Source organism: Mesorhizobium sp. M8A.F.Ca.ET.057.01.1.1 (genome assembly GCF_003952565.1).
Lineage (GTDB): Bacteria > Pseudomonadota > Alphaproteobacteria > Rhizobiales > Rhizobiaceae > Mesorhizobium.
Window position 1 is genome coordinate 3,644,370 of record NZ_CP034454.1, and the last position, 221,959, is coordinate 3,866,328.

The 221,959-nt window shown below is 62.2% G+C and carries 223 protein-coding genes, 5 tRNA genes and 19 pseudogenes (1 of these 247 running past the window's edge); 120 read left to right on the top strand and 127 right to left on the bottom strand.

From position 1 onward, the window contains the following. Window positions 1-33 precede the first annotated feature (33 nt). The 4 genes and pseudogenes from EJ077_RS17205 to EJ077_RS17220 form a co-directional block, all read right to left on the bottom strand. Window positions 34-642 carry a cysteine hydrolase family protein gene (locus EJ077_RS17205; protein ID WP_208695367.1) on the bottom strand — a complete coding sequence of 203 codons (609 nt, stop codon included), beginning with the start codon at window positions 640-642 and terminating at the stop codon, window positions 34-36. 25 nt (window positions 643-667) lie between these two features. After that, window positions 668-1,051 (bottom strand): annotated as a pseudogene (locus tag EJ077_RS17210) (DUF427 domain-containing protein); the annotation flags it as partial. 387 nt (window positions 1,052-1,438) lie between these two features. Further along, window positions 1,439-1,870, bottom strand: coding sequence for a hypothetical protein (locus EJ077_RS17215; protein ID WP_208703029.1), 432 nt, complete (start codon window positions 1,868-1,870; stop codon window positions 1,439-1,441). 248 nt (window positions 1,871-2,118) lie between these two features. Further along, window positions 2,119-2,475, bottom strand: coding sequence for a hypothetical protein (locus tag EJ077_RS17220; RefSeq protein WP_208703191.1), 357 nt, complete (start codon window positions 2,473-2,475; stop codon window positions 2,119-2,121). Window positions 2,476-2,498: 23 nt separating this feature from the next. Between EJ077_RS17220 and EJ077_RS17225 the strand changes: the two genes are divergently transcribed. Then, window positions 2,499-2,924, top strand: coding sequence for a hypothetical protein (locus tag EJ077_RS17225; RefSeq protein WP_245458442.1), 426 nt, complete (start codon window positions 2,499-2,501; stop codon window positions 2,922-2,924). A 165-nt stretch (window positions 2,925-3,089) separates the two neighbouring features. Here EJ077_RS17225 and EJ077_RS17230 read toward each other — a convergent pair. After that, window positions 3,090-3,174: transfer RNA gene (locus EJ077_RS17230), tRNA-Tyr, on the bottom strand. Window positions 3,175-3,358: 184 nt separating this feature from the next. On the opposite strand from EJ077_RS17230, the pseudogene EJ077_RS17235 reads away from it, so the two are divergent. Beyond that, window positions 3,359-4,206: pseudogene (locus EJ077_RS17235) on the top strand (TrmH family RNA methyltransferase). A 119-nt stretch (window positions 4,207-4,325) separates the two neighbouring features. Here EJ077_RS17235 and EJ077_RS17240 read toward each other — a convergent pair. The 3 genes from EJ077_RS17240 to gcl all read right to left on the bottom strand — a co-directional run bounded on the left by EJ077_RS17240 (window position 4,326) and on the right by gcl (window position 8,042). Further along, window positions 4,326-5,243: a 2-hydroxy-3-oxopropionate reductase gene (locus EJ077_RS17240; protein ID WP_208695368.1), complete on the bottom strand. Its 918-nt coding sequence runs from the start codon at window positions 5,241-5,243 to the stop codon at window positions 4,326-4,328. A gap of 149 nt (window positions 5,244-5,392) precedes the next feature. Then, complete coding sequence (gene otnI, locus EJ077_RS17245) at window positions 5,393-6,190, bottom strand: 2-oxo-tetronate isomerase (protein WP_208695369.1); 798 nt, start codon at window positions 6,188-6,190, stop codon at window positions 5,393-5,395. A 70-nt stretch (window positions 6,191-6,260) separates the two neighbouring features. Beyond that, window positions 6,261-8,042, bottom strand: a complete 1,782-nt coding sequence (gene gcl / locus EJ077_RS17250; RefSeq protein WP_208695370.1) for a glyoxylate carboligase — start codon at window positions 8,040-8,042, stop codon at window positions 6,261-6,263. Between the two features lie 207 nt (window positions 8,043-8,249). Between gcl and bhcR the strand changes: the two are divergent. Next, window positions 8,250-9,070, top strand: a pseudogene (bhcR, locus tag EJ077_RS17255) (HTH-type transcriptional regulator BhcR). Here bhcR and EJ077_RS17260 read toward each other — a convergent pair. After that, window positions 9,071-9,430 (bottom strand): hypothetical protein, encoded by a 360-nt coding sequence (locus EJ077_RS17260; protein WP_208695371.1) that lies wholly within the window; start codon window positions 9,428-9,430, stop codon window positions 9,071-9,073. Between the two features lie 121 nt (window positions 9,431-9,551). On the opposite strand from EJ077_RS17260, the gene EJ077_RS17265 reads away from it, so the two are divergent. Then, window positions 9,552-9,986, top strand: a complete 435-nt coding sequence (locus tag EJ077_RS17265) for a hypothetical protein (protein ID WP_208695372.1) — start codon at window positions 9,552-9,554, stop codon at window positions 9,984-9,986. Window positions 9,987-10,075: 89 nt separating this feature from the next. Here the strand turns inward: EJ077_RS17265 and EJ077_RS17270 are convergent, their stop codons facing one another. The 3 genes from EJ077_RS17270 to EJ077_RS17280 all read right to left on the bottom strand — a co-directional run bounded on the left by EJ077_RS17270 (window position 10,076) and on the right by EJ077_RS17280 (window position 11,201). Continuing rightward, window positions 10,076-10,381: a BA14K family protein gene (locus EJ077_RS17270; protein WP_208695373.1), complete on the bottom strand. Its 306-nt coding sequence runs from the start codon at window positions 10,379-10,381 to the stop codon at window positions 10,076-10,078. A gap of 261 nt (window positions 10,382-10,642) precedes the next feature. Further along, window positions 10,643-10,876, bottom strand: a complete 234-nt coding sequence (locus EJ077_RS17275) for a hypothetical protein (protein WP_208695374.1) — start codon at window positions 10,874-10,876, stop codon at window positions 10,643-10,645. A 157-nt stretch (window positions 10,877-11,033) separates the two neighbouring features. Beyond that, window positions 11,034-11,201 (bottom strand): hypothetical protein, encoded by a 168-nt coding sequence (locus EJ077_RS17280; protein ID WP_127279640.1) that lies wholly within the window; start codon window positions 11,199-11,201, stop codon window positions 11,034-11,036. A gap of 156 nt (window positions 11,202-11,357) precedes the next feature. On the opposite strand from EJ077_RS17280, the gene EJ077_RS17285 reads away from it, so the two are divergent. Continuing rightward, window positions 11,358-11,433 (top strand) — tRNA-Thr (locus EJ077_RS17285). Between the two features lie 58 nt (window positions 11,434-11,491). On the opposite strand, the gene EJ077_RS17290 is transcribed toward EJ077_RS17285, so the two are convergent. Both EJ077_RS17290 and EJ077_RS17295 read right to left on the bottom strand, forming a co-directional pair. Beyond that, window positions 11,492-12,061 (bottom strand): DUF2569 family protein, encoded by a 570-nt coding sequence (locus tag EJ077_RS17290; RefSeq protein ID WP_208695375.1) that lies wholly within the window; start codon window positions 12,059-12,061, stop codon window positions 11,492-11,494. 125 nt (window positions 12,062-12,186) lie between these two features. Continuing rightward, window positions 12,187-12,801, bottom strand: a complete 615-nt coding sequence (locus EJ077_RS17295) for a TetR/AcrR family transcriptional regulator (protein WP_127869391.1) — start codon at window positions 12,799-12,801, stop codon at window positions 12,187-12,189. 91 nt (window positions 12,802-12,892) lie between these two features. Here EJ077_RS17295 and EJ077_RS32815 point away from each other — a divergent pair. The 5 genes and pseudogenes from EJ077_RS32815 to EJ077_RS17320 all read left to right on the top strand — a co-directional run bounded on the left by EJ077_RS32815 (window position 12,893) and on the right by EJ077_RS17320 (window position 17,487). Next, window positions 12,893-13,976 (top strand): annotated as a pseudogene (locus EJ077_RS32815) (spermidine/putrescine ABC transporter substrate-binding protein). A gap of 13 nt (window positions 13,977-13,989) precedes the next feature. Next, complete coding sequence (locus EJ077_RS17305) at window positions 13,990-14,877, top strand: ABC transporter permease (RefSeq protein WP_208695376.1); 888 nt, start codon at window positions 13,990-13,992, stop codon at window positions 14,875-14,877. 2 nt (window positions 14,878-14,879) lie between these two features. Next, entirely contained in the window at window positions 14,880-15,662 is a 783-nt protein-coding gene (locus tag EJ077_RS17310; protein ID WP_208695377.1) for an ABC transporter permease, read from the top strand. After that, on the top strand, window positions 15,659-16,723 hold the full coding sequence (locus tag EJ077_RS17315) for an ABC transporter ATP-binding protein (protein WP_208695378.1): 1,065 nt from the start codon (window positions 15,659-15,661) through the stop codon (window positions 16,721-16,723). The genes EJ077_RS17310 and EJ077_RS17315 overlap by 4 nt, the downstream gene beginning before the upstream one ends. 2 nt (window positions 16,724-16,725) lie before the next feature. Then, window positions 16,726-17,487 (top strand): MBL fold metallo-hydrolase, encoded by a 762-nt coding sequence (locus EJ077_RS17320; protein WP_208695379.1) that lies wholly within the window; start codon window positions 16,726-16,728, stop codon window positions 17,485-17,487. Window positions 17,488-17,495: 8 nt separating this feature from the next. Here the strand turns inward: EJ077_RS17320 and EJ077_RS17325 are convergent, their stop codons facing one another. The 3 genes from EJ077_RS17325 to EJ077_RS17335 all read right to left on the bottom strand — a co-directional run bounded on the left by EJ077_RS17325 (window position 17,496) and on the right by EJ077_RS17335 (window position 20,778). After that, a complete protein-coding gene (locus EJ077_RS17325) occupies window positions 17,496-18,191 on the bottom strand; it encodes a TetR/AcrR family transcriptional regulator (protein WP_208695380.1) in 696 nt (231 codons plus the stop codon). A 27-nt stretch (window positions 18,192-18,218) separates the two neighbouring features. Next, entirely contained in the window at window positions 18,219-19,646 is a 1,428-nt protein-coding gene (locus EJ077_RS17330) for an amidase (RefSeq protein WP_208695381.1), read from the bottom strand. Between the two features lie 97 nt (window positions 19,647-19,743). Next, entirely contained in the window at window positions 19,744-20,778 is a 1,035-nt protein-coding gene (locus EJ077_RS17335) for an extracellular solute-binding protein (RefSeq protein WP_208695382.1), read from the bottom strand. Window positions 20,779-21,156: 378 nt separating this feature from the next. On the opposite strand from EJ077_RS17335, the gene EJ077_RS17340 reads away from it, so the two are divergent. After that, the gene (locus EJ077_RS17340) at window positions 21,157-21,465 is read left to right on the top strand and encodes a hypothetical protein (RefSeq protein WP_208695383.1); all 309 of its coding nucleotides are present in this window, start codon (window positions 21,157-21,159) and stop codon (window positions 21,463-21,465) included. 9 nt (window positions 21,466-21,474) lie between these two features. On the opposite strand, the gene EJ077_RS17345 is transcribed toward EJ077_RS17340, so the two are convergent. Continuing rightward, window positions 21,475-22,398, bottom strand: a complete 924-nt coding sequence (locus EJ077_RS17345) for a hypothetical protein (protein ID WP_208695384.1) — start codon at window positions 22,396-22,398, stop codon at window positions 21,475-21,477. Between the two features lie 266 nt (window positions 22,399-22,664). On the opposite strand from EJ077_RS17345, the gene EJ077_RS17350 reads away from it, so the two are divergent. The 3 genes and pseudogenes from EJ077_RS17350 to EJ077_RS32155 all read left to right on the top strand — a co-directional run bounded on the left by EJ077_RS17350 (window position 22,665) and on the right by EJ077_RS32155 (window position 24,881). Continuing rightward, window positions 22,665-23,570 (top strand): hypothetical protein, encoded by a 906-nt coding sequence (locus EJ077_RS17350; RefSeq protein ID WP_208695385.1) that lies wholly within the window; start codon window positions 22,665-22,667, stop codon window positions 23,568-23,570. Window positions 23,571-23,586: 16 nt separating this feature from the next. Further along, window positions 23,587-23,964, top strand: a pseudogene (locus tag EJ077_RS32820) (NAD(P)-binding protein); the annotation flags it as partial. A 119-nt stretch (window positions 23,965-24,083) separates the two neighbouring features. Continuing rightward, complete coding sequence (locus EJ077_RS32155) at window positions 24,084-24,881, top strand: UDP-galactopyranose mutase (RefSeq protein ID WP_245458445.1); 798 nt, start codon at window positions 24,084-24,086, stop codon at window positions 24,879-24,881. Here the strand turns inward: EJ077_RS32155 and EJ077_RS17360 are convergent. Both EJ077_RS17360 and EJ077_RS17365 read right to left on the bottom strand, forming a co-directional pair. Continuing rightward, window positions 24,803-25,775, bottom strand: a pseudogene (locus tag EJ077_RS17360) (NAD-dependent epimerase/dehydratase family protein). The gene EJ077_RS32155 and the pseudogene EJ077_RS17360 overlap by 79 nt on opposite strands. A gap of 237 nt (window positions 25,776-26,012) precedes the next feature. Next, window positions 26,013-26,204 carry a hypothetical protein gene (locus EJ077_RS17365; RefSeq protein WP_127869399.1) on the bottom strand — a complete coding sequence of 64 codons (192 nt, stop codon included), beginning with the start codon at window positions 26,202-26,204 and terminating at the stop codon, window positions 26,013-26,015. Window positions 26,205-26,539: 335 nt separating this feature from the next. On the opposite strand from EJ077_RS17365, the gene EJ077_RS17370 reads away from it, so the two are divergent. Continuing rightward, window positions 26,540-27,313 (top strand): NAD kinase, encoded by a 774-nt coding sequence (locus tag EJ077_RS17370; RefSeq protein ID WP_208695386.1) that lies wholly within the window; start codon window positions 26,540-26,542, stop codon window positions 27,311-27,313. A gap of 192 nt (window positions 27,314-27,505) precedes the next feature. Next, a complete protein-coding gene (locus EJ077_RS17375) occupies window positions 27,506-29,083 on the top strand; it encodes a DEAD/DEAH box helicase (protein WP_208695387.1) in 1,578 nt (525 codons plus the stop codon). 157 nt (window positions 29,084-29,240) lie between these two features. Here EJ077_RS17375 and EJ077_RS17380 read toward each other — a convergent pair whose 3' ends face one another. From EJ077_RS17380 to EJ077_RS17410, 7 genes are all read right to left on the bottom strand, one after another. Further along, complete coding sequence (locus EJ077_RS17380) at window positions 29,241-29,846, bottom strand: hypothetical protein (protein ID WP_208695388.1); 606 nt, start codon at window positions 29,844-29,846, stop codon at window positions 29,241-29,243. 239 nt (window positions 29,847-30,085) lie between these two features. Then, a complete protein-coding gene (locus EJ077_RS17385; RefSeq protein ID WP_015318025.1) occupies window positions 30,086-30,736 on the bottom strand; it encodes an OmpA family protein in 651 nt (216 codons plus the stop codon). A gap of 152 nt (window positions 30,737-30,888) precedes the next feature. Next, entirely contained in the window at window positions 30,889-31,257 is a 369-nt protein-coding gene (locus tag EJ077_RS17390) for a GFA family protein (protein WP_127869403.1), read from the bottom strand. 109 nt (window positions 31,258-31,366) lie between these two features. Continuing rightward, on the bottom strand, window positions 31,367-31,750 hold the full coding sequence (locus EJ077_RS17395) for a hypothetical protein (protein ID WP_208695389.1): 384 nt from the start codon (window positions 31,748-31,750) through the stop codon (window positions 31,367-31,369). A 271-nt stretch (window positions 31,751-32,021) separates the two neighbouring features. Beyond that, a protein-coding gene (gene prfB, locus EJ077_RS17400; protein ID WP_208695390.1) for a peptide chain release factor 2 occupies window positions 32,022-33,153 on the bottom strand; the annotation gives its coding sequence in 2 pieces (ribosomal slippage) (window positions 32,022-33,086 and window positions 33,088-33,153; 1,131 coding nt in all). A 124-nt stretch (window positions 33,154-33,277) separates the two neighbouring features. Further along, window positions 33,278-35,722 carry a penicillin-binding protein 1A gene (locus tag EJ077_RS17405; RefSeq protein ID WP_208695391.1) on the bottom strand — a complete coding sequence of 815 codons (2,445 nt, stop codon included), beginning with the start codon at window positions 35,720-35,722 and terminating at the stop codon, window positions 33,278-33,280. Between the two features lie 214 nt (window positions 35,723-35,936). After that, window positions 35,937-37,199 (bottom strand): N-acetylmuramoyl-L-alanine amidase, encoded by a 1,263-nt coding sequence (locus tag EJ077_RS17410; protein WP_208695392.1) that lies wholly within the window; start codon window positions 37,197-37,199, stop codon window positions 35,937-35,939. A 652-nt stretch (window positions 37,200-37,851) separates the two neighbouring features. Between EJ077_RS17410 and EJ077_RS17415 the strand changes: the two genes are divergently transcribed. Then, window positions 37,852-40,845, top strand: a complete 2,994-nt coding sequence (locus EJ077_RS17415) for a ribonuclease E/G (protein ID WP_208695393.1) — start codon at window positions 37,852-37,854, stop codon at window positions 40,843-40,845. 98 nt (window positions 40,846-40,943) lie between these two features. Here EJ077_RS17415 and EJ077_RS17420 read toward each other — a convergent pair whose 3' ends face one another. Both EJ077_RS17420 and EJ077_RS17425 read right to left on the bottom strand, forming a co-directional pair. Further along, complete coding sequence (locus tag EJ077_RS17420; RefSeq protein ID WP_208695394.1) at window positions 40,944-41,873, bottom strand: glutaminase; 930 nt, start codon at window positions 41,871-41,873, stop codon at window positions 40,944-40,946. A gap of 4 nt (window positions 41,874-41,877) precedes the next feature. After that, on the bottom strand, window positions 41,878-43,026 hold the full coding sequence (locus EJ077_RS17425; RefSeq protein ID WP_208695395.1) for a pyridoxal phosphate-dependent aminotransferase: 1,149 nt from the start codon (window positions 43,024-43,026) through the stop codon (window positions 41,878-41,880). A gap of 147 nt (window positions 43,027-43,173) precedes the next feature. On the opposite strand from EJ077_RS17425, the gene EJ077_RS17430 reads away from it, so the two are divergent. The 6 genes from EJ077_RS17430 to aat all read left to right on the top strand — a co-directional run bounded on the left by EJ077_RS17430 (window position 43,174) and on the right by aat (window position 48,547). Beyond that, entirely contained in the window at window positions 43,174-44,568 is a 1,395-nt protein-coding gene (locus tag EJ077_RS17430) for a M48 family metalloprotease (RefSeq protein ID WP_208695396.1), read from the top strand. Window positions 44,569-44,637: 69 nt separating this feature from the next. Next, window positions 44,638-45,495 carry a DsbA family protein gene (locus tag EJ077_RS17435; protein ID WP_208695397.1) on the top strand — a complete coding sequence of 286 codons (858 nt, stop codon included), beginning with the start codon at window positions 44,638-44,640 and terminating at the stop codon, window positions 45,493-45,495. Window positions 45,496-45,640: 145 nt separating this feature from the next. Beyond that, window positions 45,641-46,075 carry a type II 3-dehydroquinate dehydratase gene (aroQ, locus tag EJ077_RS17440; protein WP_127279916.1) on the top strand — a complete coding sequence of 145 codons (435 nt, stop codon included), beginning with the start codon at window positions 45,641-45,643 and terminating at the stop codon, window positions 46,073-46,075. 26 nt (window positions 46,076-46,101) lie between these two features. Then, window positions 46,102-46,563 carry an acetyl-CoA carboxylase biotin carboxyl carrier protein gene (gene accB, locus EJ077_RS17445; RefSeq protein ID WP_208695398.1) on the top strand — a complete coding sequence of 154 codons (462 nt, stop codon included), beginning with the start codon at window positions 46,102-46,104 and terminating at the stop codon, window positions 46,561-46,563. A 10-nt stretch (window positions 46,564-46,573) separates the two neighbouring features. Then, the gene (gene accC / locus EJ077_RS17450) at window positions 46,574-47,917 is read left to right on the top strand and encodes an acetyl-CoA carboxylase biotin carboxylase subunit (protein WP_208695399.1); all 1,344 of its coding nucleotides are present in this window, start codon (window positions 46,574-46,576) and stop codon (window positions 47,915-47,917) included. Window positions 47,918-47,929: 12 nt separating this feature from the next. Next, on the top strand, window positions 47,930-48,547 hold the full coding sequence (aat, locus tag EJ077_RS17455) for a leucyl/phenylalanyl-tRNA--protein transferase (protein WP_208695400.1): 618 nt from the start codon (window positions 47,930-47,932) through the stop codon (window positions 48,545-48,547). A 10-nt stretch (window positions 48,548-48,557) separates the two neighbouring features. Here the strand turns inward: aat and EJ077_RS17460 are convergent, their stop codons facing one another. The 3 genes from EJ077_RS17460 to EJ077_RS17470 form a co-directional block, all read right to left on the bottom strand. After that, window positions 48,558-48,941, bottom strand: coding sequence for a hypothetical protein (locus tag EJ077_RS17460; protein WP_172736345.1), 384 nt, complete (start codon window positions 48,939-48,941; stop codon window positions 48,558-48,560). Between the two features lie 62 nt (window positions 48,942-49,003). Further along, window positions 49,004-49,606 carry a DUF2155 domain-containing protein gene (locus tag EJ077_RS17465; RefSeq protein ID WP_208695401.1) on the bottom strand — a complete coding sequence of 201 codons (603 nt, stop codon included), beginning with the start codon at window positions 49,604-49,606 and terminating at the stop codon, window positions 49,004-49,006. 138 nt (window positions 49,607-49,744) lie between these two features. Continuing rightward, window positions 49,745-50,143, bottom strand: coding sequence for an NADH:ubiquinone oxidoreductase subunit NDUFA12 (locus EJ077_RS17470; RefSeq protein ID WP_140760106.1), 399 nt, complete (start codon window positions 50,141-50,143; stop codon window positions 49,745-49,747). A gap of 242 nt (window positions 50,144-50,385) precedes the next feature. Between EJ077_RS17470 and panB the strand changes: the two genes are divergently transcribed. Together panB and panC are read left to right on the top strand one after the other, a co-directional pair. After that, window positions 50,386-51,228: a 3-methyl-2-oxobutanoate hydroxymethyltransferase gene (gene panB, locus EJ077_RS17475; protein WP_208695402.1), complete on the top strand. Its 843-nt coding sequence runs from the start codon at window positions 50,386-50,388 to the stop codon at window positions 51,226-51,228. Continuing rightward, window positions 51,225-52,076, top strand: a complete 852-nt coding sequence (gene panC, locus EJ077_RS17480; protein WP_208695403.1) for a pantoate--beta-alanine ligase — start codon at window positions 51,225-51,227, stop codon at window positions 52,074-52,076. Before panB ends, panC begins: the two co-directional genes overlap by 4 nt. Window positions 52,077-52,191: 115 nt before the next feature. Here the strand turns inward: panC and EJ077_RS17485 are convergent, their stop codons facing one another. The 3 genes from EJ077_RS17485 to gatB form a co-directional block, all read right to left on the bottom strand. Then, window positions 52,192-52,890, bottom strand: coding sequence for an AIM24 family protein (locus tag EJ077_RS17485; protein WP_135915529.1), 699 nt, complete (start codon window positions 52,888-52,890; stop codon window positions 52,192-52,194). 148 nt (window positions 52,891-53,038) lie between these two features. Beyond that, window positions 53,039-53,533, bottom strand: coding sequence for a GNAT family N-acetyltransferase (locus EJ077_RS17490; RefSeq protein WP_208695404.1), 495 nt, complete (start codon window positions 53,531-53,533; stop codon window positions 53,039-53,041). Window positions 53,534-53,537: 4 nt separating this feature from the next. Beyond that, window positions 53,538-55,037: an Asp-tRNA(Asn)/Glu-tRNA(Gln) amidotransferase subunit GatB gene (gatB, locus tag EJ077_RS17495; RefSeq protein ID WP_208695405.1), complete on the bottom strand. Its 1,500-nt coding sequence runs from the start codon at window positions 55,035-55,037 to the stop codon at window positions 53,538-53,540. 154 nt (window positions 55,038-55,191) lie between these two features. Between gatB and EJ077_RS17500 the strand changes: the two are divergent. Then, window positions 55,192-55,278: pseudogene (locus EJ077_RS17500) on the top strand (YjhX family toxin); the annotation flags it as partial. Window positions 55,279-55,324: 46 nt separating this feature from the next. Here the strand turns inward: EJ077_RS17500 and EJ077_RS17505 are convergent. Both EJ077_RS17505 and EJ077_RS17510 read right to left on the bottom strand, forming a co-directional pair. After that, entirely contained in the window at window positions 55,325-55,756 is a 432-nt protein-coding gene (locus EJ077_RS17505; protein WP_127280953.1) for a CBS domain-containing protein, read from the bottom strand. A gap of 87 nt (window positions 55,757-55,843) precedes the next feature. Further along, window positions 55,844-56,599, bottom strand: a complete 756-nt coding sequence (locus EJ077_RS17510; RefSeq protein ID WP_208695406.1) for a rhomboid family intramembrane serine protease — start codon at window positions 56,597-56,599, stop codon at window positions 55,844-55,846. A gap of 434 nt (window positions 56,600-57,033) precedes the next feature. Here EJ077_RS17510 and EJ077_RS17515 point away from each other — a divergent pair, with 434 nt between their 5' ends. The 5 genes from EJ077_RS17515 (at window position 57,034) to EJ077_RS17535 (ending at window position 61,090) form a co-directional block, all read left to right on the top strand. After that, window positions 57,034-57,669 (top strand): PAS domain-containing protein, encoded by a 636-nt coding sequence (locus EJ077_RS17515; protein ID WP_208695407.1) that lies wholly within the window; start codon window positions 57,034-57,036, stop codon window positions 57,667-57,669. A 114-nt stretch (window positions 57,670-57,783) separates the two neighbouring features. Then, window positions 57,784-58,401, top strand: coding sequence for a PilZ domain-containing protein (locus EJ077_RS17520; RefSeq protein WP_208695408.1), 618 nt, complete (start codon window positions 57,784-57,786; stop codon window positions 58,399-58,401). 283 nt (window positions 58,402-58,684) lie between these two features. Beyond that, window positions 58,685-59,293: a transglutaminase-like cysteine peptidase gene (locus tag EJ077_RS17525; protein ID WP_208695409.1), complete on the top strand. Its 609-nt coding sequence runs from the start codon at window positions 58,685-58,687 to the stop codon at window positions 59,291-59,293. Between the two features lie 255 nt (window positions 59,294-59,548). Further along, window positions 59,549-60,121 carry an ankyrin repeat domain-containing protein gene (locus EJ077_RS17530; RefSeq protein ID WP_208695410.1) on the top strand — a complete coding sequence of 191 codons (573 nt, stop codon included), beginning with the start codon at window positions 59,549-59,551 and terminating at the stop codon, window positions 60,119-60,121. 69 nt (window positions 60,122-60,190) lie between these two features. Continuing rightward, window positions 60,191-61,090, top strand: coding sequence for a phosphotransferase family protein (locus EJ077_RS17535; RefSeq protein WP_208695411.1), 900 nt, complete (start codon window positions 60,191-60,193; stop codon window positions 61,088-61,090). A gap of 5 nt (window positions 61,091-61,095) precedes the next feature. Here the strand turns inward: EJ077_RS17535 and EJ077_RS17540 are convergent, their stop codons facing one another. Together EJ077_RS17540 and EJ077_RS17545 are read right to left on the bottom strand one after the other, a co-directional pair. Next, window positions 61,096-61,623, bottom strand: a complete 528-nt coding sequence (locus EJ077_RS17540) for a gamma carbonic anhydrase family protein (RefSeq protein WP_208695412.1) — start codon at window positions 61,621-61,623, stop codon at window positions 61,096-61,098. Between the two features lie 19 nt (window positions 61,624-61,642). Further along, on the bottom strand, window positions 61,643-61,978 hold the full coding sequence (locus EJ077_RS17545; protein WP_127280579.1) for a DUF6949 family protein: 336 nt from the start codon (window positions 61,976-61,978) through the stop codon (window positions 61,643-61,645). 113 nt (window positions 61,979-62,091) lie between these two features. On the opposite strand from EJ077_RS17545, the gene EJ077_RS17550 reads away from it, so the two are divergent. After that, window positions 62,092-62,823, top strand: coding sequence for a hypothetical protein (locus EJ077_RS17550; RefSeq protein WP_208695413.1), 732 nt, complete (start codon window positions 62,092-62,094; stop codon window positions 62,821-62,823). Window positions 62,824-62,878: 55 nt separating this feature from the next. On the opposite strand, the gene EJ077_RS17555 is transcribed toward EJ077_RS17550, so the two are convergent. Together EJ077_RS17555 and cysE are read right to left on the bottom strand one after the other, a co-directional pair. Further along, entirely contained in the window at window positions 62,879-63,082 is a 204-nt protein-coding gene (locus tag EJ077_RS17555; protein WP_006200852.1) for a DUF3126 family protein, read from the bottom strand. Between the two features lie 145 nt (window positions 63,083-63,227). Beyond that, entirely contained in the window at window positions 63,228-64,076 is an 849-nt protein-coding gene (cysE, locus tag EJ077_RS17560) for a serine O-acetyltransferase (protein WP_208695414.1), read from the bottom strand. 134 nt (window positions 64,077-64,210) lie between these two features. Here cysE and EJ077_RS17565 point away from each other — a divergent pair, with 134 nt between their 5' ends. Continuing rightward, window positions 64,211-64,807, top strand: a complete 597-nt coding sequence (locus EJ077_RS17565; RefSeq protein ID WP_208695415.1) for a hypothetical protein — start codon at window positions 64,211-64,213, stop codon at window positions 64,805-64,807. 44 nt (window positions 64,808-64,851) lie between these two features. Here the strand turns inward: EJ077_RS17565 and EJ077_RS17570 are convergent, their stop codons facing one another. The 3 genes from EJ077_RS17570 to EJ077_RS17580 are packed head-to-tail and all read right to left on the bottom strand — an operon-like array spanning window position 64,852 to window position 66,820. After that, window positions 64,852-65,619: an alpha/beta fold hydrolase gene (locus EJ077_RS17570; RefSeq protein ID WP_208695416.1), complete on the bottom strand. Its 768-nt coding sequence runs from the start codon at window positions 65,617-65,619 to the stop codon at window positions 64,852-64,854. 17 nt (window positions 65,620-65,636) lie between these two features. After that, a complete protein-coding gene (locus EJ077_RS17575; RefSeq protein WP_208695417.1) occupies window positions 65,637-66,200 on the bottom strand; it encodes a DUF192 domain-containing protein in 564 nt (187 codons plus the stop codon). Between the two features lie 23 nt (window positions 66,201-66,223). Continuing rightward, window positions 66,224-66,820, bottom strand: coding sequence for a cold-shock protein (locus tag EJ077_RS17580; RefSeq protein ID WP_032935881.1), 597 nt, complete (start codon window positions 66,818-66,820; stop codon window positions 66,224-66,226). Window positions 66,821-67,036: 216 nt separating this feature from the next. Here EJ077_RS17580 and gloA point away from each other — a divergent pair, with 216 nt between their 5' ends. Together gloA and EJ077_RS17590 are read left to right on the top strand one after the other, a co-directional pair. Next, window positions 67,037-67,477 (top strand): lactoylglutathione lyase, encoded by a 441-nt coding sequence (gene gloA, locus EJ077_RS17585; RefSeq protein ID WP_127280045.1) that lies wholly within the window; start codon window positions 67,037-67,039, stop codon window positions 67,475-67,477. 132 nt (window positions 67,478-67,609) lie between these two features. Beyond that, a complete protein-coding gene (locus EJ077_RS17590; RefSeq protein WP_135880248.1) occupies window positions 67,610-67,903 on the top strand; it encodes a DUF2218 domain-containing protein in 294 nt (97 codons plus the stop codon). Between the two features lie 47 nt (window positions 67,904-67,950). Here EJ077_RS17590 and EJ077_RS17595 read toward each other — a convergent pair whose 3' ends face one another. Together EJ077_RS17595 and ilvA are read right to left on the bottom strand one after the other, a co-directional pair. Next, window positions 67,951-68,505: a DUF1697 domain-containing protein gene (locus tag EJ077_RS17595; protein ID WP_208695418.1), complete on the bottom strand. Its 555-nt coding sequence runs from the start codon at window positions 68,503-68,505 to the stop codon at window positions 67,951-67,953. Further along, window positions 68,502-69,757: pseudogene (gene ilvA, locus EJ077_RS17600) on the bottom strand (threonine ammonia-lyase IlvA). Before ilvA ends, EJ077_RS17595 begins: the two are co-directional and overlap by 4 nt. Before the next feature lie 414 nt (window positions 69,758-70,171). Between ilvA and EJ077_RS17605 the strand changes: the two are divergent. Beyond that, a complete protein-coding gene (locus tag EJ077_RS17605; RefSeq protein ID WP_208695419.1) occupies window positions 70,172-71,245 on the top strand; it encodes an alpha/beta hydrolase in 1,074 nt (357 codons plus the stop codon). A gap of 142 nt (window positions 71,246-71,387) precedes the next feature. Further along, a complete protein-coding gene (locus EJ077_RS17610) occupies window positions 71,388-72,545 on the top strand; it encodes an alpha/beta hydrolase (RefSeq protein WP_208695420.1) in 1,158 nt (385 codons plus the stop codon). Between the two features lie 24 nt (window positions 72,546-72,569). Here the strand turns inward: EJ077_RS17610 and ade are convergent, their stop codons facing one another. Beyond that, window positions 72,570-74,387, bottom strand: a complete 1,818-nt coding sequence (gene ade / locus EJ077_RS17615; protein WP_208695421.1) for an adenine deaminase — start codon at window positions 74,385-74,387, stop codon at window positions 72,570-72,572. Between the two features lie 586 nt (window positions 74,388-74,973). Between ade and EJ077_RS17620 the strand changes: the two genes are divergently transcribed. Further along, window positions 74,974-75,059: transfer RNA gene (locus EJ077_RS17620), tRNA-Leu, on the top strand. A gap of 63 nt (window positions 75,060-75,122) precedes the next feature. On the opposite strand, the gene EJ077_RS17625 is transcribed toward EJ077_RS17620, so the two are convergent. Beyond that, window positions 75,123-75,410, bottom strand: coding sequence for a PilZ domain-containing protein (locus EJ077_RS17625; RefSeq protein WP_208695422.1), 288 nt, complete (start codon window positions 75,408-75,410; stop codon window positions 75,123-75,125). A gap of 211 nt (window positions 75,411-75,621) precedes the next feature. On the opposite strand from EJ077_RS17625, the gene EJ077_RS17630 reads away from it, so the two are divergent. Then, entirely contained in the window at window positions 75,622-76,161 is a 540-nt protein-coding gene (locus EJ077_RS17630; RefSeq protein WP_208695423.1) for a J domain-containing protein, read from the top strand. Between the two features lie 22 nt (window positions 76,162-76,183). Here the strand turns inward: EJ077_RS17630 and EJ077_RS17635 are convergent. Beyond that, window positions 76,184-76,761 (bottom strand): annotated as a pseudogene (locus tag EJ077_RS17635) (NUDIX domain-containing protein). A 156-nt stretch (window positions 76,762-76,917) separates the two neighbouring features. On the opposite strand from EJ077_RS17635, the gene EJ077_RS17640 reads away from it, so the two are divergent. The 4 genes from EJ077_RS17640 to EJ077_RS17655 all read left to right on the top strand — a co-directional run bounded on the left by EJ077_RS17640 (window position 76,918) and on the right by EJ077_RS17655 (window position 79,183). After that, complete coding sequence (locus EJ077_RS17640) at window positions 76,918-78,021, top strand: NADH:flavin oxidoreductase/NADH oxidase (protein ID WP_208695424.1); 1,104 nt, start codon at window positions 76,918-76,920, stop codon at window positions 78,019-78,021. Window positions 78,022-78,155: 134 nt separating this feature from the next. Further along, window positions 78,156-78,473: an SH3 domain-containing protein gene (locus EJ077_RS17645; RefSeq protein ID WP_208695425.1), complete on the top strand. Its 318-nt coding sequence runs from the start codon at window positions 78,156-78,158 to the stop codon at window positions 78,471-78,473. 163 nt (window positions 78,474-78,636) lie between these two features. After that, window positions 78,637-78,915: a DUF982 domain-containing protein gene (locus EJ077_RS17650; RefSeq protein ID WP_032916788.1), complete on the top strand. Its 279-nt coding sequence runs from the start codon at window positions 78,637-78,639 to the stop codon at window positions 78,913-78,915. Window positions 78,916-78,943: 28 nt separating this feature from the next. Then, window positions 78,944-79,183, top strand: a complete 240-nt coding sequence (locus EJ077_RS17655; protein WP_015318080.1) for a DUF2188 domain-containing protein — start codon at window positions 78,944-78,946, stop codon at window positions 79,181-79,183. Between the two features lie 72 nt (window positions 79,184-79,255). Here the strand turns inward: EJ077_RS17655 and EJ077_RS17660 are convergent, their stop codons facing one another. The 3 genes and pseudogenes from EJ077_RS17660 to EJ077_RS32165 form a co-directional block, all read right to left on the bottom strand. Next, on the bottom strand, window positions 79,256-79,540 hold the full coding sequence (locus tag EJ077_RS17660) for a hypothetical protein (protein WP_208695426.1): 285 nt from the start codon (window positions 79,538-79,540) through the stop codon (window positions 79,256-79,258). A 55-nt stretch (window positions 79,541-79,595) separates the two neighbouring features. Beyond that, window positions 79,596-79,937, bottom strand: coding sequence for an alpha/beta fold hydrolase (locus EJ077_RS32160; protein ID WP_245458822.1), 342 nt, complete (start codon window positions 79,935-79,937; stop codon window positions 79,596-79,598). A 14-nt stretch (window positions 79,938-79,951) separates the two neighbouring features. Further along, window positions 79,952-80,608 (bottom strand): annotated as a pseudogene (locus EJ077_RS32165) (alpha/beta fold hydrolase); the annotation flags it as partial. 261 nt (window positions 80,609-80,869) lie between these two features. On the opposite strand from EJ077_RS32165, the gene EJ077_RS17670 reads away from it, so the two are divergent. The 6 genes from EJ077_RS17670 (at window position 80,870) to EJ077_RS17695 (ending at window position 88,727) form a co-directional block, all read left to right on the top strand. Beyond that, window positions 80,870-81,613, top strand: a complete 744-nt coding sequence (locus EJ077_RS17670; RefSeq protein WP_208695427.1) for a competence/damage-inducible protein A — start codon at window positions 80,870-80,872, stop codon at window positions 81,611-81,613. An 81-nt stretch (window positions 81,614-81,694) separates the two neighbouring features. Continuing rightward, on the top strand, window positions 81,695-82,528 hold the full coding sequence (locus tag EJ077_RS17675; protein WP_208695428.1) for a universal stress protein: 834 nt from the start codon (window positions 81,695-81,697) through the stop codon (window positions 82,526-82,528). Between the two features lie 116 nt (window positions 82,529-82,644). Further along, window positions 82,645-83,145, top strand: coding sequence for a xanthine phosphoribosyltransferase (gpt, locus tag EJ077_RS17680; RefSeq protein WP_208695429.1), 501 nt, complete (start codon window positions 82,645-82,647; stop codon window positions 83,143-83,145). Window positions 83,146-83,355: 210 nt separating this feature from the next. Further along, window positions 83,356-83,844, top strand: coding sequence for an NUDIX hydrolase (locus EJ077_RS17685; protein WP_208695430.1), 489 nt, complete (start codon window positions 83,356-83,358; stop codon window positions 83,842-83,844). A gap of 118 nt (window positions 83,845-83,962) precedes the next feature. Continuing rightward, window positions 83,963-84,274, top strand: a complete 312-nt coding sequence (locus EJ077_RS17690) for a PilZ domain-containing protein (RefSeq protein ID WP_208695431.1) — start codon at window positions 83,963-83,965, stop codon at window positions 84,272-84,274. Window positions 84,275-84,947: 673 nt separating this feature from the next. Continuing rightward, window positions 84,948-88,727, top strand: a complete 3,780-nt coding sequence (locus EJ077_RS17695; protein ID WP_208695432.1) for a vitamin B12-dependent ribonucleotide reductase — start codon at window positions 84,948-84,950, stop codon at window positions 88,725-88,727. A gap of 236 nt (window positions 88,728-88,963) precedes the next feature. Here the strand turns inward: EJ077_RS17695 and EJ077_RS17700 are convergent, their stop codons facing one another. The 3 genes from EJ077_RS17700 to EJ077_RS17710 form a co-directional block, all read right to left on the bottom strand. Next, window positions 88,964-89,485: a hypothetical protein gene (locus tag EJ077_RS17700; RefSeq protein WP_208695433.1), complete on the bottom strand. Its 522-nt coding sequence runs from the start codon at window positions 89,483-89,485 to the stop codon at window positions 88,964-88,966. 26 nt (window positions 89,486-89,511) lie between these two features. Further along, window positions 89,512-90,477: a DUF3592 domain-containing protein gene (locus EJ077_RS17705; protein ID WP_208695434.1), complete on the bottom strand. Its 966-nt coding sequence runs from the start codon at window positions 90,475-90,477 to the stop codon at window positions 89,512-89,514. A gap of 127 nt (window positions 90,478-90,604) precedes the next feature. Further along, window positions 90,605-91,147, bottom strand: a complete 543-nt coding sequence (locus tag EJ077_RS17710) for a DUF2314 domain-containing protein (RefSeq protein WP_208695435.1) — start codon at window positions 91,145-91,147, stop codon at window positions 90,605-90,607. A gap of 230 nt (window positions 91,148-91,377) precedes the next feature. Between EJ077_RS17710 and EJ077_RS17715 the strand changes: the two genes are divergently transcribed. After that, window positions 91,378-91,566 carry a hypothetical protein gene (locus EJ077_RS17715; RefSeq protein ID WP_208695436.1) on the top strand — a complete coding sequence of 63 codons (189 nt, stop codon included), beginning with the start codon at window positions 91,378-91,380 and terminating at the stop codon, window positions 91,564-91,566. A gap of 39 nt (window positions 91,567-91,605) precedes the next feature. On the opposite strand, the gene EJ077_RS17720 is transcribed toward EJ077_RS17715, so the two are convergent. Continuing rightward, on the bottom strand, window positions 91,606-92,679 hold the full coding sequence (locus tag EJ077_RS17720) for a GH25 family lysozyme (RefSeq protein ID WP_208695437.1): 1,074 nt from the start codon (window positions 92,677-92,679) through the stop codon (window positions 91,606-91,608). A gap of 301 nt (window positions 92,680-92,980) precedes the next feature. Here EJ077_RS17720 and EJ077_RS17725 point away from each other — a divergent pair, with 301 nt between their 5' ends. After that, on the top strand, window positions 92,981-93,883 hold the full coding sequence (locus EJ077_RS17725) for a DUF1402 family protein (RefSeq protein WP_245458446.1): 903 nt from the start codon (window positions 92,981-92,983) through the stop codon (window positions 93,881-93,883). A gap of 24 nt (window positions 93,884-93,907) precedes the next feature. Beyond that, window positions 93,908-94,540 (top strand): DedA family protein, encoded by a 633-nt coding sequence (locus EJ077_RS17730; RefSeq protein ID WP_208695439.1) that lies wholly within the window; start codon window positions 93,908-93,910, stop codon window positions 94,538-94,540. Between the two features lie 29 nt (window positions 94,541-94,569). Here EJ077_RS17730 and EJ077_RS17735 read toward each other — a convergent pair whose 3' ends face one another. From EJ077_RS17735 to EJ077_RS17755, 5 genes are all read right to left on the bottom strand, one after another. Next, on the bottom strand, window positions 94,570-95,361 hold the full coding sequence (locus EJ077_RS17735) for a phosphodiester glycosidase family protein (protein WP_208695440.1): 792 nt from the start codon (window positions 95,359-95,361) through the stop codon (window positions 94,570-94,572). A gap of 114 nt (window positions 95,362-95,475) precedes the next feature. Beyond that, entirely contained in the window at window positions 95,476-96,102 is a 627-nt protein-coding gene (locus EJ077_RS17740) for a transglutaminase-like cysteine peptidase (RefSeq protein WP_208695441.1), read from the bottom strand. A 147-nt stretch (window positions 96,103-96,249) separates the two neighbouring features. Continuing rightward, entirely contained in the window at window positions 96,250-97,122 is an 873-nt protein-coding gene (locus EJ077_RS17745; RefSeq protein WP_208695442.1) for an undecaprenyl-diphosphate phosphatase, read from the bottom strand. 236 nt (window positions 97,123-97,358) lie between these two features. Continuing rightward, window positions 97,359-97,556 (bottom strand): hypothetical protein, encoded by a 198-nt coding sequence (locus EJ077_RS17750; protein WP_208695443.1) that lies wholly within the window; start codon window positions 97,554-97,556, stop codon window positions 97,359-97,361. Between the two features lie 150 nt (window positions 97,557-97,706). Beyond that, window positions 97,707-98,102, bottom strand: coding sequence for a GFA family protein (locus EJ077_RS17755; RefSeq protein WP_208695444.1), 396 nt, complete (start codon window positions 98,100-98,102; stop codon window positions 97,707-97,709). 113 nt (window positions 98,103-98,215) lie between these two features. Here EJ077_RS17755 and EJ077_RS17760 point away from each other — a divergent pair, with 113 nt between their 5' ends. Continuing rightward, the gene (locus EJ077_RS17760) at window positions 98,216-99,244 is read left to right on the top strand and encodes an isopenicillin N synthase family dioxygenase (RefSeq protein ID WP_208695445.1); all 1,029 of its coding nucleotides are present in this window, start codon (window positions 98,216-98,218) and stop codon (window positions 99,242-99,244) included. A gap of 48 nt (window positions 99,245-99,292) precedes the next feature. On the opposite strand, the gene EJ077_RS17765 is transcribed toward EJ077_RS17760, so the two are convergent. From EJ077_RS17765 to EJ077_RS17775, 3 genes are all read right to left on the bottom strand, one after another. Further along, window positions 99,293-100,249 (bottom strand): alpha/beta fold hydrolase, encoded by a 957-nt coding sequence (locus EJ077_RS17765; protein ID WP_208695446.1) that lies wholly within the window; start codon window positions 100,247-100,249, stop codon window positions 99,293-99,295. Between the two features lie 26 nt (window positions 100,250-100,275). Next, on the bottom strand, window positions 100,276-100,761 hold the full coding sequence (locus EJ077_RS17770; RefSeq protein ID WP_208695447.1) for an SRPBCC family protein: 486 nt from the start codon (window positions 100,759-100,761) through the stop codon (window positions 100,276-100,278). Between the two features lie 122 nt (window positions 100,762-100,883). Next, window positions 100,884-101,132 carry a ParB N-terminal domain-containing protein gene (locus EJ077_RS17775; protein WP_127276129.1) on the bottom strand — a complete coding sequence of 83 codons (249 nt, stop codon included), beginning with the start codon at window positions 101,130-101,132 and terminating at the stop codon, window positions 100,884-100,886. A gap of 202 nt (window positions 101,133-101,334) precedes the next feature. Here EJ077_RS17775 and EJ077_RS17780 point away from each other — a divergent pair, with 202 nt between their 5' ends. Beyond that, a complete protein-coding gene (locus EJ077_RS17780) occupies window positions 101,335-101,751 on the top strand; it encodes an acyl-CoA thioesterase (RefSeq protein WP_208695448.1) in 417 nt (138 codons plus the stop codon). Between the two features lie 15 nt (window positions 101,752-101,766). On the opposite strand, the gene EJ077_RS17785 is transcribed toward EJ077_RS17780, so the two are convergent. Next, on the bottom strand, window positions 101,767-102,726 hold the full coding sequence (locus tag EJ077_RS17785) for a LysR family transcriptional regulator (RefSeq protein ID WP_208695449.1): 960 nt from the start codon (window positions 102,724-102,726) through the stop codon (window positions 101,767-101,769). 137 nt (window positions 102,727-102,863) lie between these two features. On the opposite strand from EJ077_RS17785, the gene EJ077_RS17790 reads away from it, so the two are divergent. From EJ077_RS17790 to EJ077_RS17830, 9 genes and pseudogenes are all read left to right on the top strand, one after another. Continuing rightward, complete coding sequence (locus tag EJ077_RS17790; protein WP_208695450.1) at window positions 102,864-103,646, top strand: ABC transporter substrate-binding protein; 783 nt, start codon at window positions 102,864-102,866, stop codon at window positions 103,644-103,646. 66 nt (window positions 103,647-103,712) lie between these two features. Continuing rightward, a pseudogene (locus EJ077_RS17795) lies at window positions 103,713-104,350 on the top strand (amino acid ABC transporter permease). Window positions 104,351-104,363: 13 nt separating this feature from the next. Beyond that, window positions 104,364-105,023 (top strand): amino acid ABC transporter permease, encoded by a 660-nt coding sequence (locus EJ077_RS17800; protein WP_208695451.1) that lies wholly within the window; start codon window positions 104,364-104,366, stop codon window positions 105,021-105,023. Next, a complete protein-coding gene (locus tag EJ077_RS17805; protein ID WP_281040175.1) occupies window positions 105,020-105,784 on the top strand; it encodes an amino acid ABC transporter ATP-binding protein in 765 nt (254 codons plus the stop codon). The genes EJ077_RS17800 and EJ077_RS17805 overlap by 4 nt, the downstream gene beginning before the upstream one ends. An 8-nt stretch (window positions 105,785-105,792) precedes the next feature. Beyond that, a pseudogene (locus EJ077_RS17810) lies at window positions 105,793-107,435 on the top strand (N,N-dimethylformamidase beta subunit family domain-containing protein). 1 nt (window position 107,436) lies between these two features. Next, a complete protein-coding gene (locus tag EJ077_RS17815) occupies window positions 107,437-108,813 on the top strand; it encodes an aspartate aminotransferase family protein (RefSeq protein WP_208695452.1) in 1,377 nt (458 codons plus the stop codon). 5 nt (window positions 108,814-108,818) lie between these two features. Beyond that, complete coding sequence (locus EJ077_RS17820; RefSeq protein WP_208695453.1) at window positions 108,819-109,748, top strand: 3-keto-5-aminohexanoate cleavage protein; 930 nt, start codon at window positions 108,819-108,821, stop codon at window positions 109,746-109,748. 9 nt (window positions 109,749-109,757) lie between these two features. Further along, window positions 109,758-110,276 (top strand): GNAT family N-acetyltransferase, encoded by a 519-nt coding sequence (locus EJ077_RS17825; RefSeq protein WP_208695454.1) that lies wholly within the window; start codon window positions 109,758-109,760, stop codon window positions 110,274-110,276. Beyond that, window positions 110,273-111,301 carry a histone deacetylase family protein gene (locus EJ077_RS17830; RefSeq protein ID WP_208695455.1) on the top strand — a complete coding sequence of 343 codons (1,029 nt, stop codon included), beginning with the start codon at window positions 110,273-110,275 and terminating at the stop codon, window positions 111,299-111,301. Before EJ077_RS17825 ends, EJ077_RS17830 begins: the two co-directional genes overlap by 4 nt. A gap of 15 nt (window positions 111,302-111,316) precedes the next feature. Here the strand turns inward: EJ077_RS17830 and EJ077_RS17835 are convergent, their stop codons facing one another. From EJ077_RS17835 to EJ077_RS17845, 3 genes are all read right to left on the bottom strand, one after another. Next, entirely contained in the window at window positions 111,317-112,579 is a 1,263-nt protein-coding gene (locus EJ077_RS17835) for a cysteine desulfurase-like protein (protein WP_208695456.1), read from the bottom strand. 45 nt (window positions 112,580-112,624) lie between these two features. Next, on the bottom strand, window positions 112,625-113,692 hold the full coding sequence (locus tag EJ077_RS17840) for an aldo/keto reductase (RefSeq protein ID WP_208695457.1): 1,068 nt from the start codon (window positions 113,690-113,692) through the stop codon (window positions 112,625-112,627). A 118-nt stretch (window positions 113,693-113,810) separates the two neighbouring features. Further along, on the bottom strand, window positions 113,811-114,272 hold the full coding sequence (locus EJ077_RS17845) for a hypothetical protein (protein ID WP_208703032.1): 462 nt from the start codon (window positions 114,270-114,272) through the stop codon (window positions 113,811-113,813). Between the two features lie 396 nt (window positions 114,273-114,668). Here EJ077_RS17845 and EJ077_RS17850 point away from each other — a divergent pair, with 396 nt between their 5' ends. Further along, on the top strand, window positions 114,669-114,833 hold the full coding sequence (locus tag EJ077_RS17850) for a hypothetical protein (RefSeq protein ID WP_127280965.1): 165 nt from the start codon (window positions 114,669-114,671) through the stop codon (window positions 114,831-114,833). 54 nt (window positions 114,834-114,887) lie between these two features. On the opposite strand, the gene EJ077_RS17855 is transcribed toward EJ077_RS17850, so the two are convergent. After that, window positions 114,888-115,394, bottom strand: a complete 507-nt coding sequence (locus EJ077_RS17855) for a DUF1993 domain-containing protein (protein WP_208695458.1) — start codon at window positions 115,392-115,394, stop codon at window positions 114,888-114,890. A gap of 140 nt (window positions 115,395-115,534) precedes the next feature. Here EJ077_RS17855 and EJ077_RS17860 point away from each other — a divergent pair, with 140 nt between their 5' ends. Then, the gene (locus EJ077_RS17860) at window positions 115,535-116,584 is read left to right on the top strand and encodes a DUF1176 domain-containing protein (protein WP_208695459.1); all 1,050 of its coding nucleotides are present in this window, start codon (window positions 115,535-115,537) and stop codon (window positions 116,582-116,584) included. A 139-nt stretch (window positions 116,585-116,723) separates the two neighbouring features. Here the strand turns inward: EJ077_RS17860 and EJ077_RS17865 are convergent, their stop codons facing one another. The 7 genes and pseudogenes from EJ077_RS17865 to EJ077_RS17895 form a co-directional block, all read right to left on the bottom strand. Next, window positions 116,724-117,617 carry an alpha/beta hydrolase gene (locus EJ077_RS17865; RefSeq protein ID WP_208695460.1) on the bottom strand — a complete coding sequence of 298 codons (894 nt, stop codon included), beginning with the start codon at window positions 117,615-117,617 and terminating at the stop codon, window positions 116,724-116,726. A 32-nt stretch (window positions 117,618-117,649) separates the two neighbouring features. Continuing rightward, a pseudogene (locus tag EJ077_RS17870) lies at window positions 117,650-119,259 on the bottom strand (NTP transferase domain-containing protein). After that, a complete protein-coding gene (locus EJ077_RS17875; RefSeq protein ID WP_208695461.1) occupies window positions 119,256-119,960 on the bottom strand; it encodes an XdhC family protein in 705 nt (234 codons plus the stop codon). The pseudogene EJ077_RS17870 and the gene EJ077_RS17875 overlap by 4 nt, the downstream one beginning before the upstream one ends. A gap of 6 nt (window positions 119,961-119,966) precedes the next feature. Then, window positions 119,967-120,305 carry an XdhC family protein gene (locus EJ077_RS17880; RefSeq protein ID WP_127280086.1) on the bottom strand — a complete coding sequence of 113 codons (339 nt, stop codon included), beginning with the start codon at window positions 120,303-120,305 and terminating at the stop codon, window positions 119,967-119,969. 50 nt (window positions 120,306-120,355) lie between these two features. After that, window positions 120,356-121,606 (bottom strand): vWA domain-containing protein, encoded by a 1,251-nt coding sequence (locus EJ077_RS17885; protein WP_208695462.1) that lies wholly within the window; start codon window positions 121,604-121,606, stop codon window positions 120,356-120,358. 5 nt (window positions 121,607-121,611) lie between these two features. Then, window positions 121,612-122,541: an AAA family ATPase gene (locus tag EJ077_RS17890; RefSeq protein ID WP_208695463.1), complete on the bottom strand. Its 930-nt coding sequence runs from the start codon at window positions 122,539-122,541 to the stop codon at window positions 121,612-121,614. Next, window positions 122,538-123,065, bottom strand: coding sequence for a flavin reductase (locus tag EJ077_RS17895; RefSeq protein WP_127279373.1), 528 nt, complete (start codon window positions 123,063-123,065; stop codon window positions 122,538-122,540). The genes EJ077_RS17890 and EJ077_RS17895 overlap by 4 nt, the downstream gene beginning before the upstream one ends. 177 nt (window positions 123,066-123,242) lie before the next feature. On the opposite strand from EJ077_RS17895, the pseudogene EJ077_RS17900 reads away from it, so the two are divergent. Further along, window positions 123,243-124,315 (top strand): annotated as a pseudogene (locus EJ077_RS17900) (branched-chain amino acid ABC transporter substrate-binding protein). Beyond that, entirely contained in the window at window positions 124,315-125,340 is a 1,026-nt protein-coding gene (locus tag EJ077_RS17905; protein WP_208695464.1) for a P1 family peptidase, read from the top strand. The pseudogene EJ077_RS17900 and the gene EJ077_RS17905 overlap by 1 nt, the downstream one beginning before the upstream one ends. 9 nt (window positions 125,341-125,349) lie before the next feature. Here the strand turns inward: EJ077_RS17905 and EJ077_RS17910 are convergent, their stop codons facing one another. Beyond that, window positions 125,350-125,604, bottom strand: a complete 255-nt coding sequence (locus EJ077_RS17910) for a DUF2171 domain-containing protein (protein ID WP_208695465.1) — start codon at window positions 125,602-125,604, stop codon at window positions 125,350-125,352. Window positions 125,605-125,737: 133 nt separating this feature from the next. On the opposite strand from EJ077_RS17910, the gene EJ077_RS17915 reads away from it, so the two are divergent. The 3 genes from EJ077_RS17915 to purB all read left to right on the top strand — a co-directional run bounded on the left by EJ077_RS17915 (window position 125,738) and on the right by purB (window position 128,449). Next, on the top strand, window positions 125,738-126,463 hold the full coding sequence (locus EJ077_RS17915; RefSeq protein WP_208695466.1) for a DUF2259 domain-containing protein: 726 nt from the start codon (window positions 125,738-125,740) through the stop codon (window positions 126,461-126,463). A gap of 56 nt (window positions 126,464-126,519) precedes the next feature. Beyond that, window positions 126,520-126,984 carry a hypothetical protein gene (locus EJ077_RS17920; RefSeq protein ID WP_208695467.1) on the top strand — a complete coding sequence of 155 codons (465 nt, stop codon included), beginning with the start codon at window positions 126,520-126,522 and terminating at the stop codon, window positions 126,982-126,984. A 157-nt stretch (window positions 126,985-127,141) separates the two neighbouring features. Beyond that, entirely contained in the window at window positions 127,142-128,449 is a 1,308-nt protein-coding gene (purB, locus tag EJ077_RS17925; protein WP_208695468.1) for an adenylosuccinate lyase, read from the top strand. Between the two features lie 50 nt (window positions 128,450-128,499). Here the strand turns inward: purB and EJ077_RS17930 are convergent, their stop codons facing one another. Further along, a complete protein-coding gene (locus tag EJ077_RS17930; RefSeq protein ID WP_208695469.1) occupies window positions 128,500-129,312 on the bottom strand; it encodes a VOC family protein in 813 nt (270 codons plus the stop codon). A gap of 243 nt (window positions 129,313-129,555) precedes the next feature. Here EJ077_RS17930 and EJ077_RS17935 point away from each other — a divergent pair, with 243 nt between their 5' ends. Further along, window positions 129,556-130,110, top strand: a complete 555-nt coding sequence (locus EJ077_RS17935) for an RBBP9/YdeN family alpha/beta hydrolase (RefSeq protein ID WP_208695470.1) — start codon at window positions 129,556-129,558, stop codon at window positions 130,108-130,110. Window positions 130,111-130,129: 19 nt separating this feature from the next. On the opposite strand, the gene EJ077_RS17940 is transcribed toward EJ077_RS17935, so the two are convergent. Together EJ077_RS17940 and EJ077_RS17945 are read right to left on the bottom strand one after the other, a co-directional pair. Next, window positions 130,130-130,903, bottom strand: a complete 774-nt coding sequence (locus tag EJ077_RS17940; protein ID WP_208695471.1) for an HpcH/HpaI aldolase family protein — start codon at window positions 130,901-130,903, stop codon at window positions 130,130-130,132. 110 nt (window positions 130,904-131,013) lie between these two features. Continuing rightward, window positions 131,014-131,334, bottom strand: coding sequence for a DUF1476 domain-containing protein (locus tag EJ077_RS17945; RefSeq protein ID WP_140506359.1), 321 nt, complete (start codon window positions 131,332-131,334; stop codon window positions 131,014-131,016). 276 nt (window positions 131,335-131,610) lie between these two features. On the opposite strand from EJ077_RS17945, the gene purC reads away from it, so the two are divergent. The 6 genes and pseudogenes from purC to EJ077_RS17975 all read left to right on the top strand — a co-directional run bounded on the left by purC (window position 131,611) and on the right by EJ077_RS17975 (window position 135,425). Beyond that, window positions 131,611-132,405 carry a phosphoribosylaminoimidazolesuccinocarboxamide synthase gene (gene purC, locus EJ077_RS17950; RefSeq protein ID WP_013532127.1) on the top strand — a complete coding sequence of 265 codons (795 nt, stop codon included), beginning with the start codon at window positions 131,611-131,613 and terminating at the stop codon, window positions 132,403-132,405. A gap of 43 nt (window positions 132,406-132,448) precedes the next feature. Then, window positions 132,449-132,691, top strand: a complete 243-nt coding sequence (purS, locus tag EJ077_RS17955; RefSeq protein WP_013895864.1) for a phosphoribosylformylglycinamidine synthase subunit PurS — start codon at window positions 132,449-132,451, stop codon at window positions 132,689-132,691. Window positions 132,692-132,952: 261 nt separating this feature from the next. Further along, a complete protein-coding gene (gene purQ, locus EJ077_RS17960) occupies window positions 132,953-133,621 on the top strand; it encodes a phosphoribosylformylglycinamidine synthase subunit PurQ (protein ID WP_208695472.1) in 669 nt (222 codons plus the stop codon). Between the two features lie 64 nt (window positions 133,622-133,685). Then, window positions 133,686-134,351, top strand: coding sequence for a glutathione S-transferase family protein (locus tag EJ077_RS17965; RefSeq protein WP_208695473.1), 666 nt, complete (start codon window positions 133,686-133,688; stop codon window positions 134,349-134,351). Beyond that, complete coding sequence (locus tag EJ077_RS17970; RefSeq protein ID WP_208695474.1) at window positions 134,348-134,755, top strand: hypothetical protein; 408 nt, start codon at window positions 134,348-134,350, stop codon at window positions 134,753-134,755. The genes EJ077_RS17965 and EJ077_RS17970 overlap by 4 nt, the downstream gene beginning before the upstream one ends. A 7-nt stretch (window positions 134,756-134,762) precedes the next feature. Next, window positions 134,763-135,425 (top strand): annotated as a pseudogene (locus tag EJ077_RS17975) (Pr6Pr family membrane protein). Here the strand turns inward: EJ077_RS17975 and EJ077_RS17980 are convergent. Further along, window positions 135,406-135,657, bottom strand: coding sequence for a DUF1127 domain-containing protein (locus tag EJ077_RS17980; RefSeq protein ID WP_208695475.1), 252 nt, complete (start codon window positions 135,655-135,657; stop codon window positions 135,406-135,408). The pseudogene EJ077_RS17975 and the gene EJ077_RS17980 sit on opposite strands and share 20 nt — an antisense overlap. Before the next feature lie 94 nt (window positions 135,658-135,751). Here EJ077_RS17980 and EJ077_RS17985 point away from each other — a divergent pair. Next, window positions 135,752-137,160, top strand: a pseudogene (locus EJ077_RS17985) (PLP-dependent aminotransferase family protein). Window positions 137,161-137,237: 77 nt separating this feature from the next. Here the strand turns inward: EJ077_RS17985 and EJ077_RS17990 are convergent. Beyond that, complete coding sequence (locus EJ077_RS17990) at window positions 137,238-137,402, bottom strand: hypothetical protein (RefSeq protein WP_167531216.1); 165 nt, start codon at window positions 137,400-137,402, stop codon at window positions 137,238-137,240. A 231-nt stretch (window positions 137,403-137,633) separates the two neighbouring features. On the opposite strand from EJ077_RS17990, the gene purL reads away from it, so the two are divergent. From purL to EJ077_RS18015, 6 genes are all read left to right on the top strand, one after another. After that, window positions 137,634-139,865 carry a phosphoribosylformylglycinamidine synthase subunit PurL gene (gene purL, locus EJ077_RS17995; RefSeq protein ID WP_208695476.1) on the top strand — a complete coding sequence of 744 codons (2,232 nt, stop codon included), beginning with the start codon at window positions 137,634-137,636 and terminating at the stop codon, window positions 139,863-139,865. 20 nt (window positions 139,866-139,885) lie between these two features. Then, the gene (locus tag EJ077_RS18000; protein WP_245458447.1) at window positions 139,886-140,308 is read left to right on the top strand and encodes a hypothetical protein; all 423 of its coding nucleotides are present in this window, start codon (window positions 139,886-139,888) and stop codon (window positions 140,306-140,308) included. Continuing rightward, window positions 140,305-140,436 carry a hypothetical protein gene (locus tag EJ077_RS32600; RefSeq protein WP_281040176.1) on the top strand — a complete coding sequence of 44 codons (132 nt, stop codon included), beginning with the start codon at window positions 140,305-140,307 and terminating at the stop codon, window positions 140,434-140,436. Before EJ077_RS18000 ends, EJ077_RS32600 begins: the two co-directional genes overlap by 4 nt. A 122-nt stretch (window positions 140,437-140,558) precedes the next feature. Next, window positions 140,559-140,792: a BolA/IbaG family iron-sulfur metabolism protein gene (locus EJ077_RS18005; protein ID WP_208695477.1), complete on the top strand. Its 234-nt coding sequence runs from the start codon at window positions 140,559-140,561 to the stop codon at window positions 140,790-140,792. 151 nt (window positions 140,793-140,943) lie between these two features. Continuing rightward, window positions 140,944-141,279: a Grx4 family monothiol glutaredoxin gene (gene grxD / locus EJ077_RS18010; RefSeq protein WP_013895877.1), complete on the top strand. Its 336-nt coding sequence runs from the start codon at window positions 140,944-140,946 to the stop codon at window positions 141,277-141,279. 207 nt (window positions 141,280-141,486) lie between these two features. Next, complete coding sequence (locus EJ077_RS18015; protein WP_208703033.1) at window positions 141,487-142,710, top strand: multidrug effflux MFS transporter; 1,224 nt, start codon at window positions 141,487-141,489, stop codon at window positions 142,708-142,710. Window positions 142,711-142,728: 18 nt separating this feature from the next. On the opposite strand, the gene EJ077_RS18020 is transcribed toward EJ077_RS18015, so the two are convergent. The 4 genes from EJ077_RS18020 to rpsD form a co-directional block, all read right to left on the bottom strand. Further along, window positions 142,729-143,127, bottom strand: coding sequence for a cell envelope integrity protein TolA (locus EJ077_RS18020; RefSeq protein ID WP_208695478.1), 399 nt, complete (start codon window positions 143,125-143,127; stop codon window positions 142,729-142,731). 70 nt (window positions 143,128-143,197) lie between these two features. After that, window positions 143,198-144,025 (bottom strand): inositol monophosphatase family protein, encoded by an 828-nt coding sequence (locus EJ077_RS18025; protein WP_208695479.1) that lies wholly within the window; start codon window positions 144,023-144,025, stop codon window positions 143,198-143,200. Then, window positions 144,015-144,902 (bottom strand): tRNA 2-thiocytidine(32) synthetase TtcA, encoded by an 888-nt coding sequence (ttcA, locus tag EJ077_RS18030; RefSeq protein ID WP_208695480.1) that lies wholly within the window; start codon window positions 144,900-144,902, stop codon window positions 144,015-144,017. The genes EJ077_RS18025 and ttcA overlap by 11 nt, the downstream gene beginning before the upstream one ends. A 134-nt stretch (window positions 144,903-145,036) precedes the next feature. Beyond that, window positions 145,037-145,654, bottom strand: a complete 618-nt coding sequence (gene rpsD / locus EJ077_RS18035) for a 30S ribosomal protein S4 (protein ID WP_013895883.1) — start codon at window positions 145,652-145,654, stop codon at window positions 145,037-145,039. Window positions 145,655-146,029: 375 nt separating this feature from the next. On the opposite strand from rpsD, the gene EJ077_RS18040 reads away from it, so the two are divergent. Then, window positions 146,030-146,227, top strand: coding sequence for a hypothetical protein (locus EJ077_RS18040; RefSeq protein ID WP_199642506.1), 198 nt, complete (start codon window positions 146,030-146,032; stop codon window positions 146,225-146,227). An 85-nt stretch (window positions 146,228-146,312) separates the two neighbouring features. Here EJ077_RS18040 and EJ077_RS18045 read toward each other — a convergent pair whose 3' ends face one another. Continuing rightward, the gene (locus EJ077_RS18045) at window positions 146,313-146,495 is read right to left on the bottom strand and encodes a DUF3008 family protein (protein WP_015318153.1); all 183 of its coding nucleotides are present in this window, start codon (window positions 146,493-146,495) and stop codon (window positions 146,313-146,315) included. Between the two features lie 159 nt (window positions 146,496-146,654). Between EJ077_RS18045 and EJ077_RS18050 the strand changes: the two genes are divergently transcribed. Continuing rightward, entirely contained in the window at window positions 146,655-148,037 is a 1,383-nt protein-coding gene (locus EJ077_RS18050; protein WP_208695481.1) for an RNB domain-containing ribonuclease, read from the top strand. 21 nt (window positions 148,038-148,058) lie between these two features. On the opposite strand, the gene murI is transcribed toward EJ077_RS18050, so the two are convergent. Together murI and EJ077_RS18060 are read right to left on the bottom strand one after the other, a co-directional pair. Beyond that, entirely contained in the window at window positions 148,059-148,847 is a 789-nt protein-coding gene (gene murI, locus EJ077_RS18055; RefSeq protein WP_208695482.1) for a glutamate racemase, read from the bottom strand. Next, entirely contained in the window at window positions 148,840-149,760 is a 921-nt protein-coding gene (locus EJ077_RS18060; RefSeq protein WP_208695483.1) for an RNA methyltransferase, read from the bottom strand. The genes murI and EJ077_RS18060 overlap by 8 nt, the downstream gene beginning before the upstream one ends. Here EJ077_RS18060 and EJ077_RS18065 point away from each other — a divergent pair. The 3 genes from EJ077_RS18065 to EJ077_RS18075 all read left to right on the top strand — a co-directional run bounded on the left by EJ077_RS18065 (window position 149,759) and on the right by EJ077_RS18075 (window position 151,890). Beyond that, complete coding sequence (locus EJ077_RS18065) at window positions 149,759-149,899, top strand: hypothetical protein (RefSeq protein WP_208695484.1); 141 nt, start codon at window positions 149,759-149,761, stop codon at window positions 149,897-149,899. The two genes, EJ077_RS18060 and EJ077_RS18065, sit on opposite strands and share 2 nt — an antisense overlap. Window positions 149,900-149,972: 73 nt before the next feature. Beyond that, window positions 149,973-151,184, top strand: a complete 1,212-nt coding sequence (locus tag EJ077_RS18070; RefSeq protein WP_208695485.1) for an NADP-dependent isocitrate dehydrogenase — start codon at window positions 149,973-149,975, stop codon at window positions 151,182-151,184. Between the two features lie 79 nt (window positions 151,185-151,263). Continuing rightward, complete coding sequence (locus tag EJ077_RS18075; RefSeq protein WP_208695486.1) at window positions 151,264-151,890, top strand: glutathione S-transferase family protein; 627 nt, start codon at window positions 151,264-151,266, stop codon at window positions 151,888-151,890. Between the two features lie 114 nt (window positions 151,891-152,004). Here the strand turns inward: EJ077_RS18075 and alaS are convergent, their stop codons facing one another. Both alaS and recA read right to left on the bottom strand, forming a co-directional pair. Further along, window positions 152,005-154,671 carry an alanine--tRNA ligase gene (alaS, locus tag EJ077_RS18080; protein ID WP_208695487.1) on the bottom strand — a complete coding sequence of 889 codons (2,667 nt, stop codon included), beginning with the start codon at window positions 154,669-154,671 and terminating at the stop codon, window positions 152,005-152,007. Between the two features lie 271 nt (window positions 154,672-154,942). Continuing rightward, a complete protein-coding gene (recA, locus tag EJ077_RS18085; protein ID WP_013895892.1) occupies window positions 154,943-156,043 on the bottom strand; it encodes a recombinase RecA in 1,101 nt (366 codons plus the stop codon). A 278-nt stretch (window positions 156,044-156,321) separates the two neighbouring features. Here recA and EJ077_RS18090 point away from each other — a divergent pair, with 278 nt between their 5' ends. Further along, entirely contained in the window at window positions 156,322-157,266 is a 945-nt protein-coding gene (locus EJ077_RS18090) for a carbohydrate kinase family protein (RefSeq protein ID WP_208695488.1), read from the top strand. A gap of 78 nt (window positions 157,267-157,344) precedes the next feature. Beyond that, the gene (locus tag EJ077_RS18095) at window positions 157,345-158,262 is read left to right on the top strand and encodes a pseudouridine-5'-phosphate glycosidase (RefSeq protein WP_208695489.1); all 918 of its coding nucleotides are present in this window, start codon (window positions 157,345-157,347) and stop codon (window positions 158,260-158,262) included. Between the two features lie 179 nt (window positions 158,263-158,441). Here the strand turns inward: EJ077_RS18095 and EJ077_RS18100 are convergent, their stop codons facing one another. Next, on the bottom strand, window positions 158,442-158,765 hold the full coding sequence (locus EJ077_RS18100; protein ID WP_208695490.1) for a TfoX/Sxy family protein: 324 nt from the start codon (window positions 158,763-158,765) through the stop codon (window positions 158,442-158,444). 91 nt (window positions 158,766-158,856) lie between these two features. Between EJ077_RS18100 and EJ077_RS18105 the strand changes: the two genes are divergently transcribed. Continuing rightward, a complete protein-coding gene (locus tag EJ077_RS18105; RefSeq protein WP_208695491.1) occupies window positions 158,857-159,354 on the top strand; it encodes a GFA family protein in 498 nt (165 codons plus the stop codon). 35 nt (window positions 159,355-159,389) lie between these two features. Here the strand turns inward: EJ077_RS18105 and sufA are convergent, their stop codons facing one another. The 7 genes from sufA to EJ077_RS18140 all read right to left on the bottom strand — a co-directional run bounded on the left by sufA (window position 159,390) and on the right by EJ077_RS18140 (window position 166,482). After that, window positions 159,390-159,770 carry a Fe-S cluster assembly scaffold SufA gene (gene sufA, locus EJ077_RS18110; RefSeq protein WP_208695492.1) on the bottom strand — a complete coding sequence of 127 codons (381 nt, stop codon included), beginning with the start codon at window positions 159,768-159,770 and terminating at the stop codon, window positions 159,390-159,392. A 101-nt stretch (window positions 159,771-159,871) separates the two neighbouring features. Beyond that, on the bottom strand, window positions 159,872-160,258 hold the full coding sequence (locus EJ077_RS18115) for an SUF system Fe-S cluster assembly protein (protein ID WP_135915466.1): 387 nt from the start codon (window positions 160,256-160,258) through the stop codon (window positions 159,872-159,874). Between the two features lie 5 nt (window positions 160,259-160,263). Continuing rightward, window positions 160,264-161,508, bottom strand: a complete 1,245-nt coding sequence (locus tag EJ077_RS18120; RefSeq protein ID WP_208695493.1) for a cysteine desulfurase — start codon at window positions 161,506-161,508, stop codon at window positions 160,264-160,266. Between the two features lie 5 nt (window positions 161,509-161,513). Beyond that, window positions 161,514-162,782, bottom strand: a complete 1,269-nt coding sequence (gene sufD / locus EJ077_RS18125) for a Fe-S cluster assembly protein SufD (protein ID WP_208695494.1) — start codon at window positions 162,780-162,782, stop codon at window positions 161,514-161,516. Between the two features lie 25 nt (window positions 162,783-162,807). After that, window positions 162,808-163,563, bottom strand: a complete 756-nt coding sequence (gene sufC / locus EJ077_RS18130; RefSeq protein WP_208695495.1) for a Fe-S cluster assembly ATPase SufC — start codon at window positions 163,561-163,563, stop codon at window positions 162,808-162,810. A 30-nt stretch (window positions 163,564-163,593) separates the two neighbouring features. Beyond that, window positions 163,594-165,111, bottom strand: a complete 1,518-nt coding sequence (gene sufB / locus EJ077_RS18135; RefSeq protein ID WP_208695496.1) for a Fe-S cluster assembly protein SufB — start codon at window positions 165,109-165,111, stop codon at window positions 163,594-163,596. Between the two features lie 210 nt (window positions 165,112-165,321). After that, entirely contained in the window at window positions 165,322-166,482 is a 1,161-nt protein-coding gene (locus tag EJ077_RS18140) for a cysteine desulfurase family protein (RefSeq protein ID WP_208695497.1), read from the bottom strand. A gap of 256 nt (window positions 166,483-166,738) precedes the next feature. Between EJ077_RS18140 and EJ077_RS18145 the strand changes: the two genes are divergently transcribed. Next, the gene (locus EJ077_RS18145) at window positions 166,739-167,413 is read left to right on the top strand and encodes an alpha/beta hydrolase (protein WP_027028091.1); all 675 of its coding nucleotides are present in this window, start codon (window positions 166,739-166,741) and stop codon (window positions 167,411-167,413) included. Window positions 167,414-167,509: 96 nt separating this feature from the next. On the opposite strand, the gene EJ077_RS18150 is transcribed toward EJ077_RS18145, so the two are convergent. Continuing rightward, window positions 167,510-168,331: a phosphatase PAP2 family protein gene (locus tag EJ077_RS18150; RefSeq protein ID WP_208695498.1), complete on the bottom strand. Its 822-nt coding sequence runs from the start codon at window positions 168,329-168,331 to the stop codon at window positions 167,510-167,512. Window positions 168,332-168,356: 25 nt separating this feature from the next. Further along, complete coding sequence (locus tag EJ077_RS18155; protein WP_208695499.1) at window positions 168,357-170,000, bottom strand: ArnT family glycosyltransferase; 1,644 nt, start codon at window positions 169,998-170,000, stop codon at window positions 168,357-168,359. Between the two features lie 285 nt (window positions 170,001-170,285). Here EJ077_RS18155 and tyrS point away from each other — a divergent pair, with 285 nt between their 5' ends. Beyond that, entirely contained in the window at window positions 170,286-171,539 is a 1,254-nt protein-coding gene (tyrS, locus tag EJ077_RS18160; RefSeq protein WP_208695500.1) for a tyrosine--tRNA ligase, read from the top strand. A 6-nt stretch (window positions 171,540-171,545) separates the two neighbouring features. Here the strand turns inward: tyrS and EJ077_RS18165 are convergent, their stop codons facing one another. Beyond that, window positions 171,546-174,926 (bottom strand): DUF3971 domain-containing protein, encoded by a 3,381-nt coding sequence (locus EJ077_RS18165; RefSeq protein ID WP_208695501.1) that lies wholly within the window; start codon window positions 174,924-174,926, stop codon window positions 171,546-171,548. A 95-nt stretch (window positions 174,927-175,021) separates the two neighbouring features. Between EJ077_RS18165 and EJ077_RS18170 the strand changes: the two genes are divergently transcribed. Then, a complete protein-coding gene (locus tag EJ077_RS18170) occupies window positions 175,022-175,489 on the top strand; it encodes a peroxiredoxin (RefSeq protein ID WP_127869574.1) in 468 nt (155 codons plus the stop codon). 33 nt (window positions 175,490-175,522) lie between these two features. On the opposite strand, the gene EJ077_RS18175 is transcribed toward EJ077_RS18170, so the two are convergent. Next, window positions 175,523-176,668 (bottom strand): GNAT family N-acetyltransferase, encoded by a 1,146-nt coding sequence (locus EJ077_RS18175; RefSeq protein WP_208695502.1) that lies wholly within the window; start codon window positions 176,666-176,668, stop codon window positions 175,523-175,525. Further along, a complete protein-coding gene (locus EJ077_RS18180) occupies window positions 176,665-177,666 on the bottom strand; it encodes a sterol desaturase family protein (RefSeq protein ID WP_208695503.1) in 1,002 nt (333 codons plus the stop codon). The genes EJ077_RS18175 and EJ077_RS18180 overlap by 4 nt, the downstream gene beginning before the upstream one ends. A gap of 302 nt (window positions 177,667-177,968) precedes the next feature. On the opposite strand from EJ077_RS18180, the gene EJ077_RS18185 reads away from it, so the two are divergent. The 6 genes from EJ077_RS18185 to EJ077_RS18210 all read left to right on the top strand — a co-directional run bounded on the left by EJ077_RS18185 (window position 177,969) and on the right by EJ077_RS18210 (window position 184,469). Beyond that, window positions 177,969-179,273, top strand: coding sequence for a M23 family metallopeptidase (locus EJ077_RS18185; protein WP_208695504.1), 1,305 nt, complete (start codon window positions 177,969-177,971; stop codon window positions 179,271-179,273). A 282-nt stretch (window positions 179,274-179,555) separates the two neighbouring features. Beyond that, complete coding sequence (locus EJ077_RS18190) at window positions 179,556-180,722, top strand: ROK family transcriptional regulator (RefSeq protein WP_208695505.1); 1,167 nt, start codon at window positions 179,556-179,558, stop codon at window positions 180,720-180,722. After that, window positions 180,719-181,483 carry an ATP-binding cassette domain-containing protein gene (locus EJ077_RS18195; protein WP_135864119.1) on the top strand — a complete coding sequence of 255 codons (765 nt, stop codon included), beginning with the start codon at window positions 180,719-180,721 and terminating at the stop codon, window positions 181,481-181,483. Before EJ077_RS18190 ends, EJ077_RS18195 begins: the two co-directional genes overlap by 4 nt. 39 nt (window positions 181,484-181,522) lie before the next feature. After that, the gene (locus EJ077_RS18200) at window positions 181,523-182,563 is read left to right on the top strand and encodes a sugar ABC transporter substrate-binding protein (RefSeq protein ID WP_208695506.1); all 1,041 of its coding nucleotides are present in this window, start codon (window positions 181,523-181,525) and stop codon (window positions 182,561-182,563) included. A 116-nt stretch (window positions 182,564-182,679) separates the two neighbouring features. Continuing rightward, on the top strand, window positions 182,680-183,675 hold the full coding sequence (locus EJ077_RS18205) for an ABC transporter permease (protein ID WP_208695507.1): 996 nt from the start codon (window positions 182,680-182,682) through the stop codon (window positions 183,673-183,675). Window positions 183,676-183,698: 23 nt separating this feature from the next. Next, complete coding sequence (locus EJ077_RS18210) at window positions 183,699-184,469, top strand: SDR family oxidoreductase (RefSeq protein ID WP_208695508.1); 771 nt, start codon at window positions 183,699-183,701, stop codon at window positions 184,467-184,469. A 469-nt stretch (window positions 184,470-184,938) separates the two neighbouring features. Here EJ077_RS18210 and EJ077_RS18215 read toward each other — a convergent pair whose 3' ends face one another. Next, window positions 184,939-186,057, bottom strand: coding sequence for a hypothetical protein (locus tag EJ077_RS18215; protein ID WP_208695509.1), 1,119 nt, complete (start codon window positions 186,055-186,057; stop codon window positions 184,939-184,941). Between the two features lie 756 nt (window positions 186,058-186,813). Then, window positions 186,814-187,404, bottom strand: coding sequence for a hypothetical protein (locus EJ077_RS18220; protein WP_208695510.1), 591 nt, complete (start codon window positions 187,402-187,404; stop codon window positions 186,814-186,816). 161 nt (window positions 187,405-187,565) lie between these two features. Here EJ077_RS18220 and EJ077_RS32170 point away from each other — a divergent pair, with 161 nt between their 5' ends. Further along, window positions 187,566-187,919: a hypothetical protein gene (locus tag EJ077_RS32170; protein ID WP_245458448.1), complete on the top strand. Its 354-nt coding sequence runs from the start codon at window positions 187,566-187,568 to the stop codon at window positions 187,917-187,919. A 141-nt stretch (window positions 187,920-188,060) separates the two neighbouring features. Further along, window positions 188,061-189,479 (top strand): KAP family P-loop NTPase fold protein, encoded by a 1,419-nt coding sequence (locus EJ077_RS18230; RefSeq protein ID WP_208695511.1) that lies wholly within the window; start codon window positions 188,061-188,063, stop codon window positions 189,477-189,479. Between the two features lie 10 nt (window positions 189,480-189,489). Here the strand turns inward: EJ077_RS18230 and EJ077_RS18235 are convergent, their stop codons facing one another. Continuing rightward, window positions 189,490-189,660 (bottom strand): hypothetical protein, encoded by a 171-nt coding sequence (locus EJ077_RS18235; protein WP_208695512.1) that lies wholly within the window; start codon window positions 189,658-189,660, stop codon window positions 189,490-189,492. 216 nt (window positions 189,661-189,876) lie between these two features. On the opposite strand from EJ077_RS18235, the gene EJ077_RS18240 reads away from it, so the two are divergent. Further along, a complete protein-coding gene (locus EJ077_RS18240; RefSeq protein WP_208695513.1) occupies window positions 189,877-190,029 on the top strand; it encodes a hypothetical protein in 153 nt (50 codons plus the stop codon). A 161-nt stretch (window positions 190,030-190,190) separates the two neighbouring features. Here EJ077_RS18240 and EJ077_RS18245 read toward each other — a convergent pair. Next, window positions 190,191-190,266 (bottom strand) — tRNA-Val (locus tag EJ077_RS18245). A 217-nt stretch (window positions 190,267-190,483) separates the two neighbouring features. Here EJ077_RS18245 and EJ077_RS18250 point away from each other — a divergent pair. Continuing rightward, window positions 190,484-190,560: transfer RNA gene (locus EJ077_RS18250), tRNA-Asp, on the top strand. A 41-nt stretch (window positions 190,561-190,601) separates the two neighbouring features. On the opposite strand, the gene EJ077_RS18255 is transcribed toward EJ077_RS18250, so the two are convergent. Beyond that, window positions 190,602-191,072, bottom strand: coding sequence for a hypothetical protein (locus tag EJ077_RS18255; RefSeq protein ID WP_208695514.1), 471 nt, complete (start codon window positions 191,070-191,072; stop codon window positions 190,602-190,604). A gap of 586 nt (window positions 191,073-191,658) precedes the next feature. On the opposite strand from EJ077_RS18255, the gene EJ077_RS18260 reads away from it, so the two are divergent. Both EJ077_RS18260 and EJ077_RS32825 read left to right on the top strand, forming a co-directional pair. Beyond that, window positions 191,659-191,946 (top strand): hypothetical protein, encoded by a 288-nt coding sequence (locus EJ077_RS18260; RefSeq protein ID WP_208695515.1) that lies wholly within the window; start codon window positions 191,659-191,661, stop codon window positions 191,944-191,946. Between the two features lie 1,160 nt (window positions 191,947-193,106). Beyond that, complete coding sequence (locus EJ077_RS32825) at window positions 193,107-193,340, top strand: hypothetical protein (protein ID WP_367142370.1); 234 nt, start codon at window positions 193,107-193,109, stop codon at window positions 193,338-193,340. A gap of 51 nt (window positions 193,341-193,391) precedes the next feature. Here the strand turns inward: EJ077_RS32825 and rbsK are convergent, their stop codons facing one another. Genes rbsK through EJ077_RS18280 form a run of 3 tightly spaced genes read right to left on the bottom strand, consistent with a single transcriptional unit; the run spans window position 193,392 to window position 195,855 of the window. Next, window positions 193,392-194,321: a ribokinase gene (gene rbsK / locus EJ077_RS18270; RefSeq protein WP_208695516.1), complete on the bottom strand. Its 930-nt coding sequence runs from the start codon at window positions 194,319-194,321 to the stop codon at window positions 193,392-193,394. A 4-nt stretch (window positions 194,322-194,325) separates the two neighbouring features. Further along, the gene (locus EJ077_RS18275) at window positions 194,326-194,778 is read right to left on the bottom strand and encodes an RbsD/FucU family protein (RefSeq protein ID WP_208695517.1); all 453 of its coding nucleotides are present in this window, start codon (window positions 194,776-194,778) and stop codon (window positions 194,326-194,328) included. A gap of 27 nt (window positions 194,779-194,805) precedes the next feature. Continuing rightward, on the bottom strand, window positions 194,806-195,855 hold the full coding sequence (locus EJ077_RS18280; RefSeq protein ID WP_208695518.1) for an ABC transporter ATP-binding protein: 1,050 nt from the start codon (window positions 195,853-195,855) through the stop codon (window positions 194,806-194,808). A gap of 277 nt (window positions 195,856-196,132) precedes the next feature. Here EJ077_RS18280 and EJ077_RS18285 point away from each other — a divergent pair, with 277 nt between their 5' ends. The 3 genes from EJ077_RS18285 (at window position 196,133) to EJ077_RS18295 (ending at window position 199,911) form a co-directional block, all read left to right on the top strand. Beyond that, window positions 196,133-197,797, top strand: coding sequence for an ABC transporter substrate-binding protein (locus EJ077_RS18285; RefSeq protein ID WP_208695519.1), 1,665 nt, complete (start codon window positions 196,133-196,135; stop codon window positions 197,795-197,797). A 68-nt stretch (window positions 197,798-197,865) separates the two neighbouring features. Next, a complete protein-coding gene (locus tag EJ077_RS18290) occupies window positions 197,866-198,987 on the top strand; it encodes a carbohydrate ABC transporter permease (protein WP_208695520.1) in 1,122 nt (373 codons plus the stop codon). Between the two features lie 6 nt (window positions 198,988-198,993). Further along, window positions 198,994-199,911, top strand: a complete 918-nt coding sequence (locus EJ077_RS18295; protein ID WP_027143632.1) for a carbohydrate ABC transporter permease — start codon at window positions 198,994-198,996, stop codon at window positions 199,909-199,911. 42 nt (window positions 199,912-199,953) lie between these two features. Here the strand turns inward: EJ077_RS18295 and EJ077_RS18300 are convergent, their stop codons facing one another. Next, a complete protein-coding gene (locus EJ077_RS18300) occupies window positions 199,954-200,697 on the bottom strand; it encodes a creatininase family protein (RefSeq protein ID WP_208695521.1) in 744 nt (247 codons plus the stop codon). A 3-nt stretch (window positions 200,698-200,700) separates the two neighbouring features. Continuing rightward, entirely contained in the window at window positions 200,701-201,267 is a 567-nt protein-coding gene (locus EJ077_RS18305; protein WP_245458449.1) for an SIS domain-containing protein, read from the bottom strand. 187 nt (window positions 201,268-201,454) lie between these two features. On the opposite strand from EJ077_RS18305, the gene EJ077_RS18310 reads away from it, so the two are divergent. Beyond that, on the top strand, window positions 201,455-202,477 hold the full coding sequence (locus tag EJ077_RS18310) for an aldo/keto reductase (RefSeq protein WP_208695522.1): 1,023 nt from the start codon (window positions 201,455-201,457) through the stop codon (window positions 202,475-202,477). An 83-nt stretch (window positions 202,478-202,560) separates the two neighbouring features. Here the strand turns inward: EJ077_RS18310 and EJ077_RS18315 are convergent, their stop codons facing one another. The 4 genes and pseudogenes from EJ077_RS18315 to clpP all read right to left on the bottom strand — a co-directional run. Further along, window positions 202,561-202,833 carry an HU family DNA-binding protein gene (locus EJ077_RS18315; RefSeq protein WP_027143628.1) on the bottom strand — a complete coding sequence of 91 codons (273 nt, stop codon included), beginning with the start codon at window positions 202,831-202,833 and terminating at the stop codon, window positions 202,561-202,563. A 195-nt stretch (window positions 202,834-203,028) separates the two neighbouring features. Then, window positions 203,029-205,440 carry an endopeptidase La gene (gene lon, locus EJ077_RS18320; RefSeq protein ID WP_208695523.1) on the bottom strand — a complete coding sequence of 804 codons (2,412 nt, stop codon included), beginning with the start codon at window positions 205,438-205,440 and terminating at the stop codon, window positions 203,029-203,031. Window positions 205,441-205,713: 273 nt separating this feature from the next. Next, window positions 205,714-206,988 (bottom strand): ATP-dependent Clp protease ATP-binding subunit ClpX, encoded by a 1,275-nt coding sequence (gene clpX, locus EJ077_RS18325; RefSeq protein ID WP_023759839.1) that lies wholly within the window; start codon window positions 206,986-206,988, stop codon window positions 205,714-205,716. Between the two features lie 309 nt (window positions 206,989-207,297). Next, window positions 207,298-207,912, bottom strand: a pseudogene (gene clpP, locus EJ077_RS18330) (ATP-dependent Clp endopeptidase proteolytic subunit ClpP); the annotation flags it as partial. A gap of 335 nt (window positions 207,913-208,247) precedes the next feature. On the opposite strand from clpP, the gene EJ077_RS18335 reads away from it, so the two are divergent. Together EJ077_RS18335 and EJ077_RS32175 are read left to right on the top strand one after the other, a co-directional pair. Next, complete coding sequence (locus tag EJ077_RS18335) at window positions 208,248-208,841, top strand: hypothetical protein (protein ID WP_208695524.1); 594 nt, start codon at window positions 208,248-208,250, stop codon at window positions 208,839-208,841. Window positions 208,842-208,848: 7 nt separating this feature from the next. Then, window positions 208,849-208,980: pseudogene (locus EJ077_RS32175) on the top strand (sarcosine oxidase); the annotation flags it as partial. Window positions 208,981-209,037: 57 nt separating this feature from the next. Here the strand turns inward: EJ077_RS32175 and EJ077_RS18340 are convergent. Beyond that, window positions 209,038-209,253: pseudogene (locus tag EJ077_RS18340) on the bottom strand (FAD-dependent oxidoreductase); the annotation flags it as partial. Window positions 209,254-209,357: 104 nt separating this feature from the next. On the opposite strand from EJ077_RS18340, the gene EJ077_RS18345 reads away from it, so the two are divergent. Together EJ077_RS18345 and EJ077_RS18350 are read left to right on the top strand one after the other, a co-directional pair. Next, window positions 209,358-210,608 (top strand): cytochrome P450, encoded by a 1,251-nt coding sequence (locus tag EJ077_RS18345; protein ID WP_208695525.1) that lies wholly within the window; start codon window positions 209,358-209,360, stop codon window positions 210,606-210,608. A 22-nt stretch (window positions 210,609-210,630) separates the two neighbouring features. After that, the gene (locus tag EJ077_RS18350; protein WP_208695526.1) at window positions 210,631-211,695 is read left to right on the top strand and encodes a hypothetical protein; all 1,065 of its coding nucleotides are present in this window, start codon (window positions 210,631-210,633) and stop codon (window positions 211,693-211,695) included. On the opposite strand, the gene EJ077_RS18355 is transcribed toward EJ077_RS18350, so the two are convergent. The 6 genes from EJ077_RS18355 to EJ077_RS18380 all read right to left on the bottom strand — a co-directional run bounded on the left by EJ077_RS18355 (window position 211,696) and on the right by EJ077_RS18380 (window position 216,078). Beyond that, window positions 211,696-212,046, bottom strand: a complete 351-nt coding sequence (locus EJ077_RS18355) for a cupin domain-containing protein (protein WP_208695527.1) — start codon at window positions 212,044-212,046, stop codon at window positions 211,696-211,698. Window positions 212,047-212,051: 5 nt separating this feature from the next. After that, complete coding sequence (locus EJ077_RS18360) at window positions 212,052-213,332, bottom strand: O-acetylhomoserine aminocarboxypropyltransferase (RefSeq protein ID WP_208695528.1); 1,281 nt, start codon at window positions 213,330-213,332, stop codon at window positions 212,052-212,054. 195 nt (window positions 213,333-213,527) lie between these two features. Then, window positions 213,528-214,049 carry a CoA-binding protein gene (locus EJ077_RS18365; RefSeq protein ID WP_208695529.1) on the bottom strand — a complete coding sequence of 174 codons (522 nt, stop codon included), beginning with the start codon at window positions 214,047-214,049 and terminating at the stop codon, window positions 213,528-213,530. Next, on the bottom strand, window positions 214,046-214,822 hold the full coding sequence (locus EJ077_RS18370; RefSeq protein ID WP_208695530.1) for an AAA family ATPase: 777 nt from the start codon (window positions 214,820-214,822) through the stop codon (window positions 214,046-214,048). Before EJ077_RS18370 ends, EJ077_RS18365 begins: the two co-directional genes overlap by 4 nt. Next, window positions 214,822-215,244: a VOC family protein gene (locus tag EJ077_RS18375; protein ID WP_208695531.1), complete on the bottom strand. Its 423-nt coding sequence runs from the start codon at window positions 215,242-215,244 to the stop codon at window positions 214,822-214,824. Before EJ077_RS18375 ends, EJ077_RS18370 begins: the two co-directional genes overlap by 1 nt. 9 nt (window positions 215,245-215,253) lie before the next feature. Continuing rightward, window positions 215,254-216,078 (bottom strand): enoyl-CoA hydratase, encoded by an 825-nt coding sequence (locus EJ077_RS18380; RefSeq protein ID WP_208695532.1) that lies wholly within the window; start codon window positions 216,076-216,078, stop codon window positions 215,254-215,256. 153 nt (window positions 216,079-216,231) lie between these two features. On the opposite strand from EJ077_RS18380, the gene EJ077_RS18385 reads away from it, so the two are divergent. The 3 genes from EJ077_RS18385 to rpsI all read left to right on the top strand — a co-directional run bounded on the left by EJ077_RS18385 (window position 216,232) and on the right by rpsI (window position 217,859). Continuing rightward, window positions 216,232-216,696 (top strand): PaaI family thioesterase, encoded by a 465-nt coding sequence (locus EJ077_RS18385; protein WP_208695533.1) that lies wholly within the window; start codon window positions 216,232-216,234, stop codon window positions 216,694-216,696. Between the two features lie 214 nt (window positions 216,697-216,910). Next, window positions 216,911-217,375 carry a 50S ribosomal protein L13 gene (rplM, locus tag EJ077_RS18390; RefSeq protein ID WP_010915638.1) on the top strand — a complete coding sequence of 155 codons (465 nt, stop codon included), beginning with the start codon at window positions 216,911-216,913 and terminating at the stop codon, window positions 217,373-217,375. Between the two features lies 1 nt (window position 217,376). Further along, window positions 217,377-217,859: a 30S ribosomal protein S9 gene (gene rpsI / locus EJ077_RS18395; RefSeq protein ID WP_010915637.1), complete on the top strand. Its 483-nt coding sequence runs from the start codon at window positions 217,377-217,379 to the stop codon at window positions 217,857-217,859. A gap of 148 nt (window positions 217,860-218,007) precedes the next feature. Here the strand turns inward: rpsI and EJ077_RS18400 are convergent, their stop codons facing one another. Beyond that, entirely contained in the window at window positions 218,008-219,066 is a 1,059-nt protein-coding gene (locus EJ077_RS18400) for a glycerophosphodiester phosphodiesterase family protein (protein ID WP_208695534.1), read from the bottom strand. A gap of 94 nt (window positions 219,067-219,160) precedes the next feature. Further along, entirely contained in the window at window positions 219,161-220,369 is a 1,209-nt protein-coding gene (locus EJ077_RS18405) for an acyltransferase family protein (protein ID WP_208695535.1), read from the bottom strand. Window positions 220,370-220,492: 123 nt separating this feature from the next. Between EJ077_RS18405 and speB the strand changes: the two genes are divergently transcribed. Together speB and argC are read left to right on the top strand one after the other, a co-directional pair. Beyond that, entirely contained in the window at window positions 220,493-221,500 is a 1,008-nt protein-coding gene (gene speB / locus EJ077_RS18410; RefSeq protein WP_208695536.1) for an agmatinase, read from the top strand. A 30-nt stretch (window positions 221,501-221,530) separates the two neighbouring features. Then, window positions 221,531-221,959: the 5' portion of an N-acetyl-gamma-glutamyl-phosphate reductase gene (gene argC, locus EJ077_RS18415; RefSeq protein WP_208695537.1), read on the top strand. Its footprint extends 498 nt past the window's final position; the window shows 429 of its 927 coding nt (coding positions 1-429); the start codon lies at window positions 221,531-221,533; the stop codon falls past the right edge of the window.

Genomic DNA, 221,959 nt, shown 5'->3' on the forward strand with positions numbered 1-221,959 from the left:
CAGGCGTAGAATGCTTGGCAGATGACCGGCAAGTCAGACCCAGTTCGAGAGAACCGTCTCCATCTCGACCGTCTCCACCTGCTGTGCGAACCGTTGGTGATAAACGGTCAACAGCGCGTCATGCGTTGCGTCGGAAGAACTGCACAGCGCGTCCGTAACGAGAACCACGCGATAGCCGAAATCGATCGCTCCGAGTACCGTAGCCAGAACGCACACGTCGGTTTCGCCGCCAGTGATGACCAGCGTGTCGATGTCGCGTTCGTTCAGAAAGGCCCTGAGGTGACCTTCGAACCAGGGCGAGTAGATGTGCTTGTCGATGACTGCCGCTGGCGGGCAATAGGCGGCCAACGACGGTAACAGGTCGACCATTTCGGATCCAATATTCTCGATGGCCATCGAGGCCCAGCGCTCGTAATAGCGTTTCCATGTACCAACGCCCTGCCCCGGCTTTTGCGCTGGCAGGAAACGCGTGAAGACTGTCCGTGACGCTCGTCTTTCGACCAGCCTTTCGATTTGAGGAAGGACACGGGTGATCCAGGGGGTCGCCCATTGCGACGGCTCGGCAAACAGCCTTTGCATATCCACACAGACATGCATGCATCGGTGCCCCAACGGACCATATGCCAAGCCCGGCATCGACATGGAAGATAATCCTATTCCATGACATGGGGGTGTGTCGTTTGTCCTCCATCGGGTCGACATCGATGCGCGCCTTTCGCGGATCGAAAGCGCCATGACCTGCAATGGCCCGCGCTGCCGTATCGGGCGTCTCGTATGTCCACATGAAGTCGTCGGCCGAGCTACCGACAGCATGGACCCGCCAATAGCTCGCGGTTCCCTTGAGCGGTGAGCTGCTTGTGGTGTCGGTCTTTTCGAAAAGGTCGAAATAGATATCCTCGAAAGGGACAAAGAATGTCGGCTCTTGTCCCTCTTCCCTGAGAACCTTCGCGTGCTCCGTGGCCGCGACCACGGCATCGGAAAATCGAACCGTCACCGTTCCGGCAAACGGTTCTATGGTCAGTTGGCGAAAATCGTGTCCTGAAGTTTGCATCCGAATTCTCCCTGGCTATCGTTTCGATCCACCAATGGAGACGAAATGCGCGGCGATGCATCAGGTTCCAGCTTGTGCGATGAAGCCGAATGGACCGCTGAGCAGCGATTATCGGCTGCCGAAACTTCGGGAAAGCGCGTCAACAGCCGCGAAACCTTTGGTGAGGCCTCACGTGTTGGAAAGTGCCCGACAGCGCCCAGCCCCGACCGTCTGTAGGACGCACAGTGCCCGTTTGCCGCCGCCGTAGGCGGCGGGACGCAGGGGAGTAGTCGTGCAGCCGTTCGGCTTTGCCACGAGCAGAGGGACTGATCGACAAGACGGATCAGGTGGGGTCGCACGCGCGGTTGCGAACAGATGACGACTCTCACCTAAACCGCCCGGCGCCCGTCAGAACATGATCCGTTGCCTCAACCAGGCAAGAAACCTGTTGCCGCCAATTGTCGCGCGGACCCGAGCGGCTGCCCACCGCGCTTTCATGGTAGCGCCTACGTGACAATCGCAAACGATGTCGTGCAGTTGCCAGTCATTCAGTTCGAAGAAGCGCTTGGCCTCGCCATAAGTGTCATCCCTCAGACCCGACGCGCGCAGCACCGGGTCTTCGAAGGCAACGGCAATCGCCGACCCTTCGCCGCGTGCCATGGCGCGTACCTCTGGATGCAGATGTTCGGTCCCTCTGAACGCGCCAAGGCATCGCTCGGGATTGCGATCGAGAAGTTCGGCCCATCGCGCGATGCGCTCATCTCGGGTCATTTCCGAATGGGGCGCCGAGGATTCAATCCTGGCGACGGCCTGCAGTTGGTCGAGTGTCTGATGTTTCATGGTCAACTCCTGTCGTGAAGGGAGAAGCGCCCACGCCTTTAAGGAAATTATCGCGCGGCGGTGCTTCGACAAGGCGCGAAACCGGAAGAATTCGGTGCCGCCGAACGCGACTGACAGGATCATTAATGCGCTGGCAGCGGTCACTGAAACGCGCGCATTCTATGAACCTCTGCGAGCCTCTGCCGATAGAGGACCGCCATAGCGACCTGGCACCCCGGCGGCAGTCCGGAGGTTGCGTTTATCGCATCCTACTTCTTGATAATGTTCCCGTCGCGCAGGTCGAATGCTTCGGTGCCGCGAGCCTGGCGGTGGAAATCGTCCTGCAATTCACCCCATTCGCCGAGGAAGGCGCCGCAATTGCTGCAATAAATTGGCGTCGACTCCTTGGCATCGTCGGGAATGTCCATCAGGATCGTCCCGCAAGCCTTGCAATCGAGTTTGTCGTCCAATTGGCGTCCCATTTTCCAATGATCGCGCATTTTCACCCAGGAGCCAATCGTCGATTTCGTAGGGAGGCACGATTCCAAACCAGCCGCTGCGGCGGCAAGCAGACGACTGAAATTGCACAGCGGCTGCCGCGGGTACGGAACCATCGCCCGGTACAAGGGTTTGTCTTCGACTTCAAAAAATGCAGAGAACGACGATGCGGATGTTAATGGTAGTTACCGTGCTTGCCGGAGCGGTCGTCACGCAGCCCCTCCATGGGCAAGCCATCAACCCGCAGGTTCCTCAGCTGACACCCGTTCCTCAGACGACACCCTTGGAGCCCCAGCCGGATCAGATACCGCTGCCCGAACAAGGGGCTGCCGACCAGAACTTCACCGGTGTTGCCATTGTCGCCGTCGAGGATCTGCCTGCGGAAATCAAAGCGCAGGCGGAAGCCGTGATTACCCAGACCAGTGCAGAAGATCTGCTGCGGCTTCAGAACTCCATCGATGCATCGCCTCAGGCAACAACGGCGCTGAGGGCGAACGGGCTCAACTCTTCACAGGTCGTGGCCGCCAACATCGATGGTGATGGCACGCTGACATTGATCATCCAGACGACAACGTGATCGGCACCCGGGTTTCAAATTCCTGAAAGCGCTGTAGACGGGCGCATCGAGGCTGCGGCTACGAGCTATTTCAGCTCTTGCGCTGACGTCCCGAATTCACCCGAAAAGCGCGATGCACCTTTTCGATCCGAAGTTTTTCGCGTTTCAGGGCTTCCGGGCCGGCAGTGGTGGAGAGGGTTGGATTCGAACCAACGTAAGCTAAGCTAACGGATTTACAGTCCGTCCCCTTTAACCACTCGGGCACCTCTCCAGTCTGCCGCCGGAGCCATTCACGCCGATCCGGACCCGAGTTGTCTTCTCCGAAATCAGCGAAGCGCCTTATGGCGGCAAGGCCAGTGGGTGTCAACCGCGCAGGAAGGGTTTTTCGATGTTGTTCGCCGGCTGCGGCGACAGGGCATATCCTTGGCGGGAGGAGACGGCTATAGAAGCCGGCCATGAGCAACAATTCCAACACCCCGAAAGATACCCACTACGCCAAGCTGCGCCGCGCCTTTCGCGACGAGAAAAGCGGCGGCGCACCGGCATTCAGGCCGCGCCAACCCGTGCCACCAGGCGAAAACGCCGGGGATGGCCTGGTGCGCCTCTATGGCCTGCACACGGTGCGCGCCGCGCTGGACAATCCGCGCCGTCGGATCAAAAAATGCTGGTGACGCGCAATGCGGTCGAACGGCTCGATATTGGTGATCTTGCCGCCCTGCCCTTCAAGGCGGAACTGGTCGAACCCAGGGACATCGACAAGGTGACCGGGTCGGACGCCGTGCATCAGGGCGTGCTGATCGAGGCCGAGCCGCTGAAGCCCAAGCGCCTCGACGCGCTTGGCGACACCAGGCTGGTGCTGGTACTCGATCAGGTCACCGATCCGCACAATGTCGGCGCCATCTTGCGGTCGGCGGTCGCCTTCGGCGCCGGCGCGCTGATCACCACGGCGCGCCATAGCCCGCAGGAATCGGGCGTGCTGGCGAAATCCGCTTCCGGCGCGCTGGAACATATCGACCAGATCGAGGTGAAGAACCTCGCCGACGCGCTCGGCCAATTGCACGAGGCCGGCTTCCAGACCATCGGGCTCGATTCGAACGGGCCGGCGGAACTCGAAACCAGTTTTGCCGGCGACAGGATAGCCTTGGTGCTCGGCGCAGAAGGCAAGGGCCTGCGCCAGAAGACGCGCGAGACCGTTACGACGTTGGCGCGGCTCGACATGCCCGGCGCCATCCGCTCGCTCAACGTGTCGAACGCCGCGGCGGTGAGCCTTTATGCGGCGCGGGCATTTCTGAAGCGCGGCTGACTGGAAGCGGCAAGCCTGCCGCCGGAATCAAAACGGGTCCCGGCGACGCTTGCCGGAACCCGTTCCTGGCTTAAGACAAAAGTTGACGGCTTGGGAACGTTACGCCGCCCTCTCCCGCCCTATGCCGCTTTGCCTTTGATTTCTTTTCTCTCCTTGCCGACTTCGAAATTGGCCATCCGCTCCAGTGCCCGGACCAGCGCCGAGTGATCTTCCTTCGCGCCGCCATTGGCGGAGCAGGAGTTGAACAGCTGCTGCGTGGTCGAGGTGTTGGGCAGCGATACACCGAGCGCCTTCGCGCCCTCCAGCGCCAGATTGAGGTCCTTCTGGTGCAGTTCGATGCGGAAGCCCGGGGCGAAGGTGCGCTTGATCATGCGCTCGCCATGCACTTCGAGAATGCGCGACGCTGCCAGCCCGCCCATCAGCGCTTGCCTGACCTTGGCCGGGTCGGCGCCGGCTTTCGATGCAAAAACAAGCGCTTCGGCGACGGCTTCAATGGTCAGCGCGACGACGATCTGGTTGGCGACCTTGGTCGTCTGGCCGACGCCATTCGGCCCGACCAAAGTGATGTTCTTGCCCATTTTCTCGAACACGGGTTTCGCGCGCTCGAAGGTCTTTTCGTCGCCGCCGACCATGATGGTGAGGGATGCGGCCTTGGCGCCGACTTCGCCACCGGAGACTGGCGCGTCGAGATAGTCGCAACCGAGCTCGTTGATCTTCTTTGCGAATTCCTTGGTCTCGATCGGCGAGATCGAGCTCATGTCGATGACGAGCTTGCCCTTCGACAGGCCTGAGGCGGCGCCATTGTCGCCGAACAGAACGTCGGCCACCTGCGGTGTGTCGGGAACCATGGTGATGATGATGTCGGCGGCTCTCGCCACGGCGGCATGGCCGGTAACCGACTTCATGCCCTTGGCGACGAGATCGGCTGGTGGGTTCGAGCGATGGTCACTGGCGATGACGGTATAGCCGGCATCGAGAAGATGCCCCGCCATCGGCGCGCCCATGATGCCGAGGCCGATGAAACCTATGGTTTCCATTGGTTTGCTCCAATTTTGAGGCGCCCCCTCATCCGGCCCTTCGGGCCACCTTCTCCCCGGTGGGGAGAAGAGGTAGGCGCTAACGTTGACGATCTCTTCTCCCCTCGGGGAGAAGGTGGCCGCGCAGCGGCCGGATGAGGGGGCCTTGGCTAAGCCGCCGCGCTTCCTTGGCCGGCCAGCCCCCGGAACCAGCCCAACCCGGCCTCGGTTCCCGCCTTCGGCTTGTACTCCGCCCCAATCCAACCCGCGTATCCAATCCGGTCGATGTGATCGTAGAGGAAAGGAAAATTGATCTCGCCCGTCCCCGGCTCGTGACGGCCGGGATTGTCCGCAAGCTGGATATGCGCGATGCGGGGAAGGTTCGCTTCGATGGTACGGGCGAGATCCCCCTCCATGATCTGCATGTGATAGATGTCGTATTGCAGGTACAGGTTCTTGGAGCCGATGCGGTCGATCAGCGCCAGAGCCTGATCGGAATAGTTCAGGAAGAAGCCCTCGATATCGCGCGTGTTGATCGGTTCGATCAGCAGCTTGATGCCGGCCTGTTCGAGCTTCTCCGCGGCGAAGGCAAGGTTCTCGGCAAAGACGTTCTCCAGCACCGTGCGGTCGGCGCCCTGCGGCGCGATGCCGGCAAGGCAGTTGATCTGCTCACAGCCGAGCGCCTGCGCGTAGGTGATCGCCTTGGCCACACCCTGGCGGAACTCCGGCACGCGGTCCGGCAACACGGCGATGCCGCGCTCGCCCTTGCCCCAGTCGCCCGCAGGTAGGTTAAACAGCACTTGCGTCAGGCCGTTCTTCTTCAGGCGCGCGGCGACCACCTCGGGCGCATGGTCGTAAGGGCCGATATATTCGACACCCTTGAAACCGGCGCGGGCGGCGGCATCGAAGCGGTCGAGAAAATCGTGCTCGCCAAAGAGCATCGACAGATTGGCTGAAAAACGCGGCATTCTTTTTCTCCCTGGAGCATCGGACCCAAAAGTGGAAACCAGTTTGGGGCAATCCGATGCTCAAACAAAATCAGTCGAGCATCACGATCGCGGTCGGCGCATCTTCCTGGTTCTCGGCAAGGTCCTCGAATTCGGTGATCTTGTCGATCTCGGTGCCCATCGAGATGTTGGTGACGCGCTCGAGGATGAATTCGAGCACGACCGGAACCTGGTGTTCCTTCATCAACCGCTCCGCTTGCTTGAAGGCGCCGGCGAATTCCTCCGGCTTGCGCACCCTGACCGCCTTGCAGCCCATCGCCTCGGCGACGGCGACATGGTCGACGCCATAACCGGCCTCCGGATCGTCAGCTCGGTTGATGTTCTCGAAGGCCAGGCTGACCTCATAGTCCATCGAGAAGCCGCGCTGCGCCTGGCGGATCAGGCCAAGATAGGCATTGTTCACGACGACATGGATGTAGGGCAGCTTATGCTGCGCGCCGACCGCCAGTTCCTCGATCATGAACTGGAAATCATAGTCGCCCGACAGCGCCACGATGGTGCGGTCGGGATCGGCGGCGCGCACCCCGAGTGCGGCCGGCAGGGTCCAGCCGAGCGGGCCGGCCTGGCCGCAATTGATCCAGTTGCGCGGCTTGTAGACATGCAGGAACTGCGCGCCGGCAATTTGTGACAGGCCGATGGTGGTGACATAGGTGACGTCGCGGCCAAACGCCTTGTTCATCTCCTCGTAGACACGCTGCGGCTTCAGCGGCACCTGGTCGAAATGGGTCTTGCGTTTCATGGTCTTCTTGCGCTCATGGCATTCCTTGGCCCAGCCCGACCAGTCGCGCAGCTTGCCCGCCGTCTTCCACTCGGTGGCGACGTCGAGCAGCATCTTCAGCGCCGCACCCGCATCCGAAACAACGCCGAGATCCGGCGCGAAGACACGGCCGATCTGCGTCGGCTCGATGTCGACATGAATGAACTTTTTCCCCTTCGTGTAGACATCGACCGAACCGGTGTGGCGGTTGGCCCAGCGGTTGCCGATGCCGAAGACGAAGTCGGCTTCCAGCATCGTCGCATTGCCGTAACGGTGCGAGGTCTGCAGGCCGCACATGCCGGCCATCAGCCGGTGGTCGTCGGGGATCGCGCCCCAACCCATCAGCGTCGGAATGACCGGAACGCCCGTAATCTCGGCAAATTCGATCAACAGGTCGGACGCGTCGGCATTGATGATGCCGCCGCCGGCGACGATCAGCGGCTTCTCGGCCCCGTTGAGCATCGCCAGCGCCTTTTCAGCCTGGGCGCGGGTCATCGCCGGCTTGAACGGCGCCAGCGGCTCATAGGCATCGATGTCGAACTCGATCTCGGCCAGTTGGACGTCGACTGGCAGGTCTATCAGCACCGGACCTGGCCGCGACGAGCGCATCAAGTGGAACGCCTTCTGCAGCGCCATCGGCACGAGATAAGGCTCCATCACCGTCACCGCCCATTTGGCGACGGGCGCAGCGATGGCGGCGATGTCGACAGCCTGGAAGTCCTCCTTGTTGAGGCGCACGCGCGGCGCCTGTCCGGTGATACACAGGATCGGAATGGAATCGGCCGCGGCCGAATAGAGCCCGGTGATCATGTCGGTGCCCGCCGGCCCCGAAGTGCCGATACAAAGACCGATATTGCCCGCCTTGGCCCGGGTATAGCCTTCGGCCATATGCGAGGCGCCCTCGACATGGCGGGCAAGGACATGGCGGATGGTGCCCCTCGCCTTCATCGCCGAGTACAGCGGATTGATCGCCGCGCCCGGCACGCCGAAGGCGCAGGAAATGCCTTCCTTTTCGAGAACGAGAACAGCGGCATCGACAGCGCGCATCCTGGCCATTTCCAGCCTCCACGAGATGATTGTTGGATGGCTAAGGATGTCACTGGGCGGGTAATTTTTCAATTTTTCCAGAATATTTTTTCATTTCTAAAAAACGGCTTTTACTAACTGAATTTGTTTCCTTTTCCCTTTTCCACCATTTGCACCAAGAATTTCATGAAAAACTTTTTCATTGCATCTTTGGAGAAACGGCCGAGAATGCCGGCCATGGAAACCAGCGAAAAACGTCAGCGCGGACGCCCGCGTTCCTTCAACGGTCCAGCCGAAGCTGCCTCGGTGCAATCGCTCGACCGGGCCTTGCGCATCCTGGCCATTGTCGCGGAAGGCAGCGGCCTGTCGCTGAGTGAGATATCGGCGCAAAGCGGGCTCGCCGCCTCCACCGCCTACCGCATGCTGACGACACTCGAAAACCACGGCATGGTCGAATTCGATACGTCAGACCAGCTCTGGTCGATCGGTGTCGAGACCTACCGCATGGGCGCGGCGTTCCTGCGCCGCCGCAAGCTGGTCGACCGCGCCCGCATCGTCATGCAGGAATTGATGGAGAATACCGGCGAGACCGCAAATCTCGGCGTCGCCGAAGATGACTGCGTGGTCTTCGTCAGCCAGGTCGAAACACACCAGGCGATCCGCGCCTTCTTCCGGCCGGGCACGCGCAGCCCCTTCCATGCTTCCGGCATCGGCAAGGCGGTGCTGGCGCATCTCGAACCGGAGCGCGTCGGAACCATCCTGCGCAAGGCCGGCTGCAGCGTTATACGGACAAGACCCTGTCCGACATCTCCGCCCTCGCCCACGATCTGGCTGTTATCAAGCATCGCGGTTGGTCGGTCGACGACGAGGAGCGCCACCCCGGCATGCGTTGCGTCGCCGCCGCCATCTTCAACGAATATGGCGAACCGATAGGCGGGGTTTCGGTGTCGGGGCCGACGGTGCGGGTGACGCCGGAGCGGCTCGCCGAGATCGGACCGTTGGTGCGCAATGCGGCAACCGAAGTCACGCGGATGATCGGAGGCGTGCAAGCCGGCTGATCAACCCGCCCCGGGCAGCGCGCTCTTGGTCGCAATATCGAAGAAATCGAGCAGGATCGCCATGCCGACACCGCAGGCTGTGAAGACGAGGCCGGCCATGAAGATGCGGTTGGCACGCTCATAGACCCGCCGCTGCAGGGACCTTGTGTCGAGCAGCAGCGACAGTGCCCGCATCTGCAAGGCGATGCCGACCAGGATCGGCAGAACGGCGACAAGGTGGTAGGTCTGCCACGGGATCGGGTTGGCGGCCCAATGGGTGATGAAGCCCAACGAAAATGCCAGCAGGATGCCGACAGTGGTGACCGTGCCATTGCGGAAAACCGTCTCGATCAGGTCTTCTTTCGGGTCCTGCTCGTCCAAGCCACCCTCCCCTCAGTTGGCACCGGGATAGACTAGACGCTCCGAAAATCGCTGTATACCGCCGGCCGCATGGGATTTGACCGTCTTGCCGTGGCGCTTGAATGCATGCGAAAGGGCGCGAATGAGGAAACCGGTTCAGCTTTTGCTTGTGACTTCACTTTACGGGTGCGTGGCGGCGGCACCTCGACCCGATGCCGGCGACCAACGCGTCAATCCCATTCCGATCTCGCTCGCGCTGGAGGAGATCATCACATCCGGTGTCCGCCAACACCTGCCGGATCCGGCCTCCGCGAAGTTCGGGACGATACTCGCCGGCGAGCGAACGCTGGACGGCCGCCAAGAAATCGTGGTCTGCGGCACTGTCAGCGCCAAGGCCCCGTCGGGCGTCCATGGTGGCGACAAGCCATTCATCGCCAAGGTCTATCCGGAAGCCGCAAGCCGCTTTGAACTGGTGGCGATGGGCGACGAGACGGAGGCTGCCCGGCTTCAAATCGGCGGCTCCTGCCGCGCGGCCGGTTTGCCGACCCTCGACACCGACGCGAAGACGCACCTCTAGAAAGACGCTGTTCAAACGACCAAGAGGGGCTGCCTCGCAACCCCTCTTACCTGTCGTTGGTCACTTTTCTGCTGTTGGTCTGCCTCCCCTCAGAGCCGGCAATAGTGGCTGTAGCCATCATGGCCGATATAGGTGTCGGAATCAGGATCGTAGCTCGCATAACGCTGGAAGCAGCGGCGGACGTGCCATGAACCGCCATCTTCGTCGACATAGACAGTGCGCGGCTGCTGCTGGGCAAGCAGGCTGCCGAGGACGAAACCGCCGACGCCGGCGGCGATGCCGATGCCGAGGTCGTGGTGATGCGAGTGAGCCGCCGAGGGCTGGACGGTGCCGACCAAAGCGGTGGCGGCAACGGTGGTGGCGATGAGGCCGGAAACGAGTGTGCGCTTGAACATGATGATCTCCTTGCTTCGTTGACCGGCATTGAAAAAGGTTCGACGGGGTTTTGATTTTTTTCGAAGAAGCAGGAATCCGCTGCCTGAAAACGCGCGGCGGCCCTCGCCAGCGCTGATCATCCGGATTTGTGCGCTTCAGCACCTTGGGCCAATCGCGGCATCGTCCGTGGCGGCGACAAGAAGCGCCGTATCCATGCAAAAAGGGCGGCCGAAGCCGCCCTTTCCCGCACTGGTTTCTTCAATCACGCCGCCAGGCAGCGCTCAGTAGATGATGATGTGGTGGCGATGATGACGGTGATGGTGATGATGATGGCCATAGACCCACCAGTAGTCCGGGTAATCCGGGTAATCCGGGTAATCCTGGTAGTAGAGGTAGTCGTCGTAATCATGATGGTGATGCATGCCATGAGCCGACGAAGACTGGACGGTGCCGGCGAGCGCGCCTGCTGCAACGACGATGGCGACAAAGCCGGAAACGAAACTGCGCTTGAACATAACGATCTCCTGGATCTCTGATCGAGGCGACCATTCGCCTCTGAGGATCAGTCGGCGTGGAGCAGCGAAAGGTTCGACAGGATCAGGAGATTTTTGAAACACGGTCGGCGGAAAGCGGTCGCGCAATGACCACCACCGATAGCTGACACTCAGCCATTCACCCCATGCCGGTGATATGACGCAGCCAGAAGGCGAGCGCGATGAAGCCGATGATCGTGGTGACGCCGGTCCAGTCGACATTGGCCTTCTTCACATCGCTGATGAGCTTCACCAGCAGCATCCATGCCACGACGACGATAGGGAGAATGATGACAAGCCTTATCATGCGACACTCCGTTCAGCGCATTGCACTTATCCCTTTATGTAGGAAGCGCCTTCGCGGATTTCAGCACGCAGGCTCGGAGCATCATCCACCACGGCTGAGGTCCAAAACGGAGTTTTGTCTTTACTGGCGCAACAAATATGCTAACCGGAGCGCCGTGCCCTTGTAGCTCAGCTGGTAGAGCAGCGGTTTTGTAAACCGAAGGTCGGCGGTTCGATTCCGTCCGGGGGCACCAGTTCCGACCGACGATCACCCCGAGAGCCAAAGACTTGCGAGCGCGATTGCGAGCCCTCTTACGAGGCCCTCGCGATTTGGGCCGACATATTCGTCCTGGTGAACGTATTCCTCACCCTCACAGACTTATAGAGATAAGCAACCCAGAGGCCAGTTCCCACAAACGAAGCTGCGGGCGCCGCCAGTGCATCGCCTGCGAGCACCTGGTTCACCGGGACCCCCAGAATTGACGCAATCCAGATCGTGTCCAGGATAAAAACGACGGGGATCGCAAGCCACTGAAGCAGAAACAATTGAGGGAACCGGCGGCTTCGCCGCAGCATTGTCACCAGCACAACCAGCTGAAGCGCCAGGAACGCCAGATTAAGAGCAACCTCGCCATACACAGCCAGGGAGCCATTCGGGAGGATCATGAGTTGCTGGTAGCCGTCGGCCGAACTGGCGAAGTCGGCAAGTGTGCGCAGCGGTGACAATGTCTGACCGATAGCCAGCAGCATCAGCCAGCCGCCGAATCCCACAAGAGCCTCAGGATTCTGTGGCGGCTTCGCGGCTGATCGAACAGCAAAGAAAACAGGCACGCCGATCAACAGCAGCACGATCACCCAATGCCAGATGGAAAACGACCCCATTTACCCCTCCCATTTTATGCTCCCTTAGGTTGTATCAGATTTCAACCTCAACTCAAGGGCCGAGCTTTGCGTAAGACGACATGTAACGCCGAAGCGACGACTTCTCCTGCCTGCTCCTGACTCCCTCACACCCCGATCGCCGCCACCAATATCCTGTTCTGCCTGCGTATCGCCGCCCTCAGTTCCGGTATCCTCGCCTCTTCGCGTTTCACGAATTCGATGAACATCATATTCATGTTGTTGAAGATCAGTTCGCCCAGCGCCGCGCCGTCGATGTCCTGCCGCACCAGGCCAATCTCCTGCAGCCGGGCGATCAGCGCGCGGATCTGTTCGGTGAGCGAGCGATCGAGGCCGGTGTAAGCCTGGCCGAACGGGCTGTCGGGCAATTGCGTCGAGATCGCCATTGCCTGCCGCCACATCTCCTTGCTGAGATAGTGCAGCGAGTGTTCGATATAGATGCCGATCAGCGTGTCCAGCGCGTCGCCGACATTGGCCGGCGGCCGGGCGACCACGCCGCGCCCGGCATTGAGCACCTCGTTGACCTCCAGCGAGACGATGGCGCCGAGGATGTCGCCCTTGTTCTGGTAGTAATTGTAGATGGTGCCGATCGACACTTCGGCCTGCGCGGCGATCGCCTCGATCTTGGCGCCCTCATAGCCAGCCTCACGGAAAAGTGCCGCCGCGGCCTCGATGATGCGCCTGTGACGGTCCGCCTTTTGCCGTGCCCGCAATCCGCTCATATCAGCCTCTTGCCACAAAAATCGAATTGACTCAATTTTAGAATTGGTTCAATTTTTTGCAAGAAGCCATAAAGGCAAGGGAGAACACTCGATGTCCGTCAAATCCGGGAATCCGCTTTCCGTCCTGAAACGCCAGCTGCATGCAGCGTGCGCCGCCACGGCATTGCTGCTCGCGGCGGGCAGCCTTGCCGAGGCCGCCGATCTCAACGCGCTCATCTGGTGCGATCATTCCGATCCGGCGCTGCTGCAACCCTTCGAGGACGCCAACAGCGTCAAGGTCAACGTCAAGGAGTTCGAAGGCACCGGCGCCGGCCTCGCAATCGTCGAGCAGTCGCAGCCGGGCGATTGGGACGTGATGGTCATCGACAGCATCGACGTGCCGCGCGGCGTCGAAAAGGGCCTGTTCGAGCCGCTGCCGGAAGACAAGCTGCCCTTCGCCGACCTCTTCCCGCAGGTGAAGATACGGATCGACCGTCGTCGGCGGCAAGCGCTACGGCATCACCGAAAAATTCGGCTACAACACAATCGGCTTCAACAAGACCAAGGTTGACCCAGCCGACATGCAGTCCTTGGCGTCGCTGAGCAGCGACAAATACAAGGGCAAGGTCGCCATCTACGACTACTATCTTCCCGTGATCGGCATGGCCGCCCTCGCCATCGGCAAGAAGACGGCCGACCTCAGCGAAGCCGATCTGCCCGCCTTGAAAGAAGAACTGCTGAAGATGAAGGCCAACGCCAAGCTGGTCGGCGAGGTCACCGCCAGCCAGACGGCGCTGGCGACAGGCGAGGTCGACATATTGGTCGGCGGCGGCGAATGGGTGACGGCTGGCTTGGCGAAGGAGAACCCGGCGCTGGACTTCTCCATCCCGAAAGAAGGTGCGGTGCTCTGGTCACAGTCGCTCGCCATGTTCAAGGATTCCAAGAACAAGGACATGGCGCTGAAATTCATCCAGTACATCATGAGCCCCGAGGGACAGGCGCGGCTTGCGACCTCGTCATGCTACTGGGGCATGCCTTCCAACACCAAGGCCGCCCTGACCGACGACCAGAAAAAGGTCCTGCGCTTCGACGAGCAACCTGGCTTTCTCGCACGCGCCCAAGCCTATCCGGCGCCGAATGCCGATCTCGACAAGAAGATGCAGGATATGTGGACCGAAATGCTGCAGGCCAAGTGAGCGACCGCAGCTCATGAACTCCGCGGGAAACAGCGGACGTGCCCTGCCCCAGGCGGGTCGTGCCCCGCCCCGGGCGGGTCGTGCCCTGCACTGGGCACTGGTCACACCGGCACTTGGCTGGACGCTGCTGTTCTTCGTGCTGCCGTTCGTGGCCATGGGATTTTCGAGCCTCATGTCGCATGAGAACGGCGGCTTCACGGTTGCCAACTACAGCCAGTTCTTCAGCAATCCCTCCTACTGGCAGGCGATGGTGAACTCGCTGCAGGTCACCGCCATCGTCACCGTGGTCTCCGTGTTGCTCGCCTATCCCTTCGCCTGGATCCTGGCCGAGCAGGTTCCGGAGCGCTGGCAGCGGCTGGCGCTGATGCTGGCCGTGCTGCCGTTCTGGACCTCCTATGTCGTGCGCTCCTATTCGTGGCTGCTGGTGCTGGCGCAGAACGGCGTTATCAACCGCGCGCTGACCGGCTCAGGCTTGATCAGCGAGCCACTGCAACTGGCCAATACGCGCCTGGCTACCGTCACCGGCTTCGTGCATTTCTTCGTCATGCTCTTGACGCTGACCATCTTCGCCAATTTGAAGCAGCTCAGCCCAAGCTACCGCAAGGCGGCCGCCGATCTCGGCGCCGGGCCGGTGCGCACCTTCCTGCATGTCATCCTGCCGCTGACCTTGCCGGGCATCATGGTGGGCGCATTCCTCACCTTCGTGCTGTGCATCGGCGACTACATCACACCGCAAATACTCGGCGGCAACAACGAGCTTCTGATGCCGCAGCTGGTGATGATGCAGATCGGCCGTCGCGGCGACTTTCCGCTGGCCTCTGCGCTGTCGATCATCCTGATGGCGGTCGTCACCATTGCCTACCTCGCCTGCGCCCGCTGGCTGAAGATCGAACGGGCCTGAGCATGCACAGAATTGTCCGCATCGCTTCCTGGCTCTATGCGCTTGCCGTCTACGGCTTCATCTTCCTGCCGGTCGTCGTGCTGGTGCTGTTCTCCCTGCAGTCGACCTCCTTCCCAATTCCGCCGTTCACCGGCCCGTCGCTGCGCTGGTACGAGGCTGTTCTTTCGGATGCGCGGCTGACGTCGGCACTGGTCAATTCGCTGTTGGTCGCGGTGCTTTCCTCGGCCACCGCCGTCACGCTCGGCTTCCTTTCGGCCTGGGGTTTCGCGCGTTTCGTGCTGCCCGGCTCGGGTCTGCTGCGCGGGCTGATCACACTGCCGTTGACGGTGAGCTACCTCATCATCGGCATGGGGCTTTTGGTCCTGTTCAACTGGGCCGGCGTGCCGAAGTCGCTGCTTGCGGCCGGCATCGGCCATGTCGTGATCAACCTGCCGCTGTGCTTTGCCATAATCTACAGCCAGATGGGCGACCACCAGATCAACATCGAGCGCGCCGCACGCGATCTTGGCGCACCTGAATGGAAGGTGCTGCTGCTGATCAGCGTGCCGGTGATGGCGCCGGCCATTTTCGCCGGCTTCTTCCTGTCGATGACCTTCTCCTGGGATGAGTTCGTCATCTCCTTCCTGCTCACCCGCTTCGACACCACGCTGCCTGTGGAAATCTGGAACCTGCTGCGCTCCGGCCTCAACCCAAAGACCAACGCCGTCGGGTCGCTGGTCTTTGCCGTCTCGATCGTGCTGGTGGTGTTCTTCGAACTGACATTGCTGCGGAGAAAGCCGGCATGAACGCGCCCCTGGTCGATGTCCGCGACGTCTCGCACCGCTTCGGCCAGCATCCCGTGCTGAAAAACGTCTCGCTGACGATAGAGTCCGGCAGCTATACGATCCTGCTCGGACCATCCGGTTCCGGCAAGACGACGCTGCTCTCCATTCTCGGCGGCTTCGTCAACCCCAGCGAAGGCAAGGTTCTCATCCGCGGCCAGGACTGCACCTTCGTGCCGCCGGCCAAGCGCCCGACAACGACGGTGTTTCAGGATTATGCGCTGTTCCCGCATATGAGCGTCGGCGGCAATGTCGGCTTCGGCCTGCGCATGCAGGGTGTCGACGGCGCGACGCGGGCGGCAAAAGCACGCGAAGCCCTGGCACTGGTGGGGCTGGCGGCCGCCTTCGACAAGAAGCCGCACCAGCTATCCGGCGGCCAGCGCCAGCGCGTCGCGCTGGCACGCGCGCTGGTCATCGAGCCGGCAGTGCTCCTGCTCGACGAGCCGCTCGGCGCGCTCGACCTCAAACTGCGCCGCCAGATGCAGGACGAATTGAAGGCGATCCAGAAGCGCGTCGGCACCGCCTTCATCCATGTCACCCACGACCAGGAAGAAGCGATGGCGCTGGCCGACCATTGCGTGGTGATGAATGACGGCCGCATCGAGGACGAAGGGCCGCCCGAGCGCGTCTATGCCAGGCCGGCGACGCGCTTTTCCGCGACCTTCATGGGCGAGAGCACGATCCTCGCCGGCACGGTCGTGGAGACCGGAGACAGGACGAGTACCGTCGCGACGCCGGTCGGACCGGTGTTGCTGCCCCGTGCGTTGCCGATGGGGTCGGCGGCCGCATTGGCCATACGGCCTGAGCACCTCGTGCTGGGCACGACCTCGGTTGGCACGAAGCTCGGCAAGGCGGACGTGAGCGACATCGTCTTCCAGGGCAGTTTCAAGCGCATGCTTGCGACGTCCGTCGAAGAGCCCGCCTTGCGGTTCATCGCCAAGCTGCCGGCTACCGCCACTGTCAGGCCGGGCGACACGGTGGCGATTTCGTGCGATACCGACCAGATCATCCTGCTGACGGGTTGAACATGGGCATGCTCGCGGTCATCGACGCACCGGACTGGTACGAGACGATCCGCATGGCCGACGGCATCACGCTGATCCACGAGCCCTGGATCAAGCCGTTCTTCCGCTGCAATATGTGGCATGTGCGCGGCCGCGACCGCGATCTCCTGTTCGACAGTGGTCTCGGCCATTTCAGCCTGCGCACGCATGTGTCGCTGGTGAGCGAGCGCAAACTGACCTGCGTCGCCAGCCACACGCATTTCGACCATATCGGCTGCCACCATGAATTCCCCGATCGCTGCGTGCATTCGGCTGAAGCGGCAATCCTGGCCGATCCGCGCAACGAATGGACCGCGGCAGGTACCTATGCGACCGACGACATGTTCGATCGCCAGCCAAAAGGCTGGGAAACAGCACGCTACCGCATCCAGCCCGCGCCGGCCGGCCGACTGCTCGCGCATGGCGACATCATCGATCTCGGCGACCGCGCTTTCGAGGTCATCCACACGCCAGGCCATTCGCCCGGCGGCATTGCGCTGTACGAGAAGAAGACCGGCATCCTGCTGTCCGGCGACATCATCTATGACGGCCCGCTGATCGATGATGTCTACCACTCGGATATTTCCGACTACATGGCGACACTGCTCGCCATGCACGATCTCGACGTCTCGGTCGTGCATGGCGGCCATTTCCCGAGCTTCGGCAAGGTGCGCTACCGCCAGTTGATCGACGAATACCTCGCGCGGAAACGGCAGGCCGGCTGCCATCTGCGGCAGAGCCCTTGACGGGCAAGTTACCCTATCAGGTCGAAATGCCGTGGAAAGGCCTGGTGCAGTAATAGCAGCATTGTCTTGCGCACCACATCGGTGCCGCGGCCGGACGGGTTGAGGTGATCCCAGTACCACGCTCCGTGAACGAGGTAATTCAGGCTCTCCGACAGCGTCTGGATGTCGACGCCGCTGTAATCCCCGTCGCGCGCGATCTCGACCAGCAGCTCGCGCGCTTCGGCGGTGTAGGCGAGATCGCTGGGCAGGCCGATCTCGTTGTAGATCTGCATGCTCTTGCGATCGCTGGAGAAGGCGACAAAGACCGACACCCATTTCGGATGCTCCCTGGCGAAGCGCTGCGCACAGCCGACCGCGCCCAACAGGCTCTCCACCGCCGACTGCCCGGGCACACGCACCAGTGTCACCCACAGCTCGTCATACTGATCGCTGAGATACTGCAGGACCGCCCGGAACAGGTTCTCCTTGCTGCCGAAGTGAAAGACCACCAGCGCATTGGACGAGCCGACATGCTCGGCGATGCGCTGCATGGTGACGCTCGCCAGTCCCTCCTCCGCGATCAGCTCGATGGTGGCGTCGAGAATGCGCTGCACGCTGGCTTCGCCGCGCTCGCGCCGGCGGTCCTTGGGCGCGGCGTCATTGGCCGAAGCCCTGCCCTTGACTGTCGCGACCCTGAGCTTTGCAGTAGCTTTGCGTTGCACCATCTTCGTCATTTCCCTTGCATCGCCAGATCAAAGCGATGGGCGCGTCCCGGCGTTTCTGTACCATTGCCCCTGGGCCGTTTCATAGGCCATCGCGGCCCGGAAGACATCGGCATCGCTATAGGTGCGGCCGACGATCTGGAAGCCCGTCGGCACGCCGCTTGCCGCCCGGCCCGAAGGCATGGACAGCACCGGACAGCGGCTCAGCATGTTGAACGGCGTCGTCATCACCCAGCCCAGCGAAGGGTTCACCTCTTTGCCGTTGATCTCGACGGTTCCCGTGGTCTGGTCGAACTCCGCCGGCACCGCGGGAAGCGCGTTCGTCGGGCAGATCAGCACATTGTAGGTCTCCAGCAGCGGACCCAGCGTCTGGTACATCCGTGCTGCCACATCCAGTGTCGCGACGAAGTCGGTGGCCCTGGACTTTTGCCCATCCTCGGCGAACCGCCTGGCATAGGTGGTCATGTCGCTGCCGTGCTCGGCAAGCAGTTGCGACAGCGAAGCGCCGAAAAGATGCTCCAGATAGGCCATTCCTGCCTTGAGCACCCCGTCATCCCAGCCGAGATCGACCTCCTCGACCGTCGCGCCAAGCGAACGAAACACATCGCAGGCCGCAAGCGCGTTCGCGCGAACGTCGGCATCGACCTCGAAGGAGCCCAGGTCCATCGAGAACGCAATCTTCCAGCCCTTGATCGGCTGGTAATCGAGCGGCAGGCGCAGCTTCGGGCGAAGCGTGGCGATGTCGAGCGGACTCGGCCCAGCCATGACATTCTGCAGCAGGATCGCATCCCGGACGTTCCGGGCCAGCGGCCCGGTGTGGCAATAGAAATCCAGGTTGAAGGGCGGCTCGTCCGGGTTGCGCCCATAAGGCGGCTTGTAGCCGACGAGACCGCAGGCCGACGCCGGAATACGGATCGATCCGGCAATGTCGGAGCCGGTGGCGATCGACGACGAGCCCGAAGCCAGCGTTGCCGCCGAGCCTCCCGACGAGCCACCCGGCGTGAAGTCGCGGTTCCAGGGATTGCGGGTGACGCCCCACCGCTTCGACCAGGTATAACCGGCGCAGCTGAATTCGGGCGTGGCCGTGCGCGCATGGACGATGCCACCGGCCTTGATGATGCGCTCGTTCATCGTCGAGGTGTGCCCGCTTATGGCATCCCTGGACAGCAGCGAGCCATGCGACGTCGGCTTGCCCTTGATATAGCTCTCGTCCTTGATGCCGATCGGCAGGCCCTCGAGCGCGCCGGTCCTGGCGCCCTTGGCGTATTTCGCCTCCGCTTTCGCGGCCAGCTTCATCGCCTCCTCGAAATGCGTGAAGGTGAAGCAGTTGATCGCCGATTTGGTGGCCTCGGCGCGGCGGATGGTGGCCTGCATCAGTTCGACGGGCGAGAGTTTCCTCGCCTTGAACAGCCGCAACGCCTCGCTGGCGGGCATGTAGCAAAGGTCGAGATCGGACATCGAAAATCTCCCGCGATCACGTGATCGCACTTGGCATGAAAGTGACCGGACCGCGCATCGCGGCCCGGTGGCTCTTTGTTGGGTTCGGCTGGTGGCGCTACTTCTGGAGGTCGGTCCAGATTTTCGTGTAAAGAGCCTGCACATCCGGCGGGCAGGCCGGCATGAACTGGCCCTTGGCGGCGAATTCCGCCGGAATATTCACCTCAGGTGCGTTCTTCATATCGTCGGGCATGAAGGCTTCCGATCCCTTGATCCCGTTCGAATAGCGCGCGAAAGCCGAAATCATCGCGGCGTTCTTCGGATCCATGATGAAATTCTGGAAGAGCTTGGCGTTGTCGACGTTCTTGGCGTCCTTGAGAACGGCGACATTGTCCATCCAGATCGGAAAGCCTTCCTTGGGATAGCCATAGACAATCTTGTCGTTCTGCAGCCGCTCGCGCAGCGATATGCCATTCCAGTTGACGCCGGCGGCGATGTCGCCCCTGCCCAGCCCATCGACAGCCGCGTAGTCGAGCGAAAGCCATTTCGCCTTCGCCTCGACCAGCTTGTCGTGCACCTTCTTCAGCACCTGCATGTCGTTGGTGCAGTACTGACCGCCTTCATAGGCGATGGCGAGGAACATGATGTCCCCCATTTCGGGCACGACATTGATCTTGCCGACGAGTTCGGCCGGCGGGTCGAGGAACAGCGCCGACGTGTTCGGGTCGCCTGCATAGACCGACTTGTCCACCGAAATGCCCGTTGTACCCCACTGCCAGGGAACGGTGTATTTGCGGCCCGGATCAAAGGGAACGTCGACCCACCTCGGATCGACATTCCTAAAATTCTCCATCTTGTTGGGATCGGTTTCCAGCAGCAGGCCTTCGCTGATCCAGATCGGCACGACGCTGGCGGAAGGCACGACGATGTCATAGCCGGAAGCGCCCTGGCGGACCTTGGCCAACGCGGTGTCGTTGGAGTCGTAGTCGGTCACGGTGACCTTGATCTTGTAGGTCTCCTCGAACTTCTTGATGAGGTCCGGGCTGGTGTAATTGCCCCAATTGTAGATGTTGAGTTCGCCATCAGCGCGGGCAATGCCCGTAGCGGCGAACAGCGACAGCCCCACGGCAGCCGCGGTCAGTTTCCAGTTCATGCGAGTTGCTCCCATTGTTGGGACCGGCGGCGGCGTCGCCTCGGGTCCATTCCTGCTGACGAAAGAAAGCCGTATCCGCCGACCGCAACCTCAAGGGTCTGGCGGAACCATCGGCGCACAGCACCTCGACGCACCGGAACCTGCCGGATGACTGCCAAGATATTCCCCTTTGTTTCGTAGCCATTCACCGGCGCATACCGGCTGGCCAACCCTGTTCCGTTACAAGCGATAATTATAACTAAACGTACAGTCAATATCTTTTTGGGAACGAAACAGGCGTCGCATGGCCCGCAATGCGCCGATGCGAGGCTTCGATCTCGACGGTGGCAAATGGAGCCGGCGGACGACTCCCTACCGTGAGGGCGACCGCGCCGGTTCATGGTCCGCATCAAGAATGCCGGACGCCCCTGGAGCTGGCACCAGGCCGTCACCATCCTTCGCGGCGCGCAGATCGAGGCCGGGGGCGCCGGGCGCCGGCGTCATCCGCTGACCGGCAATGTCGAACTCGGCACGACGGCCGCCGCCGAGCGCGACGCGACCACCCTTTACGACAATCCGAGCGGGCTAGGCCGAAAGCGAATCATCCATTCGCCGCATCTGGCCGTGCCGTTGACCGAACTCTCTTCCGGCAATGCCAACCAGGAGGTGAGCGGCGAGCGACAGATTCGCGACAACGAACGGGCCTGAACCCGTGCGTCACTTGGAAATGGTTGCCGGCAGCGAGATTGCATAGCGTGGTGGCGCCGATCCCCTTCGGCGCCTCCTCCATTGCCTCAGCTGCTCTCTCCAGCCGACTGAAGGCTTCTCGTAGACGGGTGGGGCCAGGCCAGCGAGCTCATAATAACTATCGAGAATGTTGGTGCGCAGCAGCTGACGCTCCTGTGTATAGAAGCTGAAATGCGCAACGATCAGATCGCCAAAAATTTTGCCTGGCCGATCCAGCTTTGCCGGCAGCGTCGCCGATAGCCACTCTTCCTCGTCGCCGCGCGGCTGAAAGCGCTCTCCCAGGCCGACAATGTCCGAGCCGAAAAAGCCGATGGCGTTGATCGAAAAGCGTGACAGCCTGATCTCCCGGTCCGGCACGCGAAAGTCTTCAAGCCGATTGGAACGGACAGCTTCGATGAACACCGGATGTAGCGCCTGTGGAAAGCTCGCATGCGCCCAGGAGAATTGGCATGACGCCTGACAAGTAAGCGGGCCATCCACCAGAACCCTGGAAAGCTGCTTGATCAGGGAATTGCAGATCGCGTTGTTGATGATCAATGGCGCGTACCAGATGGGCGATCCCCTTTCCGCCATGACCCTTGCTATGAATTTCCGAAAGAAGCCCTCCTCGACGAAAACCACATCGTCGTCGAGGCGCAGGTAGAACGCGTCGGGATCGTCGCAGAAACGATAGAAATCGCCGATGACGTTGTTCCCGCCGTCGGCATGCGGAAGCCGTTTGATCTTGCAACGCGGATCGGAGGCCGCCAATCGTTGTAGATACGCGCGGTCAACCTCGTTGCGACAATTGTCCCAGAGGTGCCACTCATGCACATCGGGGCTTTTCGGAACATGATGGCCAAGTAGGCGAAGATATTCCTCACGACCGGCCGGGGTGACAACAATCAGTTTCATCGAATTCCTTGTTCCTAACATCAGCGCCCGTAACATCAGCGATGTCTTGACTATCAGAACGCTCGTACGGGCAACAGCCATTCATATGGCAGGCTCCTGCCCGAGTGGATTCGCGTTAAAACACGGCGAATCGCCATGACGTTTGAATACACCCGTTATGCCGACAAGACATCGTGCTCAGCCAACTCCAGGAGATCTTTCCTCGCCATGCCCTTCGCATTCAACTTGCTTTCGTGTAGGGCTCGCCCGGGCCCTGGATTAAGGGCATGAATGTCGGAAACAGAACTTTGCCGAGCACCAGCCACCGTGATCTCGTGATAGTCAGGGCGGGCGACAACTCTCTCCATCGTGGATGGGGGGCGAACGATCCCAATTGTGAATTTGATTTGATCGTCAGCTACTTCGGAAGCGATCCGTCGGCGTTCCGGCTGCCGCATGAAAACCGGGTCGACTACAAGGGCGGCAAATGGGATGGCATCCATGCTCTGCTGAGCCAACAGCCTGAACTCCTTGACCGCTACCAGTATATCTGGCTTCCGGACGATGATCTGGAAGCAGACCGGGCGACCATCGAGGCGATGTTTACCAACATGCGCCGGCTCGGCCTCCATATCGGCCAGCCTTCATTGACGCTGGACAGCTATTATTCCCACCTGCCGTTCCTCCGCTGCAAGAGTTTCGAGTTTCGCCTGGTGGACACGATCGAGATCATGGCTCCCTGCCTGAGAGCCGACGTCGCGGCCAAGATGCTGCCTCTGTTCAAAAACTCCATGAGCGGTTTTGGTCTGGACTTGTTGTGGACCAGGCTTGCCGAAGAAAACCATGGAACATCGGCCGTATTCGACGCCTTGCCTGTCCGCCACACACGGCCAGTGGGGGCTCACCTGGCAACAACGATGCTCAAGACAGGCAGAACGCCTCACAACGAATATCGCCAACTGGCGTCGCAATATGGATTTGGCGAGTTCTTTCCATTGTCCTATGAGGCCGTCGATCGCAAAGGCAGGCGCTGGCGATCGAAACCCATGATCGGCCTGCGTATGGTGGCCGACTATCTCTTGGACAGAAAAGCCTTTCGCCAAGCGAATCGATTGATGGAATTGTTATGGCGCCTTCTGCGCAGGCAATATTCCAAGTCGGTCGACCTGTCCCAAATAATACTCAAGCCCTAGGGATCCGGATAATCGAATGGACAGGAACCTGCTGGCCAAGGCCGACATCCTCATCGTCGGCGCGGGCTTCTACGGTGCGACACTCGCCGAGCGCATCGCCACGCAGCTCGGCCGGCGCGTGCTGGTAATCGACCGGCGCCGGCATATCGGCGGCAATGCGTACACCGAACAGGACCCCGTCACCGGGGTCGAGGTCCATCGCTACGGGCCGCATCTGTTCCATACATCCAACGAGGAGGTCTGGAATTATCTGCGCGCCTTCACTGGCTTCACGGCCTATCGCCACCGTGCGTTCTCGACCTATCGCGACAAGGTCTATCCGCTGCCGATCAACCTTGCCACGATCTGCCAGTTCTTCGGCAAGCGGCTGAGCCCCGACGAGGCACGTGGCATGATCGCCGAGCAGGCGGCGGAACTGGGCGACCGCCAACCGGCCAATCTCGAGGAGAAGGCGATTTCCCTCGTCGGCCGCCCTCTCTACGAGGCCTTCATCAAGGACTACACCGCCAAGCAATGGCAGACGGCCCGCGCGAACTGCCGGCGCAGATCATCACGCGCCTGCCCGTCCGCTACACGTTCGAGGACGGCTACTTCAACGACCGCTTCCAAGGCCAGCCAGTGGATGGCTATACGGCGATCTTCGAAAAAATGCTCGCGCACGAGCTCATCGAAACACGGCTTGGCATGGACTTCTTCGATATCAAGCCCATGCTGCGCAAAGACCTGCCGGTCGCCTACACCGGCCCGATCGACCGCTATTTCGATTATAGCGAAGGCGAACTCGGCTGGCGAACCATCGATATCGACCTGGAGGTCATGGACACGCCAGACCACCAGGGCACGGCGATCATGAACTACGCGGATGAAGCCGTGCCTTTTACCCGCGTGGTCGAATTCCGGCATTTCAACCCGGAGCGCCAGCACGGGAGCGGCAAGACGCTCATCGGCCGCGAGTATTCCCGTTTTGCCGGCCGCGCCGACGAGCCTTATTATCCGATCGACACGCGCAAGGATCAGGCGATCTATCGCCGCTATTTCGACCGGGCGGGTGCGGAGAAGAACCTGCATCTCGGGGACGGTTGGGGACCTACCGCTATCTCGACATGCACCAGGCGATCGGGGCCGCCCTCAAGGCCTTCGAAACCGTGTTCGAGCCCTATTTCGTCGGCCGGCTCGATTCTGTTGCGCGGTCGCCATAACGGACCGGGTCTGAAGCCGCGAATCTCCTGCTATCAGGCCGTCGCCGCCGATTTGCCGCCAGTGGCGATCTGTTGCCTGAACCATTCGAAGGTACGCCGGATTCCTTCCTGATAGCCGATCGTCGCTTCCCATCCGGGAAGAACCTGCCTTGCCAGGGGTCAGATCCGGGCACCGGTTCGTCGGATCCTGCGGAACAGGCGCATGGTGTTCGATACGGCTGCCGGGAACAAGCGAGCAGACGAATTTCGCGGTGTCGAGAACCGAGATTTCGCGGTTGTTGCCGATGTTCAGGGGACCGCGGTGCGAGATGCTGTCGCGCCAGAAGAAGCGCTCCAACCCATCGACAATATCGTCGACATACCCCCAGCTGCGTGACTGGGAGCCGTCGCCGTAAACGGTCAGTATGCCGGTCGTCAGGGCCTGGCTGACAAAATTCGAAACGGCCCGGCCATCATCGATGCGCGTTCGCGGCCCATAGGTGTTGAACAGCCTGACGACGCGGACGTCGAGCCCGCTGACGCGCTGCTGCTCGAACAGCAGCGCCTCGGTACAGCGCTTGCTCTCGTCATAGGAGGCCCGTGGCCCGGTGCAGTCTACGGCTCCCCGGTAGCTCTCCGGTTGCGGCGACACCAGGGGATCGCCATAGACTTCCGAGGTCGAGGCGAAGCAGAAGCGGCCGCCGGGCCGCAGCAGCGACAGGAGATTGAGCGCGCCGCCTATGTTGGCTTTGATCGTGCGGACCGGTTCGCGCATGTACCATACGGGCGAGGCCGGTGACGCCAGATGGATGATCTCATCGAAATGCCCGCGCGCCGTGAAGCTTTCGGCATCGCCAATCCGCAGGCTGAAGCGTGGGTCCGAGATGTGGGCTATGTTGTCGCGCAATCCGGTCCACAGATTGTCGACGACGACAAGCGCTTCCAGATCGTCGCGCCGCAGCAGGCGATCGACAAGATGCGAGCCGATGAAGCCGCAGCCCCCGGAAATCAAGACGCTACGCGGCATGCCACCACCCGAGAACTCGGCCGGTCAACGCGGCGCGCGGCTCGTTTCCCGGAGACGGGGGAACGGAATCCGATTTTTGATCCGAAGCCCTTCTATCAGTGCTTTTGTCGATGCCGCAATTGCAATGATAAAACTAGTCTTGCGCCAGCCGGTGATCGGCCCCCTCAGGACAACAACGCGTGCTTGTCGAACTCGGCGATACTAAAATGGCGCCGATCGGTCAGCGTATCTGGCGGCCTACAGCGCCCTTTGCGGGCAAGGCATTCCGGCAGCATCACCGCAGCGTGACGCCGTGGGAACCGGTCTGGCACTCATCTGTTCCGACTGGCGCACCAGCTCGGCGAAGACAAGCGCGAAACTTCCCAACATGACAAAGACGATGATCAGGCGTGCTACCGGCAATATGTCGGCCTCGTCTGGCTGGCGCATGTCCCCCTGGAATCAGGATCCGCGGGATCATGCACACAAATCTAACGTGCCGCAGCGTCCTTTGCGTCCCGAAGGATAAGGCGGTGCTGCGGGCGCCCCACGCCACCCATGCCGGCTAACATGATCGATCCGGCTTTACGAGACCTTAAGCCCGGCCTTAACCATCACATTCGATCGCGCCACGACATCAACCGCGACCGCGCTGTGAGGCGGCGCTGCCGCACGTCGCTTCGTGAACTGGCTGAGGGTCTCTTTGCAGACCCGCCCGCCCCATGCTACCCCGGCGCTGGCGCGGCCAGAACCTGCCGGCGCCAATCGGTCGCGATCGGGAAGCCATGAGCACAGCCGCCAACAGCATCGCTTTCGTCTCGTCCGACACAACGGACGCCAAGGCGGCGCTGGAGAGCCTGTCGGCGCGCTATGGCCAATGTTCGGTCGCCGAAGCGACTGTCGTGGTGGCGCTGGGCGGTGACGGCTTCCTGCTGCAGACCTTGCGCGACACGATGGGTACGGGAAAGAAAGTCTACGGCATGAACCGTGGCACGATCGGCTTCCTGATGAATGAATACCGTTCCGGCGGGCTCACCGAGCGCATCGCGGCCGCGGTCGCCGAAACGATCCGCCCACTGGAGATGCTGGCAACCACCTCGGACGGCGAACACGTCACGGCGCTGGCGATCAACGAAGTTGCGCTGTGGCGCCAATCCTATCAGACGGCCAAGATCCGCATCAGCGTCGATGACCAAGTACGGCTCGAGGAACTGAGCTGCGACGGCGTCATGATCGCGACGCCGGCCGGATCGACCGCGTACAATCTTTCCGCGCACGGCCCGATCCTGCCGCTCGATGCGCCACTTCTGGCTCTCACGCCGGTCAGCCCGTTTCGTCCGCGACGCTGGCGCGGCGCATTGCTTTCCAACAAGGCGAGCGTGCGCTTCGACATTCTGGAGCCGGAAAAGCGGCCGGTGAACGCAGCCGCCGACCACACGGAGGTCAAGGCGGTGACCTCGGTTACAGTGCGGGAATCGCCGACTGCCACGGCGACTTTGCTGTTCGATCCCAATCACTCCTGGAACGAGCGCATCCTGGCCGAACAGTTCCGTTACTGAGCCGCCACACAGACAAGCGGCCGGATTAAGCATCGCGATTAAGGTTACAACTTCACAATCGCGCCAATCCTGCCCGTTTCTGTTGACAAATCGCGGGCTTGCGCCTAATCGCAATACCAATCTTGCAGGCGCGTGGCGCTTGCCGCGACGAATGACGTTGCGCTTCCCCGAACCAGCCAAAGACAGCAACACTTGTCCTCAGACACGACGATCGCTCAAGAAGCGTTGACCTTTTCAGACCTCGGCCTGTCGCCGAAGGTGCTTTCTGCAGTCACCGATGCCGGCTACACCCAGCCGACCCCGATCCAGGCTGGTGCGATCCCGCACGCCTTGCTCGGCAAGGACGTGCTGGGCATTGCCCAGACCGGCACCGGCAAGACCGCCTCCTTTGTCCTGCCGATGCTGACCCGGCTGGAAAAGGGCCGCGCCCGTGCCCGCATGCCGCGCACGCTGATCCTCGAGCCGACGCGTGAGCTTGCCGCGCAGGTCGAAGAAAACTTCGTCAAATACGGCAAGAACCACAAGCTCAACATCGCGCTGCTGATCGGCGGCGTGTCGTTCGACGAGCAGGACAAGAAACTGGAGCGCGGCGCCGATGTGCTGATCGCGACGCCGGGCCGTCTGCTCGACCACCGCGAGCGCGGCAAGCTGCTGCTCAACGGTGTCGAGATCCTGGTCATCGACGAGGCCGACCGCATGCTCGACATGGGTTTCATTCCCGACATCGAACGCATCTGCGAGATGATCCCGTTCACTCGGCAGACGCTGTTCTTCTCGGCGACCATGCCGCCGGAGATCACCAAGCTGACGGAAAAATTCCTGCATGCGCCGGTGCGCGTCGAGGTATCCAAGGCGGCGTCGGCGGCCACCAACATCATCCAGCGGCTGGTCAAATCGGGCTCGAAGCCTTGGGACAAGCGCGAAACGCTGCGCAACCTGATCAAGGCCGAGGATGCGGAGCTGAAGAACGCAATCATCTTCTGCAATCGCAAGATCGAGGTTTCGGAGCTGTTCCGCTCGCTGCTGAAATACGATTTCGACGCCGGCGCACTGCATGGTGACATGGACCAGCGCGCGCGCATGCAGATGCTGGCCAATTTCCGTGACGGCAAGCTGCGTTATCTCGTCGCCTCGGATGTCGCCGCGCGCGGCCTCGACATTCCCGACGTCAGCCATGTCTTCAATTACGACGTGCCTATCCATGCCGAAGACTATGTCCACCGCATCGGCCGCACCGGCCGCGCCGGGCGCTCAGGCAAGTCCTTCACCATCGCAACCAAGTCCGACACCAAATATATCGACGCCATCGAGCGGCTGATCGGCAACAAGATCGAGTGGCATGACGGTGACCTGTCGACAGTGGTTGCCAGCGAAGGCGAGGACGATGCTCCGCGCCGGGGCAAGGGCGCGCCGCGCCGCGCCGGCCGCAAGGACGAGGACCGCAACGAAAGGAGCGGGCGCAACAAGGGCGGCGAGCGTCGCGGCAGACACAGCGAGGAAGATGCCGCGACCGCGGCTGCTCAACCGCAGCCGGATGTGGCCGAGACGGCCGATATTGTCGAACGGCGCGCGCGCAAGGATGCAATCCGCTCGGAAAACACCGAACGCAAATCGTCCGACCGCAATGAACCGCGCGCACCTGAGCGCGGTGACACCAGGCCGCAGCGCAGCAACAGCCGCCCTGCCCGCCACCATCAGGAAGACAATGACGCCACCGTCGGCTTCGGCGACGACATGCCGGCCTTCATGCGTATCGTCGCCAAGGTCTGACCCCAACCAGCAAGCCGCCTAGCCGGCTTGCCGCTCTTTTCGCCCTGCAGCCAAGAGCAATCCAGGAAAAGCCGCATGGTGCTTTTCCATCGTGAATTGCTTGGAACGAAGCTTTGGGGCGGTTCAGCGATTCTTTTGGACGCTGGTCCCCTGCCCGTCACATCGGTCCGGGCATCATCTTGGTCGGTTTCTCCAGCATCGGAAACTCGGCCTTGCTGCATTTCACCTTCGGATTCGTCGGGCTGAACATGCCGTTCGGATTGTCGTCGAGCCAGGCGTGAAGATCGTAGTGGACGAACTCCCTCGGAATAAGCGGATAGTGTCCCTCCATCGGACCCATGAAGGTTTGGCCAAACAGCTTCGGCGGCGCCTTGATGTCCGGGGTTAGCGGCACCAGCCATTCCACGCCGACCAGATTCAGGCCCTTCTTGGTCGGTTCGTAGATCAGGACGTTGGGCTTCATCGGGTCGAGCTTCTGACCGATACTCGGGACGTTGACGAAATGGATGCCCATGGCGCCCTTCGGGTAGTCCATGGAGCCAGGTATCTTTTCACCGCTGTAATAGACGCAGCCGACTGTCGACAGATAGAGATCGCGGACGGCGGCGGTGTAATCCTGATATTTGACAAGCGATTTCTTCAAGGCCTCGATGTCGGCCTTGTTGGCGTCCTCGGCGTGAGCCGTGGCGAGGCCTAACCATGCACCCACAACACTTGTCAAAGCGAGGACGCCGCAGCGCCCAAGGCTGATTGTTCTTGTCATGCATTCCTCCCAGATTTCATTGATCTGGCCGTGCAAGACCGAGGCGGAAAGTGCTGATTTCGCGGCCAGTTGTACCGCCTCATCCCCTCTGGAACAGCCTCGATGCTATTCCTTTCCATGACCGCGGGAAAGCTATTATTTAGAACCAGCTAATTTTCTAGCACCACACCGAAGAGGTCGAGTCCGGGCAACAAAAAACGGCCCCATGTGGGGCCGCTTCGCATTTCCTTGCCGAACAATCAGGTGAGCGGCGAAAGCTGGATCTCGACGCGTCGGTTCTGGGCCCGTCCTTCGGCGGTCGCATTGGAGGCGACGGGCCTCGTCTTGCCGAAACCGGTGACGGCGAAGCGACGCTGATCGACGCCCTGGCCGGACAGGTAGTTGGCGACCGCCAGTGCACGGCGCTGCGACAGATCGAAATTGTGCTGGTCGCCACCGGTCGAATCGGTGTGGCCGAAAACATCGACCGTGGTCTGCTTGAATTTCTTCAGCACCAGGGCGACGGAATTAAGCACCTGGTAGAAGCCGGGCTTCACCGCGTCCTGGTCGGTGTTGAAGGTGATATCCGACGGCATGTTGAGGATGATCTGGTCACCGCTGCGGGTGACGCTGACGCCGGTGCCCTCAAGCTGCCGGCGCAGTTCCGCCTCGTTCTGATCCATCGTGGCGCCGATCGCGCCACCGGCCAGCGCGCCGATGCCGGCGCCGATCAGCGCATTGCGGCGATCATTGCCGCCGGCAAGCAGACCAAGGCTGGCGCCTGCCAGAGCGCCAAGACCGGCGCCCGCGGCCGTGTTGGAAATCTTCTGGTCGCCCGTATACGGATCGGTGGTGGTGCACGCAGTCACGAGCAGAGCCGTCGCCATAACGACGAGCACGGTCTTTTTCATAGGATGGTCCCTCTCCAAGTCACGCCTTACGATGGCGCCAAATCAGCCCTTAGCGCGACTTGTACCATGAAATGCGGCGAAAAACCGAACGGGAAAAGTGGCCGTTGCAGCTTTTCCTCGGTGCCAGTTGCGTGACGAAGCGCCGTGACGGGCTACCAAAGATTCTTGCCGTCGATAACCACCACTTCGACCTTGTCGAGATCGAAATCGTCGAACAGCCGCGAGTTGACGCTGATCTTCGGATTGTCGAAATCCGGCTCACCGGTCGACCAGTCCGGCGTTTCGGTGAAGGTGCCGCAGCCGCAGGTGGCGCAAAACCCATGCTTTATGGTCTTTGAACCCCATTGGTAGAAGGAAACGTTCTTCTGCGGCGTGATGAGCTTGAACTGCGACGGGGTATAGTAGGCCCAGAGCGAGCCGCGTTTCGAGCAGAACGAACAGGTGCATTGCGTCACCGTTTGCGGCGCCTCCGACACCTCGAATATCGTCGCCTTGCAGTGGCAGCTTCCCTTGATGGCCATGAACATCACCTCTCCATTGTCCGCCGCCCAAGCGGCAAGGCACCATAAAGAAGCGATCCTGACAACTGTCCGTCAGCAAGCTTTTGCCTGAAGCCAGCCAGCGATAGTTTTAATAGGACGATGGCGGCACGAACAGGCAGATGGTCTTGCCGGCATCGAGCCCGGCCTCATGCGCGCACCAATGGAATTCGCCATCGGGCGAATCCTTGATCCGCCTGTCGCTATAGGCCAGCACCTCCCCGGTGTCCTTGATGACGTAGCCGTCCGGGCGCTCGCTGATCGAGGTTTGCGACACCTCATGGCAATCGAAATTCGCGCAACAGGCGAACGGATAACTCCAGCCTTGCGGCCTGGCCGCTGTCGGCTTGGCGTCATGCGCCAGAGCCGGCGCCAGCGCCGACACGGATACGATCACACAGGCCGCGTACAGAGGAAGGAGGCGTTGGCCAACCGATGGAACGGTGACGGCCGATCTTGAACTGGAAGCAAACATGGCAGCGTTCCTTTCAGACGAGCTTCAAGCGTTTCGCTTGCCCGTTCCCGGAACGTGTCTTCCCAGCGGCCGAACCGTCAGCAGATATGCCGCGACCGGCCATAAATGCTTTTGTCTCCTCCCGCCGGCGATGGTGAGCCGAAATGTGAGTCGGCGCAAGAAATGCCCGAGACCAGCATATTGCTCGGCCTTCGCGGCGCAACTTGCTTCTTACACAGCGGCAGGCCGCGCCGATGATGAAACCGGCCGAACTGAAGACGCGCGGAACCGCTTAATCCAGGTCCGCCACGGCTTCGCCCGCGCCGCCCTCGATGCGTTGCGACAGCGAGGCTTCCATGAAGTCGTCGAGGTCGCCGTCGAGCACGCTCGACGGGCTGGTGCTTTCGACGCCGGTGCGCAGATCCTTGACCAGCTGATAGGGCTGCAGCACGTAGGAGCGGATCTGGTGACCCCAGCCGATATCGCTTTTCGAGGCCTCGGTCGCGTTGGCGACCGCTTCGCGCTTCTTCAGCTCTTCCTCGTAGAGGCGCGAGCGTAGCATCTCCCAGGCCTTGGCCTTGTTCTTGTGCTGCGAGCGTTCGGCCTGGCAGGCCACGGCAATGCCGGTGGCGATATGGGTGATACGCACGGCCGAATCGGTGGTGTTGACGTGCTGGCCGCCCGAGCCGGACGAACGATAGGTATCGATGCGCACGTCGGATTCGGAGACGTCGATCTCTATCCTGTCGTCGACGACAGGATAGACCCAGACGCTCGAGAAGGACGTATGGCGGCGCGCATTGCTGTCATAGGGCGAAATACGCACCAGGCGATGGACACCGGATTCGGTCTTCAACCAGCCATAGGCATTGTGCCCTTTGATCAGCAAGGTGGCGGATTTGATGCCCGCCTCTTCGCCGTCATGCACTTCCAGCACCTCGACCTTGAAGCGGCGGCGCTCGGCCCAGCGCGTATACATGCGCAACAGCATCGAGGCCCAGTCCTGGCTTTCGGTACCGCCGGCGCCGGCATGGATTTCGAGATAGGTGTCGTTGGCGTCGGCCTCGCCCGAGAGCAACGTCTCGACCTGGCGGGCCTTGGCCTCGCCCTGCATCGATCGGATCGCGGCCTCAGCCTCGGCGATGACGCCTTCGTCGCCCTCTTCCTCGCCGAGCTCGATCAGGCCGATATTGTCTTCCAGCGCCTGGCTCAGGCCCTTGACCGCCGCGATGCCTTCCTCGAGGCCCTGGCGTTCGCGCATCAGCTTCTGCGCTTCCAGCGGTTCGTTCCAGAGGCTGGCGTCCTCGGCCCGCACGTTCAGGTATTCAAGCCGCTTTATGGCCTGATCCCAGTCAAAGATGCCTCCTCAGCAGGGTTATCGCCTGCCTGATCTCGTCGACAATATTCTGCGTTTCCGCGCGCATGGCCTAATATTTTGTCCTGTTGCTGAATGACGCTTCGGTCGGCGCGATACATAGGGACGGTGCCGCCATGTGTAAAGCGAAATGGGCCAGCCCGAGGCTGACCCCATTTGGACGTTTGAATTCGTCAGTAAAGGCCGCCGCCGCCGTCCTGGATGGCCTGGTTGGCCTGCGGCGACAGGGCGCCGCCGGACGCGTTGGAGCCATCGGCGCCCATGCCGATCACCCAGTAGCTGTCGGCGGGGCCGGTGCCCGGTTTGAAGGCCTCGATGATGGTGCCGGGATCGCCCGAGGATGCGCGCATGCCGGTCTTGCGGTTGATGGCGATCAGGTTCATGCCGTCAGGCACCTTGAAGTCGACATTGGGCGTGCCGTCCAGCGCCACGCGCATGAAATCCTTGAAGATCGGGGCCGCAAGACCACCGCCGGTGGCGCCATGGCCAAGGCCGCGCGGCGTGTCGTAGCCCATGTAGAGGCCGACCACGAGGTTCGGCGTGAAACCGATGAACCAGGCGTCCTTCTCGTCGTTGGTGGTGCCGGTCTTGCCGGCGATGTGGCGGCCAAGCTCGCCGATGGTGGCACCCGTGCCGCGCTGGACGACACCTTCCATCATCGAGGTGATCTGGTAGGCGGTCATCGGATCGAGCACCTGCTCGGAATTGTCGACCAGTTCCGGCTCCGGCTGGTTCTTCCATTCAGGCGCGTTACAGCCTTCGCAGCCACGCTCATCCTGCTTGAACACCGTCTTGCCGTAGCGGTCCTGGATGCGATCGATCAGCGACGGTTTGATCGACTTGCCGCCATTGGCCATGATCGAATAGGCCGAAACCATGCGCATGACGGTCGTCTCGCCCGAACCCAGCGCCATCGGCAGATATGGCGCCAGATGATCATAGACGCCGAAGCGCTCGGCATATTCGACGACCAGCTTCATGCCCATGTCATTGGCAAGCCGCACCGTCATCAGGTTGCGCGACTTCTCGATGCCGGAGCGCAGCGTTGCCGGACCGGCGACCGTGCCGTCATAGTTCTTCGGCGTCCAGGTGGTGTTGCCGCTCTGGATGGTGATCGGTCCGTCCATGATCACTGAGGCCGGGGTATAGCCATTGTCGAGCGCGGCCGAATAGACGATCGGCTTGAACGAGGAACCCGGCTGGCGCATGGCCTGGGTGGCGCGGTTGAATTCGGACTGCGAATAAGAGAAACCTCCGACCATGGCCAGCACGCGGCCGGTGTGCGGATCCATGGCTATCAGGCCGCCCTCAACCTCGGGAACCTGGCGCAGGCTGTAGGTATTGTCGGATCCGTCGTTCTTCTGGACGAAGATCACGTCGCCCGGCTTCAGCACGTCGGCCGGCGACTTTGCCTTGACCGTCTTGCCATCGACCAAATGGCGCATGGCGAAACCCATGTCATCCTTGCTGACGGTGCCTTCGACGCGGTCCTTGACGATGTCGCCCGACGCCTGGCGCGCGGGCTGGAGGCCGATCGACAGGCCGGATGCCGAACTGTCGAGCACGACGGCAAGCGACCACTCGGGAACGTCTTCCAGTCCCTTGACGGCACCCAATGGCACACCCCAGTCGCCGGAGACGTCGATCGTCTTCACCGGCCCGCGATAGCCGCGCAAAGTATCGTATTTCATCAATCCGTTCTGCATCGCCTTGCGGGCAATAAGCTGGACCTTCGGGTCAAGGGTGGTGCGAATCGACAGCCCGCCCTCATAGAGCGCGTTCTCGCCATAGCGGGCGATGATCTGCCGACGAACCTCCTCCGTGAAATACTCGCCGGCGAAAAGGTAGGAGCCAGAGCGGCGCGGAGCAACGCCAAGCGGCTCGGCCTTCGCCTTCGCGCCCTCTTCGGGCGTAACGTAACCGTTTTCGACCATCTGGCCGATCACCCAGTTTCGCCGTTCAATTGCCCGGTCGGCGTGCTTGAAGGGATTGTAGTTGGCGGGGCCTTTCGGGAGCGATGCCAGATAGGCGGCCTCGGCTACGGTCAACTCGTTCACCGATTTATCGAAGTAGGTCAGTGCGGCACCGGCAACGCCATAGGCGTTGAAGCCGAAGAAAATCTCATTGAGATAGAGCTCAAGGATACGATCCTTGGAATAGGCCTGCTCGATGCGGAACGAAAGGATGGCTTCCTTGGCCTTGCGCTCCAGGGAGCGCTCGTTGGTGAGCAGGAAGTTCTTGGCAACCTGTTGGGTGATCGTCGAGCCGCCCTGCATGGGGCCACCCGAAACGTAAGTCATCACCGCTCTGCCCAACCCCGTTATGTCGACACCAGGGTGGCTGTAGAAGTTCTTGTCCTCCGCGGACAGGAAGGCAGCCTTGACGCGATCCGGGATGGCCTGGATTGGCAAATACAGGCGCCGTTCTCGTGCATACTCCGCCATCAGCGCGCCATCCGAGGCATGGATGCGGGTGGTCACGGGAGGCTCGTACTTGGCCAGCACTTCATAGTCGGGCAGATCCTTTGCCACATGGCCGATGTAGAGGGCCACGCCCGCCGCGGCCAAGAGGGCCAGCGTCGTGCCGATGCCGAAGAAATAGCCAATGAGACGAATCATACCCGCTCCAGTCCTTGGTTCGGGAATTTCCTAAACGAAGCCGCCTTCCACGCAAGCTTTCGAGCCGGTCCCAATCCGCAATCGAAAACCCATGTCGCCACCATGTGGACAAAATACGGCAGGGCCGCGTTTCGCGGCCGCAAGCCGGAAATAAAAAGCACCGGGTGTTGTCATCCCGCAACGCCGCCTGGTTGCAGGCGCCGCCGGGGCATTGTCAACCTCCGGTTCCAGGCGGGGCGCGCGCGGAAGCGAACAATGCGACGGCGTTGGTGATACTTTGCGCTGCCTTGCCGCGCCACTCGGTGTCGAGCAGTTGCGCCTCGTCCTTGGCGTTGGAGAGATAACCAAGTTCGACCAGCACGGACGGCACGTCCGGGGCCTTAAGCACCTTGAAGCCGGCCGAACGCTGCGGGTTGTTGATAAGGCCGACGCTGGTCGAAAGCTGACCGACCAGCGTATGGGCAAAACTCATCGAAAAAGTGTGCGTCTCGCGGCGGATCAGGTCGATCAGGATGTCAGTCACTTCCTTGTTGTCGTCCTTGATGACCATGCCGGCGAACTGGTCGGACAGGTTTTCACGGTCGGCAAGCGCCTGTGCTTCCGGATCGGAAGCCTTGTCGGAGACCGTATAGACAGTGGCGCCGCGGATGCCCTTGACGCTGATCGTGTCGGCATGGATCGAAATCAGCAGATCGGCCTCATGCTGGCGGGCAATGCGGACGCGGTCGTCCAGGCGCAGATATTCATCGGCATCACGGGTCATGAAGACATCGTATCTGCCGACCGCCGCGAGCTTGTCGCGCAGTTCCGTGGCAAAGGCCAGCGTGACGTTCTTCTCGATGGTGCCGTTCAGGCCCTCGGCGCCGCCATCCACGCCGCCATGGCCGGGGTCGATGACGACGGTGAACCGGTGGCCCGGATTGGAGACAGGTCCGGTGCCGACCCGGCCGCCCTTGTCGGTCGAAACCGTGGAACCGGTGGTCAGCGCCTGATTGGCAAGGGCGGCGTCAAACTCACGTTCGGAGGCCGCCGACATGTCGACGGCAATGCGGTAGCCGGTTCCATCCTCATTCTTGAGCACATCGAGCTTGTCGACGGCGAACGGTCCCTTTCCGGTCAGGATCAGCCGAGCGACGCCCTCGCCGAGTTCGCCCAGCCGCACGCCCTTGACCAGGCCACGCGGCTTCAAATCCTTGGCATCTATGGCAAATCGGGTGTTCGCAAGATCGATGACAAGGCGGTTTGGTCCGCGCAGCAGGAACCATTTGATGTCAGGCTCGCGATCGAAATCCATGACGATGCGCATCTTGGTGGCATCGCCGGCCATTTTGTAGCCTCTCGCCACAAGCGGCGAGTCGGCGGCGTTGGCAAGCGTGGAAAAGGCAGACGAAAACACCACCAGCAACACGAGGCAGAAGGCACGAAGAATCTGGCCGCCAACACGACATCCCTTGTCTGTGAAGTCCGCCAGTCCCATCTCTCTTCCAGTCTCTCCCGGTTTGGCGCCCGGCGCCCGTTCATTTCATCGACGCGCCGGTCAGGCGGCGAATTCGATTAACGATTGGTATCCAGAGAAGGTTAACCAAGCCTTTTCATGCAAGGTTCGGACCCAGGCTTACGTTGCGGAACCGCTTTTTGCCGGCATCGGAAATCGGGGTTGCCTTCCAACCCGCCAAATCATAAAAGCGATGGTGGATCACTGCAATCCTGGAACCGCCCTCCTCCGCAGCTTCCTGCTACAGGGTCAGATGAAAGGCGGCTCCTTTCGCTTCACGCGAAAAGGCTTCAGGTGATTGCGACGAATTTCGCAGGTGTGCTCCCGTGGCGGGGGAATCGCCTGCGTGAGGAAAACGGCCGGGTCGTTCCCGCGCCGGCTCTGTATGAGCAAACAAGCTGGTCCGGTTTCCGGGCTTTGGTTCAAAAGGTTCTGCTGGTGACGATGGCTTCAAGCGCAATCATGGAAAGGTCCGCATCAAACCGCGCCAATATGGCTGCGGGCGGCACCGCCATGACACGCAGGCACCGTCCGGCGGACGTTCAATTATCCGGCACCCACTCTCATCCAGACACACAGCAGCGGGCTTTGCCCCGCCAGCTGCGGCTGACGGCTGCCGGGGGGAAACGAAATAATGCCCAACAAAATGCTGATAGACGCCTCCCACCCGGAGGAAACACGCGTCGTCGTCGTACGCGGTAACCGTATCGAAGAATTCGACTTTGAATCCCAGGACAAGAAGCAGCTCAAAGGAAATATCTACCTCGCCCGCGTAACGCGCGTCGAACCCTCCCTTCAGGCAGCCTTTGTCGAATATGGCGGCAACCGTCACGGTTTTCTCGCCTTCAGTGAAATACACCCCGACTACTACCAGATTCCGGTCGCGGACCGTCAGGCACTGCTGCGCGCGGAAGCGCAGGAGGCTGAGGACGAAGAGAACGAGGACGGCGAAGGTGACGATCGCCAGAGCCGGGATCGCGGGCGGCGCGGTCGCCGGCGCGGCGGCAAGACCCGCGACCGTGGTGAAAACAGGCGCGATGCCGGCACGGCCGATTCCGGCCACGCAAACGAAGCCGCCGGCGAGACAGACGAAAACAACGACAATGGCGCGGGTGCCGCCGCCGAGGACATGTCCAACGTTTCGGGGACCATGGAACCCGATGCCTCGGAACACGCCGGGGCTTCCGAACATGACGTTGCGTCCGAAGATAACGGGGCATCCGAAGATAACAGGGCACCCGAAGATAACGGGGATTCCTCCGAACAGGACGAAAGCGAAACCAGCGACGGTGGCCCCAAGTCGATCGCCGCCTCCGTCGAAGGCGATGTGATTTCCGAACCCGTCCCGCAGGCGGAACAGGGCAGCGAAGCCACTTCCACCGACAATGACCGCGGGATGCTCGAGGAAGTATCCTCTTCCCATCCTGACGATCATGAGATCGAATCGGTTGGCGCCGAGGACGCGCTCGAGGAAGTGCGCAACCGCCGCAAGCCGGTGCGCCGCCAGTACAAGATCCAGGAAGTGATCAAGCGCCGGCAGATCCTGCTGGTGCAGGTCGTCAAGGAAGAGCGCGGCAACAAGGGTGCAGCGCTCACCACCTATCTGTCGCTTGCCGGCCGCTATTCGGTGCTGATGCCGAACACGGCGCGCGGCGGCGGGATTTCGCGCAAGATCACCAGCGCGGTCGACCGCAAGCGCCTCAAGGAGGTCGTCGCCGATCTTGAGGTGCCGCAAGGCATGGGGGTCATCCTGCGGACCGCCGGCGAGAGCCGCACCAAGGCCGAGATCAAGCGCGACTATGAATATTTGATGCGGCTGTGGGAGAACGTGCGCAATCTCACGCTCCAGTCCACCGCCCCTGCCCTCGTCTATGAGGAAGGCAGCCTGATCAAGCGTTCGGTGCGCGATCTCTACAACAAGGATATCGACGAGATCCTGGTTTCCGGCGAAGAGGGCTACCGCGAAGCCAAGGATTTCATGCGCATGCTGATGCCGAGCCACGCCAAGGTGGTTCAGCCATTCCGCGACACGACGCCGATCTTCGTGCGCAACGGCATCGAGGCGCAGCTCGACCGCATGCTGCAGCCGCAAGTCACACTGAAGAGCGGCGGTTACATCATCATCAATCAGACCGAAGCGCTGGTCGCCATCGACGTCAATTCGGGACGCTCCACCAAGGAGCACTCGATCGAGGACACCGCGCTCCACACCAATCTGGAAGCGGCCGAGGAAGTCGCCCGCCAGCTCCGGCTTCGCGATCTTGCCGGCCTGATCGTCATCGACTTCATCGACATGGAGGAGAACCGCAACAACCGCTCCGTCGAGAAGCGGCTGAAGGATCACCTCAAGAACGACCGTGCCCGCATCCAGGTCGGCCGCATCTCGCATTTCGGCCTGATGGAGATGTCACGTCAGCGCATCCGCGCCAGCGTGCTGGAATCGACCATGAAGCCATGCCCGCATTGCGGCGGAACCGGCCATGTGCGCTCCGATTCGTCGGTGGCGCTGATGGTGGTAAGGGCGATCGAGGAGTTCCTGCTCAAGGATTCGCGCAGCCACATCACGGTGCGCACGCCGGCCGCGACCGCGCTCTACGTGCTCAACCACAAGCGCGGCACTCTGGTGGAACTGGAAAGCCGCTTCGGTCTGACTGTCACCATCGAGGCCGACGATACGGTTGGTGCCCAGCACTACGCGATCTTCCGCGGCGCGCTGGCCGAAAAGCCGGAAGGTTTCGTCGAGGCGCGCAGCCTGCCGGCCTATGTCGAGCCGGAAGAGCCCGAGGACGAGATCGTCGTCGCCGCGGAGGAAGACGAAGCGCCGGTACAGGCCGAGCAACCACGGCACGCCCAGCCGTCGCAGCATCAGCAGCCCAGATCCGGCGAGGAAGGCGAAGGCCGCGACCGCAAGCGCCGCAAGCGTCGCAGGCGGCGCGGCGGCAAGGATCGCGACCGCGAGCATGGCGCCCCGACGGACGGCGCGCCCCTGTCCACCCCGGATGACGGCCTCTCCGCGTCGGAAGGCGCGGCGTACCATGACGATGCCGAGGCAGACGACGAAGCTGTAGTCGCCGCAACGGAGACCGTCGAAACGGCAGAAGCATCCGACGATGGCCAGGGCAAGAAGCGTCGGCGCGGCAAGCGCGGCGGCAAGCGCAACCGTCGCGAAGACGGTGAAGGCGAGACGGAGGCGGCAGCCGGCGAAACGACCGAACCTGCCGAGGCTGATGCCTCGTTAAGCGAGCCTGTGTCGATCGAGCCGGTGGCTGCCGCAGCCGCCGAAGAGCCGGCGGCTACCGTGAGCGACGAGGTGCCTAGCACCGAAAAGCCCAAGAAGCCGCGGCGCGCAGCCAAGCCGAAGAAGGCAGCCGTCGAGGCTGTCGCCGAGGAGCCGACCGCGGAAGTGGCCGTTCAGGCGGCCGCCGAGACGCCAGCCACGGCATCGGACGAGGCAGCGGTCGCCGGGGAGACACCGAAGACCCGGCCATCACGCCGCAAGGCGGCAGCCGCCGATACACCTGTCGTACCGGTGGTTTCCTCGACCGTCGCCGATGAGCCGGAAGCCAAAGCCGAATCCGAAGAAAAGCCCAAGCGTGCCGGCTGGTGGCAGCGGAAAGGCTTTTTCTAAGCTTTTCAAATTCTTGAATTGATTTGCTGACAAAAATTAATCCCGCGCCGATCGAAACGAACGGCGCGGGATTTTTCATATCCGGCAGGTCGTGATCGCTATGGCGCGAAGATCGACCAGTTCATCATCCTGGCGAGCTTTTCCAGCGCGATCGAACCCAGCTTGGAATTGCCGTTGGCGTTGAGGCCGGGCGACCAGACGGCGAGCGAGGCGACACCCGGCACGATACCCAATATGCCGCCGCCGACGCCGCTCTTGCCGGGAATACCGACGCGGAAGGCGAAATCGCCGGAGCCGTCATAGTGGCCGCAGGTCAGCATCATGGCGCCGATGCGCCGCGCCCGCTCCGCCGACACCACCTGATACCCGGTCGCCGGGTTCTTGCCGCCATTGGCGAGGAAGCGACCGGCCATTGCCAGTTGCCGACAGCTCATGGCGATGGCGCAATGGTGGAAATAGACGCCCAGCGCCAATTCCGGCGCATGATGCAGATTGCCGAAGGATTTCATGTAATTGGCGAGCGCGAAGTTGCGATAGCCGGTGGCGCGTTCGGAAGCCGCGACCTCGCGGTCGATGATGACGGTCTCGTCGTCGCAAAGGAACTGGACGAAGCGCAGGATCTCGCCGATCGCCTCGCGCGGCTGGTGGCCGGCAAGCAGGATGTCGGAAATGACGATAGCGCCGGCATTGATGAACGGATTGCGCGGAATGCCGTTCTCATGCTCGAGCTGGACAATCGAGTTGAACGGGTTGCCGGACGGCTCGCGCCCTACCCGCTTCCACAGCGCGTCGCCGACATTGCCGAGCGCCAGCGTCAGGGTGAACACCTTCGAGATGCTCTGGATCGAAAAAGCCTGGTCGGCGTCGCCTGCCACCAGCACGCTGCCGTCATTGGTGACGGCTGCGATACCGAATTTCTTCGGGTCGACCTTGCCCAGTTGGGGAATGTAGGTCGCGACCTCGCCGCGATCGGTGCGTTCAGCCATTTCCGCCGCGACTTCCGCCAGCGCCTGTTCGAGCTCCGGCATGGCGCTACCTCAACCAGCGTTCGATGCGCGCCATCGCCTCGACCATGTCGTCGTGGCTGCCGGCATAGGAAAACCGCATCGAGCGATGGCCCGCCCGGGTGTCGAAGTCGCGGCCGGGCGTCGCCGCCACAAGCGCCTCGGCCAGCATTTTGCGGGCAAAAGCCATGCTGTCATTGCTGTGCCGGGTAACATCGCAAAAGGCATAGAAGGCGCCATCCATGGGCGCCGCCAGGGGAAAACCCAGCTCCGGCAGCCGCTTCATCAGAAGCTCGCGATTCCAGGCATAGCGTCGCTTCACCGCTTCCAATTCCTCCGTTGCGGCAAAGGCCTCGATCGCCGCGATCTGCGACAGCTCCGGCGGCGAGATGTAGAGGCTCTGGGCGATGCGCTCTACCGGCCGCACGAGGTCTTCCGGCAACACCATCCAGCCGATGCGCCAGCCGGTCATGCAATAGTATTTCGAAAAGGAGTTGATCACCGTCACGCTGTTGCTAAAGGCGAGTGCCGTGGTGTCTGGGGCGCCATAGGCCAGCCTATGATAGATCTCATCGGAAATGACGGCGATGCCGAGGGATTCCGCCGTGGTCACCAGCGCCGCCAGTTCGTCCGCCGGTATGACGGCGCCGGTCGGATTGGCCGGACTTGCGAACAGCACGCCCTTCAGCGGCTTGTCGCGATGCGCGGCCTCCAAATGGCCGGCATTCAGATAAGCGGCGTCGGCGAGCTCGATTTCGACCACGTCGATGCCAAGGGCTGCCATGATGTTGCGATAGGCGGGATAGCCGGGCGCGGCGATGGCGACCCGGTCGCCGGGATCGAACATCGCCAGGAAAGCGAGATTGAAGGCCGCCGACGATCCGGTGGTCACCGCGATCCGGACGGGGTCGACATCGAGGCCATAGTGATCCGCGTAATGCCCGGCGATCGCGCTGCGCAGCGGGGCCAGGCCCAAAGTGTCGGTATAGCCTATACGTCCAACCTCCAGTGCCTTGGCCGCGGCGGCGCGAACCCCGACAGGCGCCGGATCGGATGGCTGGCCGACCGCCATGGAAATCACCGGCACACCCTGGGCCTTCAGCCGGTTCGCTTCGGCCAGCACATCCATGGCGTGGAACGGCTCGACATTGCCGCGTTGGGAGAGCGAAACGACCATTTTTACCCCTGTTGCGAGGATTGAGCGCGCCAGGTCCTGACGCATGCGCCGCACAAATGCCCGATTGATGTGAGGATCACAAGTTGAGGAAGTTTTTCAGGCGCCGACTTTTCATCTTTCGCCCGCTCGTCTACCAGTGGACACATTATGTTGAGCCGACCCAGATCGACGATTGCCCGGGCAGCGCGTGTCTTCGCGACGATCTCGCTTGCCGCCGCGGTTGCGGTAGCCGGTTCGGTAACCGCCTTCGCCCAGGGCGTGCCAGTGGTACGCGACGCCGAGATCGAAGCTCTGGTACGCGATTATGCACGGCCGATCTTCAAGGCGGCGGGGCTGGCGAATGACGGCATCGACATCGTGCTGGTCAACGATTCCAGCTTCAACGCCTTCGTCACCGGGCGCCGGCTGTTCATCAACACCGGCGCGCTGATGACGGCTGAGACGCCGAATGAAATCATCGGTGTCATTGCGCACGAAGCCGGGCATATCGCCGGCGGCCACCAGCAGAAACTGCGCGAGCAACTCGAACGTGCCAAGACCATGGCCATCATCGCCACCTTGCTCGGTGCCGGCGCCATGGTCGCCGGTGCGACGACAAACAGCCGCGGCCTTGCCGGGGCCGGCATGGGCGTGGCGGCTGGCGGCGGCGAGATGGCGCAGCGCAGCATCCTCGCCTATCAGCGCACCGAGGAAATCACGGCCGACCGCTCGGCCATCACCTATCTCAATGCCACCGGCCAGTCCGGCATGGGCATGCTGAAGACCTTCCACCGCTTCCAGACCGCGCTGTCGCTGTCGGGCGCGCAGGTCGATCCCTACAGGATCAGCCACCCCATGCCGCAGGACCGCATCGCCAATCTCGAGGTGCTGGTCAAGCAGAGCCCCAATGTCGACAAGCTCGACCCGCCGACGCTGCAGCAGCGCCATGACATGATGCGGGTGAAGATTGCCGTCTACATGGAAGGCCAGGCCACCGCGGCGCGGCTGATACAAAAGATGCGCGGCAGCATGGCGGCGCTATATGGCGATGCCCAGTCGACCTATCTGTACGGCAACCTCGACGCTGCGCTCGCCAAGACCAACGCCCTGATCAAGGCGCAGCCCAAGAACGCCTACTTCCAGGAGCTGCGCGGCGATATATTGATGAAAGCGAACAAGCCAAGGGATGCGGCCGACGCCTATGCCAAAGCGGTCAGCCTCGATGCGGCACGCTCCGGCCTGCTGCCGGTCTCGCTTGGCCAGGCGCTGATGGCAGTCGGCACGCCCGACTCGCTCAAGAAAGCTGTCGTGCAGATCAACAATGGCCTGGGGCGCGACAAGGAAAACTCCACCGGCTATCGTTATCTGGCGCAGGCTTACGGCGAGCTGGGAGACATACCGGGCGCCGATCTTGCCACCGCCGAAGGCCATTTCTATTCCGGTAACTACAAGGATGCGAAGATCTTCGCCATGCGGGCGCAACAGCAGATGAAGCGCGGCGAGCCGCGCTGGATACGCGCCCAGGACATCATAAACTACAAATCATCAGGCAAGAGCCAGTAATCTCATGAACCCTCCGGCCGTGTGCTGCGACACAGCCAGACCGGAAAACAGGCAGAAGGAACGAGAACGATGAAGAAGGCACTGCTGCTGGGCACCACGGGGGTTGCGGTCGCCCTTGCCATGCTGGCTTTCGGTTTCGTGGCCGGCAATCCGCAGGTTGCGAAGGCCGGAACGGCGCAGCCTGCCCAGACGGCTCAGCCTGTCCAGACGGCTCAGCCTGTCCAGACGGCGCAGCCTGCCCAGTCGGCCGTGGCCGATACCAAAATCGACCGCGCCGAGGTCGAGGGAATCATCCGCGACTATCTCCTGAAGAATCCCGAAGTGCTGCTCGAAGTGCAGGACGCGCTCGAGGCCAAGCAGAAGGAGGAGCAGCGGCTCGCGGCGCTCGGCGTCATCAAGAACGCCAAGGACCAGATCTTCAACTCCACCTTCGACGGCGTCGTCGGCAACCCGAACGGCAAGGTCACGATCGTCGAGTTCTACGACTACAATTGCGGCTTCTGCAAACGTGCCATCGAGGATATGCGGGCCCTGACCAAGTCCGATCCGGATCTGCGCTTCGTGCTCAAGGAATTCCCGATCCTCGGCCCGGACTCGCAGAAGGCCAGCGTCGTTTCGATGGCGTTCCACCTGATGATGCCGGAGAAATACGGCCAGTTCCACAACGCGCTGCTCGGCGGCCAGGGGCGCGCCACCGAGGCAACCGCGATCAAGATCGCGCTTTCGCTCGGCGCCGACGAGGCGACGCTGCGCGAGAAGATGAAGGACGCGTCGATCCCCGAGGCCTTCTCCAAGACTTACGATCTTGCCAACAAGCTGCAGATCACCGGAACACCTTCCTACGTCGTCGGCAACGAGGTCGTGTTCGGGGCGCTCGGGCAGGAAGTGCTTGCCGAAAAGATCGAGGCGGCGAAAGCCGCGCTTTGACCGGCGAGTGGTTTTCTTCACGGGCGCATTTCGGCCGGTTGTGGACAGTGAAAGAACGCACTTGCGCTCTTTCCGAGGGCGACTATGCCCGGTATAGAGGCCCAGCGCGCCGGCTTGACGTCGGCGCCGGAAAAGGTCGACTTTTTTGAAAACGGTTTTCGTCCTGAACGGTCCCAATCTCAACGCGCTCGGCAAGCGCGAGCCGGGCATCTATGGCGGCAAGACGCTCGCGGCCATCGCCGACGACTGCAAGCAGGCAGGCAAAGCGCTTGGGATCGAGATCGATTTCCGCCAGTCGAACCATGAAGGCGATCTTGTCGACTGGATCCAGGAAGCCGGCGACAAAGCCGCCGGCATCGTCATCAATCCAGGCGCCTACAGCCATACCTCGATTGCCATCCACGACGCCATCCGCTCGATCGCGCCGCTGCCGGTCGCCGAAGTTCACCTTTCCAACATCCACGCGCGGGAACCGTTCCGCCACGTCTCCATGGTCGCGCCGGTCGCTGTCGGCATGATCTGTGGCTTTGGGCCGCTCGGCTACACGCTGGCGCTGCAAGCGCTGGCCGCACGCCTATGACCGGCCAACAAACAGAAGGCTCGAAAATGTCGATAAAGAAGACCGGTGTTGACCAGCAACTGATCCGCGATCTGGCGGGCATACTGAACGACACCAACCTGACCGAGATCGAGGTTGAACTCGGCGACCTGAAGGTGCGGGTGTCGCGACAGGCGCCCACCGTCCACGCGATCGCCGCACCGCAACCAGCCTATGCGCCGGCGACGGCCGCCCAATCTGCCGCCGTGGCTGCCCCGGCCGCGGTCGACGTGTCCAAGAACGCCGTCCCTTCGCCCATGGTCGGTACCGCCTACCTGGCGCCGTCGCCGGACGCCAAGCCGTTCATCGAGGTCGGCCAGAAGGTCAAGGAAGGACAGACGCTCTTGATCATCGAGGCGATGAAGACGATGAACCAGATCCCCTCGCCGCGCGCCGGCACGGTGACGGCGATCCTGTTCGAGGACGCGACGCCGGTCGAATACGGCATGCCGCTTGTCGTGATCGAGTAGAGCGGGCCGGATGTTCCAGAAGATCCTCATCGCCAATCGCGGCGAAATCGCGCTTCGGGTGCTGCGCGCCTGCAAGGAACTCGGCATCCAGACGGTGGTGGTGCATTCGACCGCCGATGCCGACGCCATGCATGTGCGGCTTGCCGACGAAAGCGTGTGCATCGGTCCACCGCCGTCGCGCGACAGCTATCTCAACATCCACCAGATCGTCGCGGCCTGCGAGATCACCGGCGCTGACGCCGTGCATCCGGGCTACGGCTTCCTGTCGGAGAACGCCAAGTTCGCCGACATCCTGGCCGCACACAACATCACCTTCATCGGTCCGTCCGGCGACCATATCCGCGTCATGGGCGACAAGATCGAGGCCAAGCGCACCGCAAAGCGCCTTGGCATTCCGGTGGTGCCCGGCTCGGACGGTGCGGTGACCGAGGAAAAGGAAGCCAGGCGGATCGCCGCCGAGATCGGCTATCCCGTCATCATCAAGGCATCGGCCGGCGGCGGCGGACGCGGCATGAAGGTGGCGCATACCGAGGCGGACCTCGAAATCGCCCTGCAGACGGCGCGCTCGGAGGCCGGCGCGGCCTTCGGCGACGACGCGGTCTACATCGAGAAATATCTGGAGAAGCCGCGCCACATCGAGGTGCAGGTGTTCGGCGACGGCTTCGGCGGCGGCGTGCATTTCGGCGAGCGCGACTGCTCATTGCAGCGGCGCCACCAGAAGGTCTGGGAAGAGGCCAATTCGCCGGCGCTCAACGCCGAGGAACGGTCGCGCATCGGCGGCATCTGCGCCAAGGCGATTGCCGATCTCGGCTATTCGGGCGCCGGAACGATCGAGTTCCTGTACGAGAACGGCGAATTCTATTTCATCGAGATGAACACGCGTCTCCAGGTCGAGCATCCGGTGACGGAAGCGATCACCGGCATCGATCTGGTCCACGAGCAGATCCGCGTCGCTTCCGGCGGCGGTCTTTCGGTCAAGCAGGAAGACATCAAGTTCAACGGCCACGCCATCGAATGCCGCATCAATGCCGAGGATCCGCGCACCTTCACCCCCTCGCCCGGCACGATCACCCATTTTCATACGCCTGGCGGCCTCGGCATCCGCGTCGATTCCGGTGTTTATTCCGGCTACAGGATCCCGCCCTACTATGACAGCCTGATCGGCAAGCTGATCGTGCATGGGCGCAACCGCGTCGAATGCATGATGCGGCTGCGCCGGGCGCTCGACGAATTCGTCGTCGACGGCATCAAGACGACGTTGCCGCTGTTTCGCGATCTCGTCGGCAATGCCGACATCGCCAACGGCGACTACGACATCCATTGGCTGGAAAAATATCTGGCCAAGGGCGAATAGCGCGGGGACGCGATGACCCGTCCCTACGCGCCAGGCTATCGCATCCCCACCGACCTTCTGCTTAAGGCATACGCCTCGGGCGTGTTCCCGATGGCCGAAAGTGCTGGTGACCCGGAAGTGTTCTGGGTGCGGCCGGAAACGCGCGGCATCATTCCGCTCGACGGCTTCCACACGCCCAAAAGCCTGAAGAAAACGATCCGCAGGCACCCGTTCGACATCCGTTTCGACTTCGATTTCGAGGCGACGATCGACGGCTGCGCCGAAAAGCGCGAGGAGCGCCGCTCGACCTGGATCAACGCGCCGATCCGCGAAGCCTATGTGCAGCTGCACCGGATGGGACACTGCCATTCGGTCGAGGCATGGCGCGAGGGGCGTCTGGTCGGCGGGCTCTATGGCGTCTCGCTCGGCCGGGTGTTTTTCGGGGAAAGCATGTTTTCCAAAGAGACGGACGCGTCGAAGATCTGCCTCGTGCATCTCGTCGAGCGCCTGAAGGCACGCGGCTTCGCGCTCCTCGATACGCAGTTCACCACCGAGCACCTCAAGCGATTCGGCGCGGTCGACGTGCCGCGCGGCAAGTATGAGAAGATGCTGGCCGACGCGCTGAAGGGTGAAGCGATCTTTTTTCCGTAGGGATCAAGCCCTACTTGGGCGCAGCCTCGATCGGCGTCTGCGCATGGAACATCATCTTCCAGCCGTTGACGCGATGGACATAGCCGGTGCTGACCAGCGCCGCGTAGGGCTCGCCGTTCTCCCGCGTCGCATGTGCTTCGTAAGTCAGCATGACGATATCGCTACCGGGTTCGATTATTCCCTTGAGCTCGATATCGAGGTCACGCCAGCGGTTGGGTTTGGTCGCGGTCTTGGCCAGGTCGGCATTGTCCATCGCCTGTGCCATCCGCGGAAATGCCACCAGGCATTCGGTGTCCGCGTTGGCGGCGTAGTAGGCACTGTCACCCGTCCAGAACCCCTTTTCGAGTTCCAACAACTCGGCCTTGTTGGCCATGATCCGCTTGCTGTCCGACATAGCATATCCTCCGGGCGCGTCTTGATGCTCCAACGCGCGCCCGCCATGGCGGTTCCAAGAGATCAGTTGGCGGTGGTCGTATCCGGCTCCGCGGCGTCGTCCGGCTGTGCCACGTCCGGAGTGACCGGGGGCTTGGGCCTGGCCGAGGCGGGCTTGGTAGCGGCCGGCTTCGAGGCGTCGGCTTTCGCTCCGTTGGCCTTGCCAGCATCAGGCGCCGGCACATCCGACTTCTGCTTGCATTCCTTCAGCCAGACGTCATAGACAGCGTGCTCGACGGCGTTGAGGCCAGGGCTTTCGGCGAACATCCAACCGGTGAAGATGCGGCGGATCTTGCGGTCGAGCGTGATCTCGTCGACTTCGACGAAGGAATCCGTCTTCGGCTCTTCGTTCTCCGGCCGGGAATAGCAGACACGTGGCGTCACCTGCAGGGCGCCGAACTGCACCGTCTCGTCGATATAGACATCGAAGGTGATGATGCGGCCGGTAATCTTGTCGATGCCGGCGAACTCGGCGACCGGGTTGGCAATGCGATCCGATCCGGCTGCCGCCGGCGGCGCCGGGGCGGCGGGTGCAGGTGTGGGTGAAGCCGCAAAGGCGACGGTGCTGACGGCGAGGCTGGCGGCTAGCGTCAGACCGCCTGTCGATATCAGGTTGAAAAAGCTCATGCAGGGGTACCGGTGGTTCGCGCCCAGGTGATTCCGTCGATCGCCAAGGCTAGTCGCCGTTTTCTGATCAGCAAGCAGCTAAACACCAATTGTGGCGATAAAGGACCGGCCTGCACCTTACCGTTACAACGCGCGCCGTTACGACCCGGGCGTCCAGGCGTCGTAGTCGCCGGTGACCTGCGGGCGATGTTGGTTGGTCAGCACCGAGCCCTTCGGGCGATAGGCCGCGGGCGTGCCGGTCAGATTGGGCAGGTGCGGCTTTTGCCAGTCGCGCGGCCGGTAGTCATCGCTGGGGGGAGCGACATCGACACGATGGTGAATCCAGCCGTGCCAGCCCGGCGGAATGGCCGACGCTTCCGAATAGTTGCGGTAGATGACCCAGCGGCGCGTACGGCCTTCCGAATCGATACCGCCCTCATAGTAGACATTGCCGGCCTCGTCCTGGCCGACCTTCTTGCCGTACCGCCAGGTGTGCAGGCGCGTTCCCAGCGTCTGGCTGTTCCACCAGGTGAAAAACTGCGTCAGGAAAGTCTTCATCTCAGAACCCTCGCGCTGGCGGCGCCCGTTTCCTGCTTATGGCGTCAGGCCTTCGGGAAGGCAAGGGTTTTGCCTCGGGAGCGCGCAAATGGCGCGCCAGGGACCCGACACAAGCCTGTGATCCCTGGGCCCGTGATCCCTGGAGTGGCCGGATGCACGCTTGCCAAGCCTTGCCGCTCTTTCTAAAGCTCTGCGCGCCCATGCGGAAATCCTCTCCGACCGAGGGCTAAAGGAGGCGACGATTGGCCAAGCAATTGCCGACCACCGACATTCGCATCGGCGCCGACCTGATTCGCCGCCGCAAGGGCGGCACGCCGATCGTCTGCCTCACCGCCTACACCTACCCGATCGCGCGCCTGCTCGACCCCCATGTCGATTTGCTCCTGGTCGGCGACAGCGTCGCCATGGTCCTGCATGGCCATGAGACGACGCTGGGCGCCTCGCTGGAGATGATGATCGCGCACGGCCAAGCCGTGATGCGGGGCTCGGCCAGGGCCTGCGTCGTCGTCGACATGCCGGCCGGCACGTATGAGGATTCAGCCGCTCAGGCCGTGGCCTCGGCGCGGCGCATCGTTGGCGAGACCGGCTGCCAGGCGGTGAAACTCGAGGGAGGCGTCGACATGGCCGCTCAGATCGCGGCGATCGTGGCCGCCGGTATCCCGGTCATGGGCCATATCGGCCTGCAGCCGCAATCGGTCGAGAAAGACGGCGGCTACAAGATCAAGGGCCGCACGGACGAGAATGTGGCTGCCCTGATCGCCGACGCGCTCGCGGTCGAGAAGGCCGGCGCGTTTTCCCTGGTCATTGAAGGAACGATCGAGACGGTCGCCGCGGACATCACCCGCCGCATCGCCATTCCGACTGTCGGCATCGGCGCCAGCAGCGAGTGTGACGGCCAGATCCTGGTCATCGACGACATGGTCGGGCTGACGGTCGACCGCGTGCCTAAATTCGTCAAGCAATACGCCGATCTGCGCAGCGTGATCGCGCATGCCGCCGAGCGCTACGCATCGGAGGTACGGGACCGCGAATTCCCCGGCCGTGCCCACGTCTTTTCAAAAGCCAATGGCGGGGATGAAGCATGAGCCGGCCCGACGTCGTCGACAGCGTTGCCGCGCTTCGCGCACGCATCCGGGACTGGCGGCGCGATGGGCAGCGCATCGCCTTGGTGCCGACCATGGGCGCATTGCATGACGGGCATCTTTCGTTGATCAAGATCGCCCTCGAAAGAGCCGATCGATGCGTGGTGTCGATCTTCGTCAATCCGACGCAGTTCGCGCCGAGCGAGGATCTCGACAAGTACCCGCGCCAGTTGGCCCGCGACCTCGATATGCTGACGATGGCCAAGGCCGATCTCGCCTTCACGCCTGATGTCAACGAGATGTATCCCGCCGGTTTCGCGACGAAAATCTCGGTCGGCGGCCCGTCAGCCGGGCTCGAAACGGACTTTCGACCCAGCTTTTTCGACGGCGTCGCCACTGTGGTGGCCAAACTTCTCCTGCAGGCCGCACCCGACTTCGCCATCTTTGGCGAAAAGGATTATCAGCAGCTTTGCGTCGTCAGGCAGCTTTGCCGCGACCTCGACCTGCCCGTCGAGATCATCGGCGCACCGACCATTCGCGATTCGCATGGCCTCGCCATGTCGTCACGCAACGCCTATCTCGACGAAGCCGAACTCCAGATCGCCCGCCAGTTCAACCTTATCCTACGCAAGGCGGCAACGGCGCTGGCGGCGGGCGCAGGTCAGGAAGAAACGATCGCCAAAGCAAGCCGCGCCCTGATCGCCGCCGGCTTCGAGAAAGTCGATTATGTCGAGGCCCGTGAAAGCCTGACACTTGCGCCATGGCGGCAGGACCGAATGGGCCGCGTCCTCGCCGCCGCCTGGCTGGGAAAAACCAGGCTGATCGACAATGTGGACGTTTCCACCGCCTGATCGGCGTTCGCGCTCTCGGTTGCGGTTTGCAGGCTCAACGCTGCCGGCGCGAGGCACACACCGCCGCGGTCGCGCTGATCTGGCCTTCACCCGTCCCGCTTGCGGCTCCCCCAGCCTACTCCTCGGTCGGCATATGCAGGTACATTGACTGGATGCCGACCCTGCCCGGGCCGGTGAAGCGGTTGACGATGAAATTCATGTTGGCGCCGAAGAAGCCGCTCGACAGCCGGTCGATCTTGGTTTCCATCCTGACCGAGGCATCCTTGAACAGCCAGCCGCCGGGCTCGATGTCGATGGTTTCGCCCGGAGCGAGCGTCTTTTCAAAAACGTTGCCGTAACCGTGCAGCCAGACAATGCCGTCCCCGGTATCACCGCGAAACCGGTCAATGAAGAAGCCGCTTTGGCCGAACAGCATCGTTGCCAGGCCGCGTACACGCTCGAACGTGTAGTCGACATTGCCGGTGGCGGCGAGGAACTGGTGCTCGCGCACCTGGATCTCCTCGCCTTGCCGCAGGTGAATCGGCACGATGTGACCCGGTCCGTCGCGGCTGAAGGCGATGATGCCCGCTCCCGACGCCTCGGTGACGAAGATCTGCATGCCGGCCATCATGCGCTTCAGCGCACCCTTCAGCGATTTCAGGCCGATGGTGATCGTGGAATTCTTCCACAGCAGGATGTGGTGCTCGAAATAGACAGGCATCCGCGTCACGTCGACGGAAAGCACAGGCACCAGTTCGCCCGCTATGTGATAGGTGACGCCACCAAAGGTTTCATCCGACACCTCGGTCGGCATCAGTTCCGGCAGGCTTGGCATGGTTCCCCCAAGCCGTCCCGCGCGTGTCGGGTTATTCCGGCTTCGCGCGGTCGGCCTGAGCAGCTTTGGTGCCGGACATCAGGGCCGTCAAACGAAAACGGAACCCGGGACGCGCGCTCGCGCGAAGGTGATCACGCCGCCACGATGCTCAGGCGGCAAGTACCCGTTCATAGATCAGCGCCGGGATGGCGGAGCCACCGGAGCCGCAATTCTCGGTGCGGCCGGCCTGGACGAAGCCATTGGCCTGATAGAAGGCAACGGCGCGGGTGTTCTTCTCTTCCACTTCGAGCCGAATCCCGTGGGCTTCCGGAAAACTCTCGATGATTTCGTCGAGCAGCATGCCGCCGATACCTCGGCCCTGCAGCGCAGGAAGCACATAGAGCTGGCTGAGGATAACCACGCCGCCGTCACCGACGGCTTCGGCAAACGCCATGCCGCCAATGCGCTTGCCGTCATCGGCAACGAGGAACTCGCTGCTCGGCTTGACCAGCCTGGCCTTCAACGAAGCGATGGAGTGCCATTCATTGGTGATCTCGGTAACCCGTTCGGCACCGTAGATCGCGTCATAGGTGGCATGCCAAGTCTCGACCAGCAACGCCCGGACGGCTGCGAGGTCGCGATCCCCGGCGGTGCGGACGAACATGCCTTTACTCGATACCCAGCTTGGCCTTGACGAGATCGTTGACGGCCTGCGGATTGGCCTTGCCGCCGGTCGCCTTCATCACCTGGCCGACGAACCAGCCGGCCATGGTCGGCTTGGCGCGTGCCTGCTCGACCTTGTCGGGATTGGCGGCGATCACCTCGTCGACCGCCTTCTCGATGGCGCCGGTGTCGGTGACCTGCTTCATGCCACGGCTTTCGACCAGTTGGCGTGGATCACCACCCTCGCTCCAGACGATCTCGAACAGGTCCTTGGCGATCTTGCCGGAGATGGTGCCCTCCTTGATCAGGTCGATGACCGCACCGAGCTGATCGGGCGAAACCGGAGCAGATTCAATGTCCTTGCCGGCCTTGTTGAGAGCGCCCAGCAGATCGTTGATGACCCAGTTGGCGGCGAGCTTGCCGTCGCGCCCGGCCGCTACCTTCTCGAAATAATCGGCGATCGGCTTTTCCGACACCAGGATCGCTGCGTCGTAGGTCGAAAGGCCGAGCGAGGAGATCAGCCGCGCCTTCTTGTCGTCGGGCAGTTCCGGCAATTCCTCGGCTAGGGCGTCGACATAGGCCTGGTCGAATTCCAGCGGTAGAAGATCGGGATCGGGGAAGTAGCGATAGTCGTGCGCCTCTTCCTTGGAGCGCATCGAGCGCGTCTCGCCCTTGACGGCATCGAACAGCCGCGTTTCCTGATCGATCTTGCCGCCGTCCTCGAGGATAGCGATCTGCCGGCGCGCTTCGTAGTCGATGGCCTGGCCGATAAAGCGGATCGAATTCATGTTCTTGATTTCGCAGCGGGTGCCGAATTCGCCCCTTGGCCGGCGTACCGAGACATTGACGTCGGCACGCAGCGAGCCTTCGTCCATGTTGCCGTCGCAGGTGCCGAGATAGCGCATGATGGTACGCAGCTTGGTCACATAGGCCTTGGCCTCGTCGCCGGAGCGCAGGTCGGGTTTCGACACGATCTCCATCAGCGCCACGCCGGAGCGGTTGAGGTCGACATAGGACATGGTCGGGTGCTGGTCGTGGATCGACTTGCCGGCATCCTGCTCCAGGTGCAGGCGCTCGATGCCAACCTCGATGTCCTCGAACTCGCCCTGGCGGTCGGGACCGACCGAGACGATGACCGTGCCCTCGCCGACGATCGGCTGTTTGAACTGCGAGATCTGGTAGCCCTGCGGCAGGTCCGGATAGAAATAGTTCTTCCGGTCGAAGACCGACTTGTGGTTGATCGCCGCCTTCAGCCCCAGGCCAGTGCGGATCGCCTGCTTGACGCATTCCTCGTTGATGACAGGCAGCATGCCGGGCATCGCCGCATCGACCAGGCTGACATTGCCGTTGGGCGCAGCCCCGAATGCGGTCGAGGCGCCGGAGAAGAGCTTTGCCTCCGAGATGACCTGTGCGTGAACCTCAAGGCCGATAATGATCTCCCAGTCGCCGGTGGCGCCTGATATCAGGCGTTTTGCGTCGGGTGTACGGGTATCGATGATGCTCATGGCCTGCCGTCAAATTCCGGATGATTGCCGAATGCGCTGCACATTCAGCAGGTATAAATCGTACCCGCTTCGCTAGTGCAAACCGCCAGAAGAGACAAGCGCAAAGCCACGGTCTGGCCGTCCCAGCCACTTTCGCCCATAGAACGCTCATCCCAAGGCGGTTTCGTCGTCGGGCGGCAGGCCCTACCGCATCACAAGGCGCGGGCTCGCACTCGTCCGCTCCGAACTCGACAACAGGTAGTCCTGGTGCCGCCGGCCGGCATTCGGCCGGCGGTTCCCGTCACCGCTCAGGCGGTGGCGATGTAGGCGCGGATTTCCTCGGCCTCGCGCTCGACGTCCTCGATGCGGCGCTTGACCACGTCGCCGATGGACACGATGCCATCCAGCAGGCCGTCCTTTTCCACCGGCAAATGGCGGAAACGACCCCTGGTCATGATCTCCATCACCTCGTTGACGGTGTGGTTCTCATTGCAGATCTTCACCTTCGGCGTCATGGCCGAGCGCACAGCGATGTCGAGCGCGGCGGCTCCTTCCTTGGCGATCACGCGCACGATGTCGCGCTCGGAGAGGATGCCGACGATCTTGCGATCGCCATTGGTGATGACCAGTGCGCCGATCTTGTGTTCTGTCAGGATGCGAATGGCTTCGCTGAGTTTTTCGTTGGGCCCGAGCGTCAGCACGTCATGGCCCTTGCTCTCGAGAATTGCCTTAACTGTCATGGCGTCCTCCTCTACTTTGCCAACCGGTTCCTGACCTGACCGGTTTTCACATAAGAGTGAACATCGTGCGCCGTGATGGGTTGCATTTCAAGTGTGGTCGGGGGCTTCCCATTGAGGCGCTTGCCATCCCCTGTCGAACCAGCGCAGGCCGAAGAAGCCCGCGACAAAGCCACCAATATGAGCCTCCCAGGCGATCTGGCCGTCCATGCCGGGCGCGAAACCGAGAAGGCCGGTGGCGAGATTGATGATCATCCACATGGCCAGGAAGATGACGACGCCGCGCGAGCGGAGCACGATGGCCACGGGAAGCACTGGGCCTGCGAAAGCAGCCTTGCCGGCCGAGCGGTCGGTGCGGAAGCCAAAACGCGCCGCAGCCCCCATCATGCCCGATATGGCGCCCGATGCGCCGACCAGCGGCGCTTCTCCGTATGGATGCATCGCCCAGAAGAGCGCCACCGAAGCCAGTCCGGTGGCAGCAAAGAACGACGCGAACCGGAGCGCGCCGAGGCGATTGGCCAGCGGCGAGCCAAAGGCGGCGAGCCAGACCATGTTGATGCCGATATGGGCAAAGCCGCCATGCATGAATGCGTAAGTGAAAGGCCGGGTGAAAAGGAACCAGTCGAACCCGTATTGGCCGGTATAGAGGACCGGAATGAACGCCCCGTCATAGAGCAGCGTCATCTGCTGGGCGTCGTTCAGTACATACTGTTGCAGCAGATAGACGACCGCGCAGATGCCGATCACCGCCAGCACGATCGGCGGCAGGTTGAACACCGGCTCACGCGCCGGCGGCGGCATGGCTTCGGCCGGTTCGGGCTGAGACGGATTTTGAGGTTCGCTCATCTGCAATCGCACTCGATGCTGGTTCAGTCTGGGCTGGTTCGGTCTGGGGCTGGTTCGGCCTGGCCAGCATCTAGATCACCGCCGATGGAACCGCAAATGGCGAATCGTCCCGCTCCGAATCACAGGTGCGAATCAAAAAAGAAGCCGTCCAAGGTTTCCCTTGAACGGCCGGTCGAGCCCCCTGCTCCCCTAAAACTCTTGACTGAAGTGCTGCCGATCGTCGCGAAACGACCGCTTCTGCAGTGGTTTTGGTGTGCCACACGGCTCGCCGGGGCGCAACGTAAACCAGTTGTTAACCTTAACGGCCCCGACCCGTGAACAAGTGTTAACGACGCTGGCACGCTTCCTGCTCCGGAACGCATGTAGATCATCGGAGGGCGCCCTTCTGTTCACCGATGGGACATCAGACGACAGAATGCGCGGAGCTTTTTAGTATGAACCAAAACGGATCGATCACGCTGTTCCACTATTGGAACCGGCTGCGTGACGGACGCCCCGCTCCGAAGCGATCGGAAGTCGAGCCGGCCGATATCAAGTCGCTGCTGGCCGATACGTTCATCCTGGAAAGGGACACGCGTGGGCAGCCCGTATTTCGTCTGGCCGGCACCAGGCTCTGCGCCTGTTACGGCCGCGAACTCAAGGGATTCTCGTTCCCGTCGCTGTGGCGCGAAAAGGATCAGCGGCTGGTTTCGCGGCTGATCCATGGGGTTTTCGACCAGAAATCGGTCGTGCTGATCATTTTCGAGGGCTTCAGCCGCAACGGCCGCTCCAACAAGTTCGAATTGCTCGCCCTGCCGCTCGATGGCGGCGTTGAAAATCCGCGCTGCCTCGGCGTGATCAGCGCCGCGGAGAAGCCATTCTGGCTGGGCGCGGATCCGATCACGGACGCCCTGATCGATTCCATACGCGTCATCGACCCGGAGAAAGAGCTGCTGAACAACCGTCCGGCGATCGACGTTCCCTCGCTCGTTCCGGACGAGATCGGGGCGCCCGACACGATCTCGGCGCTCGGCCGGGCGCGCCGCATCCGCCACCTCGTCGTCTTCGACGGCGGGCGCGAAGATAGTTGATGATCACACAGTCCCGCGGGCCTGTTTTTCCCCTTTGTTAACCCGCTTTGTTGTACTTCTCTGATGAAGTCCCTCGCATTAAGGCGCGGGATGCCAAACGGGGTGTAGGCAGTCATGAGGTCAGCGGCGGTCGACTATGCGCCGTCCCAAGCTGAAAGGCGGAACTTTCAGCGCGTCCGGGTCAAGATCTACGGACGATTCATGCTGGAGGACCGCACCGAGCACCCATGCCAGGTCGTGGACATGTCGCCTGGCAACGTCGCGCTTCGCACCGACCGCATCGGCATGCCCGGCGAGAAAGTCATTGCCTATATCGATCATATCGGTCGCATCGAAGGTGTCTTGACGCGCACGTTGCTGGACGGCTTCGCAATGACGGTGATTGCGTCCGACCGCAAGAAGGACAAGCTCGCGGCGCAATTGACATGGCTCGCCAACAAGCACGAGCTCGATCTGCCGGAAGACCGCCGCCACGAGCGCGTCTCGCCACGCAACCCGACCAGCGTGCTGCAGCTCACCGACGGCCGTCAGTATCAGTGCCGGATCATCGATCTGTCCTTGTCCGGCGCCGCGATCGAGATCGAGGTCAAACCGGCGATCGGCGTCCAGGTCATGCTCGGCACGATGCGCGGCCAGATCGTCCGGCATTTCGAAGATGGCGTCGCCATCGAATTCGCCGTCATCCAGCGCCCCGAAACGCTCGATTCGGAATTCAACACGCCGCGCGCCTGATCAGGCCGCAAAGCCCGCCCGTCAAGCCGGCCCTCGCGGCCGGCTTTTTGATTCCGGAGTGCGGCGATCGATGCGTCCTCGGGTGGCAGATCGCCATAGTCAGAAATGGCCCGCGCGAGGCCGAATACGCCGAAAACCAATCCCGCAATCCGAACAATTCAATACTCAAATGATTCAAATTTTATGTTTATTCTACGGGCGTTTTACTTAAAATCTACTTCGTGCTTTTGCGTCAAATAAATCCACATGTGGCAATGTCTCCTTCGAACGGGGAGACTGAATAATGAAAAGAACGAGGGGCAAGCTGTTGCTGGTGGCAATGGCGATGCAGCTTTCGGCCTGGGGATCAGCATATGCTGCGGGACCGGCCTATATGCACACCGGCGGACGCACCACGCAGCCTGTTGGCCACTATGAATTCTGCCAACGCATCCCGGGCGAATGCAACGAAAAGACCCCAAAGGGAGAGCCGGTCGACCTGACCCGCAAGCTCTGGGCGTCGATCGTCAGCATCAACAATTCGGTCAACACCCGCGTCAAGCCGCGCACCGACATGGAAAACTACGGTGTCGAGGAATACTGGGCCTACCCGGACAATGGCTATGGCGATTGCGAGGATTACGCGTTGGAAAAGCGCCACGAGTTGATCGATGTGGGCGTGCCGGCCGGCGACCTTTTGATGACGGTTGCGCGTCAGCCGAACGGCGACGGCCATGCGGTGCTGACCGTGCGCACCAGCCTCGGCGAATTCATCCTCGACAATCTGGAAACCAAGGTGCTGTCCTGGACGGACACCGACTACACATATCTCAAGCGTCAATCGACGGAAAATTCCGGCGTTTGGGTAACGATCAACGACGGCCGTTCCGACGCGGTCGCCAGCGTCCGCTAAGGGCGCCAATGAGGTCGGGCGCGCTGCCCTGATGCGACGCGCCCAACGAGAAACCCGGTCGAGTCCCCACCCTCCCCGTCCCCAACGACCGGGTCAAAGGAGCCGGCCCCGTCCCCGGGCCGGCTCCGCCATTTCTGCTGGGAAGATGCTAAACCTGACCCGATGATACGTGGCGCAACGCGCCACCCTTGCCTTTCCACGCGCATCAGATCGATGCACAATCGGGCTGTTGGTTTCGTTTCCTGGATCACGGCGATGTTGGAAATCCCGGAAGATCGATGCGAGCGTCATCGGCTGTTCAAGGCCATCGACGATGCCTTCAAGGCCGGTGACTTCGATGCTCTTGGCAAGGCCTTGGGCAACTCGCCCCGCTGGTTCGACGAGCGCATGCCATTCGAACTGGGGCTCGGGCATCCGCTGGAGTATGCGATCTACTGGAGCCCGGTCGGCTTCATCTCGACTTTGCTCGATGCCGGCACGGATCCGAACTACCGGGATCATGGCGGGTTTCCGGCCCTGATCGCGGCGTTGTCCACCGAGCGGGCCGACAGGACGGACATCATGCAGGTGCTGCTCGACGGCGGCGCGGACCCCGACATGCGGGGCGTGAACGACTGGACGCCGCTTCACTATGCGGTGGCCGTCCGCAGCGTCGAGGCGATCCGCCTGCTTCTCACCGCCGGCGCGGACCCGACGCTCGAAACCCGTATCGATCATTACACGACGGCCCTTGAGGAAGCCGACAGTGCAGGCTTTGAAGCCGGGGCTTCATTGCTGCGCGATGCGATGGCCAAGCGCGGCCCTAACGGACCAATGAGCAATGGTTGAGCGCGAGGCATTGACGCGATGTGAGAAACCGGTCCCGGAAATGAGCGAAGACCGCTAAGAGGTACGGCCATGATCAAGCCGACCGTCGCCCCCTCACAGATCCTGGACCGCCTCGCACAACGCTTCGCCGGCATTTCCGACTTTCAGCAAGCGTCCGAAGGCGAGGAGTCGCAGGCCTTTGCTTTCGCCAGCGAAGGCAATCCCTACATCATCCGCATCAATCGCTCAGATGCCGGATTCGAAAAAGACCGTTTCCTGTTCCAACGCTTCGCGAGCGCTGACCTGCCTGTTCCTGAGATCCTGACGATAGAGGCTTTTTCCGACCACATCTGGTGCTGCGTCTCACGAAGGGTTTCCGGCATCACCCTGGAGGATATGGCTCCTGCCGATCTACCTGCCGTCCTCGAACCAGTATCGAAGATCCTGGACACGATGGCAGGGGCCGACACGGCCGGAACCAAAGGCTTTGGACCTTTCGATGCATCCGGTTCCGGCAGCTTTCGCAGCTGGCGCGATTTCCTGCTTTCCGGCGACGACGATTGCCGTGACTGGGCCAAGGCAGTCACGCGTGCCGACATGGCGCGCATCCGCGCCATTCTTGGGCGGATACGCGCTTTGGCCGTGCTCTGCCCTGAAATCCGCAAACTGGTGCATGGCGACTTCGGTTCGAACAATGTTCTCGCCGACGACGGCCGCATCACCGGGGTGATCGACTGGTCTGAAGCCCTGTTCGGCGACCCGCTCTACGATGTCGCCAACATCCTGTTCTGGCGGCCATGGCTCGACTGCATGGAACAGCAGGCGCGCTTTTTCGAAACGCACCAACGGGACCGGCTTTACCACCAGCAACGACTGCTTTGCTATCAGCTCCGCATCGGCATCGATGTGCTTTACGAAGCTGCCGTCGACGGCAACGATACGGAAGCGGGGTGGGCACTAGCGCGATGTGAAAGCATCGCCACCCGTTGAGAGGCTCAGAGCTTCTTCAATCCCGCCTTGAAGCGTTTGCCATTGGCGACGTAGTGCGCGGCCGAGGCGCGCAGCCTGGCGACCGCCGCGTCGTCCAGCACCCTGATCGCCTTGGCGGGCGAGCCGACGATCAGCGAATTGTCGGGAAATTCCTTGCCTTCGGTGACCAGCGCGCCGGCGCCGACCAGTGAATTCCTGCCGATCCTGGCGCCGTTCAGCACGATGGCGCCCATGCCGATCAGGCTGTTGTCACCAATCGTGCAGCCATGCAGCATGGCGCGGTGGCCGATGGTGCATCCTTCGCCGATGGTGAGCGGAAAGCCGGGATCAGTGTGCATGACAGTATGCTCCTGCACATTGGTATCGGCGCCGATGACGATGGGATCGTTGTCGCCCCTGATGACGACGCCGAACCAGAAGCCGGCATTGCGGCCGATCCTGATGTCGCCAATCAGCGTGGCGTCGGGCGCGATCCAGTTCGAGTCCGCGTCGGCGAAGCTGGGCTCCGTTCCATCGATCGCATAAAGCGGCATTGTCGGTCTCCGAATCGTCTCAGGCTGGAAACCCTAGGAGACGGACCGCCCATGAAGCAATGGCGAGCACGACGATGCCCAGCGCCAGCGACCAGGCAATGGCGGTGCAGCCGCATGACAGGAGCGCCACTGTCGAAATGCGATCCTGGCGCCGCGCATCGAGGGCTTCGTTGACCAGCATGAACGGCCCCGCGCCGGCGGTGGCAGCCAGCGAGCGCAGCACATGCGAGGGCGACACATAAGGCTCGGCGAAGGCGACCTTGCGACCCGACACCAACTCCATTGTCGAGCCCGTCAGGCCACAAACGGTCAGCCCGACGACAAAAGCGAACAGCAAGAGTTCCATCTGGGCCATATTAACCCTCCATTTACCATGAAATCGCACAGTCGTTTCAGGAAACTGCAAGAGCCGTGCCGTGCGATGTGTGCCGCCGCTGGGCACCCGGACGGTGATGGACGAGGACCGAGATGAAGCAGGCAGCGATCGCCGACGGCCCAGAACTCACCATCGTCGATTCCATGCTGATGAAGCGGGTGTTCTACGCGTTCGCGGCTCTGGCCTTGCTATCGATGGCCATCAGCCTTGGCGGCAAATGGTTCGGCCGTTCCATTGCCATGGCGGGATATACCGACGACGCGACCGTACGCGAAGTGGTGATCGGCAACAACATCATCACCGTGCCGGCCAATTTCATCAGGTTCGAGCCGGCCCGGCGCGACGGCATCGCCTCGCGCCTCGACCTTTACCTGCGCTATCCCCAGATGGACGGCTACAGCGAGGCGTCGCGCGATGATTTCAATCACGCCGGAACCAACAGGAACATCATCTTCCTGTCCTTCGAGCAGCAGATGATGTCGCGCGACATGAGTGGCCGGTTCGGTCCGATCTACAGTGCGTTGATCGTCCAGCCCGGCATTCCAGGGCCTGGCGGCACGACGGTCTACGGGTTCAATGAAAAATCAGGCTACCTGAACGAGGTGCTGGTCGTCGGCAAGCGCGCGGGCAGGGATCCCTTCGTGGCCCGCTGCCTCAGCGGTCCTAGCGCCGGCGACTCGCTGGCTCCTTGCGAGCGGGACATCCATGTCGGGGATGATCTCAGTCTTACCTATCGCTTTCCAAGGGAATTCCTTGGCGACTGGCAGACGCTCGACGCGGCGATCACGGCCGAGGCAGGACGCATCCTCAAGGCCGGACATTGACCGGCTGGAAGCAGGGCCGGCCGCGCTCGACGCGGCGTGCCCTGGCATTGCGGGCTCAGGCCAGGTCGATGTCCAGGATCGCCATCGAGAAATTATAGTCGCCGTCGTCCTCGTCCTTGAAGACGATACCGAGGAATTCGTCGCCGACATAGACTTCGGCCGAATCTTCCTTGCGCGGCCGTGCCTTGACCTCAAGCTTGGGGTTCTGGAAGACGCGCTTGAAATAGGCGTCCAGCTTTCTGATTTCGTCCGGCTTCAACAGTCTTCTCCGATCATCGGGCTTGCTCGTTTGAACGGCGCTTCTGGCACGTCGACAATGGCGATGTAAAGGCAAGCCGGTCTTATTGCACCGGAAGCGGCAGTGCCGCCGGGCAAATCGCAATCATGCGGGCACTGCCAGCAAATCAGATATCGAAACTGATCACGTGATCCATCTTCTGCGACGGCAGAAGCTGGTCCATCTGGCGCGAAGGCTGGTCGCAGCCGGTCTCACCAACCACGCGGGCCGGCACGCCGGCGACCGTCTTGTTGTGCGGCACAGGCGACAGCACCACCGATCCGGCGGCAATCTTGGAGCAATGGCCGATTTCGATGTTACCGAGAATCTTGGCGCCGGCGCCAATCAGCACGCCGTAGCGGATCTTGGGATGGCGGTTGCCGCCGGCCTTGCCGGTGCCGCCCAGCGTCACGCCATGCAGGATCGACACGTCGTCCTCGATGACCGCCGTCTCGCCGACGACGAGGCCGGTGGCGTGATCGATGAAGATGCCCTTGCCGATGCGCGCGGCCGGATTGATATCGGTCTGGAAGACAGCGGACGAACGGCTCTGCAGGTAGAGCGCGAAATCCTTGCGGCCGTGGTTCCACAGCCAATGCGCCAACCGATGGGTCTGGATGGCGTGAAAGCCCTTGAAGTAGAGCACCGGCATGATGAACCGGTCGCAAGCCGGGTCGCGGTCATAATAGGCCTGGATGTCGACGCGCACCGTGGTTGGCCAGTCCTTGTCGTCGGCGAGCATCGACTTGAAGGTCTGGCGGATGAGATCGGAGCCGATATCCTGGTGCGCCAGCCGCTCCGCGATCCTGTGAATGACCGCCTCTTCCAGGCTCTCCTGGTTGAGGATCGTCGAATAGAGGAACGCCGCCAGCAGCGGGTCGCGGTTGACCGCTTCCATCGCTTCGTCGCGGATCGAACGCCAGATCGGATCGACCGGCTGCAACGCACTGTGGCGGGAAATGCTGATGCTGTTCATCGACGTCTCATCCTGCGTCCTGCTAGTCTGCCTGCCTGTCCGGCCGCACATATAAGCCAGATCATAGCACGATTGAACTCAAATTTCCTTAGTGCTGTGTCAAATGGATTTGGTTCGTAGGAATTCAAGCAGCCATGGAAAACGAACCCTTGATCGACGACGCCCTGAAAACCGAGCTTTCTGTCCTCTACCAGGCCGCCGGCCGCCATTACCACAACCTCGCGCATATCGAAGCGATGCTAACGCTGGCTGGCGACTATCAACCGCTTCTGGACGACCCCGAAGCCGTCGAAGCGGCGATCTGGTTCCACGACGCCATCTACGACAGCAGGGCCAAGGACAATGAAGCGCAAAGTGCCGCCCTTGCCGAGCAAAAGCTCGCCGGCCGCACCGATGCCGTCCGCCTCAAGCGCATCAGCGCGATGATCCTCGCCACCGCCACGCACCAGTTGCCACTGTTCGACAACGCGGCGGCGACCCGCGACGCCAGCCTATTCCTCGACATGGACCTGTCGATCCTGGGCGCCGACACGGTTGCGTTCGATGCCTATGAACGCTCGGTTCGCCGTGAATATGGCTGGGTTGAAGAGCCGATGTGGCGTGCTGGCCGCGGCGGGGTGCTGAAGACCTTCCTTGCCCGACCGCATATCTTCCACACGCAGGAATTTCGCCAGCGCTTCGAGCCGCGGGCAAGGCTGAACATGGCGCGGTCGTTGCAAGCCTTGACGTAGCTTAGTTTCGGAATCCGAGGCGCTCGTCCCAAGAAACCGGCGCCTCAAAGCGGATTTTCGGCGTAGAACTCCAGCACCCTTTGCTTGAAGGTCTTGTCCCCGACGGCCAGCATATGGTCGCGGCCCTCGATGTGGAGGGCCCTGGCATTGGGCATCAGCGCCCCAAGCTCGTCCGGCGAGCCGCCGATGTCGTCAGTGGTACCGACCGCGATCAGCGTCGGTTGGGCGATGCGGGCAATGTCCTCTTCAGTGAGCAATTCGCGCGACTTGGCGATGCAGGCGGCAAGCGCGCGGCGATCGCTGCGGGTCTGGTCGGCGAAGGCGCGAAAAGCGCGGCCACGCGGATGGGTGGTCGCGGCCGGATCCTCGGCAAGAAGGGCGGCGGCGATCGGATCCCAATCGCCGACCCCATCGATCATCCCGATGCCGAGGCCGCCAAAGACCAGCGTCGCCACCTTGTCCGGATCGGACAGCGCCAGGAAGGCCGCGATGCGCGCGCCCATCGAATAGCCCATGACATGGGCCCGCTCGATGCCGAGATGATCGAGCAGGGCGGCGGCGTCCGAAGCCATTTTCGCTGGCGTATAATCGGCCTCGTCGTAACTCTTGGATGACGCGCCGTGGCCGCGATTGTCGAAGGCGATGGCGCGATAGCCGGCTTCGTTGAGTGTCTTGAACCAGCCGGGAGATACCCAGTTGACATAATGGCTCGAGGCGAACCCGTGGATCATCAGCACGGGATCGCCCGCGCCCGAGGCCGGCTGGCGGTCGAGAAAGGCAAGATCGAACCCGTCATGGGAAAAAAACTGCATGGGAGGTGATCCCCGCCTCAGTCGGAATCGACGTTCGGAGAATCGCCCTTGTCCGCGGGCGGCATGCCAGGACCCGATGCCGTGCCGATTGCTGGATGGCGCAGCAGATCGCCGTCCGCGATGCCGTCCCTGGCGGCCGTGCCGGCCTTGAGCTCAAGCACGAAGCGGACCGGCTCGCCCGGCGAGACGATCGCCTCGGATTGCGGCTCGCCCTGCTTGATCGCGCGGATCCTGCCGTCCTGGCCGACGAAGATCAGATCGAGCGGCATCGGCGTGTTCTTCATCCAGAAACTGACGTCGCGCGTCTCGTCGAAAACGAACAGCATGCCATGATTGGCGGCCATGTCCTCGCGAAACATCAGGCCGGCTTCCCGCTCGGCCTCGGTATCGGCGACTTCGATCGAGAAGGAGCGTTTGCCATTCTTGGTCACAGCGACCAGCGGCGCCGGATCGACCGGAAGGATCATCGCCCGGCCATCGGCCGCGCTGGGTACCTGGAAATAGAAGAATGAGGCGGCGGCGACTATGACGGCAGCCACGGCGCACATCACGCCCGCCGTCAACCCGTTCCTGTGTATCATATGAAATCCTCGGCCGGATCGCCCTAGTGCGAGACCGGCAAGGTGCCCATATCGGGGTGAATTTCGGCGGCCATAAGGCCTTTGTCACCGCGGCCGAAACGGACAAGTACGACCTGCCCCGGCCGAAGCTCGGTGATGCCGTAGCGCCGCAAGGTCTCCATATGGACGAAAATGTCCTCGGTCCCCTCGCCGCGCGTCAGGAAGCCAAACCCTTTGGTGCGGTTGAACCATTTGACCAAAGCACGTTCGAGCCCGCTCTCCGGCGTCACCGAGACATGGGTGCGCTGTTCCTGCATTTCCGCGGGATGGACGGCGGTGGTGACATCCATGGAAAGCACGCGGAAGGCCTGCAGCCCGCGCTCGCCCTGCTTCACAAGGCAGACCACGCGTGCGCCTTCCAAGGCTGTCTGGAAACCATCCCGTCGAAGACATGTCACATGGAGGAGGATATCGCCCGAAACACCGTCATCGGGAAGGATGAAGCCATAGCCCTTGGCCACATCGAACCACTTGATGGCGCCGGCGATTTCGGCCAAGTCGGCGGCGTCGCCACCTTCGTCGCGCGTCAAGGCGTCGCCAAGGGTATTGGCCCGCCCCGTCAAAGAGGCCTTTTCCCCCATAAGAATGCCCCCTTTATTCAAGAACACCGCAACTGATTCTTGACACCAGATTAACACCGTGGCTTCCGGTGTGTGCAAGACCTGACGTGCCTTTTTTCACGGTTCATTGCGGGAATACCGGATTTGTTCTTTGCCGGCGCCGCCTGACGCCGGACGATTGCCCTTTGACCGGGCCGACCCTATGTTGCGCGCGACCCAACAGATCGAGGAAAACACATGCGTTATCTGCACACCATGGTCCGCGTCGCCGATGTCGATGCCTCGCTCGATTTCTACTGCAACAAGCTCGGGCTGAAGGAAGTTCGCCGCTATGAAAACGAGCAGGGCCGCTTCACGCTGATCTTCCTGGCGGCATCCGAGGACGAGCAGAGCGGCATCGCCGACAAGGCGCCGCTGGTCGAACTTACCTACAACTGGGATCCGGAAGACTACAAGGGCGGGCGCAATTTCGGCCACCTCGCCTACGAGGTAGACGACATCTACGCGACCTGCCAGCGACTGATGGACAATGGCGTCACCATTAACCGGCCGCCGCGCGACGGCAACATGGCCTTTATCAGGTCGCCGGACGGCATCTCCATCGAGCTTCTGCAGAAAGGCCCCGCCAAGGCCAAGGCGGAACCGTGGGCGTCGATGGCGAACACCGGAAGCTGGTAATCGATCACCTTTTCGAGTGGCCGGCGGCCACTCCCATGGTGTTTCGCGTGGCTGTGCCTATCTATCCGGCTATGGCGCCTGCCGCAAAAAGCGGCGCCACGTCACGAGATTGAGCTTCGGAGAACCCCCTTCATGCCGACCAGCCATGCCAATGTCGCCACGGCGCACGCGAGCCGCTATCTGCAGCAGTTGTGCAAACATTGGGCGCACAAGTTTCCCGTCGAGTTCGACCCCAACCACGGCGTCATCGACCTTTCACTCGGCCGCACGATCATGGACGCCGACGGGGCAGCGCTGCACATCACGGTATCGACCGACGAAGCCGCTTCGATCGAGCGGCTCGAAAGCGTCGTTGCCGACCACATCAAGCGCTTTGCGTTCCGCGAAGAACTGGCCTTCGACTGGAAACGCGCCGAGGCGGCGTAGTTCGTTCACGCGTGTCGCCGCCGCGCATTTCCGGCGAGACGCATGGCTCAATCGCTATCGGACTTGCGCGCCATCTCCAGCAGCGCCAGCACCGAGCGCCAATTACGGGCCGTCCCCGGCACTTTCAACGTGCGTGGAATGAGGCTGGCGAACACCGATTTGCCAAGCCCGTCCGGCGCGCTGAGATATAGCACGTCGCCCTTGACCTCGAAGCGCTCGGGCCCGGTACATTTTTCGGCCAGCCGCGCCACCTCATCGGCGGTCGGCTCACGCTCCAGCGCGTAGGCGTGGAGCTTCGTGTGGTCGGCGGCCGATTCCGGATAGGGGTTTTCGCGCACCAGCCGTTCGAACCATTCGAAATCGCGCACCATGATGCGCGAATGGAAACCCCATTTTGCCTCGAAAGCCGCCTCGATTCGCTTGGTCAGCGCGGCCGCGTCGCCCTTATCGGCCCGGAATACGGCATTGCCGCTCTGCACATAGGTCGAGACGGCGGAAAAGCCGAGATCCTCGAAGAACGACCGCAACTCCGCCATCTTGACGATGCGGTTGCCGCCGACATTGATGCCGGAAAACAGGGCGATGAAGATCTTTCCGCTCATATGATGAAACCCGCCAGTGTTTCGTTGTCGGTGATGTCCTGATATTGGACGCCCTCAGCCTCGAAATTCGCCCTGAGCAGATCGAAATTGCGGCGATCCTTGGTTTCGATGCCGATCAGAACCGAGCCGAAGTTGCGCGCCGACTTCTTCAGATATTCGAAGCGCGCAATGTCGTCATCCGGACCCAGCATTTCGAGGAAGTCGCGCAACGCGCCCGGCCGCTGCGGGAAGCGGATGATGAAGTATTTCTTCAGGCCTTCGAAGCGCAGCGCCCGTTCCTTGACATCCGGCAACCGCTCGAAATCGAAATTGCCGCCTGACACCACCGCGACAATGGTCTTGCCCCTGATTTCCTTCCTCGAAAAGTCCTTCAGCGCATCGATCGCCAACGCGCCGGCGGGTTCCAGGACAACGCCTTCGACGTTGAGCATCTCGATCATGGTCGCACAGAGCCGGTTTTCCGGGATCAGCCGCACGCTGTCGGCGGCAAACTCCTTGAGATAGCGCAAAGGTTCGCGGCCGATCTCGGCGACCGCCGCGCCGTCGACGAAGTTGTCGACCTTGGCGAGCTTCAGCCGTTTTCCGGCCGCAAGGCTCTCGCGCAGGCTCGGTGCACCGGCCGGCTCGCAGAAGACGAAACGCGCCTCACGCCCCTGGTCGGCAAAATAGTGCGTCACCCCCGCAGCCAGACCGCCGCCACCCACAGGCAGCATGACGATGTCGGGCATGCGCCCGCCCGGCATCTGGTCCGCGATCTCGTAGGCGACCGTCGCTTGGCCCTCGATGATGTCCTTGTGGTCGAAGGGCGGCACCATATGGGCACCGGAGCTTTCGGTGAATTCGAAGGCGGCGCGGTAGCAGTCGTCGAAAAAATCGCCGACCAGCCTGATCTCGACGAAGTCGCCGCCAAACAGCCTGGTCTTGTCAATCTTCTGCTGCGGGGTCGTCACCGGCATGAACACCACCCCTTCTTGCCGAAATGGCGGCAGACGAAGGCAAAGCCCTGCGCATGGTTGCCGGCGGATGCACAGACAAACAGTTCGGCCTGGTTGCCTTCGCCAAGCGCCTTGCGGAAGAAGTTGAACGCGCCACGGATCTTATAGGACCGCACGGGACTCAAATCCTCGCGCTTCAACAGCACCCGCGCGCCTGTCTTTTTCGACAGATAGTCATTTTCCTGCAGCGGTGTCTGCGGGAAGATCTGGCGGATCGCGGAGGCGGCGGTGGCGACGCGCGAGGAAAAGCTGGTCATGGCAAGATCATCCCGGATCGCCCGCAGGCGAGTTAGACAATAACCCTATTACACATCCGGAACCCTATTACACATCCGGCACCGCAAGACCATTGCCCGGTCGAGCCCGCCTGCAACGGTGCCTTCCCGAAATGCTTGCAAGCACTTGCGAATGTTTGTTCATGCTTTTGCATCGAGCCTGGCCGGGCCATGGTTGGACGCCCGAAGTCGACATGCGGCCGGGATGCAGGTCTCTGCCTTCCGCCACGTTGCGGCCTTCCTGCCGCTTTGGCTTTCGCGCAACACTGCGATGACCGTCACGAGGCGCCGACCGCATTTTGGCTGGACATGACTTACTTCCGCCGCACTTCGCCTGCTGGGGAGATATCGCGGAGGGTGGACGGCCCTTTTTTGGGCTCGATCGGAATTTTTGACGTGCAATTGAAGACGATTTGCATTCTAGCGCTCGCCTTGCTGGTGGCAGGCTGCGGAGGCCGCAAAACCGAGGAACTGCTCGGCAGCGCGGTCATGTCCGTGCCGGTGACGGAAATCGCGGGCAACCACTCGATCTTCATCGCCACGACGCGCAAGAAGTCCGACGATCCCAACAAGGTTTTCGACGGCGAACGCTCTGCCACGCTGAACTACGCCCGCGTCAACGTCACCGTTCCGGGGGTCCACACGACCGGCCAGATCGAGCGTCGCTCACGCGGCAAGTCGGATGATCCGGCCAAATATTTCATGGCTTCCGAGGTCATCGGCTACGATACCCAACCGAAATTCTCCAGCGCGCTCAACACCGACATCGCGGCGCGGGGCGGCCGGGTGATGGTCTTCGTCCATGGCTACAACACCGGCTTCGACGACGCCGTCTACCGCTTGACCCAGATCGTGCATGATTCCGGCTATCCCGGGACACCGGTGCTGTTCTCCTGGGCCTCGGGCGCCAAGACAACCGACTATGTCTATGACAAGGAAAGCGCCAGCGCCGCCCGCGACCAGCTCGAAGTGACGTTGCGAATGCTGCAGCAGTCCGGTGCGCGGCGCATCGACATTGTCGCCCATTCGATGGGGACCTGGGTGACAATGGAAACGCTGCGCCAGATGGCTATCAGCGGCGACCGCGATCTTGGCGGCAAGCTTGGTGACGTGGTGCTGGCCTCTCCCGACATCGATGTCGATGTGTTCAAGAGCCAGATGCGCCGCTACGGAAAGCCCGACAAGCCGTTCATCCTGCTGTTGTCGGACGACGACCGCGCGCTGAGGTTGTCAGGCCTGATCGCCGGTTCGCGGCCACGCGTCGGCGATTACAAGGATGCCGCGGATCTTGCTTCCTACGGCGTGACGGTCGTGGATCTCTCGAAGGTCAAAGGCAGCGACAGCTTCAACCACACGAAATTCGCCGACAATCCGGCACTGGTGAAGATGATCGGCCAACGGCTGCGCGAGGACGATGGGTTCGCCAGCGACCGGGACGTGACCGATCGCATCAGCCTGCTTGGACAGTAGATGGGGCGGAACGGTTTTCGCCAAGCCTGTTCACCATCGCCGGACTATTGGCCCACTTTGAACTGGACCGCGCCCGTCTCTGGCCTTATCGGAGTATCGAGCGACGTCATGCGTTTGACGTCCCCTATGCGGGAGCCGACGCGTGGCCTTGCGCTTGAAGAGTTTACTCGTCGCATTTGCGCTCGCTGTCGCCGGCTGCGCCGGCCCGACGCACGACCTCCTCAACAAGACTACTGTCGCCGCACCTGCTTCGGATATCGCGGCCACGCATGAGATTTTTGTTGCGACGACGCGCCAGAAGGCGGTGAAAGACCCGCGGCAGGTCTTCGACGGCGACCGTTCGTTGACCACCAGTTTCGCGCGGGTCGATGTCACGGTTCCGAAGAGCCATCAAGTCGGCAACATCGAGCGGGCCAAGGGGACCGCCAACAGCAATCCGGCCAAGGATTTCACCGCCAAGGATGTCACCTACTATGAAGGCGCGCCGCAATTCGCCAAGGCGTTCGGCGCCGACATCACCATGCGCGGCGACCGCGCGCTGGTCTTCGTGCACGGCTTCAACAACGGCTTCGACGACGGCGTTTACCGGCTGACGCAGATCGCCCACGACACAAAGTACCCCGGCACCCCGGTGCTGTTCTCATGGGCGTCGAGCGCCAGGGCGACGGGCTATATCTACGACAAGGACAGTTCCACCGCCGCCCGTGACGATCTCGAGGCAACGCTCAGGATGATCGCCAAGACGCGGGTCAAGAGCATCGACATCATCGCCCATTCGATGGGAACCTGGTTGACGATGGAGGCGCTGCGCCAACTCGCCATCACCGGCGACCGCGATCTCGGCGGCAAGCTGGGTTATGTCATCCTTGCCTCACCGGACATCGACGTCGACGTGTTCAAGAAGCAGATGATCCGTTATGGCAAACCCGACAAGCCGTTCGCCGTGCTGCTTTCAGGCGACGACCGGGCTCTCAAATTGTCTTCGTTTATCTCTGGCGACAAACCGCGTGTCGGCGACTATGGCAACGCCGCCGATCTCGCCTCCTATGGCGTGGCCGTTGTCGACCTGACCAAGACGAAGGGCGGCGACGGCGGCCTCAACCACGCCAAATTCGCCGACAACCCGTTCCTAGTGCAATTGCTCGGGAATCGGCTGCGCACCCCGGCCGGCCTGGCCGCGGACGAGGACCCGGCACAGCTCACCAATATCGGTCAGGGCCTGGGAAAGGTCGTCGGCTCCGCCGCCGAAGTCATCATCACGACGCCGTTCAAGGTACTGACCATCGCCACCGGCGGGTAGGCAGCCAAGAACGGACGGCTGGCCTCAGACGAACAGATCGACTTTCTGGAACGTCGTTACGTCGATCAGCCCGACGTCGGAAATCCTGAGCTCGGGAATGACCACCAACGCCAGCAGCGAGTGCTGCATGTAAGCGTTGTTGAGGGAACAGCCCACCTTGCGCATCGCCTCGGTCAGTTTCTCAGCCTTGGCGGCGACGATCTCGGCGCGCTCGTCCGACATCAGCCCGGCGATCGGCATTTCGACCAGCGCGAGCTCCTTGCCCCTGGAGAACAGCACGACGCCGCCGCCGACTTCCCCCAGCCGGTTCACGGCCAGCGCCATGTCCTGCTTGTTGGTGCCAACGCAGATGATGTGATGGGCGTCATGGGCGACGCTGGAGGCCATGGCGCAGTCGGCCATGTAACCGAAACCGGAGACGAAGGCATTGGTGACGCCACCCGTGCCCCTGTGCCGCTCGACCAGCGCGATCTGGCATATGTCGTTGCGGCGATCCATGGCGACCAGCCCTTCCTCGACTGGCAGATCGGCCTCCAGCGCGCGCGTGGGTGCCTGGTTCTCGATGACGCCGATCACCCGCACCCGCACTTCGTTGGCGCCCTTGGGTGCCGCGACATCGAAATCGCCGGCCTTCAGTTTCTTGCCCAACTTGACGGTGTTCTTCGCCGTCTTCGGATAATCATAGGCCGGAATGTCGATGTCGAGCTTGCCGCCCTTGGCCAGCCTGACGCCGCGCGCATAGACCTCGTCGATGATCATTGCGGCGAGATCGGAGACGATCAGCAGGTCGGCCAACCGCCCCGGCGCGATCGAACCGATCTCACGTTCCAGCTTGAAATGAAGGGCGGTGTTGAGCGTTGCCATCTGGATCGCGGTCACCGGCTTCAGCCCCTGTTGGATGGCGTGGCGCACCACCCGGTCCATGTGCCCCTCATGCACCAGCGTGCCGGAATGGCTATCGTCGGTGCACAGGATGAAATTGCGCGGATCGATGCCGCTCTCCGTCACCGCCTTGATCTGCGAGGCAACATCGTACCAGGCCGAGCCCAGCCTGAGCATCGCCTTCATGCCCTGGCGCACGCGGGCGATGGCGTCCTCGGCGCGCGTGCCCTCGTGGTCGTCCTCGGGTCCGCCGGCGACATAGCCGTGGAACGGCAGACCAAGATCGCGCGAGGCGTAGTGGCCGCCGACCGTCTTGCCAGCCTTGACCGTCGCGGCGATCTCGCCCGACATCACCGGATCGTTGGCGGCGACGCCAGGGAAATTCATCACCTCGCCAAGTCCGATGATGTTTTCCCAGGTCATCGCTTCAGCGACATCGGCGACCGTCAGCTCGGCGCCGGCATGTTCGAGCCCGGGCGCCGAGGGCACACAGGACGGCATCTGCACATGCACGTTGACGGGCATGGCCACCGCCTCGTCATGCATTAGCCGCACGCCCGGCAGGCCCAGCACATTGGCGATCTCGTGCGGATCGATGAACATCGAGGTGGTGCCGTGCGGGATGACCGCGCGGCAGAATTCGGTGACCGTCACCATGCCGCTCTCGACATGCATGTGCGCGTCGCAAAGGCCGGGCACGAGATAGCGTCCGCCTGCGTCGACCACCTTGGTGCCCTGCCCGATCGTGTGGCTGGCATTCGGCCCGCAATAGGCGAAGCGGCCGCCTGATATGGCGATGTCGGTGCCGGCGATGATCTCGCCCGAATGGACGTTCACCCAGCGCCCGTTGCGGATCACGAGATCGGCGGGTTTGCGGCCCATCGCGACATCGACCAGATCGGTCGCCATGTCGGTCCACGGTTTGGGTTTCGTCGCACGGGCGGGCGGCTTCCTGGCCATCAAAGACTCCTGTTTGCCCGACTGTGCCAAGCCGACGGCGTTTTGGCCAGCGAGCAAGCGGGGATTTGCGCGAAGATTGCCGGATCGGCGCCGAAGCCGACCTATTCCTCGATCGATGGCACGGCGGAACCCGACCGGCCCGGAAATGTCGCTGGCGATTGATCGTGTGCTGGTCTACGGCATAGGCGGCGGCGTCCTCGCCGGCATCGAGACGTCGCAAGCCGCGGGCACTGCCTTCTCAGACACACGCAGCACCGTCGGCCGGACCGCCGTGTCGGCGTCGATTACGCGCCGACTGACAAGTTCTGGGCGTCGCCACTGGCGTTGCTCAACAAGAAGCGCGCAGACCAATCTTGCCGGAAGTGGGGGGCGGCCGGCGTCCCCAGTGGGCGGGGGAATGGGTTGGGCCTGAGAGGCGCCGGCCATGGCGGATCAAGTCCGCCGCGCAGATATTTACCGATGCCCGCGGCGCGGATAATTCCGTGATCGCGCCAGTATCGTTGCGCGCCCTCCTCTGGGTTGCGCGTTCGGGCTCCGCAGAACACGACTTGACGGGCTGTGTCTGGCATCTGAAAAGGGCTGGCCTGCGGACGTGGCGGAATTGGTAGACGCAAGGGACTTAAAATCCCTCGATCTCTGATCGTACGGGTTCGATTCCCGTCGTCCGCACCACATTGAATATCGAACTGCGCTCCCTTGGCAGGCGCGCCGCTGAATATCAGGCAGGCTCCCCTATCATCTAACCTTCAGCGAGAAATTGCCGTGGATTTGGATGCCCAGTCGCTCGCCTTTTCTCCACCGCACTTCCGCCCGATAAGTCGCACCGTCCAACGGCACGCGCAGCCTGAAGGTAGCTGGCACTTCAACGCCCGCGGCAACACGCAACTCGGCGCCGTGCTCATGCTGATTTCTGACGGCGCAGCCTATTTCGCCATCCTGCGTGATTATGAACGCATCCTTCAAAACCACTTCTCTCAAGTGACTTCGACGCTCAATCGGCGGTTCAGAAGGTTTGTCGGTCATGGTAAGCTGCCTCTAACGAGCAAAACGCTATCAGACTAAAGTCTGCGGTGCGGGACGCAAAGGTCTTACGTTTTTGCTTAAGTTCCGTTCTTGTCCTTTGTACGTTCTTTACATTAGCAAATCGTGAAATATTCGACTCTATAATCGTCGTCGGGCTTGCCCCGAACCTGCGGCGGGAGAGCCGAAAAGACGCAGTAAGGGAAAGCCTGGTATGTTCGTCGACTTCTACGAAATGCTGGAAATCAGCCCGAATGCCAATTCGGAAACAATAGAACGCATTTTTCGTCATTTTGCCATGCGCTACCATCCCGACAATCAGGTCACGGGTGATGAGTCGCGCTTCAGCGATATTCTCGAGGCCCACAACACGCTGAAGGATCCGGTCAAGCGTGCGCAATACGATATTCAGTACAAGGCCCATTTGGACCTCCGGGCCGAGCTGACCGATCAGGCGAACAACACGAAGAACCTCGATCGAGATTCCGTCTTTCAAGCCAAAGTGCTGTCACTGCTTTATGTAAAACGCCGACAGGACGTCAATAATCCTGGCATTGGCGACGATGAACTCGAACGAATGTCAGGCTGTCCGCGCGAGCACCTCGAGTTTCATCTCTGGTACCTAAAAGCGAAGGGCTGGATAGCCAGAACGGAAAACGGCACGTTCGCCATCACCGTCGAAGGCATAGATCGCGTTAATTCCGAACATCATCGTGACGCAGCCCCAACCCGATTGTTGGATCATGCAGGCTGAATTGGTATCCCTCGTTCTCTGATCAAGCAGAGATCGGGTTCAGCTTCAGATGCTGGATCAGGATGATGGTCTTGGCATCGACGATGCGGCCGTCGGCGATGCCGGCCAGCGCTTCGTCGAGCGGCATTTCCAGGACCTCGATGTCCTCGCCTTCTTCCGGCGCGCCGCCGCCGGCCGAAATGCGGTCGGCAGGCGAATAGCGGGCGACGAAGAACCAGAGCCGCTCGGTGACGCTGCCCGGGCTCATATAGGGCGAAAACAGCCGCTCGATCTTGTTCAACCGGTAACCCAGTTCTTCCTCGGCTTCCTTGCGAATGGCCGTCTCCGGATCGTTTTCGTCCAGCAGCCCGGCACAGGCCTCGATCAGCGGCTCGCGATGGCCGGTGACATAGGCGGGGTAGCGGAACTGGCGCACCAGAAGCACGGTCGAACGCTGGGGTCGTAGGGCAGGATCACCGCCCCGTCGCCGCGATCATAAGTCTGGCGGACCTGCGTCTCCCACTGCCCGTCACGCCGGCGATAGTCGAGCACGGTCTTCTTCAGGACCGCCCAGTCGTCGGAGAGAACCTCTTCCGAGCGGATACGAATGCGGTCTTCCATCTGACACCTCAATGCTTGCCGGCGGACGCAGGCGTAGCCGTGAACCGGTACGGGCGCAACCGGGCCAGTGATTGGTCCAGCACGCTTCACCGTCTCGTCTGTGGTATGGAACGATGCCATTGCCTAGATAGCGCATCCCCTTCCCGGAGTTTTTTCATGACGACATCGCTTTTCCAGCCAATCACGCTCGATGGGCTCACCTTCCCCAATCGCATCGCCGTGGCGCCGATGTGCCAGTATTCCGCCGAGGACGGCTCGGCCAGCGACTGGCATCTCTACCACTGGATGAACCTGGCCATGTCAGGCGCCGGCATGGTCACGGTGGAGATGACCGATGTCGAGCGGCGCGGACGCATCAGCCATGGCTGCCTCGGTCTCTATTCCGAAGACAATGAAGCAGCCGCGCGCCGAGCGTTGGACGCGGCCCGGCGCGTAGCCGCACCCGGCACCAAGTTCGGCACGCAGCTGGCGCATGCCGGCCGCAAGGCCTCGAACCGCAAGCCCTGGGAAGGCGGCGGCCCATTGCAGCCAAACGAGGATCCCTGGCAGACCGTCTCGGCCTCGGCCATAGCCTACGATACCGGCTGGAACGTGCCGCACGCGCTGGAGGACGAGGAAATCCTGCAGCTCATCGAACGGTTCGCGGAAGCCGCCAGGCGGGCCGAACGTGCCGGCTTCGACTTCATCGAACTGCATGCGGCGCATGGCTATCTGATCTTCCAGTTCCTGTCGCCGCTGTCCAACCAGCGCACGGATCGCTGGGGCGGCTCGCTGCAAAACCGGATGCGTCTTGTCGTCGAGATCGCCAGGGCGGTGAAGAAAGCGGTGCCAAAGCTGATGCTCGGCGCACGGCTGTCGGTGAAGGACTGGGTCGATGGCGGCTTTGACGTCGAGGACGCGATCGAGGTGGCGAAAGCGCTGAAGGCCGAAGGCATCGCCTATCTCTGCTGCTCGAGCGGCGGCAATTCGCCGTTGCAGAAATTGCCCACCGGGCCGGGCTATCAGGTGCATCTGGCGGAAGCCGTGCGCAAGGGCGCCGGCATTCCGACCCGTGCGGTCGGACTGATCGATGACCCGAAACAGGCCGAGGCTGTCATAGCCGAAGGCCGCGCCGATATTGTGGCGCTGGCACGCGCCTTCCTCGCGGATCCGCGCTGGGGATGGCGTGCGGCCGCCACCTTCAGGGAAAAGATCCATCCGGCGCCGCAGCTCGCCCGCTCGGTGACGACGATGCAACATTGGATGAAGGCGGCGGGCTGATCCCCATTCTCCCGATACCGGCGTGCTGCCGCTTGTGGTCCCGGACGGTTCGCCAACGGCCTGCTTCAATTCTGGCCGCAAAATGTTACGCTGGGTCAGGCTGCGGCGGGTGCGGCCGGGCTTGGGAGGTAATCATGTCGTTCAGGGCATTCTTGCCGGCTGCAGCACTTATGGCCGTCGCCGGATTTTGGCTCGGCGCTTCGACGCCGACCGTCGCGCAATATTGCGAGGGTACGGTGCACGGCCTCTCCGGCCGCTACAATCTGGCGACCGGCAGCGGCTTTCTGGCCGTGCGCACACGGCCAAACTCGTCCTCGCGGATGATCGGCCAGCTGTTCAACGGCGATCATACGGAGATCTTCGACCGGCGCGGCAACTGGTATCAGGTCGAAATCGGCGGCCGGACAGGCTGGGCGAACGCGCGCTGGCTGCGCAACGACTGCGGCTACTGAGACACCAATGCATGGCACCCAGAGGCATGCCCCGGGGCTGATCCGGTCCGGGGCAACACTTGCATTATACCCAGATCCAAAGCGCGTCGCGGACTCGACGCGACCTTTGGGCGCAGGCCGAAGGCCATTTTTGCAACCAAATTGGCTGCTTTGCGTTGCGGCCATGATGGACAACAAGCCTTTTGAGACGCCCGTCGTGGTCGAGCTTGGCCATGTCGGCAAATATCGCCATATCCGCTCGACCCAGGAGGCGGCGGAGTGCCTGATGACTGTGTGGCCGCTCAATCGCGGACCTCGTCATAGAGATGCCCTCGACACTTGCCTCAAAGTGCTGGAAGGATATCGTTCGACGGCGGAAGCCCGCCGGGCACTGATCGAGGCCGCCAGGGAATCGGAAGTGCTGGTGCCCGACGACCGGCTGCCAGACGACCGGTTGCATTGAGCAGGCGGACCTTTAACTGGAGGTTTTGATGGCGAAGCTGACTTACAAGATCGTCGAGCATGACGGTGGCTGGGCCTATAAGGTCGGCGCGACCTTCTCGGAGACATTTCCCACCCATCAGGATGCGTTGCGCGCCGCCGAGATCGCTTCGGCCGAACAACAGGTGGCGGGTTCCACCGATGGCATCCAGTATGAGGACGCCGAGGGCAAATGGCATGAGGAACTTGCCGACGGCCGCGACCGGCCGCAGACCGAAATCTCGGATTGATATCCAGCCAGGCGCCAGCCGCCGACGCCAGGAGAGATGGCGTCCGGCGGCGGGCGGCAAGCCCGCGGTTGGCTATTTGCCGCAGTACTGATCGTTGACGTTGCCCTGAGCATTGGCATCGGGGCCTGGAGTGCTTGAGGCACAAGGTCCGGCCGGGCCAGGATTGCCAAGGGTATTCAAGCCGGAACCATTGGCGTTGATACTGCCGGTGGTGCTCTGGTCGACGGCAGAGGAATCCTCATTGCCGAACAGCCACCAATTGTGATGGTTGGGATAGGTAGCGTCCGACGACTGGGCCATCGCCGATGTGGCGAGACCGATCGTCAGGACGGATGCTGCGAAAAGTTTTCTGTACATTGAATTACTCCGTATCTTGGCCGCCTTGGGATGCGACACGGGGTAAATCTGGCAATCAGCCGGATGGTTCATTGAAATTGTCGTGAACCCTTGGTGATGCAGCATCTGAAAAAGCACGTCCCGCGATGCGTTTGATGAAGGCAACAACCCGTTCCGGCTCGACGAATTGCGGCATGTGGCCGAGACCGTCGACGGGTTCGAAATCCAGTCCTTCGACCTTTTCCCGCATCGGCTCGCCATGGACAGCCATGCCGATGACGCGATCGGCGCCGCCGAAGAGAATGCCGGCCGGCATGGCGATCTCGCCGTAGCGGCGCTCGATGTGGCCGAGATCCTCCTCGACCGCCACGACATCGGTCGACGTCGCATGGTAGTGGCCGGGCTCAAGCCGAGCCATCCGCCTCCCCCGCTCATATAGTCGCCTGGGACGGCTTGCGGCGCGAAAATGAAGTCCATCGTCGGCCGGGCATATCTAAGGCTTGCCGGGATCGCCACGGTATAGGCCATGAACCACCGCAACAGGCGGGAACGAATGTACAGCAGGTCAAATCTTTGGCGCGTCCTTGACTCCAGATGCGTCAAGGGCGCCAGTAGTGCGATGCCTGAAATTGCATTGGGATGTTCGACGGCCAGGGTCAACGTGACGGCGCCACCCAGGGAATGGCCCACCACCAACGGCCTTTCCAGCCCCAGCGTTTCGATGAAGCGCCTGATGATCTCGGCCTGCTCGGGCAACCGGCCCGTCGCTCCGCTTGCCCGGGTCGAATGGCCCGAGCCCGGACGGTCGAGCGCGATCAGCCGGTAGCCAGGGCCGAAACGGCCAAACACAGTGTGCCGGAAATGATGCAGGTGGGCGCCAAGCCCATGCACGAAGACGATCGGCCGGCCCTTCCCGACATCGACATAGTGGATGCGGTTGCCGTCGATCTCGACGAATTTTCCGACCGGCGGCACCAATCTTTCCGCTTTCGCCGCGATCCACAGCGTGGCCAGCAGCAGAGCGGCAAGCAAGAGGATCGCCGCAAGAAACGCCGCGCCAAGCAGCCAGAGCAGAATCGACATCAGCATTCGTCACCCGGTTCCGAGCCGCGCACACTACCCGCCCGCGATGGCGCCGCAAGGATGGACAAAACGGACCGACTTGGCGAGGGGATCGTTGATCACCGCCCGGGGTCCGAGAACAAAAGAGGCTTGTTCCCGCCCAGGCCAGCCAAGCCAACCACCGCAATCCAGGTGATATCGGTGTATGCCGGGTCGTTCGCCATTTGGGCGGCATTGCCGCCGCCCGTCCGCCGCGCTATTCAGACGGCGCGTCTGCCGGAGCCTTCCATGCCTGAAATCGTCACTGCCGCCATGCTTGTCATCGGCGATGAGATTCTGTCCGGTCGCACCAAGGACAAGAACATCGGCCACCTCGCCGATATCATGACGGCGATCGGCATCGACTTGAAAGAGGTGCGCATCGTGCCCGACGAGGAAGACGAGATCGTCGCGGCGGTGAACGCCGTGCGCGCCCGCTATACCTATGTGTTCACAACCGGCGGCATCGGTCCGACGCATGACGACATCACGGCCGATTCGATCGCCAAGGCGTTCGGCGTGCCTTGCGAATACGACGCCAAGGCCTATGCCCTGCTGGAAGGGAGCTATGCCTCGCGCGGCATCGAATACACGGAGGCCCGCAAGCGCATGGCGCGAATGCCGCGCGGCGCCGACCATATCGACAACCCGGTGTCGGTGGCGCCCGGTTTCCGCATCGGCAACGTCCATGTCATGGCCGGCGTGCCCTCGATCTTCCAGGCCATGCTCGACAATGTCGTCCCGACGCTGAGAGCCGGCACCAAAATGCTGTCGGCCACGGTGCACTGCCCTTTCGGCGAGGGCCTTGTCGGCGGGCCATTGGGCGAGATCCAGAAAGCGCATCGGGATACGATCATCGGCTCCTATCCCAAATATGGCGACGGCAAGTTCTGGACTGAACTGGTGGTTCGTGCCCGCAGCGCGGATGCGCTTGAATCCGCGCGCGCCGACGTCGAGGCCATGGTGGCTGGCTTCGCCGGCAAGGCGAGCTGATCCAGCCGGGCCGGAACCATGAACGGCGCTGTAACGTTTCCTTGCCGCGAGGCCGGTCGCTCGCAAGTTTGAGGGATCATCATGCGTTTCAAGACCATCGTTGCCATTCTGCAGAATGAACAGGACGCCGAGCGGGTGCTCGACTGCGCCATTCCGCTTGCCAGCCGTTTCGAGAGCCATCTGGTCGGCATCCATGCCGAGGCGCTCCCGGTGCCCTACACGTCGGCGACGGGCTTTCCCGATACGGAGTTCCTGCAGGTTTCCGCGGACATGAATCGGGAGCGGGCCGGCAAGCTCCAGGCCGTCTTCCTCGGGCGTATCGAGGATTCCGGCCTCTCCTTCGAATGGCGCAGCCTGGAGAGCTTCTCTGGCGATAGTGCGCTGACCGGCATTTCAAGCGTGCGCGCCGCCGATCTCATCATCGCCGCCCAACGCGAGACCGGCGGCGATCCGAGCGCGGACGTCGATACGCTGGTCTACGATGCCGGCCGGCCGGTGCTGGTGGTGCCGCACGCTGGTCCTCTCGTCACCACCTTCAAACACGTGCTGCTCGCCTGGAACGGCAGCAAGGAGGCCGCCCGCGCCGCCTTCGATGCCTTGCCCTTCATCATCGAGGCCGAGAAAACCGACATACTGGTCATCGACCCGCCCGATACGCTTGAGGAAAGCCCGGAGGCCGCGGGCGCCGAAATCGCGTCGGCCCTGTCACGCCACGGCGCCACCGTCAGCGTCTCGGTGCAGAAGTCGGGCGGCAGTTCGGTCGACGACATGATCCAGAACAGGATCGCGGAGACCGGTGCCGATCTCCTGGTGCTTGGCGCCTACAGCCACTCCTGGCTGCGCCAGCTTCTGTTCGGCGGGGTGACACGCACGGTGCTGCGCACGGCGCAGGTAGCGGCTTTCCTGTCGCGATAAGTCCACAGCGATCGCGACCGCCCACCCTTGCCAAACCCAAGGGTTTCCAGTTAATTCCGCCCGCATTCCCCTGTTTTCTCGCACGCGGCCGTCGCGTGCCGCGGAGTGCGCGAAAAATGTCCCTTCCCGAAAAAGCCTTCCCGGTCTCCTGGGACCAGTTTCATCGCGACGCCCGCGCGCTTGCCTGGCGGCTTGCCGGCACCAGCAAAGGCCAGTGGAAGGCTATCGTCTGCATTACGCGCGGCGGACTGGTCCCGGCGGCGATCATCTCGCGCGAACTCGGCATTCGCATCATCGAGACAGTCTGTGTCGCTTCCTATCACGACTACACCAGCCAGGGACAGTTGCAGGTGCTGAAGGAGATAACGCCGGCCCTGCTGGTCGACGATGGCGCCGGCGTGCTGATCATCGACGACCTGACCGACACTGGCAAGACCGCTGGCATCGTGCGGGCAATGATGCCCAAGGCCCATTTTGCGACCGTCTACGCCAAGCCCAAGGGCCGGCCGCTGGTCGATACTTTTGTCACCGAGGTCAGCCAGGACACCTGGATCTATTTTCCCTGGGACATGGGTTTCACCTATCAGAAGCCGATCGCCGACGATCACGCCGGCTGATTCGCGGCAAGCCGTTTTTTCCCAATTAGGCCGGCGCCGGCGACAATATTTGCTTGCGCGGACTGACTCGCCGACAAGATATCCTGTGAAATCGACCTTTATTGACGGAATCAGCCAACCTGACCAAAGTTTTTACTTTTATTGGTCACAGTTAGCCGTAAGATTCATGAGGCGGCAAACGATTCTGGAGGCTTGGGGCTAGCTTCTCCGATGTTGACACGGCCAACCACACACAACCACCTGGCTGAGAGGGTCCGGCGACTCTTCGGGACGGCGCCGTGTCGTCTGCAGGTTGCCGCGCTGCCCTGGCGCGATGCCGGGAATGGCATCGAGGTCATGCTGATCACCAGCCGCGATACTGGCCGCTGGGTGCTTCCAAAGGGCTGGCCTGAAGCCCGGGAGCCGCTCAGCGAAGCGGCAGCGCGCGAGGCAGCCGAGGAAGCTGGGCTGCACGGAAATATTTCCCACCTCGAAGCCGGCCGCTATTTCTATGCCAAGGTGCTGGCTTCGGGCGAAGAAGTGCCTTGCGAGGTGCTGGTGTATCCGCTGCATGTCGACAAGGTCGCCGACCGCTGGAAGGAGAAGCACTCCCGCACCCGCAGATGGGTCAATTCGAGCGAAGCCGTGCGCATGGTCAACGAACCGGATCTCTGTCAGATCATCGCCTATTTCTGCGCCGACCCGCACAGGTTCTCCTAGGGCGCGGCCATCCGCCCCGCGCGTGGATCGTAATCATTTCACAACCATGTGATGTATCGCGTGAATGGTTTGCTAATTTTTCTTCGGTAGAAATTGGCCAATCTGGCGCGTTTCATCGATGGCGAACCCTGTAAACCCACTTCAGCAAGAGCCCACCGAGCCCCAGCGCGAGCATCGTCCGCGCGTGCTCAAAGGTGGAACGATCATCACCGGTATCCAGAATTCCGAAGTGAGTTGCACGGTGCGCAACCAGCATGCGGGCGGCGCTGAACTGAAAATACCGCTCGAGTCGCGAGTTCCCGATCATTTCCTTCTCTATGTGCCGCTCGACGGCGTCGCCTATCGCTGCGAGGTCCGCTGGCGCCGCAGCGACCGACTCGGCGTTCAGTTCACCGGCACCGAACCCAAGCCGAAGCTGCATTACGGCTGACTCCCGGCGCACCGGCTTGCCGGGCTTTCTGGGTCCGCGGGACAATATTTCCGCAGTCCGCTTACGCGCAAGGGTGACCGCGCATGCCTGCCGGTGGAAAATGGCCGGGACAGCGGCCAATTCTATCCCCGTTATCCACATGTGTGACACACAAGATGTTGGGGTCACAAAAGCTACGCAAACGAATCCTTGACGGCTCGAAACGAGTCGCCTTTTATAGGCCATGTGCTCCTGTTGAGAGCGCGACCGGAAAGTTCTGAGCCCGGTCTTTTTCCCGGATTATGTGCGTTTTGCCCGCATTTCCGCCTGTTACGAGGCCGGCGGAAGCGTTGGGATCGTGGGGTGGTGGGGCGACGAAAGGGAGAATTGTCGGACTGGAATAAATTGTCTGTTAATGCTATATTTAGTGTTTGCAGCTAGGTTCGACGCTAAATAGTGTGAATTTCCCTCAGGTGAGGGAATCGAAAAATTCAGTTTTGGGGGACCCGCGGGGTCGGTTGGCAGCCTCGGCAAATGCTCGGTAAGGCGTTTTGTCGTGTGCGTGGCCGCGCCCGCGAAGTGGAGATGCCGGCATTGTTCGCAATGCCGGCAAACGGCGGACTGCGCGTTTCGTCTTTTGGGGGCAGAAATCCCCTGATGAAAGCGCTATATATAGACAAAAGGGATCGGACCAATGCGCATCGAGCGTCGTTTCACCAAGCCAGGCCAATCTGCTTATGCGGAGATCGAATTCCGCAAGGCGCTTTCCGAGATCAAGAATCCGGATGGCTCGGTGGTGTTCCGCTTGGACAACATCGATGTGCCGGCGCAGTTCTCCCAGGTCGCCGCCGACATCCTGGCCCAAAAATACTTCCGCAAGGCCGGCGTTCCCGCGCGCCTGAAGAAGGTCGAGGAGAATGACGTCCCCTCTTTCCTGTGGCGTTCCGTCGCCGACGAAGCCGAACTCGCCAAGCTGCCGGAAGCCGAGCGCTATGGTTCCGAGATCGACGCCCGCCAGGTCTTCGACCGGCTGGCCGGCACCTGGACCTATTGGGGCTGGAAGGGCGGCTACTTCAAGGCGTCGGAGGAAGACGCGCGCGCCTTCCGCGACGAACTTGCCTATATGCTGGCCACCCAGCGCGTCGCGCCGAACTCGCCGCAATGGTTCAACACCGGCCTGCACTGGGCCTATGGCATCGACGGTCCGAGCCAGGGTCACTTCTATGTCGACCCCTTCACCGGCAAGCTCACCAAGTCGAAGTCCTCCTACGAGCATCCGCAGCCGCATGCCTGCTTCATCCAGGGCGTGCAGGACGATCTCGTCAACGAGGGCGGCATCATGGATCTGTGGGTGCGCGAGGCGCGCCTGTTCAAGTATGGCTCCGGCACCGGCTCGAACTTCTCGCTGCTGCGCGGCGAAGGCGAAAAACTGTCCGGCGGCGGCCGCTCGTCCGGCTTGATGAGCTTCCTCAAGATCGGCGACCGCGCCGCTGGCGCCATCAAGTCGGGCGGCACGACGCGCCGTGCGGCGAAAATGGTCATCGTCGACGCCGACCATCCCGATATCGAGGAATTCATCGACTGGAAGGTCAATGAAGAACAGAAGGTCGCCTCGCTGGTGACCGGTTCCAAGATCGTCAAGAAGCATCTCGAAGCGATCATGAAGGCCTGCGTCAATTGCGAAGGCCATGACGACGACTGCTTCGATCCGGCCATCAACACGGCGCTGAAGCGCGAGATCAAGGCGGCCAAGAAATCGGCGGTGCCGGAAAACTACATCTACCGCGTCATCCAGTTCGCCAAGCAGGGCTACAAGTCGATGTCGTTCAAGACCTACGACACCGACTGGGACTCTGACGCCTATCTGACGGTCTCGGGCCAGAACTCCAACAATTCGGTGTCGCTGAAGGACAATTTCCTGCGCGCCGTCGAGACCGACGCCGACTGGCACCTGACCGCCCGCAAGGACGGCAAGGTCTTGAAGACGCTGAAGGCTCGCGACCTCTGGGAAAAGATCGGCTACGCCGCCTGGGCTTCGGCTGATCCCGGACTGCACTTCAACACGACGATGAACGACTGGCACACCTGCGCCTCCGCCGGTGCGATCCGGGCCTCCAACCCGTGCTCGGAATACATGTTCCTCGACGACACGGCCTGCAATCTCGCCTCGATCAACCTGCTCCCCTACCGCAATGCCGACGGCACGATCGATATCGCTGCCTACGAGCACACCGTGCGGCTGTGGACCATGGTTCTCGAAATCTCGGTGATGATGGCGCAGTTCCCGTCGAAGGAGATCGCCAAGCTCTCCTACGACTACCGCACGCTCGGCCTCGGCTATGCCAATATTGGCGGCCTGCTGATGACCTCGGGCATTCCCTACGACTCCGACGAGGGCCGCGCCATCTGCGCCGCGCTGACCGCGATCATGACCGGCGTCGCCTACTCCACCTCGGCGGAAATGGCTTCCGAGCTCGGCGCCTTTCCGGACTATGACCGCAACGCCCAGAACATGCTGCGCGTCATGCGCAACCATCGCCGCGCCGCCTATGGCGACAAGGACGGTTACGAGAAACTCGCTGTAAATCCGGTGCCGCTCGTGGCGTCGGACCTGAAGCAGCAGGATTTGGCCACCCACGCCAAGGCTGCCTGGGACCGCGCCATCGAGCTCGGCGAGGAGCATGGCTACCGCAACGCGCAGGCTACCGTGATCGCGCCGACCGGCACGATCGGCCTGGTCATGGATTGCGACACCACCGGCATCGAGCCCGATTTCGCCCTGGTGAAGTTCAAGAAGCTCGCCGGCGGCGGCTATTTCAAGATCATCAACCGCGCCGTGCCGGAAGCGCTGCGCACGTTGGGCTACTCCGAGAGCCAGATCGCTGAGATCGAGGCTTACGCCGTCGGTCACGGCAATCTCAACCAGGCACCCGCTATCAACCCCGGCTCGCTCAAGGCCAAGGGTTTTGGCGACGACAAGATGGCGGCGCTCAATGCCGCGCTTAAGTCTGCCTTCGACATCAAGTTCGTCTTCAACCAGTGGACGCTCGGCGCCGACTGGGTGAAGGAGACTTTTGGGTTCACCGACGAGCAGCTCAACGACTTCTCGTTCGAAATGCTGCCCGCGCTGGGTTTCTCCCGGAAGGACATCGAGGCCGCCAACATCCATGTCTGCGGTGCGATGACGCTGGAAGGCGCTCCCTTCCTCAAGGCCGAACACCTCGCCGTGTTCGACTGCGCCAGCCCCTGCGGCAAGATTGGCAAGCGCTCGCTTTCGATCAACAGCCACATCCAGATGATGGCGGCGGCACAGCCCTTCATCTCCGGCGCCATCTCCAAGACCATCAACATGCCGAACGACGCGACGGTGGAGGACGCCAAGAACGCCTACATGCTGTCGTGGAAGCTGGCGTTGAAGGCCAACGCGCTCTACCGCGACGGCTCGAAGCTGTCGCAGCCGCTCAATGCCTCGCTGCTCGCCGATGGCGAGGAGGACGAGGACGATGCGGTCGAACAGCTGATCCAGGCACCGGCGGCGGCGCGCGCGGCGCAGATCACCGAACGCATCGTCGAGCGCATCATCGAGCGCGTGTCGCGCGAGCAGGAAAAGCTGCCCGGCCGCCGCAAGGGTTATACGCAGAAGGCCAAGATCGGCGGCAACACCATCTTCCTGCGCACCGGCGAATATGACGATGGCCGTCTCGGCGAGATCTTCATCGACATGAACAAGGAGGGTGCCACCCTGCGTGGCCTTCTCAACAACTTCGCCATCGCGATCTCGCTCGGCCTGCAATATGGCGTGCCGCTCGACGAATATGTGCACGCCTTCACCTTCACCAAGTTCGAGCCGGCCGGCATGGTCATCGGCAACGACGCCATCAAGAGCGCGACGTCGATCCTCGATTACGTGTTCCGTGAACTGGCCATCTCCTATCTCGGCCGCAACGATCTCGCCCATGTCGACCAGTCGGACTTCTCCAACACCGCGCTTGGCCGCGGCATCAGCGAAGGCAAGACCGACGCCGTCTCCAAGGGCCTGACCCGCGGCTCGCCGGTGAAGCTGGTGTCGAGGGCAAGCGGCAGCGAGCCAAAGGGCTTTGCCGGCTCCGGCACCCCCGCCCGCTCGGCGCCGACGGCCTTCTCCGGCTCCAACGTGCTGGCGTTGAAGCCGGCCAGCGACGAGGCGATCGCCTATAAGCGCGACTATGAGGAGCGGGCCAAGGAACTGGCCGAGGACATCGCCTTCGAGGAAGCGGCCTCCGATGCCTCGATCGACACCACGGCGGCGTTGTTCACCGATACGGCGGCCCAGGAAGCAGCCGAGGCGAAGAAACTCGCCGCCGACCGCCGCGCCAAATCGCTATTGCAAGGCTACACCGGCAATTCCTGCTCCGAGTGCCAGAACTTTACCATGGTAAGGAATGGGACTTGCGAGAAGTGCGATACCTGCGGCGCCACGAGCGGGTGCAGCTGAGGAAATTGAGGCACTAAACATCGGCTTGTCCACGGTTGCCAACGCCGGCCCGAAGGGGTCGGCCTTGGTTTTTTGTTCGGCCCGCTCTTACGACCGAGCCGATGATATACGGTGTTTTCCCAAACGCATTTGTCGCCGGGCGGGCGCGATGATGCGGGTTTCTTCGTCACGAGCCACGGCAATTGCCCGTCACCGATGCCAAGAGGGCGCAGGCCAGGCTGATCAGCCCCATCGCGCTATTCATCGTTGCATCCTGTCAAGGTAAAGGCATCCCAGGCCGAGCCGTCGGGGTTGGCATTGGCGAAGCCGGCAAATTCGGTGAAAGCAGCGCCGAAATCAGGCAGCAACAGCCCTTTCGGCGCCGGCGTCGCTTCGCGCGAATTCAGCTGCTCGGCGCCGCCGCCGGTCAAGGCATAGACCTGCCCCATCCATATCCGGCACAGCCCGCTGCCATCCTCCAGCCCCGCCTCGCGGTCGTCGTCAGTACAGGTGTGGCGGATGGTGCCGAGCGGAAACGAATTCCTGCCATTGGTCCAGGTGATGTCGGCCGGCAGGCGAATGTCGGTCTTCGGCACGGTCAGCGAAAACACTTCGGCCGTCAGCGCCGCCGGCTCATTGGCGAGCGGCCGGAATTGCACGACCGCACCCGAACGCGGCTCGCGATAGGTGGCGTGGCTCAGCAGACACTCTTTTGCGCTCGCTGCCTGCGCGGCGCCGAGCAGAGCCAGGAAGAACAAGGCCAGTTTGCCAGTGATCATTGGATGCCTCGTCATGAAAGCGGGCCTCACACCAGCCCGACCAGCCATGCCGCGCCGCCGAGAAAACCTAGCGAACAGACCCACAGCAGCCAGAGCCCGCGCACCCGGCATTCGAGCACCGCCGAGGCGGGATTGGCCGGGTCATAGTGCACGTCGACGTTGCTGCCCTCGACATACCGGCTCGCCTGACCGCTGACCAGGCCGGGCAGCGAAGCCGTGACAGTGGCGCCGAAGGATACGCGGTCGGCGCTGTAGCGTTGGCCGGCGACGCCATAGGTGTAGACGATCCGGGATTTGAAGACGGTGCGCCAACCTCGGTTGCCACTGTAGTTTCGCAGCGCCTGCAGGCCCGAGGACTCAATGTGGCCGGCAGCAACCGGCCATTTTGCCGCCTGCCGGGCGAGCGACTTCTGCGCGAAACCCATGCGCAAGATCATCAAGCCCATGAACAGCAGCAGTGCGGCCGCGCCGAGATTCTGCGGCTTGGGCAGATGCGGCCGGATCGCCTCGAGCACGCCGCCGAGCGAAAACACCAGCACCACGGTGCCGATCGCCAAACCGACCGAAAGCTTGACCATGAATTTGAAGGCGCCGTCGGGAAAGGTGCGCTCGATCACGGCTTTGCGCGGATCGGCCGGATTGTAGAAGACGGTCACCTCCGCGCCGCGCGGAAACTGGGCAAGGGTTTCGGTGACTTCGAAATCCCCCAAATTCTCCTTCACGCTGTAGCGCGAGCTTTGAAATTTCTTGCCGCCCACCTTGTATTCGAAGGTGATCGCCGGAAAATTGCGGATCTCGGTGGTATCGCTGCTGTCCGAGCCGACGCCCGACCTTCTGACCTCACGTGCCTCGACGCACGACGAGATGATCTTTCCCGGCGTCGGCAACCAGTGACTCATCGCCCGCACCTCGCGCCATTTCACGAAGGTGATGAACGACAAACTGCCCGCGATCACGCAGGCAAATCCGATCAGCAGAAACTTGAGCTCCAACTCGTCCCCGACGACCAAGAGTGCAGGCAACTCCCGACATAGACATCATGGCGATGGCAAAGTCTCGCCTATTCGCAAAACACCGCTCTATTTGGGAAAATAGCGGAGGCGGGCCTCGCGCGGCGCGTCAATCCTTGAACGCAATCCCGTATTTCGCGGCCTTCTCGCTGGGCATGTCGGCCAGCGCTTGGCGCACGGTGTAGCCGCCGTAGACGTCGCTGCCGTTCCTGACCATCCAGTCCTCCACATCGGCCTCGGCCACCGTCACGCGGTCACCCATTTTGTACTGGTTTCCGTTGACCGGTTCGTCGGCAAGCAGGCCTGTGAACGTGCCGTCGCCGAGGTCAACCAGTTGCATCCAGATGTGCTCGGTTGCGCCGTTCTGGGTCAGCGGGAATTTGACAGTGTAGGTGCCGGGCGTGCCGGCGTCGATCAGCGCATGGAAGCGCGGCAGCGTGGCGTGGCCCTTGGCCTTGGCGCCCTGCATAGCCTTGTCGACAGTGGAGTAGGCTACGACGTTTTCCTTGATCGGGCGCGGCGACATCGGCGAGGCGCCCGGTGCTGCCTCGGGAATAGCGACCGGCTTGTTGTTGGGCAGATGACCGAGGGAGTTGAAAAATCCGTAGCCAAGGGCTGCCGCAAAGGCGACCGCCATAACTGGATTGCGCATTGTCCCCTCCGTGAGATGATCACGCCGACGTTACCAGGCGCGCCTTGCGACACCGCTAAGGAACAGCGTGAGCGGAACGTTAGGAAAATGCCGAAATTGCCGCCGAAGGCCGCGGGCCCCTTAAAGGCGGGCCAAGCACACTGAATTGCGGAAGGGTAATTTGACGACCGTGCCGATCGGCTTCAAAAAAGAGCCGGCGACATCCCAGAGGCAGCGATCGGGAGACTGACATGAGCGACGACGCCGATGACGACACCGATATCGTGAACCAGCTCGCCTATGTCAGGGCCGACCCAACCCAGCATGACACGCTGACGCTTCTCGCCATGATCGATGCAGCGATCGCCGAGATCATGGGCCTGAGGACGAGGCTGCGGCTGAGCGAGGAAAAGAACGGCGGGAGCAACCAGTTCCAATAGACCGGGAATGAGCACTTAGGTAGCGAACGGTATCCCGCCCTAATCCGCGTCAGCCATCATCTGCCGACCGCCACCGCCGGCCCAGGCGCGCCATTGCCGCTCATCGCCATGGAAGACGTTGAGGTCGATGCGACCGGTCACGCCATGCGACAGGCCGGAGCCGGAATACTGCCAGAACAGCCACTTGCGATCGGGATAGACCTTCGACGGATGCCGGGCCACGGCACGCAGCCAGAAGGGATAGTCCGGGAAGGCGCCCTGAAGGTTGTCGCGATAGAAGTCGGGCGACGTGTAGATGATCGGCCGCTGGCCGTAGTGACGCTCCAGCTTGTCCATGAACACCTGCATCTTCTCCAGCACCTTTTCGCGCGACGGCCGGCGCTGGCAGCTGGAGTCGCCGTTCCACTCGACGTCGATCACCGGCGGCAGCGCACCATCGACCTTCGGCACGTTGCGGATGAACCAGTCGGCCTGTTCGCCAGCGGTACGGCACCAGTAGAAGAAATGATAGGCGCCACGCTTCAGCCCGGCGGCCTGCGCGCCGCGCCAGTTCTTCATAAACATCGGATCGAGATGGTCGCCGCCGTCGGTTGCCTTGATGTAGGCGAAGTTGGCGCCCTGGGCGCGCAGCTTTTCCCAGTTCACGTCGCCCTGCCAGCGCGACACGTCGACACCGTGCACGGCAAGGTGCCGGGGCGACGAGCGGCCGAAATTGATCGGCTTGGCATCGCGGAAGCCGTAGCGGGTGACCGGTCCTGCGAGCATGGCCGGTGCCGCCCGCGACAACAGCTTCGGTGGCGACACCAGGGCAGCCTCCTCGATCGGCGGCTCGACACTGTCTGGCAGTTCGGGTGCGGGAAACGCCACCGTCTCTTCCTCCGCCAGGCCAAAGGGGCGAGCGGTGTCGTCCGCGGACGGAACCTCAACCCGTCTGCGCGCCGCGTTTGCCCTGGCCACCGGAACGGACGCGATGGGCGCGCTTGGCCGCACCACCGAACTGGTCGTTTCATTGGATGGCTTCTGCATGTCGAGCGCGTCAATGCCCGACGTCGACGAACAGCCGGCAAGGCACAGCGATGCGATCACGAAACTGATGACGCCTGATAACCGCATCTGGACCTGTACTCAAACACAACAGACCGAAGGCGACGGCCGACGGACAACCAGACCAGTTATGAACGAGAAATTACCAATAAAGTTTGAATCAAGTTTTTTACCATAGCTGTGGCCCCTTTCAGACAGTCGCCGGCGGCGGCCCGGCCAAGCCTTGACAGCGCCATGATGTGGCTGTTGAGAACGGTATGCGGCGTTTGCGCCGGCGATCCCAAAATTCTTGAAAAGGCGGCCGATGACAGCGTTGCAGCGACTTCTTCTGGTCCTCCTGCTCGTCGCTCCCGGCGGAGAAGCTCTCTCGATGCAGGCGGCGGATGCGGGCGGGCTGGTGGTCGTTCCCCAGGGAAACCGTTCGGCGACACAGCCGGCCATTCCGGAGGCATCGGCCACACGCACCCGCGCCTTCAAGACCACCTACGATGAGAAGTACGAAAAGATCGTCGCGCTGCTGAAGCGCGAGAAGAAGCTGGTGGCGCACATTAAGCAGGTGGCGGCTGCCTACGACATCGACCCCATCCATATCGTCGGTGCTCTGGTCGGCGAGCATACATACAACGTCACCGCCGTCGGCTCGGTGCAGACCTATTATGTGAAGGCGCTGTCCTATTCCGGCCTCGACTTCGCCTTCCGCTACAAGAGCGTGCCGGTGCAGACCTTTGTCCAGCGTCCGGAATTCGCCAGCTGCGCGGAGGCCAAGGACAGCTCTTCCCTGTGGAGCTGCCGCGACAGGGTCTGGGTCGAGCATTTCCGAGGCAAAACAGTCGACGGCGTCACCTATGACGCGATGACCTTCCAGCAGGCATTCTTCCAGCCCTTCTTCGCCGGCCAGACATTCGGCCTCGGCCAGATCAGTCCGCTGACCGCGCTCGAGGTCACCGACCTCGTCAACAAGGTGAGCGGTTATGACAAGCTCACGCCGGATCATCCGCAAGCGATCTATCGCGACGTGATGGATCCGGACCGCAGCGTCGTCTACATCGCCGCGATCGTGCGCGACGCCATCGATGCCTACAGGGAACAGGGCTTCGACATCTCGGGCAATCCGGGTATCACGGCCACGCTCTACAATGTCGGCCAGCCACGGCAGCGCGCGGCCGCCCTAGCCAGCGGCAAGGGCGGCAAGCTGCCGGTCGAGAATTATTACGGCTGGCTCGTCAACGACAAGCTCGACGAACTCAGGAGCCTGCTCGACAGCGGCAGCTGAGGAACACTTTCAAAGGGAGCTTGCGTGCAGTCGTTCATCGACCAGAGCGTTTGTTTCATCGAGAACCATCAGGCCTGGGCGGGCCTCGTGGTCGGGCTGCTGGCCTTCGGCGAATCGCTGGTGCTGGTCGGCGTCCTGTTGCCCGGCACGACGGTGCTGATCATCGTCGGCGGCCTGGTGGGCGCCGGTATCGTCCAGCCCCTGCCCGTTCTCCTTGCCGCGACGATCGGTGCGGCGCTCGGCGACACCATCTCCTATTTTCTCGGCAAATGGCTCGGGCGCGGCGTCGTCCACAAATGGCCGCTCAACCGCTATCGCCGCGAAATCGCCAGGGCGCGCCTGTTTTTCCATCGCTACGGTTTCGCCGCGGTTTTCGTCGGCCGCTTCTTTGGTCCGGTGCGTGCCACCGTGGCGCTGGTCGCGGGCATGATGGGCATGAACAGGCGTCGCTTCCAGATCGCCAACATCCTGTCGGCGATCATCTGGGCGCCGGTCGTGCTATCGCCTGGATGGCTGGTGGCGAAAGGGGCCGACAGCCTGCCCGAACTCGACGCGACCAGCCTGTTCGGGCTGGCGGTTATCGCGGCCACAGTGGCGGCGATCACCATCGCCGTGATTGTCATCAGACTGCGCGGCAGGCGCGATGCCCGGACCTAGGGGCGTATCAAGATCGACAGCGCCATGCATCAGCCGCGTTTCCTGAAGACGCCGATCATCGGCCCCAGGTTCCAGTAGTCGTCGTTGCGGCCAATGGCCGGAGCGAGCAGGCTCGATATCGTGCCGTCGAGAAAGAGTGCGTTGTCGCAGCCGAGCGCGTCGCGAAACAGGCGGGCGAAGGCGTGGAATGTCACCGTGCCGTTCGAGATGGCAAAGACGGCGACGCCATCCTTTCGCACCCCGACGCCATCGCGGCTCTTGCGCGACGTGCCGTCGGACCGGAATTTCGGGTGAAGCTGGCCGTCGATCACCAGCATCGGCCCTGATTGCGTCGCGTAGTCGGTGACTGGCCGCTTCTTGACGAAGTCCCGCGTCGCCCGCACCGCGGCCTTGCCGCCGCCGATATAGAAGATGCCGTTCGGCTGCAGCGAAAAATTGCCGCTGCCCGATCCCGTCTTCACGCCGGCCATTTCCTGGCCGCGCTCGACATAGAGGCCGACCGGCCTGAGGTCGGGGTGATACATGCCCGCATTGATGGCAAACAGCATGGTGCGGCCGGCCGCGCGCTGGGCGTTGTCGAGATTGTGCAGCGACTGAAATGGCTTGCCGCCCTGGTCTTTCCAGAACAGTTCGATCGAATACAGTTTTGGATCGACCTCGCAGACGAGAAAGCTGGCGGCCTCGAAGGCGACGTCACGGCACGGCGGCACCGAAGCGAACCACTGGCCGAATGCCACTGTCGTGGCAAGTGCGTGCGGCAACGCGGCCTTGACCAACGTCAGCAACAAGGGTGCCGAATGCAGGAGTATCAAAAAATCCATGCGCGTCCCGGATTGTCGGTTCCAACGACTGTCGTGGATAGCACCGCTTGCCGGTACGATGAAGGATTTGCTCAGGGGAAGCGTGGACTACGGTCCGGTGACGGCCCGCGACGGTTATTTGACGGCGCTGACCAGCTTCTCTTCGCCGCCAAGGATGGAGACCCAGCGCCCGGTATTGTCACTCGCCTGTCTTTTCAGATAGCGATACGGCGTCTGGTTCCAGAGACGAACCTTGTCGACAAGGTTGTCGAGGATGAAGTCGCCCTTGTCGGTGCGTACCGTCAGCACGGCATGGCCTTCGCCGTCCGGCTTGCGAACCACCGTCATCAGGAGATTGGCTATGGCAATGCCCAGGCTGTTGAGCTCACGCCGCTTTTCCAGCGCGTAATCCTCGCAATCGCCGAAGCCATTGTCAGGATAGGTCCACCACTCCTCCTTGCCGTAATTGTCCATGTCGCTCATCGGCTTGACGCGCGTGTTGACCGAAAGGTTTACGGCACTGATCTCCCGCAACAGCTTGCCAGTCATCTGTTCCGGCTCGTTATCGGGTGAACGGATGGAGCACTCGGCGGAATGAATTTTGCAAAAATCATAGTGGCCGATCGGCTGCGAGGTCGAGCCGCCGATGACCATGGAAGCGGGAGCCGAGTAGGCGGAATTCGCCGCCGAACAGAAAGCAATCAGGGCAATCGTAAGCCCCAGCCCCTTCGCCTTGCGGCGTAAACCCAACGAGGATGCCATCCGGCTCCGCCATCTGTTTTTGTTAACAGAACGTTAAGGGCGGACATTGCCGGAAGTCAATGAAGGCGTCCGATCACATCTTCGGGCACGGGTTGATGCCCCCCTGGCGGTTGCAGCCGCGCAACACCGCAAGCGTGCCGGTTCGGCCTAGGCCAGCCATCCCATAGCCACGCCGAGCAGCAGGACGACCCCGAGCGCGCCGCGGTAGATGACGAAAGGCCAGGCGGAGAAGCGTTCGAGCACGCGCATCAGGCCCCAGATGGCGAAGAAGGCCGATATCGAGGCCACGAGCAGTCCCACGCCCAGAACCGACCATCCATGGGCGTCGAGATGCACCTTGTGCAGTTCCCACAATTCCTTGAGGCCGGCGAGCGCGATGGCCGGCAGCCCGAGCAGGAACGAGAAACGGGCAGCCTCCGCCCGCTTGAAGCCAAGCCCCAGCGCCGCCGTCAGCGTCGAGCCAGAGCGAGAGACGCCCGGGATAAGCGCGCCAACCTGCGCGACGCCGACAAGAAGCGCGTCGACGAGCGACGCTTCGCCCACGGCGCGCTTGTGATTGGCGAAAATCTCGGCCAGCGCCAGCAGGACCGCCATGGCGATGCAGGCCCAGCCAATCACGCTCAGACTGCGCAGCGGCGAATTGCAGGTGTTGAGGACGCCCGAGAGCGCCACGCCGGCAATGACGATGGGGATCGTCGCCAGCACGATCCACAGCGCCAGACGGAAATGCCGGTCGGCAAAATCGCGGCGCGTGAGGGCGTCGAGCGAGCCGAACAGGAGATCCCTCACGTCGCCCCAGAAATAGCTGACCACGGCGGCAAGGGCCGCCAGCTGCATGGCGGCTGAGAAAGCTGAGCCCCGATCCTGCCAGCCGAGCACGGCCGGCACGATGCGCATATGGGCGGTCGAGGAGATCGGGAGCAGTTCGGTGATGCCTTGCACAAGGCCGAGGAATGCGACCTTGGCAAATCCAAGGCCGACAAAGCCCGTGTCGACGCCTTGCGTGCAGATATCAGCCATGTCGGTTCCAAGCGGGAGGGATCGGACTTGCGAAGCACGATCGGCGATCAATGCCGGGCAAGCCATACCGCTATGCGGCGGAGAATCAATTTACGGATTTGTAAGCTGGCGGCCGGCATGGGCGTCATTGCGTTGCGTGGCGGCGGACACATTGCAATAAGCTTGCCGGCTGCGCCACCCGCATCCAAACCGGCCCAGGGCCGGCCAATGATTTTCATGGAAGGTCGCAAGGCTACTCAGGGGCACAGCCACAGTTTCTGGCAGGTCCTGGCGATCACATGCGCCGGCGGGACAACCGGTTCATCGAGCGAAGGCCGGCGAGCCCGCTCAAGCAGCATGCGCACCTGTTCCCGGCGCACACGGTCGCGCTCCATCACAAGCAGGACCATCGGATCGCTCAAAAGCTCGTCCAGGGTGCTGATGCTGTCGTTCATCCGTCGTCTCCTCGAATGCCGGGCCCGCGACGCTTAGATAGGGTGACAAAGATGGCCCGCCAATGACGTTTTGCCGGCTAACGCGTGTCTCTTTGGATTAATTTTTGGTCATCCTGCGGCACGTTCTCCTGTTGACGAGAAGGACGAGGGCTAGGCCGGCGGAGCGCCTTCATATTGCGGCAAGCCGTCGTCAAGCGTCACCCAGGGCTGTTTCGAGGCGGTCCACATATGCATCTGTGGCCTGAAGAACGACGGGTCGTCCAGCGAACCGGTGGTCACGCCGATGATGCCGGCGGAATCTCGCCGTGAAAACATCGTTGTGCCGCAGTTCGGGCAAAACCCGCGCTTGAGGTCCGGCGAGGTGTTGACCGTGGCCAACCGGCCCTCGACCGTCACATCATCGATGCGGAACAGAACACGCGCATTGAAGGCCGCGCCGATCGCCTTCTGGCAGAGCCGGCAGTGACAGATGCGCTCGTTGATGGGGTCGGCGTCGGTGCGGTAGCGCACCGCCTTGCACAGGCATCCGCCTTCGTATTTTGCCATCGCCTGAATCCATTGGTGGAGTGAACAGGCGGCAAGGTAGCGGCGAGGCCGGTTGGGTCAATTGAAAAGCTTTGATACAAGGTCATCGATTATCGTGATGCGGCAGGACCGTCATGAGACCGGACATCGAAACGATCGGCATTGCGGACCTGTTCGGGCCGCCCTCGCCCGTCCGCGACCGCACCGACGCCAGGATCATGACTGCCGCGGCCGGCATCGGCTTCCTCGCGGTCCGGGATTTTCCCGGCGATGGCTGGCTGACGCCGGACAAGCGAGCGCGATTGCTGCGCATCTTTGCGCTTCCCGATGCCGGCAAGCAGGAATTGCTGCGCTGGAATTTCGATCACACGAAGAAGAATTTCTACCGCGGCTGGTTTCCGCTGCAGCCGCAAGCCGTTTCCTACAAGGAAGGCATCGACATGGGGCCGGACCTTGCCGATGCGGCGCGGGTCTCGGCCTCCGACGATCCCTTGTGCGAGCCGACACCGCTGCCGGCCGAAAATGCCTTGCCCGGCTGGCGCACCGCGGCGGCCGACTACTATCGTGCGATGGAGACGGTCGGCACCATGCTGATGCGGTCGATCGCACGCGGACTTGGCCTGCCTGAAACGATCTTCGATACCTATTTCGACGGTGGCATCTCGACGCTGCGCCTGATCCGCTATCCCCTGCGCGAGGTTAGTGCCGGCGTCGACACAAGCGGGCCGGAGTTTTCCGTGATCCACAATGGCGAGACGCGCACCATCATCGGCCGCGAACATGCCGATTCAGGCTTCGTCACCTTGCTGGCGCAGGACGGCGTCGAGGGCTTGCAGGCAAAGAACCTCGCCGGCGAATGGATCGACGTGCCTCCAGCCAATGGCACGCTGGCGGTCAATTTCGGCCAGTTGCTGGAACGCTGGACCGGTGGCCGCGTTCGGGCGACACGGCACCGGGTCATTGCGCCGAAAACGGTGAGGTTCTCAATCCCGTTCTTCTACGAGCCGCGCGTCGACGCGGAAATCTCGCCCCTGCCATTGGAGGGCGCCGAGCCGTTCGAGCCGTTTTTCTACGGCGACTACCTCTGGGAGTCGGCGACGAACTTCGTCGAGATGAGCGGCATCAAGCATCTGAGGCAGCCGCGCCGCGCCAAGGTTTCCTGAGCAGCACGCCGGCCGTCTCGCTGGGGACGGCCGGCGGCGATGGCAGGGTCATTCGGCTTCGCTGACCACCTCGTCCCAGCTCTTCACCTTGGTCTGGCCGTCGAGGAACGGCAGTGCGGCGGCCGTCAGTTCCGGAGCGAAGAAAACGTCGTAGTGGGTGCGGTTGGGCAGGATGGCCAGACGGTTCTGAGAAAGGTTCTCGCGCATCCAGCCGGCATCTTTCAGACCGCCGCCGAGCATCTGGTAGAACTTGATCTCATGCTCGGGTTTGTACATGTCGCTGTCGCCGTAAGCGAGCATGACGGGCATCTTCAGCTTGGGAACGTCGGCCGAGAAGTCGTAGTTCTGGCGCATGAAATTGCCGAGCGCGTCGAGCAGCTTCGGGAAGTCCTCGGGATGTGGCGCGACGGCGATGTAGGATTTGTACATCGGCGTGTCTTTCATGAATGCCGCGGCGGCGGCACTCACCTGCGCCTGCTGCGGGCGCATCTCGTCATAGAAGCCGTTGGCCGCATAGCCGGTCGAGACCAGGACAAGCCGGCGAACCGTATCGGGATGCTGGACCGCCATGCGGAAGGCAACGCCGCCGCCCAGCGAATAGCCCATGACGTCGACCTTGTCGTAGCCGAGTGTCTTGACGATACCAGCCATATCGTCGCCGATCGCCTCCAGGCTGAATGGCCGGTCGCCAAGCGCGGTGCGGCCGTGCCCCTGCAGATCGACCCCGATGACGGTGCGGTTCTCGACAAGCGTGGGCAGGATCGGCGCGAACATATCGATGGAGCCCAGTCCGCCATGCAGCAGAAGCAGCGGCTCACCCTTGCCATAGATAGCGTAATAGTAGTTCACGCCGTTGATCGGCAACAGGCCGGACTTTTGCGGCTTCGGCAGCGTTTTCGTTTCGGTGGTCATGGCGGGCTTCGTCTCCTCTGCATTGATGGTGGCCGGGCAAGCGAGAAACGCCGCGGCCGAAGCAAGAATGGCAAAAAGCAGGGTTTTGGACATATCGATCTCCTCCTGGCCAACCGATGTCAAAGCGTCTTGGCGAGGTCTTCGAGCTGATCGGTGCACTGCCCCCAACCCGCATGAAAACCCATCGCCTCGTGCTGTTCCCGGTCGGCGACGCTCCAGTGCCGGACACGCGCTATGTAGCGGGTCTTGCCCTCGCCTTCGTCCTCGAAGGTCAGCACGCCGGTCATGAACGGTTTTTCCGACGGCTCCCACGCCTGTGTATAGGCATCGGTGAAGATGATCTTCTTGCCGGGAACGACTTCCAGGAAAACCCCAGGATTGGGGAATTCATTGCCGTCAGGGCCGGCCATGACGACGAGGCTATTGCCGCCCGTGCGCACGTCCATCTCGGCACGCGGCGTCGTCCACGGCTTTGGCGCGAACCATTGCGTGATCAGGGTCGGGTCGGTCCAGCAGCGATAGACGTTCTCGCGCGGCGCATCGATGATGCGGGCGAGAACCAGTTCGCGGTCGTTGGCAGGGGCGATGTCGAGCTTGGTGGCCACTATTTTCTCCTCGGGATTTGGCTTGATCTGGCTTCCGTCCCAAGGACGAGCCAATGCGACGCAACCCGACATGCCAGGTGAAAAATTGTGGAGATTGTGCGTGCTTCGGGCGAAGGCGCGCGTCAGTGGCGCTTGGCTTGCACCAGATAGGCGTCGATCTCTGACTCGCCGAGCCACTTGGCTGCTTCCAGACGATGCAGTCCTTCGACAAGTATGTGCCGCTTGCCATCGTGGCGGACCTGGATCGGCGTCTTCATGCCGTTTTCCAGGATATCCTCGGCGAGATGCCGGACGGTCTCGGGGTGCAGTGTCTTCTTGCGCGCGGTGGGCACGTAGATGTCGTCGACCTTGACCTTTTGCACCCTGAGCATGCCTGTCCCCGTGGCGGAACTGCCGCCGTCGTCCTGAGATAGTCGGTTTGTTCGGGAGGGCCAAGGGCCCGGCTAACGAATGTCGACCCACAGGCCATCGCCGGTTCGAAAACCCTCACCGAAGTCGTCCGCCGGTTTGCCTGCAGGCGCGCGTTTCGATAAGGCGTCTCGCGATCCAAACAAAGGCCACGGAACAACTCACATGAGCAAATCCCTCGTCACCTTCGTGGGCGTCGCCCATCCCTGGATGTGCGACGTGATGGGGCACATGAATGTGCGCCATTACGCCGCGATGTTCGACGATGCCAGTTTCCAGCTCCTCGGCCATATCGCCGGGCAGGACGGCAGCCAGGGCTCCCAGAACGGATGGGCCGACGTGCGCACCGAAACCGACTACCGGCATGAAACGAAAGCCGGCTCGCTCCTCACCATCCACTCGCATGTGGTCAAGGTCGGCCGCACCTCCATCACCTTCGAACAGGTGATGTCCGGATCGATCGATCGCATCGTCCATGCATCGAGCCGGACGACCAGCGTGCGCTTCGATCTCACCGCCCGGGCCTCGGTGGCGCTGGACGAGCCGATGCGCGACCGCGCCGCGGCCTTTCTTGTCGAATAGGTCGGCGCCGGCCTGTCAATCGCTGTAGGTGCGATCCTGCAAGGGCGTTTCGGCGATCAGGGCTTGTATCCCGGACAAAAGCGCCTTCTCGGCGCGATTCATCGCCTTGTCGGGATTGGTCAGCAGGAAGATGTCGATGGCCGGCGGCGCATCGTAAGGCGGCAATCGCCACAGCATACCATCGGCCACGTCGCGCCGGGCGACATGCAGCGGCAGCGGACCGATGCCGAGCCCTGCCACGATCATGCGCCGCACCTCCTCCAGGCTGGACGACACGCCGACGACATCGGCATTCAGCTTGGCCTCGCTGCGCAGCAACGCCACCGGCCGCAAGGCGTCCGAAATGTGATCGGTCTGGAAGGATACGGATGGCTCGCCCCGCAGATCGGCAAGCGTCAATCCGGTCTTCCCGAAAAGCCTGTGCTGCGGGCCGCAGAAGAAGCCGAAGAACTCGCGATAGACCATCGCGTAGTCCAGTGCCGGATCGCGCTGGCTGACTAGGCAGATGCCGAAGGAAGCGCGGCGCTCCCGCACCTGCTTGGCCACTTCCGTGCTTGCCGCGACCGAGATGGTGATGGAGCCGCGCGGGTAGTTGCGGTGGAATTCCGCCAGTGCGCGGTCGAACAGCGGCGAGACGACATGGCTGGCGGTCGCGATCATGACGTGGCCGGTGACGTCGTCGCTGATCCCGCGCATCAGCAGCGGCAGTTGCGATATGGTGCCGAACACCTCCACGCTCTGCTCATAGATCAGGCGCCCGACCTCGGTGAGTTCGAAGCGTGTCGCATCACGCTCGACCAAGCGCCGACCAACGCGATCCTCCAGGCGCCGCAACGCGTTGCTGACGCTGGGTTGCTTGAGGTTCAGGCGCTCGGCTGCTCGGGTGATGCTTTTCACCTCCGCGATCACGACGAATGTGCGCAGCAGGTTCCAGTCGAGGTCCCAGACAAGCCGTTCGGGGCGAGGCAATGCCATTCCTGATATCTATGCTCCTTATTCCCATTATCTATTTGCGCAATGCTAGGGGCAAAGGCAATCATTGACATCAGGAGAGCGCCCCAACGCCTCCCAAGAACAAGCCTTCGCGCTCCATCCAGAGGACAGAAATTCAGATGAACAAGGTATTTTCCGGCATCGCGGTTGCCGCACTGCTGCTTGCTTCGGCCTTCACCGCCGTTTCGGCCGGCGCAGACGATCTCGAAACGATCAAGTCGGCAGGCGAATTGAGGATTTCGATGAGCGGGCAGTATCCGCCCTTCAACTTCGTCAACGACCAAAACGAGGTCGTCGGCTTCGACGCCGATATCGGCAAGGCCATCGCCGAACGCATCGGCGTCAAGGGCACCATCATCACCACCGCCTGGGACGGCATCATCGCCGGCCTGCTCGCAAACAAATACGACACCGTGGTCGGCTCGATGACGATCACGCCCGAGCGCGAGAAGGTGGTCGATTTCGTCGGCCCCTACTACCATGCCGGCCGCGCGGTTTTCGTGAACCAGGAGTCCAAGGTGCAGAGCCTCGACGATCTCAAGGGCAAGACCCTTGGCGTGACGCTGGGCGAGACGCACGAGAAATGGGCGCGCGCGCAGGGTGGCTGGGATGTCCGCACCTACAAGGGCTTGCCGGAATTGTTGCTGGAATTGAAGGCGGGCCGTGTCGATGCCATCGTCGTCGACAACATTCCGGTCATGGTCGCCGTCAAGGAAACCGGCGAGAAGGTGCGCAAGCTCGACACGCCTGACATCGAAGGCGGCAGCGTCGCCATTGGCATCGCCATCCGCAAGGACAATCCGGAGCTCAAGGCCGCCATGCAGAAGGCATTGGACGGGATGATGGCAGACGGCACCTACGAGAAGATCTCCAAACAGTGGGTCGGCACCGACATCCGCTAATCCCTTCCGGTTTTCAGGCGGCCTGGTCGCCTGAAAACCAAACGACATTCCTGCCGGGGCGACCCCATGGATTTCTCCTTGATGAGCCGTGTCTTCCCGTTTTTCGTGGAAGCGGCGCTCGTGACGCTGGAACTGACAGTGCTGGCCCTGGTTCTGGGGCTGGCCGCCGCGGCGCTGGCGGCGGCCGCCCGGATGTCGAGATCGGCGATCTTGCGGGCCGTCGGCACTGTCTATGTCAGCCTGTTTCGCGGCACACCCTGCCTGATCCAGCTGTTCGTGCTCTATTTCGGCGGGCCGCAGATCGGCATCAATCTGGAGCCGTTCACGGCTGGTGTAATCGGCCTTGGCCTCAACATCGGCGCCTATATGGCGGAATCGATCCGGGGCGCGCCGACCGCGGCCAGACGGAGGCTGCCCGCACGATCGGATTCAGCCGCTTGCAGACCTTGGGCAAAGTCGTGCTGCCGCAGGCCGCGAGGCTGATGATCCGCCCGCTCGGCGTCAACACGGTCGCCTTGCTGAAGGGTTCCGCGCTGGTGTCCACCATCTCGGTGGTGGAGTTGACCTATACGGCCCAGCGTTTCATCGGCTCCACCTACAAGCCGTTCGAAATTTTCGGCGTCGCGGCCCTGCTCTACATGATCATGGTCTACGCCGTTGCCCGCATTGTCGACATGCTCGACAAGCGCTTTGCCATCATCTGATCGGGGGAGCGTGATGCAAGGTCTCGATTTCAGCGTCGTCGTGCCGTACTGGGACCTTCTTCTGACAGGCGCCTGGTGGACATCGGTGCTGACGGTCTCGGCCGGAGCCCTCAGTTTTGCCTTCGGCATCCTGTTCGCCGTCATCGTCCTCTACGCACCGGCGATGCTGGCCTACCCCGTGCGCGCCTTCATGTGGGTGTTCATGGGTACGCCGCTGTTGCTGCAACTTTTCCTGATCTATTTCGGGCTGGTGCAGATCGGCATCGACATCCCTGCCCTTGCCGCCGGCATCATCGGGCTTGGGCTGCATTTTGCCGTCTACAATGCCGATGTCATTCGCGCGGGCATCGTGGCGGTCGACGTCGGCCAAACGGAAGGCGCGCGCAGCATCGGCTTCGGCAAATGGCAGGCGCTGCGCTACGTCGTCATACCGCAAGCCATCCGCAACACAGCGCCGCCGATCGGCAGCAATCTGATCGCGCTGCTGAAGGAATCCTCGATCGTCTCGGTCATCGGCATCGCGGAGCTGGTCCACTCGGCGCAACTGGCGATCAGCGAAACGTTCCGCCCGTTCGAATTCTACATTACGGCTGCCGTGCTCTACTACATCTTGAACCTTGTGCTCGAAGCGGCCTTGCATCGGTTTGAACGGCATGTGGAGGTTTCCCGATGAGCACGCAGCGACCAATGGTGGAGGTTCGCGGCGCACGCAAATCCTTCGGCGCCGTCGAGGTTCTCAAGGGTATCGACCTATCGGTCGAGCGTGGGCAGATCGTGGCGATCATCGGGCCGAGCGGCTCCGGCAAGAGCACGCTGCTGCGCTCGATCAACCATCTCGAGACATTGAACGGTGGCGAAGTCTGGCTGGACGGCGTGCAGGTCAACCAGCCACTGCATGGCCAGGCCTTCGAGCGGCACATCAACAAGGTGCGCCAGCAAATGGGGATGGTGTTCCAGCACTTCAACCTGTTCCCGCATCTGACCGTGATCGACAACATCACCATGGGGCCGGTGATCCTGAAAGGCATGCCGAAAGCCGATGCCAAGGTGCTCGCGCACGAGCTCCTCTCCAAGGTCGGGCTCGCCGAAAAGATCGGCGCCTACCCCTCACGGCTTTCGGGCGGCCAGAAGCAGCGTGTGGCGATTGCCCGTGCTCTGGCCATGCAGCCCAAGGTGATGCTGTTCGATGAAGCCACTTCGGCGCTCGACCCTGAACTGGTCGACGAGGTCAACGCGGTGATGAAACAGCTTGCCGCCGAACACATGACCATGCTCATCGTAACGCATGAGATGCGCTTTGCCGGCGAGGTCGCCGACCGGGTGCTGTTCATGGATGGCGGCGTGGTTGTCGAGGAAGGCCCGCCGGCCGAGATCTTTCGGGCGCCGCGGAAGGAACGCACGCGCGGCTTCCTCAAGAAATATCTTTCCGCCTGAGCATGATGATGACCAGATACCCCACGGAATTCCCCGATTTCGGACTGACAGCGGAGCAGCGCCGTCACGCGGTGCGCGGCCACTATTACGAGTGGCCAGGCATGGATGGCGAGCGCGGCGAGATCTGGTGCTACAGCAACCGGTTTTCGTATCGCGCCGGCGAGATGATTACGCTGCATGTCAGTTCCACAGCTCCGTCATTCAGCATGACCATCACCCGGGACGGCGGCACCGAGACGAAAGTGTTCGAGACATCCGGCATCGCGTCGCGCTGGCAGGACAGTCCGGACCAATGCTCGGCCGAAGGCTGCGGCTGGGAATCCTCCTTTGAATTCCGTGTGGAAAACGACTGGCCGTCTGGCGCCTATCGCGTGACGCTGACCGCCGACGGGCGCGACGGCAAGTCGATCCAAAGTCACCATATCTTTATCGTCTCTCCCCAACCGGGCAAGAAACCCGGCCGTGTGCTGCAGGTGGCGGCGACGGGCACCTGGCTTGCCTACAACACCTGGGGCGGCTCCAACCACTATCAGGGCATTACCGGGCCCGACCGCAACCAGTACTCGCCCATCGTGTCGACGCAGCGCCCCTGGTGCCGCGGCTTCGTCGTGCTGCCTGCGGACGCGCCGCGCGTGCCGCTGGAAGTCGCGGTGCCACCGAAGACGGTGCCGCGCTATCCGCACATGGAATGGGCGCTCGCCACCGGCCATTCGAAGAAATACGCCTCCTCGGGCTGGGCCAGCTACGACAGTCATTTTTTCGCTTTGCCGAACGGGCCGGCTATGATGTCGATCTGACCAGCCAGCTCGACCTGCATTTCTCGCCCGAGATTCTCGACGGCTACGACTGCGCGGTCTTCGTCGGCCATGACGAATACTGGACCTGGGAAATGCGCGACGCGGTCGACGTCTATGTCGAGCGCGGCGGCCATGCGGCGCGCTTTGCCGGCAATTTCATGTGGCAGACACGGCTGGAGGACGAAGGCCGCCGGCAGGTTTGCTACAAATATCGCGCCCGGGCCGAGGATCCCGCCTATCTCCAAGGCGGCGACGTGACACGCGCCACCAATTCCTGGGAAGCGCCCGAAATCGGCCGGCCGGGTGCCGCGACCTTCGGGCTCAACGCCACCCGTGGCCTTTACGCGGGCTGGGGCGGCTGCGCGCCGCGCGGCGTGCGTGGGTTTCCGGTCTACCGGCCCGAACACTGGGCCTTTGCCGGCACAGGCATCTATTACGGCGACCTGCTCGGCGCCGACAGCCATGTCTATGGCTATGAGGTCGACGGGCTCGATTTCGAGATCCGCGGCGGCCTGCCCTACCCGACCGCGACCAGCGGCGCGCCCGATGGCTTGCAGGTGCTGGCCGTCGGCATGGCCAGCCAGGTCGAGGAAAGCGCCGACATTCCGGTCGAGGACCAGTTCCTCACCGACGAGGATGGTCGCTTCAGCGCCGAGACGCTGTTCGGCGACAGGAGCGACGCCAATCTCGAAAAGGTCAAACGCAGCAATGGCATGATCGTCAATTTTCCACGCGGCAAGGGCGAGGTGTTCCACGCTGGAAGCTGCGAATGGGTCGCCGGCCTGCTAAGACAAGACCCGATGATCGAACGGGTTACCCAGAATGTCCTCGATCGCTATCTTGGAAAGTCCTGACATGTCGAAAGTCCAACCTGCCGCCGAAACGCGGCGAGAATCGCATCTCTTCTATCTATCCAGCCTGCGTCGGCCGCTGATCGACCGCGCCGAAGGCATCTACATGTGGACGCAGGATGGCCGCCGTTTCATCGACGGGTCGAGCGGCCCGATGGTCGCCAATATCGGCCATTCCAACCGCAATGTGCTCGATGCCATGAAGCGGCAGATGGACCGCGCCACCTTCGCCTACCGGCTGCATTTCGAGAACGAACCGGCGGAAGAACTGGCGCGAGAACTTGCCGGCAAGATGCCGGAAGGCATGGACCGCATCTTCTTCGTCTCCGGCGGCTCGGAGGCGACGGAATCCTGCATCAAGCTGGCCCGGCAATGGGCCGTCGCCACCGGTCAGGCCGGCCGCTGGAAGGTGATCACCCGCTTTCCTTCCTATCATGGCGGCACGCTGGGTTCGCTTTCAATCACCGGCGACGATGCGCTGGCCGAAACTTTTACACCGATGATGCGGGTGATGCCGACCGTGCCGGCACCAACCGCCTGGCGCGACCGCGACAATTTCTCGATGGAGCAGCGCGGCGTCCGCTATGCCGACATGCTGGAGGAAAAGATCCTCGCCGAAGGCCCCGAAAGCGTCGTCGCCTTCATCATGGAGCCGATCGGCGGCGCGGCGACCTCGGCCCTGGTGGCGCCGGACAGCTACTATGCGCGCATCCGCGAGATCTGCGACCGCTACGGCATCCTGCTCATCCACGACGAAGTGATGAGCGGTGCGGGCCGCACCGGCAAATTCCTCGGCGGCGACCATTGGAACTGCAAGCCGGACATCGTCGCGCTGTCGAAAGGCCTGGGCTCCGGCTACGCGCCGCTCGGCGCTCTGGCGGCGCCGATGCGGCTGGTCGAGCCGCTGCTCGCCACCGGCGGCTTCCAGCATGGCCACACCTATGCCGGCAATCCGCTGGCCTGCGCCGCCGGGCTGGCGGTGCTGGGCGAAATGGACCGGCTCGACCTGATTGCCAACGCGGCTGCCATGGGCGATGTGCTGATGGACGGCCTGAAAGCACTTGCGAAGCGCTTCCCGTTCATTGCCGACGTGCGCGGCAAAGGCTTGCTCACTGGGGCCGAGATGGTTGCCGATCCGGAAACTCTGAAGCCGATTGACCAGGGCAGAAAGGCGACGCAGCGGCTGCTCGACCTCGCCTATGAGCGCGGGCTGATCATCTATGGCCGCAGGGTCAAGGGCGGCGTCGATGGCGACAATTTCATGGTGGCGCCGCCGATGATCGTCACCGCCGGGCAGGTCGGCGAGATCATCTCCATCATCGGCGACTCGCTTGAGATTCTGGCTGCCGAGCTTGACTTGCCGGTCGAAGGCCGGGGGTAGAGGAAATGGCGCCGCGAAAAGTCATCATCACCTGCGCCGTCACCGGTTCGGTGCATACGCCGTCCATGTCGCCCCATCTGCCGGTGACGCCGGACCAGATCGCGGCGGATGCGATCGCCGCGGCCGAGGCCGGGGCCTCGATCCTGCATCTGCATGCACGCGACCCCAGGGATGGCCGCCCCACTGCCGATCCCGAAGTGTTCATGCAGTTCCTGCCGCGCATCAAGCAGGCGACCGATGCGGTGATCAACATCACCACCGGCGGCTCCTCGCTGATGACGCTGGACCAACGGTTGGCGGCACCGCTGCGGGCTGAACCCGAAATGTGTTCCCTCAACATGGGTTCGATGAATTTCGCGCTGTTCCCGATGCTCGACAAGCCAAGGGAATGGCAGCATGAATGGGAGCCGAAGCTGCTCGAAGCCACGCGCGAGGCCATCTTCAAAAACACCTTCGCCGACATGGAAGGCGTGCTCGAGCGGCTTGGCAAAGGCTGCGGCACGCGCTTCGAATTCGAGTGCTACGATGTCGGCCACCTCTATTCGCTGGCGCATTTCCGCAACCGGGGGCTGGTGTCCGGGCCGCTGTTCATCCAGTTCGTGCTTGGCATCCTGGGCGGTATCGGCGCCGACCCGGACAATCTCGTCCATATGAAGCGGATCGCCGACAAATTGTTCGGCGACAGCTATCAATTCTCGGTGCTGGCAGCCGGCCGCCAGCAGATGCCGCTGATCTCGATCGCCGCCGCGATGGGCGGAAATGTGCGTGTCGGGCTGGAGGACAGCCTCTACGACGGCCGCCAATTGGCGAAATCCAACGCCGACCAGGTGCGCCGCATCCGTGGCATTCTCGATGGGCTGTCGCTGGAGGTTGCCACACCGGCGGAAGCGCGCGACATGCTGGCGCTCAAGGGCGGCGACCGCGTGGCTTTTTGAGACAGGACCGTGACCAATCCAGCATCCAATGATGTCCTCCTCCGCGCCGGCACCATCGATGATGTCGAAACGATCCACGCGGCGATCCTGAAACTCGGCACCCATATCGGCGCGCCCGAGGAAATTATTTCGACGGCGGACGATCTCAGAACCTGGGGCTTCGGCGAAAAGTCGGCTTTTTCGACCCTGATCGCCGAAGTCGATGGCGAGTTCGCCGGGCTGTGCCTGCATTTCCCCATCTTCTCGACCTGGATGGGGCGGCCCGGTGTCTATGTGCAGGATCTCTATGTCGAGGACCGGTTTCGCGGCCGCAAGATCGGCGAGCGCCTGCTGCGGCACGTGGCGGCTGAGTGCCGCAGGGATGGCGGCGTTTATCTGAGGCTGTCCGTCGACACGGACAATGAGGGCGCCAAGGCTTTTTACGAGAGGCTGGGCATTGCCTGGTCGAGCTACGAGCAGACGCAGAAAATCATCGGCGAGGCCTTTTTCGCCTTCGCCGACACGCCGGAAAATGGGGACCTGCCATGAAAGCCTTCTACGCGCAGGAGCAGAAGCGGCACGACCCCAAGGCTTTCCTATCCAGCGGTGCCGCGCAACCAAATCCTGAAAAACCGGAACGCGCCGAAAGATTATTAGCCGGCGCAAGGTCTGCGGGTTGCACCATCGAAAGACCCGGGAATCATGGGCTCGGCCCCGTCTCCGCGGTGCATACGCCCGAATATCTCGACTTCCTCGAACATATTTTCGAGCGCTGGCAGCGGATCGACGGCGCGTCGGCGGAGGTCATCCCCAATATCCACCCGATCGCCCGCAACGGCTCCTATCCGGCCTCCGCTGTCGGGCAGGCCGGATACCACATGGCAGACACGGCCTGCCCCATCTCGGGCGAGACATGGCAGAGCGCGCTGTGGAGCGCCTGGAGCGCCGTCGAGGCGGCGGAAACGGTGATGGCAGGCGCTTCCGGCGCCTATGCGCTGTGCCGACCACCTGGCCACCACGCCTTTGCCGATGTCGCCGGCGGCTTCTGCTTCATCAACAATTCGGCCGTCGCGGCACAGGTGCTTCGCAAGCAAGCCGCGCGCGTCGCCATCCTCGATGTCGACCTGCATCACGGCAACGGCACGCAAGGCATCTTCTATGCGCGGCCCGACGTGTTGACCGTCTCGCTGCACGCCGATCCGGTGCGCTTCTACCCGTTCTTCTGGGGCCATGCCGACGAGCGCGGCGAAGGTCCCGGCCTCGGCTACAATTTCAACCTGCCGCTGCCGCGCAAATCCGCCGATGCGGCGTTTCTGGAAGCGCTCGGCCTGGCGTTCCACCGCATCCGCGCCTTCTCTCCCGATGTACTGGTCGTGGCGCTCGGCCTCGACGCGTTCGAGGGCGATCCGTTCGGCGGGCTTTCGGTGACGACGCCGGGCTTCTCGCGCATCGGCGAGGCCATCGCCGGGCTCGGCCTGCCGACGGTCATCGTCCAGGAAGGCGGCTATCTCTGCGACGAACTCGGCGACAACCTCACCGCCTTCCTCACCGGTTTTGGCGGCAAGGCGCGGTGAGAGTTCAAGCCCGCATCAGGACCGTTGCTGCCTGAGCATGGCAATCACCCGGTGCACGCTTTCCAGCGTCTCGTCGATTTCGGACGCAGTGTTGTAATGCGCGATGCCGATGCGCACGACGCCTTGCTCGGCCGGAATGCCGAGCTGGTGGACGATCTCCCAGGCATAGTTGTGGCCCGACCACAGGAAGATGTTTTCGGCGTTCATCTGCCGCACGATCGTTTCGGGTACTATGCCGTCCACGGTGAAGGAAACAGTCGGCACACGATCGCCGAGCCGTTTCGGATCGGTGATGCCATGGATCGCCAGGCCCGGGATATCGGACAGACCATCGATCAACCTTTGCGCCAGCGGGTTTTCATGGGCGATGGACACTTCGAACGCCTTGGCAATCCTGCGCCTTCTCGATCCGCCCTCGCCGGCGCCGAGGTCGGCAAAATAGTCAACTGCGGCGGTGAGGCCGGCCATCAGTTCGATCTGCGGCGTGCCGAGTTCGAAGCGCTCCGGCAGGCCGTTCGAGGAACAGCGGCATTTATAGGCCTTCAGACCTTCGATGACGTCGCGCCGGCCCCACAGGATGCCCATATGCGGGCCGAAGAATTTGTAGGCCGAGCAGATCAAAAAATCGCAGTTGAGCTCCTGCACGTCGATCAGGCCATGCGGCGCGAATTGCACGGCATCGACATAGACCAGCGCTCCGGCCTTTTTAGCAAGTTGGGTCAAGGACTTGACCCGATTGATCGAGCCGGTGAGATTGCTGGCGTAGTTCAACGCCACCAGACGTGTCTTCCCCGACAGCAGACCAGCGAGCGTCGCCTCCTCGACCTGCCAGGTCTTTTCGTCGAACGGCAGCCAGTGCACGACGAGGCCGAGGTCCTCGGCCAGTTGCAGCCAGGGCGACACATTGCCCTCATGGTCCATGCGGGTGAGGATGATCTCGTCGCCTGGCTTCATCGTGCGGCCGAGCGTGCGCGACATGTGATAGGTCAGCGTCGTCATGTTTGCGCCGATGATGATTTCCTGCGGGCTCGCCGCGCCCAGGAAATCGACCATCGCCTGGTGCGCCTCGTCGACGACCTGCTGCGCCGCGATCGTCGTTTCAAAATAGCCGCCTAGATTGGCGTTGGTCGTCAAAAGGCAGCGCGAGACCGCATCGGCGACGGCCTGAGGCACCTGTGTCCCGGCAGGATTGTCGAGATAGATGCGCCGGCGCCCTTTGTCGGTCAGCGAGAGAGCGGGAAATTTTCCACGCACGGCCTCGATCGAAAAATTCACCATTGTCTCCACCCCTTTGCTGTTGCTCGACAATTCCGCACCGGCCCGTCACGGACAGGGATTGCCGACCCGCTGGTGAATGGCGTCCACCGCCTTCTGCATCTCTTCGGTCCAGACGACATCAACCGAGGACAGCGCCATTTCCAGCTGCGAAATGGTTGTCGCGCCGACGATGTTCGATGTGACGAAAGGCCGGCTCGAGACATAGGCATTGGCAAACAGCGCCGGCTCCAGGCCGAAAGAGCGCGCCAATTCATTGTATTCGAGCTGCGCTTCAGCGGCATTGGGCGTCTCGTAGCGCTGACCGCGGTTGAAGAGCTGCGAGCGCGAGCCCTGCGGGCGGGCGCCGTGATCGTACTTGCCGGTCAGATAACCCTGCGCCAGTGGCGAATAGGCAAGCAGCGACACCCCTTCGCGTTCGCAGACCTCGGCGAGGTTCACCTCGAAGGTGCGGTTGACGAGGTTGTAGGCGTTCTGGATCGAGGCGACGCGCGGACCGATCCCTTTGTCGGCCTCGGCGAGGAAGCGCATCACGCCCCACGAACTCTCGTTCGACAGGCCGAAATGGCGGATTTTTCCTGCCTTCACCAGGTCCTCGAATACCGAAAGCGTCTCGGCGATCGGTGTCTCGCCGACTGGCGCGCCGACAGAATCGGCACGCCGCGCCACCGCGCCGACGCGCGTCGGGTTGGCGCCCCATGGGATGTCCCGTTCCGGCCAGTGGATTTGATAAAGGTCGAGATAGTCCGTGCCGAGCTTGGTCAGCGACTTGTCGATGGCATCAAAGATATCGGCCCGCACCAATTGCGAGGGTCGATCGCCACGAAACCAGCTGTTGGCGGTCCGGCCGACCACCTTTGAGGCAAGGATCACCTTGTCGCGATTGCCCTTGGCCTTCATCCAGCTGCCGATGATCTTCTCGGTCCGCCCTTGCGTCTCAGCCTTGGGCGGGATCGGATAAAGTTCAGCGGTGTCGATGAAATTGACGCCACGCGAGAAAGCCAGGTCCATCTGGGCATGGCCATCGGCCTCGGTGTTTTGCTGGCCCCAGGTCATCGAACCGAGGCAAATCTGGGTAACAAGAAGATCGGTCCGGCCGAGACGGCGTTTGTGCATGGAATTCTGCTCCGGAGGGAAAAACATGCGCGGCTGCGCGGGAGGAAATCGCATCCTATAGGAAAGCGGAGGCGCTCTCCAAGCCTTGCCAGGCCGACTTTTGCGTGAGCAGGGACGGTTAGCGGCGTGCCGCGGCCACGGCGCGGCGCTTGGCCTCGTCGATCAGCATGTTGGCCACTTGCATGCGGATCATCGCGCGCTGACGCAAATGCGGGGCAACCCGGTCGGGATGGTTGGCAAAAGCAAAGCTGCGGCGCATGCGACCGAAATCGGCAACGACCTTGGGCTGATTCAGTCCCAGTTCGACCGCAATGGATTCGGGATCGATTGGCGGCAATTCTTCTTCCGGCTTCGGTTCTTCGCCAGCCAGGGCCAGCCTTGCCTGCTCAAGCAGGGCGGCAAATTCGCTGGCCAGATCAGCACCAGCCTCGCGATACTCCGCGGCGGATACCTTGATGCGGCCGGAATGGAGTTCATCGGCGACCGAGAGATAGTCGAACGGGATGGACGGGCGCGCGCCGGTCTCGTCGCCCTCGATGCCGTCGCCCTTGTCGGAGGCAACGAAGAGGTCGTCGAGCAACGAAGCGAAATCACGCTTGGCGCTGGTAGCGATGTCAGCCTCCCCCTTGCCTGACTGTCTGGATTGCAAAGCATAGAACCGGCTCGTTAAAAATACATGCCACAGGTCTTAACGAATTTAGCCGTTGCGAGGATTGCGATCGAGGATCAATGGCTCCTCGACCAAAAGCCGGACTGCACTTTCATGCAGTCCGGAAATTCGCCAGGAGTGGCGAGGAAAAACTGGCCATGTGCCAGCGTCGAAGCCTACGATTGACGCGGCGCAAAAGTTTCATCAAGCCGCAAAAAAATTTTTATGAAATCATTCGGACATGGCAGGCATGCAAATGCTGCACTGCACAATTGTCACGATTCACGTATATTGTGTGGTGTGGAGGACCAACCAGGAGCCTGAATCATGGGTTTCTTCACGGAAATGTTCGCCCGGCCGCGCCCACAGGAACATCAGAGATATCGTGCGGCGCTGGCGCTGCTTCATTCGATGAGCAGCGCCGAGCGTGCCGACATCGGCATCAAGCCCGCCGATTTCCCGCGCATCGCCCGCGAAATGTCCATCCGCTAGGCTGCATCCCGCGAGATGTCCCGGATCGATCCAGGACATCTCGACCTTCACGCCTCAACGCGATCCCAGGAACGTCGCCTTGCCCAACGGCACGCCATTGTGGCGAAGGATGTCGTAGGCGGTGGTGAGGTGGAAATAGAAGTTGGGCATGGCCACATGCAGCAGATACTGCATGCCGCTCAATGCAGTTTCCCGGCCCCCCAGCTTCAACTCGATCATCTTGTCATCCGACCCGTCGATATCGGCGGCCGAAAAAGTCGCCAGATGGGCCAGTGTCTTGGCGATCCTCGCTTCGAGATCGGCAAAGCTCGCCTCATTGTCTTCGTATTTCGGCACTTCGCGGCTGGCCAACCTCGAGGGTGCTCCCTTGGCATGGTCGGTGGCGATCTGCACCTGCCGGGTCAAAGCGAACATGTCTGGCGCAAGCCGCGCCGTCAAAAACACCTGCGGGTCGATCTTGCGGTCAAGCGCGTTTTGTTCGGCTGCCGCGAGCACATTGGAAAGCGCTTTCAGCCTGGCTGAAAACACGGGCACGGATGCCTCATACATCGATATCGTCACGTCAGATCTCCTGTCCGGCAGGAACGCCGGCAGGAGGACGTAGCGCCCTCAAGCACGATTCTTCAAGCTGCAGCTGCACGGCGTCACCACGTCGCCGCAATCGCCATGGTAGAATCTTCGTTATCGAGCGGAGATTCACGATGAGACGCGCCTTTCTCGCAGCGACTGCCCTTCTCTCCCTTGTCACGACAGCCCAGACGGCACTGGCCGCCAGCGATACGCCCGAAGCGCCTTACATCGATGATCGGTCGAGCGCGGATGCGGTCGTCCGCTCGCTCTACAGCGCCATCAACCGGCACGAATTCGCTCGCGCCTGGGGCTATTACGGCGATACAAGGCCGGCAAAGGATTTCGATACGTTCGTCAAAGGCTATGACGGCACCGAGACGGTGGAGGTCAAGACCGGTCCGATTTCGGACGAGGGCGCTGCGGGCAGCATCTATTACAATATCCCGGTCGCCATCCAGGCAACCGACAAGAAGGGCGAAGCGAAGGTCTTCGCCGGCTGCTACACGCTGCGCCAGGTCAACGCCCAGATCCAGGCGCCGCCCTTCCAGCCGATCTTCATCGACAAGGGAGCACTGAAGCCCTCCACCGCCGATTTCGACGATGCGGTGCCGCCAAGCTGCGGCGATGGTCCGCCGCCGCCGAAGAAGGATGCCGCACTGGAACAAGCCAAGAAGGCCTTCCTGGCGACCTATGGCGACCAGTGCGACAAGCAACTCCTGGCCAATGAGCCGGAGGTTTTTTCGATCAAATACAAGGACAAGAATGCGCAGCCGGGCGACCCGGACAAGGAAACCCGACTGTTCCACTTCTCCTGCTCGGCCGCCGCCTACAATGAAAGCTCGGTCTACTACATGACCGACGAGGTGGACGGCGTCAGGCAACTGCAATTCGCCGAGCCCGAGACCGATATACGCTACGAAAACAACGACAGCGACGGTAAATTGTTGAGCGTGACGGTGATCGGCTTCCAGACCACAGGGTGGGCGGTCAACTCCGACTATGACCCCAACGCTCACACGATCACCACGTTCACCAAATGGCGCGGCGTCGGCGATGCCTCTGACTCCGGGACATATCTGTTTCGCAACGGCGATTTTTCGCTGGTCCAGTATGACGTCGACGCGTCGTATGACGGCGAGGAAAATCCGCAGACGATTGTCGACTACAACACCGCGCCTTAGAGCGTTTCACCGAAACGGTGAAACGCTCTAACTCTTTGTTTTGGCGCAATTCCCAAGGGGAAGCGCTACGCGCTTCTCCCGGGAAAACCGTTTCACACTTTTCCTGGAATTGCCCTAGTCCAAATGGCGCATCGGGGCCTTATGGTGCCTTCGAAAGCATCCAGTTGAGCGTGCCGCGCCAGTCGACCATGCGGATCGGCGTGCCATGCGTGCCGGTCTCGAAGCGGACGAAGCGGGTCGGATAGGTCTTCGACCTGGCCAGGATGGAGCGGAAGAATGCTTCCTGGTTGGCCACGGGAAAGACCACGTCATGGCTGCCCTGGCCGAAGAACACTGGCACGCGACGCTTGAAGGCGGGGCTGGCGAGAAAGCTCTCGTCCCACAGCGATCCGAGCAGCAGCAATCCATTGATGCGCCCGCCCGTATCCTTGCGGGCGGCAAGCTTCCAGCACAGCGCACCGCCCATCGAGCCGCAGGCGACGAAGATTTTCGCGTCCGGGGACTGTTCGGCATAATGGTCGATCAGGGCCGCGACCAGTGCTGCGCCCTTGTCGCCGAAATCAGGAAAATCCGGAGAGATATAGAGCCCGCCATTGCCGGCCATCAGGTTCTTGAGGCGGTTGAAATTGCCGCCGAAGGTGAAGTCGTCGATGCCTTGCTTGCGGCTGCCGCCCTGCCCGTGCAGATAGAGCACGATGACGGCGGCCCCTTGCGTCTTGCCGACGGCGACATGCCTGACATCGCCGGCGTCCGTCTTCAGCATCAGATCCTGCTGCGTCTTGCGCACGCCGGTGTCGGCATACTGGGCATGCACGCGCTTTTCCGGCACCTCGTCACGCTGGTTGATGTCGCGCATTTCACGGTAGTCGAGGACCGTGTAGGCACCATTTGTGTCGGATGAGAGCGTCGCCGGATAGGCGAAGAGATCGTCCTTGAAGGATTTCAGTTCGCGCGCGCCGGCATCGGCGGCAGCGTAAAGAACAAACGTCGCGGCGAGAAGCGCGTGGAGAGGAGAAAGGATGCGGATTGCCATGCCTCAGGCATGCGTAATTCGGCTCGGGTTTGTCAATCCTGCAGCACTCCGCCAGCGTCTTCGAGAGCGTCTCGGGTGTCGACGTCGACGGATGCGCCCTCGCCGATCTCGACATCGATGACATCGAGCCCCTCGGCCTCGACCAGATGGCGTGCGCCGGTATCGCCTTCGAGATGGGCGACGGCCGCGAACAGCGAACGCGGCAGAAGCACCGGATTGCCGCGTTTGCCTTCATGCGAGGCGCGGACCACTGAGTTGCCGCCGGCCTTGCGGAACGCGTCGATCAGCCGGTCGAGGTCGCCGGATGCCACGCCCGGCATGTCTCCAAGAACGATCAATGCACCCGCGACGTCTTGAGGCAGATACGCGATTCCGGCCTTCAGGGAGGTCGACAGGCCATCGGCAAAGTCGGGATTGTCGGCGAAGGTGACGTCGAGGCCTGACAATGCCGCGCGCACCCGCTCGCGCTGATGGCCGGTGACGACGATCGTGCCCGAAGCCTTCGAGGCGAGCGCGCGTTCGGTGGTGCGGCGCACCAGCGGCTGGCCGTCGAACAGCGCCATCAGCTTGTTCGGTCCGCCCATGCGGCTCGACCGGCCCGCCGCCAGAAGCACGATTCCGACCTTGAGGCGGTTCTTGGCCGGCAGCGGCTCGCGCGGCTGCGGCCGCGTCGGTATCTCCATCAGCAGGCCGCCGACGCCCATCCCGGCGATGTCGCCCGCCGTGACATCGAGGCCGGCAATCAACCGGTCCAGCACCCAGTCGAAGCCGTTCTCCTTGGGGCTGCGGGCGCAGCCGGGCGCGCCGATGACGCGCTTGCCGCCGAGTGTGCCGAGCACCAACAGATTGCCGGGATCGACCGGCATGCCGGCACGGACAACAGCCCCCCGGCCCTCTCGATCGCCGCCGGAACGACATCGGCGAAATCGCTCATGGCGGAAGCGCCGAAGATGACCACCATGTCGTTGTCGCGCGCGAGCGCGATGGCGGCCTCGGCGACAGGGCCGATCTCATGCGGCGTGCGGTGCTCCGCCGTCAGCCTGCCGCCCGAGCGCGCCAGCCGGGCTTCGGTGACGCGCAAGGTCTTGTCGAGCACACTCGGTTTTGTGCCGGGCAGAACCGTCTGGATGACGCCGACCGTCACCGGCCGGTAGGCATTGACGGCGAATATCTCGCCACCGGCGCAGATTTTCGCTACCTGGTCGACCAGCGCCGAGCCGACGGCGAAGGGAATGATCTTCACCGTCGCGACCATCTGCCCCTGCTCGACCGGCGCATGTTGCGCCAGCGTGGCGATGGTGATGGCCGGATCGACGGCGTTGATGGCGTCGATCATGCCCGCATCGACCGTAAAGATGCCGGCGGTTTCAGCGTGGAGATTGACGCGGCCGGTCGCGGCGGGCTTGGCTTCGATGTGGCGATGGCTCATCGCGGCGGCGATTGTCGCGGCGGCGGTGTCCTCGCCGAGATCATCGGGAGCAAGCACCGCCGCCACCACTTCGGCGACGCCGGCCGCCTTCAGCGCCGCGATGTCGTCCCGGCCCAGCCGATGCGCCTTGCGCAAACGCCGCTCGCCGGCGGCCGTCGCATGCGCCAGCACCGCGCCCTCGGCCTGATCGATCGGGATCGGACCGAATTTCACGCCACCGCGCCCTTCGCTTCGAGGCCGCGCGAGCGGAAGGCATGGATGGTCTGCGCGAGAATGGCGACGGCGATCTCGGCGGGGCTTGCCGCCCCAATGTCCAGCCCGATCGGCGCGTGGATACGTGCTATCTGGTCGGCACTCGCGCCCAGCGCCAGCAGGCGCTCGACGCGCTTGGCGTGCGTCTTGCGACTGCCGAGCGCCCCGACATAGAAACAGTTGGCGTCGAGTGCCGCCTTCAGCGCGAAATCATCGATCTTCGGGTCATGGGTGACGGCGGCGAGCGCGGTGTAAGCGTCGAGCGGCTGGCGCTCCAGCACATCCTGCGCCCAGTCCGCATGCAAGGCGACATCGGGAAAACGGTCTGATGTGGCAAAGGCGGTGCGCGGATCGATGATCTCCAGCGGATAGCCGGCGATCCGGGCCATCGGCGCGAGTGCTTGGCTGATGTGGACAGCGCCGATCACCACAAGGCGCGGCCGCGGCAGATGCGCATTGAGAAAGAAGGTCCGTCCTTCCGCCTCGACGGAGCCGGAATTGCCGGATCGAAACGCCTTGGCGATCGCCACTCCGAGATCGCCGGCCACGTTGTCCCCCTCGCGCACGATACGATCGCGACCATCACCGAGATCGGTGACGAGGATCGCCGCGCGGCGGGCGCGCCGCTCGGCATTGAGCATTTTCAGCGCATAGGGATCCATCCGACGTCAGCCCAATCGCTCAACATAAACCTTGATACGGCCGCCACAGGACAGGCCCACCTGCCAGGCCGTCTCATCGGCGACACCGAACTCAAGCATCCTGGCCTTGCCGGAGCCGATGACGTCGACCGCCTCGGTCACGACGGCGCCCTCGACGCAGCCGCCCGAAACGGAACCGTGGAAATTGCCATCGGCATCGATGACAAGGTGGCTGCCGACCGGACGCGGCGCCGAACCCCAGGTCTCGACCACGGTCGCGATGGCGACATCCTTGCCGTCCTTCATCCAGGCTTCCGCGATGATCAGCGGGTCGCGGGCTTCATCGAGGTAAATGCTGTCGCTCATCGTTGCTTCTCTCAGGGTCTGTTTTTCCAAGGAGCCGGGAAAACATATGGCTATGCGGCGTGCCTCGCGCCAGCATCCATCCACCGCCGCGGATCGACCGAAAGCGCCGATTTCTTGTCCAGCGAGGCGCAGAGATCGGCGAGCGCGTCGAGATTGTGCACCGAGCGGAATTCGTCGACATGCGGCAGCATCGCCTTCACTCCGCGGGGGCGCGCCTGAAAACCGTCGAAGCGCAGCAACGGGTTCAGCCAGATCAGCCGCCGGCAGGATTTGTGCAGCCGCTCCATCTCTTCCGACAAGCCCACGACATCGTCACGCTCTAGCCCGTCGGTGATCAGAAGCACCACGGCGCCCTGCCCCAGCACGCGCCGCGACCATACAAGGTTGAACTCGGCCAGCGTATCGCCGATGCGCGTGCCGCCGGACCAGTCCTTGACCGCCGCCGAACAGTCGGCAAGGGCGGCATCGGGATCGCGGTGGCGCATCTGCCGGGTGAGATTGGTCAGCCGCGTGCCGAAGACAAAGGTATGCACGCGCCGGCGCTTTTCCGTCAGCGCATGGAGGAAATGCAGGAAGATGCGCGTGTACTGGCTCATCGAACCGGAAATGTCGGCCAGCACCACCAGAGGCGGGTGAACTTCGCGGACCGAGCGGAATTTCGGCAGGATCAACTCACCGCCGGTGCGTGCCGCCGCGCGCATCATGGCGCGCGGGTCAATGCGACGGCCGTGCGCATCGGCCTTGAAGCGCCTGGTCCGCACCATGTCCACGGGCAGCCGCAACGCCGCGATCGCCTTCCTAGCATCGGCCAACTCGGCTGCGTTCATCTGCGCGAAATCCTTGCCCCGCAACAGCTCGTTGCCGGAGAAAGTGAAGCGGGCGTCGACCTCGATCTCCGGGATTTCCCGAGGCGGCTGGTTCTTCTGGTGACCCTCGAACATCGCCTGGCTGACACGGCTTTCAGCCGCGCGCGGCTTCTGCTTCTCCCTGACGTCAGGCGCCACGGGCGAAAACATCGCCAGCAGCTTCTCGATCAGTTCACGCGATTTCCAGAACAGCCTGAAGGCTTCGTCGAAGATGGCATGATCCTCGTGCCGGGACACCAACACGGCGTGCAGCGTCCAGTAGAAATCATCGCGCGAGCCGATGCCGGAGACGAGTACCGCCTCGATGGCGTCCTTGACCGAGGCTGGCCCGACCCGCATGCCGGCCTTGCGCAAGGTGCGGGCGAAATAGACGATGTTGTCGGCGATCCGGCCGTCGGCCGTCGCCTCTCTGGGGTCGGGACGCGGCGCGTTCACTCTTGCTACTCCGCCGCCGCGAGCTCGGCCTTGACCTCGTCGAGGATGCGCCGGCCCTCGCCCGAGCCGATGCGGGCAATGTCGTCCTGGTATTTCAGCAACACGCCGATCGTGTCGGACACGGTCTCCGGATCGAGCGCCACCTTGTCGAGTTCGGTCAGCGCGCCGGCCCAGTCGATGGTCTCGGCGACGCCCGGTACCTTGAACAGTTCGATCTGGCGCAGTTTCTGGATGAAGGAGACCACTTCAGCGGAAAGCCGCTGGTTGGCCCGCGGCACCTTGCGGCGCACGATCTCCAGCTCTCGTTCCGCATTGGGATAGTCGACCCAGTGGTAGAGGCAGCGCCGCTTCAGCGCGTCGTGGATCTCGCGCGTGCGGTTTGTGGTGATGATGACGATAGGCGGCTCTTCCGCCTTGATCGTGCCGAGTTCAGGCACCGTCACCTGGAAGTCGGAGAGGATTTCGAGCAGGAAGGCTTCGAAAGCTTCGTCGGTGCGGTCGAGCTCGTCGATCAGGAAGACCGGGGCCGCACCCGTCTTGCCGGTCAGCGCATCGAGCACCGGCCGGCGGATCAGGTATTTCTCGGAGAAAACGTTACGCTCCATGGCGGAGCGCTCGACCTTGCCGGCCGCCTCCTCCATGCGAATCTCGATCATCTGCGCGGCGTAATTCCATTCATATACGGCCGAGGAGACATCGAGCCCCTCATAGCACTGCAGGCGGATCAGCCGGCGGCCGAGCGCCTCGGCCAACACCTTGGCGATCTCGGTCTTGCCGACGCCGGCCTCGCCCTCGAGGAAAAGCGGCCGTTTCATGCGCAGCGACAGGAAAAGCACCGTTGCCAGCGAACGGTCCGCGACATAGTCCGCGCCGGTCAGGAGATCGAGCGTCTCGTCGATCGTCCCCGGCACGGGGCGCGGTTTCAAGTCGCTCATTCCTTCTCCGTGGGTGCGGCCGCCCCACTTTCCAGGACGTGGTAACCGCGCGCGTGGTAAATCAGCGGCCGCAAATTATCGCCCATTCGCAGGCCTGTCACCTTGCCAAAAAGCACACGATGGGTGGCCAGGTCCTTGGTATCGATCAACTCGCAGTCAAACACGGCGAGCGCGCCCTTCAACGTCGGCGCACCGGTGGAAATCACATCCCATTCGCCGAGCGCGAAGCGCTCTTCGACCGGCAATCCAGTCATGCCGGAGAATCCGATCGACAGCGGCTCTTGGTGCGAAGCCAGCGTGTTCAGGGCAAATCTGCCGTTCTTCACGAACAGCTCATTCTTGGCATTTTCACGATTGAGGCAGACCAATATGGTCGGCGGCGTGTCCGACACCGAACAGGCCGCGATCACCGTCGCCCCGCGCTTGCCGGCGGGTCCGTCGGTGGTCACCACATGGACGTGACCGGCAAAATGGCTCATCGCGTCGCGATAGGCTTGCGGTCCAATATCGTTCTTCTTCAGCACTGGAAGTTTCCGTGGCCATTGTTCGCCTGACATATATGGCCAGACATGACATGCCACAAGCGAAGTGCTTGGCCCATATCCCGAATTCGCGTGTTGCACCAAGGCCGGACAGCCTTTAGGTCTTGGCGGGAATTGGTGCCCACGAGACGTCGGGGCTTGGAGGGACGGTTCGGCAGGATGGGATCCCGGGCAACGATATCCATCGCACTGGCCTGGCTGTTGCTGACCGGTGCCGCCGGCGCACAGACGCTCACGATCGGGGTCGCCGCGCCCCTGTCGGGGCCATCGGCCATCCTCGGCAAGCAGATCGAGGCTGGCGCCGAACTCGCCGCGGAGGGGACGGCATCCAGCTCAAGACCGTGGATGACGCCTGCACCGGCGACGGCGGCGCCGCGGCGGCCAGGGAGTTCGCGGCAGCCAAGGTCAATATCGTGATCGGCTTTCTCTGCACGGAGGCGATCGAAGCGGCGATGCCTTTCCTGAAGGACGCCAACATCCCGGTCATCACCGTCGGTGTGCGAACCGAAAGCCTGACCGACCGCCGCGCAAAGACCGGCTGGCCGGTCTATCGCCTCGGGCCGCGTGGCGATGACGAGCGCAACGCTGTCGCCTCTAACCTCACCCGCCTGTGGCGTGACGAATTGTTCGCCATCATCGATGATGGCACCATCTATGGCCGCGAGATCGCCGAGACATTTCGCGCCGCGGCAGAGCAGGCAGCGTTGAAACCGGTCTTCGTCGACACGTTCCGGCCGCAGCTCGACAACCAGATCGGCCTGATCGGACGACTCAAGAAGGCTGGCGCCACGCATGTCTTTGCCGGCGGCGACGGCGACGACATCGCCATCATGGGACGCGATGCCGCCCAGCTCCAGGCTGGCATCATCCTTGCCGGCGGCGAAAACCTGCGCACGCCGCCCGGCGACGTGCCCTATGCAACCGGTACGCTGATGATCGCCCCGCCGGAATGGGCGGATATCGCTGACCCGAAAGTGCTGGAGAGCTTCTCCGCGCGAAAGATCGTGCCGGACGGCTATACCTTGCCAGGCTATGCCGCAGTTGAGATCGCCAAAGCGGCGGCAGGCTTGTCCGAAAGCACCGGCACGCCGCTGACCGACGCACTCACCGGGCATGACTTCACCACGGCGATCGGGCCGGTCCGCTTCGACGCCAAGGGCGACCTCAGCCAGAGCCCCTACCGTGTCTTTCGCTTCGACGGCACCCGCTTCGTGCCCTTGGAAAACAACTGATGTTCCGCACCGGCCCGCGCAATCTCATATCGGACGTTGCCGGCCTGCGCGTCGGCAACGCTTCCGATGCCAGACTGAAGTCCGGCGTGACGACCGTGCTTTGCGACGAGCCGGCGGTGGCGGGGGTCCAGGTTCTTGGCGGCGCGCCCGGCACCCGCGAGACGGATTTGCTGGAACCGCACAATTCCGTCGAGACAATCCATGCCGTTGTGCTGTCGGGCGGTTCGGCTTTCGGGCTCGATGCCGCGTCCGGCGTGCAGGCGGCGCTGCGCGAGCGCGGCATCGGCTTCGAGGTGGGCGGCTTCCGGGTGCCGATCGTGCCGGCGGCAATCCTGTTCGACTTGCGCAATGGCGGGGACAAGGACTGGGGCCGTTATCCGCCTTATCGCGACCTCGGCTACGAGTCGGTACAGGCTGCCGCAGTCGATTTCCAGCTTGGCACGTCCGGCGCCGGCACCGGCGCACTGACTTCGGGCCTGAAGGGCGGCCTCGGCTCCGCCTCGACGCTGCTGGACAATGGCATTACCATCGGCGCGCTGGCCGCCGTCAACCCGACCGGCTCTGTAACCGTTGGCCGCACCCGCCATTTCTGGGCGGCGCCCTTCGAAATCGGCGACGAATTCGGGGGGCTCGGCTATCCCTCGCCCATGCCCGACGACGCCAAGCGGATCTTGCTGAAATACCGCGACAAGGAACACGGCAAGCAGATCGAAACCGGCGGCAATACGACCATCGCGGTCATTGCTACGGACGCGGTCCTCACCAAGGCCGCCGCGAAACGCCTGGCGATTGCGGCGCATGACGGCTTCGTACGCGCCATCTGGCCGACCCATACGCCGGCCGACGGCGATCTGGTGTTCGCGCTGGCGACCGGCAAGAGCGGGATCGAACTCACCGCCGACGCCGCGATCGACCTCTACGCCGCGGCCGGCGCTAGCATGGCGCGCGCCATCAGTCGCGGCGTGTTTGCCGCGACGCCAGCCGATAATGATTTGTTCCCGGTCTGGTCGTCGCGCCTGGGCTAAAGCCTTCGATCAAACCGGATCGGATTTCTCTTCTTCGAACGTCACCGCGACATCGGAGTTCGACGACAGCCAAACCTTCTTGCCATCGACCTCGGCAACCAGGGCCAGGGAAATATAATGATGATGGCCCTTGTGAGCGCCCTCGCCGCTATCGGCCTTGGTCAGCTTGATGCGCTGGCCGTCGACCTCGTCGACCGTGCCGATATGCACACCATCGGCGCCGACGACTTCCATGTGCTCACGGATTTTGCTGGTGTCGGTCATGTTAGCTTCTCCATTGGGGATTGCCGACAATAACAAATGACGAGCGGATTGGATGCATCGGCTTTAGTCCGCACGACGTTTTGATTTCGTCGTGCTAGGGATTGAAACGATCACGGCTGCCGAGGTGAAAACGATGCGAATGCTTTTCCTCTTTGCCGTATCCCTGGCAGCGCAGCTCGCTGCGTCGATCGCCGCCCAGGCCGGCGACGTCGCGGAGCTTGAAATCCTCGGCTTCACCAGAGATGGCAGCGTGTTCGCCTTCGAGGAATACGGCATCCAGGACGGGTCTGGCTTTCCCTATGCCAACCGCTATTACATCGACACAAGCAGCGACAGCTTTCTCAAGGGCACGCCGATCAGGGTCCGGCTCGACGACGAGAATGCAACGCTCGACGCTGCCCGCCTCCAGGCCCGGCAAAAGGGCGAAGCCATTGTCGGCCAGGCCGAGCTGAGTGCCAACCGCGGCATCACCGCCGGTTTCAACCCGGTGACCGAGCTTTCAGCCGATCCGCATCGCATGGCGGTCAATCCGAGGCCGATCTTCTCCCCGGTCGACCAGCCGCTCGAGTTCCGGCTGGACGAGATTGGCATGAACAATACCGAAGACTGCGACAGCCAGGGAGAGATCAATGGCTTCCGTCTGCTGCGTATCGAGGCGCGGGATGGCGGCACCACCAAATTGCTGCACGAGGACAAAGCGATCCCCAAGAGCCGGGGCTGCCCGAACGGCTACCGCATCGGTGCGGTGCAGACGTTCTCGATGGACAGCCTCAGCGCCTATGCGGTTCTGATCGCGGTGCGCCAATATGGTTTCGAGGGGCCGGACTTTCGCTGGATCGCCGTGACCGGCCGCCTGTGACAGGGCTTGTCCGACCCGTCAGGCGCAATCGCGCCCTGCGCCGCCTTCGCGACGCGATGCCGAGACCGCGCGCAGCGCTTCTCGGCGCCCTGCTGTGGGCCGCCGCGATGGGCGCCAGCGCACTCGTCAACCTGCTGCTGGACAATTGGGTGACGCCGGGCAAGATCCGCACAGTGTCGCTGCTGTTCGCTGCCGGCGGCGCCTTGGCGTTTCCGGTTGGCCTGTTCGCGGCGCGTCTGGTCTCGCTCGGAAGAGGCTCCGAGGTCGCCTTCGCCGCGGCATTGGTGTGCCTCGCCGCGGCGACGATTGGCCTGACCGCCGGGCTGTATGCGCTGCAGTACCGGTCCTATTATGCCGAATGGCATGCGCCTGCATTCACCCTCACCTGGGCCTTTCAGCTTGCTTTCACGATGGCGGTGGCGTCCTACCAGTTCGTGGTGCTGGGCATCCGGCTCTATTTTCCGCTTGGTTTTGTCGCCTTGTTCGCTGCCGGCCTCTGGTTTGCGCGGCATCAGCGTTGAGCATTCGGTCCACCTCTGGTAGGAGGCGGGCCAACCCGGAGCGGTTCAGCGTTTGATAGAATCGCCGATCCACTCTAACTTTTTCTTTTTCGCAATTCCGGACGGAAACCGCTGCGCACTTTTCCTGGAATTGCTTTAGACACATCAGGACTGACCGATGATCCCTCGCTACTCCCGGCCGGAAATGGTCGCCATCTGGTCGCCCGAAACCCGGTTTCGCATCTGGTTCGAAATCGAGGCCCATGCCTGCGACGCGCTGGCCGAGCTGGGCGTCATCCCCAAGGAAGCGGCCAAAACCATCTGGGAAAAGGGAAGTGCTGCGGAATTCGACGTCGAGAAGATCGACGCGATCGAGCGCGTCACCAAGCATGACGTCATCGCCTTCCTCACCCATCTTGCCGAATTCGTCGGCCCCGATGCGCGCTTCATCCACCAGGGCATGACGTCATCTGATGTGCTCGACACCTGCTTTGCGGTGCAACTCACCCGTGCCAGCGACATTCTGCTCGCCGACATCGATGCGTTGCTTGCAGCGCTCAAGCGCCGCGCCTTAGAGCACAAGGACACCGTCACCATCGGCCGCAGCCACGGCATCCATGCCGAGCCGACCACCTTCGGCATCAAGCTGGCGCAGGCCTATGCCGAATTCTCGCGCTGCCGCGAGCGGCTGGTGCACGCGCGCGAAGACATTGCCACCTGTGCGATTTCAGGGGCGGTCGGCACCTTTGCCAACATCGAGCCCTATGTCGAGGAACATGTAGCCCAAAAGCTGGGACTGAAGCCGGAACCGGTATCGACGCAAGTGATCCCGCGCGACCGCCACGCCATGTTCTTCGCCACGCTCGGCGTCATCGCCTCCTCGATCGAGCGGCTGGCGATCGAGGTCCGGCATCTGCAGCGAACCGAAGTGCTGGAAGCGGAAGAGTTTTTCTCGCCGGGCCAGAAGGGCTCGTCGGCGATGCCGCACAAGCGCAATCCGGTGCTGACCGAAAACCTCACCGGTCTTGCCCGCATGGTGCGCTCCATGGCGTTGCCGGCGATGGAGAACGTGGCGCTTTGGCACGAGCGAGACATTTCGCATTCCTCGGTTGAGCGCATGATCGGCCCGGACGCCACCGTGACGCTCGATTTCGCGCTGTCACGTCTGACCAGCGTCGTCGACAAACTGGTCGTCTATCCCGAAAACATGCTGAACAACATGAACAAGTTCCGCGGCCTGGTGCATTCCCAGCGCGTGATGCTGGCGTTGACGCAGGCCGGCCTGTCGCGCGAGGACTCCTACCGGCTGGTGCAGCGCAACGCCATGAAAGTATGGGAACAAGGCGCTGATTTTCTTGAGGAACTTCTGGCCGACAAGGAAGTGACCGCAGCCCTGCCAGAGGCCCAAATCCGCGAGAAATTCGACCTGGGTTATCACACCAAGCACGTCGACACGATTTTCAAGCGGGTGTTCGGGGAGGCGTGAGCCTTCCTTCTCCCCGTAAACGGGGAAAAAGAAGCTGTGTTGACGCTCAATCACGCCTTTCCAGGCACAGTCCTGACTACCGTGCCCCAGGGGTCCTCGCGGGTCGTTTCACTGGCCACATTGTCCGAGCGCATCTCGACCCAGGCGAGGCCCGAACGAGACGGGTCGCGGCGGCCGGCGCCGGCGCTCTGCCAGGCATTGGCGCCGATGTGGTGGTGGTAATGGCCTGACGACAGGAACACCGCCTGGCCGCCATATTTGGCGACCGTGTCGAAGCCGAATTCATGGCTCCACCAGGCTTCGGCCTCTTCCGGCCTGCCGACGCGCAGGTGGACGTGGCCGACAATGCTGTTTTCCGGCGCGCCCTGCCAGCCCGCATCGCCGGCCGGCACTTCGGCAACGACAGAAGGAATGTTCATCCGCTCGGTCGCCATGGCGATCTTGTCGCCGTTCCATTTCCAGTCCTGCGGGCGGCGATCGGCATAGATCTCGATGCCATTGCCCTCGGGATCGGTCAGGTACAGCGCTTCGCTGACCAGATGATCCGAAGCCCCCTCGATGGCGATCTTGTCTGATATGGCGTGGTTGATCCAGCGGCCGAGATCGGCGCGGCTTGGCAGCAGGAAAGCCGTGTGGAAGAGGCCGGCGCTGCGCGGATCGTCCGGCTTGGCGGACGCGTCAGGCTCAACAACCAGCAACGGACGGTTGGCGGCGCCGAGCGTGATCGCGCCATCGGCACGGCTCAGTTCCTGCAGGCCGACAACCCGGCGGTAATAGGCCGCGAGGCTTTCGGCATCACGCGCCTTCAGCCCGACCCGGGCGACGCTCACCGGCGTGGTGGCGGCAAATGGCAGTTCGCTCATCATTGTCTCCGTTGCGGCGACGTTTCGCGAAGCTCCCAAAGTCAGGAGCCCGGCGCCGCCAATCATTGTACGTCGTGTCAGCACCAAAACCCCGGCCTTCCACGGCTGCTTCTTCCCCATAGAGATCGTCGATCGCCATCGTTCACACAAGACAGCTAAAGGCGAACATGGTGTTCACCATTGCGAGCAAGAGCGCATCCATCAACGGTTGCATGAGACAAGCGCGCTCGCTATCTCAGCGCCATGAAAGTCAAAGACGCAGATATCCTGATCATTCCCGGATACACCAATTCCGGGCCCGAGCATTGGCAGACCCGCTGGCAATCGAAGCTGTCGACCGCGCGCCGTGTGGAGCAGGCCGAATGGTCGAAGCCGGTGCGCGAAGACTGGACGGCGAGCGTCGCCAAGGCGGTCAACGAGGCCGAGAGACCTGTCGTTCTCGTCGCTCACTCACTGGGAGTGGCCGCGGCCGTACAGGCCATTCCGAAATTTCAGAGGCCGGTCGCCGGCGCCTTCTTCGTGGCGCCGCCCGATGTTGCCAATCCCAAGATCAAGCCGAGGCATCTGATGACCTTCGGCCCCTATCCGCGCGAGCCGCTGCCGTTTCCCTCCATCGTGATCGCCAGCCGCAACGACCCCTTCTGCCCCTTCGATGTCGCCGAGGACATCGCCGGCGCCTGGGGCTCATTGTTCATCGACGCCGGCGAGACCGGTCATCTCAGCGAGGATTCAGGCTTTGGCCCCTGGCCCGAGGGATCGATGACCTTCGCCAAGTTCCTTACGGACCTGAAGGCTTAGCGTCCGTGGTCGCGGTGCATCAGGCGCCGATGGAATCCTTGATGCCCCTGAGCAGGGTCTTTGCACCCAGCGAAATCACCGCATGCTCGGAGCCCGTGGCGAGCAGGCGGTATCCCATCGACACGACGCGGCCGGCGATGGCAGGTTCGACGACGTAGATCGCCGCATGCTTGCCGGCCTTGCGGGTGCGCTCGGCAACCGAGGCCACTGTCTCCATCATACTTTCGAGCGTCGAATTGACTGTCGCGCCGTTCGACCAGGCGATCGAGAAATCCGATGGGCCGAGGAAGATGCCGTCGATGCCGGGCGTGTCCAGGATGCCGTCAAGCGCATCGAGCGCCGCGCGCGTCTCGACCATCGCAAAAGCCATGGTGCGCTGATTGGTGTCGCGCAGCCATTCGGCATAGTCGCCCTTGCCATGACGGGGAAAGGCATAGGTCGGGCCCCACGAGCGCTCGCCGAGCGGCGGATATTTCATGGCGGCGGCGAACAGCTTGGCATCGGCCACCGAGTTGACCATCGGGGCAATGACCGCTTCGGCGCCGAAATCGAGGGCACGGCTGGCCATATCGAAACGGCCAACGGGAATGCGCACCAGCGCCGGCTTCCCCAGGGCCAGTACCGGTGTCAGGCCGCGCAGGACGCTGTCCTCGTGATGGCCGCCATGCTGCATGTCGAGTGTCACGGCATCGAAGTCCTGCCTGGCGAGGATCTCCACGGTCAAGGCGTCCGGGACGCCCGACCAGGCGGTGACCAGCGTTTCATCTGCGGCAAGACGGGACTTCAGGGACATCTAATCTCTTTCCTTGTTAACGTCGGCAGTTTCAGCCGGAAACCGCCGCAAAGGCAAAGAAAAACCGCCCGGATCGGCCGGGCGGTCGATTGGTCCAGTAAGAGGCCGGATCAGGTATTCCTGATCTGCTCGATCGCCTGCGCCATCAATTCGTCCATGGTGCGGCGGATCTGATGATCGGACTGCTCGACGCCGGCGGCATCGAAATCCTTGCGGATTTTGCGGAACACGTCATGGTCGCCGGCTTCCTCGATGTCGGAAACAACGACTTCCTTGGCGTAGGCGTCGGCGTCGGCACCGGATTTTCCGAGCTTTTCGGCGGCCCACAGGCCAAGCGCCTTGTTGCGTCGCGCCGAAGCCTTGAACCGAAGCTCCTCGTCGAATGCAAATTTGCGCTCGAAGCCCTCTTCGCGGTCTTTCATGCTGCTCATGGCGTCCCTCCGGGTCAAATCCGATTCGTTGGCAGGTGAATATGTGTGTTGCCGAAGCACAAACCAAAAGGTCGCGGGCCGGTCAATATGCTTCATCGTATGCTGCGCTGCGGCATTTCAGTCCCGAAAGCGGTTGATTCGAAGGATTTGCCGATTGAGCAAACGATGTGATTGGGATAGACCCGGCATTGAACGTCACCGTCGCCGCACTAATTCAGGCGGACGGACAGGAAGTGGTCGCTTACCGCCTGCCCGCAAATCCAGAGAAAAATTCAAATGAAAAATCGCCGCCGCATTTATGAAGGCAAGGCCAAGATCCTCTATGAGGGCCCCGAACCGGGCACGCTGATCCAGTTCTTCAAGGACGACGCAACCGCGTTCAACAAGAAGAAGCACGAGGTCATCGACGGCAAAGGCGTGCTCAACAACCGCATTTCCGAATACATATTCAATCATTTGAACCGCATGGGCATTCCGACCCATTTCATCCGCCGGCTCAACATGCGCGAGCAGCTGATCAAGGAAGTCGAGATCATCCCGCTCGAAGTGGTGGTGCGCAATGTCGCCGCCGGTTCGCTGTCCAAGCGCCTCGGCATCGAGGAAGGCACCGTCCTGCCGCGCTCGATCATCGAATTCTACTACAAGGCCGACGCGCTCGACGATCCGATGGTTTCGGAAGAGCACATCACGGCGTTCGGCTGGGCAAGCCCGCAGGAGATCGACGACGTCATGGCGCTCGCCATCCGGGTCAACGATTTCCTCTCCGGCCTGTTCATGGGCGTCGGCATCCAGCTCGTCGACTTCAAGATCGAGTGCGGCCGCCTGTTCGAGGGCGACATGATGCGCATCGTCGTCGCCGACGAGATTTCGCCGGACTCCTGCCGCCTGTGGGATGTGGCGACGCAGGACAAGCTCGACAAGGACCGTTTCCGCCGTGACATGGGCGGCCTCGTCGAGGCCTATCAGGAGGTCGCTCGCCGCCTCGGCATCATGAACGAGAACGAGCCGCCGCGCCCCACCGGTCCGGTGCTGGTCGCCTCGACCGACGGTCTCAAAGGCAAGCCGCACTGATAGCGGCTTGCAACCCGATATTCAGAACAGGAGCATGTCCAGCGTGATCAAGGCCCGCATTACCGTCACCCTCAAAAACGGCGTCCTCGACCCGCAAGGCAAGGCAATCGAACACGCGCTGTCGGGGCTGGGCTTCGATGGCGTCGGCGCAGTGCGGCAAGGCAAGGTGTTCGATGTCGAACTGGCGGAAAGCGACAAAGCCAAGGCCGAAGCCGACCTCAAGGCCATGTGCGACAAGCTGCTGGCGAACACGGTGATCGAGAATTATAGCGTGACGCTTACCTGAGGTTGTGTCGACACTATGCCGGAAGACACGAATGAGTTGATGTTCGGGTTGCTGAAGCGCGTGCATCACGAAGTTGGTGAGCTTCGTCAGGATGTTTCCGAGGCGGGAATTGAATGTGATGCGGGGTCACATGGTGGCAACGCATAGTGACATCCACAACATCTATGGCATTCTCGACCGCCATGATGACCGACTTGAACGCATAGAACGCCGTATCGACCTGTGCAAACTTGCCGAAGCCCAGAGGACTTGCGAACCAAAATGAAAACAGCCGTCGTCCTCCTGCCTGGCCTCAATCGCGACCGCGACATGATTGCCGCGTTGACCAAGATTTCCGGACAGGCGCCTGCAACCGTCTGGCAGACCGACACCGAAATCCCCGATGTCGACCTGATCGCCATTCCCGGCGGCTTTTCCTTCGGCGACTATCTGCGCTGTGGCGCCATCGCCGCGCGCATGCCGGTCATGCGGGCTGTCGCTGAAAAGGCGGCGAAGGGCGTGATGGTCATCGGTGTCTGCAACGGTTTTCAGATCCTGGTCGAGGCCGGCCTGCTGCCGGGCGCCTTGATGCGCAACAGTTCGCTGAAATTCGTCTGCCGGCAGGTAAAACTGCAGATCACCAACGCCAACACCATGTTCACGCGCCGGTATCAGCCCGGCCAGATCATCCGCTCGCCGGTGGCGCACCATGACGGCAACTATTTTGCCGACACCGAGACGCTCGCCCGCGTCGAAGGCGAAGGCCAGGTGGTGTTCCGCTATGCGGAAGGCACCAATCCCAACGGTTCGATCAACGACATCGCCGGCATCATCAACGAACAAGGCAATGTGCTCGGCCTGATGCCGCATCCCGAGAACCTGATCGAGGCGGCGCATGGCGGCAATGACGGCAGGGCGTTGTTCGAAGGCGCCTTGGGCATTGCCGCTTGAAGTTTGTAACCGCAACCTTAAGAATTGCGGCAATTCAAAATCATAGCGTGAGGGAGACACGGTCATGAAACTCTATTCGCGGCCGCTGTCGCCCTACTCCTCGATCGTGCGGGCGCTGGCCTATATCAAGGACGTGCCGCTCAAGATCATCGCGCCGCCGCCGGGTTTTCCGATCCCCGAAGAGTTTCGCGCCATCTCGCCGATGAACCGGATTCCGGTGCTGATCACCGGTTCGGGTGAAACCATCGTCGAATCGGTGGTCATCGCCGAATATCTCGAGGAACGGTTTCCCGAACCGGCGCTGCTGCCGCCCGATTCGAAGGACCGCGCTCTGGTGCGCATGTTCGCCCGCATCACCGATCTCGACGTGCTGACGCCGACGATGAAGCTTTTCGAGCTGCATTTCGTGCCGAAGCGCAACAATGCCGAGATCGACGCCCAATTCGCCAGTCTCCACCGTGGGCTGGCGGCCATCGAGGCGCGGATGGCGCAAGGCCCCTTCGCGCTCGGCAGCGACATCAGCTTTGCCGATGCCTGGCTGACGCCGACGCGGTTCATCTTCAACAATTTCCGCGCCATGACCGGCCGCCACGACCTGCTCGACGCCTATCCCAAATTCGACGCCTATGAGCAGATCGCCTCGCAGCATCCGGCATTGTCCAGGGTATGGGGCGAGATGACCGACGGCTTGAAGATCTTTCTGTCCGAACTCGAAATGGGTGCCGCTTGATCAAGACGAAGACGATCGCCATCGTCGCGGCGGCGGGGTTTGCGCTGGCATCGTGCCAGTCGAGCCCCAAGAGCACGCCCGTGCCCTCCGGTAAAAGTGCCGCGCTGCTGGCCATGGAACAGGTGGCGATATCGGCCCACAAATGCTGGTTCGCCAGCAAGGATCCGGCCTTCAAGCAGTATCAGATGGCCAATGAGCTGAACTCGTTCAGCGGCACGCCGCGCTTCCTTCTGGTGCCGGCCAAGCACTATGGCGGCAAACCGTTGCTGGTGGTGCAGGCGCAGGGGAATTCAAGCCGTGTCGACGTCTTCGGACCGCTGATGAACGACCCGCTCGGCGCACGTATCAGTTCTGATATCGCGCGCTGGCAGGCGGGCAATCCGGCCTGTGCAGCCACCGCTTGAGCCAGCCATGGGCCGGTTCCTGCAGATCGCGGGATTGGTTGTTGGTCTGGTCGCGCTCGTCCTGCAGTTCTCGATCACCATTCCAGCGTCGATGGAGGCGGGCCGCGGCCTGCTCGGCTCGATCGTGTTCTATTTCAGCTTCTTCACCATCCTGACCAACATCGCGGCCGTGCTGGTCCACATCTCGCTGCTGTCACCCAGCGGCTATGCCTGGCTGCCGGCCTTTGCCGGCCCCCGGATTCGCGCGGGCGTCGCGGCCTCGATCGCGCTGGTCTTCATCGTCTATGCTACGGTGCTGGCGCGGCTCTGACAGGGCCTGTTCCTGCTCTGCGACGTCCTGCTGCACTATGTGACGCCGGTGCTGTTCGTGCTGTGGTGGCTGATGTCAGGCGCCGACGGCAAGACGCGATGGAGCGACGTCTCCTGGTGGGTTGTCTATCCCATCGCCTATCTGGTCTATGCGCTGGCGCGGGCGCCGCTGGCGGGCGAGGTGCCCTACCCCTTCCTCGATATCGCCAAGAACGGCGTCGGGAGCGTCACTGTGGCGGCGCTCGGCATCACCGCGCTGTTCCTGGTGATATGCGTCGTCGCCGTCTTCGTCGATCACGGTATCGGCGCCTCAGGAGAAAAGGCCACCGATAGACCGGTCGCTATTCCCAGAGCGGCCTGATGCCCTCGCGGTGGGCGTCGCAGCGCGAGATGCCGATGTCCTTGAGCTGATCGTCGGTCATCTCCAGCAATGCCAGCCGGCCGCGCCGGCGCTCCAGCAGATGGCCGATCCGTTTCGCCAGCGACTTGACCACTTGCACAAGCCGGCTGGCGAAGCCGCGCTGCCCGGACGGGCGGGCCGGCTGGCCGAGCAATTCGGTCGCCGAGTGGCGGAATGTTCCGATTGTATCCATTTTCTTTCTGCCAAAATTATCAATTGCACCCTTTTTTGGTGCCCCAGTGATATGTATTGACTCCCGAAACGGTGCAATATAGAAAATTGTCACCATGACAAATTGGATTCCAGATCTCACGGGTTCAGGTCCGCTGTATCAGCGCCTCGCGGATTCCATCGAGGCGGATATCGACCGGGGAGTGATCGGCGCGGGGGCAAAACTGCCGCCACAGCGCGACCTCGCCTACGACATCGGCGCCACTGTCGGCACGGTCGGTCGGGCCTATCAATTGCTGCGTGAGCGCGGCCTCGTCAGTGGCGAGGTCGGACGGGGGACCTATGTGCTCGGCGAAAACATTGCCATTACAAAGCCAGAGGCGCCCGACGCCAGCGTGGAAGGCACGCGTTATGTCGACGCCCCGAGGACAAGCTGCGGTTCGACAGCACGGCAGCCCCCGACATTGGCCAGGGCGCCATTGTCGCCGACGTGCTCTCGCGTGCCGCACAGGACCAGCCGCATGAGATTTCGAGCTACACGCGCGATTTTCCTGATCGCTGGTACGAAGCCGGCGCCCGGTGGCTGTCACGAAACTCCTTCCGGCCAACGACCGATACAATCGTCCCCACCCTCGGCACCCATGCCGCGGTGATGGCCGCTATCGCGGCCCTGACCACGCCCGGCGACTATGTCGCCTTCGAGCACCTCACCTACTCGCAGATTTCCCGCAGCGCCGGCCTGATCGGCCGGCGCACCGCGCTGGTGGCATCGGACGATGAAGGCCTCGATCCGGCGGATTTCGAGCGCGTCTGCGCACAAAAGCACCCCAAGATGGTCTTTCTGATGCCGACGGCGCAGAATCCGACCCTGGTGACCTTATCACCGGCGCGCCGCGAAGCGATCGCGCGTGTCGCCCGTGAATACAACGTCATCCTGATCGAGGATGACCTCTACGGCCATCTGACCGACGACCCGACACCGCTGCTTGCCGAATTTGCGCCCGAACGTACCATCATCGCCGGCGGCCTGTCGAAATCGGTCGCCGCCGGTCTGCGTGGCGGCTGGCTGTCCTGCCCGCCCGCCTATCGCCATCGCATCCGGGTCGCCCACAAGATGATGACCGGCGGCATGCCGTTCCTGTTGGCGGAGGTGAATGCCCGGCTGGTGCTTTCCGGCCAGGCCAGCGAAATCCGCAAACGCAGCATCGCGGAGATCAGCGCCCGCATGTCCATTGTGCGCGAAAGTTTGGCAGGCTTCTCATTCAAATCGCACGACAAAGTTCCGTTCGTCTGGCTCACCCTGCCCGATCCCTGGCTTTCCGGCACGTTCAAGAATGCCTGCCTTGAGCACGGCGTGCTGATCGACGATGAGGATGAGTTCAAGGCGGGGCGCTCGGAGCGGGTCTTCCATGGGGTGCGCTTCGGCGTTTCGCAGCCGAGGCGGCGCGAGGATATTGCTGGCGGCGTCGCGGTGATCAGGCGGCTGCTGGACGAGGGCCGCGCGGGCTACGACAGTTTTTCCTGAACCGTTCGCGGCCACCCGCCTGCTTGCCTCGATATGCCGCCTTGCGAAACCGGGACTTGTCAGATCCGGACCCCGGATCAGCCTTCGGCCTTGAAGTTTTTGGCTTCCTTCTCGGCCTTGTCCTTGCCGTGCTTCTCAGCCAACTCCTTGGCCTGCCGGGGCGAAACGTCGGTGGTCTCCGCGATATGGAGGGCCTCCTTGTCCGAGAGGCGATTGTCGTTCTTGCCTTGCTTGGTAGCCATCGTGAAGTCTCCTGAGTGATAGGGACCTAACGGCTGCCACATCATGGCGTTCCCATTTGACTTTGCTGGGCTGCAATAGCTGGCGGCGTCTTTCGTCGCGTACGAAAGACCCATCGCGATCATCACCCTGTTGCTTTCTGCCTTTTTCCTCCGCCGACGGGTGTATCGGCTGCAAAGCTTGCGATAAGAGGAGACTCAAAATTCCTGCTCCATGGACATAAATCGCCGCCCATGACCATTTCCAATTCCGTACCGATCACGTCAGAGCTCATCGCCGCGCATGGGCTGAAGCCCGACGAATATCAGCGCATCCTCGACCTCGTCGGACGCGAACCGAGCTTTACCGAACTCGGTATCTTCTCCGCGATGTGGAACGAGCACTGCTCCTACAAATCCTCGAAGAAATGGCTGCGCACCTTGCCGACCAAAGGTCCGCAGGTCATCCAGGGCCCGGGCGAGAATGCGGGCGTGGTCGACATCGGCGACGGCGACTGCGTCGTCTTCAAGATGGAAAGCCACAATCACCCGTCCTTCATCGAGCCCTATCAGGGTGCGGCGACCGGCGTCGGCGGCATCTTGCGCGACGTCTTCACCATGGGCGCGCGGCCGATCGCGGCGATGAACGCGCTGCGCTTCGGTGCTCCCGACCATCCCAAGACCAGGCATCTCGTCGCCGGCGTGGTTTCGGGCGTCGGCGGCTACGGCAATTCCTTCGGCGTGCCGACGGTTGGCGGCGAGGTCAATTTCGACGCCCGCTACAACGGCAACATCCTGGTCAACGCCTTCGCCGCAGGCCTTGCCAAGACCAATGCCATTTTCCTGTCCGAAGCCAAGGGCGTCGGCCTGCCTGTCGTCTATCTCGGCGCCAAGACCGGCCGCGACGGTGTCGGTGGCGCCACCATGGCGTCGGCCGAGTTCGACGACAAGATCGACGAGAAGCGCCCGACAGTGCAGGTCGGCGACCCCTTCACCGAAAAATGCCTGTTGGAGGCCTGCCTCGAACTGATGGCATCGGGCGCCGTGATCGCCATCCAGGACATGGGTGCGGCCGGCCTGACCTGTTCTGCCGTTGAAATGGGCGCCAAGGGCGACCTCGGCATCGAGCTCGACCTCGACAAGGTGCCGGTGCGCGAAGAGCGCATGAGCGCCTACGAGATGATGCTGTCGGAAAGCCAGGAGCGCATGCTGATGGTGCTGCGTCCCGAAAAGGAAGAGGAAGCCGAGGCGATCTTCCACAAATGGGGCCTCGACTTCGCCATCGTCGGCAAGACCACCGACGATCTGCGCTTCCGCGTGCGGCACCAGGGCGACGAGGTCGCCGACCTGCCGATCAAGGATCTTGGCGACAAGGCACCGGAATACGATCGCCCGTGGGTCGAGCCGAAGAAGCGGGTGCCGCTTGCCGCCAACGATATCCCGCAGGCCGATGTCGCCGATGCGCTGTTGAAGTTGCTCGGCGGACCGGATCTGTCGTCACGCCGTTGGGTGTGGGAACAGTACGACACGCTGATCCAGGGCAATTCGCTGCAGCTTCCGGGCGGGGATGCCGGCGTGGTGCGGGTCGAGGGCCATCCGACCAAGGCGCTGGCTTTCTCTTCCGACGTGACGCCGCGCTATTGCGAGGCCGACCCTTACGAGGGCGGCAAGCAGGCGGTGGCCGAATGCTGGCGCAACCTGACCGCCACCGGTGCGCTGCCGCTCGCCGCCACCGACAATCTCAATTTCGGCAATCCCGAACGACCCGAGATCATGGGACAACTGGTCGGCGCGGTGAAAGGCATTGGCGATGCCTGCCGGGCGCTCGGCTTCCCGATCGTCTCCGGCAACGTCTCGCTGTACAACGAAACCAACGGCCAGGGCATCCTGCCTACACCGACCATCGGCGGCGTCGGCCTGATATCGGACTGGTCGAAGATGGCGCGGATCGGCTTCGCCGCGGAGGGCCAGATGATCCTGCTGGTCGGGGCGCCCGCCTCCTGGGGCACGCATCTCGGCCAGTCGGCCTATCTCAGGGACATCCACGGCCGCAGCGACGGCCCGCCGCCGCCGGTCCATCTCGAGCACGAAAAGCGGGTCGGCGACCACGTACGCTCGTTGATCGCGTCCGGCATCGTCACGGCGGCGCATGACGTCTCCGACGGCGGCATCGCCGTCGCCCTGGCCGAAATGGCGATGGCGTCGGGCATCGGCGCGACCGTTCCCGGGCTTCTCGGCACCGATCCGATCCCGGTCTGGTTCGGCGAAGACCAGGGCCGCTATCTCCTGACGCTGTCGATCGATCCGCATGGCGATGAATGGGATGCTATCCGCAAGCAGCAGGGTGAACTCGGCATCTTCGCGCCGTGGATCGGCTCGACGGGGGGCAAGGCGCTGAAGCTCGGCGATGCCAGGGCAATTCCGGTCAGCGATCTGACCGCCGCCCATGAAGGCTGGTTCCCCCGCTTCATGGACCAGGCCAGTTGACGAGGGCATGATCCCGAAAAGTGGAAACCGGTTTTCGGAAAAAGATCCTGCTCGATCATAAGAAACTGGCCGTACGGGCGCTGCTTGCAGTCGTCTTCTGGCCGTCGCTGTTCTTCTTCTGGTGCCTCGGGCCGTTCGTCTTCTTCCTGCTGTCAACGACCTCGAGCGAGGTTTGTCCCAGGCTGGAAACACGCGCCGAGTTTCTCGCCGCGGCCAACGATACGCTTCCGATGCTTGTCCTGCAGGACCTCATCTATGGGGTTCCGATCGTTTGCCTGGTGCTTTGGAACCGGCTCCTGCCGGAACCAGCGCGGGCAAGGCACGTCGTTACCTGCATCAAGCTTTTCGCCGTCTCGACTGTTTGGGAGCCTTGTGGGAGTATGGTTCTTCGCTTGTCTGCGATGGTTACGGCCAGCCGTTCTTCTCGCCCGCCTGGCAAATGACCAGCTATCTGCCGATTGCCAACCTGGCGGTCAACATCCCGCTCTACGTGCTGGCCTTCAGCCTCGGCCGAGCCTTTTCGATGCGCGAGGACGAGCCGGCGCAGGGGCCGGGCGAAACCATCACCTGAACACCAACAGAACGGACACTGGATGGAACCGCTTCAATCCGGGCTAGAAAGGCTTTAGGCTTGCCCGACTCTCATCGTACGGGCCGCCGCGCCGCCGCCCTCCCGAAACAGGAATTTCTGCAATGGCAATGGCAGCCCACGATATCGAAAAACTGATCAAGGACGGCATCCCGGACGCTCGCGTGACGATCCGCGACCTCGCCGGCGATGGCGACCATTACGCGGCCGAAGTGGTGGCCGAGAGCTTTCGGGGAAAAAGCCGCGTTCAGCAGCACCAGATGGTGTATGACGCGCTGAAGGGCAATATGGGCGGCGTGCTGCACGCGCTGGCGCTGCAGACCAGCGTTCCCGACTGAGGCATTTCCAGGCGACACGCTTGGCCCAAAACGGCCCATTCTTTGCGCCATTCGGGTGATGGCATGGCTAAAGTCTTGTTTCGGGCAACCTATGGGTTTATTTGAAAGACATGCTTCGAGCCTGACTCCCACAGGCGTGAAAGGATATTCCATGAGCGGTATCAACGACTACATCGACAATGAAGTGAAGGGCAACGACGTCGTCCTTTTCATGAAGGGCACGCCCGGCTTTCCGCAATGCGGGTTTTCCGGCCAGGTCGTCCAGATCCTCGACTATATCGGCGCCGACTACAAAGGCGTGAACGTCCTGGATTCCGCCGAATTGCGCCAGGGCATCAAGGACTATTCCAACTGGCCGACGATCCCGCAGCTCTACGTCAAGGGCGAATTCGTCGGCGGCTGCGATATCATTCGCGAAATGTTCCAGGCCGGCGAATTGCAGACCTTCCTGGTCGAGAAGGGCGTGAGCGTCAAAGGCGCCGCCTGACTTCGATTTGGGGCATGTCGATATCGCATGCCCCGGCCAACGGGGCGGCCCCACCTCGGCAGTTTTACATCCCGGGTTCCGGGATCAGCACGAGCCAATGCGCCGGCCCGCCGGCGCGTTTTCGTTTGAGAGATCGGACTTGCCGTGGACCAGCAGAAATCAGCGCCGCAAGGGGCAAGCACCTTGCCCGGGGCAAGCCAATTGCCCATTCCGCGCTGGGAGTTCATCGCGCTCTGCGCGGCACTGATGGCGCTCAATTCGCTGGCTATCGACATCATGCTGCCGGCGCTGCAGCAGATCGGCGCCTCGCTCGGCGTCGAGAATGAAAACCACAGGCAATATGTGGTCACCGCCTACATACTGGGTTTCGGCGGCGGCCAACTGTTCTTCGGGCCGATCTCGGACCGTTACGGGCGCCGTTCGCCGCTCGTCGCCGGCCTGATCATCTACGTGGCGGCGGCCGCGGCAGCCGCCATCGCGCCGAGCTTCGAGACACTTTTGATGTGCCGCGCCGTGCAAGGCATCGGGGCGGCCGCCACGCGCGTGATCGCGGTCTCGATCGTGCGCGATACATTCGACGGCCGGCGTATGGCCGAAGTCATGTCGTTGATCTTCATGGTGTTCATGGCCATTCCGGTCGTGGCGCCAGGCATCGGCCAGTTCATCATGCTGTTCGCGACCTGGCACTGGATCTTCGTCACCATGGCCGTCGGCGCGCTGATCGTGTCGGCATGGTCGCTGCTGCGCCTGCCCGAGACGCTGCATCCCGAATATCGCCGGCCACTGACGGTCTCCTCCATTGTCGGTGGCTTCCGCATAGTGCTCACCAACCGCATCGCACTCTGCTATGCCTTCGCCAGCACGTTCATCTTCGGCGCCATGTTCGGCTTCATCGCCTCGGCGCAGCAGATCTACGTCAACATCTTCAACGTCGGCGAGCTGTTTCCCGTCATCTTCGCCGGTGTCGCCGGCGTGCTCGCCTTCTCCAATTATCTCAACTCGCGCCTCGTCGGACGTATCGGCATGCGCCGCCTGTCGCAAGGCGCGCTGCTGCTGTTTCTGGTGATCAGCCTAGCCTGGCTCGTGGTTTCACTGGAAACGAAGATGCCGCTCTGGCTGTTCATCAGCTTCTTTGCCGGCGCCATGCTGCCGTTTGGCTGCCTCGGCGCCAATTTCAACGCCTTGGCCATGGAGCCGCTTGGCCAACTGGCCGGCACGGCGTCGTCCATCCTGGGTTTCATGCAGACGTTTCTCGGCGGCATTCTCGGCACGCTGATTGGCCAGGCTTTCAACGGCACGGTGACGCCGCTGGCCGCCGGTTTCTGCAGCGTCTCGGTCGCGGCACTGCTGATGATCCTGATTGCCGAGCGCGGCAAGATGTTCCAGCCGCAGAACGCACCCGTCTCAGGGCACGTTACCGACCTGCACTGACTTGTCGTTTGCGGGTGGTTAGGATGTACCTTCGACCGACGCCGTGAAGCGAGGAGAAAGCATCCGCCCCGCGATTGCTTTGCCCATGCCATCTGAAAAGGGCAATGGCAGGGCGTCGTCGAGCGCCTTGAGGATGGATGCCACGAAGGCCCGGCCGAGCTGGGAATCGGTTCCCAGGTCGGAATAAGTGGCACGAGGCTTGCCGATCAGCGTGCCGTTGCGGCGGAGCGAGAAGCGCAGCGTCAAGGACATGCCCGCGGTTCCTGGCGGCGGCCGCCAGCAAGCATAGATGGCGTCCGACATCTCCTTGATGGTGTCGATGGGATCGGTGCTACGGCAGGGGCGCTCTTGCGAGAGTGCCTCGTTGCAATTCGCAAACAAGATAAGTGCCGCAAAAACCACGAACCGACGTTTCATTCGAGCGCCTCCGCCAAAACGCACCGATTCAAGCCGTACAACCCAGCAGTTCAAGCCACAGGAATTGATCCTATTGCGCCCACAGCTCGCGGCGCAGTTCCTGCCAGCTGTCCTGGTCCGGCGCCACAAGCAGGCCGCCATCGACATGCGACGGCAGATAGGCGCTGCCGTCGATGCGCGCGGCATGGCCGCCGGCTTCCTGGTGGATCAGCACGCCGGGCAGATGATCCCAGGGCATCAGCTTGTTGTAGACGACAAAATGCGCATGTCCGCTGGCCAGCAAGCGATATTCGTGCGCGGCGCAGCGATAGGCGAATTGCGACAGTGCCTTGGTCTGGTTGCGCGCGAGGCGTGAGCGCTCCGGCTCGTCGAGATATTGCCAGGAGACCGCGCCCGTCATTTGCGAGATCGGCACAGGCGCCGCCACATGCACTTTCTCCAGGCTGCCATGGGCATGCCTGATATGGCTGCCGGCGCCCCTGGCGGCGATGAGCCAATCCTTGCCCACCGGATCATGGATGATGCCCGCGACCGTCTCGCCCCTGGCCACCACCGCCAGCATGACGCCGAAGAGCGGTACTCCCGATGCAAAATTGAAGGTGCCGTCCACCGGATCGATGGTGAATGCCAGTTCGGCGTCGCCCAAGCCATCGAGCAGCGCCGGATTGTCGGAACAGGCCTCCTCGCCCACGACCATGGCCGAGGGATAGCGCTCGCGCAGCCTTGCGGTGATCAGCCGCTCGGCGTTGACATCGGCTTCCGTCACCAGATCGGCGGCGGATGTCTTCTGCCTGATATCGCCATCGCCCAATCGGCGAAAGCGCGGCATGATTTCAGCGTGGGCTGCCTCGGCCAGAATCCCGGCCAGCCAGTCGATCGCGGTATCGTCAAATGTCATCGGAAATGTCTTGCCTGATCGCGAGAGTTTCATTGAGGGCGGCGAAATCGAACAGCTTTCGGTCGAGCAAATGCGACGGCCTGGTGTTGGACAGGGCGCGGATCATCGTGTCCTTGCGGCCAGGCAGGCGCTTTTCGATGTCCTCGAGCATCGCCTTCATGGCGTTGCGCTGCAGCCCTTCCTGGCTGCCACAGAGATCGCAAGGGATGATCGGGAACCGCATCGCGGCGGCGAATTTCTCCAGATCGACCTCGGCGCAGTAGCTCAGCGGCCGCAACACCATGACGTCGCCGTCGTCGTTGAGCAGTTTTGGCGGCATGGCGGCAAGCCGGCCTCCGTGGAACAGGTTCATGAAGAAGGTTTCGAGGATGTCCTCGCGATGATGGCCGAGGACCAGCGCCGAGCAGCCCTCCTCGCGGGCGATCCTGTAGAGATGGCCGCGCCGCAGCCGCGAGCAGAGCGAGCAATAGGTGCTGCCTTCGGGAAGCTTGTCGGTGACGACCGAATAGGTGTCTTGATATTCAATGCGGTGCGCGATGCCGTTGGCGTCGAGATAATCGGGCAGGATGTGCTTGGGAAAATTCGGCTGGCCCTGGTCGAGATTGCAGGCCAGCAATTCGACCGGCAGCAGCCCGCGCCATTTCATGTCGAGCAGCAAGGCGAGCAAGCCGTAAGAATCCTTGCCGCCCGACAGCGCGACCAGCCAGCGCTCGCCCGGCTTCACCATCGAAAAGTCCTCGATCGCCTGGCGGGTCTGCCGCAGCAGCCGCTTGCGCAATTTGTTGAACTCGACCGAGGACGGCACCTCGGCGAACAGCGGGTGGGAGCCGCCTTCGGCGGCCGGTTCAAGCGTTTCGATGTCTGGCTGCATGTTCATGGCGCAACGGCCCCGGAATGTGACTTCCGCCCGGATTAACGCATCGGCCGCAAAACCGAAACGGCAAAGCGGACGCCCGAAACAAAAAGGCCGCCTCGAAGGCGGCCTTTCCGATATCGCAGAAAAGCGTTCGCTTAGCGCGAATAGAATTCGACGACCAGGTTCGGTTCCATCTGCACGGCGAACGGAACGTCCGCCAGGCCGGGGATGCGCGAGAAGGTCGCGACCATCTTGTTGTGATCGGCTTCGATGTAGTCCGGCACGTCGCGCTCGGCGAGGCCAACCGATTCCAGGACGATGACCAGCTGCTTCGACTTTTCGCGCACTTCGACGACATCGCCCGGCTTGCAGCGGTACGAGCCGATGTTGACGCGCTTGCCGTTGACGTTGACGTGGCCGTGGTTGACGAACTGGCGGGCGGCGAAGATGGTCGGCACGAACTTGGCGCGGTAGACGACCGCGTCGAGACGCGATTCGAGCAGGCCGATCAGGTTCTCCGAGGTGTCGCCCTTGCGGCGGTCGGCCTCTTCATAGACCTTGCGGAACTGCTTTTCCGAAACGTCGCCATAGTGACCCTTGAGCTTCTGCTTGGCGCGCAGCTGCAGACCGAAGTCGGAAAGCTTGCCCTTGCGGCGCTGGCCATGCTGGCCGGGGCCGTATTCACGCTTGTTGACCGGGGACTTTGGACGGCCCCAGATGTTTTCGCCGAGACGGCGGTCGATCTTGTATTTCGCGGATTCGCGCTTGCTCATCGCATTCCCTTTTCAAAACAACACACCCGGCACCTCATGGTCCGGGTGAAGGAAACGCGCCCTCCTCTGGCCTCCGTTTTCGAGACCTGACAGGGTTTTCCCACGCAACGCGGCGGAAAACCCACGGGACACGTCAGTTCAAACAAGATCAGGAACAGCTATCGTGACAGATCTTGCGTATACAAAACAATCACCGGACTTCGCTGCCCGGCGTTGGCGGCTGATTAAACCGAGATTTAACCGGTGTCAAGTTCGTGAGTGGCGCGGCGCGGGGCAACCGTATAGCGTTCGGGGCGTTGATGCGATGCCGGATGTGGCGGGAGGTTTTGCGCCAGCGGCACCAGGAAGGGACTGGAGCTAGAGGAGCCTAATTGCATGAAGAAGTTTTTCCTTGCCCTGGCAGGCGCCGCGGTGCTTGCAGGATCGATGGCGGTTGCCCCGGAGCCGGCCATGGCGCGCCATTGGCACGGCCATAAGCAGGTCTGCCGGGTTATCGTCAAAAAGAGAGTGGTGTGGCGGCATGGTCATCGCAGGGTGATCGTCGAGAGAATACGGCGCTGCCACCGCTGGTAGGCTGTTCAACACAACAATCCCAAGGGCCAGCGAATGTCGCTGGCCCTTTTTCATTCCAAGGTAGTCGCGCTCGAAGCGCTCAATCCTAGGATTTTTTCTCAGGTAGTCCCTTGCGCTTCGTCTCGGCGAATTCCTCGAGCTGCTTTTCATTCATCGATTCATACATGCCCTTCGAAGCGCCTTTGAGCTCGCTTTTCTTGGTCTCGCCGCGTTTGGCGGAGAGTGCGGCGCCGGCGGCCTTCTGCTGGGCTTTCGAGGTGGCTGGCATGGCGGGGTCTCCTTTGCTGTCAGGAGAAACGCCGCGCTGCGGTGGCGGTTCCAGCGCCACTGGCTCATTCCCGATCCGCTCGGCGCCAGCCGGTGGCCGCCCTTGGCGATTTTCGACGGCTGCCTTCCCGTGTCCGGGCCCCCAGTGTAGGACGGCTGAATGAAATCTCTGACCGATCCCTCACAGGCTCTCTCCACTGGCCTGGCGAAAATCCGCACCGAATTGCACGTGCCGGATGGATTTCCGGTTGATGTCGTGACCGCGGCTGAGGCGGCGGCCAAACGCGTCCCCGACCAGCATGCCGATCGAAGGGCGATGCCCTTCGTCACGCTCGATCCGGCTGCCTCCACCGATCTTGATCAAGCGTTCTCGATCGAGGCGAGCGGCAGTGATCTTCTGCTGCATTATGCCATTGCCGACGTGGCCTGGTTCGTCGAGGACGGCGACGCAATAGATCTCGAAGCCTGGACGCGGGGCGAGACGCTTTACCTGCCGGACGGCAAGGCAGGGCTCTACCCGCCGGTGATTGCAGAGAAGGCAGCAAGCCTGTTGCCGGATGGACCGCGTCCCTCCGTCATCTTAACGGTTCGGGTCGCGCCCGACGGCGCGGTGAAGCTGGACGGCGCGGAGCGGGCAATCATTCAAAGCCGCGCCAAGCTCGCCTATGACAGCGTGAAGGCTTCCGACGTTCCGACCGGCTTTGCCGAAATGGCGCGGCGCATGGCAATGAACGAAAAGCGTCGCGGCGCTTCCCGCGTCGATCCACCCGTGCAGGAGGTGGAACGGCTCGCCGACGGCACATACCGGCTTGCCTTCAGACCGCTGCTGCAATCCGAGCAGGACAACGCAGCGCTTTCGCTGGCCGCCAACATGGCGATTGCCGATGCCATGCTTGCGCATCACACCGGTTTGTTCCGGGTGATGTCGGGGCCGGATGCGTTCAAGGTTCAAAGACTGCGCAACGCGGCACAGGCTCTCGGGCTGTCCTGGCCGGCCTCCACCGGTTTGCGAGACTATCAGCGAACCCTCGATCCCACCGATCCGCGACAAGCAGCGTTGATGCTGGAAATCCGCCATGCAAGCCCCGGCGCGTCCTACCAGCCCTATCAGGACGGCGTTGTCCCGTGGCATGAAGCCATGGCCGCGACCTATGCCCATGCGACAGCGCCGCTTAGGCGACTTGCCGACCGCTATGTCGTGCGTTGCGTGCTGGCGATCGCCAACGGCCAGCCCGTGCCCCAGGCCGTCACCGATGCGTTCGCCAGGTTGCCGAGGGCGATGGGACGTGCCGATAGCCGCGCTTCGCAGATCAACCATGCGGCCATCGACCTTGCCGAGGCGGTCATGCTGGAGGGGCGCGAGGGTGAGACGTTCAAAGCCGTCGTCACCGACGTCGTCGACCATGGCGTGCGCGTTCAGCTTGCCGACATGCCTGTCGTTGCCAACGTAAAAGCCCCGGGGCTCAGACAGGGCGAAAATCTGAAGCTAAGGCTGGTCCTGGCTGATCCGGATCAACGCAGCATCGTCTTCGAACCTGTTTGACAGGCAGGCGTTACCCACCTTCTAGCGCACGGTCAGTCCAAAGCCCTGCATCAGGCGGCTGACGGCGAAATCCGCGTTGCCCGAGGTGAAGACCGCTATATCGGGCTCGCCTTGCGGCGGCACCCCATCGATGGGCGGCAGCAGCGAAAGCGCTCGCCGTGCGATCGCCTCGGCTGGATCGATCCAGTCGACCGGCCAAGGCGCGGTCTTGCGCATGCGATTGACCAGAAACGGATAGTGCGTGCAGGCCAGCACGACGATATCGGTACGCATGCCGTCGCGCTCGATGAAGCATGGCGCGATCTCGGCGCGTACGGCCTCCTCGTCGACGAAGCCCTCGCGCATATAGGCTTCGGACAGGCCCGCCAGCCTGTCGCTGCCGACCAGCCGGACATGGCATTTCTGCGCCCATTTGCTGATCAGGTCGCGCGTGTATTGGCGTTTCACCGTGCCTGGCGTCGCCAGCACCGAGACCAGGCCGGAGCGCGTGCGCTCCGCCGCCGGCTTGACCGCAGGCACGGTGCCGACGAAGGGATGGCCGGGAAATCTCTCGCGCAGCGCGTCGATCACCAGCGTCGAGGCGGTGTTGCAGGCAATGACCGAAATCGCCGGCGCGAAGCGGTCGAGCAATCTGGCGAACAGGTCGAGTATATGGGTCCGCAGCGCCGGCTCTTCCCAGGCGCCAAAAGGAAAAGCGGCATCGTCGGCGACATAGATGAAGCGCCGGTCGGGCATCAGGACGCGTGCCTCGCGCAACACGGTGAGCCCGCCGACGCCGGAATCGAACATCAGGATCGGCTGCTCAGTCATTGTCGGTTCCCTTGCCGCCGACCGGCGGCGTGTCCGCGTCGTCGCCGCTAGCGTCCGGCAGATGGCCGGCAGCCTCCGCCTTGCGGGCGCGCGCGGCGGCGGCAGGCAAACGCCGGGGATCGTCGCCCGGTGACCCATCGCCGCGCGGCATCGCCGGTGAGAACCGGTCGAGCGACGAGATGATACCGCGCAACACCTTGAGCTCCGGTTCGGCGAAGCCGGCCCGCGTCAGCACGGCGCGCAGATTGTCGACCATTTTCGGCTTCTTCGGCGCCGGTCGAAAATATCCGCGCGCTTCCAATGCGCCCTCCAGATAGGCGAACAGGCCGTGCAATTCTTCCTTGCTTGCAGGCTTCATCTCCGGCCCCGAAAAATTGGTCCTGGTTTCGTCCTCCAGGCCCGATTTCATCCATTCATAGGACATCAGCAAGGCCGCCTGGGCGATGTTGAGCGAGGAAAAATCTGGGTCGACCGGGAAAGTGACGATTTCGTCGGCGAGGCCAACCTCGTCATTGTAGAGACCGAAGCGTTCGCGTCCGAACAGGATGCCGGTGCGCTGCCCCATTGCGTGACGGGCACGGAGCATCCTGCCCGCTTCCACTGGGCCACGCACGGATTTGAAGCCGTCGCGCTGCCTGGCGGTGGTGGCGAAGACGAAGTTCAGGTCGGCGAGAGCCGAGGCCAGATCCTCGTAAACGGTGACGGCGTCGATGACATGGTCGGCCCGGCTGGCGGCGGCGCGCGCCTTCTCGCTCGGCCAGCCGTCGCGCGGGTTGACAAGGCGCAACTCGACCAAGCCGAAGTTGGCCATGGCGCGGGCGACCATGCCGATATTCTCGCCAAGCTGCGGCTCGACCAGGATGATCGCCGGGCCGGCGGCTGCGGGACTGTCGGGGGCTTTGGTGATGGGCATGATCGTCAATGAACTGCTGTTTGCGGCATTTCAGCGTCCCCTGCCATATTCGGCCGCGAAAATGAAGCATTCGCAAATGGTGGCGGCCATACCTCACATTCGTGACCGATCGGCGTTTGCGTGGCCAAAAGCGCTTTGATATACGGGCGGCATCCCCGGCCAATGCCACGCGGGCAAGGCCGTCCCAATCCCAGCAACGAGGCATTCTTTCCATGGCGAAGATCAAGGTGGCGAACCCGGTCGTCGAACTCGACGGCGACGAGATGACCCGCATCATCTGGCAGTTCATCAAGGACAAGCTGATCCACCCTTATCTCGACCTCAAGCTCGAATATTACGACCTCGGCATCGAGCACCGCGACGCAACCAACGACCAGGTGACGATCGATTCGGCCAATGCCATCAAGAAATACGGCGTCGGCGTGAAATGCGCGACCATCACCCCCGACGAGCAGCGCGTCGAGGAATTCAAGCTGAAGAAGATGTGGAAGTCGCCCAACGGCACCATCCGAAACATCCTCGGCGGCACCATCTTCCGCGAGCCGATCATCATGAAGAACGTGCCGCGACTGGTACCCGGCTGGACCAAGCCGATCATCGTCGGCCGTCACGCCTTCGGCGACCAGTACCGCGCCACCGATTTCCGTTTCCCCGGCAAGGGCAAGCTGACGATCAAGTTCGTCGGCGAGGACGGCCAGGTGATCGAGCACGACGTGTTCGACGCGCCCGGCGCCGGGGTCGCCATGGCCATGTACAATCTCGACGAGTCGATCCGCGAATTCGCCCGGGCGTCGCTGAATTACGGCCTGCTGCGCAACTATCCGGTCTACCTGTCGACCAAGAACACCATCCTCAAGGCCTATGACGGCCGCTTCAAGGATATCTTCCAGGAGGTCTACGAGGCTGAATTCGAGGCCGAGTTCAAGTCGAAGAAGCTGTGGTACGAACACCGCCTGATCGACGACATGGTGGCGTCGAGCCTGAAATGGTCGGGCGGCTATGTCTGGGCCTGCAAGAACTATGACGGCGATGTCCAGTCCGACACGGTGGCGCAGGGTTTCGGTTCGCTCGGCCTGATGACCTCGGTGTTGATGACGCCGGACGGCAAGACGGTGGAAGCGGAAGCCGCGCACGGCACCGTCACCCGCCACTACCGCCAGCACCAGAAGGGCGAGGAAACCTCGACCAATTCGATCGCTTCGATCTTCGCCTGGACGCGCGGCCTCGCGCACCGCGCCAAGCTCGACGACAATTCCGAGCTGAAGCGTTTTGCCGAGACGCTGGAAAAGGTCTGCATCCAGACCGTCGAGTCCGGCTTCATGACCAAGGACCTGTCGCTCCTGATCGGCCCCGACCAGCCCTGGCTCTCCACCACCGGCTTCCTCGACAAGATCGACGAGAATTTGCAGAAGGCGATGGCGTAAGTACCCGCGGTTCCAAATGCCGAAGGCTCCGAAAGGAGCCTTCGCTTTTTAGGGCCGGCGCATGCGAAGGGCTGACAGCATGACCAAGCCAATCCTCTACGGCGCGGACTACAGTGTGTATGTGCGCATCGCGCGGATGGCGCTGGAGGAGAAAGGCATCGACTACGAGCTGGTGCCGCTCGACATCTTCGCCGCCGATGGCATCCCGGCTTGGTATCTCGAACATCACCCGTTCGGCCGCATCCCGGCCTTCGAACACGACGGGTTCCGGCTCTTCGAGACGAATGCGATCGCACGCTATGTCGACGAAGCTTTCGACGGTCCGGCGCTGCAGCCGGCCGATGCGCGGGGCCGTGCCAGAATGGGCCAGATGACAGGCATGCTCGATGCCTATGGCTACACATCGATGGTCTGGGATGTTGCCGTCGAGCGGCTGGAGAAGGAGGCGCCCGACGAGCGCCTGATCGCCAGCGGGCTGCGCCAGGCCGAAACGGTGCTCGGGGTGCTGACGTCGCTGAAGGCACAAGGGCCTTGGCTGTTTGGTGATCAGCTGACGCTGGCCGACCTGCACGCGGCGCCGATGATTGGCTATTTCGTCAAGGTCATCGAGGGGCGCGATTTGCTGGCGCGGTTTGCACGCGTCCAGGAGTGGTATGCGCGCGTGGCTGCCCGCCCAAGCTTTGCCCGCACCGAAAAGGTTGGTTGACAAGTATCGGGATAACCGTGGGACAGCGCCCCTCTGTCCAGCAGGACAGAGGCAGGCGCTGTCCTGCCAGCCTCGGATTAACTCGTTGGCATGGCTAGCGCCTGCGTAAATTCGCTAAGCGGCCTCCAGCGCCGCCTTGACCGCGGCGATCGCATCATTGGCCTTCGAGGCATCCGGTCCGCCGGCCTGGGCCATGTCAGGACGGCCGCCGCCGCCCTGCCCGCCCAATGCGGCCGAGGCCACGCGCACCAGGTCGACGGCGCTGAAGCGGCTGACGAGATCATCGGTGACGGCGACCACGACGCTCGCCTTGTTGTCCTCGCCGGCGCCAACGAACACAACGACGCCAGAGCCCAACGAAGTCTTGCCGGCGTCGGCCAGCGGCTTCAGGTCCTTCGGCGAGACGCCTGAAACCGCCTTGCCGAGGAAGCCGACGCCAGCCACGATCTCGTTGGCGGCCGGGGCATCGGCAGGCGACCCGCCGCCCAGCGCCAGCTTCTTGCGCGCTTCGGTCAGGTCCTTCTCGAGCTTCTTGCGCTCTTCGAGCAGTGCTTCGACACGGGCTGGCACATCCGCCGGCGAGATCTTCAGCGTGGCGGCGGCCGCCTTCAGCCGCCTATCCTGCTCGTCGAGATGTTTGCGCGCGGCTTCGCCGGTCAACGCCTCGATGCGGCGCACGCCTGCGGCAACCGCACCGTCCGAGACGATGCGCACCAGGCCGATATCGCCGGTCGCCCTGACATGCGTGCCGCCGCAAAGCTCGACCGAGTAGGGCCGGTTGGCCTTGGCGCCATGCAGGCCGGTACCCATCGACACGACGCGCACCTCGTCGCCATACTTCTCGCCGAACAGCGCCATGGCGCCTTCGGCGATGGCGTCGTCGACCGACATCAGGCGCGTGGTCACCGGGCTGTTCTGGACGACGATCTCGTTGGCCATGCGCTCGACCTCTTCGAGCTCCTCGGCTGAAATCGGCTTGTTGTGCGAGATATCGAAGCGCAGACGCTCCGGCGCGACCAGCGAGCCTTTTTGCGCGACATGGGTGCCAAGCACCTCGCGCAGCGCCTCATGGATCAGATGCGTCGCGGAGTGGTTGGCGCGCAGCCTGGAACGCCTGGCATGATCGACCTTCAGTTCGACCGCGGCCCCCGTCATGACCGTGCCTGCGACCACCTTGCCGAGATGCACGAACAGACCATCGGCCTTTTTCTGCGTATCGGAGATCTCGACCGAGAACCCCTCACCCGAGATGACGCCGGTGTCGCCCATCTGGCCGCCGGATTCGCCATAGAACGGCGTCTGGTTGACGACCACGGCGACCGCATCGCCCTTGGCGGCGCTGTCGACGGTCTTGCCGTCCTTGACCAGCGCCTGAATGAGGCCTTCGGCCTGCTCGGTTTCGTAGCCGAGGAATTCGGTGGCGCCCGTCTTTTCACGCACGGAGAACCAAACCGTCTCGGTGGCGGCCTCGCCGGACCCGGCCCAGTGCTTACGCGCCTCCGCCTTTTGCTGCTCCATCGCGTTGGTGAACCCAGCAAGATCGACCGAGATGCTGCGCTGCCGCAGCGCGTCCTGCGTCAGGTCGAGCGGGAAGCCATAAGTGTCGTAGAGCTTGAATGCCGTCTCGCCATCCAGCATGTCGCCGGCGCCGAGCTTCTCCGTCGCCTCGGACAGCAGCCCGAGGCCGCGCACCAGTGTCTTGCGGAAGCGGGTCTCTTCGAGTTTCAGGGTCTCGGTAATCATCGTTTCGCCGCGGACCAGTTCCGGATAGGCCTGGCCCATCTCGCGCACCAGGGCCGGCACCAGTTTCCACATCAACGGATCGCGGGCGCCGAGCAGCTGCGCATGGCGCATGGCGCGGCGCATGATCCGGCGCAGCACATAGCCGCGGCCTTCATTCGAGGGCAGCACGCCGTCGGCAACCAGGAAGGAGGATGAGCGCAGGTGATCGGCAATGACGCGGTAGGACGCAACCGTCTCCGCGTCGGGCGCGCGCCCAAGCGCGGAGGACGCCGCATCGATCAGATGACGGAACAGGTCGGTTTCGAAGACGCTATCCACCCCCTGCAGGATGGAGGCCATGCGCTCCAGACCCATGCCGGTGTCGATCGACGGGCGCGGCAGGTCGACGCGCTCCTCTTTCGTCACCTGCTCGTACTGCATGAACACCAGGTTCCAGAATTCGAGGAACCGGTCGCCGTCCTCCTCGGGACTGCCCGGAGGGCCGCCCCAGATGTGCTCGCCACGGTCGATGAAGATTTCCGAGCAGGGGCCGCACGGTCCCGTGTCGCCCATCGCCCAGAAATTGTCCGAGGTTGCGATCCGGATGATGCGATCGTCGGAGAAACCGGCGATCTTCTTCCAGAAGCCGGCCGCCTCGTCGTCCGTGTGGTAGACGGTGACCAGCAGCTTGTCCTTCTTCAGCCCGAACTCCCTGGTGATGAGGTTCCAGGCAAGCTCAATGGCGCGCTCCTTGAAATAGTCGCCGAAGGAAAAATTGCCGAGCATCTCGAAGAAGGTCAGGTGGCGCGCGGTATAGCCGACATTGTCGAGATCGTTGTGCTTGCCACCGGCGCGAACGCTTTTCTGGGCCGTGGTGGCACGCGAATAAGGCCGCTTCTCCAAGCCGGTGAAGACGTTCTTGAACTGCACCATGCCGGCATTGGTGAACATCAAGGTAGGATCGTTGCGCGGCACGAGTGGGCTCGAGGCAACGGCCTCGTGGCCTTCCTTGCGGAAATAGTCGAGAAAGGTCGACCGGATCTCGTTCACGCCACTCATGGATACTGCCTTTTCAAGAGAGCCGCCGGCCGGACCGGCGGGAGATGGCTCAGTGTTTTCTAGAAGATGGAGTTGGCCTTTTAGCCGTAGCTCTTGACCCTGTCCAGAAACACGAAATTGGGCCAATTCACGCTTCGCACCGGCATTTGCGCGGGCACGCAAACGAAAACCGCCGGCGCGAAGGCCGGCGGTTTTGAACGCGGTACTAAAGAACTCTGTTACTTAAGCATCGGAAAATAGGCTGGATTTATGGCCAAACTCTGGCGCTGCCCTACATGGCGCCGGCTTCGTCCTCAAAACCGTCGTCGCCATTGCCCTCTGAGCCACCATTCTCGAGGAATTTTTCGGCGATCAGTCCGGCATTCTGCCTGAGCGCCAGTTCTATCTCGCGCGCGGTGTCGGGATTGTCGCGCAGGAACAGTTTCGCATTCTCGCGGCCCTGGCCGAGACGCTGCGAATTGTAGGAGAACCAGGCGCCTGACTTCTCGACCACGCCGGCCTTGACGCCGAGATCGACCAGTTCGCCGGTCTTGGAGACGCCCTCGCCATACATGATGTCGAATTCGACCACCTTGAAGGGTGGCGCCAGCTTGTTCTTGACCACCTTGACGCGGGTCTGGTTGCCGACGACTTCGTCGCGATCCTTGACCGAGCCGATACGGCGGATGTCGAGGCGTACGGAAGCATAGAATTTCAGCGCATTGCCGCCGGTCGTCGTTTCGGGCGAGCCGAACATGACGCCGATCTTCATGCGGATCTGGTTGATGAAGATGACCATGGTGTTGGAGCGCGAGATCGAAGCGGTCAGCTTGCGTAGCGCCTGGCTCATCAGGCGGGCCTGCAGGCCGGGCAGCGAATCGCCCATCTCGCCCTCGATTTCGGCGCGCGGCGTCAGCGCCGCCACCGAATCGACCACCAGCACGTCGATGGCACCGGAACGCACCAGCGTGTCGCAGATCTCCAGCGCCTGCTCGCCGGTGTCGGGCTGTGAGATCAGCAGGTTTTCGAGATCGACACCGAGCTTGCGGGCATAGACCGGATCGAGCGCGTGTTCGGCATCGACGAAGGCGCAGATGCCGCCCTTCTTCTGGGCCTCGGCCACGGTATGCAGGGCCAGCGTCGTCTTGCCCGAGCTTTCCGGCCCGTAGATCTCGATGATGCGGCCGCGCGGCAGGCCACCGACGCCGAGCGCGATGTCGAGGCCGAGCGAACCGGTCGGCACCGTTTCGATCTCGACGACCTGCTCGTTGGCGCCGAGCCGCATGATCGAGCCCTTGCCGAAAGCCCGCTCGATTTGCGACAGCGCCGCATCCAGAGCCTTTGATTTGTCCACTGCCTTATCCTCTACCAGCCGCAAAGAATTCTGAGCCATGATACATCACCCCTTGGTCGTCAATGAAGGCCGGACAATCCGTAATCCCTGGCATTTTGTACCTTTTTGTTCTCATTTGGCAAGGGGTGACAACCAATTGAAAACAATAGATATCGGGATTTGTTCTTTTTTTGTCTTGCCAAGCCGGTCAGGAACTGGCTCCGCATTGGGCCAGCCGGCCCCAGCATTCCCCCGGCCGAATCGCCGTCTTGCGTGCGAAGCTCTGTCGCGCACTCTAGCGCTTGTGCGGCTACAACAACAAAGGTCATATCGCCGCCATGGTGAATTCAGTGAAGATACTGGCCCTGGGCGGCGCCCATATCGACCGGCGTGGCCAGGTGTCCGGTCCTTACGTGCCGGCCGCCTCCAATCCCGGCACGATGCGCGAGGATGTCGGCGGTGGCGTCTTCAACGCCCTGCGCGGCATGGTGCGGCGCGGCCTCTCCGCGTCCCTGCTTTCGGTGCGCGGCGGCGATGCGGCGGGCGATACGGTTTCACGGGCCATCGCCGAGGCAGGCATCGCCGATCTGTCGGCGGTATTCCTCGATCGTACCACGCCGAGCTACACGGCTCTGATCGACCGCGAGGGCGAATTGATCGTCGGCTTTGCCGATATGGCGCTGTACGACCTGGCCTTTCCCAAACAGATCAGGCGTTCCAAGATCCGCCGGGAGGTAGCCGCCGCCGATGCCATCCTGTGCGACGCCAATCTGCCGTCGGCCGCATTGGAAGGGTTGCTGTCGCTCGCCGCCGGCAAACCGGTTTTCGCCATCGCGATTTCGCCGGCCAAGGTGACGCGGCTGATACCGGTGCTCGGCGGGCTGGCTCAGCTCTTCATGAACCGGCGGGAGGCCGTTGTGCTGGCTGGGGTCAATCCAAACGCTGCCGAGCGGGAGATGATCGACGGGTTGCGATGCAGCGGCCTTGCCAGCGGCGTGGTCACGGCAGGCAGTGGCCCTGTGCTGGGTTTCGACAGCACAGGCGCTTTTTCGATCCTGCCGCCAGCTCCCAGAGAAGTCGCCGATGTCACCGGCGCCGGCGACGCGCTCGCGGGTGCGACGGTCGCGGCGCTGCTGCGCGGCCTGCCGCTGCACCAGGCCCTGCGCGAAGGTGTCGCGGCGGCGACGCTGACCATCGAGAGCGCCAATGCGGTGCCCGAATTCTCCCCGGCGAGCTTCGCGGAAGCGCTGGCCCTTGTGCCGGATGCCAGGGAAGTGGCATGAGACCGGGAAATTCATAACGCCGCAGCGAAGCTTACGCTTTCCTGATGGATGCGCCGCATTCCGGATCGGAGATCAGAAATGACGCCAGAGACCGCCCGCCCTTTCATCGATATCCATGTGCCTGTGGCGCAGGCCCTGGCCGCCGGGCGTCCTGTGGTGGCGCTCGAAAGCACCATCATCACCCATGGCATGCCCTATCCCGACAATGGCGCCATGGCGGCCAATGTCGAAAAAATCATCGCTGACGGCGGCGCCATGCCAGCGACGATCGCCGTGGTCAACGGCCGCATCAAGGTCGGGCTTTCGGACGGCGAACGCGAATCGCTGGCGATGACGGGTGACGCCATGAAATTGTCGCGCGCCGATCTCGGCTTCGCCGTCGCGCAAGGCCGCACCGGGGGCACCACGGTCGCCGCGACGATGATCGCGGCTGACATGGTCGGGATAAAGGTGTTCGCCACCGGCGGCATCGGCGGCGTGCACAAGGGCGCGGAAAAGAGCTTCGACATCTCGGCCGACCTCGACGAACTGGCGCGCACGCCGGTCATCGTCGTCTCGGCCGGCGCGAAGGCCATCCTTGATATCGAGAAGACGCTGGAGGTGCTGGAGACGCGCGGCGTGCCCGTGGTCGGCCATGGCTGCGAGACGATGCCGGCCTTCTGGTCGCGGCAGTCGCCGTTCCGCGCGCCATTGACCTTGCACAAGCCGGAAGACATCGCGCATTTCTACCAGACGCGCCTGGCTCTGGGACTTGGCGGCGGCTTGCTGGTCGCCAATCCGGTGCCGGAAAACCACGAAATCCCCGCTGAAGAAATGGCCAGCTACATCGAAGCCGCGCAAAAGGCGGCCGAAGCCCTCAACGTCACCGGCAAGGCGGTGACCCCGTTCCTGCTGGGAAAAATCCTGGAACTCACGGGCGGCCGCAGCCTGAAGACGAACATCGCGCTGGTCGAGAACAATGCAAGGCTGGCGGCGAAGATAGCCAAGGCGCTGTAGGGTCGAGCCGGCGAAGGCTCCCTCACCCGGATTGCCAAGACCGAATTGCTAAGAGCAATTCGGGGCAATCCGACCTCTCCCCGCGGGGAGAGGAGTTGCCAGCGCCAATCTCTTCTCCCCGGGGAGAAGGTGGCCGCGAAACGGCCGGATGAGGGGGCGGCCTCGTGCCCTGCCTATATCTACTTTCCCGCCCGTCGTCCGGCCTCGTAAGCCCGCCGTGCCCACAGCGTCATCTCGTCGGGATCGTCGAAGGCACTATCGGGAATGCTCCAATAGGGCATCGCGACGAGCTTGCCATGGCGCGTGCCGGTATAGGTCCATTGCCGGCAACCGGCGGCCTCGAAGTCGGACGCGCTTTGCTCGTCGGCTTTCAGCAGCAATTCGCCGCGCAGCACGATGGCGATGATGATGCCGTCGTAATAGATGCCCTTGCCGCCGAACAGTTTTCGGATGCTGACCGGTCCGAGGCCCTCGAACAGTTCGGCGATGCGTTCATTGTCCATGCCGCGATCATGTCACCGGCATTTGACATTGTCATCGCGCAGTCGAAATCATGCTGACGGATTGTGAACATTCCGTCGGAGTCGTTTCGTCATGCCGCTTCTGCTCAAAGGGTCCTGCCGGTGCAACGCCGTGCGTTTCGAGGTGGAAAGCCACACACCGGTGCCGTTCATGCTTTGCTACTGCTCGATCTGCCGCAAGCAGCAGGGCGGAGGTGGTTTTGCCATCAATCTCGGCGCCGACTACGAGACGATGAAAATCCGAGGCAAACGCAGCCTTGGCGTCTACCGGGCCGAGATCGAGGACGACGAGCATCCCCATTGCGAGGTCTCCACCGGCGAGCGCAATTTCTGCCGCAAGTGCGGGTCGGCGCTCTGGCTCTACGATCCGACCTGGCCGGAACTGGTGCATCCCTTCGCCTCGGCGATCGACAACGACCTGCCGGACCCACCGGAAAAAGTGCATCTGATGCTGAAATACAAGGCGAACTGGGTCGAGCCTGATGTTGGGCCGAAGGACAAAGTCTTCGACGTCTATCCCGAAGAATCGATCGCCGAATGGCACAAGCGGACAGGGATGTGGGTGGATTAGCTTCCTTCACCCCAGGTTACAGGGCGAAGGGAAGATCAGGCCGAGGCGCGTGCTTCGGCCAGCGCCTTGAGATCAGCCGGCTTCAGTTCGACGGATTCACCGCAACCGCAGGCCGAACTCTGGTTCGGGTTGTGGAAGGTGAAGCCGGTGCGCAGCGTCGTCTGCTCGAAATCCATTTCGGTGCCGAAAAGGAAAAGGGCCGCTTCGGGCGCGACATAGACATGGGCGCCGTCGCGCTCGATGTGGTCGTCCTTGGTGTTGGGCTCGGTCACCAGATCGACCGTGTATTCCATGCCGGCGCAGCCGCCCTTCTTGATGCCGAGGCGGATGCCATGCGCGTTGTCGCGCGCAGCGACGATCTCGCGCACCCGGTCAGCGGCCTTTTCGGTCATCGTAATGACGGCAAAGCGTCCCATGTTCTTCCTTCTCCATTCCATGCAGGTTCAAGGCCTGCCGAATGATTCCTCACCTAAAATGGTGAAGTTTTACCCCTGGCGCAAGTGTACCAGGCTCAGCGCTAGTACCAGCCAACCGCGACCTGCGCCTCTTCCGACATGCGGTCGGGCGTCCAGGGCGGATCGAAAGTCATGTTGACCTCTACCCCGGAGACGCCTTCAACGGCGCCCACCGCGTTCTCGACCCAGCCGGGCATTTCGCCGGCCACCGGGCAGCCAGGCGCGGTCAGCGTCATGTCGATCTTGACCGAGCGGTCGTCCTCGATGTCGATCTTGTAGACGAGGCCGAGCTCGTAGATATCGGCCGGGATTTCCGGGTCGTAGACCGTCTTCAGCGCCGAGACGATGTCATCGGTCAGTCGCGCCAGTTCATCCGCGGGGATGGCCGAGGCGGAAACAACGCTGTTGCCGGCCGAAACGGTCTCTGCGGTGGTGCTCACATCATCCATGGTCGTCACCCGAAAAACTTGCGCGCTTTTTCAAGCGCCTCGGCCAAAGCGTCGACTTCGGCCCTGGTATTATACATGCCGAACGATGCCCTGCATGTGGAGGTTACGCCAAAGCGTTTCAACAGCGGCTGCGCGCAATGGGTGCCCGCGCGGACAGCCACGCCCTGCCTGTCTATCACCATCGAGACGTCATGGGCATGAATACCTTGCAGTTCGAAGGAGATGATGGCGCCCTTGCCAGGCGCATCGCCGAAGATGCGCAGCGAATTGATGGCGCGCAGCCGTTCGTGGGCATAGGTCTTGAGGTCTTCTTCATGCGCCGCGATGCGCTCGCGGCCGACAGAGTCCATGTAGTCGAGCGCAGCACCCAGCCCGATCGCCTGCACGATCGGCGGCGTGCCCGCCTCGAAGCGATGCGGCGGATCGTTGTAGGTGACGATGTCTTCCGTGACCTCCTCGATCATCTCGCCTCCGCCCATGAAGGGGCGCATGCCGGCAAGACTATCCTTCTTGCCGTAGAGCACGCCGATGCCCGACGGGCCGTAGACCTTGTGGCCGGTGAAGACGAAGAAATCGCAATCCAGGTCCTGGACGTCCACGGCCATGTGCACGGCGCTCTGGCTGCCGTCGACGAGTACGGGAATGCCGCGCGCATGCGCGATCCGGACAATCTCCTTGATCGGCGTCACCGTGCCCAGCGCATTCGACATCTGTGTGATGGCAACCAGCTTCGTCCTGTCGGTCAGGCGCTTTTCGAATTCCTCGATGTGGAAGACGCCGAGGTCGTCGACCGGCACCCAGACCAGCCTGGCGCCCTGCCGCTCGCGGATGAAATGCCAGGGAACGATGTTGGAATGGTGCTCCATGATCGACAGCACGATCTCGTCGCCCTCGCCGATGTTGGGCATGCCATAACCATAAGCAACGGTGTTGATCGCCGAGGTCGTGTTCGAGGTGAAGACGATATTGTCGGTGCTTGGCGCGTTGAGGAAACGGCGCACCGTTTCCCGGGCCTTCTCATAAGCGTCGGTGGCGGCATTGGAGAGGAAATGCAGGCCGCGATGGACGTTGGCGTATTCCTGGGAATAGGCATGCTGGATCGTGTCGAGCACCACCTGCGGCTTCTGTGCCGAGGCGCCGTTGTCGAGATAGACGAGCGGCTTGCCATAGACTTCGCGCGACAGGATCGGGAAATCACGGCGGATCGCCTCGACGTCGTAGAAATCTCCGATCTTGCCTGGAGCGTTCATCAGGATCACCCGTGCGTCACAAACCACTCATCGAGCCGCGCTTCCAGCGCCTCGACGATCGCTTCGTCATCCAGTTCCTCGATCACCTCGGCGACGAAGGCTTTGACGAGCAACCCGCGTGCGCTCTTTTCGTCGACGCCGCGCGCCATCAGGTAGAACAAATGGTCGTGGTCGATCTCGGTGACCGTCGCACCATGGCCGCAGACGACGTCGTCGGCGAAAATTTCGAGCTCCGGCTTGGTCGAGAACTCGCCATCGTCCGACAAAAGCAGCGTGTTGCAGGCCATCTTGGCGTTGGTCTTCTGCGCATATTGGTGAACGTTGATGCGGCCTTGGAACACACCCCGCGCCTTGCCCGTCACCACATTACGGATGACCTCCGTCGATGTCGTATGCGGCACGGCATGGTCGAGCACCATGGTGACATCGGTGTGGGTGTCGCCGGCCAGAAGATTGATGCCGCGCAGCTTGAAGTCGGCGCCTTCGCCCGTCGTCTTGATCATGATCTCCTGGCGCACCAGCCTGCCGCCGGCGTTCATGACGAACAGCGTCAGTTTCGCATTCTTGCCGATATGGGCCTTGAACTGCGCCAAGTGTGTCGCCGTCTCCGGCTGCTCCTGGACGATCAGCCAGGTCACCTCGGCGCCCTCGCCGAGCACGAGCTGGCTGACCGAGCTCGTCAGCGCGGCGCCCTCGCCGCTCTGACGCTCGACGATGACCGCCTTGGCGCCGGCGCCGACACGCACCGGCAAGCGCACATGGGTCTGGCCAGCTGCCTGCAGGTTCTGCAGCTCGATCGGCTTTTCCAGCTCCGTACCATCGGCGATATCGACGAAATAGCCGTCGGCGACGAAGGCGGTGTTCAGCGCACCAATGGCATCGTCACTGCCATAGGGGTCGAGCCCGGGCGCGATGCTGCCGTCGGTCAGCTTTTCGGACAGACGCTGGACGCTGACACCCTCGACGACCGGTGCCTTGGCGCTCGACACGCCGTTCAACAGGGTGAGAACCGTCGAACCGTCGACGATAGGCGCGATGGCTTTCACGGGGGCGGCCGGATCGAAGTTCGGCACCGCGTTCAAAAGCCGACGTAGATCGGTGTAGTGCCAGGACTCGATGCGACGCGTCGGCAGGCCGTGCTTGATCGCCTCAATGGCGTCGTCGCGCTTCAGCATCACCGCGCCGTCGCCCGGCAGCAGCGACAGCCGGTCGCCGAAGGCGTCGATCAACGCTGTCTCGGCCGGTGTCCGCTGCGGTTGTGTGTGCATATTCATCAGTTTGACCTTGCCTTCTGGCATCTCAAGCGGCTTCGCCGATCACACCGGCATAGCCGTTGGCTTCGAGGTCGAGCGCCAGCGACTTGTCGCCCGACTTGATGACCTGGCCCCTGTAGAGGACGTGCACGCTGTCGGGCACGATGTGCTCGAGCAGGCGCTGGTAATGGGTGATGACCAGGAAAGCCCGGTCCGGCGAACGCAGCGCGTTGATCCCATCCGAGACGATCTTCAGCGCGTCGATGTCGAGGCCGGAATCGGTCTCATCGAGCACGCAGAGTTTCGGCTCCAGGAGCTTCATCTGCAGGATTTCGGCGCGCTTCTTCTCGCCACCGGAGAAGCCGACATTGAGCGGCCGCTTCAGCATCGCCATGTCCATGTTGAGCGAGGCTGCGGCTTCCTTCACCCGCTTCAGGAATTCCGGGATTTTCAGCGGCTCCTCGCCACGCGCCTTGCGCTGCTCGTTCATCGCCACTTTCAGGAATTCCATGGTGGCGACGCCCGGTATCTCCATCGGATACTGGAAGGCAAGGAAGATGCCTGACGTGGCGCGCTCGGCCGGGTCCATTTCGAGGATCGACTGGCCGTTATAGAGGATGTCGCCCTCCGTCACCTCATAGTCCTCACGGCCAGCGAGGATGTAGGACAGGGTCGATTTGCCCGAGCCGTTCGGGCCCATGATGGCGGCGACCTCGCCGGCATTCACCGTCAGGTTCAAGCCGCGGATGATTTCGGTGCCGTCATCGACGATGCGGGCATGCAGGTTCTTGATCTCAAGCATTTTTGTTTCCTGAATATTTGTCTGGGCCGGTCAGCCCACCGAGCCTTCCAGCGAAATGCCGATCAGCTTCTGCGCTTCGACCGCGAATTCCATCGGCAGCTGCTGGATGACGTCCTTTACGAAGCCGTTGACGATCAGCGCGATCGCCTCTTCCTCGGGAATGCCGCGCTGCATGACGTAGAACTTCTGGTCCTCTGATATTTTCGACGTCGTCGCTTCATGCTCGAACTGCGCAGTCGAGTTCTTGGCTTCCATGTAGGGCACGGTATGCGCGCCGCACTGGTCGCCGATCAGCAGCGAGTCGCAATTGGTGAAGTTGCGGGCGTTGGTCGCCTTGCGGTGCGCCGAGACCTGGCCGCGATAGGTGTTCTGCGAGAAACCGGCGGCGATGCCCTTGGAAATGATGCGGCTCGACGTGTTCTTGCCGAGATGGATCATCTTGGTGCCGCTATCGACCTGCTGGTAGCCGTTCGAGACGGCGATCGAATAGAACTCGCCCGAGGAATCGTCACCGCGCAGGATGCAGCTCGGGTACTTCCAGGTGATCGCCGAGCCGGTCTCGACCTGCGTCCACGAAATCTTCGAACGGTCGCCACGGCAGTCGCCGCGCTTGGTGACGAAGTTATAGATGCCGCCCTTGCCCTCGGCATCGCCGGGGTACCAGTTCTGCACCGTCGAATATTTGATCTCGGCATCGTCGAGCGCGACCAGTTCGACCACTGCGGCGTGAAGCTGGTTCTCGTCGCGTTGCGGCGCCGTGCAGCCTTCTAGATAGGAAACGTAAGCCCCCTCCTCGGCGATGATCAGCGTGCGCTCGAACTGGCCGGTGTTCTTCTCGTTCATGCGGAAATAGGTCGATAGCTCCATCGGGCAGCGTACGCCCTTGGGCACGAAGACGAAGGAGCCATCGGTGAACACGGCCGAATTCAGCGTGGCGTAGAAATTGTCGGAGGTCGGCACGACCGAACCGAGATATTTCTGCACCAGCTCCGGATGCTCGCGGATCGCTTCCGAGATCGAGCAGAAGATCACGCCGGCCTGCGCCAGTTCCTTCTTGAAGGTGGTGACGACGGAGACGGAATCGAACACGGCGTCAACGGCGACGCGGCCTGATTTGTAGACGTTGTCGCTGACTTCCTCGAGTTCCGAGACGTCGGTCTTCTGCACGCCGGCGAGGATTTCCTGCTCCTTCAACGGAATGCCGAGTTTCTCGTAAACCTTCAATATCTCGGGATCGACGTCGCTGAGCGAAGTCGGCCCGGGCGTGCTCTTGGGCGCCGCGTAATAGTAGATGTCCTGGAAATCGATCTTGGGATAGTTGACGCGCGCCCAGGTCGGCTCTTCCAGCGTCAGCCAGCGGCGATAGGCTTCGAGGCGCCATTCCAGCATCCAGGAAGGTTCGTCCTTCTTGGCCGAAATGAAACGGATGATGTCTTCGCTCAGGCCCTTGGGAGCCTTGTCGACGGCGATCTCGGTCTGGAATCCGTATTTGTATTGGTCGACGTCGATCTTTCGGACCCGATCGATCGTGTCCTGCACAGCAGGCATATGCGTTCTCCATCCACGCCGGGGTCAAGGCCCGACAGTTTTCAAACTATGGCACCGCCAAATGGACGCCCGAGCAGCGTCCGCGGCAGCGTAAGTTCCATATAGTGCGCCTCGACCGGAAATTCACCCGGCCAACATGAAACGCACCGCTCTACCAGGCCGAAGCCCAAATCCGTTTTTCTCAAGCATCGGGACCCGATGCTCCAACCGCTACGCGGCTTTTTCTCTGCCCGCCCTTCGCGCGGCGATGCCTGCCAGCGCGGCGCGGAACATTTCGATGTCCTCGGCGCCGGTCGTTGCACCGACCGACACGCGCAGGGCGCCAAGGCTGTCACCGTGCCCCATGGCCTTCAGCACATGGCTCGGTCCGACCTTGCCCGACGAGCAGGCGGAGCCGGCGGAAAGCGCCACGCCCGCCAGATCGAAGGCGATCTGGGCGGTTTCGGCTTTGACCCCGGGAATAGCGAAGAATGTCGTGTTGGCAAGCCTTGGTGCGCCGGCTCCGAAGATTTCCACGTCCGGCACCAGGGTCTTGATGATGGTTTCAACCTCGTCGCGACGCTGACGCAAGGCACCGATGGTGTTCAGCCCGGCCAGGGCTTCTCGCGCAGCGGCGCCAAAACCGACGATGCCAGGCAAGTTTTCGGTGCCGCCGCGGTGGCTCTTTTCCTGGCCGCCACCATTGATCAGCGGCCTCGGCATCATCAGATCGGCAGCGGCAACGATGGCGCCAGCGCCCTTGGGGCCGCCGATCTTATGCGAGGACAGAATCACATAGTCGGCATATCCAGCCGACATATCGATCGAAACGCGGCCCGCGGCCTGGACCGCGTCGACGACAAGAATGCCGCCCGCCGGCCTGACGATCTCCGCGATGCGATCGATCGGCTGGATGACGCCGGTTTCGTTGTTGGCGGCGTGGATCGCGACCAAGGGCAAGCCATCGGCCTTGTCGTGACCGACGAGGGCCGCCATCAAGGCGTCGAGATTGACGACGCCATCGGCGCCGACACTGATCCGCGTCACCAGGTCTGCAGGGAAGCGTCCGCCATTCAGCAGGCACGGATGGTCGGCCTCGCACACGTAGAGCCGGCTCATGCGAATGGCGCTGCGCCCCATCTGCCAATCCGGCGTCAGAAGCGTCGAGGCGGCCTCGGTCGCGCCCGAAGTGAAGACGACATGTTCGGCCTTGCCGTTGACCAGCGCCGCCACGTCGCGCCTGGCATTGTCGATCAGCCTGCGCGCGGCGCGCCCTTCGGCATGGACCGACGAGGGATTGGCCGCATCAAACGCCGCGACCATGGCCTCGCGCGCCGCAGAAAGCAGCGGCGCACTGGCATTATAGTCGAGATAGGCGCGTATCGCGGCCATTTTCGTCCAGTTCTTCCCGTCAGAAGCCATTCCGCCGACGTATGGCGTTATTTCCTTGAAATTCCAAGGCAAGCCGTCCTATTTACGCGGCTTGCGGCGAGGGCGATCGGGCGATTGCGTTTCGGCCACCCAGTTTTGAACAATTCTAAACTAGCTTCTAGGAAGACGCTCGCCCTGCGTCAAGGTCTGTGGAAGCGGGGCCAGAGGAAGAGGCTTCCGGGCGCCGCGCACTTGTATATGTCACGTGGAGTATTTCATGCCTGAGGTCATTTTCACCGGTCCTGCCGGCCGTCTGGAGGGACGCTACCAGCCCTCGAAGGAAAAGAGCGCGCCGATTGCCATCGTGTTGCATCCGCACCCACAGTTCGGCGGCACGATGAACAACAAGATCGTCTATGACCTCTTCTACATGTTCCAGAAGCGTGACTTCACCACGCTGCGCTTCAATTTCCGCGGCATCGGCCGCAGCCAGGGCGAGTTCGACCATGGCACCGGCGAGTTGTCGGACGCAGCGGCGGCGCTGGATTGGGTGCAGTCGCTGCATCCGGACTCCAAGAGCTGCTGGGTCGCCGGCTACTCATTCGGGTCCTGGATCGGCATGCAGCTGTTGATGCGCCGGCCCGAGATCGAAGGCTTCATCTCGATCGCGCCGCAGCCCAACACCTATGATTTCTCGTTCCTGGCGCCCTGCCCGTCCTCGGGCCTGATCATCCATGGCGATGCCGACAAGGTGGCGCCGCCGAAGGACGTGCAAGGTCTGGTCGACAAGCTGCACACGCAAAAGGGCATCACCATCACGCAGAAGACCCTGCCCGGCGCCAACCATTTCTTCGCCAACGACGCCGATGTGCTGATCGAGGAATGCGCAGACTATCTCGATCGCCGGCTGGCCGGTGAATTGTCCGATCCGCGACCGAAGCGGCTGAGATAAGACATCAGGCGATCCGTATTCGCCGGGGTAAGGGCGGGCGTCAATGCCCGCCTCCTCGACGTAAGGCTGCCGCGGCGCGGATTATCCGGCACCGACCTATTTTTCCGGGGCGACCAGCCGGAACGATGCTTTGCGGACCGGCAATCCTGAGGGTGCCGGCCGGAAGATGAAGCCGAGTCTGGCAAAGACCAGTCCGCACGCCAGCGCGAAGGCGCAGCCGAGGCCGAAGCCGGCAACGGTGTCGCTCGGATAGTGCGCGCCGACGAAGACCCTGGTCGAGGCGATGCAGGCCGTGACCACCAAGGCGATGTACCAACGCCGCGGAAACAGAAGCACCAGAATACCGAACACGGCGCCCATCGTCGTGGCATGGCCGGAGGGAAAGCCGGCAAAGCGCGCATCGAAGGCAAAAGGGTGCAGCGCAAGGACGCCAAAATCCTGGAAGTAGAGCGGGCGGGCCCTGCCAATGGCATATTTCAGGACATTGACGGTAAGGCCGGACAGGCCAACAGCGCTCAGCACCAGGAAAGCCAGACAGGTCCAACTGTAGACCAGCATCAGCGCGCGCCGCGAAAGGCTTCGCCAATCCGTCAGGTTGGCCGCGACAAGCAGAAGCGCGGACGGAATGAGATACCAGCCGCCCAGCCCGAACTGCGTGAAGAACTCGGCAAGCCTGGCCACATCGGGCGACCATTGACCATGCGCCACCCCTGCCGGGGTATCGAGACGAACAAAGGCTGCTGCCGTCAGAAAGACCCAGACCAGGCCCCACGCCCACCATGAGATGTTGGGATAGCGAGCGGGGCGAACGGCAAGGCGTCGCCTTGCGAGCTGCAGAGTGTCGCGAAAATTGCCGAGGGATCGGCGTCCTATCCCTAGGAGCGAACTGGAAACAGGTGGGCGCGATTTCACGAGCATTGGGAACACGACGCCATCATCGAAGTCATTGGCTCACACGATAAAGCCCGAGCGACAGTTTGTCTCCCGATGAGTAGTTGAGGCCGTCGACCTCGGCGACGCGGTTGGCCGACTTGCCTTGCACGGACAGCATGCCATTCAATTTCTGTTCGTCACCGATCGGCACCAGGCCCAAGGAGCAAGCAGGATCGGCGAGCAGATGCTCCGCCACGCCACCGACATCAGTCAGCACCGTTTTCGTGCCGACCAGGAACACCAGGCTAGGCTCCTGATAGCGCGCCGAGGCCAGCACGGTCGTGTCGCAAGGTTTGTTGGCGAGCACCGCTTCCTTGATCGCCGGGGCCAGCCAGATCGGCTTCAGGGATGGGGCGATGACACCGAACAGCAAGGCATAGGTGATGCCCGCACAGGCGGCGGTGGCGCCGATACGGGGCAGCGGCACCTGCAACTGCCGTGAGAAGGCGAGGTAGCCGGCGCAAAGCGCTGACGCTGCCGCCGGGATGCTCCACCACGAGAAGCTGTGCGTAAGGTAGATCGGTGCCCCGATACAGACCGCCGCCAAGCCGAGGCTGACCACCACCAGACCGAACGCGGTCGACCACCACAGCCACTGCTGCCAGCGTCTGAGCGGCGCATTGGCGTCCTGCGGCTGCAATGTCAGCAGCCAGCCGATCAGCAGCGCCATGCCGGGATAGGCCGGCAGGACGTAGTGCGGCAGCTTGGTCGGGATGAGTTCGAACACGAGCCAGAACGGAATGTACCATGCCAGGCAAAAGCGCAGCCTGAAATCGTCACGCACCCGATTGAGTGCCTGCAGGCCGGCGCCGACCGCGATCAGGCCGAACGGCCACATGAACAGCGAATAGGTCAGCATATAGAAGCCCGGTGGCAGGCCGTGCGATTCCTCGCCCGAAGCGACCTTGTTCAGCATATCCTTACCGACGGCTTCCTGGAAAAAGGCGCCGCCGCTCTTCCAGCCGATAAAAGCGACCCAAGGCAGCACGATGAGCAATACCAGCGCGACGCCGCGCACGAACTTCAGCTTCAAAAGCCAGCGCCAGTCGCGTTCGAAAGCAAACAGGGCGGCCGCCGTCAGCAGCGACAGGAGCGGAGCCACGGGCCCCTTGATGAGGATCCCCACGCCTTGCGCGCACCAGAATATCCACGGCAGATGGCCCGCCACCGGCTCGTTGCGGCGCGCCGCCAGATAGACCTGCGCCAGCGCGCCCTGCGCGGCCACGCAGCAGGCCAGAAGCATGGCGTCGGTTTTGGCGTCGCGTCCCTCGAAGGCGGTTGCGAAAATCGCCGCCATCATCAGGCCGGCGGCAAGGCCGGCATTGGCGCCGAACATTTTTGTGCCCGTCCAGGCGATGCCCAGAACAGCGAGCGCGATTCCGAGCATCGAGACAAGGCGGTACACCCAGATCGGCGCGGCCGCGCCCTCGCCGCTCAATGCGACAGCTGCCGATTGCAGCCAGTAGATGCCGATCGGCTTCTTGTAGCGTGAGACATCCTGGAAGCGAATGTCGATATAATCGCCAGTTTCGACCATCTGCTTGGTCGCCTGGACAAAACGGGACTCGTCGCGGTCGATCGGCGGAAGGCTCGCCAAGCCGCTGAAACTCATTAGCAAGCTGAACAGAAAGAGGAAGAGGTAGTTTCTGTTCATCGCGGGAGCTTTCCGGATCTGATCTGCGGGACGACCCCGTCGCGGCGTGCGGGCCCTGCCCTTGCGCGGCGCCTCATTACGCCAGCGGCATGAATGAGGCAAGGATTCGCAATTGCCATCCGCGGGCAGCAAGACCAGGTTCCGCCTTTGCTGATCGCGAACTCTTGGTTGGCGCGCGATCCGGCGCAAAACCGGAATCCACTTTTGCTGATCGCGCTTGAGTGCTAAACGCGCGCGTTCACATATGCCTGCGCCGGATGGGCGTACGCTTTCGGGAAAGAAAACATGCCTGCCTTCAAATCCGATTTCCTGCGCACGATGAGCGAGCGCGGCTTCATCCACCAGACCTCGGACGATGCCGGCCTCGACCAAATCTTCGCCAAGGAAACCGTGACGGCCTATATCGGCTTCGACGCCACGGCCAAGAGCCTGCATGCCGGCTCGCTGATCCAGATCATGATGCTGCACTGGCTGCAGCAGACCGGACACCGGCCGATCGCGCTGATGGGCGGGGGCACCTCGATGATCGGCGACCCCTCCTTCAAGGACGAGGCGCGCAAGCTTTTGACGCCTGCGGATATCGACGACAATATCGCCGGTATCCGCCGCAACTTCATGCCCTACCTCAAATTCGGCAGCGGTCCGAACGACGCGGTTATGGTCAACAATGCCGACTGGCTGATGGAGATCAACTACGTCAATTTCCTGCGCGATGTCGGCCGGCACTTTTCCGTCAACCGCATGCTTGCCTTCGATTCCGTCAAGTTGCGGCTCGACCGCGAGCAATCGCTGTCATTCCTCGAATTCAACTACATGATCCTGCAGGCCTATGATTTCGTCGAACTCTACAAGCGTCTTGGCTGCCGCCTGCAGATGGGCGGCTCCGACCAATGGGGCAACATCATCAACGGCATCGATCTCGGCCGCCGCATGGAGGATGCGCAACTCTACGCACTGACCACGCCGCTGCTCACCACCTCGTCCGGAGCCAAGATGGGCAAGTCGGCCTCAGGCGCGGTCTGGCTCGATCCGGAGATGTTGAGCCCCTACGAATTCTGGCAATACTGGCGCAACACCGAGGATGCCGACGTTGCCCGTTTCCTGAAGCTCTACACCACCCTGCCGCTGGACGAGGTTGCACGGCTCGAGCGGCTGGGTGGTTCCGAGATCAACGAGGCGAAGAAGATCCTCGCTACCGAGATCACCGCCCATCTGCATGGCCGCGCGGCAGCCGAACAGGCCAGCGAGACGGCGCGCAAGACCTTCGAGGAAGGCGCTCTCGCCGACACGTTGCCGACCGTCGAGACCGACAGGGCCGCCCTCGAAGCCGGCGTCGGCATCCTGTCGCTATTGGTCAGCGCGGGGCTGGCATCGTCCAATGGCGAGGCAAGGCGGCACGTCCAGGGCGGTGCCGTGCGCCTGAACGACCAGCCGGTAAGCGACGACCGTCGCCTGGTCACGCTTCAGGATTTGAGTCCGGAAAATGTCGTAAAGCTTTCATTGGGCAGGAAAAAGCACATCCTGGTGCGGCCGGCCTGAGGACCCTCACCGGTACTCGAAGATCGACCTGAATATGCCCGGCGCGATCACCGACAGCGGATTAACGTCGAGCACCGGCTTGTTCGCATTGCCCCTGAGCCGGTAGGTGACGCCGATCAGGCCGCGGTCGCGGCCATTGCCCAGAAGCGCGCCGACGATGGGCAGTTCGCCGAAAATGCGGTTGAGGCCGTAGACCGGCATGAAGGTGCCAGTCATGTCCATATTGTTGTTCTGGTCGTAGAGGATGCCCTGGAAAGTCGTGCCGATGCGCGGGCCACGCAGCACGCCATTGATCAGCTTCAGGTAGCCGCTACCCTTGTCGATCTCAGCGTAACCCCGTTCGAACTTCACTCGCGACGTGTCGAGCTTGCCCTTCACCGCCTGGTTGAGGCTGCGGCTGTCGCCGGCCGGCGTGGTCGAGACAATGGAGGCAAGCTTGGGTTCGTTGACGACGAAGAAGTTGCTGGTGTCGACCTTGCCCTTCATCGGTCCATCGCTGGCTCCCGACAGGGCCAATGTGATCGCGCCGCCTTCCATGTGCTCATAGACGTTCAGGAACCTCAATATGGCGCCGGCGTCCGCCGACTGCACGTTGAGCGAGCGCCTGCCGTCGCCGGTGGTGTTGCTGATGGCGATGGCGGCGCCGGAACTCGCCGTCGCGCTAACCTTCAGTCCGTTTACCCTTGAACCGGCCGCACTGTAGTCGAGCTTCAGGTTGGACAGTTGCTCATCGTGGAAACCGGTCAGCTGATTGACATCGGCGCTGACCGAAATGTTGTCTGTTCCCGTCGTCTTGGTCGCGGTGTCCACATCGGACGTGAACTGCTTGATGAGCGAACGAGCGTCGAGCGCGTTGCCATTGATGTCGACCGCGTAGCCCTTGCCCGATCGCTTGACCGAAACAGCCACGTCGTCGCCCCTGTTCAAGGTGACCTTGCTGAACTTGGCCGAAGACAAGGCGCCGTTGACCAGCACAATACTGCCGTCGACGGAGAACGTCTTGCCGTCGAGCTCGAAGTCGGACAGCGTCGTGGTGTCGCCGGACTTGGTCATGACGAACGTGGCGCTGGCGGGAACCCCCGCCCCCTTGCTCCAGCCGGCCCAGGGAATGTCCAGCCTGGCATTGGTCAGGTCGGCCGAGACATTCTGGTTGCCGCTGCCGCTCTTGTCGATCGCGACCTTCACCGTTCCGCCAAGTAGCGGCGTCAAGCCCGGCATGGCGGCGGCGCGGATCTTGTCGTCGAGCACCAGGGCCACCTTGCGGCTGCGCGCCGGCCCGTCATCCGCCAGCGGCTCGACCAGATCGAGTTCGGCCGGAATGCCATTCAGCGATGCCTTTGCCGAAATGACAGCCTTTTGCGGATCGACGGTGATCGAGCCATCGGCATTGGTCACGGTCTGTCCCTCGAACGGCTTGGCCAAGGACAGGCCGGTGTAGTCGAGCGACACCAGCCAATCGAGCTTCGCGGTATCGACGCCCGACTGCAGCGGAATGTCAGCCTTGACGTGGCCGGTGACGCTGCCGGAAAGATCCTCCGGCAGAATGCCGACATGGCGCATGGCATTGATCGGTTCATAGGATGCAAGTTCGGCGACAGCGGACGCATCGCCGGCAACGTCGATATCGAGAGCGCCGATGACCGGCGGGCGGTTGGCCGCCTTGACGGTCAATGTCCCGTTGCTGGCCGCAACCACGCGGCCACTGGGCATGAAGACGGTGCCCGACGACAACGAAATGTCGACGTCGTTGCCGTGGAATCCGACGACGCCCACCGCGTCGCGGATCGGCGGAATGCGGCCGGCCGTGTCGAAACGCGCCCCCTCGATCTGGAAGCGACCGAAGATCTCGTCGGCGGAAAGCGGCACCCCATTGCCGAGACGGTCCGGCACCACCTGGAACTGAAGATTTGCGTCGACCACGCGGCCGCCGAACAAATTGTTCAGCACCCAGAGCCGCGCATTGCGCGCCGAAAACCATGGCCAAAGTTGTTTGACGTGCGAGACCGGCATGTCATGGACGCTGAGCGCCAGATTGATCCCGGGAGCCTTGCCGTCAACGAATTCCACCGTTGCGGTGCCAAGCACCTCGCCGGAACCTGAGGACCGAACCGCGATCTGCTCGGCCACCAGTTTACGGCTTTGCGGCTGGTAGACGCCGGCGATGCGGGCCAGGAAGGTCAATGCGGGTTCAGGCGATTCCGACGGCGCCAAGGTCGAACCGTCGCTGGTCAGATCGTAACGGTAGGACGGTTCCTCACCCGCTACCCCGGTTGCCGGTTTTGGCCCGATCGAGCCGCCGAAATCGAATGAAGACCGGCCGGTTTTCAGCAGCAACCTGTCCACCTGGATCTTGTTGGAGCCGTAGACAAGCGTCGCATTGACATCGGCATCCGCCGGCAGCAGCCCGCGTGCGCCAAGATCCAGCACCGACCCGGTGGATGAAAGGGCGGCGGCCAGGCGTGATGCGGTGGCACCTGAGCCTTCCGATCCCGTCAGCTTCAACGCGACCGCTCCAAGCTTCCCGGAGCCGGCAGCGGTGGCGCCGGCATCCGCCAGATTGATGCTGGCATCCAGGCTTGTCACCCGGTGCGCCGCGACATCGCGGGTGGCGGAGGCGGCAACCGTGACTGTCCTGCCGTCGACATCCGCCTCGGAGGTGAACTTCATGCCGCCCGGCCCCGACTGAACCACGGTGGCGTCGGCGATCTTGACCAGCTTGATCGATCCGGCGTCGGGCAGCACGAACTCGACATTGCTGAGCTCGATCCGGCGCATCGAATCTTCCCGCACGGCGTCGAGCGCGCGATGGATGTTGCCGAACACCGCGTCCAACAATTTCTCCGGATCGACGAGGCCGTCCTGGTTGCGCAGTGCCGCGGTCCAGTCGCCGCCGGACGGCATCGCCGCCATGACGACACGGGCATCGGAGATCCTGGCACTGGTCAGCCGCACCTCACCCCATAGCAGCGGCACCAGACGCACGCCAAAGCGCACACGACCGGCATCCGCCATTGGTTTGCCGTCTGATGTCTTCAGGCTGACATCGCTCACCTGGAGGGCCACGAAGCTCGAACTGTCGAGTGTAATGCGCGCAGGCCCGACCGCGACATTGACGTCGACGCCAGCCAGCCTCTCTATGGCACTCTCCGCCTCGACGCGCAGCCGGTCCGAGCCGATGCCGGAAAGGCCGATGAGATAGACGGCCACCGCGGCCAGCAGCATGAACGCCACCAGGCCGGCAAACAGGCGTGAAAGGATACGAACGCCGCGGCCGATAGCAGCCTGACCGAGAGGCGGGACACGGCACGCGGACGGCAAAGCCCCCAGGTCGGTGATCTCGTCCCGCCTGAACCTGATCTTCTCGTGCTGCGGTTGCTCCTGATCCACGCAATCTTCCGTTGTACGAATTCGCTCGTGGACGAATCCCCGCTCGACACTATATCGGTGTGGCTTCGCGCGTAACCTCAAACAAGGGCATCGATATGGCCGACCTCGACGTAGGCGATCCCGCGCCGCAATTCGACCTGCCGCGGGACGGCGGCGGATCGCTCAGCCTGGCGGCATCCGCCGGCAAGCCGGTGGTGCTCTATTTCTATCCACAGGACGACACGACAAGCTGCACGCAAGAGGCGATCAGCTTCTCACAACTGAAGCCGGAATTCGAGAAGGCCGGCGCCGTCGTCATTGGCCTGTCGCCCGACAGCGCCAAGAAACACGACAAGTTCAAGTCGAAATACGATCTCACCATCGATCTTGCCGCCGACGAGGAGCGCAAGGTGATCGAGGCCTACCATCTGTGGGTCGAGAAATCGATGTATGGCCGCAAATACATGGGTGTCGAGCGCGCGACGTTCCTGATCGGACGCGACGGACGGATTGCCAGGATTTGGCGCAAGGTCCGCGTCAAGGGCCATGCCGAGGCCGTGCTGGAAGCCGTTCGCGCGCTCTGAGCGTCGCCAAAGCCCACCAAAAGCAATCGACAATTATGGGCGTTGCTCGTCAGAGGCCTCGGCCTTCGGCTGCCGCCGCGTCTTCCAGGATTTCGAAACATGGCTCGCTTGATCGGCCAGCGCGGCAAGATGGCCACGCAAGCCGCGCGCGCCCATCATCGACGACAGCGTGACTGATTGCGTGGCGAAGCGCCGCTTGAAATCCTCGCCGCCGCAGAGAAAATCAATCGTGGCAAGGCCACGGTCGAACGACCACTGGATATAGTCCATCATCAGCACCATGCCCGGCGAGGCGCGCTCGTATTCGGGATCATAGGTGGTGACGAAAGCCATCATCGTGCCGCGCTGCTCGAAATTGATCGAGACGGCGACGATCTTGTCGTCAAGCTCCAGCACGAAGATGCGCAACAGCCCGAGGTCGGCCAGCACCGAAATAAGCGCAGCGAGAACCGGCGAGCCCTTGTCGAACAGATCCGAGGCGCGGCCATGGCGGGCGAGCCAGAGGCGCTTCAACGTCGCGACCCGCTCGAGCACCGGCTCGCGCGGGTCCTCCGCATCCAACAGCCGGAAACGCAATGCACCGCTTTCTTCCATGAACTTGCGGCCACGACGATAGTTCTGCCGGCCCTTTTTGGACAACGTCTCGAACCATTCCGCCCCACGCTGCCAGGAGCCGCCGACACGATAGCTGATTTCAGTGCGGTGGTTGGGCCGAAGCGCCTTGCCATGGGCCGGTTCCAGCAGGGCATGAACACCGGCATCCGGCAGCAGACGGTTGAGATAGATCAGGTCGAAGCCGCCCTGGTCAAAAACATACTGCCAGAGGCGGGAGATCGCTCGCGGGTCGCTGTCGGGTGCAACCAGCGCATCGCCATAGTCACTGTGATCCTTCGCCGCCCATTCGAGTATGCGGATGCCGGAGCGCCTGACGGTCGCGAGCGCGATCACGCCGTCGAGCCGGTCGCCGTTCCAGGCAAGCCCAATCCTGAGGGTGCGCCGCTCCTGATGCGGGGTGGTGCGCCACCAGGCCGCGATCCAGTCCGGGTGCTGGAAGACAAGCCCGCCAGCCCGCTGCCAGAGCGCGCTCCAGGCCGGGGCGATCTCGGCCAGGCGCACCGCCGATGTCACGATTTCGAAGGTGCGTGTCCGGGGGATCGCGAGCACAACGGGAGCGTTCATGGCCGTGTCCCTTCCGAGGATCGCGAGGTCCGTGACCGTGACTTTCCGGGCCGGATGCGCCTGGCGATATGCCCCCACATCCGCTTCAGCGGCATGACGTAGAGGCCGGCGAGCGACTGGTAGTCACGCACATCGCGGTCAACCAGCCCGAACTTGAAGTCCTCGTCGGGCCTCGGCACACACAATGTCCCAAAGAACCGGTCCCAGAACGAGAAGAGCAGCCCGAAGTTCTTGTCGTAGTGGCGCGGATCGGTGCTGTGATGCAACTGGTGCCAATGAGGACACAGGATCAAATTGTTGAGCGGGCCGAACGAGATCTTGAAATGCGTGTGCCTGACGAAATCCATCATCAGGATGTTGCGCATGACATAGACGTTGACGCCAAAAACGGTCAGTTCGACAAGGTTCAGCGAAATCAGCGACCAGATGCCGAAGCAGAGCCCCACGATGACGCCGTCCCAGGCTCGGTTCATCAATTCGTCGAGCGGATGGACCCGGTCCTTGGTGATCCCGACCATCACCTCGGCCGAATGATGCACCTTGTGCAGTTCCCAAAGCAGCGGATAGCGATGCTGGGCGACATGATAGAGATAATAGGAAATGTCGTAGGCGAGCAGCATGCTGACGGTGAAGATCAGCACCGTCACCGGCCCTGCCGGCCCCTCGATCAGAGGCGGCTGGAACTGGAACAGTGTGGAAAACAGCCAGTTGGTCCCGTAGCCCACCGCCGTGACGAGGACGATTCCGGCGGGCAGCATCAGGAAGGGCATCAGGGCCTTCTTCGTGACCCAGAACAGCAGGTCGGCCTTCGCCGAGGGATGGGTGATGACCTCATGCGGGACGGCGAACTCGAAAAACTCCTTCCAGCTCTTCTCCTCGACCGTGCGCCAATAGGCCACGAGGGCGCTGACAAAGGCGGTCAGCAGCAAAAGCCCGGTCGCCAGCAGACCGGTGCCCGAAATCTTGTCGAGGATCTTGCCAACCAGATCGTCCAGCATTCCTACCGCCACGGTGAATCCCAAATACCAACACGCCTTTACTCGAAAAGCGTCAACTAAATGCAATCGAAGACAGTTAAGAAACCCGAGCCTTGCTCTGCGAGCTACAGGCTGCTCCTGGCAGGACATGGGTGTTCATCGCCAACGATTTCGCGGCATAGGTCCGCGTCCTGGAGATTTTCGCGCAACCTCTTGCCCTCGCTGCGTGCATTCGGCGCCGCGCGGCCGACACGGCAAGCCTTTGTTAACCCTAATAATGTGTAATCAAGCTGTCGTGGTGTCGTAAACGAAAGCTTGGTCCCGTGAACGCAACCGGTCAGTCCGCAGTATTCGGCAGGCGCAAGGAACCGCACACGGTCATCATCGCCCGAGGCAACGAGATCAGGCACTTCACGATCCGCCCCTGGCTGGCGGCGTTCCTCGGTTCAGCACTCGCCGCCATTGCCATCGGCTACCTCCTGGCCACATCCTATCTCGTGCTGCGCGACGACCTCATCGGCGCCACCACCGCACGCCAGGCGCGGATGCAGCAGGCTTACGAGGACCGTATCTCGGCGCTTCGCGCCCAAGTCGACCGCATCACCAGCAGGCAGCTGCTCGACCAGCAATTGATGGAAACCAAGGTCAGCGAACTGCTTCAGCGCCAGACGCAGCTCAGTCAGCGGCATGGCCGTCTCGGCCCGTTGCTCCAACGCGCCGAAAACGACGTCGGAACGGTACCCGCCGACGATCCGGCCGCGGCCGCCAAGACGGACAAGCGCGCCGAGGTGACCGGCAGCATAAATCAGCCCGCGCAGACCTACGCGGTTGCCAGCCTGAGCGCCGACCTCGGCACCGCCGACACCAGGCCCTTCTCCTTGTGGTCGACCCGCACCGATCCACTGCCCAGCGATTCAGCCGCCGATCGTGCCGACAAGCTGTTCGTCTCGATCAACCAGTCACTGAGATCCATCGAGAATGAACAGCTCAGCCGCATCAGCACGCTCGCGGACAACGCCTATAAGAGCGCGGATGCCATCCAGCAGGCACTGCAGGCAGCCGGACTGCCGGTCGACAGTGATTTCGGCAAGAACGAAAGCGATGTCGGCGGACCGTTGATCCCGCTCGACTCCTCGATGATCTTCGACAGCAAGGTCAAGGAACTGGACGAGGCGCTCGACACGCTAGACCAGCTGAAAAAGGAAGCCCGCCGGCTGCCGCTTGCCAATCCCGCCCCCGGCCACTCCGTCACCAGCCCGTTCGGTGTGCGCACCGATCCCATTCTTGGCACGGCCGCGCTGCATTCGGGCATGGATTTCAGGGCGCCCGTCGGCATGGCGGCGCGAGTGACAGCGCCCGGCGTCGTTACCAAGGCCGGCTGGAATGGCGGCTATGGCCGCATGGTCGAGATCGATCATGGCAATGGTTTTGCCACGCGCTACGGACATCTCAGCGAGATCGACGTGACGGTAGGCGAAAAAGTCGAGGCTGGCGCCATCATCGGCAAGACCGGCAGCAGCGGACGCTCCACCGGCCCGCATCTTCACTATGAAGTGCGGCACAATGGCGAGGCGATCGATCCGTTGCGCTTCCTGACCGTCGGCAGGAAACTCGCGCAGTATCTCTAACAAGGGCAACCGCTCGCCCGCCGGCTGAATCCGGCGCCACCGGCCCCAGCCGAGCGACGCCGCTCCTTCGTCATGCAGTCTCCCGCATCCCATTAAACCGCTGGTGGCCTTCCGCCATTGTAGCGGCAGGGCGCAAACCGTCACTTCTTAGTCTCATCACTGATCCACCGAGGGTGAGACGCCACGGGATTTCCAGCTCGGCCCGCGTTCCGATCATTTTTGAATTCCATTTGACTGAATAAATATTTGATGCGAACCTTACGTCATGTGAGGGCGCAAGGCATGGCATTGCGGGGGACCAATCAGGAATTCGGGCGGCCGTACAATCGGCGCATCGTGCTGGAGTCCATCCGCCGTCATGGTCCGATCGCACGTGGCGACATCGCCAGGCATGTCGGGCTTACCGTCCAGACCGTGTCGACCATCGTTCGCGAACTGGAGGAACAGGGCTACATCCTGTCCGTACGCGAAGAGCCGAAGGGCCGTGGCCTGCCACCGGCGACGCTGCGCATCAACCCGGAAGGCGGCTATGCCGTGGGCATCCACCTGACGCCGCTTGGAATAGACGCCGCACTGATCAATCTCAGCGGCGACGTCATCGAGAGTTCACGCCGCGAAGCGCCCAACGCGGCGCCCGATCATGCCTTCGACCAGATTGGCGCCATGGTCCGCGACCTGACGGGCAAGCGGCCCGGCGGCCGCGTCATCGGCATCGGCATGGCGCTTCCCGGTCCGTTCGACGTGGACTCCATGAGCTTTGTCGGCCCGACCACGATGACCGGCTGGAAGCACGTGGCGCTGCGTGAACGGCTGACGGCCGCGACGGGATTGCCGGCGTTCTTCGAGAGCGACATGGCCGCCGCCGCGATGGGCGAGCGGCTTTATGGCATCGGAGCCCGCCATTCCGACTATTACTATCTCTATTTCGGCGTTGGCCTCGGCGGCGCCATGATGCATGACGGCAGCGTTCTGCGCGGCGCCTGGGGCAATGCGGGCGAGATCGGCCACATTCCCGTGGTCCCTGATGGCGAGCTCTGCCCCTGCGGCAACCGCGGCTGCCTTGAGCGCTACCTCTCGCTTGAAGCGCGGGGCCGCCGGGCCGGCAGCGACGCCGATTGGGTGGCGCAAGTCGGCCCGATCTTCCGCAATGCCATTGCCATCATCGAGAACCTTTTCGACCCAGAGACGGTCGTGCTCGGCGGCCTGGCGGCATCGGAGTTGCTCGAACGCCTGGCGGACGCGGCCGAACCGCTGCACAATTCGGTTTCGGCTCGCGCGGACCGCAAGACGCCACGCGTCATCGTCGCCAGCGGCGGCCAGCATGCCGTGCTGCGCGGCGCGGCGGCACTTGCCGTTTCAGGGGTGTTGTCGCCACGCTTCGGCCAGATGTTCGCCGCCGAACGCGAGCGCGGCCGCGACATTCTTTCGGCCAGGGAGATTGCCGCATGAGCGAACCCCTTCTGGTGCTCGACAACGTGACCAAGAACTATGGCGCGATCGAAGCGCTGAAGGGGATCAGCTTTTCCATCGGCAAGGGCGAGGTGGTGGCGCTGCTCGGCGATAACGGCGCCGGCAAGTCGACGCTGGTCAAGATCATCGCGGGCGGTCTCGAACCGACATCCGGCCGCATGCTGTTCGAGGGCAAGGAGTTCCTGGCCCGGTCGCCGGCGGAAGCCAAGGCGGCGGGCATCGAGACCGTCTATCAGGACCTGTCGCTCTGCACCAATGTCGACGTGGTGGCCAATTTCTTCATGGGCCGCGAGATCACCAGGAAGGTGCTTGGCATTCCCGTGCTCGATGAGCGCGCCATGGAAGCCGTCGTCGGCAAGGCGCTGGCCAGCGCCGGTACCCGCATTCCTTCACTGCGCACCAATGTCGAGCATCTCTCGGGCGGCCAGCGGCAGGCCATCGAGCTCAACCGCTTCGTGCACTGGGGCGGCAAGCTGGTGCTGCTCGACGAGCCGTTCGCCGCACTTGGTGTCGAACAGACGCGGCGCGGTCTCGACATGATCCGCCAGGTGGCGAGCCAGGGCATCGGCGTCGTCATCATAACCCACATCATGCAGCAGGCTTTTCAGGTCGCCGACCGGATCGTGGTGATCCGGCAAGGCGTCGTGGCGGGCGATGTCGCACGCAACAAGACAAGTCCCGATGCGGTGATCAACATGATCACCGGGGAAACGCTTGCCGGTGCCGGACCGGCGGGCTGAGGGACAAAGAGGGGTCCGGCTTAACAGGGAGCCAACGACATGAAGCGAATACTTCTTGCTGTCTTCGGTATCCTGGCACTGGCCTTTGCCACGCTCACGCCGGCATTCGCCCAGTCCAAGGGTATTATCTACTACATGGTGCCGACATTGCTCGACGAGTTCCAGACCGGATCGGTGAGCGCGCTGGAGCTGTTCCTGAAACAGACCGGCTACGAGATGAAAACGCTGAACGCCGATAACAAGACCGACGCGCAGCAATCGCAGATGAACGACGTGATCGCGCTGAAGCCGGCGGCGATCATCCTGGCCGCCGTCGATTTCAATGCGCTGAAACCATCGATCGAGGCAGCCCGCGCCGCCGGCATTCCGGTGGTCGAATTCGATCGCCAGATCACGTCGACACCGTCCGACTTCACATCGGTCGCGGGTACCGTCGAGATCGGCTACGTCGCCGCTGACCAGGCCGAAAAGCTTCTGAAAGCCAAAAACGGCTCGGTGAAGGGCAAGGTCCTCCAGGTGCTGGGCGACCCCGGCGATCCCTACACGCTCGACATCCAGAAGGGGTTTGAAGAGAAGATGAAGGCGTTCCCGGACGTCAAGATCATCTCGCTTCCGGCCATGCAATGGGAGGCCAGCAATGCCGGTACCATCGTTGCCGACCAGATGCTGGCCAATCCCGATATCGACCTGATCTTCAGCCATGCCGCGCACCTGTCGGTCGCCGCCGTCGCTTCGCTAGAGGCTGCCGGCAAGAAGCCGGGCGACGTCATGCTGATGAGCTCGAACGGCGCGCCGGTCGGCCTCGACCTGATCCGCAAGGGCTGGCTCAACGTCGAGGTCGAGCAGCCGCTTTACGCACAGGCGGCAGCCGTCGCCATGTTCATGGACAAGGTCGTCAAGAAGGAAGAGATCAAGCCCGGCGAATACGATGTGCTTGGCCTGAAATCGACCGTCACCAAGGAAACCTGGGGGCCGAACATCAAGATTCCGGGTGCCGCCATCACCAAGGAGAACGTCGACAACCCGGCTTTCTGGGGTAACCAGAAGCCGCCGACCGATACGGTCAAGTCGGTCGAGTAGGCACGTCGCCTGAACGCTCCGGGCCATACCCGGCCCGGAGCCCTTCCCCTCCCGCATGAAACGAGACGCGGACAATCTGCTGCGGCCTTGATTGCGCACGCCAACCGGATCGACCCATGAACCCTCGCACACGCCACGCCCTGGAGTTCGTCCTCGACAACCTCGTCTGGTTCATGCTGCTCCTTGTCCTGGTCGTCTTCTCGCTGTTCATTCCGAACTATTTCCAGCTCGGCATCTTCGCCAACATCATCGAGGCGTCGAGCGTTCTCGGCGTCATGTCGATCGGCCTGGCGCTGGTCATCATTGCCGGCCACATGGACCTGTCGGTCGAATCCGTCGCCGCACTCAGCGCCATGGCAGTCGGCATCCTGTTTTGCTCGTCGGGCATCGGCCTCGGTGTCCAATTGCACCCGGAATGGCTGATGGTTCCGGTCTCGCTGCTGCTGGCGCTGGCCGTCGGCGGCCTCATCGGCGCCTTCAACGGCTATCTTGTGGTCAGGGTCAAGATGAGCGCCTTCATCATCACGCTCGCCTCCTACATCTGGGTACGCGGCCTCGTGCTGGTCATTTCGGGCGGCCGCTCGGCACAGGATCTGACACCCGCCATCCGCTGGTTCGGCATCCAACGCCTGATCGGCCTGCCGCTTACCGCCTGGATCGCGGTGGCCTGTTTCGTGGTCTTCTCGCTGATCATGGCCAAGACGCCGTTCGGCAGGCACCTCGTGATGATCGGCGGTAATGAAACCGCGACCTTCCGCGCCGGCATCCGGGTGAACCGCAACCTGATCATCGCCTTCGTGCTCGCCGGCGCCATCGCAGGGCTCGCCGGCTGGCTGCTGGCGATCCGTACGTCGGGCGCCACGGCCAATCTTGGCGTCGGCCTATTGTTCAACGCTTTCGCAGCGGTGGTCATCGGCGGCGTCAGCCTGAAGGGCGGCGTCGGCACCTTGCCGGGCGTCTATGCCGGCGTGCTCCTGCTCTCTGCCATCAACACGGCGATCAACCTGATGGGCCTGCCCGCCAACTTCACCCAGGTCATCCATGGCCTGCTCGTGCTGGCGGCCGTGCTGCTCGATGCATTCAAGCAAACCATTCGCCAAAGACTGGCGTGAGAGGGCGTGAGGCGGGGATTGGCATGACAGGACGACTGGAAGGCAAGGTGGCGTTGATCATCGGCGGAGCGCGCGGCATCGGCAAGGGCATCGCGCTGCGCTTCGCCGAAGAAGGCGCAAGGCTTGTGCTGGCCGACAGCGAGGCGGAGGCCGGGCAAGCAAGCGCGGATGAACTGGGCGTCCCCTTCATCCGCACCGACATCTCGCGAATGATCGACGCCGAGGCCGCGGTGGCGCTTTCGCTGAAACAGCACGGCCGCCTCGACATCATCGTGCAGAATGCCGGCATTTACCCCTGGCAGTTGATCGAAAACACCAGCGACGACGACTGGGACCGCGTCATGGCCGTCAACCTGCGCGGCACTTTCAATGCCAGCCGCGCGGCCCTGGTGCCGATGAAGGCGCAGCGCTCCGGCCGCATGCTCTACACATCATCGATCACCGGCCCGCACGTCACCAGCCCTGGCCACGGCCATTATTCGGCGACGAAAGCAGGCATCAACGGCTTCATTCGCGCTGCAGCGCTTGAATTCTCCGGCTACGGCATCACCGTCAACGGCGTCGAGCCCGGCAATATCCTTACCGAAGCCATCCAGCAGCATCGCGGTGCCGCCTATATCAAGAACATGGAGGATTCGATCCCGCTCGGCCGGCTCGGCAGCCCGCGCGACGTGGCCAATGCCTTCCTGTTCCTGGCCTCGGACGACGCCAGCTACATCACCGGCACGACGATTGTCGTCGATGGGGGGCAATTGCTGCCCGAGGGCAAGGATTTCCGGATGGTGCCGCCGTGAAGCCGCGAGGCGTCAGCAGTTCGGCCCTCCGGCAGATGACTTGAAATGTGGGTTTGAATGTTGGCGATGACGGGCTCGAACCGCCGACATCTTCGGTGTAAACGAGCGTTCTAACCGCAGAAACGGCGCATTTGCGGCCTTTTTCATGCTGTTTGTAGCCGGCCATTACCGTCGAAATTGGGCGCTAGAGGGACGTATCTGAGCGCTTTCTGGGCGCGCGCCCTCCCCTTCGCATTGTCTGAATTTTGATTCAAGTAAAACGGCATCGCCATGCAAGCCTTGCGACCGTTGATCGTGTCAGAGACCACCGGATTCTCCTAAGGAACGCAATGAAATCAATGCGCCGTGTCACACCACCTCGCGTGACGTGTCAAAGGCGGTATAACGAGTGAGCTGATGGTGCGAAAGTTCAGACCGCCGCACGAAATCGCTCTTCCGCTCAGGTTTGCGCGTTTGGAGCATGAACCAACTAATTACCACCGGTAATAGTGCTACCTGAACGACGCTGTTGGCCCTGGGGGATATAAACAGGTCCTCCTCCCGAGGAGCCTCCGCCGCCGATCAGACCTCCTATAGCCGTTCCTAGCTGGATGCCCGCTGAAATCGCATCGATCGCTTCAGCGGCATTCATACCACCCCCAGAGCTTTGTTGTGGGCTAGGTTGCTCGGCGCTCGCCACAGGAGCACTTTGTTGCGGCTCCTGACGCGGCCCCCGATCCCCAAATCTTAGTGTCCTGTTTGCACCGCAAGTATTGCAGCAGTCGGTGCAGGTGTCCTTTCCATCGGCCCCGACACCCCAATATATGTCGGTATTGTTATCCCGCCAGACTCCGTAGCAAACCTTTTCTTTTGGTGCGCAGGCCAGGCTCACGTTACGGGTCTGCCCAGCAGGGAATTTGAACTCTTTGCCATGACCGGGCCAACTTCCGCCTTGCTGGCTAAAGAAAATTCCACCCAATTCGAACCTATCATCATTAATTACAGTATAGCGAATAGTGCGAGGGTGCGGTGCATTTGATGAACTATTTGGCGGTTTGTAATTTGGCAGCAGATCATTTACGGTCGGCGAAGCCGACACAGTGCGTTGACCATCGTATGTGTTTTTCGTTTTGACACAATAAAAACCTCCAGCATGCTTTAGATAGCCGAGATTACTTAGCCTGCCATCCAGGTTTTGCTCGTCAAAATCTCTTGTCATTTTGGTAACGATGTTCCGAGCCCGGACTTTTGCGATTGACTGCGCCTCGCTTTCCAAGCTGCTGCGCGCACAAGCTGTCCCGGCAAATTTTAGTAGATTGTCAAGGCTACCCCAGTACTTATTTAGGCTCGGCCATCGGGGATCTTGCTTCTGGCCTTCCGAAAGAGAGCCGTTTATGGTCCCAACTTCGATATATTTACACGACATTTGCACAGACCCGACATCAGAGCTGCCACACTCATCCGCCTTGAATGCAAAATAGGGCGTGTGTTTGTAGTAAGACATATCGACATCTCCGGTCGATGAGTACATGTCTTCGCTCTTGGCCGGACCGGAAAAAGCTATTGATGACCAGGTCGCGCAAAGGACAGCTACACGGGTGAACGCCATCTGATTACCCCCACCTAGTCTATTAGTTAATGCTTATTTCCGTGTTACTGTCAACGGCCAACTAGAGAAGACGGGTCCGTGGTTCGGTTTCGACCAGAAGGCAAGCTGGTTAGAGCCTCAAGTTCGCGCCAGCCACGATGCCGCAGCTGGAAACGCAACGAAATCAATGCGCCTCGCAAGCCATGACATTGATGAGGATATAGATCGACAGCGTGTCGGTGCATGACGTGTGGGCGTATCCGCTATTTTTGGAATCCGAAGCGCCTCAAAACATCGGGACTACATTCTGTGATTGGCTGATTGTCGGAACCTAACCCGGCTGATCCCGGATAGGTCCGGGCATTAGCTCCATCGCAAATGAACCGATTTCCTCCTGGAAGAGAACAAACTGAAGGGCTTGCACGCAACAAAGACAATGAAGTGCCGATCCATCTCAGACAGCCTGGGTACTTTCTTGCTAAGGCACTCGGAGCATCTGCTCTTGTTGTGACCAGCACTTCCGTGTCGCATATGACGAGCCTGTCGGCTCCTCTTGTGAGTTCCACAAATACATCGCCGAAGTGGCGTTTCTTTAGATAGTCCAACTTGCCGCCAGGGCATCCGATTGTGGCCTCAAACGCCAATGTCAGCGGTGGCGGCTCTGACCACGAGCGAGTTAACACGAATGTCAATAATGCTGTCGTCGCCAAACCGATGACGGTGATCGCCACGTTCGTGCCCAGAAAGGCCATCAACCGAGCAATTTTTCACGCACCGCTATTGCGCCTTTTTGCCGGGCGACAGGGCGTAAGCGAGCCAGACGTCACCGACACGAAATTCTATCCGCAGCCAGCCACTGGTTTCGCCGACACCACATCGAAACTCGTTATCACCATCCAGCTTCTTTCCGGGTTTGCCGAATGACGCGTCTCGAAAAGCGGAGACACATTCGACTATCTTGTCACGATTTTTCTGAAGCTGTTTCGGGACGATGTCTTTGGCCTCGTTTACATCAAGAAGCGCCCCTGTAATTCTGTCTGCAGTGCCGACAAACCGGTAAAACTGCTCTTCAAAAATCTTAGTCAAGGCGTCGACGTCATCAACGTTGTCGAACAGCATCCCAACCGTCTGTGAAGTCGAGGCAGTTGGATCTTCAAGCGTCTGAACTGCAATATCGCACCACTGGATCTGCGTGTCTGTTGTTAGCCAGCATGAGGTCGCGTTAGTTACAGCTGCCCCATTCTTAGCCGGGTAAGTGCAACTGCATTGCTCGTGAGAGGGGTCTCCGGCCATCGCCGACTGCCAAAGAACGAGAGCAATAACGTGAGCAATTGAAAACAGGCAGAAGCGCGGCACTTTCGCTAACATTTGTTCCCCCCAACAAATAGACCAATTTCAGTTGTAAACGAGCGTTCAATCGGCAGCAACGGTCGCTTATCCCCCAGTTATTCGCCAAAACCGTGCGATCGGCACCGGCTTAGAAGGCCGAAAGAATGTGAGAGTTTCTCGACAAGGTTCCAACTTCCGACATGCTGCAGCACGCGGAACAGAGCAGGAAACTTGGAACGCTGGACGACCTTGGTCTTCGCTTACCTGTTCGGCGTCGAGTTTGCGATCAGGTGGATGCTAGCGCTTTTGTGGCCGCAATGCTCACATCGGCAGGCCGAAGCGATCCGGGCTTCCTTGATCATCTCATAGTCGGCGCCACGATCGAGGATCACTGCCCGCCGGGCGTTCTACCCAGCGAGGAAGCGGTGAACTGCATCTATGGCCCGACCCTCCAAGGCGAAGCAGAGGCGATTTCCGCCGCTATTGTCGCAACGGTCGAGAGATTGCAGTTGCGGACAACGGTGAAGCCGCCGGCCCCAAACATCAAGGTATAGTCAGAAACAATAGTCAGAAGCGCAAAAAGCCACTCGGCGCGAATTCAAAGCATTATCTTGCCGAAATCAGCCGACCCCTTGACGGGTTGAAGTATCTATGAGCCTGCAGCACTGGTCCGCAAAAATCCGAGCAGGAACCCGATGACCGACAAGATCTGGAGTGGCGATTTCCTAAATCGACAAGAAGACGCAGATTTCCTCATAAAATTCCTTCTGCAGCAGAATGAGAATGCCGTGCAGCGCGGGAGGAGCGGAATATCGGTGAATGTGAGTGCCCCCTGGGGAGCAGGGAAAACGTACTTTTTGACCAATATGGCACGGCAATTGACCGAGACGGACTACAAAGTGGCGGAGGTGAATGCCTGGCGCGATGATCACGCTATCGACCCTATGTTCGCCGTCATGTCCCCCATCTTGAAGGCACTTGGGAAAGCCGGCGCCGCAACGACGGTCGTCGGGGCTATCAAGAAGAACTTTTCGAAGATCGCGATCCACACAGGAGTTGGTCTGGCGAGCCGAGCCGCAGGTTTCTTCATTGGAAAAGCCGTTGATGAGATCACCAGAGAAGTTGGCAAGGCGCTAACCGAAACGAGCGAAGAAGTCGCTAACGAGTACGCCGATGACGCGTTGAAGTCATTCGAAGAAGGCCAGACGGCGATCGACGGATTCCGAGAAAGCCTCGCTAAGGCTGTCGAGGGCGGGCAGCCTCTTTTCGTCCTTATCGATGAGCTGGACCGCTGCAAGCCTACCTATGCAGTCGCCTTACTTGAGCGGGTCAAGCACCTCTTCGACGTTCCGAATGTCATTTTCGTCGTCGCGACCCATACCGACCAGCTCGCTCACACAATCAAGGCAGTGTATGGTGAGGGGTTCGATGCCGAACGTTATCTTCTTCGATTCTTCGATCGGACCTACACTTTCGACAGACCAAAGTTGGATCAGTTGATAAAGGCTAGGTGGTCAGCGGAAGGATTTGCGATCGATCGGCTGGCCCCGTTTCACCATGATCAGTTGGTTCTCATGGGAGAGATGGCAGACCGCATGGGTCTTTGGCCTAGAGATGTGCATCAGGTACTTGCAATTCTGTGGAGCGTCGCACGCTTGTTTGATGACAGACTTCCCATACCCGCGCTATTTGCCTTCCCGCTCATAGCGGCTTATCAACAGCGTCAACTTGGCGCGTTTCACTTTGCGACGGACGTAGATCAAAGAGGAACGCAGGCTGATATACAGGAATATAACAACTTCTTCAAAGAAGATCCAATAATCAGTACGAAACGCTTGGACAGAGATACATCCCGAGAGATCGCTCAGCATACATCTACACGGGACTTTATGAACACTTTTCGAACGATTTTGATACACCCTTTGACAGACAACTTCTCCAATAGGTCGCCAGAATTCGAGTATGGAGATGGATTTCGGGCCGCGGAGATGCGGATAGTTCACGGTGGCATGATCTACCAGGACGTGCCAATCCGATCGGTGCTCATTCAGCTTGGGCCAATGATAAAGAAGGCCGGCAGACTGACAGTAGGCAAGTCAGCAAAGGAACGATAACGCCTCACCATTACTTCCGGCGGGCCACTTCCTTCGCCAGGTCGCCGATCTCGCGGCGCAATTCGGCAATCTCGTCGACGGCACGGTTGGCGACTTCGATGACGCGATAACCGACCTGTCGCTGCTTTTCGGCGTCGACACGCTGGGCGATTGCCTCCACGGGCACGCGCCATGCGGCCATCCTCGACCTCAACTGGAACCGTGGCCCGGCCGGCGGCTGGCCCGATCTGGACGCCGGCGTGCTCTGCCGTCGCGGCGAGCGCGTGCGCGAGACGACGAAGCGCCGGCCGCCGATGCGGCTGCCGCGGCGCCTTACGGCACACCTCAAACGGTGGAAGCGCAAAGACGGCGGCAAGGGTCCGGTGATCCACGCCAAGGGCGGCGAGCCGATCGGCCTATGCGCAAATCCTTCGATGCCGCCCGCGTCCAGGCCAAGCTCGGCGAGGAGGTCACGCCGCACATCCTGCGCCACACACGCGCCACCTGGCTGATGCAGCGCCGCGTGCCGATCTGGGATGCCGCCGGCTCGCTCGGCATGACGGTAAAATAGATGGAATCGACCTACGGCCACCATCATCCCGACTTCCAGCAGGCCGCCGCCGATGCCTATTAAGCGCCCGAAAACGGTCGTTTCTGGGCGCATAGCTGGGCGCAGCGCGCAAAGCCGGCCTTAAGGGACCTGCAGACGCCGTTGAATTCATTGGTAAAAAATGGTGGGCGATGACGGGCTCGAACCGCCGACATCTTCGGTGTAAACGAAGCGCTCTACCAACTGAGCTAATCGCCCGCTCCGGGCCGGACCTTTAAGCGGTCGGGACTGGCTTCGCAAGGCCAAATGAGCGTGGGACGCCCTGTTCGCAGGCCGGATTTGCCAACAAAATGCCGGCTGTCAAAAAACCTTCTCCTGTTTGGCGTTATGATGGTTTGGTGCGCTTGACACCCGGTAGCGAACCCCTTATCCAGCGCCCCAACGACGAACACGGCTGACACGTGCTCGTCAATGCGCGGGTGTAGCTCAGTTGGTTAGAGTGCCGGCCTGTCACGCCGGAGGTCGCGGGTTCGAGCCCCGTCACTCGCGCCAAGTCTTTTCAAGGACTTGGCGCTTATCGCGATGAATACGTTTCAACTTTTTCCCCACGCGAGTTTCAACTTTTTGAACTCGTTCTGTTCCGATCCGAGCTTGCGGCACCCTATCTTGCGCGATTCATCAGCTGCCCTGACGGCCGCTGAGTTGACCAGCATATAGGTTCGTTGAAGCGTTTTGTTCTGATCGATGCTGTTCCCCATTTTTGCGGCGATCGACTCAACGGAAGCTCCGCCAGCGTTGGCTTCCACCGCACCTGTGCGGCGCATATCCATCAACCGGCACTTCTCGTCGCGGCCAAAGACAAGTCGCCGCACCTCGGCAAAATCATCAACCAGGGAGACCGAATGGGTCTTGCCGAACTTTGCGGCCCGCAGTGCGTCGACCAGGCTAGCCGTAGCGGCGCTTGCGACGTGATTTTCGAGGGCGTCAACGGCCGCTTGGTCGGGGTGGGTTTTAGGCGCACGGAGGCGCCGCGAGGTAGCGTCGCCGTAACAGTATGAAATCATTGTTGATCCTTGCGCAGCCCCATCGGGGCGCGTTAATCATGTTTGTTTGGATTTGTTTAAATTGCAGCGCAGAAGGTCACCGGATGCGGAAGATCAACCCGATTTGCGCTGCGATTCTGCTCACGCCATTCGCGTTTGCCGTCGCTCTGTTCGTGCTGGCCATGATCTCGGACAGATCTGCTCTACCAAGGTCTGACCCAGGATTTACCTCCTCTATCAAGAGATGAGCACAGGGATGCGGTGCGCCGGGGCGCGTGATCATGCACAAGGGCGGGGATATTCTGGAACGCACCAGGGCAATGGTCGAAGGCCTGGCCAAAGGTAACGACGAGAGTCTGGTCGAACGAGACTGACCCGGAACCGATAAATCACTGGAACGGGTGATGCGCCACAGCCGCATCGCAACCTCGGCGCGGCGAGAGGCGTTCCGACTAGATGTCTCTGAGTCGCCGCACCATTGCCCCCAAGCTGCATTTCACGGAATAGAATTCCGCCCTTTCGACGCAGGCGGGCAACCTTTCCTTCGACATGACGTTTCGAGAGCATGATCGTTTCATACGATCGACTAACTCGTGAGGAGATGAAAATGACCTTCAAAATGCTCGCTATGGGCGCGATGGCGCTCACAATGATGACTGGCGCGGCGCTGGCTGCATCTAGTGGCGGCACCTCCGCGCTCGACGATCCGGCAAAGATGTCGCCGTTCTTCACCGATGCCGGCATGAAAACACTGAGGTCGGAAGCGGATTTCAAGACTGCATGGATGTCCATGAAGCCAGATGAGCAGAAGGCGGTGTTGAAAGACTGCGGCGATGCCACGATCAACAAGTCGCATGCAGATTTCTGCGCGATGGCCAAGAAGATGGGTGGCTGAACCCGCGTGAAAGGCGGCGAAAACGCCGCCTTTCTGGCCTCAGAAGGTATCCTTGTCGAGCCAGTACCGGTAAGAGTGCCTCGAACGGAGGCTGCAAATGGCGTTCACCGTGATCTGGTACGGAAGACAAGGCGCATATCCCCGTCAAAGGAGGCGAACCGCTGTCCGCCTTAGTGGGCGAGAAGACGAACTTCTTGCCGTCGCTGGTGAGTGCCAATTTCAGTCCAATCAGCTTCAGGCCATCAGCCACTTCAGCGTCAAAGATCGCGACATCGCGAAACCGCCCACCGCCGTGATGGACGGTAGACCTACAGTTTAGGATTTTTACAGTCTGATTTCCGGTTGAAGGGTATGGTTTTGCAGCGCCGGTTGGGTCCGGCGTTTTGGTTTCAACTTCTGTCACTTTTGCCGCTCGTTAACGCGGGCAAAAAATTGAAACTTATTTGACTCTGACTAGAGAATCGTCCGGCCTGTCACGCCGGAGGTCGCGGGTTCGAGGGTTGTCGCTCGCGCCATTTCTCTCAAGGGACACAGACCCTTGGCTCAGGAGAAATGTCGACGTTGTCTGTCAAAGATGTATGCGGATGTGATCCAGAACCTTTCAAATCTGAGTTCGATCTGCCATGCATGGGCTTGCGGCCATGATCGTGGTGCCCAGATGAGATTTGCTTCCTGTCAGCCCGGAAAAGTCGGCTACCGGCCTGTTTCGGCTCCTGCGTTGACAGATATCTCCTTGGCCTGACGTTTGCGCCAGGCAAACCGCTCGAACGGGGCTTGCGCATCCGCCTAAAAAAACGCTTGATTCACCTCTGAAATACTTGGCCTGAAATAATCCGGCTACCACAACATGCAGCCTGAACGACCTTGGAGGACTTACAGTGTCTATCGCCTCAACCACTTCGATGAGCACGGTGTTCACGGCCATAAGCTTTGCTGGCCTTACAATGGTTGCTTCCGCCATCTTTCCCGCCACTGCTTCGGCTGCTCGGCTTCAGCGATGCGCAAGGGAGGGCGGCATTTGCCGACTGCCATTTCCGGCTGAAGTGGTTTTTGGCGACGGGGGCCGCACTACATCGCGCTTTATCGACCGTGACGCGGTCCCATGCTCAACTCGCGTCTTTGGCGACCCTGCGCCTGGCCACGGAAAGACGTGCTATATCGTGTTGCGCGGTCGCGGCGAATCCGATGGCGATTACGATGAGCCTCGCCGCGAGAGATGGGTGGCCTGCGCCGAGGAAGGCGAATTCTGCGATTTCTATGGCCGCAAGGTGGTCAGGTATGGCGCCCGCGGCCGGTTCACGCAGGATGTGTTCCGGGATGGCGTCGAATGCGACAATGATTCCTTTGGCGATCCCGCTCCCGACGCCGGGAAGCGCTGCTACATCAAGCAGTAGATCCCTTGCGAGAACTGTGCGTGCAGCCCGGCGCCCCGGTAAGCGCCGGGTTCAGCCCCGCGCCAAGAGCGCCTCGACCTCCTGCAACGCGGGCATGGACGGCGCGGTCCCCGGCCTTGTCACCGAAATACCCGCGACGGCACAGGCAAAACGCGTCGCCTCCAGAGGCTCCACGCCGCGCGAAAGTGCTGCGGCAAGGCCGCCATTGAACGCATCGCCAGCTCCCGTGGTCTCGACCACCGGCCCCGCGCTGATGGCGGAAACATGCTCCGAGCGATCCTTCGTGTGCAGCAGCGCGCCCTTGTCGCCGAGCGTGACGATGACTGTGCCGACGCCCTTTTCGAGCAGCTTGCCGGCCGCGGCGCGCGCTTTATCGACCGAGGAGACCTTCAGCCCGGTCAATTCCTCGGTTTCGGTCTCGTTCGGTGTAAGGTAGTCGCAGAGCGTGTAGATGCGATCGGGAAGCTTTGCCGCCGGTGCCGGGTTGAGAATGGTCGTCACCCCTGCCCCGCGTGCGATCTCCAGCGCCCGCAGCGCGGCCTCGATCGGCTGTTCGAGCTGCGTGACGAAAACACCGGCACCACGGATCAGCTCGGCATTGGCTTCGATATCGTCCGGCGTGATCAGCATGGCGGCGCCGGGACTGACGATGATGGCGTTGTTGCCGCTCCCCTCCTCGACGAAGATGTAGGCGGCACCGGTATAGCTGTCCGGCGTATCGATCGCGGCGCTCTTCACGCCGGCATCCGTCCAGGTCCGCTTGGCCATGTCGGCGAAGGCATCGACGCCGAGGCGGGTCAGGAACGTGACGTCCGCCCCCAGTCTGCCGGCCGCCACCGCCTGGTTCGACCCCTTGCCGCCTGGTCCCAGCTTGAAGGAATTGCCGAGGATCGTTTCGCCCATGCGGGGCTGGCGCTGCGCCCTGTAGGCCGTATCGGCGACAAAGACACCGAGTATGATGATCGGCTTGCCCGAGGCCATGCCGCTACTCCGCATCCGGCGGCACCACGCCCTTGCGGAAGGCAAAGCAGCCGTAGAAACGGCGTTCGCCCGTCTGGATGACGCAATAAGCCTGCTTGGCGCGCTCGTAGAAGGCGTAACGCTCGACCGGCACCATCGGCCAGGATTTGCCCTCGGCGGCGTCGATCTCCTTCTGCACTTCCTTTTGCACCGCTGGGATCTCGTCCGGTTTGCCGACGATCTCCATGCGGGCGGCCGCGTCATCGACGAATGTGTCCAGCGGGTAAAGCGACAGCACCGCCTTCACCACCTGCGCCGCCGAGGCATCTATGCGCAGCACCCGGCCGAGCGCCGTCTGGCGCGCGACCGAATCGGACGGGAAGTTGGTGTCGGCGACAATCAGGTCGTCGCCATGTCCCATCGCCCGCAATGCCTGGAGCACGTCGGCATTGAGCAACGGATCGATCCCTTTGAGCATGATGGTCCTCGTGAAATGCGTTTGAGATCAGAGACGCTTGCCGGTCTCGGCGTCGAACAGATGGAGATGGTCGAGCCTTGGCCGAAGTTTCAGCGTATCTCCGGGCTTGAAGTCATGGCGTTCGCGAAACAGCGCCACCATCTCACCGTCGCCAAAACGCAGGAAGACCAGGGTTTCCGAGCCGGTCGGCTCGACCACGGAAATCTTCGCCGGCACGCCATCGGGATGGATCTCGAGATGCTCGGGGCGCACGCCATAGACGACGGCGCGCCCCTCCTCGACGGCGTTGTTCGGAGCGACCGGGAATAGCGTTCCGGCAATGTCGACGCCACCCTTGCGCCCGGTACCCTTGAGCAGGTTCATCGAGGGCGAGCCGATGAAACCGGCAACAAAAAGGTTCGCCGGCCGGTCGAAAAGCTCCAGCGGCGCGCCCACCTGTTCGATGCGGCCGTCGCGCATGACGACGATCTTGTCGGCCATCGTCATGGCTTCGATCTGGTCGTGCGTGACATAGATGGTGGTGGTCTTCAGCCGCTGGTGCAGTTCCTTGATCTCGGTGCGCATTTGCACGCGCAGCTTGGCGTCGAGGTTCGAAAGCGGCTCGTCGAACAGGAATACCTGCGGATTGCGCACGATGGCGCGCCCCATGGCGACGCGCTGACGCTGGCCGCCGGAAAGCTGGCGCGGATAGCGCTTCAGATAGGGGCTGAGGTCGAGGATGTCGGCGGCGCGCTTGACCCGCTCGGCCACCACGGCCGGATCGGTCTTGCGCAGCTTGAGGGCGAAAGCCATGTTCTGCTCGACCGTCTTGTGCGGATAGAGCGCATAGTTCTGGAACACCATGGCGATGTCGCGCTTTGCGGGCGGCAGGTGATTGACGACGCGGTCGCCGATGGCGATCGTGCCGCCGGAGACGGTCTCCAGCCCCGCCACCATCCTGAGCAGCGTGGACTTGCCGCAACCTGACGGGCCGACAAGCACAACGAACTGGCCATCGGCAATGTCGACGCTGACTTCGTGCAGAACCTTGACGGTTCCAAACGCCTTGGCCACATTGCTAATCGCGACTTGAGCCATCGTTCCCCCATCGGCTCCAACTGGCCGTAGGCGCAGAAGCTAACCAACGCGACCGGTCAGGGCAAGTCGGTCTCTTATAGATAAAAACCCGCCCTCGTTGACACGGCGTTTGGTTGTGAGAATAGTGACGAGCGCCAATCCGAACGCCGGTACTCTACCCGAAAAAACGGAACGCGAAGCGACGCAGGTTGGGGTCCTGGTTTCGCTTCTGAACACGGCCAGCGCCCGGCACGATTGGCACTTCGATTCACGACTAACGTTCTGGGAGGAATAGTCCATGCGAGTAGGTCTTTACGACAAACTGGTCCGTGCCCGCGCTACAAGGCGCGACATATTGAAGGGCGCGGCCTCGATGGCCGCGATCGCGGCGGCATCCGGCGCCGGGCTGGGCGCCCTGACGCGCCCGGCTTCCGCCGCAAGCGAACTGCGCTCGAAACTCCTGCAGATTCCTGGGGTTGGCAAAGGCCAGCCGACCGACGCCGACTTCCAGAAGGTCGGCGAACTTTGCCTCGAGGCGACGAAGGCCAATGTCAAGGAAGGCGAGTTCGCCGGCGTCGAGCTCACCTTCATGGGCCTCAACAACCAAAACCTGCACAATGTGCTGTTCCGTGGTTTCCTGAAGCCATGGGAAACCTATACCGGCGCCAAGATCAGCTGGATCGATCTGGCGCAGGCCGACTACAACGCCCGTCTGCAGCAGTCGATCGCCACCGGCACCGTCGATTTCGACATCATCGAGATGGGTGCGCCGTTCGAGGGCGACGTCTGCGGCAAGGGTCTGACTTCTGAGATGCCCGACTGGGTCAAGAAGCAGATCGACTTCGACGATCTGGTCAACTACCTCAAGCCGCCCGTCGGCACCTGGGATGGCAAGCAATACCGTGTCACCATCGATGGTGACGCGCACAACTTCAACTACCGCACCGACGTGTTTGCAGACGCCGACCTCGCCAAGCAGTGGAAGGACAGCGGGGCGACCAGCGAATGGGGCGTGCCGAAGACCTGGCAAGAGGTTCAGGCCGTGACCAAGTTCCTCAAGGGCAAGAAGTTCAAGGGCCAGGATGTCTACGGCTATCTCGACGCGCCCAAACCCTGGGGCGGTTTCGGTTTCTACTTCCTGGGCAGCCGTGCCACCGCCTACGCCAAGCATCCCGACGACAAGGCCTGGCTGTTTGACGCCGACACGATGAAGCCGCGCGTCAACAATCCGGCCTGGGTACGCGCCATCCAGGACGTCATCGATGCGCTGCCGTCGGAACCCGCCGACCAGATCAATGCCGACCCGAACACCACCGCCTTCCAGCAGTTCCTGGCCGGCACCGGCTCGATGATCCCCTGGTGGGGCGACGTCGGCTCGAACGTCAAGACCAACGATAGCTCGGTCATTGGCGACGTCACCGGCTTCTCGATCCTGCCGGGCTCCGACGACGTCTACAACTCCAAGACCGGCAAGTGGGAGAAGCTCGCCAGCGGCCCCAACTATTCGCCCAACTGCGCCTATCTCGGCTGGGGCGTCTATGTCATGGCCCGCGTCGATAGCGACGAGAAGAAGAAGAAGGCGGCATGGTCGGCGGCCGCCCATCTCGGCGGGAAGGACCTGTCGATCTGGACGGCGATGTATCCGTCGGGCTTCCAGCCCTACCGCAATTCGCACTTCGACATTCCGGAGTGGGTGGCGGCGGGCTACGACGAGGCTTTCATCACCTCGTACCTGAAGTCGGAAGGCGACAGCTACAACCATCCCAACGCGGCAATCGAGCCGCGCATCCCCGGCATCTTCCAGTATTACAGCGCCGCCGAGGATATTCTGGCCAACACCTTCGCCGGCAAGATGAAGGCGCAGGAAGGCGCCGATGCCATCGCAGCCGCCTGGGAGAAGCTGACCGACCAGATCGGCCGTGACAAGCAGATCAAGCTCTACAAGGCCTCGCTCGGCATGTAAGCTGCCTTTGAACCGTGGTCCGGCGGCGACGCCGGACCACAGCCTTCCCTTCCAAACGGGCGAGATTTGTGGCTGACCAGACTTCGACCGCGACCCGGTGGCCGGCAGACGCCGCCCCCCATGATCTGATCCCGCCTGGCCGCCGGCATTTGGGCTGGGCGCTGATGGCGATTGCCACGCTCGGCCTGCTGGCAACGATCGTGCTGCAGATCCTCTACAAGACCGAGGTCGATACGATCGGCTTCGAGACATGGCGGCCCGTGGTCTACGCCTATGTGCTGTGGGGCGTGGCGATCGGCATCGGCCAGGTTCTGACACGAGGCGAGGACGGCCAGCGCGCGCTGTTCCTGCTGCCCGCTCTTTTGTTCACCATCGCCATGGTGATCTTCCCGACGCTGTTCGGCTTCTACATCGCGCTCACCGACTGGAACCTCAGCTCCTTCAGCGGTCGCAGGTTCAACGGGCTCGACAATTTCTGGCAGATGCTCGCCGACCCCTACTACCGCAACGCCCTGTTCAACATGGTCCTCTATGTGCTGGCGGTGCTGGTCGAATACGTCGTGGCCTTTGGCCTGGCGCTGCTGCTCAACGCGCAGATCCGTGCCCGCAAATTCTTCCGGGTGGTGTTCCTGATGCCGCTGATGCTGTCGCCGGTGGCGGTCTCATGGATGATCGGCAAATCGCTGATGGAGTATCGGTTCGGGCCGGCGGCGACGCTGGCGCGCCATCTCGGCTGGGAAGACCCGGCCTTCTTCTCGAACCCGATCACCGCCCGCATCTCGATCATGCTGCTGGACGCCTGGACCTTCATTCCGTTCATGATGATCATGCTGCTGGCGGGGCTGCAGGCAATGTCGCGCGAGGTGCTGGAGGCGGCACGTGTCGATGGCGCCACGGCCTGGCAGACCTTCTGGCAGGTCACTTTCCCGCTGATGCTGCCGGTGTCGGTAACGGCGGTGATCCTGCGCATCATCTTCAAGCTGAAGCTTGCCGATATCATCATCACGGTCACCTCGGGCGGTCCGGGCGGCGCCACCGATTCGGTGTCGAGCTTCATCTACCGCGAGTACCGCGACCGCTCGAATGTCGGCTACGGCACCATGCTGGCGATGGCCTATCTCGTCATTATCGTGGTGTTCGTGACCTGGCTGTTGAAATTCGCCAGCCGTTTCGTGCGCAATGTGAATTAGGGCAAGATGAGCGTTCAGACCACCGACTACGTCGCATCCGAAATCCGCTCGCCGGCGAGCTTCGTCGCCAGCCGCGTCTTCATCTACGGCGCGCTCGCCTGCTGGGGCTTCATCTGCCTGTTTCCGATCTATTGGACCATCACCACGTCGTTCAAGACGGCGGTGGATGTCACCCAGGGCCACTTGATCCCGTTTGTCGACTTCCAGCCGGATTGGAAAGGCTGGCGATCGCTTGGCCTGTCGCCGGACTCGATCTTCCAGACATCGACCGTGCGCGACGAGTTCCTCAAGCGCTTCATGAATTCGGTCATCACCTCGGTTGGCGCGTCGAGCCTGGCGATCATCATCGGCAGCCTCGCCGCCTATGGTCTGACCCGCTATCGCTACCATTTCGCCTGGTTCAAGAACGAAGACATCTCCTTCTTCTTCCTGTCGCAGTTGATCCTGCCGCCGGTGGTGCTCGCCTTGCCGTTCCTGGTGCTCTACCGCGAAGTCGGGCTGCTCGATACGCGCATCGGGCTGATCCTGCTCTACACGCTGATGGTGCTGCCGATCGTCATCTGGATCATGCGTGACCAGTTCAATTCCATCCCCGTCGAACTGGAGGAAGCAGCCCTCGTCGACGGCCTGTCGATCTGGGGCGCCTTTTTCCGCATCGTCATGCCGATCGCGCTGCCAGGCATGGTCGCAGCCTTCATCCTGGCGATGGTGCTGTGCTGGAACGAGTATTTCTTCGCCGCCCTTTTGACCTCGACGGACGCCAAGACAATCCCGGTCATGGTTGCCAGTCAGACGGGCTCGCAAGGCATCAACTGGTGGTCGATGGCGGCCCTTGCCACCGCCGCCATCGCGCCGCTTGCCGTCATCGGCATCGCGCTGGAACGCTACCTGATCATGGGCATGACGGCTGGTGCGGTGAAGTAGCGTTTTTTCCTTCGCCCCTAGTGGGAGAAGGAAGAACCCGCGTTAGCGCCTCAGGATCTTCCTGAGGTGATCCATGATCATGGCGACACCCTTTTGCCCCAACTCCTCTGACGCCTCCTTGGCGCTCGCCGTATACCAGCTCTTGTTGTCCTCGAAGTGCGCGGCGTCCACCGCCTCCGGGCACAGCGCCAGCATCAGCGATGTCTCGCCGATGCCCGCATGGTCGAAAGGATATTTGCCGTTCATCGCGGCCGGCATCAGCGGATGCACCTGCACCCAGTTGAAGAAATTCTCGCCCGCGGCATGTCCGGCATAGTAGTCGGCCATCGTTTCGGAACCCCACCAGCCCTCGCCGCGCTGCTTCTCGAGGAAGCGGAAGATCGCCTGTCTGCCGGCGGTCTTGAAAGCGAGATCGGTCGGCATGCCGGCGGCGAAATTCTCGGTCTGGTGATGAATAATGGCGTGGATGTTGCGAAAGCCGATACGCAGCAGGCTGTAGAACAGTTCCTCGCCGAACGGCGCCAGTTGATTGCCGCCGACCTGCACCGACCCGCTGCCTTCCGGCGGCGCCACGGCATAGCTCGCCGCGCCATAGTAGAAGGGCGGCAGGATGACGATGTCGCTCTCCTTTTCGAACAGCTCCAGCGTCTTGATGACGGCCAGCGTGTCCATGCCGACAGCCATGTGCTCGCCATGGTATTCCAGTACGCCGAGCGGCAGTGCGACCGGCCAATTCTGCGTGATCGCCTTGCGGATCTGGTGCGGCAGCATCAGTTCATAGCGCATGATCTATTCCATGTTGGTGTGGCGGGCGCGCATGGCTTCCGGCGAGGCCGCGGTCAATTCCCTGAGTTTCAGCACCATGATCTCGAACAGCAGGAACAACGCACCCTCGAAAACCGAGCCCATCGGCAGCACCGACGTCTTTTGCGACCCCTGGTCGTTGGCCATGGTCTGCGCCGGCACCAGCAACGTCAGATCGGCCAGGCTTGCGGCGCTGCCGCCTGCCTGGGCGGTCAGGAGCAGGACGGTCGCGCCTGCCTCACGCGCGATGCGCATCAGGGTGAGTACGGTCGACGTTTCGCCAGGCCCAGAACTGGCAAGGAAGACATCGCCCTGCCCTACGGGCGGCGTGGTCATGTCGCCGACGACCGAAACCGGCAGGCCCAGATGATAGAGCCGCATGGCGAAGCCGTTCACCTGCAAGGCCTCGCGGCCGCAGCCATAGACGACGATCTGCCTGGCGCCCGCCAGCATCCCGCAGGCGGCGTCGATCCGGTCGCCATCGACGCGCGCCAACACCGCGCCAAGCTCGTCGAGCGCGGTCTTGAACATCTGCGAGCCGGGTTTGTTCACGGCAGTGCCGTCGCCGTGCCGGCAATCGAAGATTGGCAATTCCCGCTCACGCTTTTCCCCCGAACAGCTTGATTTCGTTCATGCTAGCAACCGCGAAAATGCGTGTCCAACGCTCAGCGGTGCTTTTGCCGAGCCACGAGCATGATAGTGTCATGTCAGACAAATCAGCAAGGCAAACGGGCAGGACATGAAGACACGGAATTTCGACCGCATCGGTAATGGCGGCATCACCTTCACCGAACTGGGCTTCGGCACGGCGCCGCTCGGCAATCTTTACCGCGCGGTCTCCGACGAGGACGCCAACGCGACGCTGGAGGCCGCCTGGGCGACCGGCTGCCGCTACTATGACACAGCGCCCCTCTATGGGCTCGGCCTGTCGGAAACGCGCCTCAACCCGTTCCTGCGCTCCAGGAAGCGCGACGACTATGTGCTGTCGAGCAAGGTCGGCCGTATCATGCGCGCCTGCCCGCCCGAGGAGCGCACCGGCATTGGCAAGTTCTTCGACACGCCGTCGCGCAAGGAGGTCTACGACTACAGCTATGACGGGGTCATGCGCTCGTTCGAGGCCTCGCTGGAGCGGCTGGGCGTCGACCGCATCGACGTCCTGTTCGTGCATGATGTCGACATCTTCACCCATGGCAGCAAGGAGGCATCCGACCAGCGCATCGATGAGTTCATGCGCTCGGGCTATTATGGCCTGCTCGCCTTGCGCGACCAGGGCGTCATCAAGGCATTCGGCGGCGGCATCAACGAGTGGCAGGTGGCCCAGACGCTGGCCGAGCGCGGCGACTTCGACCTGTTCCTGCTTGCCGGGCGCTATACGCTGCTGGAACAGGAGGCGCTGATCTCTTTCCTGCCGCTTTGCCTGAAACGCGGCATCGGCATCGTTCTCGGCGGCCCCTACAATTCCGGCATCCTGGCGACCGGACCGAAGCCCGGCGCCTACTACAACTATTCCGAAGCGCCGCGGGATGTGCTCGACCGCGTGGCGCGCATCGAAGCCGTCTGCAAACGCCATGGTATCAGGCTGATCGAGGCCGCCCTGCAATTCCCGCTGTTGCACCCTTCGGTGGTTTCGGTCATCCCCGGCGGTCAGCGGCCTGAAGAAGTCGAGAGCAACCGGTCGCTGCTGGATGCGAAAGTCCCCGCAGCGCTCTGGGCCGATCTCAAGCAGGAAGGCCTGATGCGCGCCGACGCCCCCATTATTTGAGGAGCTTCCGATCCGATCGCTACGCGTCCAAAAATGAAAAGCCGGGCAAGCCCGGCTTTTCTGGTTTTGAAAATCAAATGCGCTTAGTTGACGGCGTCCTTGAGGCCCTTGCCGGCCGAGAACTTCGGCACAGTGCGCGCCGGGATCTGAACTTCGGCGCCGGTCTGGGGGTTGCGGCCGGTGGATGCAGCGCGTTTTGACACGGTGAAATTGCCAAAGCCGACAAGCCGTACATCGCCTCCCTTCTTCAGTTCGCCGGAGATGACAGAAAACACTGCATCGACCGCCGACTGCGCGTCACCCTTCGAAATGCTCGCGGCGTCGGCGACAGCGGACACCAGTTCGTTCTTGTTCATAAAAATTCCCTTCCATGAGAACACCGGAACTTACGACTCATCCGGCAGGAAACGGACTTTAGAAAGAAGCGTTCCCACAACCAAGTCGAAAAGGCAGGAAAAGAGCGGAAAAAGCCCGGAATTCCGGGGTTTTCACATGAAAAAGCCGGGCGCGAGGCCCGGCTTTCTGTTTGTGCGCTGCAACCTTAGGAAAAACTAATGCGCAAGCGACTTTCCGGCATCGTCGGCACTATCGGTCGCGGCCGGCGGATTGACCGGTTCGACCCATTCGATCGGCTCCGGCATCCGCACCAGCGCGTGGCGCAACACCTCACCGACGCGCGAGACCGGAATGATTTCCATGCCGTTCTTCACGTTGTCCGGAATCTCCGCCAGGTCCTTGGCGTTGTCTTCCGGGATCAGCACCTTCTTGATGCCGCCGCGCAGTGCGGCGAGCAACTTCTCCTTCAGGCCGCCGATCGGCAAGATGCGGCCGCGAAGCGTTATCTCGCCAGTCATCGCCACATCGGCGCGGACCGGAATACCCGTCAGTACCGACACGATGGCGGTGGCCATGGCAGCACCCGCGGACGGGCCGTCCTTCGGCGTGGCGCCTTCCGGCAAGTGGACGTGGATGTCGCGCTTGTCGAACAGCGGCGGCTCGATGCCGAAATCGATGGCGCGCGAGCGGACATAGGAGGCCGCCGCCGAGATCGATTCCTTCATCACGTCGCGCAGGTTACCCGTCACCGTCATGCGGCCCTTGCCGGGCATCATGACGCCTTCGATCGTCAGCAGCTCGCCGCCGACTTCCGTCCAGGCAAGCCCGGTAACGACGCCGACCTGATCATCCGCCTCGACCTGGCCGAAGCGGAAGCGCTGGACACCAAGGTAGTCGGCGAGGTTCGCCGCCGTGATGTTCACCGTCTTCTTCTTCGTCTTCAGGATCTCGGTCACGGCCTTGCGCCCGAGCTTCATCAGCTCGCGCTCCAGGCTTCTGACGCCCGCTTCGCGGGTGTAGGTCTGGATGATGGCGCGGATCGCGTCCTCACCGACGGAGAACTCCTTCGGCTGCAGCGCATGATCGCGGATCACCTTCGGCATCAGGTGCCGCTTGGCGATCTCGATCTTCTCGTCCTCGGTGTAGCCGGCGATACGGATGATCTCCATGCGGTCCATCAGGGGCGCAGGGATGTTCAGCGTGTTCGCCGTCGTCACGAACATCACGCTCGACAGGTCGTATTCGACCTCGAGGTAATGGTCCATGAACGTCGAGTTCTGTTCGGGGTCGAGCACCTCGAGCAGGGCCGACGACGGGTCGCCACGGAAGTCCTGGCCCATCTTGTCGATCTCGTCGAGCAGGAAGAGCGGGTTGGACTTCTTTGCCTTCTTCATCGACTGGATGACCTTGCCGGGCATCGAGCCGATATAGGTGCGCCGGTGACCACGGATCTCGGCCTCGTCACGCACGCCGCCGAGCGCCATGCGGATGAATTCGCGGCCGGTTGCCTTGGCGATCGACTTGCCGAGCGAGGTCTTGCCGACGCCGGGAGGGCCGACGAGGCACAGGATCGGCCCCTTCAGCTTCTTCTGGCGGCTTTGCACGGCAAGGTACTCGACGATGCGGTCCTTGACCTTGTCGAGGCCGAAGTGATCGGTGTCGAGGACGTTCTGCGCGTAGGCCAGGTCCTGCTTGACCTTGGAGTTCTTGCCCCACGGGATCGACAGGAGCCAATCGAGATAGTTGCGCACGACGGTCGATTCAGCCGACATCGGCGACATCGTCCTGAGCTTCTTCAACTCGGCTTCCGCCTTTTCGCGGGCCTCCTTGGAGAGCTTGGTCTTCTTGATGCGCGCCTCGATCTCGGCGGCCTCATCGCGGCCGTCCTCGCCCTCGCCGAGCTCCTTCTGGATCGCCTTCATCTGCTCGTTGAGGTAGTATTCGCGCTGCGTCTTCTCCATCTGGCGCTTGACGCGCGAGCGGATGCGCTTCTCCACCTGCAGGACGGAGATTTCGGCTTCCATGAAGCCCATCGCCTTTTCCAGCCGCTCCTTGACGGAAAGCGTGGCCAGCATTTCCTGCTTTTCAGGAATCTTGATGGCGAGATGCGAGGCAACCGTGTCGGCGAGCTTGGAATAGTCGTCGATCTGGCTGGCCGCGCCCACCACTTCGGGCGAGATCTTCTTGTTCAGCTTGACGTAGTTCTCGAAGTCGGTGACGACCGAGCGGGCCAGAGCCTCGACCTCGACCTCTTCCTCTTCCGGCTCGACCAGCGCCGTGGCTTTGGCCTCGTGGAAGTCGGGACGGTCGGTGAAGGAGACGATTTTCGCACGCGAGGCGCCCTCGACCAGAACCTTCACGGTGCCGTCGGGCAGCTTCAGCAATTGCAGCACATTGGCGAGCGTGCCGATGTCGAAGATCGCATCGGGCTCGGGATCGTCATCGGCGGCATTCATCTGGGTAGCGAGCAGGATCTGCTTTTCCTGACCCATCACCTCTTCCAGCGCCTTGATCGACTTTTCACGCCCGACGAAGAGCGGAACGATCATGTGCGGGAACACCACGATGTCGCGCAGTGGGAGGACTGCGAAGACGCCGTCGCTGGGAGCCTTGGATATTTTGGCCATTGTCCAACCTTTCATGTCGCGGCCACCATCAGGCCAACCGCGAATCTTATATTAACGACCGGGGATCGTTCCGCCTACCACCGTTTGTGACGGGAGTTTTACAGCACAGAAATCGGGCACCTCGGCCTTCTCGTGTTAGGTGGATGCAAGCGGGGCAAAGATCAAGAGTTAACACGTCCGCAAATCCACTCCATGGCTCAGGCCGCATGCCCGTCACAGCAAAACGGCGCCGCAACGGCGCCGTTCCACAAAAATATAGGGCCAAGAGCCATATCAGGCGCTGACATTGCCCTTCTTTTCCTTCTGTTCGGAATAGATGTAGAGCGGCCTGGCGCTGCCGGTCACCACTTCTTCCGAAATCACCACCTCGCGCACGCCTTCGAGCGCCGGCAGTTCGAACATCGTGTCGAGCAGGATCGCTTCCATGATCGAACGCAGGCCACGCGCGCCGGTCTTGCGCTCGATGGCGCGTTTGGCGATCGCCGAAAGCGCATTCTCGTGGAAGGTCAGGTCGACATTTTCCATCTCGAACAGGCGCTGATACTGCTTGACCAGCGCGTTCTTCGGCTCGGTCAGGATCTGGATCAGTGCCGGCTCGTCGAGATCTTCGAGCGTCGCCAGGACCGGCAGACGACCGACGAACTCCGGAATGAGGCCGAATTTCAGCAGATCCTCAGGCTCGACCAGGCGGAAAACGTCACCCGTGCGGCGATCTTCCGGCGACGCGACGATGGCGCCAAAACCGATCGAGGTCTTCCTGCCGCGATCCGAGATGATCTTGTCCAGGCCTGCAAAGGCGCCGCCGCAGATGAACAGGATGTTGGCGGTGTCGACCTGCAGGAACTCCTGCTGCGGGTGCTTGCGGCCGCCCTGCGGCGGCACGGAAGCGACGGTGCCTTCCATGATCTTCAACAGCGCCTGCTGAACGCCCTCGCCCGACACGTCGCGGGTGATCGAGGGATTGTCGGACTTGCGAGAAATCTTGTCGATCTCGTCGATGTAGACGATGCCGCGCTGGGCACGCTCGACATTGTAATCGGCCGACTGCAACAGCTTGAGGATGATGTTCTCGACGTCCTCGCCGACGTAACCGGCCTCGGTCAGCGTCGTGGCGTCGGCCATGGTGAAGGGCACGTCGATGATGCGGGCCAGCGTCTGCGCCAGCAGCGTCTTGCCGCAGCCGGTCGGGCCGATCAGCAGGATGTTGGACTTGGCCAGCTCGACATCGTTGTTCTTGCCGGCATGCGCGAGGCGCTTGTAGTGGTTGTGCACGGCCACCGACAGCACGCGCTTGGCGTAAGGCTGGCCGATGACGTAGTCGTCGAGAACCTTCAGGATCTCCTGCGGGGTCGGCACGCCCTCGCGCGACTTCACCATCGAGGTCTTGTTCTCCTCGCGGATGATGTCCATGCACAGCTCGACGCACTCGTCGCAGATGAACACCGTTGGGCCGGCGATCAGCTTGCGCACCTCGTGCTGGCTTTTGCCGCAAAACGAGCAATAAAGCGTGTTCTTGGAATCACCGCTGTTGTTGCCGACCTTGCTCATTTTCATGTCCTTTCATGGCCGCCCGCCGATGGTCTGGCTGAAAGGGCGCATACTCTATTTATCGCGGGAATCCGCCGCCGCCAGTCTTCCGGCTCCCGCAACGTATTCCGTACGAAACACAAATCAGAAAACGTGGCAATGATTCGCAGCTTCCCCATGCAAAGCTAAGCCGTCGAAAATCAACATAGCCTTAACGTAGGCAATCCCGACCTCCGAGGGAACAGCCAATTGTGGCCGAAATGACGCAAGACACGCCAAAAGCGCGTTATGGTGCCATCCAACTGCCAACCAGCCTTTATGCCAACGCCCCTCGGCCGCCTCGCGCGACGAAATGACCTTGTCGATCAGGCCGAAATCCTTGGCCTCGTCGGCGGTCATGAAATGGTCGCGGTCGAGCGTCTTCTCGATCTCGTCATAGCTCTTGCCGGTGTGCTTGACATAGACCTCGTTGAGGCGACGCTTCAGTTTGATGATGTCCTGGGCGTGACGCTCGATATCGGACGCCTGGCCCTGGAAGCCACCGGACGGCTGGTGAACCATGATGCGGGCGTTCGGCGTGGCGAAGCGCATGTCCTTGTGGCCAGCGGTCAGGAGCAGCGAGCCCATCGAGGCCGCCTGGCCGATACACAGCGTCGACACGGCCGGCTTGATGAACTGCATGGTGTCGTAGATCGCCATGCCCGAGGTGACGACGCCACCCGGCGAATTGATGTAGAGGTTGATTTCCTTCTTCGGATTCTCGGCTTCGAGGAACAGGAGCTGCGCGCAGACCAGCGTCGCCATGCCGTCCTCGACCGGACCGGTGATGAAAATGATGCGCTCCTTGAGGAGGCGCGAGAAAATGTCGTAGGCCCGCTCGCCGCGATTGGTCTGTTCGACCACCATCGGAACGAGGTTCATGTAGGTTTCGACGGGGTTCTTCATTCGATATCTCTTGTCTCGCGGTGGGATTCCGGCGCCGGACAGGCTGGCAGCTCGGGCAGAATCGGTTCTGGATCGTTACGATGTAAATAGGATGCCGGCTCATCCTTGTGCAAGGCCGACCCGTCCTAGCCATCTGGGTAAGTCGAATCAAGCTTCCCGGCAAGGATTAGCAGCAGCTGATGCCACGCCGACCCGAAATACCGAGCCAGCCCCCGCAAGTAGCAGTTTCTTAACCTCGTCACTTAACGAAATGCGCCGAAACCGCTTTTCTCCGCAACGGCTGCCCCTACAATTCAGCGTTGAACTTTTGCCTGCAGTTCAAACGGGGGAGTGCCATGTCTGGGAAAACCGCACGCTTCGCCATTGCCGGGCTGACCCTGCTCGGCTCGATTTCGCAGACGGCGGCCGGTGGCCGCGCCGTCGAATGCTACGAGCCCGTCCGCACACCTGATGTCTATGACACGGTCTACGAGGACGTCATGATCAGCCCTCCCGGCCAGCAGGTCGTCGACTACGACCCGCCGATCTACGGCACGCGGGAGCGCGTGGTGATGACAGTGCCGGCCCAGGTTCGGTATGAAGTGGTGCCGGCAATCACCCGGACCGTCTACCACACCGTCAGGGCCGATGGCGGCGGCTATTCCTGGGAATGGCGCGTCATCCATGGCCGCAAGGTGCTGTGCAAGGTCTGGCACAAGGCACGCTACCAACGCGTCGCCGAGACGGTGGTGACCCAGCCCGAACGCACGCGGCGCGTCGTCATTCCGGCGCAGTATGACAGCATCGCCGAGGAGGTGCTGGTGCGGCCCGAGCAAAGGCGCGTCATCGATGTTCCCGCCTCCTACCGGACCGTCGCGCGCCGCGTGCTGGTGCGCGAAGGCTCGTCCGGCTGGCGGCGCGTGCATATTCCCAGGCACTGCCAGAACTGAGGTTAGGGTGACCGAAGTGGTCACCTGCGCCTACACTTTTACATCAGACGAGAAATTCCTGGCGCATGAGACCGGCAAGTGCCTGGTCGTCTCGGCATGTTCCGGTCACGGCTACAAATTCGGCGCGGCAGTGGGGCGGCCACCTCGGCCCGCAGCCGGGCCTTGAGACCGGCGCCATCGCCGATGGCTTTGGCAACACGGCTTCCCAGGCCTCATGGGCTTCATGGGCCAGCCGCGCATAGCCGGTTCCAGCGCGGTAGGCGCTGCGGATGATGCGGTGGTGATCGCCCGATGCCGCCAGCGGATTGGGGATCGGCCCCTGCTCGACGATCGACACGCCGTGGCCGGCCTTGACCAGCGACCAAGCCGTGGAGAGACCGGCGATACCCGCGCCGACAACGATCACATTCATCCGTTCAGACCTTCCGCGGCCCTAATGGCTGGCTCAATCAATCGGGCTGTCGCACGCAACATACGGTCTGGAACCGGGCTGGCAAGCCGCGCTATGGGTCTGGCATGACCAAATCGACGCTCGCCTATCTGGCCTTTGATCCAGCCACTCGCCGGCTTAGGCTCGACCCGCGCGAACCGGCCTTCTTCCTGAATCCGTACGAGGCCTATGCCTTCCTGCACGACGCCTCGAATGCGTTTTTCTGGGAAGAATTCGGCTTCTGGTGCTTTGGCGGCTTCGGCGACGTCAACAGGCTGCTACGCGACCGCCGCTTCGGCCGCCAGAACCCGGCCGGCATTCCCGACAGCCGCGGTGTCGGCCAGGATAGGACCCATCTCAAGGCATTCGACGGTATCGAAGCCAATTCGATGCTGGAACTGGAGCCGCCGGTGCACACGCGGCTGAGGACATTGGTCAACCGTGCCTTCGTCTCGCGTCAGGTCGAACGGTTGCGGCCGCGCGTCGAGGCGCTCGCCAACGAATTGATCGACCGTCTCGAACCAGGCAAGGCCGTCGATCTCCTGCCGGCCTTTGCTTCGCCCTTGCCGATCACCATCATCGCCGAAATGCTTGGCGTGCCGATCGAGATGGGGCCGCAACTGCTCGACTGGTCGCATCAGATGGTCGCCATGTACATCCACGGCCGCACGCGCGAGACCGAGGAGACGGCCAACCGGGCGGCGGGCGAGTTCTCCAACTTCCTGCGCGCCTACGTGACCGAGCGCCGCAAGAGCCCGGGCGACGACCTGCTGTCGCTGCTGATCTCGGCCCAGGAAGACGGTGAGAGGCTGTCTGAAGACGAGCTGGTCTCCTCGGCCATCCTGCTGCTCAATGCCGGCCATGAAGCAACCGTGCACCAGACCGGCAATGCCGTCCATTCCATCCTGGCGCAAGGCGGAGACCCGCGCCGCTTCTTCACCTCACCTGAAGCGACAGCGGCCACGGTCGAGGAATGCCTGCGTTTCGACGCGCCGCTGCACATGTTCATGCGCTATGCCTATGAGGAAATCGAAATCGCGCCCGGCATCGTCGTGCGGCCGGGCCAGACGATCGGGCTTTTGCTCGGCATGGCCAATCATGACCCGCACGCCTTCGCCGAACCGCTTGCCTTCCAGCCCGGCCGACCGGACCAAAAGAACGTGTCGTTCGGTGCCGGCATCCATTTCTGCATCGGCGCACCACTCGCCCGGCTCGAACTGCAGGTTTCGCTGAAGACTTTGTTCGAGCGGTACCCGCAACTGCATCTTGCCGAACAGCCCCGCTTCCGCGACACTTACCACTTCCATGGGCTGGAGGCGCTCTCCGTGCGCTTCTGACCATAGTGGGCTGGGGCTTGCTATGAGATTGTTTTCGAGAGGCGCGATCGCGCTCGCCGTGACGATTCTGCTCGGCTGCATGGCTGGCGCCGTGGCCCAGCAGACGGAGAATATCCCGCAGCAAAACAGTGACGCCATCGCCAGGAAGCTGGCCAGCGTGCTGCTCGAACGCCAGATTGGCGCGAAAGTGCCTGCGGAGAGGTTCGGGGCCTATGAGGTCGATTTCAACCTCGACGGATTTTCCGAGATCTATGTCTATGTGCAGGATCCTGCCTGCGACGGGGTCAAGTGCGGGCTGTTCCTGTTCGTGCTGGAGGGCGACGGCTATCGCGAGGTGCTGGGCGACATTCCCGGCGCCAGGCTGACAGACCCGGCCAAGGTCGGACTCGGCGCCTTCAAGCGCAAAGGCTTTATTGACCTGCAGCTCAACCAGACGCTGGCCAGTTGGAGCGGTGAGCGCTATGCCGACAGCTCGACTTTTCCGGCTTCTTCGCTCGACGGCACTGCCTTTATCGCGGCCTGCCGAAAAAACAAATCGAGCGAACAGCCCGAAGAGGGTGAGGCTGAACGGGTGACCAGCGAATGCCAGTGCCAGTTCAACCGGTTCCAGACGATCGGCTTTGCACAGGCCGATCTCGACACCTATGCGGCCTCTTTCAGTGAAAATTTTGCCTATCCGACCGGTGATAGGGAAAAGCCGTGGCAGGCTCTGGTCAAGGACGCGGAGGATGCCGGCACCGGCTGCGACGTCGCCAGCGGCAAAACCCAGTGGCAGCCGGCCTATTTCAACCATGGCGACCAGCAGCAGCAGCGACTTGACTTCGATGCCTTCCTCGACGCCTGTCCAGCGCAGGATTTCATCCTGACCAACCGCAAGACCGGTTCGCCGGACCGTGCGCTTGGCCTGTGCGGCTGCCTCGCCCGCGAGCTGCCGACGCAAGGCGTCACGCAAGCAGGGATGGATCTCCTGACGCAATATTATCGCGACGAGATATCGGACGCGGATATCGATGCGCAGGACGGCGAATTGCTGGCCGCCCACGACAAGGCCTCCGACGCGTGCCTCGCCCAGTTCCCGGCGAGATGATCAAAGCTTGATCACATACTCCTTGCGAGTCGTTTCAAGCACTTCCCAGCTTCCCTTGAAGCCCGGCCGCAGCACGAAGCTGTCACCGGCTTTCACAGTGCGCGCTTCGCCGCCCTCTTCCGCGATCACCGAGACGCCTGAGAGAATGTGACAGAACTCCCATTCGTCATAGACGATGCGCCATTTGCCGGGGGTCGATTCCCAGATGCCGGCGTAGAGGCCGCCGTCGCGCTCTTCGACGTTCCAGGTGCGGAATTTCGGATCGCCCGAGATCAGGCGATCCGGCGCTGGCGCGCCGTGTTCGGCATCGACAGTGTCGATGCCGACGGCAAGGAATTTTGGCTCAGCCATGGCAATCAAACCTTGGCGAGTGCCTGTTCGAGGTCGGCGACGATATCGGTCACATCCTCGATGCCGACGGACAGCCGCACCGTGTCCGGGCCAGCGCCAGCCTTGACCTTCTGCTCGTCGGAAAGCTGGCGGTGCGTGGTCGATGCCGGGTGAATGACCAGCGACTTGGTGTCGCCGACATTGGCCAGATGCGAAAAGAGTTCGAGTGCCTCGACGAATTTGATGCCCGCCTCGTAGCCGCCCTTGAGGCCGAAGGTGAACACGGCGCCCGAGCCCAGCGGCGAATATTTCTTCTGCAGCGCATTGTTCTTGTCGCCGGGCAGGCCGGGATAATTCACCCAGGCGACCTTGGGGTGGTTGGACAGCCAGCCTGCGACCGTGATCGCGTTGTCGCAGTGGCGCTGCATGCGCAGCGGCAAGGTTTCGAGGCCGGTCAGGATGAGGAAGGCGTTGAACGGCGAGATTGCCGGGCCGAGATCGCGCAGGCCGAGCACGCGGGCGGCGATGGCGAAAGCGAAATTGCCGAAAGTCTCGTGCAGTACGAGGCCGCCATATTCGGGGCGCGGTTCCGACAGCATCGGGTACTTGCCCGATTTCGACCAGTCGAAAGTGCCACCATCGACGATCACGCCGCCGATCGAATTGCCGTGCCCGCCGATAAACTTGGTCAGCGAATGGACGACGATATCCGCGCCGTGCTCGATCGGGCGGATGAGATAGGGCGAAGCCAGCGTATTGTCGACGATCAATGGCAGGCCGTGCTTGCGGGCGATGTCGCCGATCTTCTCGATATCGACGAAGGTGCCGCCCGGATTGGCCAGGCTCTCGATGAAGATCGCCTTGGTCCTGTCGTCGACCTGGTTCTCGAAGGTCGAGAGATCATTGGTGTCGGCCCAGCGCACCTCCCAGCCATAATTCTTGAAGGCATGACCGAACTGGTTGATCGAACCGCCGTAAAGCTTGTTGGCGGCGACGAAATTGTCGCCCGGCTGCATCAGATTGTGGAAGACGATGACCTGCGCAGCATGGCCGGAGGCAACCGCCAACGCAGCCGTGCCGCCCTCGAGAGCCGCGACGCGCTCTTCGAGCACTGCCTGGGTCGGGTTCATGATGCGGGTGTAGATGTTGCCGAAAGCTTTCAGCCCGAACAGCGAAGCGGCGTGGTCGGCATCGTCGAAGACGAAGGAAGTCGTCTGGTAGATCGGCGTGGCGCGCGCGCCGGTGGCCGGATCGGGCTTGGCGCCTGCATGGACGGCGAGCGTGTTGAAACCAGGCGTACGGGTCACTGAAACCTCCCTCAAGAACTTTCTCAAAATTCGCCGGGCATTCTTGGCGAAGCGCGGCCTGGAATGCAAAGAAGAAAATACCTTTCGGTGTGCGATCCGCGATGAACGCGCGGGAAACTCAATCGCTTCCCGGAAAAATTTTTGCGCGCCGGCAGTGGACTGGAATCTCTTGCCAAAAAGCAATCCCGGATCACGTCACTTCTGGCGGACGCCAAAACTCTGGAAGCCCTGGCGCATCAGCGGCTTCTTCGACGACAGCACGCCGGAGTTGACACCGGTCCAGCCGATCTCGCCGGAGAGCTTGCCGTATTCGATCTTGGGGCAGCGGTTCATCACCACCTTGATTCCGGCTGCCTCCGCGCGTGCGGCCGCCTCGTCATGACGCACGCCGAGCTGCATCCAGATGACTTTCGGCAAGGGATCGAGTTGCAAGACCTCGTCGACAATGCCGGGAACCGCCGCGGCATTGCGAAAGATGTCGACCATGTCGATCGGCTCTGGAATGTCGGCCAGCCTGGCATAGGTCATTCGGCCGAGGATTTCCTTGCCGGCCTGGCCAGGATTGATCGGGAACACTGAAAACCCCTTGGCAAGCAGGTATTTCAACACGAAATAGCTCGGTCTGACGTCATTGGCGGACGCGCCGACCATGGCGATGGTCTTCACCGAATTGAGGATGCCGCCGATATAGGTGTTGTCGTAGCTATCGTGATTCATGCCTCGTCCTCATACAACGCCTCAGCGAGAAAACCATCCGGGTCATTGCTGAAATCGCGCAGCATGCGGAAGTGGTCCGTATCACGAAAGTCGGAGGGCTCGAGCCCGAAGCGGCTGATGCGGAACAGTTGTGCGCCGGGACAGGCCATCAGCAGCGGCGAATGGGTGGCCATGATCACCTGCGCGGTGCCCGATTGGTCCATGCGCCGCAGCATCTTCAGCAATTCGATCTGGCGCGAAGGTGACAGCGCGCTTTCGGGCTCGTCGAGAATGTAGATGCCTTGCCTGCGGCAGCGCTCCTCGAAGAAGCGGATGAAGCCTTCGCCGTGTGACCAGGACAGGAAATCGGGTGGCGCACCGCCAGAATCCAGCGCGGCCTGGTCGAGGTAGCGGGCCACCGAGTAGAAGGATTCGGCGCGAAAGAACCAGCCAGCAGTGACTTTTGGCAGCCAGTGGCCCCGGAATGTGTCCGCCAGGGCGGCGCCGCTCTTGTCGATGGCGCTGGAATGGTCGACCGGGCGGTAGCCCTTGCCGCCACCTGCCTCGTCATAGCCTGCCAGCGCGCCAATCGCCTCGAGCAGCGTGGATTTGCCGGTGCCGTTCTCACCGACGATGATGGTGATGGGCGTGGTGAATTGGAGCTCGAACTCGTGGCCGCGAAACAGCGGCAGGTTCCAGGGATATTTTTCCCAGTCAACCACGCGCCCGGGGTCGAGCAGAACGCGCTTGAGATACGGTGCCTTGAGTCGTGTCAGCTGCTTGCGATAAGCCATCAGCCAGGCAGCGAAATCGTGCCATCTTCCGCGATCGGAAAGGCAGGATTGTGCGCGACTTCCCAGACATGTCCATCGGCATCGGCGAAATAGCCGTACCAGCCGCCCCAGAAGGCGCGGCCGGCCGGCTTGACGATCTTGCCGCCGGCCTGTTCAGCCATGGCCAGGACTTCGTCGACCTCGGCGTCGGAACGGGTGTTGTAGGCGAGGTAGACCGCTGACGGCGCCTTGGCGAAGACAATGCCGGAATCCTCCTCGGCGCTGGCGCGCGGGAACAGGCCCAGAATGGCGCCGCCCATCTGGAAGAAGGCGACACCATCGGTGATCCCGGTATGACGTTTCAGGCCCATCGCCTGGTAGAAACGCACAGCGCGGTCGAGATCGTCGGTGGCAACGGTGATGATGGAGATGCGCGGTTCCATGCTCCCGTCCTATTCGTCCGTCCATTCCGGCTTACGCTTGCCGATGAAGGCGCCGATGCCCTCTTCCGCGTCCCTCGCCAGCATGTTCTCGACCATGACGCGCCCGGTATAGGCATAGGCATCCGACAGCCCCATTTCAGCCTGCGCGTAAAAGGCTTCCTTGCCGGTCTTGACCACCAAGGACGATTTGGACGCAATGGTTTGCGCGTATTTGGTGACGATCTGATTCAGATATTCACGCGGCACGACGCGGTTGACGAGGCCGAATTCCTTGGCCGTTGCCGCATCGATCGTCTCGCCAGTCAACAGCATCTCCATCGCCGGCTTGCGCGAGACGTTGCGCGACAGCGCCACCATCGGCGTCGAACAGAACAGGCCGATGTTGACGCCCGGCGTGCAGAAGGTCGCTTCGTGCGAGGCGATGGCCAGGTCGCAGCTTGCGACCAGTTGCAGGCCGGCGGCTGTCGCCAGGCCGTCCACCTCGGCGATGACAGGCAGGGGATGGCGCACGATCGTCTGCATCAACGTGGCGCAAGCGGCAAACGTCTGTTCGAAGAAGGCCTTGCCGCGATCGGCGTCGGCGCGCCGCGCGGTCATTTCCTTGAGGTCGTGGCCGGCGCAGAACACCTTGCCGGCTGCCGACAGCACGATGACGCGAACGGCCCTGTCGGCCTTGGCACGCTCGAGTTCCGCCGTCAGCGCCGCCATTACCGCCAGCGACAAGGCGTTGGCGGGTGGATTGGCAAGCGTCAGGCGCAGCACGCCCTTGTCCAGCCTCGTCGTGACCGGGCCCTCTTCGGCGGCAGCAGGCTTGATGGCAAGGATTTCGGCCATGGCTAAGGTCTCCGCGATTCCGGTCGTGCCGGCAGGGTATCTAATATCGCATCGGGTTTCGTCCAACACCCATCGCTTGCGCCAGGGCGATGTATATGTTGCCAGAAACGTCCGCCTGCGCCCATACAAGCATGCGCAGAATGAGAGACCGACATGCCCGCCCAGACCAACCTCAAGCCGGTGCTGACCGCAGTGCAGATCAACGTGTTGATGGAGAGCGTCTTTCCGCAACTCAATGAGAGTTCCGCCGCCTATGAGGCGATCGAGGTGTTTCCCGGCGGCTGTATCGTGCGGCTCAATGCCGGCGAGCGGCATTTGCGCCCCGGCGGCACGGTGTCCGGCCCTGCCCTGTTCACGCTGGCCGACATTGGCGGCTATGTCTGCGTACTCAGCCATGCAGGGCCGGATGCGCTCTCGGTCACCACCAACCTCAACATCAACTTCGTGCGCAAGGCCGAGGCCGGCCCGATCGACGGGCATTGCCGCATCCTGAAGCTCGGAAAGAGCCTGATGGTATTCGACATCGACATCGTCGCCGGCCCCGATGGACACACGATCGCGCATGCCACGGGTACCTACTCGATCCCGCCGAAGCGCACCAGCGATGTGGTAAAATAATACCTTTAGCCTAACATTTGTTTTTACATATTTTTTTCAGTTATATGACTTTCCCGTCGCCTTGACGCGATCGCCGCCCTCGCCTATAAGCCCTCACGAAGCAGCGGCCCGCAAAGGCCGCCGTTTTGTTATTGGCAGCGGATGAACGTCCTTGGCCAATCCAAGCAACAAGAAACGCCTTCCCCGTGAAGGTCAAAAAACGAGAGCAGAAAACATGACAACCTTTTCGCAGAAGCCTGCGGATGTGGTGAAGAAGTGGATCCTGATCGACGCCGAGGGTCTCGTCGTCGGCCGTCTTGCCACTGTCATCGCCAATCATCTTCGCGGCAAGCACAAGCCGACCTTCACCCCGCATGTCGACGACGGCGACAATGTCATCGTCATCAATGCCGACAAGGTGGTGTTCACCGGCAAGAAGTTCACCGACAAGGTCTATTACTGGCACACCGGCCACCCCGGTGGCATCAAGGAGCGCACCGCGCGCCAGCTGCTCGAGGGTCGTTTCCCCGAGCGTGTCGTCGAGAAGGCCGTTGAGCGCATGGTCCCGCGTGGTCCGCTCGGCCGTCGCCAGATGAAGAACCTGCGCGTCTACGCAGGCGCGGAGCATCCGCATGTCGCCCAGCAGCCAGAAGTCCTCGACGTGGCCAAGCTGAATTCCAAGAACAAGAAGGTCGCATAAGATGGCTGAGCTTTCCTCGCTCGCAGAACTGGGCGCCGCCACCGGGAACACGAACACCCAGGCCGCGGCCCCCGTCCATGTCCAGAAGCTCGACAAGTCGGGCCGCGCCTATGCCACCGGCAAGCGCAAGAACGCCATCGCGCGCGTCTGGGTGAAGCCGGGCTCCGGCAAGATCGTCGTCAACGACAAGGAATTCGCGACCTATTTCGCGCGTCCGGTCCTGCAGATGATCCTCAACCAGCCGATCATCGCGTCCAACCGTTCGGGCCAGTACGACATCGTCGCCACGGTCGTCGGCGGCGGCCTCTCGGGCCAGGCGGGTGCTGTTCGTCACGGCATCTCCAAGGCGCTGACCTACTACGAGCCGGCGCTGCGCGCCGTGCTCAAGAAGGGCGGCTTCCTGACCCGCGACAGCCGCGTCGTCGAGCGCAAGAAGTACGGCAAGGCCAAGGCCCGTCGCTCCTTCCAGTTCTCGAAGCGCTAAGCGTTTCGAATTTCCGGTATCGAAAAAGGCCGCCTCCGGGCGGCCTTTTGCTTTTGGGGCTGCAAATTTGAGTGATCGACAGGTTGTGGGACAGCGCCCTCCGACCTGCCGGGCAACTGTCACGAGAGGGAGATCGGCAGCTTCAGCCCTAATTGATGCTGGCCGTATGCGCCGGTTCGGCCGGCCGCTTCTCGTCGGCATAAGGCACACGATAACCGTTCGCCGCCAGCCAAGAGATCGCCGCCTTCGGCTCGTCGGTCTGGATGATGGTGGCGCCGCGATCGGCCCAGAAGCCCCAGGCCTCGCGCGGCAGGCTTGCCTGGACCGCCAGCTCGTCGCCGCGGCCGCCGGCCAGGAAGCCGCCCGGCTTGTTGACGATGGCATAGGTGTCGGCCCAGATATGCCAGTCACCCCTCACCGCCTCGGCGCGCATATGGGTGCTGAACAACGGCCCGCCGGTTTCGGTCAACGTCTCGGCGCCCGCCCGCCAGTTGATCAGCTCGATCGCGCCCGGCGCGAAAGCGTGGTCGACGGTCTCGGCGAAGCCGGCATCGTGCACGGCGTCATCGGCGATGATCGGCATGAACTGGAAGCCACCGCCTGCCGCGGCCATGGCGGCTTTCACCGTGGTGATCCTGTTCTGGTTCCAAAGGTTTTCCTTGACGATGACTTGCTCGGCCATGCCGAGATCGCGCGCCACCGCGATCATGCCCGGGAGGTCGCCCACTTCGAGCTTGTTGTCGAGGTTTATAAGAATCCTGTCCTTCGTAGCCATCAGCATCTCGCGCAATGTCGAGACGGTCTCGTTGGTGACGGCACGGGTGCCCTCGATCACCAGCCGGCATCTCTTCAGTTCGGCCAGCGTGTAGTTGATGACTTCGCCCTTGCAGGTCGTCGTGCGGTCGAGCCAGCTGTCATGCATGACGATGAGCTCGCCGTCCTTCGAGCGCCTGATGTCGACCTCGACGATTTCGGCGCCGATCGCGATCGAGCCTTCGACGGCCGCGAGCGAATTTTCCGCATAGAGCGTCTTGCCGGCCTGCATGCTGCCGGCCCTGTGCGCGGCCACCATGACATGGTCGCGCCACTGGTTGGCATGTTCGAAGCGGTCGAGGATCTGCCTGGCGCGTGCTTCGCCGGCCAAGGCCTGGCCGGAGACGGCCGCCAGCGCGGTGGAAAGCAGAAGGCTCAGCCAGATCGTCCGCATCGAGAATCGCTCCTTGCCGGATCGAGCCGGGGATAGGCGACCTCGGTGACATCCAGGTGAACGAAGCCGGCTAGCGTTTGGCCGGCGATGCGGGTCAGATGCGCTTCGACAGCCTGCGGAACCAGGCCATTGCAGGCATTTCGACCAGGCGCCACGTGATCCACGACATGGCGATGGTGGCGGCGAGCATGACGACGATCGCTACTGTCCCTGTCCAGCCGGGCCCAAAACCAGTCGCGGGACCGCCCCGCAGCACGATATCGCCGATCAAGCCGAGGCCGAGTTTGCGCTCGACGAGCCCGGCGACATTGATCAGGCGCGCCTGGACAAAGATGTGGACCATATAGATCGAATAGGACAGCGCGCCGAGCGTCAGCATGAACGGCGTCCTGAGCAACGCGCTGATCCAGCCGCCTTCATGGGCGAAGAGAAACAACGCCAGGGCGAACACCAGCGGCGCGGCGATGCCGGCGTCGTTGTCACCCGCCAACGAGACAAAGAGAACGATGACGGCCACCATGACGATTTCGGCAAGAGTCCAGCTCATCCGCGGGCCATTTGCGACCAGGACCTGTCGCGCCCCTGCAATGGAATCATGCTGAAACCAGGCCAGTAGCGCGCCGAGCGAGAAGCCGTAAAGGCAGCGGATGAAGCCGAAATCGTAGGACACGTCCATATGATGCGTGGAGAAGCCGAGCAGGAACAGCGGCGCGGTAACGGCGACGGCGACAAACCATATCCAGGCGCGTGCGCCTGCGATGAAGACCACGCCTGCAAACAGGAGATAGGCGAAAAACTCGGCCGAGATGCTCCAGCTTGGCGCATTCCACGTCAACCGATCCTCGAAGCCGACACCTTGCAGCAAAAGGAGATTGGCAGCCAGGCTCTTGAGGTCGAAGCCGCCGGTGAAGGGAGCAGCCCCCGTGCCATGCAGTTGCGGCAGCAACAACCGCAACAGCTCGAAGGCGGCAAAGGCGGCAAGCATGACCAGATGCAGCGGATAAATGCGGCCGAAACGGACCAGCGCAAAGCGGGCGACCTCTTCCGGCCGGCCCAGCCGATCGGCATAGCTGGAGGCAATGACGAAGCCGGAAAGGACGAAGAAGAAGTCGACGAAAAGATAGGACGAACCGATAAAGCTGCTCTGCGAGATCACTGATGCGGTCGGGAAATGAAACAGCGCCACCAGCAACGCGCAGATGCCGCGCCACGAATCGAGAACCTGGAAGCGATCGCCGGCGATCGTGCCGGCGTGGGTCGACACCACGGCATCCGACGGATTAAGAAACGCGGTCTGCGTCATGATGATACAAATCCTGTCTTGCCGTGGCGCCCGGGCGGCGCGGTTTCGTCTCCCCAAGCTGTGACTGGCATCTTCCATGCCGGTTCTGTAGTTGTTGCACCCCGATGAAAACGAGGACCCGTAATGGCGACCAAGAACATCGACCATGCCTTCACCGCCCGCTCCAAAACGGGTGGCGCCCTTGAGCCGACCTATTCCGGCGCGCTGTCTTTCATGCGGCGCAAATACACCAAGGACGTGAAGGGCGCGGATGCGGTGGTGTGGGGCATTCCCTTCGACGCCGCCGTCACCAACCGGCCGGGCGCCCGGTTCGGGCCGCAGGCGATCCGCCGCGCCTCGGCGATCCTCGACAACGACCCGCAATACCCGTTTTCGCGCGATCTGTTTGAGCACCTCGCCGTGGTCGATTATGGCGACTGCCTCCTCGATTCGGGCAACCATCAGAAGACCCCCGGCACGATCGAGCGCGAAGCGGCCAAGATCCTGAAATCGGGCGCCTTCCTGCTGACGCTCGGCGGTGACCATTTCGTCACCTGGCCGCTGCTCAAGGCGCATGCCGCCATCCACGGACCGCTGGCCTTGGTGCAGTTCGACGCCCACCAGGACACATGGCCCGATGACGGCAAGCGCATCGACCACGGGTCCTTCGTCGGCCGCGCGGTCAAGGAAGGCATCATCGATCCCGACCGCTCGATCCAGATCGGCATCCGCACCCATGCGCCCGACACGTTCGGCATCAAGGTCCTCTATGGCCATGAGATCGAGGAGATGCGCGCCTCCGACATCGCCTACGCCATCGTCGATCGCACCGGCGGCAAGAAGACCTACCTGACCTTCGATATCGACTGCCTCGATCCAGCCTATGCGCCGGGAACCGGCACGCCTGTTTCGGGCGGCCCGTCCTCGGCGAAGATCCTGTCGACGCTGCGCCAGCTCAATCAGGTCGATATTGTCGGTGCCGATGTCGTGGAGGTTGCGCCGGCCTATGATCACGCCGATATAACGGCAATCGCCGGCTCCATGGTGGCCATGCAGTATCTCGGCCTGCTGGCTGAACGAAAGGCCCGGCTCGAGGAGCTGAACAACGGCAACCACAACGGCGCCGCCGTCAATCACGGCAACGGCATATAGTCCTACGATATCAGGGAATTTGATCAGGCAATGAAACCGAAAATCTTCATCGACGGCGAGCACGGCACCACCGGCCTCCAGATCCGGGCGCTGCTTGCCGAGCGCGGCGACCTGGAGATCATTTCGATCCCGACCGAGCGCCGCAAGGAAACGTCGGCGCGCGCCGAATTCCTCAACGCCGCCGATGTCGCCATCCTCTGCTTGCCGGACGACGCCGCTAAGGAAAGCGTGTCGCTGATCGCCAACGACACCACCAAGGTCATCGATGCCTCGACGGCGCATCGCGTCGCCGCCGGCTGGGAATACGGCTTTGCCGAAATGGACAAGGAACAGGCGAAGAAGATCGCCTCGGCCAAGCGCGTCGCCAACCCCGGCTGCTGGCCGCAAGGGCCGATTGCGACGCTGCGGCCACTGGTCAACGCCGGCCTGCTGCCGGCGGATTTCCCGATCGCGGTCAAC

Excerpts from the sequence above, each read along its gene's own strand:
- EJ077_RS17755 (WP_208695444.1), bottom strand. The coding sequence starts at position 98,102 with ATGGCAAAATACGAAGGCGGATGCCTGTGCAAGGCGGTGCGCTACCGC.
- EJ077_RS17280 (WP_127279640.1), bottom strand. The coding sequence starts at position 11,201 with ATGATAAGGCTTGTCATCATTCTCCCTATCGTCGTCGTGGCATGGATG.
- EJ077_RS17420 (WP_208695394.1), bottom strand. The coding sequence starts at position 41,873 with ATGCCGGAGCTCGAACAGGCGCTGGCGGAAGTCGCGGCGGAAATGGCT.
- EJ077_RS17700 (WP_208695433.1), bottom strand. The coding sequence starts at position 89,485 with ATGATCACTGGCAAACTGGCCTTGTTCTTCCTGGCTCTGCTCGGCGCC.
- EJ077_RS17565 (WP_208695415.1), top strand. The coding sequence starts at position 64,211 with ATGGAAAACGAACCCTTGATCGACGACGCCCTGAAAACCGAGCTTTCT.
- EJ077_RS17580 (WP_032935881.1), bottom strand. The coding sequence starts at position 66,820 with ATGGGGGAAAAGGCCTCTTTGACGGGGCGGGCCAATACCCTTGGCGAC.
- EJ077_RS18180 (WP_208695503.1), bottom strand. The coding sequence starts at position 177,666 with ATGCTGGACGATCTGGTTGGCAAGATCCTCGACAAGATTTCGGGCACC.
- EJ077_RS17305 (WP_208695376.1), top strand. The coding sequence starts at position 13,990 with ATGAACTCCGCGGGAAACAGCGGACGTGCCCTGCCCCAGGCGGGTCGT.
- EJ077_RS17850 (WP_127280965.1), top strand. The coding sequence starts at position 114,669 with ATGGGTTTCTTCACGGAAATGTTCGCCCGGCCGCGCCCACAGGAACAT.
- otnI (WP_208695369.1), bottom strand. The coding sequence starts at position 6,190 with ATGCCGCGTTTTTCAGCCAATCTGTCGATGCTCTTTGGCGAGCACGAT.
- EJ077_RS17490 (WP_208695404.1), bottom strand. The coding sequence starts at position 53,533 with ATGTTCGTCCGCACCGCCGGGGATCGCGACCTCGCAGCCGTCCGGGCG.
- EJ077_RS17215 (WP_208703029.1), bottom strand. The coding sequence starts at position 1,870 with ATGAAACATCAGACACTCGACCAACTGCAGGCCGTCGCCAGGATTGAA.
- EJ077_RS18370 (WP_208695530.1), bottom strand. The coding sequence starts at position 214,822 with ATGGCTTATCGCAAGCAGCTGACACGACTCAAGGCACCGTATCTCAAG.
- EJ077_RS17370 (WP_208695386.1), top strand. The coding sequence starts at position 26,540 with ATGAGCACAGCCGCCAACAGCATCGCTTTCGTCTCGTCCGACACAACG.
- EJ077_RS17745 (WP_208695442.1), bottom strand. The coding sequence starts at position 97,122 with ATGGCTGATATCTGCACGCAAGGCGTCGACACGGGCTTTGTCGGCCTT.
- EJ077_RS18170 (WP_127869574.1), top strand. The coding sequence starts at position 175,022 with ATGGCCGACCTCGACGTAGGCGATCCCGCGCCGCAATTCGACCTGCCG.
- EJ077_RS18335 (WP_208695524.1), top strand. The coding sequence starts at position 208,248 with ATGTCTGGGAAAACCGCACGCTTCGCCATTGCCGGGCTGACCCTGCTC.
- accC (WP_208695399.1), top strand. The coding sequence starts at position 46,574 with ATGTTCCAGAAGATCCTCATCGCCAATCGCGGCGAAATCGCGCTTCGG.
- cysE (WP_208695414.1), bottom strand. The coding sequence starts at position 64,076 with ATGAACAGCATCAGCATTTCCCGCCACAGTGCGTTGCAGCCGGTCGAT.
- EJ077_RS17430 (WP_208695396.1), top strand. The coding sequence starts at position 43,174 with ATGTTGAGCCGACCCAGATCGACGATTGCCCGGGCAGCGCGTGTCTTC.
- EJ077_RS17365 (WP_127869399.1), bottom strand. The coding sequence starts at position 26,204 with ATGCGCCAGCCAGACGAGGCCGACATATTGCCGGTAGCACGCCTGATC.
- EJ077_RS18400 (WP_208695534.1), bottom strand. The coding sequence starts at position 219,066 with ATGCGGACGATCTGGCTGAGCCTTCTGCTTTCCACCGCGCTGGCGGCC.
- EJ077_RS17780 (WP_208695448.1), top strand. The coding sequence starts at position 101,335 with ATGAGCAAATCCCTCGTCACCTTCGTGGGCGTCGCCCATCCCTGGATG.
- EJ077_RS17945 (WP_140506359.1), bottom strand. The coding sequence starts at position 131,334 with ATGAGCAGCATGAAAGACCGCGAAGAGGGCTTCGAGCGCAAATTTGCA.
- EJ077_RS17315 (WP_208695378.1), top strand. The coding sequence starts at position 15,659 with ATGAACGCGCCCCTGGTCGATGTCCGCGACGTCTCGCACCGCTTCGGC.
- EJ077_RS17590 (WP_135880248.1), top strand. The coding sequence starts at position 67,610 with ATGCCGACCAGCCATGCCAATGTCGCCACGGCGCACGCGAGCCGCTAT.
- EJ077_RS17380 (WP_208695388.1), bottom strand. The coding sequence starts at position 29,846 with ATGACAAGAACAATCAGCCTTGGGCGCTGCGGCGTCCTCGCTTTGACA.
- EJ077_RS17720 (WP_208695437.1), bottom strand. The coding sequence starts at position 92,679 with ATGCGGTTATCAGGCGTCATCAGTTTCGTGATCGCATCGCTGTGCCTT.
- EJ077_RS18220 (WP_208695510.1), bottom strand. The coding sequence starts at position 187,404 with ATGTTAGCGAAAGTGCCGCGCTTCTGCCTGTTTTCAATTGCTCACGTT.
- EJ077_RS17915 (WP_208695466.1), top strand. The coding sequence starts at position 125,738 with ATGCGAATGCTTTTCCTCTTTGCCGTATCCCTGGCAGCGCAGCTCGCT.
- gatB (WP_208695405.1), bottom strand. The coding sequence starts at position 55,037 with ATGAGCATCATCGATACCCGTACACCCGACGCAAAACGCCTGATATCA.
- purQ (WP_208695472.1), top strand. The coding sequence starts at position 132,953 with ATGAAAACAGCCGTCGTCCTCCTGCCTGGCCTCAATCGCGACCGCGAC.
- EJ077_RS17325 (WP_208695380.1), bottom strand. The coding sequence starts at position 18,191 with ATGGTGCAACGCAAAGCTACTGCAAAGCTCAGGGTCGCGACAGTCAAG.
- purC (WP_013532127.1), top strand. The coding sequence starts at position 131,611 with ATGAAAAATCGCCGCCGCATTTATGAAGGCAAGGCCAAGATCCTCTAT.
- EJ077_RS17735 (WP_208695440.1), bottom strand. The coding sequence starts at position 95,361 with ATGGATTTTTTGATACTCCTGCATTCGGCACCCTTGTTGCTGACGTTG.
- EJ077_RS18300 (WP_208695521.1), bottom strand. The coding sequence starts at position 200,697 with ATGCGCTATGAACTGATGCTGCCGCACCAGATCCGCAAGGCGATCACG.
- EJ077_RS17470 (WP_140760106.1), bottom strand. The coding sequence starts at position 50,143 with ATGAAGACTTTCCTGACGCAGTTTTTCACCTGGTGGAACAGCCAGACG.
- gpt (WP_208695429.1), top strand. The coding sequence starts at position 82,645 with ATGTCCCTTCCCGAAAAAGCCTTCCCGGTCTCCTGGGACCAGTTTCAT.
- EJ077_RS18145 (WP_027028091.1), top strand. The coding sequence starts at position 166,739 with ATGCCTGAGGTCATTTTCACCGGTCCTGCCGGCCGTCTGGAGGGACGC.
- EJ077_RS32600 (WP_281040176.1), top strand. The coding sequence starts at position 140,305 with ATGACCAGCTATCTGCCGATTGCCAACCTGGCGGTCAACATCCCGCTC.
- EJ077_RS17860 (WP_208695459.1), top strand. The coding sequence starts at position 115,535 with ATGAGACGCGCCTTTCTCGCAGCGACTGCCCTTCTCTCCCTTGTCACG.
- EJ077_RS17715 (WP_208695436.1), top strand. The coding sequence starts at position 91,378 with ATGAGCGACGACGCCGATGACGACACCGATATCGTGAACCAGCTCGCC.
- EJ077_RS18140 (WP_208695497.1), bottom strand. The coding sequence starts at position 166,482 with ATGGCCGCGATACGCGCCTATCTCGACTATAATGCCAGTGCGCCGCTG.
- EJ077_RS17520 (WP_208695408.1), top strand. The coding sequence starts at position 57,784 with ATGAGGTCAGCGGCGGTCGACTATGCGCCGTCCCAAGCTGAAAGGCGG.
- EJ077_RS17535 (WP_208695411.1), top strand. The coding sequence starts at position 60,191 with ATGATCAAGCCGACCGTCGCCCCCTCACAGATCCTGGACCGCCTCGCA.
- EJ077_RS17815 (WP_208695452.1), top strand. The coding sequence starts at position 107,437 with ATGTCGAAAGTCCAACCTGCCGCCGAAACGCGGCGAGAATCGCATCTC.
- EJ077_RS32155 (WP_245458445.1), top strand. The coding sequence starts at position 24,084 with ATGGCAGACGGCCCGCGCGAACTGCCGGCGCAGATCATCACGCGCCTG.
- EJ077_RS18260 (WP_208695515.1), top strand. The coding sequence starts at position 191,659 with ATGACCTTCAAAATGCTCGCTATGGGCGCGATGGCGCTCACAATGATG.
- EJ077_RS17645 (WP_208695425.1), top strand. The coding sequence starts at position 78,156 with ATGTCGTTCAGGGCATTCTTGCCGGCTGCAGCACTTATGGCCGTCGCC.
- EJ077_RS17625 (WP_208695422.1), bottom strand. The coding sequence starts at position 75,410 with ATGACCGACAAACCTTCTGAACCGCCGATTGAGCGTCGAAGTCACTTG.
- EJ077_RS18050 (WP_208695481.1), top strand. The coding sequence starts at position 146,655 with ATGAAATCTCTGACCGATCCCTCACAGGCTCTCTCCACTGGCCTGGCG.
- EJ077_RS32170 (WP_245458448.1), top strand. The coding sequence starts at position 187,566 with ATGCTGCAGCACGCGGAACAGAGCAGGAAACTTGGAACGCTGGACGAC.
- EJ077_RS18355 (WP_208695527.1), bottom strand. The coding sequence starts at position 212,046 with ATGGCTGAGCCAAAATTCCTTGCCGTCGGCATCGACACTGTCGATGCC.
- EJ077_RS17835 (WP_208695456.1), bottom strand. The coding sequence starts at position 112,579 with ATGGTGAATTTTTCGATCGAGGCCGTGCGTGGAAAATTTCCCGCTCTC.
- EJ077_RS17805 (WP_281040175.1), top strand. The coding sequence starts at position 105,020 with ATGAGCACGCAGCGACCAATGGTGGAGGTTCGCGGCGCACGCAAATCC.
- EJ077_RS17640 (WP_208695424.1), top strand. The coding sequence starts at position 76,918 with ATGACGACATCGCTTTTCCAGCCAATCACGCTCGATGGGCTCACCTTC.
- EJ077_RS17800 (WP_208695451.1), top strand. The coding sequence starts at position 104,364 with ATGCAAGGTCTCGATTTCAGCGTCGTCGTGCCGTACTGGGACCTTCTT.
- purL (WP_208695476.1), top strand. The coding sequence starts at position 137,634 with ATGACCATTTCCAATTCCGTACCGATCACGTCAGAGCTCATCGCCGCG.
- EJ077_RS18295 (WP_027143632.1), top strand. The coding sequence starts at position 198,994 with ATGAGCGTTCAGACCACCGACTACGTCGCATCCGAAATCCGCTCGCCG.
- EJ077_RS18190 (WP_208695505.1), top strand. The coding sequence starts at position 179,556 with ATGGCATTGCGGGGGACCAATCAGGAATTCGGGCGGCCGTACAATCGG.
- EJ077_RS17395 (WP_208695389.1), bottom strand. The coding sequence starts at position 31,750 with ATGTTTGCTTCCAGTTCAAGATCGGCCGTCACCGTTCCATCGGTTGGC.
- EJ077_RS18150 (WP_208695498.1), bottom strand. The coding sequence starts at position 168,331 with ATGCTCGTGAAATCGCGCCCACCTGTTTCCAGTTCGCTCCTAGGGATA.
- speB (WP_208695536.1), top strand. The coding sequence starts at position 220,493 with ATGGCGACCAAGAACATCGACCATGCCTTCACCGCCCGCTCCAAAACG.
- EJ077_RS18215 (WP_208695509.1), bottom strand. The coding sequence starts at position 186,057 with ATGGCGTTCACCCGTGTAGCTGTCCTTTGCGCGACCTGGTCATCAATA.
- EJ077_RS18310 (WP_208695522.1), top strand. The coding sequence starts at position 201,455 with ATGAAGACACGGAATTTCGACCGCATCGGTAATGGCGGCATCACCTTC.
- EJ077_RS18275 (WP_208695517.1), bottom strand. The coding sequence starts at position 194,778 with ATGCTCAAAGGGATCGATCCGTTGCTCAATGCCGACGTGCTCCAGGCA.
- EJ077_RS17540 (WP_208695412.1), bottom strand. The coding sequence starts at position 61,623 with ATGCCGCTTTATGCGATCGATGGAACGGAGCCCAGCTTCGCCGACGCG.
- sufB (WP_208695496.1), bottom strand. The coding sequence starts at position 165,111 with ATGCCTGCTGTGCAGGACACGATCGATCGGGTCCGAAAGATCGACGTC.
- EJ077_RS17790 (WP_208695450.1), top strand. The coding sequence starts at position 102,864 with ATGAACAAGGTATTTTCCGGCATCGCGGTTGCCGCACTGCTGCTTGCT.
- EJ077_RS18175 (WP_208695502.1), bottom strand. The coding sequence starts at position 176,668 with ATGAACGCTCCCGTTGTGCTCGCGATCCCCCGGACACGCACCTTCGAA.
- EJ077_RS17875 (WP_208695461.1), bottom strand. The coding sequence starts at position 119,960 with ATGGATCCCTATGCGCTGAAAATGCTCAATGCCGAGCGGCGCGCCCGC.
- EJ077_RS17295 (WP_127869391.1), bottom strand. The coding sequence starts at position 12,801 with ATGAGCGGATTGCGGGCACGGCAAAAGGCGGACCGTCACAGGCGCATC.
- grxD (WP_013895877.1), top strand. The coding sequence starts at position 140,944 with ATGAGCGGTATCAACGACTACATCGACAATGAAGTGAAGGGCAACGAC.
- EJ077_RS17385 (WP_015318025.1), bottom strand. The coding sequence starts at position 30,736 with ATGAAAAAGACCGTGCTCGTCGTTATGGCGACGGCTCTGCTCGTGACT.
- EJ077_RS18075 (WP_208695486.1), top strand. The coding sequence starts at position 151,264 with ATGACCAAGCCAATCCTCTACGGCGCGGACTACAGTGTGTATGTGCGC.
- rplM (WP_010915638.1), top strand. The coding sequence starts at position 216,911 with ATGACAACCTTTTCGCAGAAGCCTGCGGATGTGGTGAAGAAGTGGATC.
- EJ077_RS18405 (WP_208695535.1), bottom strand. The coding sequence starts at position 220,369 with ATGACGCAGACCGCGTTTCTTAATCCGTCGGATGCCGTGGTGTCGACC.
- EJ077_RS18230 (WP_208695511.1), top strand. The coding sequence starts at position 188,061 with ATGACCGACAAGATCTGGAGTGGCGATTTCCTAAATCGACAAGAAGAC.
- sufC (WP_208695495.1), bottom strand. The coding sequence starts at position 163,563 with ATGCTTGAGATCAAGAACCTGCATGCCCGCATCGTCGATGACGGCACC.
- EJ077_RS17905 (WP_208695464.1), top strand. The coding sequence starts at position 124,315 with ATGTTCCGCACCGGCCCGCGCAATCTCATATCGGACGTTGCCGGCCTG.
- EJ077_RS17660 (WP_208695426.1), bottom strand. The coding sequence starts at position 79,540 with ATGTACAGAAAACTTTTCGCAGCATCCGTCCTGACGATCGGTCTCGCC.
- EJ077_RS18240 (WP_208695513.1), top strand. The coding sequence starts at position 189,877 with ATGCGCAAATCCTTCGATGCCGCCCGCGTCCAGGCCAAGCTCGGCGAG.
- aat (WP_208695400.1), top strand. The coding sequence starts at position 47,930 with ATGACCCGTCCCTACGCGCCAGGCTATCGCATCCCCACCGACCTTCTG.
- EJ077_RS17820 (WP_208695453.1), top strand. The coding sequence starts at position 108,819 with ATGGCGCCGCGAAAAGTCATCATCACCTGCGCCGTCACCGGTTCGGTG.
- EJ077_RS17320 (WP_208695379.1), top strand. The coding sequence starts at position 16,726 with ATGGGCATGCTCGCGGTCATCGACGCACCGGACTGGTACGAGACGATC.
- EJ077_RS17265 (WP_208695372.1), top strand. The coding sequence starts at position 9,552 with ATGAGGAAACCGGTTCAGCTTTTGCTTGTGACTTCACTTTACGGGTGC.
- EJ077_RS18065 (WP_208695484.1), top strand. The coding sequence starts at position 149,759 with ATGATCGTCAATGAACTGCTGTTTGCGGCATTTCAGCGTCCCCTGCCA.
- EJ077_RS17415 (WP_208695393.1), top strand. The coding sequence starts at position 37,852 with ATGCCCAACAAAATGCTGATAGACGCCTCCCACCCGGAGGAAACACGC.
- EJ077_RS17965 (WP_208695473.1), top strand. The coding sequence starts at position 133,686 with ATGAAACTCTATTCGCGGCCGCTGTCGCCCTACTCCTCGATCGTGCGG.
- EJ077_RS17710 (WP_208695435.1), bottom strand. The coding sequence starts at position 91,147 with ATGCGCAATCCAGTTATGGCGGTCGCCTTTGCGGCAGCCCTTGGCTAC.
- EJ077_RS18040 (WP_199642506.1), top strand. The coding sequence starts at position 146,030 with ATGAAGAAGTTTTTCCTTGCCCTGGCAGGCGCCGCGGTGCTTGCAGGA.
- EJ077_RS17515 (WP_208695407.1), top strand. The coding sequence starts at position 57,034 with ATGAACCAAAACGGATCGATCACGCTGTTCCACTATTGGAACCGGCTG.
- clpX (WP_023759839.1), bottom strand. The coding sequence starts at position 206,988 with ATGAGCAAGGTCGGCAACAACAGCGGTGATTCCAAGAACACGCTTTAT.
- EJ077_RS18235 (WP_208695512.1), bottom strand. The coding sequence starts at position 189,660 with ATGGCCGCATGGCGCGTGCCCGTGGAGGCAATCGCCCAGCGTGTCGAC.
- EJ077_RS18070 (WP_208695485.1), top strand. The coding sequence starts at position 149,973 with ATGGCGAAGATCAAGGTGGCGAACCCGGTCGTCGAACTCGACGGCGAC.
- lon (WP_208695523.1), bottom strand. The coding sequence starts at position 205,440 with ATGGCCAAAATATCCAAGGCTCCCAGCGACGGCGTCTTCGCAGTCCTC.
- EJ077_RS32160 (WP_245458822.1), bottom strand. The coding sequence starts at position 79,937 with ATGGCTCGGCTTGAGCCCGGCCACTACCATGCGACGTCGACCGATGTC.
- EJ077_RS17510 (WP_208695406.1), bottom strand. The coding sequence starts at position 56,599 with ATGAGCGAACCTCAAAATCCGTCTCAGCCCGAACCGGCCGAAGCCATG.
- EJ077_RS17940 (WP_208695471.1), bottom strand. The coding sequence starts at position 130,903 with ATGTCCCTGAAGTCCCGTCTTGCCGCAGATGAAACGCTGGTCACCGCC.
- rbsK (WP_208695516.1), bottom strand. The coding sequence starts at position 194,321 with ATGGCCTCGGGCAAGCCGATCATCATACTCGGTGTCTTTGTCGCCGAT.
- EJ077_RS17425 (WP_208695395.1), bottom strand. The coding sequence starts at position 43,026 with ATGGTCGTTTCGCTCTCCCAACGCGGCAATGTCGAGCCGTTCCACGCC.
- EJ077_RS17465 (WP_208695401.1), bottom strand. The coding sequence starts at position 49,606 with ATGAGCTTTTTCAACCTGATATCGACAGGCGGTCTGACGCTAGCCGCC.
- EJ077_RS18380 (WP_208695532.1), bottom strand. The coding sequence starts at position 216,078 with ATGGCCGAAATCCTTGCCATCAAGCCTGCTGCCGCCGAAGAGGGCCCG.
- EJ077_RS17310 (WP_208695377.1), top strand. The coding sequence starts at position 14,880 with ATGCACAGAATTGTCCGCATCGCTTCCTGGCTCTATGCGCTTGCCGTC.
- ade (WP_208695421.1), bottom strand. The coding sequence starts at position 74,387 with ATGGCCAGGAAGCCGCCCGCCCGTGCGACGAAACCCAAACCGTGGACC.
- EJ077_RS17410 (WP_208695392.1), bottom strand. The coding sequence starts at position 37,199 with ATGGGACTGGCGGACTTCACAGACAAGGGATGTCGTGTTGGCGGCCAG.
- EJ077_RS17460 (WP_172736345.1), bottom strand. The coding sequence starts at position 48,941 with ATGTCGGACAGCAAGCGGATCATGGCCAACAAGGCCGAGTTGTTGGAA.
- EJ077_RS17725 (WP_245458446.1), top strand. The coding sequence starts at position 92,981 with ATGCAGGCGGCGGATGCGGGCGGGCTGGTGGTCGTTCCCCAGGGAAAC.
- EJ077_RS17880 (WP_127280086.1), bottom strand. The coding sequence starts at position 120,305 with ATGAGCGACAGCATTTACCTCGATGAAGCCCGCGACCCGCTGATCATC.
- EJ077_RS17530 (WP_208695410.1), top strand. The coding sequence starts at position 59,549 with ATGTTGGAAATCCCGGAAGATCGATGCGAGCGTCATCGGCTGTTCAAG.
- EJ077_RS18095 (WP_208695489.1), top strand. The coding sequence starts at position 157,345 with ATGACGCCAGAGACCGCCCGCCCTTTCATCGATATCCATGTGCCTGTG.
- EJ077_RS17890 (WP_208695463.1), bottom strand. The coding sequence starts at position 122,541 with ATGAGCGACTTGAAACCGCGCCCCGTGCCGGGGACGATCGACGAGACG.
- EJ077_RS17695 (WP_208695432.1), top strand. The coding sequence starts at position 84,948 with ATGCGCATCGAGCGTCGTTTCACCAAGCCAGGCCAATCTGCTTATGCG.
- EJ077_RS17920 (WP_208695467.1), top strand. The coding sequence starts at position 126,520 with ATGCCGAGACCGCGCGCAGCGCTTCTCGGCGCCCTGCTGTGGGCCGCC.
- EJ077_RS18280 (WP_208695518.1), bottom strand. The coding sequence starts at position 195,855 with ATGGCTCAAGTCGCGATTAGCAATGTGGCCAAGGCGTTTGGAACCGTC.
- EJ077_RS17675 (WP_208695428.1), top strand. The coding sequence starts at position 81,695 with ATGCGTTTCAAGACCATCGTTGCCATTCTGCAGAATGAACAGGACGCC.
- alaS (WP_208695487.1), bottom strand. The coding sequence starts at position 154,671 with ATGAGTGGCGTGAACGAGATCCGGTCGACCTTTCTCGACTATTTCCGC.
- EJ077_RS18195 (WP_135864119.1), top strand. The coding sequence starts at position 180,719 with ATGAGCGAACCCCTTCTGGTGCTCGACAACGTGACCAAGAACTATGGC.
- purB (WP_208695468.1), top strand. The coding sequence starts at position 127,142 with ATGATCCCTCGCTACTCCCGGCCGGAAATGGTCGCCATCTGGTCGCCC.
- panC (WP_208695403.1), top strand. The coding sequence starts at position 51,225 with ATGAGCCGGCCCGACGTCGTCGACAGCGTTGCCGCGCTTCGCGCACGC.
- EJ077_RS17910 (WP_208695465.1), bottom strand. The coding sequence starts at position 125,604 with ATGACCGACACCAGCAAAATCCGTGAGCACATGGAAGTCGTCGGCGCC.
- EJ077_RS17345 (WP_208695384.1), bottom strand. The coding sequence starts at position 22,398 with ATGAAACTGATTGTTGTCACCCCGGCCGGTCGTGAGGAATATCTTCGC.
- EJ077_RS17865 (WP_208695460.1), bottom strand. The coding sequence starts at position 117,617 with ATGGCAATCCGCATCCTTTCTCCTCTCCACGCGCTTCTCGCCGCGACG.
- EJ077_RS18115 (WP_135915466.1), bottom strand. The coding sequence starts at position 160,258 with ATGGATGATGTGAGCACCACCGCAGAGACCGTTTCGGCCGGCAACAGC.
- EJ077_RS18105 (WP_208695491.1), top strand. The coding sequence starts at position 158,857 with ATGCCGCTTCTGCTCAAAGGGTCCTGCCGGTGCAACGCCGTGCGTTTC.
- EJ077_RS18045 (WP_015318153.1), bottom strand. The coding sequence starts at position 146,495 with ATGCCAGCCACCTCGAAAGCCCAGCAGAAGGCCGCCGGCGCCGCACTC.
- EJ077_RS17275 (WP_208695374.1), bottom strand. The coding sequence starts at position 10,876 with ATGTTCAAGCGCAGTTTCGTTTCCGGCTTTGTCGCCATCGTCGTTGCA.
- EJ077_RS17505 (WP_127280953.1), bottom strand. The coding sequence starts at position 55,756 with ATGACAGTTAAGGCAATTCTCGAGAGCAAGGGCCATGACGTGCTGACG.
- EJ077_RS18350 (WP_208695526.1), top strand. The coding sequence starts at position 210,631 with ATGAGATTGTTTTCGAGAGGCGCGATCGCGCTCGCCGTGACGATTCTG.
- rpsI (WP_010915637.1), top strand. The coding sequence starts at position 217,377 with ATGGCTGAGCTTTCCTCGCTCGCAGAACTGGGCGCCGCCACCGGGAAC.
- ttcA (WP_208695480.1), bottom strand. The coding sequence starts at position 144,902 with ATGAACATGCAGCCAGACATCGAAACGCTTGAACCGGCCGCCGAAGGC.
- EJ077_RS17785 (WP_208695449.1), bottom strand. The coding sequence starts at position 102,726 with ATGGCATTGCCTCGCCCCGAACGGCTTGTCTGGGACCTCGACTGGAAC.
- EJ077_RS18090 (WP_208695488.1), top strand. The coding sequence starts at position 156,322 with ATGGTGAATTCAGTGAAGATACTGGCCCTGGGCGGCGCCCATATCGAC.
- EJ077_RS17335 (WP_208695382.1), bottom strand. The coding sequence starts at position 20,778 with ATGAACTGGAAACTGACCGCGGCTGCCGTGGGGCTGTCGCTGTTCGCC.
- EJ077_RS18385 (WP_208695533.1), top strand. The coding sequence starts at position 216,232 with ATGCCCGCCCAGACCAACCTCAAGCCGGTGCTGACCGCAGTGCAGATC.
- EJ077_RS17630 (WP_208695423.1), top strand. The coding sequence starts at position 75,622 with ATGTTCGTCGACTTCTACGAAATGCTGGAAATCAGCCCGAATGCCAAT.
- EJ077_RS18200 (WP_208695506.1), top strand. The coding sequence starts at position 181,523 with ATGAAGCGAATACTTCTTGCTGTCTTCGGTATCCTGGCACTGGCCTTT.
- EJ077_RS18365 (WP_208695529.1), bottom strand. The coding sequence starts at position 214,049 with ATGAATCACGATAGCTACGACAACACCTATATCGGCGGCATCCTCAAT.
- EJ077_RS17740 (WP_208695441.1), bottom strand. The coding sequence starts at position 96,102 with ATGGCATCCTCGTTGGGTTTACGCCGCAAGGCGAAGGGGCTGGGGCTT.
- EJ077_RS17840 (WP_208695457.1), bottom strand. The coding sequence starts at position 113,692 with ATGCACAAACGCCGTCTCGGCCGGACCGATCTTCTTGTTACCCAGATT.
- EJ077_RS17550 (WP_208695413.1), top strand. The coding sequence starts at position 62,092 with ATGAAGCAGGCAGCGATCGCCGACGGCCCAGAACTCACCATCGTCGAT.
- recA (WP_013895892.1), bottom strand. The coding sequence starts at position 156,043 with ATGGCTCAGAATTCTTTGCGGCTGGTAGAGGATAAGGCAGTGGACAAA.
- EJ077_RS17690 (WP_208695431.1), top strand. The coding sequence starts at position 83,963 with ATGGCGAACCCTGTAAACCCACTTCAGCAAGAGCCCACCGAGCCCCAG.
- EJ077_RS17830 (WP_208695455.1), top strand. The coding sequence starts at position 110,273 with ATGAAAGCCTTCTACGCGCAGGAGCAGAAGCGGCACGACCCCAAGGCT.
- EJ077_RS17775 (WP_127276129.1), bottom strand. The coding sequence starts at position 101,132 with ATGCTCAGGGTGCAAAAGGTCAAGGTCGACGACATCTACGTGCCCACC.
- tyrS (WP_208695500.1), top strand. The coding sequence starts at position 170,286 with ATGCCTGCCTTCAAATCCGATTTCCTGCGCACGATGAGCGAGCGCGGC.
- EJ077_RS17435 (WP_208695397.1), top strand. The coding sequence starts at position 44,638 with ATGAAGAAGGCACTGCTGCTGGGCACCACGGGGGTTGCGGTCGCCCTT.
- EJ077_RS17545 (WP_127280579.1), bottom strand. The coding sequence starts at position 61,978 with ATGGCCCAGATGGAACTCTTGCTGTTCGCTTTTGTCGTCGGGCTGACC.
- EJ077_RS17935 (WP_208695470.1), top strand. The coding sequence starts at position 129,556 with ATGAAAGTCAAAGACGCAGATATCCTGATCATTCCCGGATACACCAAT.
- EJ077_RS17270 (WP_208695373.1), bottom strand. The coding sequence starts at position 10,381 with ATGTTCAAGCGCACACTCGTTTCCGGCCTCATCGCCACCACCGTTGCC.
- EJ077_RS17650 (WP_032916788.1), top strand. The coding sequence starts at position 78,637 with ATGATGGACAACAAGCCTTTTGAGACGCCCGTCGTGGTCGAGCTTGGC.
- EJ077_RS18205 (WP_208695507.1), top strand. The coding sequence starts at position 182,680 with ATGAACCCTCGCACACGCCACGCCCTGGAGTTCGTCCTCGACAACCTC.
- EJ077_RS17225 (WP_245458442.1), top strand. The coding sequence starts at position 2,499 with ATGCAGAGAACGACGATGCGGATGTTAATGGTAGTTACCGTGCTTGCC.
- EJ077_RS18375 (WP_208695531.1), bottom strand. The coding sequence starts at position 215,244 with ATGGAACCGCGCATCTCCATCATCACCGTTGCCACCGACGATCTCGAC.
- sufD (WP_208695494.1), bottom strand. The coding sequence starts at position 162,782 with ATGAATATGCACACACAACCGCAGCGGACACCGGCCGAGACAGCGTTG.
- EJ077_RS18120 (WP_208695493.1), bottom strand. The coding sequence starts at position 161,508 with ATGAACGCTCCAGGCAAGATCGGAGATTTCTACGACGTCGAGGCGATC.
- EJ077_RS17765 (WP_208695446.1), bottom strand. The coding sequence starts at position 100,249 with ATGTCCAAAACCCTGCTTTTTGCCATTCTTGCTTCGGCCGCGGCGTTT.
- EJ077_RS17575 (WP_208695417.1), bottom strand. The coding sequence starts at position 66,200 with ATGATACACAGGAACGGGTTGACGGCGGGCGTGATGTGCGCCGTGGCT.
- EJ077_RS17760 (WP_208695445.1), top strand. The coding sequence starts at position 98,216 with ATGAGACCGGACATCGAAACGATCGGCATTGCGGACCTGTTCGGGCCG.
- accB (WP_208695398.1), top strand. The coding sequence starts at position 46,102 with ATGTCGATAAAGAAGACCGGTGTTGACCAGCAACTGATCCGCGATCTG.
- murI (WP_208695482.1), bottom strand. The coding sequence starts at position 148,847 with ATGACTGAGCAGCCGATCCTGATGTTCGATTCCGGCGTCGGCGGGCTC.
- sufA (WP_208695492.1), bottom strand. The coding sequence starts at position 159,770 with ATGGGACGCTTTGCCGTCATTACGATGACCGAAAAGGCCGCTGACCGG.
- EJ077_RS17240 (WP_208695368.1), bottom strand. The coding sequence starts at position 5,243 with ATGGAAACCATAGGTTTCATCGGCCTCGGCATCATGGGCGCGCCGATG.
- EJ077_RS17485 (WP_135915529.1), bottom strand. The coding sequence starts at position 52,890 with ATGCCAAGCCTGCCGGAACTGATGCCGACCGAGGTGTCGGATGAAACC.
- EJ077_RS17990 (WP_167531216.1), bottom strand. The coding sequence starts at position 137,402 with ATGGCTACCAAGCAAGGCAAGAACGACAATCGCCTCTCGGACAAGGAG.
- EJ077_RS17390 (WP_127869403.1), bottom strand. The coding sequence starts at position 31,257 with ATGGCCATCAAGGGAAGCTGCCACTGCAAGGCGACGATATTCGAGGTG.
- EJ077_RS17570 (WP_208695416.1), bottom strand. The coding sequence starts at position 65,619 with ATGCAGTTTTTTTCCCATGACGGGTTCGATCTTGCCTTTCTCGACCGC.
- EJ077_RS17930 (WP_208695469.1), bottom strand. The coding sequence starts at position 129,312 with ATGAGCGAACTGCCATTTGCCGCCACCACGCCGGTGAGCGTCGCCCGG.
- gloA (WP_127280045.1), top strand. The coding sequence starts at position 67,037 with ATGCGTTATCTGCACACCATGGTCCGCGTCGCCGATGTCGATGCCTCG.
- EJ077_RS18210 (WP_208695508.1), top strand. The coding sequence starts at position 183,699 with ATGACAGGACGACTGGAAGGCAAGGTGGCGTTGATCATCGGCGGAGCG.
- EJ077_RS17350 (WP_208695385.1), top strand. The coding sequence starts at position 22,665 with ATGAATGTCGGAAACAGAACTTTGCCGAGCACCAGCCACCGTGATCTC.
- EJ077_RS17290 (WP_208695375.1), bottom strand. The coding sequence starts at position 12,061 with ATGGGGTCGTTTTCCATCTGGCATTGGGTGATCGTGCTGCTGTTGATC.
- EJ077_RS18255 (WP_208695514.1), bottom strand. The coding sequence starts at position 191,072 with ATGATTTCATACTGTTACGGCGACGCTACCTCGCGGCGCCTCCGTGCG.
- EJ077_RS18285 (WP_208695519.1), top strand. The coding sequence starts at position 196,133 with ATGCGAGTAGGTCTTTACGACAAACTGGTCCGTGCCCGCGCTACAAGG.
- EJ077_RS18100 (WP_208695490.1), bottom strand. The coding sequence starts at position 158,765 with ATGGACAATGAACGCATCGCCGAACTGTTCGAGGGCCTCGGACCGGTC.
- EJ077_RS17330 (WP_208695381.1), bottom strand. The coding sequence starts at position 19,646 with ATGTCCGATCTCGACCTTTGCTACATGCCCGCCAGCGAGGCGTTGCGG.
- EJ077_RS17670 (WP_208695427.1), top strand. The coding sequence starts at position 80,870 with ATGCCTGAAATCGTCACTGCCGCCATGCTTGTCATCGGCGATGAGATT.
- rpsD (WP_013895883.1), bottom strand. The coding sequence starts at position 145,654 with ATGAGCAAGCGCGAATCCGCGAAATACAAGATCGACCGCCGTCTCGGC.
- gcl (WP_208695370.1), bottom strand. The coding sequence starts at position 8,042 with ATGGCCAGGATGCGCGCTGTCGATGCCGCTGTTCTCGTTCTCGAAAAG.
- EJ077_RS17655 (WP_015318080.1), top strand. The coding sequence starts at position 78,944 with ATGGCGAAGCTGACTTACAAGATCGTCGAGCATGACGGTGGCTGGGCC.
- EJ077_RS17595 (WP_208695418.1), bottom strand. The coding sequence starts at position 68,505 with ATGAGCGGAAAGATCTTCATCGCCCTGTTTTCCGGCATCAATGTCGGC.
- EJ077_RS17205 (WP_208695367.1), bottom strand. The coding sequence starts at position 642 with ATGTCGATGCCGGGCTTGGCATATGGTCCGTTGGGGCACCGATGCATG.
- EJ077_RS17340 (WP_208695383.1), top strand. The coding sequence starts at position 21,157 with ATGGTCCGCATCAAGAATGCCGGACGCCCCTGGAGCTGGCACCAGGCC.
- EJ077_RS18060 (WP_208695483.1), bottom strand. The coding sequence starts at position 149,760 with ATGCCCATCACCAAAGCCCCCGACAGTCCCGCAGCCGCCGGCCCGGCG.
- EJ077_RS17525 (WP_208695409.1), top strand. The coding sequence starts at position 58,685 with ATGAAAAGAACGAGGGGCAAGCTGTTGCTGGTGGCAATGGCGATGCAG.
- EJ077_RS17980 (WP_208695475.1), bottom strand. The coding sequence starts at position 135,657 with ATGGATACAATCGGAACATTCCGCCACTCGGCGACCGAATTGCTCGGC.
- EJ077_RS17750 (WP_208695443.1), bottom strand. The coding sequence starts at position 97,556 with ATGAACGACAGCATCAGCACCCTGGACGAGCTTTTGAGCGATCCGATG.
- EJ077_RS18155 (WP_208695499.1), bottom strand. The coding sequence starts at position 170,000 with ATGAACAGAAACTACCTCTTCCTCTTTCTGTTCAGCTTGCTAATGAGT.
- EJ077_RS17685 (WP_208695430.1), top strand. The coding sequence starts at position 83,356 with ATGTTGACACGGCCAACCACACACAACCACCTGGCTGAGAGGGTCCGG.
- EJ077_RS18315 (WP_027143628.1), bottom strand. The coding sequence starts at position 202,833 with ATGAACAAGAACGAACTGGTGTCCGCTGTCGCCGACGCCGCGAGCATT.
- EJ077_RS18025 (WP_208695479.1), bottom strand. The coding sequence starts at position 144,025 with ATGACATTTGACGATACCGCGATCGACTGGCTGGCCGGGATTCTGGCC.
- EJ077_RS18345 (WP_208695525.1), top strand. The coding sequence starts at position 209,358 with ATGACCAAATCGACGCTCGCCTATCTGGCCTTTGATCCAGCCACTCGC.
- EJ077_RS18020 (WP_208695478.1), bottom strand. The coding sequence starts at position 143,127 with ATGAAACGTCGGTTCGTGGTTTTTGCGGCACTTATCTTGTTTGCGAAT.
- EJ077_RS17405 (WP_208695391.1), bottom strand. The coding sequence starts at position 35,722 with ATGATTCGTCTCATTGGCTATTTCTTCGGCATCGGCACGACGCTGGCC.
- EJ077_RS18005 (WP_208695477.1), top strand. The coding sequence starts at position 140,559 with ATGGCAATGGCAGCCCACGATATCGAAAAACTGATCAAGGACGGCATC.